Origin of the sequence: Promicromonospora kroppenstedtii (genome assembly GCF_044389675.1) — a bacterium.
Classification (GTDB): Bacteria; Actinomycetota; Actinomycetes; order Actinomycetales; family Cellulomonadaceae; genus Promicromonospora; species Promicromonospora kroppenstedtii.
Map to the genome: position 1 here is coordinate 1 of NZ_JBIRYI010000013.1, position 198717 is coordinate 198717.

Genomic DNA, 198717 nt, shown 5'->3' on the forward strand with positions numbered 1-198717 from the left:
ATAACTTCACAACCACACTCACATGAGTTAAAAGAAGATTCTTTGTTGTGCTACGCGTCCACTATGCGGTTCCCGAGTCACGGGCACCAACCCTTCCCACTGGTGATGTGGGTGTTGGGGTTGCCTGTTCTCGATAGTGTTACGGTGGTCATAGCGTGGGGGAAACGCCCGGTCCCATTCCGAACCCGGAAGCTTAGCCCCACAGCGCCGATGGTACTGCCCTGGTGACGGGGTGGGAGAGTAGGACGCCGCCGGACAACCATTCCCAGGAGGGGGTGGGACGAACAGCCTGTCAGAGGGTTGTGCGTCCCACCCCCTACCTGCATTCGCGGAACAACTCCAGCACCCCCGTCTTCCGCTGTGTGGAATGCTGGTTCCGTCGACCGACAGGTCTGGCGTATCGACGGGGAGAACGACGTGGCAGAGACTGGCGTGCAGTCGGTCGAGCGAGCACTCGACCTGCTGGAGATCCTTGCGGAGCTGGGCGGTGATGCCGGCCTGAGCGAGCTCTCAGAGCAGTCGGGGCTACCGCTGCCCACCATTCATCGCCTGATGCGCACCCTCGTCGCCCGCGGTTATGCGCGGCGCCTGCCCTCGCGCCGCTATGCGCTCGGGGCCCGGGTGATGGGGCTCGGCGACGCGGCCGGTCGCCAGCTCGGTGCCGGCGCGCGTCGCCACCTGGCCCGCCTGGCGCGCGAGCTGGGCGAGACGGCGAACCTCGCGATGCTCGACGGTGAGATGGCGGTCTACGTGGCACAGGCGGCGTCGTCGCACTCGATGCGGATGTTCACCGAGGTGGGGCGGCGCGTGCACCTGCACAGCACCGGCGTCGGCAAGGCCCTCCTGGGGGAGCTCCCCGATGCCGCGGTGCGGGAGATCGCCACGCGGGCCGGCCTCGAGCCCGCGACCGATCGGACGATCACCGACGTCGACGCGCTCCTGACCGCGGTCGGCGAGATCCGGGAGCGTGGGTACGCCGTCGATGACGGGGAGCAGGAGATCGGGGTGCGGTGCTTCGCCGTCGTCGTGCCGGGGGTGCCGGTGCCGACCGCGCTGTCCGTGTCCGGGCCGGCGGCTCGGGTGTCGTTCGAGTTCGGCGAACGCGCGGTCCCGCTGCTGCACGAGGTTGCTCGGGAGGTCGCGGCGGAGCTCTCCGGTAGCTGACAGGTCGCGGAGGCGTTGACCGGGCGTCGTCGGGCACCTAGGGTTTTCGCTAGGAAGTATTCAGTTTCCGCATCATGGAAGTATTGCGGGAGCCGAGCCGATCGACCAAAGGATCTCGACGTGGACACTCCGGACGGCCTGACGATCAACGGCGACATCGCGCCCCGCGCGGAAGAGGTGCTGACCCCGCAGGCCCTCGGGCTCGTCGTCGCCCTGCACCGGGCGCTCGACGACCGCCGGCTGGAGCTGCTCGAGGCGCGCCGCCGCCGGGTCGAAGACCTCGCGGCGGGCGGCACCCTGGACTTCCTGCCCGAGACCCGGCACATCCGGGAGGACCCGACGTGGCGCGTCGCGGAGCCCGCCCCCGGCCTCGCCGACCGGCGCTGCGAGATCACCGGTCCCACGGACCGGAAGATGACCATCAACGCCCTGAACTCGGGCGCCAAGGCCTGGCTCGCGGATCACGAGGACGCCAACACCCCGCAGTGGAGCGCCGTGGTGGGCGGGCAGCTCAACCTGCTCGACGCCATCAACCGGAACATCGACTTCACGGGCGAGAACGGCAAGCACTACGCGCTCAAGCCGGACGACGAGCTGGCGACCATCATCGTGCGGCCGCGGGGCTGGCACCTGCCGGAGAAGCACCTTCTGGTGGACGGCCGTCCGGCGTCGGGCAGCCTCGTGGACTTCGCGCTCTACCTGGCCACCGCCGGGCTACGGCAGATCGAGAAGGGCCAGGGCCCGTACTTCTACCTGCCGAAGATGGAGTCGCACCTGGAGGCGCGCCTCTGGAACGACGCGTTCGTGCTGGCCCAGGACTATCTCGGTATCCCGCGGGGGACCATCCGTGCCACGGTGCTCATCGAGACCTACCCCGCGGCCTTCGAGATGGAGGAGATCCTCTACGAGCTGCGGGAGCACAGCGCGGGTCTGAACGCCGGGCGCTGGGACTTCATGTTCTCCGTGATCAAGTCGTTCCGGACCCGGGGCACGGACTTCATGCTGCCCGACCGCAACGCCGTCACCATGACGGTGCCCTTCATGCGGGCCTACACGGAGCTGCTGGTCAAGACGTGCCACACGCGTGGAGCGCACGCGATCGGTGGCATGGCCGCGTTCATCCCGAGCCGCGACGAGGCGGTCAACGAGGCGGCGTTCGCCAAGGTGCGCGACGACAAGACGCGCGAGGCGAACGACGGGTTCGACGGCTCGTGGGTTGCCCACCCCGGCATGGTCGGGGTCTGCACGGAGGTCTTCACCTCGGTGCTGGGCGACCGGCCGAACCAGATCGACCGCACTCGCGAGGACGTGCAGGTCACCGCCGCGCAGCTGCTGGACGTCGCCGCCACGCCCGGCGACGTCACCGAGGCCGGGCTGCGGAACAACATCTCCGTGGGCATCCAGTACCTCAAGGCGTGGCTCGGCGGGCTCGGCGCCGTCGCGATCTTCAACCTCATGGAGGACGCCGCCACCGCGGAGATCTCCCGGTCCCAGGTGTGGCAGTGGCTGCACAACGACGTGACGCTCGCCGACACGGGCCATCAGGTCACGCGCGACCTGATCGACCGGATCGTGGAGGAGGAGATCGCCAAGCTGCCGGGCGACCCGGCAGACTACGCCGAGGCCAGGCAGACGTTCCTGGAGGTGGCGGTCGCGGACGACTACGCGGACTTCCTGACCCTCCCGGCGTACGCGCGCATGCCCTGACCAGCACTCGACGAGCACCACGCGCGACGAGGAGGTTGCCGGATGGGTGAGAGCGGTACGAGCGGGCTGGGGGACGTCGTCGGCGAGCTGCTGGCCGAGCTGGGCGGAGAGCGGGTGATCACCGACCGGCAGCGGCGGCGGACCTACGAGTGCGACGGGCTCGCCGCGTACCGCGTGATCCCCGGGGCGGTGGTCCTCGTTCGCGACGCGGCCGACGTCGCGACCGCGGTGCGGGCCTGTGCCCGGCACGGCGTGCCCTTCGTCGCGCGCGGGTCGGGCACCGGGCTGTCGGGCGGGGCGCTGCCCCACGCCGAGGGCGTGCTCGTGGTCATGTCGCAGCTGCGGGCGATCCGGGAGGCGGACCTGGCCAACCAGCGCGCCGTCGTGGACCCCGGGGTGATCAACCTGCAGCTCACTGCCGCGACCAGCCCCGACGGGTACTACTTCGCGCCCGACCCGTCCAGCCAGTCGGTGTGCTCGATCGGCGGCAACGTGGCCGAGAACTCGGGCGGCGCGCACTGCCTCAAGTACGGTTTCACCACGAACCACGTGACCGGCGTGGACCTGGTGACGCCCTCCGGTGAGCAGGTCGAGATCGGCGGCAAGGCGCCGGACCCGCCCGGGTACGACCTGCTCGGTGCGCTCGTCGGCAGTGAGGGCACGCTCGGCATCGTGACCGCCGCCACGGTGCGCCTGACGCGGCTGCCGCAGGAGGTGCGCACCCTGCTGGCCGCCTTCCGCACCATGGACGACGCCGGGGCCGCCACGTCCGCGATCATCGCGGCCGGCGTGATCCCTGCGGCGATCGAGATGATGGACGCCCTGGCGATCGAGGCCGCCGAGGCCGCGGTGCACTGCGACTACCCGCACGGCGCGGGCGCGGTGCTCGTGATCGAGCTCGACGGGCCGGCTCCGGACGTCGCGGGGGAGTTCGACGACGTCGTCCGGCTGTGCGAGGGGGCCGGCGCGTTCGAGGTGCGGGTCGCGGCGGACGACGAGGAGCGCGCGCTGATCTGGAAGGGCCGCAAGTCCGCGTTCGCGGCGGTCGGGCGGATCAGCCCGGACTACATCGTGCAGGACGGCGTGATCCCGCGCACCGCCCTTCCGCTCGTGCTACGGCAGATCGCGGAGCTGGGTGAGAGCGCCGGCGTGCGGGTGGCGAACGTCTTCCACGCGGGCGACGGCAACCTGCACCCGCTGGTGCTGTTCGACGGCGCCGTCGAGGGCGCCGTCGACCGGGCCGAGGCCGTGGCCGGCGGGATCCTCGACCTGTGCCTGGAGCACGGCGGGTCCATCACGGGCGAGCACGGCGTGGGCGCGGACAAGGCCAAGCACATGCCGCGCATGTTCACCGAGGACGACCTGGACACGATGCAGGCGGTGCGCTGCGCGTTCGACCCCGAGGGCATCTCGAACCCCGGCAAGGTCTTCCCGACGCCACGGCTGTGCGGGGAACGTCCCGGGCGGCACCGGGGCGCGCACCCGCTGGCGGAGTCCGGCGTGGCGGAGGTCTTCTGATGGCGGACCTGCGGCGGCTCGCCGACGCGCTGCGGCAGGACGGCGGCGCGGTGCGCGAGGCGGGCCCGGAGGACGCCGTCGACGGCGTACCCGCGACGGTGGTCGCGCGGCCGGCGTCGGCGGGCGGCGTGGCGGCCGTGCTGCGCGAGGCGACCGCGCAGGGGCTGGTCACGGTGGCGCGCGGCGCCGGGACGACGCTCGACTGGGGCGCCCCGCCCGAGCGTGTGGACCTGGTCCTGGACACGACGGGTCTGGACCGGCTCGTGGAACACGGCGCGGGCGACCTGGTGGTCGTGGCCGAGGCGGGGCTACCCGTCGCGGAGCTGCTGGAGAAGGTGGGCGGCGCGGCGCAGGAACTGGTGGTCGACCTGCCGCCCGCGCGGCTGGCGGGCGGCTCCACGGTGGGCGGTCTGCTGTCGACGGGCGCGTCCGGGCCGCGGCGCCTGCAGCGCGGCGGGGTGCGCGACCTCGTGCTGGGCGCGACCGTGGTGCTCGCCGACGGCACTGTCGCGTCGTCGGGCGGCAAGGTGGTCAAGAACGTGGCCGGCTATGACCTCGCCAAGCTCCTGACCGGTGCCCACGGCACGCTCGGCATCGTGGTCCGGGCGGCCTTCCGGCTGCATCCGGCGCGGCCGGACCGTGCCTTCGTGATCGGCTCGGGTCCAGCGGCCGACGTCGCGGCGCGCGCCCGCGACGTGGTCGCCTCGCAGCTCGCGCCCGCCGCGGTCGAGATCGACCGGCCCGCGGGCAGCGACGTCGCCGAGGTGGCGGTGCTGCTGGAGGGGACCGGGGCCGCCGTCGGACAGCGGGCCTCCGCGGCCGCCGAGTTGCTGGGCGGGCGGGTCCGGGCGGAGCCGCCGGAGTGGTGGGCGGCGCTGCCGGACGGCGCGACCCTGGCCAAGGCGACCGCGACGCTCACCGGGGTGGCCGGGCTGCTGGCCGCGGCGCGGGAAGCCGAGGAGCGGTACGGGGCCGGTGTCGCACTGCGCGGTACCGCCGCCGGGGTGCTGTATGCCCTGGTGACGGGCTCGCCGGAGGTGACCGCGCTCGCCGTCGGGCACCTGCGGGCGGCCGCACCCAGCCCGCGCGAGGGGACCGTGACCGTGCTGCGCGCAACACCCGAGGTGCGCGCTGCGCTGGACGTGTGGGGGCCCGTGGGTGGGCTCGACCTGATGCGGGCGATCAAGCGACAGCTCGATCCCGGGCGGAACCTGGCACCCGGCCGATTCGTGGGAGGCATCTGATGAGCGAGGCGAAGCCGGACCTGCTGGGCTCCTTCGACGGGCCGGGGTCCGACGGGCAAGGGGCGTTCGACGAGCACCGTCCGCCCTCCCGCGAGCTGGTGGACGACTGTGTGCACTGCGGGTTCTGCCTCCCCGCCTGCCCCACCTACTCGCTCTGGGGCGAGGAGATGGACTCCCCGCGCGGCCGGATCTACCTCATGAAGGAAGGGCTGGAGGGCGAGCCGATGTCGGCGGCTCTGGTGCAGCACGTCGACGCGTGCCTGGGGTGCATGGCGTGCGTGACCGCGTGCCCGTCGGGCGTGCGATACGACACGCTGGTCGAGGCGACCCGGCAGCAGGTCGAGCGGCGCGGTGCCGAGCACCGCACGCGCGGGCAGCGGCTGCTGCGGTCGGCGATCTTCGCGCTGTTCCCGCACCCGGCGCGGTTGCGGCGGGTGCTGCCGCTGCTCGCGATGTACCAGCGCTCGGGGCTCTCCCGCCTGGTGCGACCGGTGCTGGCGCGGACCTCGCCGACGCTGGCGACCATGGAGGCGATCGCCCCGCCCGTGGGGCCGCGCGTGCCGGTGCCGCCGCTGTCGCCCGCGGTGGGGGAGCGGCGGATGACGGTCGGGCTGCTGCTGGGCTGCGTGCAGCGCGAGTTCTACCCGGGCGTGAACGCGGCGACGGCGCGGGTGCTGGCCGCGGAGGGCTGCGACGTCGTGGTGCCGCCGGACCAGGGCTGCTGCGGCGCGCTGTCGGTGCACGCCGGGCGGGAGGCCGAGGGGCTCGACCACGCACGGGCGCTGATCGACGCGTTCGCCGATGCGGGCGTGGAGCGGATCGTGGCCAACTCGGCCGGGTGCGGGTCCACCATGAAGGACTACGCGGACCTGCTGGCGGACGACCCCGAGTACGCCGGGCGAGCCGCCGAGTTCGCGGCTCGGACCCGGGACGTCGCGGAGGTGCTGGCGGAGCTGGAACCCGTCGCGCCGCGGCACCCGCTGCCGCTGACGATCGCCTATCACGACGCCTGCCACCTGCGGCACGCGCAGGGCGTCAAGGCGCAGCCGCGCGCGGTGCTCGCGACGATCCCCGGTCTGGTGGTCAAGGAGATCGCCGAGGGCGACATGTGCTGCGGGTCTGCCGGGATCTACAACCTCACCAACCCCGGGCCGGCGCGGGAGCTGGGGGACCGCAAGGCCGCGCACGTGGCGGCGACGGGTGCCGAGCTGCTGGTGACGTCCAACCCGGGCTGCCTGCTGCAGATCACGGACGCGCTGTCCCGGCAGGGCCGCGCGATGCCGACGGCGCACATGGTGCTGGTACTGGATGCGTCCATGCGCGGGGCGGGTCCGGAGGAACTGCTGGGCTGAGGCGAGCCGTTCGGGCGAAAACTCCCGATTGCGGGGGTTTGCTGCTAGATTGTCGCTGGGTGGAGTGCGAATTCCACCATGCGAAAGTTCCAGAGAACCCTACCCGGCAACGAGGCCGGACTGGAGTCACCATGGACAACCTCGGCGTCCTCGCCCTGCTCGCGCTGCTCCCGATCCTCGTCGTAGGAACCCTGCTGCTCGGATTTCGCTGGCCGGCCCGGACCGCGATGCCGGTCGGCCTGGCACTGGTGGTACTCATCGCCCTGTTCGCGTGGCGGATGTCCCCGGTCGCGGTCGGCGCATCCGTCGTCCAGGGACTGCTGATCGCGATCGGTCTGCTCTGGATCATCTTCGGGGCGCTGCTGATGCTGGAGACGCTGACCAAGAGCGGCGCCCTGCAGACGATCCGCGCGGGCTTCACCACGATCAGCCCCGACCGGCGGGTGCAGGTGATCATCGTCGCCTGGCTCTTCGGGTCGTTCATCGAGGGTGCGGCCGGGTTCGGCACGCCTGCCGCCGTCGTCGCACCGCTCTTGCTCGCACTCGGATTCCCCGCTGCCGCTGCCGTCATGGCGGGCCTCATCATCCAGTCGACGCCGGTCAGCTTCGGCGCCGTCGGCACGCCCATGCTGACCGGGCTGGGCACGGGCCTGGCGGACACCTCGGGGGCGCTGGCCCCCGAGGTCCAGGCGCGGGCCGACGCGCTCGGGCTGGACCACCTCGGGTTCGTCGCCCACACGGCGACCCAGGTGGCGACCATCCACGCGATCGTCGGCATCCTCGTGCCGCTCATCCTCGTCACGCTGATGTGTGGCTTCTACGGCGAGACGCGATCGTTCCGGGCAGGGCTCGCCGTCGCCCCGTTCGCCGTCTACGCGGCGCTCGCCATGATCGTCCCGTACGTGACCGTGGCCTACCTGCTCGGTCCGGAGTTCCCGTCGCTGCTCGGTGGGTTCCTCGGGCTGGTGCTCGTGATGTTCACGTCGTCGAAGGGCTTTCTCATGCCCAAGGACGTCTGGGACTTCCCGCCGCGCGAGCGCTGGAGCGACCGGTGGATGGGGACGGTGGACCCGACGGCGGAGGCGGCGACGCTGACGCGCCGCATGTCGATGGTCCGGGCGTGGTCGCCCTACGTCATCGTGGCGGCGCTGCTGCTGATCACCCGGAACGTCCCGGTGATCAAGGACTTCCTCACCGGCCCCGCGGTGCTCGAGGTGCCGGACATCTTCGGCACCGGGATCAGCCAGAACATGGACCTTCTGTACTCACCGGGGGCCATCTTCCTCCTGGTCTGCCTCATGACCTACGTGCTGCACGGTATGCGGGGCCCGCAGATCAAGGAGTCGTGGAAGGTCGCCGTGGGCCAGCTCGGAGGTGCGGCCTTCGCCCTGCTGTGCGCCGTGCCGCTGGTGCGGATCTTCATCAACTCCGGGCCGGACTTCAATGCGGCCGGGCTCGACTCGATGCCGATCACGCTGGCTCAGGCCGCCGCGGACCTGGCGGGTCAGGGCTGGCCGATCGTGTCCCCGTTCATCGGGGCGCTGGGCGCGTTCGTCGCCGGCTCCAACACGGTGTCGAACATGATGTTCGCGCTGTTCCAGTTCAACACCGGGCTGGGGATCGGGGCCGCGACGCCCGAGACCGTCGCCGCCCTCCAGGCGGTCGGTGGTGCGGCGGGCAACATGGTGGCCGTGCACAACGTGGTCGCCGCGGCCGCCACGGTCGGTCTGCTCGGACGCGAGGGCGACCTGATCCGCAAGACGATCCTTCCCATGACGTACTACTGCCTCGCGGCGGGCGGGATCGGGTATCTCTGGATCTTCGGGTTCGCGTTCAACGCGGGAATGGTGGTGCTGCTGCTCGTGGTCGCGGCCCTGACCCTGGTGACCGTGCGGATGCTGCGGCGGCCGGACGCCTACAACCCGGAGGTCCTCCCGGTGAGGACCTGATCGGGTGGCGGCTGGGGCTGCCCTCGTGCCTGGTCGGCAGTCTGCATCGAGATCGGTCCAGCGCTGGACCGATCTCGATGCAGACTGCCGATCTTGCGTTGTGTCGACGCCGCCGGACGCGCACGTCACATCCTTTCGACCCCGGGAGACGACGGCTCCCGTGGGAGAATGTTCGGGCATCTGTCATCGAAGGGAACACCGTGAACGAAACGCCCCGTGACCAGGGGAACGACCGCGAGGGCGACCGCCGCGGCGAGCGCAAGGGCGCCTACCGCAACGACGGCAACGGTCCGCGTCGCGACGACCGGGGCGGTGAGCGCGGTGGAGACCGGGGCCGCCGGTATGACGGCGCCCGCGGGGGCAGCGGGCCCCGGCGCGACGACGACCGGCCGCGCCGCTCGTTCGACGACCGGGGCGGCGACCGCCCGCGTCGTGACGACCGCGGCGGTGACCGCCCGTTCCGGCGCAGCGACGACGACCGGCCGCGCCGCTCCTACGGCGACCGGGACAACCGGGGTGACCGGGACAGCCGCGGGGACCGCGACTTCCGGGGCGGCCGCGACGACCGCGGTGCACGGAACGAGCGCCCCTACCGGGGCAACGACGGCGACCGCCCGCGTCGCTCGTTCGACGACCGCGCCGGCAGCGGCCCGCGCCGGGACGACGACCGGCCCCGCCGGAGCTTCGACCGGGACGACCGGCCGCAGCGTTCGTCCGACGACCGGCCGCGCCGGTCCTTCGAGGACCGCGGGGGCGACCGTCCCCGCCGCGACGAGGGCGACCGTCCGCGGCGCAGCTTCGACGACCGCGGTGGGAACCGACCGGCACGCCGCGACGACGACCGCCCGCGTCGTTCGTTCGACGACCGGGACAACCGTGGCCCCCGTCGCGACGACGACCGGCCCCGTCGGTCCTTCGACGACCGTGGCGGCGACCGGCCGCGGCGCAACGAAGGTGACCGTCCGTTCCGGCGCAACGACGACGAGCGTCCTCGCCGCTCCTTCGACGACCGGGACAACCGTGGTCCGCGGCGTGACGACGACCGTCCGCGGCGGTCCTTCGACGACCGCGGTGACCGTCCGCGCCGTCCCTACGGCGACCGCGACGACCGGGGCGCACGCGACGGCCGCGGACGTGACGACCGTCCGCAGCGGTCGTTCGACGACCGTCCCCGGCGTTCCTTCGAGGACCGCGGGGGCGACCGTCCCCGCCGCGGCGAGGGCGACCGCCCCTTCCGCCGCGATGGCGACGACCGGCCGCGCCGCTCGTACGGTGGCCGCGACGAGCGCGGTGGCCGCGACGACCGTGGCGGGCGTGACGGGGGCGCGCGTCCCTTCCGGGGGAACGACGACCGCCCACGTCGATCGTTCGACGACCGTGGCAGCGACCGTCCGCGCCGTGACGACCGTGGTGGCGACCGTCCGCGCCGTGACGACCGTGGTGGCGACCGTCCGCGCCAGGACGCCGGTGAGGAGCGTGCTCCCCGGGTCCCCGAGCCGGAGATCGCCGAGGACGCCTCGTTCAGCCAGCTCGACCGCGACGTGCGCTCGCGCCTGCGGGGGCTGAGCAAGGAGCACGCCGAGTACGTCGGGCTGCACCTGGTGATGGCCGGCCGGCTGCTCGACGTCGACCCGGAGCGTGCCTACGAGCACACCCAGGCCGCGGTGCGCGGCGCCGGGCGCATCGACATCGTCCGTGAGGCCGCGGGCCTCGCGGCGTACCACACCAACCGGTACGCCGAGGCGCTGCGCGAGCTGCGCACGGTCCGCCGGCTGAACGGCTCCTCCGAGCACCTGCCGATCATGGCCGACGCCGAGCGCGGCCTGGGCCGTCCGGAGCGCGCGCTGGCGCTCGCCGCCTCGGAGGAGGCCGCGACGCTCGACGCGACCGGACGCATCGAGCTCGCGATCGTGGCCAGCGGCGCCCGCTCCGACCTGGGCGAGCACGATGCCGCCCTGGCCGTGCTCGACAAGGTCTCGGCCGAGGACGCCCAGGGCGACCTCGGGCTGCGTGTGGTGCAGGCCCGCGCGGTCGCGCTCGAGGCCGCCGGCCGCGCGGACGAGGCCGCCGCGCTCCTTGCCACCGTCGACAGCGAGGCGCTCGAGCGCGCGATCGGCGCGCAGACCCCGGACGAGGACATCACCGTGTTCGACGTCGAGGAGGACGCGGAGCTCGCCGAGCAGGAGTACGCCGCCGATCACCCGGAGGAGTTCGCGGACGAGGAGGACTCGGACGACGAGGAAGACTCTGACGAGGACGAGGACGACGAGGATTCGGACGAGGCCGAGGAGTCCGGGGATTCCGCCGATTCTGGTGACTCGGCTGACTCTGGTGACTCGGCTGACTCCGGTGACTCGGCCGATTCTGCTGACTCGGCAGACTCCGCCGATTCGGCTGATTCCGCGGACTCAGCCGACTCGCCGGACGAGCCTGAGCCGGAGGACGAGGACGACGACGAGGACGAGGGGGACGGCGAGTCGGATGACGACCCGTCGGCCGCCGACGCCGGATCCGACGAGAAGGAGTCCGGCTCCGCCGAGGCTCCCGACGCCGTGACCGACGCCGACGAGCCCGAGGCGAACTCCGTCGACGAGCCGAGCGCCGCCGAGTCCGACGAGGAGTCGGCCACGCAGCCGACCGACCTCGCCGAGCCCGCCGAACCGGCCGACGCCGAGTCGGCCGACGCCGAGCCGGTCGACATCACCCCGACGGCTCCCGCCCGGGGTGACCGGTCCGACGTCGGGCAGGAGAAGGAGTGACGGCGACCGCCGGCCTGCTGGCGAGCGACGCCCCGCTCGCCGCGGCCTACGACCTCGCGCTCGTCGATCTGGACGGCGTGGCGTACAAGGGGCATCTGCCGATCGAGCACGCCTCGGCGAGCCTGGCCGCGGCGCGGTCCGGTGGCATGCGGCTGCTCTTCGTGACGAACAACGCCTCGCGCGAGCCGGAGGACGTCGCGGGCCAGCTCACGGGCCTCGACATCCCGACCGACCCGGACGAGGTGATGACCGCGGCGCAGGCGTGCGCGGCGCTGCTGACCACGCGGCTCGACGCGGGCGCCAAGGTGCTCGTCGTCGGCGGCAAGGGCCTGGTCACCGCGGTGCGGTCGGCGGGCTTCACCGTGGTGGAGTCGGCGGACGACGACCCGGACGCCGTCGCCCAGGGGTACACCCCCGAGCTGGGCTGGACCCAGCTCGCCGAGGCGGCGTACGCCGTGAGCCGGGGTGCCTGGCACGTGGCGAGCAACCTGGACCTGTCGCTGCCGACGGCGCGCGGGTTCGCGCCGGGGAACGGCGCCCTCGTGGGCGCCGTGGTGGCCGCGACGGGGGTCACCCCGGACAGTGCCGGCAAGCCGTCGCCCACGATGTACCGGCTCGCCGTCGAGCGGGCCCGGGCGAGCCGGCCGCTGGTGATCGGGGACCGGCTCGACACGGATCTTGCGGGCGCACGCGGCGGCGGGTACCCGGGGCTGCATGTGCTCACCGGTGTGTCGACGGCGCGGGACGCCGTGCTGGCCGCGCCGGGGGAGCGCCCGTCGTTCCTCGGCGCCGACCTGCGGGCGCTGCTGGAGCCGCACCAGGTCCCCGTCCTCGCGGACGGCTGGTACGTGTCCGGCGGCTCGGCGGCGCGGGTCTCCGACGGCGAGCTCCGGCTCGACGGCGCGGGCATCGACCTGGTCCGGGCCGCCTGCGCCGCGGCGTGGGCCGCGGTAGACGCGGGCGACCGAGTGGACGAGAAGACGATCCCGGACCTCGCGGTGTGAGAGGTGCGCTTCTACCCAGTCATTGCGCCCGGAAACCACGTCGGTTCCGGGCGCAACGACTGGGTGGAAGCGCACTTCGGCGATCCCCACAGAATTCTCCCGGGTTCTGTCGGGGGCGGCGGGTACCGTGTCATGCAGCACGGCCGAGAGCACGGACGAGCACAGTACGGACGAGCACAGTGGAGCGTTGACGCACGATGGACGAGTTCTACGAGACCGAGGAACCCGCGATCGGCCGGACCGATCCCGAGGCGGGCGTCCGGCGCGCGCTCGACACGCTCGACGGCCTCGACGAGCTGCCCCCGGCCGAGCACGTCGCCCGGTTCGAGGCGGTGCACGACGCCTTGCGGGCGCACCTGAGCGGTGACGCCTGACGGTGGCGACGATGACAGCGAGCACGCGCGTGGACGCGGAGCTGGTCCGGCGTGGGCTGGCCCGGTCGCGTCGGCACGCCGCGGAGCTCGTGGCGGCCGGCCGGATCTCGGTGGCCGGCCGCGTGGTGGTCAAGCCGTCCACGTCGGTGGCCGACGGCGCTGACGTGACCGTCGCGCCCGGACCCGACCCCGAGCACGACTTCGCGTCGCGCGCCGCCTGGAAGCTGGCCGGCGCCCTCGACGCCCTGGCCCGTGTCCCGGGCGCGCCCGTGGTCGAGGGTGCCTACTGCGCTGACCTGGGCGCCTCGACCGGCGGTTTCACCGATGTGCTGCTGCGCCGCGGGGCCGCCCACGTGGTCGCGATCGACGTGGGCCACGACCAGATCGTGCCCGCGCTGCGCGGCGACGACCGGGTGACCGTCGTCGAGGGGTTCAACGTGCGCGACCTGACTCCGGGTGACCTCGCGCAGAGCCCGGACCTGGTGGTCGCCGACCTGTCCTTCATCTCCCTGACCGTGGTGCTGCCCGCCGTCGCGGGTGTGCTGCGCCCGGGCGCGCAGGCGCTGCTGATGGTCAAGCCGCAGTTCGAGGTCGGCCGCGAGCGGCTGGGCAGCGGCGGCGTGGTCCGCGACCCCGCGCTGCACGTCGAGGCCGTGACCACCGTGCTGCGCGCCGCCGACGGCCTGGGCCTGCGTGCCCGCGCCGTCGTGCCGAGCCCGCTGCCGGGCCCGAGCGGCAACCGGGAGTTCTTCGTCTGGCTCGCCGTCGACCCCGTGGCCTGGGTGGACGAGCACGACCTGGCCCTGGTCGCCGCCGCCGAGACGGCGGTGGCCTGGGACCCCGCGCCGGGTGAGCCCGCCGGGCGGCCCGGCCGCCCGCCCGAGCCGCCGGCCGTCGTCGTGCACGGCGGGGAGGAGACCGGGACCGCGGCCGAACCGACGCCGGCGGCCCGGAAGACACAGCAGCACACCGACGAGCAGAAGGAGCCCAGCCCGTGACCCGGCGAGTGCTCATCGTGACCCATGGCGGCCGCCCCCAGGCAGTCGCGGCGCTGGCGGAGGCCCTGCGCGAGCTGAAGGCCGCGGGCTTCGAGTACACGCTGCACGACGACGCGCTCGCCGAGGAGTTCGGCGACCACATGGCGGCCAAGCGCGTCGCCGAGGGCGTGCACAACGCCGAGGCCGTGATGGTGCTCGGGGGCGACGGCACGATCCTGCGCGCCGCCGAGCTGACGCGGGGCACCGACGTGCCGCTGCTGGGCGTGAACCTGGGGCATGTGGGCTTCCTCGCGGAGTCCGAGCGCGAGGACCTGCGCGCGGCCGTCCAGCGGCTCGTGGCCCACGACTACGACGTGGAGGAGCGTGCCACGGTCGACGTCACGGTGCACCTGCCCGGCACGGCGGAGCCCGTGGTCGGGTGGGCGCTGAACGAGGCGACCGTCGAGAAGGCGTCGCGCGACCGCATGCTCGAGGTCGCGATCGGGGTGGACGGCCGCCCGCTGCTCTCGTTCGGCTGCGACGGCGTGGTGATGTCCACCGCCACGGGCTCGACGGCGCACGCCTTCTCGGGTGGCGGCCCCGTCATCTGGCCCGACGTCGATGCCGTGCTCATGGTGCCGCTGTCCGCGCACGCACTGTTCGCGCGGCCGCTGGTCATCGGCCCGAAGTCCCGGTACACGGTCGACGTGCTGCCGCAGTCGACGGTCGAGGGGGTGCTGACCTGTGACGGGCGCCGGGAGATCCGGCTGCCCCGCGGATCTCGCGTCGTGGTGCGTCAGGGGGGTACGGTGCGCCTCGCACGGCTGTCGAACGCACCGTTCGCGGACCGCCTCGTCTCCAAGTTCAACCTGCCCGTGTCGGGCTGGCGGGACCGTGTCGGGTCAGGGCACGTCGAGGCGCAAGATGTACCTTCTGACCCAGCCGACACCACACCAGAGACCTAAGGAGTCAGGTGCTCGAGGAGATCGCTATCGAGAACCTGGGCGTCATCCGCTCGGCCCGGGTACCCCTGTCGGACGGCCTGACCGTCATCACGGGCGAGACGGGCGCGGGCAAGACGATGGTGCTCACGGGGCTGAACCTGCTCATGGGCGCCAAGGCCGACCCCCAGTCGGTGCGCCCGGGTGCGTCGTCGGCCGCGGTCGAGGGTCGGGTGCGCGTCTCGGGGCGGGACGCCGTGCTGGGCCGGGTCGACGAGGCGGGCGGCGAGGTCGAGGACGACGGCACCGTCGTGATCCTGCGCACCATCGCCGACGGCCGCTCGCGGGCCCACCTGGGCGGCCGGGCCGTGCCGCAGGGCGTGCTCGCGGAGATCGCCGAGGACCTGTTCACCGTGCACGGCCAGGCCGACCAGCTCCGGCTGCGGACGGCGGCCAAGCAGCGCGACGCGCTCGACACGTTCGTGGGTCCCGCGCACCAGCGCGTCCTCGCCGCCTACCGCACCGCGTGGAGCGAGCGGGGCGGCCTGCTCACCGAGATCGCCGACCTGGAGGCGCGCGGCGCCGAGCGCGCCCGCGAGGTGGAGCTGCTGCGCATCGGCCTGGAGGAGATCGAGCGCGTCGACCCGCAGTCGGGCGAGGACGCGGAGCTCCAGGCCCTGATCGAGCGCCTGTCCAACGCGGAGGGCCTGCGCACGGCCGCGACCGAGGCGCACGAGGCCGTCGCGGGCGAGGACGCCGACGGCGCGCGTGAGAACGCGATCGCCCTGGTGGAGCGGGCGCGCCGCGCGCTCGACGCCGCGGCACACTCCGACGCCGCGCTCGGCGTCCTGGCCACGCGGTTCGCCGAGGTGGGCTACCTCCTCTCGGACGTGGCGACCGACGTCGCCGCCTACGTCGACGACCTGCAGGCCGACCCCGCCGGGCTGGAGACGGCGCACAACCGCATGGCGGAGCTGAACGCCCTGACCCGTTCCTACGGGGAGACCATCGATGAGGTGCTGCAGTGGGCCAGCGACGCGGGCCTGCGCCTGCTCGACCTGGACGACGGCGGCGACCGCCTCACCTCGATGCGGGCGCGCGTGGCCGAGCTGGACGGCGAGCTGGCCCGGCTGGCCGAGATCCTGACCGCCGAGCGCACCCGCGGCGCGTCCGAGCTGGCCGAGGCCGTGACGAACGAGCTGCACGGGCTCGCGATGGGCGGCGCGCACCTCGTGGTCACGGTGGAGCCGCTCGACCAGCCCGGCCCGTTCGGCGGCGACCAGGTCACCTTCCTGCTCGTGCCGCACCCGGGAGCCCCGGAGCGACCGCTCGGCAAGGGCGCCTCCGGCGGTGAGCTCTCGCGCGTGATGCTCGCGCTCGAGGTCGCCCTGGCGACGTCGGGCGGGGCGGCCGCGGCTCGTACGGCCGAGACCCCGCGCAGCACCTTCGTCTTCGACGAGGTCGACGCCGGCGTCGGCGGCCGGGCCGCGGTCGAGGTGGGCCGCCGGCTGGCCCAGCTCGGGCGAAGCACCCAGGTGGTCGTGGTGACCCACCTGGCACAGGTCGCCGCGTTCGCGGACGCCCACCTCGTGGTCACCAAGAGCTCGGACGGCGACGCCGGTTCGGCGGACGGCGACGACGGGATGATCACGGTCACGGGTGTGCGCGAGGTCACCGCGGACGCGCGCGTCCGTGAGCTGGCCCGCATGCTGTCCGGCCAGGACGACTCGGAGACGGCGCGTACCCACGCGCTGGAGCTCCTGGAGTCGTCGGTCGTGGGACGATAGAGCGGATGAAGCTGATCTCCCGACCCGAGAAGCGCGCCGACAAGAGCGCCGCGAAGAGTACGCCGGACCTCGCTCCGGTGCTGCCGCGGGCCGTCGCCCACGGCCCCGCCCGGATCGGAGCTCGCACCAAGGAGCTCACGTCCCGGCTGAACCAGGGCGACGTCGCCGTGATCGACCACGTCGACATCGACCGCGTCGCCGCCGACGCGCTGGTCGCCGCGGCCCCCGTGGCCGTCCTGAACGCCGCGCCGTCCACGTCCGGCCGGTACCCGAACACGGGGCCGGAGATCCTGGTCGAGGCTGGCATCGTCCTCGTGGACGACCTCGGCCCCGCGGTCATGGCCATCGACGAGCACGCCGAGGTCGAGATCGTCGGCGGCGAGATCGTCGTCGGCGGCGAGGTCGTGGCCACGGGCACGCACCAGACGCCGCGCACGGTGGCCGCGAACATGGCCGCGGCCCGCGAGGGGCTGTCGGCGGAGATCGAGCGGTTCGCCGAGAACACGATGACCTACCTGCGCCGCGAGCGGGACCTCCTGCTCGACGGCGTGGGCGTGCCCGACATCCGGACCGACATCGACGGCCGGCACGTGCTGATCGTCGTGCGCGGGTACCACTACCGGGAGGACCTGGCGCAGCTGCGGTCCTACATCCGGGAGAACCGGCCGGTCCTGATCGGCGTGGACGGCGGCGCGGACGCGATCATCGACGCGGGCTGGCAGCCCGACATGATCGTGGGCGACATGGACTCCGTCTCCGACCGGGCCCTGGCCTGCGGTGCGGAGATCGTGGTGCACGCCTACCGTGATGGCAAGGCCCCCGGGCTGGAGCGAGTCAAGGCGCTCGGCGTGGAGCCGGTCGTCTTCCCCGCCACGGGGACCAGTGAGGACATCACGATGCTGCTGGCCGACGACAAGGGCGCCGAGCTCATCGTCGCCGTCGGCACGCACGCCACCCTCGTGGAGTTCCTGGACAAGGGGCGTTCGGGCATGGCCTCGACCTTCCTCACGCGGCTCCGCGTGGGCGGCAAGCTCGTGGACGCCAAGGGCGTGTCCCGGCTGTACCGCACGCGGATCTCGAACACCCAGCTCACGCTGCTGTCGGGCGCGGGGGTCGCGGCGGTGCTCGCGGCACTCGCCTCGACGTCGGCCGGGCAGACATTCTTTGGCCTGATCGGGGCACGGTTCGACGACGTGGTGTCCTGGATCGGTACCCTGTTCGGCGGCTGACCTGCCGGGATGCTCTCCCGTACGCCACGCCGCCCCGACCTGACGCCGGGCCGACACGCCCGGAACATGCTTAAGGACTCCTCCCTACCGTGATCGACTTCCGATACCACCTCGTCTCGCTCATCTCCGTCTTCCTCGCCCTCGCCGTCGGCATCATCCTCGGTGCCGGCCCCCTGCAGGGCGCGATCGGGGAGACCCTGACGGAACAGGTGGACGCGCTGCGCGCCGAGCGCAGCGACCTGCGCACCGAGCTGGACGCCACCCAGAACGCCCTGGACGGTGACGAGCGCTACATCGAGGCGGTCGGCACCCAGCTGGTGACCGGGTCGCTGGAGAACGAGCGCGTCGCTGTGGTGCAGCTCGGCGAGGTCTCCCAGGACGTGCACGACGGCGTGCTGAACCAGCTCGACACAGCGGGCGCCACGGTGGTGTCCAAGACCGAGCTGACCGACGCCTGGACCGACCCCGAGGAGGAGTCGACGCGCGAGACCGTCGCCGAGGGCCTGCGCGCCGGCCTCGGCGACGCCGTCCCGGAGAACGACGACCCGAGCGCGGTGCTCGGCGCCGCGCTGGCCGTCGCGCTCACGGGCGACGACGGCGGCAGTGACCGCAGCTCGCAGGCCACCGACCTGGAGAACCAGCTCGAGCGCTTCGGCTTCGTGGAGCCGGGCGAGGAGCAGACCGAGGCCGCGGAGTCGCTGGTGCTGCTCGTGGGGCCCGCGGGCCAGCCGCAGGAGACGGCCGACGGCGCCACCGAGGAGGCGGAGCCGACGCCGGACGTCTGGACCGCCGTCACGCAGGCCGCCCAGGAGGTGTCCGGCGCGGCCGTGCTCGCGGGACCGACGGACGACCCGGGCGACGCCGTGCAGGCCGTGCGGGACAACGAGGAGCTCGCCGCCGAGGTCAGCACCGTCAGCGGCATCGACCGGCTCACGGGCCGCATCAACGTGCCCCTCGCCGTCGCGGCCCGCCTGGACGGCGTCGTGGGGCAGTACGGGTTCGAGGACGACGCGACGCTGGTGCTGCCGCCGGCCACCGACGGAACCGGCGGCGGGACGACCGACGGCGCCACCGACGGGGTCACTGACGGCGCCACCGACGGGGCCACGGGCTGAGCCGGTACACGTAGGGCCCGAGCCGCCGGCCGGCTCAGGGCGCAGACTCGAAGCGCAGGGTCGACGACCGACCGAAACGGACTTGAGGGGTAGTCATGGGTGCAGGCAGGTTCATCGTCGCGGGCGTCGTGGCCGGTGTCGCGACCGCGTTCGCGCGCCGCAAGCTCGACGAGCGCGTCGCCGAGGGCGGCCTCGGCGGGGACAGGACGTGGACGCGGACCAACCACCGCGGCGAGCCGATCAGTCTGCTGGAAGGCCCCGCGGTGACCGCCGGCCTCGTGGCCGGCGCGGCCGTCTCCGGCGGCACCGCTCCCGGTGCGACGGCGTTCGCCACGGCCGCCGCGGGCGGGTTCGGCGTCTACGACGACCTCGCCGAGGACACCGACACCCGCACCAAGGGCCTGCGCGGCCACCTCGGCGCGTTGAAGGAGGGGCGGCTGACCACGGGCGGCCTCAAGGTGCTCGGCATCTCCGGCTCCGCGCTGCTGGCGTCCGCCGTCGGCACGCCCCGCACGGCGCGCAGTGCGTTCGGCCACGTGGTCGACATCGGCCTCAACGGCGCGCTCATCGGCGGCACCGCGAACCTGGTCAACCTCTTCGACCTGCGACCCGGCCGGGCGCTCAAGGCCGGCGTGGCCGCCAGCCTGCCGTTCGCGCTCGCCGGCACCGGCGCCGCGGGCGCCGTCCTGGGGGCCGCCGCCGCGGCCGCACCCGGCGACCTGGGGGAGAAGGACATGCTGGGCGACGGCGGCGCGAACGCGCTCGGCGCCCTGGTCGGCAGCCAGGTCGCGTTCAACGCGCCCCGGGCGGTGCGCTGGGCGACCCTCGCCGGCGTCGTCGGCCTCATGGTGGCCTCGGAGAAGGTGAGCTTCTCCAAGGTGATCGCCGGGAACGAGTGGCTGAACAAGATCGACATGCTCGGACGTCGTCCGGCTCCGGCGGCCGAGGATTCGGTGGCGGAGCTCGCGCAGACCAAGCCCGTGGCCACCCCGGGCGCGTGAGCCGCACCCGGTCCCTGGCGAGCGCGGCGCTGCTCGTCACCGTCGTCACCCTCGCCAGCCGCCTGGTCGGCTTCGGTCGCTGGCTCGCGCAGGGCGCGTGGCTCGGGTCGGACGGCGTCGGCACGGTCTTCAACTCCGCCAACCAGCTGCCCAACCTGCTGTTCGAGGTCGCGGCCGGAGGCGCCCTCGCGGGTGCCGTCGTGCCGCTGCTGGCCGGGCCCCTGGCCCGGGCCACGCTTTCCAAGGGCACTGCCACCGCTGACGGCACCGCGGCGTCCAAGGAGCAGGCCTCGCGGATCGCGTCGGCGCTGCTCGGCTGGACGCTGCTGATCCTGGTGCCGCTGGCCGCCCTGACGGCCCTCCTGGCGCGCCCGGTCATCAGCCTGACCGGCCTGGACGACCCGGCGCAGGTGGACGTCGCCACGGCCTTCCTGCGGGTGTTCGCGGTGCAGGTGCCGCTGTACGGGCTGGCCGTGGTGCTGGGCGGCATCCTCCAGGCGCACAAGCGGTTCTTCTGGCCGGCGTTCGCGCCGCTGGTCTCCAGCCTCGTCGTGATCGTGGTCTACGGCGTCTTCGCCCTGCTGGCCGACGGCGACCAGCAGGACGTCGCCGCGCTCTCGTCCCAGGCACTGGTCTGGCTGGCGTGGGGCACCACGGTAGGAGTCCTGTTCCTGGCGCTGCCCCTCGTGGTGCCCGTGTGGCGCACGGGGCTGCGGCTGCGGCCCACGCTGCGCTTCCCGTCCGGCGAAGGTCCCCGGGCGGCGCGCCTGGCGTTCGCGGGCGTGGGCGCGCTGGTGGCGCAGCAGCTCTCGGTGTTCCTGACCCTGCGCGCGGCCAACGCCGCGGGCGGCGACGGCACCCTCTCGGTCTACCTGTACGCGCAGCAGGTCTACCTGCTGCCGTACGCGGTGCTCGCGTTCCCGATCGCGACCAGCGCGTTCCCGCACTTCGCGGAGCACGCCTCCGCGGGCCGGCTCGGCGAGCTGCGCGGCCTGGTGGCGCGCACGACGCGCAGCCTGCTGTTCGTGACGGCGCTCGGCATGGCCGCGCTCGTCGCGGCGGCGCCGTTCGTCGAGCGGGTCTTCGACCTCATCGTGCTGGGTGACGCACCCGGCCTGGCCGCCGGGCTCATGGCGATGGCGCCGGGGCTGATCGGGTTCGCGCTGATCCTGCACCTGTCGCGCGCGCTGTACGTCGTGGACCACGGGCGGGCCGCGGTGACCGCGACCGCGAGCGGCTGGGGCGTCGCCGCCGTCGGCGCGGCCCTGGTGCCGGTCCTGTTCGCCGGCCGCGAGCCGGCCTGCGCGGGGACCGGCTGCGTGGACCTCGCGCTGCGGACCGACGTCATGGCGGCTCTCGGTGCGGTGGGCACGGCCGGGATGGTCGTGGCCGGCCTGGGGCTGCTGCTGGCCGTGCGCCGGCACCTGGGCCGGGACGCGCTGGGCGGTGTCTGGCGGGCCCTGTTCGTGCTCCTGGTGGCGGCCGCCGTCGGCGCCGCGGTCGGGCTCTGGGCGCCCTGGCAGCTCGGCCTGTCCGAGGGATCGTTCTTCTCGGCCGCCCGCTCGGCCCCGGGCGAGGTCGAGTTCGACGGCGGCGCGTTCGCCGCCGACCTGAGCCTCGGGCTGGCGTTCGGACTGCTGGCCGCGATGGTCACCGCGGCGGTCGCGGTGCTGCTGGACCGGGATCTGCGGGCCGCCGTCGGACCCCTGCTCAGGACCTTGGGGAGGAAGTTCTCCAGGAAGGCCTGACTGAGCGAGCGCAAAGGCCGCAGCAGGGGCAGACTCGACCCAAAGGGTCGAAAGTCCCCGCTCGGCGAGCGCGTGTGCCGGTCGTTACACCACCAGCACGCCGTACCTCGTTTAGGATGGAGTTCCGTGGTCGAACACCGAAGCAGTCTCCAGTCCCGTCAGCGGTCCGGCGCCTCCACGCCGACCAAGCACATCTTCGTCACCGGTGGTGTGGCGTCCTCTCTCGGCAAGGGACTGACGGCGTCATCGCTCGGTCGCCTGCTCCGCTCGCGTGGCCTCAGCGTCACCATGCAGAAGCTGGATCCCTACCTCAACGTGGATCCCGGCACCATGAACCCGTTCCAGCACGGTGAGGTCTTCGTCACCGAGGACGGCGCCGAGACCGACCTGGACATCGGGCACTACGAGCGGTTCCTCGACGTCGAGCTGCCCGCCTCGTCCAACGTGACCACCGGCCAGGTGTACTCGCGCGTCATCGCCAAGGAGCGCCGCGGCGAGTACCTGGGCGACACCGTGCAGGTCATCCCGCACATCACCGACGAGATCAAGTTCCGGATGCGCGAGCAGGCGTCCGACGCCGTCGACGTGATCATCACCGAGATCGGCGGCACCGTGGGCGACATCGAGTCGCAGCCGTTCCTCGAGTCCGCGCGGCAGGTGCGGCACGAGCTCGGCCGCGACAACGTGTTCTTCCTGCATGTCTCGCTGGTGCCGTACATCGGCCCGTCGGGCGAGCTGAAGACCAAGCCGACGCAGCACTCCGTGGCGGCGCTGCGCTCGATCGGCATCCAGCCGGACGCCATCGTGCTGCGCTCCGACCGCGTGGTGCCCGAGAGCATCAAGCGCAAGATCGCGCTCATGTGCGACGTCGACAACGAGGCAGTGATCAACTGCGCCGACGCGCCGTCGATCTACGACATCCCGCGCGTCATCCACGCCGAGGGCCTGGACGCCTACGTGGTGCGCCGCCTGGGCATGCCCTTCCACGACGTCGACTGGGACGGCTGGAGCCGGCTGCTGGAGCGCGTGCACGAGCCCGAGCACAACGTCGAGGTCGCGCTGGTCGGCAAGTACATCGACCTGCCGGACGCCTACCTGTCCGTGACGGAGGCGCTGCGCGCCGGCGGCTTCGCCAACGACGCGAAGGTGGCCATCCGCTGGGTCGCGGCCGACGACTGCCAGACGCCGGAGGGGGCCCAGGCCTCGTTGGAGGGGGTCGACGCGGTGCTGGTGCCGGGCGGCTTCGGCGTGCGCGGCATCGACGGCAAGGTCGGGGCGCTGCGCTGGTCGCGCGAGAACCTCGTGCCGACCCTGGGCATCTGCCTGGGCCTGCAGTCGATGGTGATCGAGTACGCGCGCAACGTGCTGGGCTGGGCCGACGCGTCGTCCACCGAGTTCCACCCGACCAGCAGCCACCCTGTCGTGGCGACCATGGCCGAGCAGAAGTCGATCGTGGAGGGCGAGGGCGACATGGGTGGCACCATGCGCCTGGGTGCCTACGAGGCACAGCTCACGGCCGGTTCGGTCGTGGCCAAGGCGTACGGCAGCGAGAAGGTCACCGAGCGGCACCGGCACCGGTACGAGGTGAACAACGCGTTCCGCGGCGAGCTGGAGGAGGCGGGCCTGCTGATCTCCGGCACGTCGCCCGACTCGTCGCTCGTCGAGTTCGTCGAGCTGCCCGCCGAGACACACCCGTACTTCGTGTCCACGCAGGCGCACCCCGAGTTCAAGTCGCGCCCCACGCGGGCACACCCGCTGTTCGCGGGCCTGATCGCGGCGGCGCTCGAGAAGCAGTCCTCATGAAGACGAGCAGGATCGCCGGCAGGCGCGGCGGAGGGACAGCATGAGCAGCGACGAGGTCACGGACGTCATCGACCCCCGCCCAGCGCGGCGGCTCGACGTACCGTTCCAGGGTTTTGTGGTCGACATGGTCTCCGACGAGGTCGACCTCGGCGAGGCCGGCGGCATCGTCCGGCGGGAGTACGTCGACCACCCGGGAGCGGTGGTCGTGGTGGCGCTGACGGACGACGGCAACGTGCTGCTGCTGCGCCAGTACCGACACCCCGTCGGCGCCTTCCTCTGGGAGGCGCCCGCCGGCCTGCTCGATCTGGACGGCGAGGACCCGCACGTGGCCGCGGCCCGCGAGCTGGCCGAGGAGGCGGACATGAACGCCGGCTCCTGGGACGTGCTGCTCGACCTGCTGCCCACGCCGGGCGGCAGCAACGAGGCCGTCCGGGTGTACCTGGCGCGCGACCTCACGCCGGTGCCCGACGACGAGCGGCACACCCGCGAGGCCGAGGAGGCCGACATGGTCGTGGTGCCCGTGCCGCTGGAGGAGGCGGCGGCGCTCGCGCTCGCGGGCCGGCTCCACAACGCGGCGACCATCGCGGGCGTGCTGGCGGCGGCGATCGGCCGGGCCTCCGACTGGGAGACCCTGCGCCCGGTGGACTCCCCATGGGAGTACCGCAAGAACTGAGGTAAAACTCAGGTCGCGTGGATTGCTGACTTCGGTCGGTTGCTTCGAGATCGGTCGGTTGATCGACCGGTCTCGAAGCAACCGACCGAAGTCGTTTCCGGCCTTGCTCTTGAAGGCGGCGGGCTGGTGGGCGAGTGTCGGTGGTGGGGGCTAGCGTGGGATACCTGGACGGGAGATATGTCGGGTATCTCCCCGGGAAGGGGCGCGGCGATGACGGGCACCGAGGTAGAGACCGAGCAGGTGGGTTCCAGGACCGAGCCGACGCCGTCCGGCAGCGGGCCGACGGCGGACGGGTCGCGCCGCCGTATGCCCGCCGGGCTGGCGGGCGTGCTGGGGTTCCTCCTGGGCGCCGCACTGACCGCCGGGCTCGTCGCGGGAGCGGTCTTCACCCTGCGTGACGACTTCCGCGACGCGATCTGGCGCACGCTGCTGGACGGCATGAACCCGTTCTCGACGGGCGAGGTGGACCGGTCGGAGACGCCGGTGCTGGTCAGCATGAAGGACCTGGCCCGGTTCGTGGCCGCCGAGGCGCAGTACGAGGTGCTCGTGGACCTGGAGAACGACGTGCGGTACGTGCCGAGCTGGCTCGCGGGGGAGCGCCTGGTGCTCGCCGTGAACGGCTCGGTCGAGGCGTACGTGGACTTCACGGGCCTGGACGAGGACGCGATCGAGATCTCCGAGGACGGCACGAAGGTCACCGTCACGGTGCCCGAGCCGGAGCTCGCCGAGCCGCGCGTCGACCTCGAGGCCAGCCGGGCCCTGACGGAGGACCGCGGGCTCGTGGACCGGGTGGGTGATCTCTTCGAGTCCGACACCGACGCCCGCCAGGAGGCGCTCGCGACGGCGCAGGGCCGGATCTCGGAGGCCGCGGCGGGCTCCGACCTGGACGAACGGGCCCGGGCGAACACGACCGCGACCCTTGAGGCGATGTTGTCCCCGTTGGGGTACGACCAGGTGGTGGTCGAGTTCGGGTAAGTGTCCGGGTAAGTCGCGAAGGTCGCGCACCGGGCGTGTCATAACGGCGTCACCGTGCTGCGCTATTCTCCCCGCGTGACCAGCGAACCCGACATGCTTCCCAATGTTTCGTCCCTTCCTGCCTGGCTCGTCCCGTCCGTCTACCTGAACTGGTCCGAGGACTGGCTGGGCGAGGCGGTCGCGATCGCGAGCCGTAGCCACGAGCACCGGCTGCCGGGCGGCGCGGACGGCCCACAGCGTGGTGACGTCGTCGTCACCGTCGTGGGCTCCGAGCCGGGCATCGTCGCCGCGGTCGAGCTCATGGGCGCCAGCCAGGGCGAGGACTGGGTCAGCGACGAGGTCTTCGGCCCCGACAAGCCCGTTGTGTGGGACGACCTCTTCAACGGTGCCGCCGCGTACGCGCGCTCGTCCGGCTGGCTGCCGCAGGAGCACGCGCGCCTGGTGCTCGACGGCATCGCCCATCAGTACAAGCACGGCGCCACCGGCACGCTCGACGCCGGCAACTGCGAGACCGACGAGCTGTCGCCCAACCTGCACGTGCTGCGCCTGCTGGGCCACAAGCAGGTCTCGGGCACGGACCTGCGCCGCGAGGAGCGCTGCGCGTCGTGCGAGCGGTTCGTCGACGTCATGCAGCTGCGTCCGCACGACGACGGCGCCCACACCGGCCAGAGCGGCGAGCGCCCCCTGGCCGAGCTCATCGAGCAGACGTTCCTGGTGTGCGGCCCGTGCCACGCGCTGCTGCACCCGCACGCCGTGCTGTCGCAGCGCGCGCAGATGCGTCCGGCGTGCCCGTCGTGCGGTCAGCGCGGCGCCACCAAGCGCATCGTGTGGGGCCAGGGCATCCACGACAACATGAAGCTCGAGCCCGACGTGGTCTACGGCGGCTTCGACACCCCGGTCCCGACGCCGGACTGGTACTGCCCGGAGTGCTACGCGAACTTCTCCTCGGGTGCGGTGGCGCAGCGCGCGCTGGGCGACATGCCGGACGCCGTGCCGGTCGGCGTCGGCGCGGTGGGCACGCCCGCCAACGGCGAGGACCTCTGGACGCCTGAGGTCTGATCTGGCGGAATCCTCGGCAGTTGGCATCGAGGTCGGCACAGGCCTGTGCCGACCTCGATGCCAACTGCCGAGTCTGTGGGGCAAACTGCCGCGGGCGGTGCCGACGATCTAGAGTGGCGCGCATGGTGCCCGTCAACTCCGCCCAGGGGCCCGGAGCGCGTCCGGCCCGGCCCGTGGTGGGAGTTCTCGGTCCGGTCACCGTGCTGTCCGACGCCGGGCCGGTCGCCCCGCGCGGCGCCCGTGCCGGTGCCCTCGTGGTGCAGCTCGCGCTCGCCGCGCCGCGTACGGTGACGGTCTCCGCCCTGGTCGACGTGCTGTGGGGCGAGGACCTGCCGGCCAACCCGCGCGCGGCCCTGCAGAGCCTCGTGTCCCGGTTGCGTGCCCTGGGCCCGGACGTCGTGCGGTCCACGACGGCGGGATACGCGCTCGGTGGGGCGAGCGACCTGGACCTGGCACGCGCTGCCGTCGCCGAGGCCCGGGACCTGCTCGCGGTGCCGGACGGCGGGGAAGGGCAGGACGGCCCGGCCGCCCGGGCGGCGACGCTGCTCGACGACGTCCTCGCGCTCTGGCACGGCGAGCCCGGCGAGGGACTGGATGGTGTCGCACCGGGGGTCGCCGCGGAGCTCCGGTCGGCCGCCGCCGGGCTGCGCGACGAGCTCACCACGCTGCGGCGCCGCGCCGCCGCGACCGCGGGGGACGCCGTCACGGCCGCGGCGCTCGGCGCCGACGCACTGGCCGCCGACCCGCTCGACGAGGATGCCGCGCGAGACCTCATGACGGCGCTCGTGGAGTCGGGCCGTCCGGACGAGGCCCTGCGCGTGTTCGGGCGGCTGCGGCACGCACTCGTCGCCGAGCTGGGTGCCGATCCCGCGCCCGATCTGGTGGCCCTCTACGAGCGGATCGTCGCCGGCGGCGCTGAGCCCGGCGCCGTCACGTCCGGTGGGGTGGCACCGGCGGACGCCGTCAGACCTGGTGGCGGTCGCTTCGTGCGCGGGCTCCGTGCCGCGGCGACGCCCCTCATCGGCCGCGACGACGACGTCCGCGCCGTCGTCCGCGAGCTCATGCGGCACCGCGTGGTGACCATCCTCGGCGCGGGCGGGCTCGGCAAGACCCGGCTGGCCCAGGAGGTGGCGCGCACGGTCGCGGACGACGGGCCCACGTCGCCGTCGGGCCCCCTGGGCGGGATGTCCGTCGCGGTCGCGGAACTGGCCGGCGTGCGCACCGACGAGGACGTGGCGCTCGCAATCGCGGACGGCCTGGGCCTGTCGTCGGCCGCGGCGTCCACCCGCCTGGCCGACCGCATGCTCGCCGGAGACCTGCGCGACCGCATGGTGGAGCGGGCCCGCACCGGCCGGACGCTCCTGGTGCTGGACAACTGCGAGCACGTTCCCGACGGCGCCGCCCGCTGGGCGGACGTGCTGCTCTCGGCCGCGCCCGGCCTGCGCATCCTGACCACGAGCCGGGCGCCGCTGCAGGTCGCTGCCGAGCAGGTGTACCCGCTGGCGCCGCTCGCGTCGGCCGGTGCCGTGAGCGACTCCGACGGGGCGAGCGACTCCGGCGCCGGGCGCGGCCCGGCCGTCGAGCTGTTCCGGCAACGCGCCCTCGCTGCCCGACCCGGTGCCCAGCTGCCCGACGCCGTCGTCGCGCGGCTCTGCGACCGGCTCGACGGGCTGCCGCTCGCGATCGAGCTGGCCGCCGCCCGGGTGCGCACGCTGTCGGTCGAGGAGATCGAGAGGCACCTGGGCGCCCGGTTCGCCCTGCTGCGCGGCGGCGACCGCACCGTGCCGGACCGGCACCGCACGCTCGAGGCCGTCATCGAGTGGAGCTGGAACCTGCTGGAACCCTCGCAGCGCGCGCTGTGGCGCCGGGTCTGCGTGCTGCCCGACGGCCTGTCCGCGCAGGCCGCGGCGGCGCTCGGCCGGCTCCGCCCCGTTGCGGAGGGTGAGGCACTGGCGGTCGGACCCGCCGACGAGGTGCCGCTCGACGTGCTCGACGACATCGACGGCCTCGTGCTCCAGTCCCTGCTCGTGGTCGAGGAGGACGCCGCCGCGTCCGGCACTGCTGGGAGCGCGCCGGCTCCGGTTCGTTATCGGATGCTGGAGACGGTCCGTGAGTTCGGCCTGTTGCGGCTGGCCGGGGCCGGGGAGGACGTCGCCGTCCGCGACGCGCTGCTGTGCTGGGCCAAGGACGTGGCGGCGTACTGCACGTCCCGGTTGCTCGGGCCCGACCAGGTGACCGCGATCGGCCTGCTGCGCCGCGAGCACGAGAACCTGCTGTTCGCGATCCGGGCGGCGGCGCGTGCAGGACGGCCGGACGTCGTCGTGCACGGGTTCGTGGCGCTCGGCGGCGCCTGGACCCTGCGCGGGGCCGAGGACCGCGCGGCCGACCTTGCGCCCGCCGTCCTCGATGCCGTCACGGGCTGGGCGGTCCCGACCGCGGAGGCCGACGTCACCGCGCTGGCGCTCGCGTACGCGGCGGCCACCACGGCATTCTCCGGGACGACGGCGAACCTGCGGGCGCTGGCCCGGCTGCGGCGCGTGCTGCGCGACCACGGCGACGCCGTCGGGCCGCGGACCCGGGCGGTGGCGAGCATGCTGCTGGCGGGTGCGCCGGGCGCGGTGGTCGGGCTGCGCGACTCGGCCGACCCGCTCATCGCCTTTCTGGCCCACCTCGTCGTGTCGCAGGAGGCGGAGAACGCCGGGCGGCTCGACGAGGCGCTGGCCGGCGCGGAACGCGCGTACCAACTGGCCCAGGGGATCGGCGACGTCGCGAGCCGGGCCGGCGCCGCGATGTTCCTGGCCACCACCGCGTTCGGCGCGGGGGACAGCGGGACCGCGAAGCACTGGTCCCACGTCGCGCGCGAGGGCCTGACGGTGATCGGCGCCGACGGTGCGCTGCGGCAGCTCGACTGGGTGGACCTCGGGGCCGCCATCGCCGACGGCGACCTGGTGGGTGCCGAGCGGATCTGCGCGCGCGTCCAGCGTGCCGGGGACAAGTCGGACCCGGCCGAGCGTGGGGGAGACGAGTCGCGCGCTGTGGTCCGGGCGGGCCGGGCCGAGATCGCGTGGGCGCGGGGCGACGTCGTCGGCGCGCTCGACCTGTACGAGCAGGCCGTGCGGGTGTTCGCGGACCTCACCGTTCCCGGGGGCGACGGCGTGGCCGGGGGCGACGGCGTGGCCGGCGACGGGGGAGCCGGTGGCAGCGGGCTCGGTGGTGGCGGAGCGGACCCGTCCCCGGCCGCTCCCTGGGCGGTGATCGTCGGGTCCGCGTGGGTCGTGCGCCTGGTCGACGCCGGGCAGGACGCGCGGGCGTGGCAGGTGGCCGACGTCGTGCGGCGTCGTGCGGTGGTCCTGTACCGGGAGCTCATGCGCCATGTTGCCGACCATCCCGTGCTCGGCACGGTGTGCCTCGCGCTGGGCGCGGTGCTCGCCTCGGGTGAGACGGGGGATACCGACGGCGCGCGGCCCGACCCCGCCGTCGGGCTGGAGCTGCTGGCCCTGGCCGAGGAGCTGGGCTCCCGGCAGGACTTCATGGCGCTGCGCCGGGCACCGGTCGTCGCGGCGGCTGCCGAGCGGCACGGTGCCGAGGCGGTGGATGCCGCCCGGGCCCGCATCGCCGCGATCCCGCGCGAGACCCTGGCGGAGCACGCCCTGACCACGCTCGAGACACTGACGACGGTCGAGCCGGTGACGACGGTCGAGCCGGTGAACGTAGGGAAGGTCGCTCCATGAGCCCTCATGGAGCGACCAACCCTACGTTCGGTGGCCGGACGCTGTGGCGGCAGCGCGGTCAGGCCTTGCGGAGGTAGGCCCGGACCGCGATCGGCGCGAAGATCACCACGACGACGGCAGCGCTGAGCAGCGTCCAGCCGACGTCGGCGGTGACCAAACCCTCGTTCGCCAGCGTGCGCACGGCGGAGACCAGGTGCGACACCGGGTTCACGTTCACGAACGCCTGCATCCAGCCGGGCAGGGTGTCGACCTCGACGAACGCGTTGGACAGGAACGTCAGAGGGAACAGGACCATGAACGAGACGCCCTGCACGAACGTGGCCGAGCGCGCGATGACGCCGATGTAGGCGAAGATCCAGCTCAGTGCCCAGGCGCAGACGATCACGAGCAGGCCGGCGAGCACCACGCCGCCGAAGCCGCCGCCGGGACGCCAGCCCATGACCAAGCCGGTCAGGAACGTGATCGTGGTCGCGACGACGTAGCGGACGGTGTCGGCCAGCAGGGCCCCGGCGAGCGGCGCGATGCGGGCGATCGGCAGGGAGCGGAACCGGTCGAACACGCCCTTGTCCATGTCCTCGCGGAGCTGGACGCCCGTCACGACGGACGCCGTGATGACGGTCTGCGCCAGGATGCCGGGGATGATCAGCGGCAGGTAGGCAGCGACGCTGCCGGAGACCGCGCCGCCGAACAGGTACGTGAACATCAGCGTGAAGATGATCGGCTGGAAGGTCACGTCGATGAGCTGCTCGGGGGTGTGCCGGACCTTGAGCAGGCCGCGGTAGGCCATGGTGAACGACTGGGAGACGGTGGCGGCCAGGCCGACCCGGGCGGGCTGGATCGTGGCGGTGTGCGGCGCCGGGGCCAGGGTCGCGGTGCTCATGCGGTCACCTTCTCGGTGTCGTTGCGGGTGTTCTCGGTGCTGCCGACGGCGGGGGCGTCGTCGGACGCCGCGTGGCCGGTGAGGGTGAGGAAGACCTCGTCCAGGCTCGGCTTGTCCAGGCTGACGGAGTCGATCGACACCCCGGCGTCCCGGAACCGGACCAGCAGGTCGGCGACGGCCTCGGCGTGAGGGACCGGCACGGTGATGCGCAGCCCCTCCGGTGCGACGACGCCCGCGGCGCCGAAGACCTGCTGCACCAGGCTGAGCGCGGTGCCGAGGTCGTCGGCCTCGGCGAGCCCGACCTGGAGCGACTGCGCGCCGACGGTGGACTTGAGCTCGTCGGCGGTGCCCTCGGCGACCACCGTGCCACGGTCGATGACCGCGATGCGGTCGGCGAGCTGGTCGGCCTCGTCGAGGTACTGGGTGGTGAGCAGCACCGTGGAGCCGTCCGCGACCAGGCGGCGGATGGTGTCCCACATCTGGTTGCGGGTGCGCGGGTCCAGGCCGGTCGTGGGCTCGTCGAGGAAGATGAGCGGCGGCCGGGCGATCAGGCTCGCCGCCAGGTCCAGCCGGCGGCGCATGCCACCGGAGTAGTTGCGCAGCGGTCGCCTGGCGGCGTCGGTCAGCGAGAACTCCTCCAGGAGCTCGGCCGACTTGGCCCGCGCGGCGCGCGTGGAGAGCCCGAGCAGCCGCCCGAAGACCACGAGGTTCTCGGTGGCGCTCAGCGTCTCGTCGACCGACGCGTACTGGCCCGTCACGCCGATCAGGGAGCGGACGGCGGCACCCTCGCGGGCGATGTCGTGGCCGAAGATGCGGGCCTCGCCGCCGTCGGGCTGCAGCAGGGTCGCGAGCATGCGGATGGTCGTGGTCTTGCCCGCGCCGTTGGGCCCGAGCACCCCGTAGACGGTCCCGGTACGGACGGTGAGGTCGACGCCGTCCACGGCGCGGTTGTCGCCGAAGATCTTGACGAGGCCCTGTGCCTCGATCGCGTTCGTGTTCATGCCCCCCAGCGTGCGGGGGCCCGCTCGCACGGATCTGTCAGACCGCTGTCACGGATCGTCACGGGCTGTCACGGGTCGCGTCGGACGAAGCGCACCGCGGCGCCGGCGCCGACCACGGCGATCCACGCGAGCGTGACGAGTGTCCCGGTGGTGCCCGTGAGCACGTCGTCGGCGGGGGCGTAGAGCTGCGCCGCCGCGCGGTCGGGCAGCCAGCGGGCATGCTCGGTGAGCGTGGCGAGCAGCGGCGAGACGATCAGGACGAGGGACAGTGTCCCGACGAGCGCGGGGACCAGACCCCGGACCAGCAGGGTGATCGCGTGGCTGAACAGCCCGACCAGGATCAGGTAGGCGACCGCGCCGAGGACGGGCCCCGCGTCGACGTCACCCGGCGCCACCGGAGCGCCCCCCAGGTACGCCGTGACGGTGGCGGCGCCGAGCAGCCCACCGACGGTCGCGGCCGCGGTGACCGCCGTGGCGACGAACGTGGCGACGGTCTTGCCCGCCAGGAGCAGTCCCCGGCGGGGGACTGCGGCGAGCGTGGTGCGGAGCTGGCTGCCCGCCAGCTCGTGGGCGACCGGGAGCACGCCCAGCAGGATCAGGCCGGTCTGCACGAACGGCACGGCCCGGACCATGGTGGCGGTGATCGAGACCTCGGTGGCCGGGACGGCGGTGCCGTGCGCGGCGGCGGTCAGGGCCACGGCGAGGGCGACCCCGACCACCGTGGTGCCCAGGGCGGCAACGACCGCGGCGGGTAGCGTGCGGAGCTTGTCGAGCTCGGCGGCGATGACGTCGATGACGTTCGGCAGGCGCACGGTTCACGCGTCCCGTCGGGCGAACACCACGCCCGCGACGGCGAGCAGACCGGCCGCCCATGCCGCCATGACGAGCGCGCCGGGCACGACGTCCAGGCCGCCCTCCACCGTCGACAGGCCGCCGAAGAGTCTTCGGCCGGCCATGTCGGGCAGCCAGTGGGCGAGCGGGGTGACGTGTGTCAGCAGCAGGGAGAACGACACCAGCGAGCTGTTCGTGACCAGCACGACGAGCGGGACGATCCCGCTGCGGGTCAGCACCGTGACCGCGAGTGCGAGCAGTGCGGTCAGCGACCAGTAGAGGCCGGCGCCGGCCGACCGGGCCACCGCCTCGCCCCACCCGACCGCCGTGTCCGATCCGGCCACGCCTCCGGACGCGCCGCCGATGATCAGGCCGGCCAGTGCGACGCACACGGGGATCGTGACCGCCGCGGTCGCGACCACCAGCAGCAGCACGCCCAGCGCCTTCGCGACGAGCAGTCGGACCCGGTGCGGGCTCGCCGCCAGGGTCGTCGTGATCTGGCGGCCGCCGCCCGCGTCCGGGCTGTTCGCGGCGTATTCGCTGCTGACCGCGACGACGCCGATCACGACGGCGCCGACCGTGCCGAGCGGAACCGCCGCGTAACCCGTCTCGAAGGCGGACTGGACCGCCCGCGACCCCTGCGCGCCCGAGTCGAGGGCGGCCCGGGTACCGAACGCGTTGAGCACCGTGATGCCCGCCGACCCGATCAGCGTGCCCGCGGCCGCGAGCCCGCTCGCGGGCAGGGTCACGATCTTGCGCAGCTCACCGAGGAAGGTGTTCAGGAGGCTTTGGAGCACGTTCGGAGAGCTCATCGTGCCGACCCCCTGCTGCTGTCGGTGAGCGCGAAGAACGCGTCCTCCAGGCTCCGGTGTCCGGCGGTGACCGCGTCCAGGGTCCCCGCGGCCACGACCCGGCCGCCGGAGATCACCACGAGATCGTCCGCGATCCCCGCGACCTCGCCCATCAGGTGGCTGGACAGCAGCACCGTGCCCCCGCGGTCCGCATGGCCGCGCAACAGGCCGCGCATCCAGCGGATGCCCTCGGGGTCGAGCCCGTTCACCGGCTCGTCGAGCACGAGGACCTCCGGCTCGCCCAGGAGCGCCGTGGCCAGGCCCAGCCGCTGCCCCATGCCGAGCGAGTACCGGCCGACGCGGACCCGCCCCGAGTCCGAGAGCCCGACCTGGTCGAGCACCTCCCCGATGCGGCGGCTCGGTATGCCGTTGCTCCGCGCGACCCACGCCAGGTGGTCCCGTGCGGTGCGCGACCGGTGGGCGCCGGACCCGTCGAGCATCGAGCCGACCGACCGCAGCGGATCACGCAGGCTCCGGTAGGGACGCCCGCCGACCAGGGCACGGCCGCCGTCGGCGCGGTCCAGGCCGAGCAGGATCCGCAGGGTCGAGGACTTGCCGGCCCCGTTCGGGCCGAGGAACGCGGTGACGCGACCCGGCCGGGCGGTGAGGCCGACGCGGTCGAGGACCGTCCGGGGACCATGGCGTTTGACGAGCTGTTCGATCAGGAGCATGCCCCCATCCCAGCGGCACGACCCCACGGCGTCATCGGACCCAGGTCCGGTCTCCACGCATCGACTCGGCCCGTGGTCCGTCAGACCCAGGTCCGATGTGCGCCGGCGGACGGAAACCTAGACTCGGGCGATGGACTCGACCGCCCGCCCCGAACTGCGCTCACGTGCGTGGCTGACCGCCACCATCGTGCTCGCGGTCCTCGGCCTGTCGCTGGCCGCCACCGGCGTCCAGCAGCCCGTCGCCGTGCTGGTCACGGTGCTCGGGGCGGCCGGGATCGCCCTGGGCGTGATGGTCTGGGCGCTCGTCCGCACGGGTCGCCAGCGCCGCGCCTACGAGGACGAACTGACTGCCTGGGCCGCCGAGCGCGCCGCCCAGGCCGAGCGGTTGCGCATCGCGCGCGATCTGCACGACCTCGCCTCCCACGGGCTGGGCCTCATCACCGTACGTGCCGCGGCCGCCCGGACCCTGACCGGCCCCGCCGGCGAGGTCGAGCACGCCCGGGCGCTCGCGGACATCGAACAGGCCGGCCGGGCGGCCACGACCGAGCTGCGTCGCATGCTCACCGTGCTGCGCACACCGGGCGGCGAGAACGCGCCGCTGCGGCCGGCCGAGACGCTCACCGACCTGCCCGGCGTCGTCGACTCCGCGCGGGTCGCCGGCGTCGACGTGACCCTGGAGCTCGACCACCTCGGCGACGTGTCCGCGGGCGCACAGCTGACCGTGTGCGTGGTCGTCCGCGAGGCGCTCGCCAACATCGCGCGGCACGCGGGACCGACCGCCGCCCGGGTCGCCGTGCTCCGGGAGGCCGACGCGATCGTGCTGACCGTCGAGGACGACGGCCCCGTAGCCGGCTGGTATCCCCACCCGGGCGCCGGCCAGGGCCTCGCAGGTCTGCGCGAGCGGGTGGCCGCGCTCGGCGGCACGCTGCACGCCGGTGCCGGCACCGACGGAGCCGGCCCCGGAGCCGGTCCCGGTGCCGACCGAGCCGGCTTCCGGGTGGTCGCACGCCTGCCGGACCATCCGTCCGGCGGCCCGATGGACCGGGGCCCCCGCCGATGACGGCCCCCGTCAGGGTGCTCGTCGTGGACGACCAGCCGCTGATCCGCCACAGTCTCCGGACCGTCGTCGACGGCGTGCCGGACCTCGCCGCGGTCGGGGAGGCCGGCACCGGCGACGCCGCGGTCGCGCGGGCCACCGAGCTGCGACCCGACATCGTGCTCATGGACATACGTATGCCCGAGGGCGACGGCATCGACGCGACCCGGCGCATCCTCGCCGACCCCGGGCTGCGGGGAACTCGCGTGCTCGTGCTGAGCATGTTCGAGCTGGACGACTACGTCCATGCCGCCCTTCGCGCCGGTGCCAGCGGCTTTCTCCTCAAGGATGCCGAGCCCGAGCGGCTCGTCGACGCGATCCGGCGCACCCATTCCGGCGAGTCCCTGTTCGCGCCGAGCATCCTCACCCGGCTCGTCGCGCACTACCTGGACGGACCGGTGCTGCCGGACAACCGGCGCACGGGCCACGACCCGCCCCAGGACTCGGCGGGTGGCCGTGGCGCACCAGCGGGGCGCACCGCACCAGAGCGCGTGCGTGGGCCCGGCGTCCTCACCGACCGCGAGACCGAGGTGCTCGCCCAGGTGGGCCGAGGACTCTCGAACGACGAGATCACCCGGGCGCTCACCATCTCCATGGGGACGGTCAAGTCCCACATCGGCAGCCTGCGCGCCAAGCTGCATGCCCGCGACCGGGCGCAGCTCGTCATCGCCGCGTACGACCACGGGCTGGTGGGCGGCGACCGGAAAGTGACGTAGCTCCGGTCGGACGGCCCACCCGCGCCGTCAGCGCACCCGCGTCGTCAGCCACACACGCGTTGTCCCGGCGATCAGCGCGGCGGCACCGATCATGTGCAGCCCGACGAGCAGCTCGGGCAGGTCGGTGAAGTACTGCACGTACCCGATCAGGCCCTGCGCCAGCGTGATGACGAGCAGGGTCAGGGCCGCCCGGCGCACCTCGGCCGGGCCGCGCCGGACCGCCACGAGGAAGGCGACCAGGGCGACCAGGAACATCCATACCGCGGCGGCGTGCCACTTGGTCAGGAGCGCCGGGTCGACGGCGATGCGGTAGCCCACCTCGGCGTCGCCGCTGTGCGGGCCCGCTCCGGTGGTCAGCACGCCGAGCACGACCACGACGGCCGTGAGCCCGGCCAGCACCCAGGCCACGTTGCGCACCTGTGGCGTCACCACGAGGCGGGGGGCTCCGTCGCCCTCGTCGTGCCTGTGCAGTATGTAGAGGGAGACCGCGACCAGCGCACCCGAGACGCCGAAGTGCAGGGACACCCAGCCCGGGTGCAGGTGGAGCAGCACCACGATGCCGCCGATCAGCGCCTGCATCATCACGCCAACGATCGGCACCAGGCCGAGCATGCGGTACGACGCCGTGCGCTTCAGGTCCGTGCAGACCAGCACCGCCAGCAGCACCGCGACGACACCCAGGACGCCCGTCAGCGTGCGGTTCCCGAACTCGATGTACGGGTGCAGGGTGGTGGCCTCGTGGAACACCGGTGTGAAGCTGCCCGGCTCGCACTGCGGCCAGGTGGAGCAGCCCAGGCCGGAGTCGGTCAGGCGTACGGCGCCGCCGGTCCCGATGATGCCGATCTGGCCGATCAGGTTCGCGATCAGGACGGCACGGGTCCAGTGCCGGAAGCGGTCCACGCGGCCGGGGAGCGCGTCGATCCAGGAGGTGGGGGCGGCGGGTGCGGTCACGGGTCCCACGCTAGTGCCCGACGGCGGCGCTGCCTCCCGTGCTGGTCCCGCACCAGGTGTGATTCTTTGCCGACTACCTGTCAGGAACGCCACAGACGTGTCAGACGCTCAGATCACCGGGGTGACCTGAGCGTCTGACACGTGACGAGGAGGAGTCGGGCGGTCAGAGACCGCTGACGTTGAGCAGCAGGTTCGGCGAACCGGTGCCCGGGTCGGTCACGGCGCCCTGCACGGCGGCGCCGGTGAGGGCGTCACCGACCTCGGCCGGCGTGGCGCTCGGGTTGCCGCCCAGCACGAGCGCAGCGGCGCCCGCGACGTGCGGCGTGGCCATCGAGGTACCACTGATGGTGTTCGTGTCGCTGTCACCGGTGTACCAGGCCGACGTGATGTCGGTGCCCGGCGCGAAGATGTCCACGCAGGTGCCGATGTTGGAGTACACCGCGCGGGCGTCCGTGTCCTCGGTGGCGCCCACCGTGATCGCCTCGGGGGTGGAGCTCGGCGAGCCGTCGCAGGCGTCGGCGGCGTAGTCGTTGCCGGCGGCCAGCGCGAAGGTGACGCCGTCCGCGACGGCCGCGGAGACGGCGTCGTTCACGGCCTGCGAGAAACCGCCGCCCAGGGACATGTTGGCCACCGCGGGCGCGCCGGCCTCGTGGTCGGCCGTGACCCAGTCGATGCCGGCGATCACGCCGTCGAAGCTGCCCGAGCCGGAGCAGTCCAGCACGCGCACGCCGACGAGCGAGACGTCCTTGGCGACGCCGTGGGCCGAGCCGCCGACGGTGCCCGCGACGTGCGTGCCGTGGCCCGCGCAGTCGGTCGCGTCGTCGTCGCCGTCCACGGTGTCGGTGCCGCTGACCGCGCGGCCGCCGAAGTCCTCGTGACTGTTCAGGATGCCGGTGTCGATGATGTACGCCGTCACGCCCGAGCCCGAGTTCCCGTAGGTGTAGGAGTCGTCGAGCGGCAGGGCCTCCTGGTCGATGCGGTCCAGACCCCAGGAGGGGACCGGTGACTGCGTGTCGGACGCGGTCATCACCCGGTTCTGCTCCACGTAGGCGACGGACGGGTCCGCCTCGAGCCGCTCGGCCTGCTCCGCCGACATCGACGCCGAGAAGCCGCGCACCGCGTTGGTGTACGAGTGGCGCACCTCGCCGCCGTACTCCTGCACGAGGCTGCTCGCCGCGCTCCGGACCTGCTTCCTGCTGACATCGCTGTCCTTGAGGACCACGATGTACGAGTCCTCGATCAGCGCGCCCGCGACGGGCGCGGGCGCCTCGTCCGGTGCCGCCGAGGTCATGGCCGCTGCCGCCGGAGCCGCCGCGAGGGCGATCGCTATACCGGCACCGACGATCAGCCGACGACGGTTGCTGTGAGTGGAAGTCACGCTGCCTCCCTGGGGAATGTAGGTGAAGTGAACCCTAAATGGGCAAATTTCACCCGCCAACCTCACGAAAAGGTCATACCGGTCGGGTATGCGTGTGCGGTAAGTAGTTTCCCGCCGGTGCCGGCGGACGAGCTCAGTGCCAGCGGAAGAGCCGGGCCGCGCCCGCGCCCAGCGCGGCGGTCCAGGCCAGCAGCACCACCACGGAGAACGGGGGCACGGCGCCGTACAGCAGTGCGCCGCGCATCGCCTCGCCCAGCGCTCCGGACGGCAGCAGCACCGCCACGTGCGACAGCGGTCCCGCGAGCTGTTGTGCGGGCAGCAGCACGCCGCCGCCCACGGTGAGCAGCACCAGCACCAGGTTGGCCACGGCCAGCACGCCCTCGGCGCGCAGGGTCCCGGCGAGCAGCAGCGCCAGCGCCGTGAACGCGGCGGTCCCCAGCAGCCCTGCGCCGACGACGGCGGGCAGCGCGCCCAGCTCGGGCCGCCAGCCGAGTGTCACGGCGACGCCGCAGATGACGACCACCTGCACCACCTCGACGGCGAGCACGCCGAGCACCTTGCCCGCCAGCAGCCCCGACCGGCCGAGCGGCGTCGTCGCCATCAGGCGCAGCACGCCGTTGCGCCGGTCGAACGCCGTGGCGATCGCCTGCGACGTGAACGCCGTCGACATGACGGCCAGCGCGAGCACACCGGGCGTCACGAAGTCGACCCGCGAGAACCCGTGCGTGTCCAGGTCGATGAACGACGTGCGCACCAGCGCGAACAGGACCAGCACGGGCAGCACGATCGTCACGAGCAGCTGCTCGCCGTTGCGCAGGATCGCGCGCGTCTCGAAGGACGCCTGGGCGGCGATCCGGCGGAGGGCGGGTGCGGCGGCGGGGGTGGTCTCGACGGGCTCGGCCCGCGAGCCGGGCTCGACCCTGGGCGCGCTCATCGGAGGTTCCTCCCCGTCAGGTCGAGGAACACGTCCTCGAGGGTGCGGCTGCCGGTGGTGACCGACCGGGCGAGCACGCCCTGCCCGGCGAGCCAGCCGGTCACGGCGGCGACGGCCGCCGGGTCCACGGCCCCGGTCACGGTGTACACGCCGGCCTCGCTCTCGCCCACCACCCACTCGCCTTCTCGTTGAGTGCTGGGCATCTGTGGGGATGCGGCCTGTTCGGCCGACAAATGCCCAGCACTCAACGAGTGGAGGGCGGCGCGCAGCGGTGCCAGGTCCAGCCCCGCGGCCGCCTCCACCCGGATCGAGCCCGGGCCGGTGCCGCTCCCGGCCGTCAGGTCGCGGACGCTCCCGGACGCGATCACGCGGCCGTGGTCCACGACGTGCACGTGGTCGGCCAGGTCGGCCGCCTCGTCCATCAGGTGCGTGGTCAGCACGATCGCCACGCCGTCGGCCCGCAGCTCGCGGACCAGGTCCCACACGGCGCGCCGGCTCTGCGGGTCCATGCCCGCGCTCGGCTCGTCGAGGAAGACGACGTCGGGGCGCCCGACCACCGCCGCGGCGAGCGCCACGCGCTGCCGCTGCCCGCCCGACAGGCGGCGCACGGTGGTGCGCGCGAAGCCGTGCAGGCCGAGGCGTTCGGCGAGCTCGTCCACGGGACGCGGCGCCGCGTACATGGCGGCGACGTGCCGCAGCAGCTCCAGCGCGCGCACGCCGGTGGGCAGGCCGCCGTCCTGCAGCATGACGCCGACGCGGGGGCGCAGCGCGCGGGCGTCGGACACGGGGTCGTGGCCGAGCACGCGGACGGTGCCGCCGTCAGGGGAGCGCAGGCCCTCGCAGCACTCGATGGTGGTCGTCTTGCCGGCGCCGTTGGGGCCCAGGACGGCGGTGACGGCGCCGCGGCGGGCGATCAGGTCGAGGCCGTCCACGACGGCGCGGCCGTCATAGCGTTTGACGAGCCCGCGCACCTGGACGGCGACCTCGTGGTCGGCACCGGCGGGGCTGGCTGTGGCGGCGCTCGCGGTGGCCGCCTGGGCGGGGTCGATCGCGGGCGCGTCGGACAGGGGCACCGCACAATCGTAGGCGGCGGCGCGCACCGGCCGCGTCGTCGGGCGTGACCTGGGTGTGGACCGGGCGTGTGAGATGTGTCGCGATCCACCCCAACTGAGGGTCGCCTTCCTTGCGCATCTCGAATTAGGGAACAAGGATGTTCCCAAAAGGATTGGCGTCTACGAAGGCGTGCACCCCGGGTGAGGTCTGCCCCCGGACCGACGGACGAGGAGGTGACCAGCATGAGCGCGACAGCACAGGTGTCCACCGGGCACGCGGCGAGCCACGAGACGGACGGCACCACGCGGCGGCGCGTGCTCGAGCTCGTCGCCTCGCGCGGTCCGGTCACGGCGGGTGCGCTGGCCACGGTGCTGGGGCTGACCGCCCCGGCCGTGCGCCGGCACCTCACCCTCCTGGAGGAGGACGGCAAGATCACCGTCCACGAGGCGACGCCGTCGGGCGCCCCGCGCCGCGGGCGTCCCGCCCGCCGGTACGTGGTCACCAGCGGTGGCCAGTCCGAGCTGGCAGGCGGCTATCAGGAGATCGCCCGGCAGGTGCTGCGGTTCCTCAAGGAGACGGGCGGCAGCGCGGCCGTGGCGGGTTTCGCCAAGGAGCGGTTCGACGCCGTGGCGCGCAGCTACGCGCCGCACCTGACCGCCCCCGACGCCGAGGGCCGCGCCGCCCAGCTCGTCCAGCTCCTGTCGGCGGACGGCTACGCCGCCTCCGTACGGCCCGTGCCCGCGCCGCTGACCGGCCCCACGGCCGGTGTCGTGGCGCCCGCGGTCCAGCTCTGCCAGGGGCACTGCCCGGTCCAGCACGTGGCCGAGGAGTTCCCCGAGCTGTGCGAGCAGGAGGCCCGCGCGTTCAGCGAGCTGCTGGGCTCGCACGTGCAACGGCTGGCGACGATCGCCGGCGGCGCGCACGCTTGCACGACCAACATCCCCGTGACCGCCTCGGCCCATCAGGGCACGGGCGGCCCGAGACTCTTCCCTGCGACGACCCCCACCGAAGGAAAGTGATGAGCGCAGAAACGCAAGCGCCAGAGCAGCGCTCCGACGACGAGATCATCGCCAGCATCGGCGCGTACGAGTACGGCTGGCACGACAGCGACGAAGCCGGCGCGATCGCCCAGCGTGGCCTGAACGAGGACGTGGTCCGCAACATCTCGGCCCTGAAGAAGGAGCCCGAGTGGATGCTGAACCAGCGTCTCAAGGCGCTGCGTCTCTTCGGCAAGAAGCCGATGCCGAGCTGGGGCTCCGACCTGTCGGGCATCGACTTCGACAAGATCAAGTACTTCGTGCGGTCCACGGAGAAGCAGGCCACCTCCTGGGAGGAGCTGCCCGAGGACATCAAGGCCACGTACGACCGGCTCGGCATCCCGGAGGCGGAGAAGCAGCGCCTCGTCGCGGGTGTCGCCGCGCAGTACGAGTCGGAGGTCGTCTACCACCAGATCCGCGAGGACCTGGAGGAGCAGGGCGTCATCTTCGTCGACACCGACACCGGCCTGCGCGACTACCCGGAGCTCTTCCAGGAGTACTTCGGCACGGTCATCCCGTCGGGCGACAACAAGTTCGCCGCGCTGAACTCGGCCGTCTGGTCGGGCGGCTCGTTCGTCTACGTGCCGCCGGGCGTGCACGTGGAGATCCCGCTGCAGGCCTACTTCCGGATCAACACCGAGAACATGGGCCAGTTCGAGCGCACGCTGATCATCGCCGACGAGGGCAGCTACGTGCACTACGTCGAGGGCTGCACGGCGCCGATCTACACGTCGGACTCCCTGCACTCGGCCGTGGTCGAGATCGTCGTCAAGAAGAACGCCCGCGTGCGCTACACGACGATCCAGAACTGGTCGAACAACGTGTACAACCTGGTGACCAAGCGGGCCACCGCGGCCGAGGGCGCCACCATGGAGTGGGTCGACGGCAACATCGGCTCGAAGGTCACCATGAAGTACCCGGCGATCTACCTGCTGGGCGAGCACGCCCGCGGCGAGACGCTGTCCATCGCCTTCGCGGGTGAGGGCCAGCACCAGGACGCCGGCGCCAAGATGGTCCACGCGGCACCGAACACGTCGTCGTCGATCGTCAGCAAGTCCGTGGCGCGCGGCGGCGGCCGCACGTCGTACCGCGGGCTGGTGCAGGTGCTCGAGGGCGCCTCCCACTCCGCGTCCAACGTCCTCTGCGACGCGCTGCTGGTGGACCAGATCTCCCGCAGCGACACCTACCCGTACGTGGACGTCCGTGAGGACGACGTGTCCATGGGGCACGAGGCCACGGTCTCGCGGGTGAGCGAGGACCAGCTGTTCTACCTCATGTCCCGGGGTATGGAGGAGACCGAGGCCATGGCCATGATCGTGCGCGGGTTCGTCGAGCCCATCGCGCGCGAGCTGCCCATGGAGTACGCGCTCGAGCTCAACCGCCTCATCGAGCTGCAGATGGAAGGGTCCGTCGGCTGACATGACTCTCACGACCGATCACTCGCGCGCTGTTGCCGACGGCGCCCACTCCCACGGCGCCGTCAAGCCCCAGGGCTCCCGAGCCGAGCGCCTCACGTCCTTCTCCCTGGAGGACATCCCCGTACCGAACGGACGCGAGGAGGAGTGGCGCTTCTCGCCGGCCGACCGCCTCCAGCCGCTGTTCCAGTCGGACCTCGGCTCCTCGGGCGTCACGGTCGAGGTGACCGCCGCCCCCGAGGTCAAGGTGGAGACCGTCGCCCGCGACGACGCCCGCCTCGGCACCGCCGGCAAGCCCGGTGACCGCACCGCCGTCACCGCGTGGAACGCGTTCGAGCAGGCCACCGTCGTGACCGTGCCGGCAGAGGCCGTCGCGTCCGACGTCACGTCCGTGCGCCTCACCGGCGTGTCCGCCGACGCCACCGCCGCCCACGTGCTGGTCCGCGCCGAGCGGCACTCCGAGGCCGTGGTGGTCATCGACCACAACGGCGTCGGCTCGCTCTCCGAGACCGTCGAGATCGTGGTCGAGGACGGCGCGCACCTGACCGTCGTCAGCGTCCAGGACTGGGCCGAGGGTGCCGTGCACGCCTCGTCGCACCGTGCTCGCCTGGGCCGCGACGCCAAGCTCAAGCACGTCGTGGTGACGTTCGGCGGCGACGTCGTGCGCATCACGCCCGACGCCGAGTTCACCGCCGAGGGCGGCGACGTCGAGATGGTGGGCCTCTACTTCGCGGACACCGACCAGCACCAGGAGCACCGCCTCTTCGTGGACCACGCCGTGCCGGAGTGCAAGTCGCGCGTGACCTACAAGGGCGCGCTGCAGGGCTCCGGGGCGCACACCGTGTGGGTGGGCGACGTCCTGATCCGGGCGAACGCCGAGAACACCGACACCTACGAGCTCAACCGCAACCTGGTCCTCACGGACGGCGCGCGCGCGGACTCGGTGCCGAACCTCGAGATCGAGACCGGCGAGATCGCCGGTGCCGGCCACGCCAGCGCCACCGGCCGGTTCGACGACGAGCAGCTCTTCTACCTCCAGGCCCGGGGCATCCCCGAGATCGAGGCCCGTCGTCTCGTCGTGCGCGGCTTCTTCGCCGAGCTCATCCACGAGATCGGCGTCCCGTCGGTCGAGGAGCGCCTGCTCGCCTCCATCGAGGCCGAGCTGGAGAAGTCGATGAGCGTCATCACCGGGGCTCCGACCGCATGACCGCGCAGCTGGCCTGCATGACCGACGACCTGGGACCGGAGGAGGCGATGCTCGTGGAGCTCGACGGCGCCGACGGCGCCCCGGTCCCGGTCGCGGTGGCCCGCGACGCCGACGGCAACTTCCACGCCGTCTCGGACATCTGCTCGCACGGCGCCGTCTCGCTGTCCGACGGCGAGGTCGAGGGCTGTCTCGTGGAGTGCTGGCTGCACGGTTCCCAGTTCGACCTGCGGACCGGCATGCCCGTCCAGCTCCCGGCGGTGCGCCCTGTGCCCGTCTACCCGGTGACCGTCGACGGCGAGCGCGTGCTCGTCGACATCGACGTGACCGTCCCCGTCTCCTGAACCACTGACTTCCGCAACCCTGGAGTAACAGATATGCCCACCCTCGAGATCCGCGACCTGCATGTCAGCGTCGAGACCAAGGAAGGCCCCAAGCCGATCCTGCGCGGCGTCGACCTGACGATCGCCAGCGGCGAGACCCACGCGATCATGGGCCCCAACGGCTCGGGCAAGTCCACCCTGGCCTCGGCCCTCGCGGGCCACCCCAAGTACACCGTCACCTCGGGCACCGTCACGCTCGACGGCGAGGACCTGCTGGCGATGACCGTGGACGAGCGCGCCCGCGCGGGCCTGTTCCTGGCCATGCAGTACCCGGTCGAGGTCACCGGCGTCTCCGTCGCGAACTTCCTGCGGACCGCCAAGACCGCCATCGACGGCACCGCCCCCGCCCTGCGCACCTGGGGCAAGGAGGTCAAGGGCGCGATGGAGAACCTGCGCATGGACCCGGCCTTCGCCGAGCGCTCCGTGAACGAGGGCTTCTCCGGCGGTGAGAAGAAGCGCCACGAGATCCTGCAGATGGAGCTCTTCAAGCCGCGCTTCGCCATCCTCGACGAGACCGACTCCGGCCTCGACGTCGACGCCCTGCGCATCGTCTCGGAGGGCGTCAACCGCGCCAAGGAGAACACCGAGGTCGGCGTTCTGCTCATCACGCACTACACGCGCATCCTGCGCTACATCAAGCCTGACTTCGTGCACGTCTTCGTCGACGGCAAGATCGCCGAGGAGGGCGGCTCCGAGCTGGCCGACCGCCTCGAGGAAGAGGGCTACGACAAGTACGTCGGCGCGAACGCGACGGCCACGGCCTGACCGACCGCTGAGGCACTTCGAGGGGACATGATGACCACCGCCACCGTGCGTCCGGGCGACCCGGCGCTGCAGCCCGCCGAGACCGGCTCGCTCTCCACCACCGAGCTGGCCGCCGTCCGGGCGGACTTCCCGCTGCTCGAGCGCACGGTGCGGGGTGGCCAGCCCCTCGTGTACCTGGACTCCGCCGCCACCTCCCAGAAACCCCAGGTGGTGCTGGACACCGAGGTGGACTTCTACGAGCAGCGCAACGCCGCGGTCCACCGCGGAGCGCACCAGCTCGCCGAGGAGGCCACCGAGGCGTTCGAGCAGGCGCGCGCGGCCGTCGCCGCGTTCGTGGGCGCCGACGAGGGCGAGATCGTCTGGCAGCCCGGCGCCACGGCGGCGATCAACGTCGTCGCCTACGCCTTCTCCAACGCGACCCTGGGGCGCGGGGGAGAGGCCGCGGCGCCGTTCCGGCTCGCGCCGGGCGACGAGATCGTGGTCACCGAGGCGGAGCACCACGCCAACCTCGTCCCGTGGCAGGAGCTGTGCGCCCGCACGGGCGCCGTCCTGCGCTGGATCCCGGTGGGCGACGACGGCCGGCTCGATCTCTCGACCCTCGACGAGGTCGTCACCGAGCGCACGAAGGTGCTGGCCTTCGGGCACGTGTCGAACGTGACCGGTGCCATCGCGCCCGTGGCCACACTCGTCGCCGCGGCGAAGCGGGTCGGCGCGCTGACCGTGCTCGACGCCTGCCAGTCCGTGCCGAACATGCCGGTCGACTTCCACGCGCTCGGCGTCGACTTCGCCGCGTTCAGCGGGCACAAGATGCTCGGCCCCACCGGCGTCGGCGCCCTGTACGGGCGGCGCGAGCTGCTGGAGGCCATGCCGCCCACCGTCACCGGCGGGTCCATGGTCGAGGTCGTGACCATGGAGACCACCACGTACGCGCCGCCGCCGCAGCGCTTCGAGGCCGGCACCCAGATGGTCGCCCAGGCCGTCGGCATGGGCTGCGCGGCGCAGTACCTCGGTGAGCTCGGCATGGCGGGAGTGGCGCGGCACGAGACCGAGCTCGCGGCCGAGATGCTCAAGATCGCCGACATCCCGGGCGTGCGGGTGATCGGCCCGCTCGACACCGCCGACCGGCTCGCCGTGGTCTCGTTCGTGGTCGACGGCGTGCACGCGCACGACGTCGGGCAGGTGCTGGACGACAAGGGCATCGCCGTGCGGGTGGGTCACCACTGCGCGCAGCCGCTGCACCGCCGGTTCGGCGTGGCCGCCACGGCGCGCGCCTCGGCGTCGGTCTACACGACGGTCGAAGAAGTTGTCGCCTTCCGGGAAGCGTTGGCGGGGGTCCGCGCGTTCTTCGGTGTGGAGTGATCTCTTCGATGAGATCTGATTCGGTGAGATCCAGAAAGGCAGCGTCGTGAGCACGCTCGAGCAGATGTACCAGCAGGTGATCCTGGACCACGCGAAGCACCCGGTGGGCCGCGGGCTCGTCGACGTCGCGTCGGTGGCGGGACACCTCGCGGGGGAGTCGCACCAGGTGAACCCCACGTGCGGTGACGAGGTGACCCTCCGGGTCGACGTCACGCCGGAGGGTTCGGTGGCGGGTGTTTCCTGGGAGGGGCAGGGATGCTCCATCTCGCAGGCGTCCGTGTCGGTCATGACGTCGCTGGTCGAGGGCGCCGACCTCGCCGAGGTGGCGCGGCTCGACGGCCTGTTCCACGACCTGATGTCGTCCCGCGGCAAGGGCCTGGGCGACGACGACGCCGAGGATGCCCTCGGCGACGCGACCGCCTTCACGGGTGTGTCGCAGTACCCCGCCCGGATCAAGTGCGCGCTGCTCGGCTGGGCGGCGCTCAAGGACTCGCTGGCGCGCAGCGGCGCGCTGGCCACGAGCTGAGGAGAGACCGATGACTGAGGCGAGCACCGACGTCGGGCAGGACGCCCCGGCCGCTCCGGCGGAGGGCGTTGGCCCGTCGCCCACCACCGTGGTGGACGTCGAGGAGGCCATGCGCGACGTGATCGACCCCGAGCTGGGCATCAACGTCGTGGACCTGGGCCTGATCTACGGCATCCAGGTGGACCAGAACAACCACGCGACCATCGACATGACGCTCACGTCGGCGGCCTGCCCGCTGACCGACGTCATCGAGGACCAGAGCGCGCAGGCGCTCGAAGGTCTCGTGGACGGGTTCCGCGTGAACTGGGTCTGGATGCCGCCGTGGGGTCCGGAGAAGATCACGGACGACGGCAAGGAGCAGCTGCGGATGCTCGGGTTCAACGTCTGAGGATCGATGAGGTCAGGTGGCAGTTCCCTGAACCGGGGAATGCCACCTGACCTGCTGTTTTCCTTCGGGACCGACGGGCGGAAGTGGACTCGAGTGGCCAGTGCCACAGCCGGCCGGTCCATTCACGCAGGCCGGCGCGGCCTCCAACGAAGGATGGAAGCGCCCAGGACCGACGTCCCTGAGATCCTGACCAGTGCCGGGAACTCGGCCGGGCCGGAGCCGGACCGGAGGGTGCTCGGGCCTGGACGGGTCCGCCGCTCCGTGACCGGCTACGTGGACCCAGGAGGATCCGCCTCACGCGGAGCCGCTTGTTCAGCGGGTGAGGGTCGTCGCGAGAAAGTCGCGGATCAGTGCGGTGACCTCGTCGAGGTGGGACTCGAGAAGGAAGTGCCCGCCGGGCAGCAGGTCGATCCGGGCGTCGGGCAGGTCCTTGGCGAATGCCTTGGCGCCGTCGGGCCCGAAGATCTCGTCGCGCTCTCCCCAGACGGCCAGCAGTGGCACCTGGGAGGTGCGGAAGTACTCGTGCACCGCGGGGTACAGGGGTGGGTTGGTCGCGTAGTCGGCGAACAGCTGGAGCTGGACCAGGTCGTTGCCAGGGCGGGAGACCAGAGCGAGGTCGTGCTCCCATGTGCCGGGGTCAACCAGGGTGGGCTCGGAGACGCCGTGTAGGTACTGCCACCTGATGGCCTCGCGCGTCAGCGCGAAGCGGACCGCGGGCTCGGTGTCCTCGTTCTGGTCCTTCGCGTAAGCCCAGACGCCGGTCCAGAAGCTCTCGACGAAGCCCTCCTCATATGCATTGCCGTTCTGGCTGATGATCGCCGTGATCGCGGACGGGTTCGCCAGCGCGAGGCGCCACCCGATCGGAGCGCCGTAGTCCTGGACGTAGATCGCGTACTGGTTGATGCCCAGGCCGGACAGCAGCCGGGAGGTGATCCGTGCAAGGGCGTCGAAGCTGTAGTCGAACTCGTCGATGCCGGGCGCGTCTGACAGCCCGAACCCGAGATGGTCGGGCGCCACCACGTGGTAGTCCTCGGCGAGCAGGGGGATGAGGGCACGGAACATGTGCGAGCTGGTGGGGTAGCCGTGCAGCAGCACGATGGTGGGTGCGTCGGTGGGACCGGCCTCGCGGTAGAAGACCCTGTGTCCGTCGACATCGGTGAACCTGTGCTGGATGGCGACCATGATGCTAACCCTCTCGATCGGTGTTGTCCGGTTATGAGAGCACTGCGGGTGCTAACCTGTCAACAACGATTGAAGGGGTTAGTCATGAAGGTCGTGACACGCGAGGACGAAGAGCTGCTGCTGGAGCTGCTGAACACGACGCCCGTCGTCGACGGCGAGAGCACCGACGAACTTGCCGACCCCGATTCGGCCTTGGCCTGGGCCGCAGCGCACGGCGGGGCTGGCAGCAGCGGCGAGATCGCGCGACTTCGACGCGTTCGCGCGGCGCTCCAGGACGTCATCCGCGGAGCGGGCGACGCGCAGCTGCTCGAGGAGCATGTCGAGCGGATCGCGCTGCGACCCTCGTTCCATGCAGGCGCCCTCACCTGGGAGCTGCAGGCACCTGCCGACGAGAGGCTCGCGGCACGGGTGCTGCTCGCCTGGGCCGCGATCGACGAGCGCGCCCCCGGCCGGATCCGGCCATGCGCGAATCCCGCGTGCTGCCGCTTCCTGCACGACCGGAGCAACGCGAACACTGCTCGATGGTGCTCGATGGCGCTCTGCGGCAACCGGTTCAAGGCCAGACGCCACTACCAGCGCACGCGGAAGCCTGCCGACGGTTCCACAGGGTCATCATGAGTCGATCGAGGCGCGCCTGCCGGCTCGACCGAGAACTCGTACCCAGGGCACAGACCGCGACTGTTCGGGAGATGTGAGGTTGCGTGAACCCGTCCTCGGCAGGTGCGCCTGGGTGCCTCGGCCGGTCAGGTCCGGCCGAGGCAAGGCCGGCGTCGTGCTGGCTCTGGCCTGTGTGGCCGGGCCTGCCGTCAGGCGTCGGTTCAGCCGAGGCGCTCGCCCGTGGTGGCGGAGAACACGTGCGAGTGGCCGGCCTGGATGGCGACGGAGATGACGTCGCCCTTGTCCGGCACACCGCGCGGGTCGATGCGCACGATGACCTGGTTGGTGTCGCCGGCGGAGAGGTCGACGTCGGCGGCGTCGCCCTTGAGCGAGCCGTAGACGAAGGCGTCGGAGCCGAGCTCCTCGACCAGGTTGACCTCGACCTCGAACGAGCCGGAGGTGCCGGACGGGACGACGTCGAGGGCCTCGGGGCGGAAGCCCAGGGTGACCTTGCCGTTGTCGGCCTCGCTGATGGTGGAGGCGATCGAGCGCTCCAGGGGCACGCTGGCCGAGCCGACCTTGACGTTGCCCTCCTTGACGTCGAACGTGCCGATGTTCATGGCGGGGGAGCCGATGAAGCCGGCGACGAAGACGTTGCTCGGCCGGTCGTACATCTCGCGCGGGGTGCCGACCTGCTGCAGGATGCCGCCGTTGAGGACCGCGATGCGGTCGCCCATGGTCAGGGCCTCGGTCTGGTCGTGGGTGACGTAGACCGTGGTGACGCCCAGGCGGCGCTGCAGCGACGCGATCTGGGTGCGGGTCTGGACGCGGAGCTTGGCGTCGAGGTTCGACAGCGGCTCGTCCATGAGGAACACCTGCGGCTGACGCACGATGGCGCGGCCCATGGCGACGCGCTGACGCTGACCACCGGAGAGGGCCTTCGGCTTGCGGTCGAGGTACTCGGTGAGGTCGAGGATCTTCGCGGCCTCCTCGACCCGCTGGCGGATCTCGGCCTTCGGGGTGCCGGCGATCTTCAGGGCGAAGCCCATGTTGTCCGCCACCGACATGTGCGGGTAGAGCGCGTAGTTCTGGAAGACCATCGCGATGTCGCGGTCCTTGGGCTGCACGTCGGTGACGTCGCGGTCACCGATGAAGATGTGCCCGCCGTTGACGTCCTCCAGACCTGCCAGCATCCGAAGAGCGGTGGACTTGCCACTACCCGAAGGCCCCACCAGGACGAGGAACTCCCCGTCCTCGACCTCCAAGGTGAACTCGTTGACCGCCGGAACCTCGGTGCCCGGGTAGACGCGCGTCGCGTGGTCGAAAGTGACCGTAGCCATGAGAAAACATCCCTCCACCGGCAGGTACGTGCCGGACGATCCGTAGTGGACTCACCGCTTGGTGAGAAACCGAACAGGCTTGGTGCCGCACAAATTCCGCGCCACGGGCGGGTAGGCGTCCTGTCGAGCGAGCGGTCGCGCGAAGGTCTGTTCCGCCGTAGAGACCGCGGAGTTCGGAACGTCAGCGCATGCCGACCCAGTACGTGAACCCACCCCGGGTCGGTATGGGTTCTTGTCGACAGCTACGGGCGAACGCGGATGATCGTCTTGCCCTTGACCCGCTCGGTCGGGTTGAGTGCGGCGACCGCGTCGTCCAGCTCCGCGACATGACCGATGTTCGTGCGCAGACGCCCGTCGCGAACTCGCTGGACGAGCTCGCTCAGCTGCGCTCGGTCCGGCTCGACCACGAAGTCGACGGCCAGGCCGTCGGCAGGTCGCGCCTCGGGCGGCCCCGCGATGCTGACGAGCGTTCCTCCGGCGCGGACCAGGGCTGCGGATCGCTTCTGGATGTCCCCACCGATCATGTCGAAGACCAGATCGACCTCGCCGACGTCCTCCAGCGTGTCGTTGCCGAGGTCGACGAACTCGTGCGCCCCGAAGCCGAGCGCCGCTTCGCGGTCGCCCGGGCGTCCGGTGCCGATCACGTAGGCGCCGGCCTCGCGGGCGAGCTGCGTCACGATCGAGCCGACGCCGCCCGCGGTGCCGTGGACCAGAACGCTCTGCCCCACCTCGAAGTGGCCGTGCACGAACAGGCCCTGCCACGCGGTCAGGCCCGAGATCGGCAGGCTCGCGCCCACTGTGAAGTCGACGTCGCCCGGCAGCGGCGCGAGATTGCGCGCCTCCACAGCCACGTACTCCGCGAGCGTGCCGTCACGGGTCCAGTCCGCCAAGCCGAACACCCGCTGCCCGACGGTCAGCCCCCTCGTGCCGTAGCCGAGCGCGCTGACCACACCGGCCAGCTCGTGCCCCGGGACGGACGGCGTGCGGTCACGGCCCAGGCGGTCGGTCCAGGTCCCCGGCCAGGTCAGCTCGCCCGGGGTGAATCCGGACGCGTGCACCCGAACGACGACGTCGTTCCCGGCAGGCTCCGGCTCCGGGCGGTCCGCCAGAGTCATCCCGGCCAGTCCTGCGGTCTCGTCCGTCACCACGATGGCTCTCATCGGGCGCCTCCCTGAATCGCGTGGTTGTCTCTCACCGTATTTCGGTTCACCAGGGTTAGCCGCGCGGGACGCCGACGTCTTACGGGCGGCGGTGGATTCTTGTCCACGACGTCCACCGTGGCTGGTGAACCGTGTGGGCCATCAGCCGTTGGGGGATCGGGTCTCGCACCACCGGTAAGACGGCAAGGAACGCTGACACCCACGAATCAAGGGGCGTGGCGCTCCGGTGAGGGGGCAGCCGCAGACATCAGTGCGCCGCACCCCGATCACCGGAGTGCTCACGGCCACTCGACGAGAGGGAGAGACCATGACAACCATCGAGCTCACCGACGACACCTTCGCGAGCACGATCAAGGACAACCACATCGTCCTGGTTGACTTCTGGGCGGCGTGGTGCGGCCCGTGCAAGCAGTTCGCACCGGTCTTCGAAGAGTCCGCCAGGAACAACCCCGACATCGTCCACGGCAAGCTGGACACCGAGGAAGCCCAGCGGACCGCGGCTGCCGCTGACATCACCGCGATCCCGACCCTCATGGCCTTCCGTGACGGCCTCCTGGTCTTCAACCAGGCCGGTGCTCTGCCCGCCAAGGCTCTGGCGGAAGTGGTGGCCATGGTCAAGAACCTCGACATGGACGAGGTCCGCAAAGACCTGGCATCGCAGGGCGATCGCGCCGCACAGGGCAGGTGAAGACATGTCGAACCAGTACAGCAGGTCGCCCGAGGCGCTACGCCGACTCACCGAGACCCAGGTCCGCGTCACCCAGGAGGGCGGGACCGAACCAGCGTTCCGGAACGAGTACTGGGACAACCACGAACCCGGGATCTACGTCGACGTGGTCTCCGGCCAACCGCTTTTCTCCTCGACCGACAAGTACGACAGCGGGACCGGCTGGCCCAGCTTTACCAAGCCGATCAGTGCAGGCACGGTCAGAGCAGTGACCGACCGCTCCTACGGGATGGTCCGCACCGAGGTGCGCTCCACCGGGGCCGACAGTCACCTGGGACATCTGTTCGGCGACGGTCCGGCCGATCGGGGAGGGGAGCGCTACTGCATGAATTCCGCCGCACTGCGCTTCGTCCCCGTCGCGGACCTGGAGGAGCAGGGCTACGGCGAATACGTGTCGCTGTTCGAACCGCGCGCGACCGGAGACGAGGACACGTCATCATGACCAGCGGAGCGCAGGACACCGGGGAGATCACCCGTAAACCCGGCACCGAGACGGCCGTGCTCGCCGGCGGGTGCTTCTGGGGCATGGAAGACCTGATCCGTCGCCGGCCGGGGGTACTGGCCACGCGCGTCGGGTACTCCGGTGGAACCAACGACCACGCGACCTACCGGAACCATCCCGGCCACGCCGAGGCCGTCGAGATCATCTTCGACCCCGTCGCGACGTCCTACCGGGACATCCTGGAGTTCTTCTTCCAGATCCACGATCCCTCGACCTTGGATCGGCAAGGCAACGACGTCGGCGCGAGCTACCGGTCGGCCATCTTCCCGCTCGACCCCGAGCAGGAGAAGACCGCACGCGACACGATCGCCGACGTCGACGCGTCGGGCCTGTGGCCCGGACGAGCGGTGACGACGGTGGAGACCGCCGGCCCGTTCTGGGAAGCCGAGCCTGAGCACCAGGGCTATCTGATCACCTACCCCCATGGCTACACCTGCCATTTTCCGCGCCCGGGCTGGGTACTTCCCCGGCGGGACCGGACAGCCGACTGACCGGCCCGAGCGAGACGACGAAAAGGAGCTCCTGTGAGCGATCCAGACCACGTGCACACACCGGACGAGCTTCGCGATCAAGCCGGCGCTGACCGGTTCGAGCTCGTGCGAGCCGGCGAGACGATCGCGTGGATGACGTACAAGCACCTCAGGCCCAATCGGTACGTGCTCCTGCACACCGAGGTCGACCAGGCGCAGCGAGGCCACGGAATCGGCGGCGTCCTCGTCGACGCCGTTCTGAACGAGATCCGCTCCCGACAGGGAACGGTGACGGCCATCTGCCCGTTCGTCGTCGATTACCTGGCGGGCGACGAGCGGTACGCGGACGTCATCGACCCCAAGCACCCCGGCTACCCGGACCGGACCGCGGCCGAGCACGGCGACGGCGCAATCCCGGTATAGGTCGGATACCCGCGAACGGGCGTGTCCTCACCAGCACGGGCCTGGTGAGGACGACGCTCGTTCCCGTCACGGGTTTGGCACGTCGAGGTCGCCCCTGCGGAGCCGGAAGACCTGAAGCTTCAGGTCGTAGTACTTCGTCGTCTCGCCGACCCACTCCATCCCGATCTCGCGCGCCGTCCTGATCCCGTGGTCGTTGCCAGGACGTACGACGGCGAACACCTCCTCCTCGTCGTGAGAGAACGCATAGTGGGCAAGGGCATGTCCGGCCTCAGAACCCAGACCGCGACCCCATGCAGAGGGTGCGAACTGGTACCCGAGCTCCAGGTCCTCGCCCTCTGGAGGCAGACCGAGGATCTGCCCGGAGCCGATCAGCTCGCCGTCGGCCAGGTCATCGATCGCCCACCGCCCGGTGGGCCTTCCTGTGTCGACGTCGTGTTCGGCGCCCCATCGTTCGACGATCGAGCGCATCTGCCCCGGTTCGTCGATGCGGCCCATCGCCGGTGCCAGCCAACGTGCGACGTCTGCTTCACCGTAGATGGACAATGCCGCGACCGCGTCGTCGGCCCGCCAGGGTCGCAACCGCAAGCGACCCGTCTGGATCGTGGTTCCGTCGATCGTGACCTGATGGCTCATGTCTCCTCCTGGATCTGTTCGGCCTTCCGTCCGCCTGGTGTCGAGCAGCCGTGTGACGAACTGGCGTGACCGTACGGGAACTGGACGTTATCGTCCAGTTGGTGGTTCGGCTGGCAGGACGCTTCAGGTGGGAGTGAAGCGCCCACGGAGCGCGCAGGTGCGCGATTGATCGGTATGGATGGTGGACCCGCGTGCCACTAACGATGGTGTGCGTATCGACGATCGCACCCCGTCGTGCTGGCCGCAGGCCACCCTTTGAAAGGAAGACCTCATGACCGACCCTGACCCGAACACACTGGCTCCGCAGCACACCGCCGCCGGCACGAGCTCTGGCACGCCGGTCCCTGATGACGACCAGAAAGCCTTGATGGGAGAGGTGGCCGGCGACGATGACCAGTCTCTCGAGCTGACGATCACAAAAGACGAGACCGCTGGGATCTATGACGCGACCGTCGCCGACCAAGAGGTCGGCGGGCTGACCTACAGGGACCACGACGGTCGGGTGGTGCTCGTCGCGGTGTCGATCCTTCCGCAATTCCGTCACCAGGGCGCTGCTACCCAGCTGATCCGGCACGTCTTGGACGACCTTCGTGCACAGGGAAAGAAGGCCACAGTCCTGTGCCCGATCGTGCGGACCTTCATCGACAAGCACACCGACTACCAGGATGTCGTCGACCCGCAGCACCCCGGTGTCGTGAAGGTCTCCCCGCGGTGACGGCAGAACCCATGGGTGGAGGCTTCGACGAGATCCGGGCAGCGATCGTCGCGGATCCGGCGAATGCCTGGGCCAGGGAGCGCGGATACGCGCCGCTGTACACCGCGGGCCCCGAGGCGCGGGTCGCGGTCGTAGGCCAGGCGCCTGGCCGCTTGGCGCAGGAGAGTGGTGTGCCGTGGTACGACGCGAGCGGCGCGAAGCTGCTGGAGTGGCTGGACGTGACCGAGGACGAGTTCCGCGATCCGGCCCTGTTCGCCCTGCTGCCGATGGACTTCTACTACCCGGGCAAAGGAGCCACCGGCGACCTGCCACCCAGGAAGGACTTCGCGTCGCGGTGGCATCGTCCGCTGCTGGACCTCATGCCCGGGATCGGGCTGACGATCCTCATCGGGAGCTATGCCCAGCAGCACTATCTCGCCGGCCGGGCGAAACGGAACCTCACCGAGACCGTCCATTCCTTTCGCGAGTACCTGCCCACGATGTTTCCTCTGGCGCACCCTTCGCCGCTGAACTTTCGCTGGCAGGCCCGCAACCCATGGTTCGTCACCGACGTCCTTCCCGTCCTGCGGGCACGGGTCGCGTCAGCGCTGGTGAGCCAGCCCGAGTGCAAGATCGCCTGGTAGAGCAGGACAGAAGGAGAGAATCATGAAGGCCATCGTGGTGTCAGATCGCGCCGCAGGCAGAGCCGGAATGCGGCTGGTGGATCGGCCCGACCCGGATGCCGAAAGGCTGGCAGGCCTCGAAGGAGCCAACTACGGCGACGTGGTTGTCGAGGTGCGCGCCTCGGGATTTACCGGCAACGAGCTCGAGTGGCCCTCGACCTGGGTCGACCGTCTCGGCCGTGATCGAACGCCGTCCGTCCCGGGCCACGAGGTCGCCGGGGTGGTCACGTCGCTCAGTTACGGAGCCGCGGGCCTGTCTGTGGGCCAGCGCGTCTTCGGGCTGACCGACTGGACCCGGGACGGGACTCTTGCCGAATACGTCGTGGTCGAGGCGCGGAACCTGGCGCCCTTGCCGGGCGACATCGACTTCGTGACGGCCGCGGGTGTCGCGATGACAGGTCTGACCGCCTGGCAAGGACTGTTCGAGCACGGACGCCTCACCGCAGGGCAGAGCGTCCTCGTGCACGGTGCAGCGGGGGCGGTGGGGTCGATGGCGGTCCAGCTGGCACGTGAGTGCGGTGCGCACGTGATCGGAACTGGGCGTGCCGCACATCGCCAGGAGGCGATCGACTTCGGTGCGCACGAGTTCGTCGACCTGGGGAACGAAGCGCTCGAGGACGTCGGCGAGATTGATCTTGTGTTCGACGTCTTCGGAGGCGAGATCGGTGACCGGTCCGCACGTATGGTGCGGTCCGGGGGGACTCTGGTGAGTATCGCGGGCAGCCCTCAGGCGCGACCGACGGACGGGCGGACCGTCGACTTCGTGGTGGTGTCCGAGCGTGCACAGCTGAACGAGATCGCCCGGCGAATCCAGTCCGGTCGGTTGCGGGCGAACATCGGGCGGACCGTGAGCCTTCAGGACGCTGTCGCCGCCTTCAACTCGACAGAACCTGTCCGCGGAAAGATGGTCGTCGGCGTACGCGGTTGACCGCTCGAGGTTCGCCGCAGCGACGTTCCGCGTCGGGGCCGGTCGAGTCATCCGGACGGAGGACCCGACCGGTCCGTGCTGTCACTCGGCCACGCGGATGATCGTCCTGCCGCGGGCGGGCGAGGTGGGCTGGAACGCAGCGGTGGCGTCCGACAGTGGTAGGACGCGGCCGACGGTCGGAGCGATGCGGCCCTCGCGAACTCGTTGCGCGAGATCGGCCAGCCGGGCCCGGTCGGGCTCGACGACGAAGAAGATCGCCCGCCCGTTCGTGGGCAGCACCTTCGGCGGGGCGGCGACCGAGACGAGCGTTCCCCCAGGGCTCACGAGCGCGGCGGACCGGTCGAGGACCTCACCACCGATGACGTCGAACACAAGGTCGACCGGTCCGATGTCCTCGAGCTCCTCGTTCTCGAGGTCGACGAAGGCCTCGACCCCGAGGGAGGCCGCGGCATCCCGGCTGCTCGACCGGCCGGTGCCGATCACCCGCGCTCCGGCCTCTCGGGCGAGCTGCGCCGCCATGGAGCCGACGGCCCCCGTCACACCGTGGATCAGAACCGTCTGGCCGGTCGTGAGCCGACCATGGTCGAACAACCCCTGCCACGCGGTCAGCCCCGAAATCGGCAGAGCCGCGCCGATCGTGTGGTCCAGATCCGCCGGCAGGGGCGCCAGATTCCTGGCTTCGACCGCCACATATTCGGCCAGCGAGCCGTCACGCGCCCAGTCGGCCATGCCGAACACCCGCTGACCGACGCCGAGGCCGGTCGTACCGAACCCCAGGCCGACCACGACGCCGGACAGCTCGTGACCTGGCACGCTCGGCGTGCGGTCGCGACCGGCGCGATCCGTCCACGTAGCGGGCCACTCCAGCTCGCCGCGCGTGAACCCGGCGGCGTGCACCTGAACGACGACGTCGTTCTCGGCAGCATGCGGGTAGGGCAGTTCCCCGAACGTCATCCCCGCGAGCCCAGCCTCGCGGTCGCGTACGGTGACGGCTTTCATCTGAGTGCTCCTTCGTTACCTCATGGTCGATGGTCGTGAGGGAGACGAGGTAGCTCGGTCGGACGTGACGTACGCGCCGTCAGCTGTCGTCACTCTCGGTGAGATCACCGTTGAGTCCGTCCGGGTAGAAGCCGCCGCTGCCGGCACGTTCCGGGGTGAGGTAGACGATGTTCAGGATGTGCCCGGGTGAGCGTCCGAAGGCACCACCGTTCTCGTCGGTCGGGACGAGGTTGAGGCGGTCCGCGGTCCCGATGCTCTGGTCGTCGTCGCCGACGTGGTCGACGGCGTTGCGCACGTCGGAGATCTTCTGTGCGGCGGCGAAGACGGTGTCGTCGATGACGCCCTGGTTGTACAGCGCCAGTCGGACGATGCCGGCGTGATAGGCCTCGGTGGCCAGCAGGCCGGCGGCCGCGTCGAGGTAGGTCTTGTTCTCGATCAGGGGTGCGGCGCCCTTGAACGCGGTGACGCCGACGTCCTCGAAGAGGTAGGCGGCGAACAGGAAGTTCACCTCGTTGGCGTAGGCGTCGAAGCTCTCGCCCTGGCCGATCAGGCCGGCCGCGCGGGCTGCCTGGGTGAAGCTGTGGTCGAGCGAGATGGTGGGCCTGGCCACGGCGGCGCTACCCAGCGCGCCACGGAGGAAGGTGACGTGCTGGCGCTCGTCGGAGGCGATCTCCTCGGCGAACCGTCGGATGACCGGGTTCTTGAACGGGACGGGCTTGCCTCCCGAGACCTCGCCTCGGGCGCCGACCCCGGTGGTGAGCTCGTCCGGTAGTGCGCTGCCCGTAGCACGCAGGTAGAACTCGGCCTCGAGGTACTCGAGATTCAGGGCGAAGTTGAGGATGGAGGCGTCGCTGGGGCCGGCCGTGTCCTCGCCCGGCGCGGTCGACCGAGGGGCCCGGCCGATCATGGATTCGAGCCGGTTCCGGTCGGCGGCGGTCTCAGCGCTGCGCGCCGCCGCCTGGGCGAGGAAGTCGTTGTCGGACATGGGTGTGCTCCTTTGCGATAGCTGTGCCGCAGCCGTGGCTACAGCGGATGTGGCGACACGCGTCAGACGCGTAGGTCGATCGCGTCCAGTCCCGCGAGGCTGAGAACGAGGCGTTCACCTGCGGTGACCACGACGACCAGCACGTGGTCACAGGACGCGCAGCGTGCGACGAGGCCGGGGGCGTCGGGGTAGACCATCGCCTCGGCGACGGGTGCAGTCCGGCCGCAGCTGCTGCATCGGGCTCGCGCCGCGGTGACGTCCGTGGTGAACACTTCAGCCAGCACGCCGGCGAGGGCGTTCCCGTCCAGGTGGTTCGGCATCAGAGTCCTCCGAATCGTTCGGTGAGGATGTCCGTGGTGGCATGGCCGAGCTCCAGCAACCAGGCGGCGACCGTCTCCGCGAACCCGGTGGACCCGCAGACGTAGATCCGGGGCCGTTCGGCGGGCGGGATCGTGCACGCAGCGAGCGACTCCCGGGTGAGGCGCCCCACGGTGCCGGGCCAGCCGGTCGGTGCTTCACGCGTGTAGACGTGTGTGACCTGGAGCAACGGTCCGGCGAGGCTGGTGAGCTCGTCGGCGAAGAAGACGTCGGCGGGCGTCCGGACCGAGTAGAGGAGCCGGAAGGGTGTCGAGTCCTCGGTCAGGTCGTGTGCCACAGCCATCGCGTAGAGCGGGACGAGGCCGGAGCCGCCGGCGATGAGCTGGACCGGACGGTCGCTCTGCCCGGGACGCCAGACGAAGTAGGACCCCAAGGGTCCGTGGACTTCCAGCGTGTCACCGGGCCGTGCCTCGTTGACCAGGAACGGCGACACCTCACCGTCGGGCAGCTCGTCGATCGCCAGGACGACGTGCCCCCACGGGGACGAAGACGCGACGGAGTAGGAGCGACTGGCCTGGTACCCGTCCGGGGCGGTCAGTCGCACGTCCAGGTGCGAGCCAGGCTCGCTTCCGGGCCACGTCGGGACGGCCAACGTCAGGCGGACGGCGCGGGGTGTCTCCGCTCGCGTCTCGACGACTGTGGCGGTGTGCCAGGTGCTGCGCATGCGGTGCTGGACGGACCGGGCTGTCGAAGGGGAAGTGTTCACCGGTACCGCTGCTCCTTCCACGGGTCGCCGTAGATGTGGTAGCCGTACCGTTCCCAGAACCCCGGGTCGTTGCCCGGCATCATGGTCAAGCCGCGCACCCACTTGGCGCTCTTCCAGAAGTACAGGTGCGGCACGAGCAGCCGGGCCGGGCCGCCGTGCTCCGGATGCAAGGGCTCGCCCTCGGCCTCGGTAGCGATCCATGCCTTGCCGCCCACCAGGTCCTCCAGCGGCAGGTTGGTGGTGTAGCCGCCGTAGGAGTGGGCCATCAGGTACCGGTGCTCGGAGGTGACGCCCTGAAGGATCTTGTCGAGGCTGACGCCGCGCCAGGCCATGCCTAGCTTGGACCAGTGGGTGACGCAGTGGATGTCCACCGTGATGTCCTCGACCCCGAGCGCGAGGAGCTCGTCCCAGCTCCACCGGTGATCGGTGCCGGTCTCGTCATGGACCGTGAATTCCCAGTCCTCGGTCTTGACCTGTGGTGTAGGCCCGGCGCTGAGCACGGGCCACTTCTCGACCATGGTCTGTCCGGGTGGTATGCGGGTGTCCGCCTGACCTCTGCGCCCGGAGAATCCGCGGGTTGCGAACGGCATGCCGACTCCAATCTGAGCTAGGTGCCCTGGACGGGGCGTGTCGTGGTGTGGTTGCGAGACGAATCGCGGGGGACGGCTGCGCTGCCGGCTGGTCGATGACCCTGCAGTGTCAGTCGATGCGCGAGAGTGCGGCGATCAGCCCGTCCAGGTCGTCGCGGCACTCCGCACAGGAAGCCAGGTGTGTTGCGACGCCTGGAAAGCGAGCGGCTGGAGCACCACCCCTGACGCTGAGCTCGGCATAGACATCGATATCGAGCCTGCAGATGCTGCAACCGGGGTCGTCGGGGTCGGTCCTGAGGAGAGCGTCCAGCATCTCCCAGAGCTCACGACCAGAATCGCCTGGGCTATCGAGCATTCGTCTCCCCTGCCGACCCGAGTGGTTCATTCGTCGCGTTGACGCTGACCGGCCAACACGTCAGCACGATGACGAGGCATGTCGAGGACGTGTGCCCCGCCGCGTTCGTCTCTTCACGAGATGAGTCGACACCCGCCCACCTGGTCTTACCTGCCGTTCCGAACTCATCGACCGGTGTCGAGCGCGAACGCCCCCGGGTAAGACGCACGGCCTACTCGCGACTAACGGCGAAACATGGCCGGCCGATCTCGGCACCGGGATCGCGTTGCAGCCGTCCGTGGGACAGAACCCGAAGGAGAGCCGATGCCCGCAAACCTGCTCCGCCGACTACGGGATCTTGGTGTATCGCCCTGGCTGGACGGTGTCACTCGTGAGGAACTGCGTTCGGGAACACTGCGGTCGCTGATCGACGAGCTGGGTGTGTCCGGCGTGACCACCAACCCGTCACTGTTCGCCAAGTCGCTGGCCGGTGAGGCGTCCGCGTACGACGTCAGCTTTCGCGATCTGGCTTCCCGAGGCATCGGTGCGGAGGAGGCCGCCCGACTGCTGGCTGCCGAGGACGCGCGGTACGCCTGCGACGTCCTGACCGCGGTCCACCAACGCTCGGACGGACGAGACGGATGGGTCTCTCTGGAGGTCGACCCACGCCTGGCCGACGACGCCGAGGCAACCCTGGCGGACGTTCACGCACTGGCCTGGCTCGTGGACCGGCCGAACCTGATGGTCAAGATCCCGGCAACCTCGGCCGGGGTGTCAGCCGTGGCTGACGCGACCGCCGAGGGGTACAACATCAACGCAACATTGATCTTCTCGGTCGACCGCTACCTCGAGGTCCTGGACGCCTACGCGCACGGGCTCCAGCGTGCTAGCGCGACAGGGGTCAAGATCACGGACATCCACTCAGTAGCGTCCCTGTTCGTCTCACGTGTCGACGCCGCGCTGGCCGCGGCAGGCCCGCCCCACCAGGTTCCGCCGACTGCAGGTTCGGTGCTGCCGGGGATCGCGAACGCGCGCAACGCTCATCGTGCGTTCTCCGCGGCGATGAGGACTGCCACCTGGGCCGAGCTGCTCGCTGCCGGCGCCAACCCGCAACGGTTGCTCTGGGCCTCGACCGGGGTCAAGGACCCCACTCTCGACCCGTCCACCTATGTCAGGGGGCTGGCCCTGCCCGGCACGATCGCCACGATGCCGCCAGAGACTCTGACCGCGACAGCAACCGCACCGGCGCAGGTCCCCACCGACCGCCCGCCGGGTTCCGCGCACGAGGAGATGCAGGCCCGGAAAGCGCTCGAGGAGATCTACGGCGATGTCATGCCACGCCTGCTCGCGGACGGTGTACGGCAGTTCCAGAAGTCGTGGCAGGTTGCGCTGGCCATCGTCGAGGAGCGTCTCGCGGCTGCGCGCGGCGCCCGAGCACAGCAGCGACGCTGACCCGCCGTCGACCCGCCGCAAGAAACCCATCACCAGCCGAAGGACAGTCCCATGCCACACACCCAGCACCAGGCACCCCGGGACGGGGAGCTCATCACCGCACAGGAGATGGCGGCCGCACTGACCAAAGCAACCCTTCTGTATGCCGACGGCGCGAGCCAGACGTTCAGCAGGGACGGGAACCGAACCGCATATGTCGAGCGTGGCACGCACACCGAAGGGACGTGGGAGGTCCTGGCCGACGGCAAGTTCTCGTCGTTCTGGCCGCCGGACTACCGCGCCGACTATGTCGTGCGCTGGATCGTGCAGGAGGACGTCCGCATCGGGATCAGCTTCACCGAGGTCCGCGGCGGCAACCGGTTCGACGGCCTCTACCGGTGACGACTGGTCCGGTGACGAGCGCTCTGCCGACCCTGCGGATCGAGCAGCACCCGGTACCGACGAGGCCGGCTGCACGTCCCGCGCGAACGAGAACGGGACAAGCCGGGCGCCTCATGGCAGAAATGGACTCTAGCGTCCAGAGATGTACGTGGAGTCAACAACAAGCCCTCTTGTCTGGACCCTAGGGTCCGGTTTACGGTGTGGCGACGACCTCGGTTCGAGGCGTGTACGGCCATGGCTGGCGTTGGTCTCTCACCTCCTGCGCGGCCAGAAGGGTGGGACGCGATGGATCTCCAGATCGCTCAGGACAACCAGAGGTGGGTGCTGGGTCTCGGCGCGACAGGGTCTGAGTGCGAGGCGGCCTGCGAGGAGCTCTACTCGTTGCTCCAGCGCGTCGCCCGGCGCGAGGTGGCCCGTCGCGCCTCGTCTCTACGGGTGTACGGACCTGAGCTGGACGACATCGCTCATCAGGCCGCGGCGGACGCCCTGATGGCGATCCGTCGGCGTCTGGACACCTTCCGCGGTGAGTCCAGGTTCACGACATGGGCGTGCAAGTTCGTGATCTTCGACGTCGCGACGAAGGTGAACCGGCATTTTTGGCGACACCATGATGTCCCGTACGACCATGAGGACTGGTCCCGCATGGCCTCCCGGTTCGAGGTGCCGCCCGGGCAGGAGGTCGAGGTGGCAGAGTTCGTCGATGCGATCTCAGCGGCGATCAAGCGCTGCCTCACGGAGAGGCAGCGGACCGTCTTCATGGCGACGGTCATCAACAAGGTGCCCATGGATGTCCTGGCCGAAGAGCTCGGCTCCAGCCGGAACGCCCTGTACAAGGTCCTGTTCGATGCTCGCAAGAAGCTGCGCACCGAGCTGGTCTCCGGCGGATACCTGTCCCGGTAACCCCCTCCCGGGCTTGCCGCGACAATCCGCGCGCGAGTGCTGCTGCCCTCCATTGAACAGGACCATTGCGTCCAGTTAGGCTGGCGGGACCTGCCGGTGGCTGCCGCCGATGAACGGACGAGGGGACGAGTGTGCGGTGACAAGCGGAAGTACGGGCCGTCAGTCGGGGCGGGCGACGGGTGCCGCGGGAGCCGACGACAAGGAGCCCGCAGAGCCGTTTCGGGCAGTCCTGGAGGCGGAGAAGCACTGGCTGGCCGAAGTCTGTCGCGCTGAGGACCTCACCGGATGGCGGTCTCGTGTGATCCGCGAAGTCATGGATCGTCGGTCCCCGTATGCACGGGCCCTTCGTCGCGACCATGAGGCATGCCGGCGGAAAGAGTTTCACCTGGACTGGCAGTCACTGATCACCAGCACGCTCGAACGGATCACGTCGAATCAGCCGGACCGGCCGGGCGGGTCGTCCGCCGTCCCTGTCTCGATCACGAGGATGGAGGACGTGGCCACCGCGATCCTGGCGGCCCTGCACGGGGGCGCCACGCTGAGCTGGCTGGCCGACGATCCCCGGTCGCTGGAAGCGGCGCTCGACATCGCCCTGGCCCCCGTGCTCTCACCGCACAGGCCGAGCGGCCCCGGCGACCGGCCGCCTGGGTAACGCCGTCGGTACGATGTCGCTGTGAACGAGAACTCGGATCAGAGTCCGGTCCGGCTGACGGCACGGGGGAAGAAGACGAGGACCCGAATCGTCGCCGCAGCCGCCGACTTGATGCGCGTACAGGGAGTCGGCGGAACGACTCTGGACGATGTCATGGTCGCCAGCGGCGTGAGCAAGTCCCAGCTGTACCGGCATTTCGAGGACAAGAACGCACTGGTCCGGGCCGTGGTGACCCACGTGGGGGAGTTCGTCATCACGCGGGAGACCAACATGCTGGGCAAGGTCTCGACCCTGGCCGGGCTGCGGCGCTGGCGGGACTCCCTGGTCAAGGCCAACGCGCTGCGACACGGCATGTACGGTTGCGCGCTCGGGGCACTGGCCGGCGAGGTCTCCGATCACGACGTCGTCGCCCGCGGCATGCTGGACCAGCTGTTCCGGGCCTGGCAGCGCTTGATCAGCGAGGCCCTCGAGCGCATGCAGCGGGCCGGCGCCCTGAACGAGTCGGCCGACACCGCCCGCCTGGCCGTCGGCTTCCTCGCCTCGCTCCAGGGCGGCTACCTCCTGGCACAGACGGCCCGAGACGTGGAGCCCATGGCTATCGCGATCGACGTCGCCCTGGCGCACATCGAGAGCTACGCCACCTCGGACCGCGCGGCGTCATAGACCGAAGCGCTGAAGGTTGACACGGTCGTCGCCATAGCCGCGATCGAGCAGCATCGCGGAGATCTCGTCCACGAAGCGGTCCGGCCCGCTGACGTACGCGATGGGGTCTGGCCGCCCCTGCCACGCTGCCGGTTCACGTAGATCGTCCGGGTCTATCTGCCGCACCGTGGAACCCGGCGCTGCCCGGACGAGGCCGTCATAGCGCATGCGAACCTCGACATCCGTATCCGGGGCATCGAGGTCTGTCCGATAGAGGCGTGAGGCCGCGTCGCGGGCCCAGTACACCAGGAGCGCCGCCGGGCGGTCGCGCCTCCGGTTGCGCGCGCGCAGGATGGCCATCAGCGGCACGACTCCGGTGTCGGCGCCGAGCAACAGCAGGGGCTGACGGGGCAAGCGATGTGTCTCGGGATCCCACGAGAAGCCGGCGTCGAGCGGTCCGCGGACGTCGAGCTGGTCACCGAGTCGCATCGTGTGGACCAGGTAGGAGGACACCTCCCCGCGTGGAAGGAGATCGACGGTGATCGCTACCCGGTCGGGGGAGTACGGCTCGGCGAGGGCGTACAGCCGCCGTGCGGAATAGCCGTCCGGCGCGGTGAGTCGTATCTCGACGTTCTGGCCGGGAAGGTGTGGTGCCCAACCCGGCACGCGGAACGTCAGGGTTCGCGCATGGCGTGACTGGCGTCGCGTGGAGATCAGGCTGCCGGTACGCCACGAGGCAAGCGCCGCTTCCGCCTGGGCCGGGTCAGTCATCGGCGTGCCGTTCCTCGCGCCAGGGGTCGCCGTAGTTGTGGTAGCCGTGGCGCTCCCAGAACCCAGGTTGGTCGGTGGTCAACAGTGACAGTCCCTTGACCCACTTCGCCGACTTCCAGAAGTAGAGGTGGGGCACGAGGAGACGCGCCGGGCCGCCGTGCTCAGCGGTCAGTGGACGGCCATCGAACTCGAAGGCGATCCACGCCTTACCGCCTACCAGGTCCACCATGGGCAGATTGGTCGTGTACCCGCCGTAGGAGTGCACCAGGGCATACGGGTACTGGACGTCTACGTCCTCGAACAGGACATCAAGGCTGATGCCCGTCCACGTCGTGCCCAGCATGGACCAGCGGGTCACGCAATGGATGTCCGCGGTGATCCTGTCCGTGGGGAGCTGCATCATCTGCGCCCAGCTCCAGGTGCGGGTACCACCCCTCGGGGAGCCGATGGAGAAGGCCCATGAGCTGGTCGGCTCGTTGTGGGCCGGCCCCGTGCTCAGGACCGGAAACCCGGCGGCGAGGTGTTGCCCCGGGGGGAGATCGACGGTGCGCCGGTCACGCCGTCCTTGGAAGCCCCTGGTGACGGTCATGCAGTGTCCCTTCGTCATCGGACCGCTTGACCCACCGTTGGTAGCCCGCGTGGGGTGCATCTTTCGTGACCAGTCGTGGCGTACGCGTTCACACGAAAGAACCTGCGGCCAGGTGTCCACGAACGGTGTAGCGACGGGGCGGGACCCACTGCGGTTCACAGCACCCCGGGCCTGCGACGAACCAGGACGGCGCTGGTGGAGGCCCCATAACACCAGGAGGTAAGGCGACATGAGTGGTGAGCTCGACGACTACGGCACCGAGCAGGACGTGTTCGGTCTGCTGCCACCGGACGAGAGCCTGGACGACGAGGAGCTCGGCGGGGACGAGGACGGCGCCGGGTATTCCCCGCTCGACAAGCCGCTCGCCTACGGGTGGGGATTCACGCCCCAGGAGGTCGGCGAGCACGAGCCACTGGCGATGCGGCTCGCCCGGGAAGTCCCCGAACAGGCGGACCGCTACCTGGGCGACGGCCTGGGAGACACCTCCGACACAGATGGCGAACTCATCGACGACCAGGTCGGCACCCTGAGGGCCGGCCGTCTGGTCTGGGCCGAGCAGGACGACACCGACCTGTCCTCCGACCTGCGGGCCACCGACGTCGGGATCGACGGTGCAGGTGCCTCCGCGGAGGAGGCGGCGATCCACGTCGTCCTCGACAACGACGACTGGCGCCTCTGAACACCCGCGACCGGCTGAGCTCGAGCGAGTGCCGATCTCCACGGGCACCGGCCCGCCGGAGCAGCCGGCCTCCGGAGACCGCACCACGAACCAGAGGGCCCAGGAGGCTGAGTACAGATGACCGAGAGCATCACAGTGCACCACCAAGATGTCGTGCCCGGCCTGGCCCCAGAGCGACAGGCGCTCGGCCGGACGATCATCAAGTGGATCACCTCCACCGACCACAAGACGATCGGGTACCTCTACCTGATCACCTCATTCCTCTGGTTCTGCATCGGCGGCCTGATGGCGCTGACCATGCGCGCCGAGCTGTTCGAGCCGGGCATCCAGATCGTGCAGAGCAAGGAGCAGTACAACCAGCTCTTCACGATGCACGGCACGATCATGGCGCTGTTGTTCGCCACACCGCTGTTCGCGGGGTTCGCCAACGTGATCATGCCGCTCCAGATCGGCGCGCCCGACGTCGCGTTCCCGCGGCTGAACATGTTCTCCTTCTGGATGTTCCTGTTCGGCGGGATCATCGCGGGGGCAGGGTTCCTCACGCCACAGGGCGCTGCGTCGTTCGGGTGGTTCGCCTATACCCCGCTCTCGACCACGACCTACAGTCCAGGTCTCGGCGGCGATCTCTGGGCCTTCGGCCTGGCACTCGGTGGGTTCGGCACGATCCTCGGTGCGGTCAACTTCATCACCACCATCATCACCATGCGCGCCCCCGGCATGACCATGTTCCGGATGCCGATCTTCACCTGGAACACGTTGATCACCAGTCTGCTGATCATCATGGCGTTCCCGCCGCTGGCTGCCGCCCTCTTCGCGCTGGGCGCCGACCGCCGGCTCGGAGCGCAGATCTTCAACCCGGAGAACGGTGGCGCGATTCTGTGGCAGCACCTGTTCTGGTTCTTCGGTCACCCTGAGGTGTACATCATGGCTGTCCCGTTCTTCGGGATCGTGTCCGAGGTGCTGCCGGTGTTCAGTCGTAAGCCACTGTTCGGCTACACGGGCCTGGTCTACGCAACCATTGCCATCGGCGCTCTCTCGATGACGGTATGGGCCCACCACATGTACGTCACGGGCGCCGTCGTCCTCCCGTTCTTCGCCTTCACCACCATGCTCATCGCGGTGCCGACAGGTGTGAAGTTCTTCAACTGGATCGGCACGCTGTGGCGAGGGAAACTCACGTTCGAGACGCCGATGCTCTTCGCCATCGGGTTCCTCGTCACGTTCCTCTTCGGCGGGCTCACGGGCGTGATCCTCGCCAGCCCGGCTCTGGACTTCCAGCTCTCCGACTCCTACTTCGTCGTGGCCCACTTCCACTACGTTCTGTTCGGCACCGTGGTGTTCGCGATGTTCGCCGGGTTCTACTTCTGGTGGCCCAAGATGACCGGCCGCATGCTGTCGGAGCGCTGGGGCAAGATCCACTTCTGGGTGCTGTTCGTCGGCTTCCACACCACGTTTCTCGTCCAGCACTGGCTGGGCGCGGCAGGAATGCCGCGCAGGTACGCGGACTACATGCCGGACGAGGGCTTTACCTGGCAGAACCAGGTCTCCACGACCGGCGCGTTCATCCTTGCGGTCTCGATGCTGCCGTTCTTCTGGAACGTGTACGTGACTGCCCGCAGGGCACCGAAGGTCATGGTCGACGACCCGTGGGGGTACGGCCGTTCCCTGGAGTGGGCCACGTCCTGCCCGCCGCCGCGGCACAACTTCGCGTCGCTCCCGCGCATCCGCTCGGAGTCGCCGGCGTTCGACCTGCACCACCCCGACGTCGTCGCGATGGAACGGGCGTAGCGCGCCGGCGGGACGCTCCGGGCATCAAGTTCGACACGGATGCGTTGAGGTCACCACAAGTGGGCAAGAGCTGAGCGGCTCGGACGGTGAACAGCAGAAAGGACGACATCATGCCTGACCTGGCATTCGGGATCGATATCGGCGGCTCGGCGATCAAGGCAGGTCGGGTCGACCTCGGATCGGGCGAGGTGCAGCACAAGCTGTCGCACGTCACGACCCCGGTGCCGTCCACGCCGGACGCCGTCATCGCGGCCGTCGGCCGGCTGCTCGACCTGCACGGAGTGACCAGAGCGACGCCCGTGGGCCTGTCCGTCCCCGCCCCCGTGGTGCACGGCGTCGTCCCCTTCATGGCCAACCTCGACCAGGGGTGGGCCGGCGTCGACGTACCTACCCTTGTGGAAGCCCGCCTTGGGCAGCCCGTGGTGGCCGTGAACGACGCCGACGCCGCGGCCCTCGGGGAGGTGCGCTTCGGCGCCGCCAAGGGCGTGTCCGGGACAGTGATCGTCACGACCCTGGGGACGGGGATCGGCTCAGGTGTCGTGGTGGACGGCAGACTCGTGCCCAACGTCGAGCTGGGGCACCTGGAGATCGACTCGTACGACGCCGAGACACGCGCGTCGGCACGGCAGAAGAACGTGGAGAACCTGACCTGGGCGCAATGGGCGGCCCGCCTGCAGCTCTACTACTCGCACGTCGAGAAGCTGTTCTCACCGGACCTGTTCGTCGTCGGCGGGGCAATCTCGGAGCAGGCGCCCCACTTTCTCCCGCTGCTGGACCTCCGGACACCGATCGTGCCGGCAGTCCTCAGGAATCGTGCAGGGGTGGTCGGAGCCGCGTACGCGGCATCACGTGCGTGATCGATTCCGACACCTCGCGACGGTCTGGGAACCACTCGAGCCGGGTGCCGAAAGCCTATGGAACGGCGGCGTGCGGGCGTCCTCTCATCTGTCTGCGTCGAGCCGGACGGCCACCTCGGTGGCGGCTCGCCGGCCCGAGAGGATGGCGCCGTTCATGGTGCCGGAGGTTTCGTCGGCGGTCTCGGTGCCGGCCCAGTGGATGCGTCCGACCGGCTCGCGCAGGGCGGGGCCGAATGTGGTCCAGGTCCTTGGTGCGAGGGCGGGGTTCGGGCCGCCAGGTGCGAAGGTGTCGTTGCCCCAGGAGAAGTCCGTGTAGTCGGTGACGTGGCCGGCGTGCTGTCCGAAGAGGTGGACGAGATGCTCGACCACGCGGCGGCGGCGTTCGCCCTGGTCGTAGGTGTCAAAGCCGCGGCCGTCGCAGAAGACCATGAGGATGCCGGGGCCGTCAGGGTCGGGGCTGACGTCGAACGTGAGGAAGGCGGTGTCGCCGTCCGACATCCCCTCTCCCGAGAGGCCCTCGTGGCGCCAGAAGGGGCGGTCATAGGCGACGAACGCCTTGCTGAGCGCGCCGAGCCGCCAGGCGCGGGCGAGCCCGTAGTGCTGGTCCGGCAGGGTGGGGGCGAACTCGATGGTCGAGCGATGAGTCGGGGAAGCGGTGACGATGACGTAGCGGGCGTCGACGGCGTGGGTGGCGGTCTCGACGATGACGTGGCTCCCGGCGGTGGTGATGCGCTCGACGGGTGAGCCGAGGAGCACCCGGGACCCGAGGGTGTCAGCGAGCCCGCTGACCAGGGTGTGGGTCGTGCCCAGCATCCGGTCCTGCTGGTCGCCGCCCTCGACGGAGAGCATGTGCTCGATGCCGCCCAGGCTCTTGATGTAGCGCATCACGTTGAACAGTGAGACGTCTCCGACAGGTGCGCCCCAGTGCACCAGGCTGAACATCGTCATGAACTTCCTGGTGTTCCTCAGCGCGCGCTTCGAGGTGAGCCACTCGCCGAACGACATCGAGTCCAGGCGTGCGGCATCCGGGTGGTGCCAGGGTTCCGAGACGGGCAGGTCGTCGACCATCTTCTGCAGCGTGTTCATGATGCGCGCGAGGTCGAGCATCACCCAGGGCGCGAGGGCGGTGACGCTCTCGACCCTGCGGCGCCCGCCGAAGGAGATGACGCCCTTGCCCTGGTGGAACTGGGGCACGAGCTCGCAGCCGAGCCGGGTGGCAAGGTCGCGGACGGCGGTGTGACCCGGTGCCACCCAGGTGGCTCCGGCGTCGACCGACACGCCGGCCACCTCGGCCTGACGGATCCGGCCCCCGACGCGGTCGCGGCCCTCCAGCACGACGACGTCGCGGCAGGCCCGGCTGAGCTCGTCGGCCGCGGTGAGTCCTGCGAGGCCGGCTCCGACGACGACGACGTCCGCCGTCCGGGCGGTGCGTGCGGCGGTCTGGTCCCTGTTCATGGTGGCTCTCCGTTCCTTGGCGGCCTGTCGGCCAGGCCCCTGCCAGATTGCAACTGTACTGACAGGTCAGTACAGTATCAGATGCTCGGGGGGAATCCCCGAAGCCGGACGATGTGGAGAACCCATGACGAAGACGGGCCAGGAAACCAGTCTGTCCCCCGCGGCAGGTATGTCGTCCCGGCGGCGGTGGACGGCCGTCGTGGTGCTGAGCGCGAGCCTGCTGATGCTCACGATGGACATGACGATCCTGAACATCGCGCTGCCCGAGATGGCAGCGGAGCTGCACCCGACGTCGGACCAGCAGCTGTGGATCGTGGACGTGTACTCGCTGGTGCTGGCCGGCCTGCTGGTGTCGTTCGCGACGATCGGTGACCGCTGGGGTCGCAAGCGGATGTTGTTGCTGGGCTATGGGATCTTCGGGGTCGCGTCGCTGATGGTGGTGTTCACGACCACCGCGGAGGCGGTCATCGCGATCCGAGCGCTGCTCGGTCTGGGCGGCGCGATGATCATGCCCACCACGCTGTCGCTGATCCGTGTCATCTTCACCGACCCGGCCGAACGTGCCAGGGCGCTGAGCGTCTGGGCCGCGGTGTCCGGGCTCGGGGCCGCCGTCGGGCCGCTGGTGGGTGGCGTGCTGCTCGAGCACTTCTCCTGGCACGCGGCGTTCCTGATCAACCTGCCCCTGATCGCGATCGCCCTCGCCGCGGGCCTGGCCATCCTGCCCGAGTCACGGGTGCGTGCCACCGGGCGCTGGGACGCCCTGGCTGCCGTGCTGTCCCTGGTCGGGATGACCGCGCTGGTCTGGGGCATCAAACAGTTCGGGAAGGAGGCCACGCCGGCCCTTCCCGAGGCTTGGGCCGCCCTCGCGGTGGCCGCCGTGGCGCTCACCTGGTTCGCGGTCCGCAGCGTGCGCAGCAAGCACCCGCTGCTGGAGCTGCGGTTGTTCCGCGACCGTACGTTCTCTGCCGGGATGGTCGCCGCCCTCGGTACGACCTTCTCGATGGTGGCTGCACTGCTCCTGCTCGCGCAGTGGCTCCAGCTGGTGCGCGGCGTCTCCCCGGTCCAGGCGGGCCTGCTGCTGACGCCCGAGGCCCTCGCCGCCGCCGTCGCCGCCATCGCGGCGCCCCCGCTGTCCAGGGTCTTCGGTGCCAGGGCCGTGCTCGCCACCGGTCTCGCCCTCGCCGGTGCCGGCATGCTCCTCCTGGGGGTCGGCCCGGGTGGCGACCTCGACCTGCCCCGCGTGCTCACCGTGCTTGTTCTCGTCGGTGCCGGCACCGGCTCGCTGGCCATCGGATCGGCCATGATCATGCTCGGCTCTCCCGAGGAGAAAGCCGGCAACGCCGGCGCGCTCGAGGAGACGTCGTACGAGCTCGGCGCCGTGCTCGGAGTTGCCATCCTCGGCAGCATCTCCGCGCTGATCTACCGCTCCCAGTTCGCTGTCGATCCCGCGCTACGGGCCGTCGATCCCGCCCTGGCCGCTCAGGCCGAGGAATCCCTCGGTGCCGCCGTCGCCATCTCCGACCAGCTGGCCCTGCCCGAGCTCGCGACCGCTGCCAGCGCGGCGTTCACCCACTCCATGCAGGTCGCCAGCCTCGCCGGCGGCGCGATCATGCTCGCCGTCGCCGCACTCGTGTTCCTCATGACCCCCAGGGGTACCAGCATCACCGGCGCTTCGCACTAGGCCCCGGGGTGACCGAAAGCCCCGGCGAGCACGCAGGAATCTCGCAAGCGCCTTTGGACAGGAGTACGGACGTGCCGATCTTCCCCTTCTCGTTCCTCGCGGCCGAACGCCTGCGCCGACAGGTCCGGCGTGCGCTGAGGGACTTGGCGACGACCTCAGGCGACGGCGGGCAGGATGGCGCACCGGAATCAGAGGCGGTCGGCCCTCGGCTGTGGGTTGCTTCGCTCGCAGGTGAGGCGCTGTGGCTCGGCAGCTACCAGGGTGCCTACGATCTGAGCGACGCGCAGTGGTCCGCCATCGCCACCCATCTCAGTGGCTACGGCAACCTGCCCCTCCTGCGTCCGCTCGACGTCCGGCCCGCCCAGCGCACCAACGACGCACGCCTACGCGACGAACGTCCTCTCGTCAACGCCGTCCTCCAGCTGTCCCAGCGCCGCCGGCTCGACACGCTCACCGTCGCCGACGTCGCTGCGGCCAGCGGGTGCAGTGCCACCTACCTGCGCACCACCTTCGGCGACATCGACCAGGTCCTGGTCGCCGTCGTGCGCGAGGTCCACGACGACGGCTTCGCCGGGGTCTCACCCCTGCGGCTCCACCTCGACCGACGCACCCTTGCCATGTCGCTGCAGGGTCTGGAGGACGAACGCGTGATCACTGCGATTCATCGCCTCTACGCCTTCGCCGACGTCCCGCCCACGCCGCGCCCCGGCGTCCGCGCCCGGGCGGGCGCCCTGCGGGGACTGAACCCCCGCTACTTCGACCATCTCGAGCTCGCGACCGCGGCCCTTGCCATCGACGGCTGGCAGGGCCCTCGGGTGGTGCCGGCCTTCTATCCGCAGGTCCTTCCCCATGCCGTCGTGCTCGAGCTGCGGCGCCTGGCACGTCTCCGCGCCTCCTGACCGGCGCCGCCTGCACGACCAGCGCCGCGTGCTCCGGGGCTACCGGCCGGTGGCCGTGAGGCTTTCCAGCTCCGTGCGCAGCGCGAGAAGCTCGTCGCGCTCAGGCTTGAGTCCCCAGCCGGTCATCAGGCCTGCCCCGTCCACGGCGTTGGCGATCACCGTGCGGGCTCCCACGGTGAGCCCGTCCTCGGCCATCGCGATCTTCCAGCGTGCCCCGTCCTCGGCGACGAGCTCGGCTACGCCGGGCGCGGAGGCGAGGGCCGACAGGAGGAACAGCCGCTCTCCGACGGTGTCGATGTTGTCACCCTCCAGCGACGCGCGGACGAACGCGCGCGCGAGCCGTCCTGGCTCGTCGCCGTCCTCCAGCAGATCCTCCACGTCGCGGTGGAACCGTTCGGTCACGTCCTGGGCCAGCGCGAGCCACAGCGCGTTCTTCGAGCTGTAGTGGTAGATCACCGCGCCGCGCGTCAGCCCGGCCGCGACCGCCACGTCGTCCAGCGTCGCGCGAGCGCCCTGAGCCACGACGACCCCCTTCGCGGCGTCCAGGATCAAGCGCTTGGTGTCATCGGGCCCTCGTCCTGCTGTGCGTCCCATCGATCTCTCTCTCGCATGCGGTATCGGCATCGCTCCGTGACCAGTGTGCCCGGCCACCGCGTGACATGATGACAAGCCATGACGGACTGCCCGCGATCGGGCGGTGTTCACGCCGGGTTCCCGGCCCTGACTCGTCGACGAGCGGCAAGCCTCGTCATCGTCGACGGGATCGTGGCGAGCAGATCGCCCACCATGCCGGCCACGGAGGCCGCGGGACCGCGTCCCTGGGCGCCCGTGCTGAACTCCACGGCCCGCGCGGTGATGCTCTGCGCGGTCCGCGCGAAGGGGCGCATCTCGGCCTCGAACCGGGCGAACGCGACCGTGACGTCGTCGGCGTCCCGCAGCGCCTCGGCCAGCACCTTCGCGCCCGGCAGCGACGCGTGCGCGCCCATCCCGGACACCGGGTCGATGCAGTGCGCCGCATCGCCCAGCAGCACCACCCGGCGGGTGTACCAGCGCGGCAGGCGCGTCTGGGAGAACCGGGTCAGCTTCGTGTCCTCGGAGGCGCGCCCTGCCGCCGCCACCGCGCGCATCTCCGGCCCCAGACGCTCGACGGCGCCGCACACCCGATCCACCAGCGCCTCCATGTCCGGCCTGGTCGAGGTCGCCTGGGGGACCACCGCCATGATCGACGTCTGGTCCGTGTCGAGGAACGGATAGACCAGCATCAGCATCCCCTCGCGGGACGCGACCACCGCCCGGCCCTCCGGCAACGGCACATCAGCGTTGATCCACACATGGGACAGGCCGTTGCGGTACACGCTCTGCTCCTCGGACGCCAACGTCAGCCGCCGCACCGTCGAGTGCAGCCCGTCCGCACCAACCACGATGTCGAAGGACTCGCTCGACCCGTCGGCGAACCTGGCCAGCACGTCGTCGCCGCGATGCTCCAGTGCCGCAAGCTCCACACCCATCCGGGTCTCCACCGTGGCGGGAAGATGGGCGAACAGCCGGGACAGCAGCATGGCGCGCTGGGCGAGGCGCCAGCCGTCCCCGGCATCGATCCGGACCTCGCGGACCTTGCGAGCGCCCCACCGCACCGACATCTCCGGCGCCGCGAAGGTCGCCTCGTCGAGGATGTCCTGTCCACCCATCAAACGCAGCACCCGCGTCGCCTCGGCATCGAGCTGCAGGAGATAGCTGCTCGGGAACGGGTCGACCTCCCTCTCGACGAGCACGACGTCCCACCCCTCGCGGTCCAGCCACCACGCCCCGGCGCAGCCCGCCATCCCCGAACCGACCACCAGGGCACGTCGACGTACCGGTTCCACCCGTGTTCCCGCCATCTCGGACCACCCTCCTTAAAACTAGTCTGACTCGTCAGTACAGTAAACGGGGTGCCGGTATGGCCTGTCAACGCGGCGGCCTGCCACGTCTCGATCTGTCGCCCATGCGGTTAGCCTGGGCGGTACAAGTTGGATCCAAGGCGAGCGGGACCGCGGCGAGCTGGGTGAAAGGGCGTGCGGATGGTCGACGAAGGTGACGCGGCGAGCGCGTCCGAACGCGCCTACCAGGTGATCCGAGAGGCCATCCTCGACGGCACCCACCAGCCGGGCGAGATGCTGGGCGAAGCATCCCTCGCGGCGAGCCTGGGGATGAGTCGGACCCCGGTGCGGGTCGCGCTGGCCCGGCTCCAGGACGAGGGCTGGATCGTCGTGTACCCGAAGCGGGGCGCGCTGGTGCAAGGGCTGTCCGAGCGCACGATCGTGGAGCTCGCCGATGCCCGGTTCGTCCTGGAGGCCACAGCGGTCGACCGGGCTCCCGACGTGCTGCGGCAACGACTGGCGGACGTCCTCGAGCGATCCATCGGCGCGCAGCGAGAAGCGTTCGCGTCCGAAGACGTCAGGCGCTTCATCGACCTCACGCTCCAGTTTCATCGGGGCTTCGTCGAGGCCGGTGGCAACGGTGTGCTGCTCGAGCTCTACGACCGGCTCGCAGACCGCCACCGGTTCGTGCTCTTCGCTGCCGGCGACACCCTTCTGGCGCGCTGCGCGGAGATCATCTCCGAGCACGAACGGCTCACCGAGCACCTCCGGGTCGGTGATGTCACAGCGTTCGCGAGCACGCTGCGCGGGCACATCGCGGAGGTGTCCTCGAGCGTGGCGGACACGTTCCCTGCCGCGGTGCTCGCGCCCGCGCTGCTCCTTCGCGAGTAGCGGGCGCTGCCCCGGCGTGGTCGCTGACGGCCGCCGTCTCCTCGTCATGGAACCCTATGGCTTCTCGGCGCATCTAGAATACAAGTTGTGTCCTTGCGGCACTTCAGAGAGGACCACTGTGTCAGAACGTCGACAGCCGGCCGACATCCCCCGAGCGTCAGGGGGTGTACCGCCGACGGTGGCGGAACCTGCGCAGCGGCGCACCATGATCGTGCTCGTCATCACGCAGATCATCGGGACCGTGGGTGTGGGGATCGCGCCCTCGATCGGGGTGCTGCTGGCCGGCGAGGTCACCGACAACGAGGCCTGGGCAGGCCTGGCGCGCACCGCCAGCACGCTCGGCGCGGCGCTGCTGGGGCTGCCGCTGGGTAACCTCGCGGCCCGATTCGGCCGGCGCCCCGCACTGAGTGCGGGGTGGTGGACAGCCGCCGCGGGCAGCGCGCTCCTCGTCGTTGCCGCCCAAGGCGGTCTGGTCGTTCCGCTCTTCATCGGCCTGACGCTGATCGGTGCCGGTTCCGCGGTGAGCCTCCAGTCCCGTTTCGCCGCCACCGACCTCGCCCAGCCACACCACAAGGGTCGCTCGCTCGCCCTGATCGTCTGGGTCGGGACGATCGGGTCGGTCCTCGGCCCGAACCTGGGCGTCCCCGGACAGCTCATCGGTGACTGGACGGAACTGACCGTGTACGCCGGTGCCTTCCTCATCGCCGCCGTCTGTCTCGCACTGGCCGGTCTGGTCGTCTTCCTGTGGCTACGCCCGGACCCGCTCCTCCTGCTGCAGGGCTCTGCGCGGCCTCGCTCGTCCCGGGCCGGCGGGGGGTCTGGCCGGATGCGGCTCGTCCTCGCCGAGCTGCGGGCCAACAGGACCGCCCGGTACGCGCTCGTCGCGATCCTCACCGCTCAGGTCGTGATGGTCTCCATCATGACGATGACTCCCGTCCACATCGCCCATCACAGTGGCTCGATCACGCTCGTCGGGATCACGATCAGCCTTCACATCGCGGGCATGTACGCCCTGTCGCCGATCGTCGGCCACCTTGCCGACCGTCGCGGCCACCGGCTGACCATCGGTGTGGGGATCCTGGTCCTGGCCCTCTCGCTCGTGATCGCCGCGCTCCGGCCGGACAGTACCGGGTGGGTCATGGTCTCGCTGACCCTCCTCGGCGTGGGCTGGTCCTTCGTGAACGTCGCCGGATCGGCGCTGTTCAGCACGGTCGTGTCCGACCAGACGCGCGCGTCTGCCCAGGGAGGTGTCGACGCGCTGTCGAACCTGTCCGGGGCCATGGCTGCCTTCGCCGCCGGCCCGCTCCTGGCCGTCAGCAACTTCGCCACGCTGTCGATCCTCGCCCTCGTCGTACTCGGCCCGCTTACCCTGCTCACACTCACCAGGCGGGGGCTGCTGACAGCTCGGGAAGCCGGGCCGCAGTTCCCTGGGGCCTGACCTGCGTGAACTCATTCGGGTCCATGGGCGGAAGCGGACCTGGACGGACTCTGACCATGCCGGACCCCTCAGGGCTCCGGGCAGGTCCGCGGAACGGACGGGTCCTTGCTCATGCGCAGGATCAGGGCGACCGGGTCCTTTGTACGGGCTGCCGGAGCGAGGACCTCCCGCAGGAGCAGGCCACGGATCGCGGCAGTGGTGACGGTAGCGACCGCCACTGCCTCCTGAGGGTCCAGCCCTTCGCGTTCGGCGAGCGAGGCCATCATCTCGGTCAGGTCCTCGAGCGAGTCGATGAACTCACGAAAGTCGTCCGGGCGGTACGCCGCCAGCCCCGCGACGTGGAAGAACCCGCGGACACGCGAGAGCTGCTCCGGACGGGTGTAGGCCCGCCAGATCGCGTGGACGAGCTCGTCGAAGGTGCCCTGCCGGGCGCCCTCGAGAAGAGCCTCGTTGTCCCGGGACCGCTGCGCCCCGAGCATGGCGGCCAGGACGCCCGGGAGCGACCCGAAGTGGTACCGCAGAAGGGCGTGGCTGGTCTCGGCCCGGGCGGCGATCTCGCGGAGCGACACCTCCGGTGAGGGAAGGTCCTCGCCGAAGGCGTCGAGAAGCCGGACCAGGAGACGTGCGCGCGCGTTGCCTTCGGGGTCTGCGCCTGACAAGATCACTCCCACAGTTTATCCATTGGAAAAGAGGACGCCGTCCTGTGTCCCACATGGTCGCAGCCTGCCGACGCCGTCCTCGTTCTCCAGGCCGCCGAGATGCGAAGGACCTTCGATGACGACCATGTGGCAGGGCTGCCTAGCCGACACCGACTACTTCGAGGTGCGGTCCGGCGGTGGGCACGACTACGGAATCTGGGTCACCGCGCCACCGGGCTACGATCCCGCGACGACGCAGGCACCTGTCGTCTATGTGCTCGACGGCAACTGGGCCGTGGGCATGACGGCTCCGCTCATCGTCACCCAGCTGGACCCCATGCAGCAGATCCGTCCCTACATCCAGGTCAGCGTCGGTTACGCGGGCGAGGAGGCGCAGCACTGGGACCGGCTGCGCAACAGGGACCTCGTGCCGCCCGGCGAGCCGATCGCCGAGGAGCTCCTCGACGCCGTGGAGCTGGGGATCCGAACGGGAGCACGGACGCGCGAGGAGTCCGACGCCTACCTCGCCGAGCTGCGCGACACCCACGCCGATGCCTTCCTGAGCTTCCTGACCGCAGAGCTGCACCCGCGGATCGAACGCGACTACGGCACGGCCGAGAGCGGCCACGGGCTCTTCGGCTACTCCTACGGCGGACTCTTCAGTCTGTACACCTGGCTCAGCGGCAGCACGCTCTTCGAGACCATCGGCGCGGGCAGTCCCGGCATCGCCGGGGAGGACAGCCAGATCTTCGCCCAGCTCCATGAGTTGGGTGACAGCCGGCCCGACGCCAGGCTGCACGTGACCCTCAACGACCGAGAGCTTCTCGGTGACCTGGCCGTCTACCAGAGCCTCACGAAGAACACGGCCACCCTGCTGCACCGTCTCACCTCACGCGACGGAGCGGTCACCAGCGCGGTCCTGCGCGAGACGCACGTTACCGGGCTGCAGGCGTCGTTCCTCAGCTACCTCCGGACCTGCCGCGCCAGGTAAGTGCCGCCGCCGGGACCGGTACGTCCCACGATCGGTTCGCGGCCCCCGAAGGACCGGTTGGCACCGGCGGTGGCATGACACATGTCACCCGCCGGCGCGCCGATCCTCCCGGCCGGCGGTGACGGCTCGTCACTGGGGCCGCGCCGGCCCGGCGCCGAGACTGGTCGGACCGACCTCGGGGGGCTGGTCGACCCGCACGACGGCTGCGCCCCGAGGTGAAGCTCTCAGCCGGAGGAAGGTCACCGATGCGAGACCGCGCGAAGCCGTCCCAGTACGACGACGGGCCTGCCACATCCGTACCCGGGAAATCCCGGCAGCGAGGCCCGGGGCGGCCACGGCCACCTCGAAGCGGAACACGGCGCGGGGTCGCCGTGACGCTGGCATTGGGCCTGGTGGCCTCGGCGGGTGCCGCCGCCGGCCTGCCGGCCATGGCCCAGGACCGGGCCGCCACGACGACCGCGTCCACGACGACGCCGGTCACGGTGGCGGAGGCGCCCGTCCCGGCGCCGGCCGAGTGGGGCGCCTGTCCCGCGGACGTCGCCGAGGAGGCGGCGCCGTACGTGCTGGACTGCGCCACCGTGCAGGTGCCCCTGGACTACGCCGAGCCCGAGGGCAGGCAGATCGACCTCACGATCTCCCGGATGGCCAGCACCAACCCGGAGAAGCGCCGCGGCATCCTGCTGCTGAACCCGGGCGGGCCGTCGGGTTCCGGGCTCACGCTGTCGACGCTGCTGGCGTCCAGGGGCCTGCCGAAGAGCGTGCGCGACGCCTACGACATCATCGCCATGGACACCCGCGGCATCGGGCACTCGACGGCCGCGCGCTGCGGGTTCACCGCGGAGACCCCGCACTTCGGCAACCTGCCGCCCTACGCGGTGGACGAGGCCGCCGTCGACGCGCAGGCGAAGGTCGTCAAGGGCATCGCCGAGCAGTGCGCCTCGTCGCCCGACGCCGAGCTGCTGCAGCACCTGAACACGCCCGACACGGCGCGTGACCTGGACCAGATCCGGGCGGCGCTGGGCGAGGAGAAGGCCAGCTACCTGGGCTACTCCTACGGCAGCGGCCTGGGCGCCACGTACGACGCGATGTTCCCCGACCGGGCCGACCGCGTCGTGCTGGACAGCAACATCGGTGACACGCACCTGAACCAGGACGTCATCCGCCTGTGGGGCCCCGGCATGGAGGACACGTTCCCCGACTTCGCGATGTGGGCGGCCAAGCGGCACGGCAGCTACGGGCTGGGGCGTACGCCGGCACAGGTCCGTGCCACGTTCTTCGAGCTGGCCGAGCGGCTCGACGAGCAGCCGCTCGCCGGCGTGGACGGCGTGATCTTCCGGATGGCTACCTTCGGGTACCTCTACAGCCCGGGGCAGTACCCCAAGATCGCCGAGGTCTGGGAGTCGGTCCTGACCGACGACGCGGCCGCGGTCGAGCAGCAGCTGGCCGACGTGCCGGCGGGTACCCCGGGCGGAGCGCCGGCCGGTACGGCGGCTGCCGCGTCCGGCGCCGCGTCCGATGCCGAGGAGCCCTGGCCGCTGGACAACGCCCTGACGGTGTTCCTCGCGGTGAGCTGCAACGACTCCGACTGGCCGGAGGACGTGCAGCACTACAAGGACACCGTGGCCGCCGACCGGAAGGCGTACCCGATGTTCGGTGCGGCAGGGGCCAACATCACGCCGTGCGCCTACTGGCCGTACGAGCCCGTCGAGCAGGCGGAGATCTCACCCGAGGGCAAGCGGAACGTCCTGATCCTGCAGAACGAGCGCGACCCGGCGACGCCGCTGGCCGCCGCGCAGCGCACGCGGGAGGCGTTCGGCGACCGGTCGCGCCTGGTGACCGTCGACAACAGCGGGCACGGCGCCTACCTGCTGCACGACAACCCGTGCGCGCTGGAGGCCACCACGAAGTTCCTGGTGGACGGCACCCTGCCCAAGCGGGACGTGTCGTGCCGGGCGGGCTGACCCGCTGACCGTTCGGTGCGGACCGCGATGATGCCCCGGCCTCCGGAGCGTCGTCGCGGTCCGTTCACGACGCGTCGTCAGGGATGAGCTCGTCGGCCTGCAGCTCGGTGCGCAGCTCCTCCTCGAGCTCGTCGTGCAGGACGGCGGGGACGGGGCGCTCGTCCGTCCTGATGCGCTCCCGGTAGGTGCGTCCCGCCGCCCGCACGCTCGCGGCGACCGCGCCGTCGGCCAGGTCGAGGAGCGGCCGGCCGAGCTGCGGCAGCACCGCGCGGCGGACCGCCGCCGCGAGCAGGTCGGCCACCTCGGAGGTAGGTCCGGAGTCGCCCGAGCCGGTCTGCGCCATGCGCACCGGCAGCACCTCCACGTCGATGCGGCGCTCGCGGGCGACCTCCTGCACCGCGACCGTCAGAGCCTCCTGGTACGCCTTCTCGTCCTGCCTGGACAGGGCGTCGACGGCGTCCCGGTCGCCCATGGCGGCCCGGGTCAGCTCGTGGTCGGGCCCTAGCTCGTCGTGCAGTGCCCGGACCTGCCTGTCGAGCTCGTCGAACTCGGCCCAGCCGTCCACGCCGAACCCGGCGAGGACGTCGCCCGCGTCGACCCACACCTGCAGCGGCTGGTGCCAGGGCAGGACGTCGTCCGTGTCGGCGCCGTCCCTCGGGTCCGCTCCCGGCTCCGTGGGCTCACCGACGCCGTTCAGGTCCAGGGTCAGCACCAGCTCGTCGGCGAGCTCGACGGCGAGCTCCAGCTCGGTGGTCACCCCCGCGTCGGCGCCGTCGTCCAGACCCAGGGGGGTCGTGGTCGGGGCGGTCGCGGGCAGTACCGGGCTCGTCAGCGACTCACCGCCCGACGACGCGGCGGCGGGCTCGGCCGCGGGGTGCCCCACGACGGCCTCGCCGGAGCGCTGTCCCGTGTCGTTCGTCGTCATGTGTTCGTCCCTCCGGAATGGCGTGCCGGCCGGCCGGTACCGAAGGGGACCGGCAGACGGCGACTGGCGCACGAGCGTTGCGCCCTCGTCCTCGCCTCGCCGACGCAGTGCACGCGCGGGCGAGAGGAATACGGAACGGAGGCCGGCCGTCTGCTTGACCGGGCCCCACACTACCCACAGTGTCGAAGTTCGATCTCGTGGCGGGGGCGCCGTATCCTGAACACGTGCGTGGCTCCCGCCCCGTGCGTAGGCGAGCACGCTCCCGTCCGGAGCGTGGCCGCCCTTGCTGACTCCGGACCCCGGCCCCATGGGGTCGCGGCGGTCCGGGCGGCCTGACGGCCGCCCGATACCCGTGGGCTCCACGGGAGCTGTGGCGTTCTCGCAGGTGGCGACATGGTTCACACGCAGACCTGTCGTCCGGGTTCGTTCGGCGACAAGATGGCGGCCGAGGGGCGGGGCTCGACGGCGAGCGGATGCCCATCGGTCGGGCGAGCGGGGGCGGACGCCGTCAGGATTCAGCTAGGAGGAGATTTGGCACGATCAGGCCAACGCCGACCGGGCCGCGCGCGGTCCGGTTCAGGTTCCGGCACCCAGCGCCGCCGTACCGGTGCGCGGCCTGCCGAGCAGGGGATGATCCCGGTGCTCGCGCAGGCCGCCCACGAGGTCGACGGCGCCGTGCGCCGCCCTCCGACGCGCCCGGCGGTGCGCACCAAGTTCCAGGTGGTCGCGCTGCTCATGCGCGAGGAGCGGGCCCGGGTACGGGCCGACGGCGACCTCACCGAGAACCAGCGCACCAAGCGGCTCGACCGGCTCGACGCGGTGGGGACGCTGCTGGCGCGCATCGCGGCCCGGGACACCTCGCTGCTCGAGCTGCTCGGCGAGGACGCCCGCGTCTCCGACGCGGCACGCGAGTTCAAGGCGGACATGATGCGCGCCGGCGGGCTGGAGCCGCCGGAGGAGCCACCGCCCGCGCCGGCGGTCGCCCCCGCGCCGGGCGCCGAGAAGCAGGTGGTGCCCCGCTCGGTGATCTCGCGCCAGCTCGCGAACCCGTTCCTCGCCCCCGACTTCGCGGCCGCGGCCGAGCGGCAGGCCCCGAAGGTCCGTCGGCTCGCCGGCTGGGAGCTGCTCGAACCGCTCTTCCGGTCCTTCGAGCACGCCGGCCCCGGTGCCCCGGCCTGCATGCCGCTGCCCGAGCCCCGCTCGCTGTCCGCGGCGCACGGCCGCACGCTGATGCACCACCAGGCCCAGGTGGTCGAGGCCACGGCCCGCGGCCACCGCACCTACCTGCTCGCCGACGAGCCCGGCCTCGGCAAGACCGCGCAGGCCCTCCTCGCCGCCCAGGCGGCTGACGCCTACCCGCTGCTGGTCGTGGCGCCCAACGTGGTGAAGACCAACTGGGCGCACGAGGTCGAGATGTGGACGCCGAAGCGCCGGCCGACCGTGGTCCACGGCGACGGCGACCAGGTCGACGGGTTCGCGGACGTCGTGATCGTGAACTACGAGATCCTGGACCGGCACGTCGGCTGGCTCGGTGACCTCGGCTTCCGCGGCATGGTCGTGGACGAGGCGCACTTCATCAAGAACAAGGGATCGCAGCGCTCCCAGCACGTGCTCGCCGTCTCCGAGCGGATCCGCGCGCGGACCGCCCGGCCGCTCATGATGGCGCTCACCGGCACCCCGCTGATCAACGACATCGAGGACTTCCGGGCGATCTGGCAGTTCCTCGGCTGGATCGACGACACCAAGCCGCAGGCCACGCTCCTGACCTCGCTCGAGGACACGGGCCTGACCCCGGCGGACCCGGGTTTCTACCCTGCCGCCAGGTCCAGCGTGATCGACCTGGGCATCGTGCGCCGCCGCAAGGCCGACGTCGTCGCCGACATCCCGGCCCGCCGGGTCGCGGACATGCCGGTCGAGCTCGACGGCGCCGCGGGCCGCTCGATCCGGGCCGCCGAGGTCGCGCTCGCCGAGCGCCTGGTGAGCCGCTACCGGTCCGCCGTCCAGGCGCGCGCCGAGAGCTCGGTCGTGGACGACGTCGTCGTGGACGGCGTCGACCTGGAGCTCGCGCGCCGGGTGGCGGCGGCCGAGCTGAAGGACTCGAGCTCGCGCGCCGACGGCGAGAACGTGTTCACCATGGTCCGCCGGATCGGCCAGGCCAAGGCGGGACTGGCCGCCGACTACGCCGCGCAGCTGGCCCGCAACGTCGGCAAGGTCGTGTTCTTCGCCAAGCACGTCGACGTCATGGACCAGGCCGAGAAGACGTTCGCGGACCGCGGCATCGGCTACGCCTCGATCCGCGGCGACCAGACGCCCCGGATGCGGGAGAAGAACATCACTGCGTTCCAGGACGACCCGGACGTGTCGATCGTGGTGTGCTCCCTGACGGCCGCCGGCGTGGGGCTCAACCTCCAGGTGGCCTCCAACCTGGTGCTGGCCGAGCTGTCCTGGACCTACGCCGAGCAGACCCAGGCCATCGACCGCATCCACCGGATCGGCCAGGCCGACCCCGTCACGGCCTGGCGGATCATCGCCGCTCAGACCATCGACGCCAAGATCGCCGAGCTGATCGACAGCAAGGCAGGGCTGGCCGCCCGGGCGCTCGACGGGGCGGGCGAGGACGACGACGCGTCGTCCACGGACGTACAGCTCGAGGCCCTCGTCGCGCTGCTCACGGAGGCGCTCGCCGCCGACGGGGCCTGAGCCGACGGGGCCCGAGCCACAGGCCGGTGGTCGCGCGGCCCGGGCACAGGGGCACCGAAGTCCCTGCGCTCCGGGCCGTTCGGCCCTGGCCGGCCGTCGTCCGGGCGAGGGATGGTTGTCCTGTGCGCTTGCTGCCGGTGGGATCGCTGCCGGCGGGACGGAGGCATCATGACCACGCATGCGGACAGCCGGACCGGGCCCCGCTCGGCCGGTGCGCCGGAGCCGGCTTCGGCCGGGCGGTACGTGTACGACCTGGCCGAGGGCAGCGCCGGGATGCGGGAGCTGCTGGGCGGGAAGGGTGCCGGCGTCGCCGAGATGACGCGCCTCGGCCTGCCCGTCCCGGACGGCTTCACGGTGACCACCGCGGCGTGCGTCGCCGCCATGACGAACGACCATCGCTGGCCAGGCGGGCTGTGGGACGAGATCGTGACCCACCTGGAGGCGCTGGAGCGCCGCACGGGCCGCAGGCTGGGCGCCGCCGACCGGCCGCTGCTGGTCTCGGTGCGGTCGGGCGCCGTACGGTCCATGCCCGGGATGATGGACACGATCCTCGACCTCGGTATCACGGACGAGTCGGTGGAGGCCCTGGCGGCCGAGTCGGGCGACCCCCGGTTCGCCTGGGACGCGTACCGCCGGTTCGTGCAGATGTACGGCGAGGTGGTCGAGGGAGTCCCCGCACGCGCCTTCGAGGACGCGCTCACGGCACTGAAGGACCGTCGCGGGCTGCGGTGGGACAACGAGCTGACGGCGGACGACCTGCGGGAGCTCGTGACGACGTTCCGCGAGGAGGCCCGCCGGGCCACCGGCCACGACCTGCCGACTGACCCGCACGAACAGCTCCGCCGGGCGGTGGACGCCGTCTTCGGCTCGTGGGACAGCCCCCGGGCGCGCGTGTACCGCGAGCTGAATGACATCCCGGACGACCTGGGCACCGCCGTGAACGTGATGCAGATGGTGTTCGGCAACAGGGGCGACACGTCCGCCACGGGCGTGTGCTTCACCCGCAACCCCGCCACAGGCGCGAGGGAGCGGTACGGCGAGTTCCTCCTCGACGCGCAGGGCGAGGACGTCGTCGCGGGTATCCGCACCCCCCGGCCGCTGCCGGAGATGGAGAAGCTGCTGCCCGCGGCGTACGCCCAGCTCATGGACACGATGGACCTGCTGGAGCACCACTACAAGGACATGCAGGACATCGAGTTCACGGTCGAGGACGGCACGCTCTACCTGCTCCAGGTGCGCACCGGCAAGCGCACCGCGGCCGCGGCGCTGAAGGTCGCTCGCGACCTCGTCGCGGAGGGCGAGATCGACAAGGAGACGGCACTGCGCCGGATCGACCCGGCCCAGCTCGACCAGCTCCTCCACCCGACGATCGACCCGGCCTGGTCCGGGACCCCGCTCACGCACGGCCTGAACGCCTCGCCGGGAGCGGCCGTCGGCACGCTCGTGTTCGACGCCGACACCGCGGCGCAGCGCGGCCAGGCGGGCGAGGCCGTGGTGCTCGTGCGCTGGGAGACGACACCGGACGACATCCACGGTATCGCCGGGGCCCAGGGCGTGCTCACCGCGCACGGCGGCATGACGTCGCACGCGGCGGTGGTCGCCCGGGGCATGGGCAAGCCGTGCGTGGCCGGCGCGGGGGAGCTGGGCATCGACGCCGACGCCCGCACCCTGTCGGTCGGCGGCACCGTGCTCACCGAGGCGGACACGGTCACCCTGGACGGCACCACCGGATCCGTCTACGCCGGCGCCCTGCCGCTGGTCCCGCCGCAGGTCACGGACGACTTCGCCACCGTGCTCGGCTGGGCCGACGACGTGCGCCGCCTGGGCGTGCGCGCCAACGCCGACACCGGGCCGGACGCCGCGAGGGCACGCGAGCTGGGCGCCGAGGGCGTGGGCCTGTGCCGCACCGAGCACATGTTCATGGCCACCGACCGCCTGCCTGTGGTGCGGCGCATGATCCTGGCGGACACCGCCGCCGAACGACAGGCCGCGCTGGACGAGCTCCTGCCCATGCAGCAGGCGGACTTCGAGGAGATCTTCACGGCCATGACCGGCCTGCCCGTCGCCGTCCGGCTGATCGACCCCCCGCTGCACGAGTTCCTCCCCGACCTGGTCGAGCAGTCCCTGCTGGTACAGCGGCTCGAGACGGACGGCGCACCCGGCGAGCTCGACCGGGCGCGAGCGCTCCTGGCCCGCGTCCTGCGCCTGTCCGAGAAGAACCCCATGCTCGGCACACGGGGCGTGCGCCTGTCCCTGCTGTACCCCGAGATCGGCGTCATGCAGACCCGCGCGATCGTCCGTGCGGCGCTCGCGGTGCGTGGCCGCGGGCTGGACCCGCGGGTGGAGATCATGGTGCCGCTGGTGGCGTTCGCCGAGGAGCTGCGGCGGATGCGCGAGATCGTCGTGGCCACCGCCGACGAGGAGCTCGCCGCGGTCGGGGTGCCGGGCCTGCCCTACGCGGTCGGCACGATGATCGAGGTGCCGCGCGCCGCCCTCACGGCCGGTGAGATCGCCGAGCACGCCGACTTCTTCTCGTTCGGCACCAACGACCTGACCCAGACGGCGATCGGGGTCTCCCGTGACGACGCCGAGGGCTCCTTCCTGGGCCGCTACCTCGAGACGGGCATCGTGCCCGCCGACCCCTTCGCCTCCCTCGACGCCGACGGCGTGGGGGAGCTCGTCCGGATCGGTGCCGAGCGGGGGCTGCGGGCGCGGCCCGAGCTGGAGACCGGCGTGTGCGGCGAGCACGGCGGCGACCCCGCGTCGATCACCGTGTTCGACGGCATCGGCCTCGACTACGTGTCCTGCTCGCCCTACCGGGTCCCGATCGCCCGGCTGGCCGCGGCGCAGGCGCGGCTCGACGACGCGGTCGGATAGCGCGGGCCGGTCACTCCTCGGGCCGGCCCCGCCACGGCACCCACGGGTTCATGGCGTCGTGGCGCGGCCGCGTGCGGCGGGGTGTGCGCTCCCCGCGTGGGCTGGTGCCGAGCCGCATCAGCATCTGGGGGAAGGTGCTGAGGGAGAGCGCCCCCCGCAGGTCGTGCCGTGTCGTGGGGTTCTCCAGGACGGTGGTCGCGAAGGACGCCTGGACGAAGTAGGTGGTGGCGACCAGCAGCGCGCGCTCCAGTGCCTGGCCCGCCGCGACCCAGTCCCGCCGGGAGTCGCCGGTCGTGGCCAGGACGGCCATGGTGGAGTGCTCCTCGAACGGCTCCTGGCCCCGGCTCGCGTGGAACCGGCGCACCGGCGCGTCCGGGTTCTTCGGTGCCCGCCCCAGCAGGTGCTGGGGGATGCCGTCGTCGCGCCCCGGCCAGGTGGCCGTCCATGCGGCCTCCTCGTCGCGTCCGGCCATGTCCTCGGCCGCGAGCGCCTCCGCCCGCCGGACCAGCGCGAGCACCTGGGCACGTGCGGGGTCCGTGGGCTGGATCGTGCGCAGGGCGGCCCCCTCGGCGTCGGCGGCCCGCTGGATCGCGACCAGCACGTCCGCGGGGAGGGGCTGGTCGTCGAACGGGACCCGCGACGTCACGCGGTGCTCGATCGCGACGGACAGCTCGAGCTCGTCCGGGCTCGGGTCGTCGCCCGGTTCGAGGACGACCTCGGCGACGAGCAGCTCGTCGTCCGGATCGGGCAGGACCGTGACGACCGCGGTCAACGACTCGCGGCGAGCCGCGACCCGGATGTTGAAGAGGTAGGCGCCGCAGCTGATCAGCATCTCCCTGCCGTGCGGGTCGGCGTGCCGCAGCTGCCGTGACGGATCGGCGCGGAGCGTCAGCGTGCTCTCCTCGACCGCCACCCGCCAGGGCTGGGTGTTCAGCACGCTCGGGGCGTCCCCGGCCGCGCTCAGGATGCGCTCGACCCGTGCGTCGACGATGTTCATGGCTGGTCTCCCTTCGTGCGCGCGCTCGCGCTCTTGTCGAGCACACCACGGGCCACGCGGATCCAGCAGGGCAACTGGTCCCGACTTGCCCGGGCCTTCGTCCCCCACGAGTACGACCAATGCCTCTACGAGGCGGATTCTCCCCGTACCGAGACTAGGAGCATGACCAGTCGAATCGTGATCCTGGGTGGTGGCACCGGCGGCACGCTGTCGGCGAACCGGCTGCGCCGCATGCTCGACGAGGACGTCGAGATCACCGTCGTGGACCAGGACGACCGCCACGTCTACCAGCCCGGCCTGTTGTTCGTGCCGTTCGGTCTGGCCGCCCCCGGGAGCCTCGTCCGGGCCCGTGGCAGGCAGCTCCACGCGGGCATCGGTTACCGCCGCGGTGTCGTCCGTCGGGTCGACATCGATCAGGACCGGGTGCACCTGGCCGACGGTTCGGTGCTGCCCTACGACCTGCTGGTGATCGCGACCGGGGCACGCCTGCTGCCGGAGGAGACCGAGGGGCTCACGGCTCCGGGGGTGCACTCCTTCTACGACCACGCCGGTGCGCAGGAGCTCGCTTCCGCGCTGGCTGCGTTCGATGGTGGCCGGCTTGTCGTCGACGTCGTGGACATGCCGATCAAGTGCCCGGTGGCGCCGCTGGAGTTCTGCTTCCTCGCCGACTGGTACTTCCGGCGGCGGGGGATCCGTGACGCGGTCTCACTGACCTATGTGACCCCGTTGGACGCGGCCTTCACCAAGCCCGTGGCCGCCGCCGCACTGGCCGGGCTGCTGGCCCGGAAGGAGATCGAGCTGGTCACCGAGTTCAACACCGGCAGCGTCGAGCACGACGCCGCGGGCGGGCGCCTGGTGTCGTTCGACGAGCGTGTGGTGCCGTTCGACCTCGCGGTCGTGGTGCCTCTGCACGGCGGTGCCGGCTACGTCGAGGCCTCGGCCGGTCTGGGCGACGAGCTGGGCTTCGTGCCGGCGGACCCGCGCACCCTGCAGTCCGTTGCGCGCCCCAACATCTTCGTGATCGGCGACGCCGCGGCCGTGCCGGCCTCCAAGGCGGGGTCGGTCACGCACTTCGAGGGCGAGATCCTCACCCGGAACGTGGCCCGGTTCCTTGCCGGCCAGGAGCTGGAGGCCGGCTTCGACGGGCATGCCAACTGCTTCGTCGAGACCGGTTTCGGCAAGGCCCTGCTGATCGACTTCAACTACGACACCGAGCCGCTGCCCGGGCGGTACCCCGGCGCGCTCGGCCTGCCGCTGCTCGAGGAGTCGCGGCTCAACCACCTGGGCAAGCGGATGTTCGCCTGGCTCTACTGGCACGGCCTCCTGCCGGGCCGGGACATCCCCGGGATCGGTTCCACCATGCCGCGCTCGGGCAAGCGCCTGCCCGCGGTACGCCGTCCGGTACCGACGCCGCACGGACAGCCGCACGACGAGCAAGGAGACTGACATGCCCACCGTGACCTATGCCGGCACCCCGGTGCCGGTGAACGACGAGGGTTTCTTCACCGACCCGGACCGGTGGAACGAGCGCATGGCGCCCGAGATCGCCCGCGAGGCAGGCATCGAGACGCTCACCGAGGAGCACTGGCAGGTCATCAAGCACGTCCGCCACGAGTACGCGGAGAAGGGCAGCGGTCCCACCGTGCGAGCGCTCGGCAAGACCTCCGGCGTCGGCGTGAAGGAGCTGTACGAGCTGTTCCCGAAGGGACCGGCGAAGCTGGCCGCGAAGATCGCCGGCATCCCCAAGCCCCGCGGCTGCATCTGAGGACCAGGAACGACGAAGGACGGTGCGTCATGGCAGACGACGGCACGATCGAGAAGGTCTCGATCATCATCTCCAAGGGCTCTCTCGAGGGCGTCTATCCCGGTCTGATCATGGCCAACGGCGCTCGCGCCGAGGGGATCGAGGCCAACCTGTTCTTCACGTTCTTCGGGCTGGACGCGATCCATCGGCGCCGGTGGGGGCACATCAAGCTCGCCACCGTGGGCAACCCGGGCCTCCACCTGGGCACCTGGGTGGGTGGCGTGCCCGGTGTCTCGGCCGCCATGACGCGCTACATGGCCCGCAGGATGGACCGGCTCGACATCCCGCCGATCCCGGAGTTCATCGAGATGATCGCCGACACCGGGGCGGGACTGTACGCCTGCCAGGCGTCGGTCGACCTCTTCGGCTACGAGCGGGACGACTTCGTCGGCCAGGTGAAGGACATCATCACGGTGGGCGAGTTCTACGACCTGGCGGCCGGCGGCCAGATCGTCTTCACCTGACCGTCCACGATCGAGAGGGAGCACTGCCATGACCCACACCTGGAACGTCACGATCCGCCTCTTCGACGCGGACGACATCGAGCGCGACGGCACCCTGACCGCGGCCCACGCCGTGCTGACCACGTCGAGCGGCACGTCGCTCGAGGGTCACGGACGGGCCCGCCGCAACCCGGACGACCCGCAGGTCGCCGAGATCGGCGAGGAGCTCGCGGCGGCACGTGCGCTGCGCGAGCTGGCGGACCGGCTCCTTCGTGCCACGTCCGACGACATCGCCCAGTTCGAGCACGGCCCCGTGCGGCTGCACCCATGAACGGCGGACCCGCCACACGGACAGGAGCAGATCATGACCACAACCCGTGAAGCACCGGCCGGGTCGGCGTCGCAGGCCGGCCCGGGCTGCGCCGCATGGTCCGGGTTCACCCCCGGCCCGTGGCAGGACCACGTGGACGTGCGCGACTTCATCCAGCGCAACTACACGCCCTACGAGGGCGGCCCGGGCTTCCTCGCGGGGCCCACCGCCCGCACCAGGCACGTCTGGGGCGTCGTCAGCGCGCTGTTCCCGGAGGAGCGCGCCCGGGGCGTGTACGACGTCGACCCGCACACCCCCGCGGGCATCACCTCCCACGTGCCCGGCTACATCGACCGGGACGCGGAGCTGATCGTCGGGCTCCAGACCGACGCGCCGCTGAAGCGCGCCATCATGCCGAACGGTGGCTGGCGCCTCGTCGAGACGTCGCTCAGGACCTACGGCTACGACGTGGACGAGTCCGTCAGGGAGATCTTCACGAGGTACCGCAAGACGCACAACGAGGGGGTCTTCGACGCCTACTCGCCCGACGTCCGGGCCGCCCGGCGCAGTCACATCATCACCGGCCTGCCCGACGCCTACGGCCGCGGGCGGATCATCGGCGACTACCGCCGCGTCGCCCTGTACGGCGTCGACCGGCTGGTCGACGCCAAGCGGGCGGACAAGCTGTACCTGGACGCACGTCCCTTCAGCGAGCAGGTGGTGCGGGAGCGCGAGGAGCACGCCGAGCAGATCCGCGCGCTGGGCGAGCTGAAGGAGATGGCGGCGTCCTACGGGTACGACATCTCGGGGCCGGCGAGGACGGCCAGGGAAGCCGTGCAGTGGCTGTACTTCGCCTACCTCGGGGCGGTCAAGGAGCAGAACGGTGCGGCGATGTCGCTGGGTCGCACCTCGACCTTCCTCGACGTCTACCTCCAGCGGGACCTCGTCGCCGGACTGATCACCGAGGAGCAGGCGCAGGAGCTCGTCGACGACCTCGTCATCAAGCTGCGGATCGTCCGGTTCCTGCGGACCCCCGAGTACGACGCCCTGTTCTCGGGCGACCCCACCTGGGTCACCGAGACCGTGGGGGGTACGGGAGACGACGGGCGCACCCTGGTCACGAAGACCTCGTTCCGCTACCTGCAGACCCTGTACGACCTCGGTCCCGCACCCGAGCCGAACCTCACGGTGCTCTGGAACCAGGGGCTGCCCCGCGGGTTCAAGGAGTTCTGCGCCCGGGTGTCGATCGACACGAGCGCGCTGCAGTACGAGTCGGACCGGCAGATCCGTGGCTCCTGGGGCGACGACGCCGCGATCGCGTGCTGCGTCTCCCCGATGGCGGTCGGCAAGCAGATGCAGTTCTTCGGTGCTCGCGTGAACCTGGCCAAGGCGCTGCTGTACGCCGTCAACGGCGGGCGGGACGAGATCAGCGGCGAGCAGGTCATGCCTGCCTTCGCACCCGTGCCGGTCGGGCGACCGCTCGACTACGACGACGTGCTCAGGCGGCTCGACACGACGATGAGCTGGCTGGCGGCCACCTACGTCGAGGCACTGAACGTGATCCACTACATGCACGACAAGTACGCCTACGAGCGGCTGGAGATGGCGCTGCACGACCGCACCGTGCTGCGGACGCTCGCCTGCGGGATCGCGGGGCTCGCGGTCACGGCCGACTCGCTCAGCGCCATCCGCTACGCCGAGGTCGTGCCCCTGTTCGACGAGCGCGGGGTCGTGGTCGACTACGACGTGCGCGGTTCGTACCCGGCGTACGGCAACGACGACGACCGCGCCGACACGATCGCGGTCGAGCTCGTCGAGTCGTTCATGGACAAGGTCCGGCGTCGCCCCGCCTACCGTGACGCGGTGCCCACGCAGTCGGTCCTGACGATCACCTCGAACGTCGTCTACGGCAAGGCGACCGGCAACACGCCGGACGGGCGGCGGGCCGGCGAGCCCTTCTCGCCGGGCGCCAACCCGATGAACGGGCGCGACACGCACGGCATGCTCGCCTCGGCCCTCTCGGTGGCCAAGCTGCCGTACGACCAGGCACAGGACGGCATCTCCCTGACGAGCACCGTGGTGCCGTCGGGTCTCGGCCGGACCCGCGAGGAGCAGGTCGGCAACCTGGCCGGCCTGCTGGACGCGACGGTGGGGCTCGACGGCTATCACATGAACGTCAACGTGTTGAACCGGGAGACCCTCGAGGACGCCATGGAGCACCCCGAGAACTACCCGCAGCTGACGATCCGGGTCTCGGGGTACGCGGTGAACTTCGTCCGGCTCACGCGCGAGCAACAGCTCGACGTGCTGAGCAGGACCTTCCACGGAGGACTGTGATGGGGCGCGACGCGCCGGCCCGAGCCGTGACCACCCGGTCACGGCGGCTCGCCTCGATCCGGTCGGGAGAGCTCGGTTCGGTCCATTCGTGGGAGCTGGTGACGGCCGTGGACGGACCCGGGACGAGGCTCACGATCTTCCTCGCGGGCTGCCCGCTGCGCTGCCTGTACTGCCACAACCCGGACATGCTTCAGCTGAGGAACGGTGAGCCGGTCACCGCTGAGGACGTCCTGCGCCGCGTGCGGCACTACCTACCCGTGTTCCGGGCCACCGGCGGCGGCCTCACCCTGTCCGGTGGCGAGGCGCTGATGCAGCCGGCGTTCACCGCACGTCTGCTGCACGGCGCCAAGCAGCTGGGCGTGCACACCGCGCTGGACACGTCCGGGTACCTGGGAGCGAACCTCACCGACACGATGCTCGCCGACACGGACCTGGTCCTGCTCGACGTGAAGTCCGGTGACCCGGCCACCTACCGCCGGGTGACGGGCGGTGAGCTGGCGCCGACCCTCGCGTTCGGGCGCCGCCTGGCCCGGGCCGGGCTCTCCGACGGCGGCGGCCGGGCGCCGGACGTCTGGGTCCGCTTCGTGCTGGTCCCGGACCTCACCGACGACGAGCGGAACGTCGACCTCGTCGCGGCCTACGTGGCCGAGCTGAACGAGATCCGGCCCGGAACGGTGAGCCGTGTGGAGGTGCTCCCGTTCCACCAGATGGGGCGGTACAAGTGGGCCGCGCTCGGTCGGCCCTACGCGCTCGAGGCGACCCGGCCGCCGTCGCCGGGACTGACCGAGCGCGTACGTGACCAGTTCCGCGCGTACGGGCTGACGACGTACTGACCGACCGGCCGTCAGCCCGGCCGTCAGCGGGCGATGAACCCGCCGTCGACGTAGAGCTCCGCGCCGGTGACGAACGACGCGTCGTCGCTCGCCAGGTACGCCACCGCGGCGGCGATCTCCTCGGGCCTGCCCAGGCGGCCCATCGGGGTCATGCCGATCATCGCGGTCTCGAACTCGGTGCCCCGGGCCGCGTCCAGGATCGGTGTGTCGATGAACCCCGGGTGGATCGAGTTGACTCGCACGCCGGCCCGCGCCCAGGCCAGTGCCACGTTCTTGGTGAGCGTGCGGACGGCGCCCTTCGCGGCGTGGTAGGCCGGGGACGTGCCCATGCCACCACTCGTGCCGAAGATCGAGCTGATGTTGACCACCGCACCGTGGCCGGACCGCTTGAGCGCCTCCGCCGCGGCCTTCGTGCCCAGGAAGACTCCGGTCTGGTCGACCGCCACGGTGCGCTCGTACTGCGCCAGGGTCGTGTCCTCGATGGTGCCCAGGTCGCCGATGCCGGCGTTGTTCACGAGCACGTCCAGTCCGCCGAACTGCGTGACGGCTCTCTCCACCGCCGCGCTCCAGGCATCCTGGTCGGCCACGTCGTGGTGCAGGAACGCGGCGCGGCCACCCTTCTCGACGATCTCGTCGGCGACCTTCTGCCCCTCGGCGTCCTGGACGTCGGTGACCAGCACCGCAGCCCCTTCCTCGGCGAGGCGCAGTGCGGTCGCCCGGCCGATGCCGCTCGCGGCTCCGGTCACCAGCGCCGTCCTGCCCTGAAGTCGGTTCATGATCATGCCCTCTCTGCTCGGCTCAGCCCTGGTGGTGCGCGATGATGACGGGGTGGTGCGACCGGCGGAGCACGGCGTCCGCGACGGAGTACCGCAGGCGCCCGGCCGTCTGCGAGTGCGGGCGGCCGCCGAGCACGACGATGTCGTCGGGCCCGAGCTCGTCCAGGAGCGCGTCCACCGGGTTCCCTCCGCCGAAGACGACGTGCTCGCGCACCGACGGGTACTTCTCGGACCAACGGCTGACCTGGCGCTGGACGCCGTCCCGCTCCGCCTCCTGGTGGTCCACGTCCGGTCCCCCGAAGTCGAGCCCTGCCGCCGGGTCGGGCTCCATCACGTGCACCGCCACCAGCGGGCAGGCTCGCTGGTGGGCCTCCGCGAACCCCAGGTCGAGCTGGGGGCCGGCGTCGTCGTTGCTCACGGCGACCACCACGCGGTTCGGCTCGCCGGTGGCCGCACCGGACGGGACCACGGCCACGGGGCCGGGTGCTGTCGCGGCGAGCGCGCTCGACACCGAGCCGAGCACGGCCCGGTCCAGGGCGCCGAGCCCGCGTCGTCCGACGACCACGAGGTCGGCGGAGGTGGACCGTTGCGCGAGCACGTGGGCCGGGTCGCCGTGCACGACCTGCTCGTCGACCGGGTGACCGCCGGGATGCGCGCCGTCCAGCCGCGAGGCGGCGCGCTCGACGGCGTCGTGCGCGCGGTCGCGGAGGTCGTCGACGCTGACGCCCATCGTCCCGGCCATGTTGGCCGGTGGGCTGACGTAGGCGGTCAGCACGGTCAGGGGTGCGCCGTGCCGGTCCGCCGTCAGTGCCGCCCAGTCGACGGCGGCCATGCTCTGCGGGGACCCGTCGACGCCGACGACGATGCCGCGCTGCCACGTGCTGCCCATGATGATCTCCTCGGTCCGGCCCCCGCCTCGGGGTACTCCTTCCCAGCCGACCATCTCGCGCGCACCGCGGGCAGGGCCGACGGTCACGTGTCCACGGGACCTTCGGCCGGGTGGGGACGACCCGGGCACCATCCGGAAGAGGGACGGGGGCCGTGCGTCAGGCCGAGGGCGCGACCAGCACCGCGGCCCCGTGCACCCGGTCGGCCGCGAGGTCGCGCAGCGCGACGTCCGCCTGGTCCAGCCGGTACGGCGTGACCGTCGCCCGGATCCCCAGCCGGACGGCGAGCCGGAGCAGCTCGGCCCCGTCGGCGCGGGTGTTGGCGGTGACGCTCGTGAGCGTGCGCTCGCGGAACAGGTGCTGCTGATAGCTCAGGGCCGGGACGTCGGTCAGGTGGATGCCCGCCAGCGCGAGGGTGCCGCCCCGGTCGAGCGCGGCCAGCGCCACCGGGACCAGCTCGCCGGCGGGCGCGAACACGATCGCCGAGTCCAGCGGCACCGGGGGCGCGTCCGCCGCGGCCCCGGCCGAGGCCGCCCCCAGCTCCAGGGCCAGGGCACGGGCGTCGGCGTCGCGGGTGAGCACGTGCAGCTCGGCGCCCTGCGCCAGGGCGATCTGCGCGGTGATGTGCGCGCTGGCCCCGAACCCGTAGATGCCCAGCCGCCCGCCCGGCGGCACCACGGCCCGCCGCAGCGCCCGGTAGCCGATGATGCCCGCGCACAGCAGCGGGGCGACCTGGACGTCGGCCAGGTCCGGCAGGGGATAGACGTACGCGGCCGGAGCCGTCACGTGCTCGGCGTAGCCGCCGTCGGCGTCCCAGCCCGTGTAGGTCGACGACGGGCACAGGTTCTCCGCGCCCCGGCGGCACCAGGTGCACTCGCCGCACGTCGAGCGGAGCCACGCGACCCCGACCCGTTCGCCGACGACGCGGCCGCGGACCCGGGCGCCGACCTGCTCCACCTCGCCGACGACCTCGTGCCCGGGGACCACCGGCGAGCGGTGGGGCGGCAGGTCGCCGTCGACCACGTGCAGGTCGGTGCGGCACACGCCGCACGCGAGCACGCGGACCAGCACCTCGTCGTCGGCCGGCACCGGCACGGGTATCTCTGCGCGCGTCAGCATCCTGTCGCCCCGTGCCTGCCATGCCAGCATCGCTCGGCCCTCCCGGTCGCCCGCAGGTGTCGCGCACTTCCTTCATCGTGCCCCCGTGGTGCGGACGGCGCCGGAGGAGGAAGGTGGTCGCATGGAACGCCCACCTCGTGCGGTGGTGGACCTGGCTGTCGTGGACGCCGTCGTCCTCGACACGGACGGCGTCATCACGGACACGGCCCGGATCCATGCCGCCGCCTGGAAGCGGGCCTTCGACGAGCTGCTCCGGGACCGTGGGCGGCAGGGCGGTGCCGAGCTCCCGCCGTTCGACGTCGCGAGCGACTACCCCCGCTTCGTCGACGGCAGGTCGCGTGCCGACGGCGCCCGCGGCTTTCTGCGCTCCCGGGGGATCACCCTGCCGGAGGAGGGCGGTCCGGGCGGCGCGGGCCCCGGGGTGGAGACGCTCGGGTCGCTCCTCGACCGCAAGACCCGCTATTTCCTCGACGAGATCGGGACGCACGGGGTCCGCGCGTTCCCGGGCACCGTGCGCCTGCTGCGTGAGCTGCGTCGCCGCGGTACCGGCGTCGCCGCGGCCTCGGCGAGCCGCAACTGCGGTCCCGTGCTCCACGCGGCAGGTGTGGACGACCTGGTGGACGTGCGCGTCGACGGCCTGGACGCGGACCGTCTCGGGCTGCCGGGCAAGCCCGACCCCGCGCTGTACCTCGAGGCGGCCGTGCGGCTCGGTGCGTCCCCTGGCCGGTGCGCGCTGTTCGAGGACGCCGTCGTCGGCGTGGAGGCCGGCCGGCGTGGCGGCTTCGGCACGGTCGTCGGCGTCGACCGGCACGGTTCGCTCCGCGGTCCGATGCTCGACGCCGGCGCGCACCTGGTGGTCGGCGACCTGGTCGAGATCACCGTGGTCGGTGGCGCCAGGCGGACCCGGGGCAGGGGCGAAGGTCCCCGGGGCGCGTGACCCTCGGCCCTCCCGGCCGCGCCGTCCGCGGCGCAGCCTGGAGGTGGAGAGCGGTCCTGGCCACACCAAGGGGAGGTTCGTCATGGGCACGACCCGGAACGTCGATCCAGTAGTCGTCGCCGTGGACGGGAGCGAACGCAGCGCGGGGGCCATCCGGTACGCGATCCACGAGGCCCGGCTCAGAGGCAGCCCCGTGCGGATGGTGCACGTGGCGCCCACCCCGCTCCCGGAGGGCGGTCTGTGGCCCGCCGCGGGACGCGACGTCGAGGACCTGCGGAGTGCGGGAGAGCTGATCCTCGACCGTGCCGTGTCGCAGGCGCGCGCCTCGGCGCCCGACGTGGCGTTCGACTCGCTGCTCGGCCGGGGTCCTCGTGCGACCGAGCTGGTCGCGGCGGCGGGGACCGGCGGTCTGCTGGTCCTCGGCCGGGAGACGCGCCGAGGGCTGGAGCGGGTCGTCGCGGGAGCACTGACGGCGGGGGTGGTCGCCCGCGTGGCGGTCCCGGTGGTGGTCGTGCCGGCGGACTGGCAGGGAACCCGCCGGGACGGGGTCGTGGCGGGGATCAAGTCGTACCCGGCCGACGGCGAGCTGCTGGCGCGGGCCTACGCCGCAGCCGCCCTCCGGCACACCACGCTGCGCCTGGTCCAGGTGGCCGACCTCGCCGATCTCGCCCCGGACGCCGTCGCGGCCGCCGACGTCGACGCCCTGGTCGGCGCGGGCAGCCGGATGCTGGGCGAGGCCGTGCGCGACTGGTCCACCGCCTTCCCGGAGACCCGGGTGGAGAGCGTGGTGCTGCCGGGTCGACCGGCCGAGGCACTGGTCGAGGCCGCGGCCGGCGCGCACCTCCTGCTCGTCGCCCGCCCGCACCGCGACCTGCGCCACCCGGTCCGCCTGGGGCGGACCCCGCGGGACGTCCTCGCGGGCTCCGACACCCCGGTCGAGGTCGTCCCGCTGCGGGGAGACCCGACCATGGCACCCCTCGTGCTCGAGCGGTCGGGCGAGATCCTCAAGGAATGACGACCTGAGCGAGAATTGCTGGATGCGGCCGGTGCGCGCGTTGGTGCGGTACCCCGCGATCACGGCGACCGTCGTCGTGCTCGCGCTCGTGCTCGTGCTCCAGGCGGGGGAGCAGCCCGCCGCGGCGCGGTGGGTCGCGACGGCCTACGTCGGCGCGTTCGTGGTGTGGACGCTCGTCGGGATGGTGCGCGACGTGCTGCGGGGTCACGTGGGGCTCGACGTCCTCGCGGTGGTGGCGATGGTCGCGACGCTGGCGGTCCAGGAGTACGTCGCCTCCCTGGTGATCGTGCTGATGCTCTCGGGCGGCGAGGCGCTCGAGGACTTCGCCGCCCGCCGGGCGCGGCGCGACCTGACGGCGCTGCTCGACCGTTCCCCGCGGACCGCCCACGTGGTCGCGGACCCGGGCTCCGCCGGCTTCGACGGGGTGCGGGACACCCCGGTCGACGACGTCGTGGTGGGTGACGTCCTCCTGGTGCGCCCAGGTGAGATCGTGCCGGTCGACGGCGTGCTGCTCGACGACGGCGGCACGTTCGACGAGTCGTCGCTGACGGGGGAGAGCCTCCCGGTCGGTCGCGAGGTGGGGGCCGAGGTGCTGTCCGGTGCCGTGAACGGCACGCGCGCGGTCCGGATGCGAGCCGTGCGCGGCAGCGCGGACAGCCAGTACCAGCAGATCGTCGCCCTGGTCGAGGAGGCCGGGCGGTCACGGGCACCGGTCGTGCGCCTGGCCGACCGGTTCGCCGTGCCGTTCACCGCCGTCTCGCTGGTGCTGGCCGGTGCCGCGTGGACGCTCTCGGGAGACCCCGTGCGCTTCGCCGAGGTGCTGGTGCTGGCCACCCCGTGCCCCCTGCTCATCGCGGCGCCCGTGGCCTTCCTCAGCGGGCTCTCCCGTGCCGCCAAGCTCGGGGTGATCATGAAGGGCGGCACGGTCGTCGAGCAGCTCGCGCGCCTGCGGTCGGTCGCGTTCGACAAGACGGGGACGCTCACCCGGGGCCGACCCGGCCTCGTCGCGGTCCGCCCCGTCCACGGGCTGGCCGCGGACGAGCTGCTGCTCCTCGCCGCGTCGGCCGAGCAGTACTCGTCGCACGTCTTCGCCGACAGCGTGCGCCGGGCCGCCGCCGACCGCGGCCTCGTGCTGCTCGCGGCGGACGAGGCCGAGGAGGTGGCCACGAACGGTGTCGCGGCGAGCATCGACGGCCGCCGGGTCGTGGTCGGCAAACCGGCCTACGTCCGCTCGGTCGCCCCGGACACGGTCGCCACGCCGCTCGGCCCCGGCCAGGCGGCTGCCTACGTCGCGGTGGACGGGCGGTTCGCGGGCGCCGTCGTCCTGGCCGACGACGCCCGGCCCGAGTCCTCCGCGGTCGTGGCCTGGCTCCGCGCCAACGGCGTCGAGCACGTGACGATGCTGACCGGGGACGCCCGGGCCACGGGGGAGTCGGTCGCCCGGCAGGTCGGTATCGACGAGGTCCACGCCGAGCTCCTGCCCGGCGAGAAGGTGCGGCTCGCCGCGGAGCTGCGCCCGCGCCCCGTGATGATGGTCGGCGACGGCGTGAACGACGCGCCGGTGCTGGCCGCCTCCGACATCGGCGTGGCGATGGGTGCCAAGGGTGCGACGGCCGCAGGGGACGCCGCCGACGTCGTGCTGCTCGTCGACTCGCTCGGTGGGCTCGTGGACGCGGTGTCGGTCGGCCGGCACACCCTGCGCACCGCCCTGACGGCCATCTGGCTCGGCATCGGGCTGAGCATCGGGCTCATGCTCGTGGCGGCGACCGGCGCGATCCCGGCCGTCACCGGGGCCCTCGTGCAGGAGCTCGTCGACCTGGCCACCATCCTGTACGCGCTGCGGGCGCTGACCGGCCCGCCGGCCGGGCTCACGGCGGCGGCGGAACAGGAGCAACCGGCTCCGAGAATGCGCTGAGAATCGCCGCCGAGACTGTCGGCATGAGCACGATCACACCACCGCGTCCCTCGCCCGGGGCCGGGCAGACGGACCGGGCCGCCGCGCCGGCCCGGCCCGGCAGCCTCGCACTGCGGGCCCTTCTGGCCCTCGCCCTCGTGGCAGTCGCCGTCTTCTGGTGGACGGGCACGCCCTCCGGGGCGGGCACCACGCCCGGCGGGGCGCTCACGGCGCTCGGCGAGCTCACGGGTCTCGTCGCGTCGGTCCTGGTCTGCGCGCAGGTGCTCCTGACCGGCAGGGTGCCATGGTTCGAGCGGGCCGTCGGCCTCGACCGGCTCGTGGCGTGGCACCGGACGCTCGGGACGAGCGTCGTCCTCCTGGTTCTGACCCACGTGCTGCTGATGGTCCTGGGCGGCGCGCTCCTGTCCCGGCACACCCCGTGGGACGAGGCGGTGACCATCGTGACGACCCAGCCGGAGATGCTCTCGGCGGTCGCCGGTACGGCGCTGTTCGTGCTGGTCGGTGCGACCAGCGCCCGGCTCCTGCGCGGTTACCTCTCCTACGAGGCATGGTTCGTCGTCCACCTGAGCGTCTACCTCGGCATCTACCTGACGTTCGGGCACCAGATCGCCGCAGGGGCGCACTTCGTCGGTGACCCGGCGGCACGCCTCGCGTGGGTCCTGCTGTACGCGGGTACCGCGGCCGCGCTGCTGACCTGGCGGGTCGTCCTGCCCCTGGCCGACGTGGTCCGCCACGCGCCGCGGGTGACCGCGGTCGTTCCCGAGGCGGGCGGCATGACGAGCGTCTGGGTCTCGGGCAGCGGAATCGGCGACCTGGGCGCGACGGCGGGTCAGTTCTTCCTCGTCCGCTTCCTGGTACGCGGGCACCTGGTGTCCGCCCACCCGTACTCGGTGTCCGCGGCCCGGACGGGGGACCACCTGAGGTTCACCATCGGCGCGCTGGGCGACCACTCGCGCGCGGTGGCCGGACTGCGGCCCGGTACCAGGGTTCTCCTCGAAGGACCGTTCGGCCGGTTCACCGCGGCCCGGGCGCGTCGGCGGGGCGTCCTGCTGGTCGCCGGCGGAGCCGGCGTGGGGCCGGTGCGAGCGCTCGCCGAGGAGCTGAGGCTGCGGGGCCACGACGTCGTGGTGGTGCACCGCGCCCGGTCGGCGGCGGACCTGGGGCTGGGGGGTGAGCTCGCGGCCGAGGGCATCGACTACCGGCCGGTCGTCGGCCGGCGCGCTGAGCTGGGCCACGACCCGCTCGACGCCGGCCGTCTCCGTGCGCTCGTGCCGGATCTGCCGCAGCGGGACGTGTTCGTGTGCGGTCCACCCGGCATGGTCGCCACGGTCGTGCGTTCGGCGCGTGCGGCCGGTGTCCCGAGGTCCGCCGTCCATCACGAGGAGCTGAGCCTGTCATGACCACACACCGCTGGAGGGGAACGGTCGTCTACCTGGGCGCCCTGGCCGGGCTGGCGGCGATCGCCGTGGCCCGGTTCGGCGGCCTCCCGTTCGAGCAGGCCGCGCCGGCCGTCGCCGGAAGCACCGTCCCCGCCGGCGACACCGGCGGGTCCACGAGCGGCTCCGGGTCGGCCGTTCCGGACGGCACCTCGCCGTCGAACCCCGGAACCGGTACGCCCGACGCGTCGACGGTGACCGTCGGCGGAGACGTCGCCCAGACGCCCTACGGACCCGTGCAGGTGGCCGTCACGTTCACCGGGACGCGGATCGTCGACGTCCAGACCGTGCAGTCGCCGGTCGGTCCCGAGAGCTCCCAGATCGCCGCCCGGTCCACGCCGATCCTGGCGCAGGAGGTCGTCTCCGCGCAGTCGTCCCACATCGACACGGTCTCCGGCGCGACGTACACCTCCGAGGGGTACCGGGAGTCGGTCCAGTCGGCGATCGACGCACGGGGCTGACCGTGCGGTACCTGGAGACGGTCATGGGAGTCCCGATGTCGCTCGACCTGCGGGCCCCGGACGACGAACGCTCCCGCGCGGCGGCGCGCGCGACGTTCGACCTGCTCCGGGCGGAGGACGCGCGGTTCAGCCCGTTCCGGGAGAGCAGCGAGCTGCGCCGGTACGAGCGAGGGCTCGTGGGACCGCCCTCGCCCCAGCTGGCCGAGGTGCTGCGGCTCGCCGAGGACGCCAGGGCCGCCAGCGGCGGGGCTTTCGACGTGCGTCGGCCGGACGGCGGCCTCGACGCCAACGGCGTCGTCAAGGGCTGGGCCGTGCAGCGGGCGGTCGGGCTGCTGCTCGCCGAGGGCTTCGGTGACCTGTGCTTCAACGCCGGGGGCGACGTCGCGGTCCGGGGCGCCCCGGAACCGGGGCGCGACTGGGTCGTGGCCGTGCGTTCGCCGCTCGCCCGGCACGAGCTGATCGCCCGGATCGAGGTCCGCGACGGTGCGGTGGCGACGTCCGGCACCTATGAGCGCGGGCAGCACGTCTGGGACGGGCGCACCGGCCGCCGCGCGGACCAGCTCCTCGCGGCCACGGTCGTGGCCGGCGACCTGACGACGGCCGACATCCTCGCCACCAGTGTCCTGGCCCTCGGTCCCGACGGCGTCGGGTGGGCGCTCGGGCAGGGGGCCGCGTGGGCGCTCGGTGTGCGCCCGGACGGGTCCCTGGTCAGCGGCGGCGCGGCGCCGCGCCGGGCAGCGTGAGCGTGAGCCGGGCGCCGTGCCCGCCGTCCTCGCGCCCCGCCGCCGTCACGTCACCGCCGTGCTGGGCGGCGATCTCGGCGACGAGCGCCAGCCCGAGGCCGTAGTGCCTGCGACCCGCTGGGGCCTCTTCCGGCCCGCGGCGTGAGGCGAAGCGTTCGAAGAGGTCGGCGCCGTCCCCGGCGAAGCCCGGACCGTCGTCCTCCACCACGACCCGCGCGTCGACCCGGCCCGGGTGGACCGTGACCCGCACCTCGCCGTCGGCATGGTCCACCGCGTTGTCCACCAGGGCCGTCACCGCACGTCGGACCGCGGCGGGGGTCGCCATGGCCGACACCGTGGTCTCGCCCTCCGACCGGAGCCGCACGCCCCGTTCCTCGGCCGCCGGCCGTGCCGACTCGACCACCTCCCGGACGACGGCGGCGAGGTCCATCGCGACCGGGTCCACCGAGCGGGGGTCCGCGGCGACGAGCAGGTCGTCCAGGATCTCGGTGAGCGCGGCGGTGTCGGCCAGCAGACCGTCGACGTCGCGGCCGATGGCACCGGCCTGGTCGCCGGGCGCCTGCGTGACCCGCCGGCGCAGCAGCTGGGCCCGCGTGGACAGGAGTGTCAGGGGAGTGCGCAGCTCGTGGCCGGCGTCGGCGACGAAGCGGCGCTGCATGGCGAGAGCCTCGGCCGTGGGCCGGACGGCCCGTCGGGCGAACCACCAGCCGCCCACGGTGGCCAGGAGCACTCCCATGGCTCCGGCGACCGTCAGCGCCACGACCAGCAGGGCCAGCCCCTCGCGCCGTTCCGACGGGTCAAGAACGGCCTGCACGACCCGGCCGGGCCGCACTCCCGTCAGCGTCTCGTAGGTGCCGGCGGGGACGCTCACCTGCCGGCGCAGCTCCTGGCCCGTCCGGGCCGCCTCCGCCATCAGGTCCAGGTTGGGCAGGCCGTCCGGCAGTCCCGGCGTGGTCTCCAGCCCGCGGGCCGACTCGATCGCCACCCATACGCCGGGATCGACGTTCTCGGCGTGCTCGGCGGTCGCCACCGCGGACTCGAGCCGGCGTTCGTCCTCCTCGGCATACCCGCGCGCCACCACGAGCACCGCGGTCACGGCGACGACCAGGAGACACACCAGCACCAGCGCGCCCGTCTGCAGGCCGAGCCTGCGGCTCGTGCGCCGCAGGAGGGCACGTTCGGCGGCGGTGGCCCGCGCCCGGCTCACAGCGCACCGCACCGGTAGCCGAGACCACGTACGGTCACCACGGCACCGCGGCCGAGCTTGCGCCGCAGGTAGTAGACGTAGGTGTCGACGACGCCCTCGTCCGTGACGTCGGGGAAGACCTCCTCGAGCACCTCCCGGCGGCTGAAGACCTGGTTCCGCCGCCGTGCGAGCAGCTCCAGGAACGAGGCCTCGCGCTCGGACAGGTCCACGGTCCCGCCCTCGGCCAGGTCGACGCGCCGGCCCGGCACGTCGAGGCGTCCGCCCGGCACCCTGATCTCCTGCGCGCTCGCGGGTGTCACGGCCGCGCGCCGGCGCAACGCGCGCAACCGGGCCAGGAGCTCGTCGACGTCGAACGGCTTGCCCAGGTAGTCCTCCGCGCCCGCGTCGAGCCCCTCCACCCGGTCGGCCGGGTTGCTCAGGGCCGACAGCATGAGCGCGGGCGTCGGGACCCCCTTGGACCGGAGGCGGCCGAGCAGGTCGAGCCCTTCCACGGCGGGTAGCCCGCGATCGAGGACCAGGACGTCGTACTCCCTGGTCAGGCCCAGGTGCAGGCCCCGCTGGCCGTCACCCGCGACGTCGACGGCGTACCCCTCGGAGGCGAGGATCTCGGTGAGCATGTCCGAGAGCTGCCGGTCGTCCTCGACCAGCAGGATCCGGGACTGCGGCATCGGAACACCTCTCTCTCGCACGCGCGAGGGTGAACGGTACGCGCGACGGGTTCAGGCTCCCACGAACACGCGCCGGAAGCCTCGCGCCCGGCCGCGCCGCCGACGCCCCGGTGCTCACGGCACGGCGCGGCGGGGCGTGCGGGCGGTCGCCCCGCCGTACCCGAGCCGCATCAGCATCTGCGGGTGGCCCTCGACGCCCAGGACCTGCCGCAGGTCGCGACGGGTCGACCGGTTCTCCAGGACGGTGGTCGCGAACGAGGCACGCACGAAGAAGGACGTCGCGGTCAGCAGCAGGTGCTCGAGCGCCTCGCCCGCGACGACCCAGTCGGGCGCGGCGTCGCCGGCCGTCAGGAGGACGGCCATCGTGGACCGCGTCTCGAACTGCGCGCTGTCCGCGCTGGCCAGGAACCGGCGGACCGGCGCTTCGTCGTCGATGCTGCGGGGCCCGAGGGCATCGGCGGGCACGCCGTCGAGACGCTCGCCGCCGACACCGGTCCAGGCCGCTTCCTCGTCGCGTGCGGCCGGGTCCGCGGCCGCCAGGGCCTCCGCCCGGCGTACGAGCGCGAGCACCCGGTCGCGCAGAGGGTCGGACGCCTCGATGACACGCAGCTCGGCACCCTCGTCGTGGGCGGCGCCCTGCACGGCGTGCAGAGCGTCCCGGAACAGCGGCCGGTCCTCGAGCGGCAGCCGCGTCGTCGTGCGACGCGTGATCGCGGCCGCGAGCTCCCGCTCCTCCGGGTCCGGGTCCCTGCCGGGGCGGAGCTCGAGGCGAGCGACCAGCAGCGGGTCGTCCGGGTCGGGCAGCACCGCGGCCGCCACGGTCAGCGACTCGCGCCGAGCGGCGGCCCGGACGTTGAACAGGAACGCGCCGCAGCTGATCAGCATCTCGCGCCCGTGCGGGTCGGCGTGGCGGAGCTGCCGCGAGGTGTCGGCACGCAGAATCACCACGTCGCCCGCGAGCGTCACCCGCCACGGCTGCGTGTTGAACACGCTCGGCGCGCTCGCACCCGCGCGCAGCACCCTCTCCACCCGTGCGTCGGTGACCTCCATCGTCGGCCTCCTGGTGTCCTGGCCGGTCGGTGGGACCGGGCTGCCGCCACCCTTTCTGTCAGCACACCATCCGCACGGCCGGCGGGACAGGGCCTTTCGGCCCTGTATCGTCCCGGCGCCGCTGCCTACCGTCGGAAGCATGGCAGGGACCGACGAGGTCACGCTGAGCGATCCGCGCGAGCCGCTCGTGCCGCTGATGCGCGAGCTACGCACGAAGCCGGAGGGTCTGTCGGGACGAGAAGCCGACCGGCGGCGGCTGGTGTACGGGCCGAACGAGCTCGAGCGACGCCGGCGCACCGCGTGGCCCGGGCAGCTCCTGCGCCAGCTCACCCACCCGCTCGCCCTGCTGCTGTGGCTCGCCGCAGCGCTCGCCTTCGTCTCCGGGACGGCCCCGCTCGGGTACGCGATCGTCGCCGTGATCGTGCTGAACGCCGCGCTCGCCTTCGCGCAGGAACAACAGGCCGAGCGCGCGGTCGAGGCGCTCGCGGCCTACCTCCCGGCCACCGCGACCGTGCTGCGCGACGGCTCGCGCGCCGTGGTGGAGGCGCGCGACCTGGTCCCCGGGGACGTGCTCCTGATTGAGGAGGGCGACCGGGTCTCGGCCGACGCCCGGCTGATCGACGGCGGCGTCGAGGTGGACCTGTCCACACTCACCGGTGAGTCGATGCCCGCCTACCGGTCGGCCGAGCTGCTCGACCTGAGCGGCCCGCTGCTGGAGGCGCGCGACCTGGTGTTCAGCGGCACGAGCTGCACCGAGGGCGAGGCGCGGGCGGTGGTCTTCGCGACCGGCATGCACACCGAGCTCGGGCGCATCGCCGCCCTGTCCCAGCGGGTCGAACGCGAGGAGAGCCCGCTGGAACGACAGGTGAAGCGGGTTGCCTGGCTGATCGCGGCGGTCGCAGTGGGCGCGGGTGCGGTCTTCCTGCCCCTGGGCGCGCTCGTGGCCGGGCTGCCGCTGCCCGAGGCCGTCAACTTCGCCATCGGGCTGCTGGTCGCCAACGTGCCCGAGGGGCTGCTCCCCACGATCACGCTGGCCCTCGCTGTCGGCGTGCGGGTTCTCGCCCGGGGCGGCGCGGTGGTCAAACGCCTGTCGGCGGTCGAGACGCTCGGCTCGACGACGGTGATCTGCACCGACAAGACCGGAACCCTGACCCGCAACCGGATGACCGTCACCAGCATCTGGACGCCCGCCGGCCTGCTCGCGCTGGACGGCGTCCCCGGCGTTCCCGGGAGCGCGCCGGTCCCGACCGCGCTGGCCCAGGCCCTGGCGGCCTGCTCCAACGCCGAGCTCGACCCCGACCGCCCGGACGAGGGTGCGGGCGATCCCACGGAGGTGGCGCTGCTGCGCGCTGCGTCCGCGCTCGGGGCCGACGTGGCCGTCGACGTGCGGACCGGCAGGCGGCTGCGGCAGTTCCACTTCGACCCCGGGCTCCGGCTGATGTCCACGGTGGACCGGGTCGCCGGCCGCGCCGTCGTCCACACCAAGGGCGCGCCCGAAGCGGTGCTGGACCGGGCCGCCGGCATGCTCGCGCCCGACGGCGAGACGCGCGCCATGACCGCGCAGGACCGCCGGATGCTGGCGGACGTCGTGGCCGGCTACGCCCGCGACGGGCTGCGTCTGCTCGCCGTCGCCCACCGGGTGCTGCCGGACGGCGCCTCGTTGCCCACCCGGCGGGAGGACGCCGAGCGGGACCTCGTCCTGCTCGGCGTGGTGGCCATGGTGGACCCGCCACGCCCCGAGGTGGCCGAGTCCGTCGCCCGGTGCCACACCGCGGGCATCCGGCTCATCGTGGTCACCGGCGACCATGCCCTGACCGCCGCGGCGATCGCCCGCCAGGTCGGCATCGCCCGCCACGACACCGTCGTGCTCACCGGGGCCGACCTGGAGGCGATGAACGAGGACGAGCTCGACGGCGTCCTGGCCGCAGGCCGCGAGCTGATCTTCGCGCGCAGCTCGCCCGAGGTGAAGTTGCGCATCGCCGACGCGCTGCGCGCGCAGGGCAACGTGGTGGCCATGACCGGGGACGGGGTCAACGACGCGCCCGCGCTGCGGCGCGCCGACATCGGGATCGCCATGGGGGTGACGGGGACGGACGTGGCCCGCGAGGCCTCGACCATGGTCCTGACCGACGACAACTTCGCGACGATCGTGACCGCTGTCGAGGCGGGCCGCAGGGTCTACGACAACGTCCGCAAGTTCATCGTCTACATCTTCGCCCACGCCACGCCCGAGGTCGTCCCGTTCCTGCTGTTCGCGCTGTCCGGGGGTGCGATCCCGCTGCCGCTGACCGTGCTGCAGATCCTCGCCATCGACCTCGGCACCGAGACGGTGCCGGCGCTCGCCCTGGGTCGCGAGCCGGCCGAGCCCGGGCTGATGGGCCGGCCGCCACGCTCCCGCGGGGAGAACATCATCAGCGGCTCGATGCTCGGCCGGGCCTGGGGGCTGCTGGGTGGCGTCTCGACGGTGCTGGTCCTCGCGGGCTTCTTCCTGGCGCTCGTCCACGGCGGGTGGAGCCTCGGCGCGCCGGTCGGCCCGGGTACGCCGCTGCACCACGTGTGGCAGGAGGCGACGACCATGACGTTCCTCGGGATCGTCGCTTGTCAGATCGGCACCGGCCTGGCGTCCCGCACCCAGTACGCCTCCTTGCGCTCGATCGGCCTGTTCAGCAACCGCCTGCTGCTGTGGGGCATCGCGGCCGAGCTTGTGTTCGCCGCGGCGCTCGTGACCGTCCCGTTCCTGCAGCGCGTGTTCGGGACGGCGGCGCCGCCCGCCGAGCTTCTCGCGCTCCTGGTGTTGTTCCCGGTGGTCGTCTGGGGAGCCGACGAGCTGTGGCGCCTCGTCCGGCGTCAGCGGTCGGGCCGGGCGCCGTAGCGGGCCAGGAACGTGGCGACCGCCTCGTGGGCGACGGCCTCCAGCTCCTCGGCCGGATAGCGCGCCGCGCCGCCGGTCAGGGTGAGGCGGTTCAGGGGCGCCGCCAGGGTGAGCCAGGTGAGCTGCTCGGCGGCTACCTCGGGCTCGTCGACCCGCAGCAGGCCGCGGGCGGCCAGGTGCCGCAGGGCGTCGGCCAGGAGCGCCTGGTTGTGGTCCCAGCTCCGGCTGACGTAGTCGGCGGCCACGTCGGGGAACCGTTCGGCCTCGGCGGTGATCAGGGTCCGCATCTGGAGCACCGGGGCGCTCAGCACGCCGTGGTGCAGGGTGCGGCAGAGCCGCAGCAGCCCCTGGCGGACGTCGTCGGTCGCCATCAGCTCCGCCAGGTGCGGGGCCATCGCGTCGCGGCCGCGGTCGACCCAGTCGCGCACGACGGCCGCGTACAGGATCTCCTTGGACGCGTACTGCCTGTAAAGGGTCTGCTTCGAGATCCGCGCCTGCGCGGCGACGGCGTCCATCGTCGCGCCGGCGTACCGGCGCGCGAGCAGCACCTCGCGCGCGACGTCGAGGAGGTCGGTGCCGCGGCTGCCACCGGGCCGGCCGCGGCGCTGGGATGGGCTGGTCACGAGAAAATAGTACTGGACAGTACTCCGGGCATCCGCTTACAGTACTGTGTAGTACTAAAAGGAGGATCGTCATGATCGCGTGGGGTGTCGCAGTCGCCGCCGTGGCGGCGTTCGTGCTCAGTTCCGTCTACTACGTCGTCGTCTCGCCGCTCGAGCGGCGAGCGCTCGGCGACCGGGTGCTCGACCGCGGCCGCCCCGGCCCGTTGCGGGTGGTCACCGAGCTCGTGCGGACGGCGGTGGTCGCGGCCGGGTTCGCGTGGGTCGCCGCGCAGGCCGGCCTGCTGGCGCTGCCGTCCTCGCTCCTGCTGGCGCTCGTGCTGTGGGTGGCGTTCCCCGTGGTGCTGCTCACCGGGTCGATCATCTGGGAGCGGGTGCCGTGGCAGACGGCGGCCATCCACGCGGGGGACTGGCTCCTCAAGCTCCTGCTCGTGGCGTTCGTCCTCGGGCTCGTCCACTGATCCGAAGGGAATCCGATCATGTCCGCAGTCGGCACCGGTCCGCTGGACCGAAGCTTCACCGCAGTACTGCTCCGGAGCGAGGCGAAGGGTGGCTGGACCTACCTGAAGCTGGACGGCTCCGCCGAGTACTTCGGCACCCGGGGTCTGGTCAAGGTCCGGGGAACCATCGACGGTGTCGAGTTCACCAGCTCCTTCATGGCGCTCGGCGACGGCACCCACAAGCTGCCCGTGGCCGCCGGCCTCCGCCGCGAGATCGGCAAGGAGGCCGGCGACACGGTCAGCGTGCGCCTGCTGGAGCGCCTGGGCTGACGGGCTCCCGCGCCGGCCCCGACGACTCCCGCAGCACCAGCTCGGTCGGCAGCCTGATCTGCTCGGCGTCCTGGGTGGTGCGCCCGGCGAACTGGTCGATCAGCAGCTCGACGGCCAGCCGGCCCGCGTGCGCGCCGGGGCCGCCGAGCGTCGTCAGCGACGGGTGGACGAACTCGGAGGCGAAGATGTCGTCGAAGCCGACCACGCTGACGTCGTCGGGCACCCTGATGCCGCGCTGGGTGAGGCGGCGGATGACACCGAAGGCCAACAGGTCGTTGTGCGCGACGACCGCCGTCGCCCCGGTGCGCAGGGCGCCGTCGGCCGCGGCGCCGCCGTTGGCGACGTTGGGGGTGTAGGGGCCGACGCGGTGCGCCGTCAGGCCGTGCTCCTCCGCCCCGGCGCTCAGTGCCGCCCAGCGCACCGCGCCCATCCAGGACCCCGGTGGGCCCGCGCAGTAGGCGAAGCTGCGGTGCCCGAGCGAGGCGAGGTGCGCCAGGATCTGCTGGCAGCCCGCGCCGACGGCGAGCGTGACGCTGGTCAGCCCGGCCAGCTCGCGGTTGAGCAGCACCACGCGGTGCTTCTCCGCCAGGGCGACCAGGGCGTCGTCGGACAGGCGGCTGGCCGCCAGGACGAAGCCGTCGACGTTCGGGGACAGGTCGCGGACCTGGTTCTCCTCGATGCGCTGCGACTCCTCGGCGTTGACGATGACGAGCGTGACGTCGGACGCCTTGGCGCGCTGCTCCGCGCCGCGGATGAGCTCGAAGAAGTGCGGGTTGGTGATGTCGGACAGCACCATCGCGATGGTGCGGTGCCGCCCGCCGGGCAGCGCGCGGTTCTGCGGGACGTGCTCGTAGCCGAGCTCCGCTGCCGCGGCGAGCACCCGCTGCCGCGTGGCCTCGTTGACCCGGCCGGGCTTGTTGAAGGTGCGCGAGACCGTCGAGGCGGCCACGCTGGCCGCCTTCGCGACGTCGTAGATCGTGGGCTGCACCCGGGCATCTAGCCATATGTCCTGCAATTTTGGCAACTACTTGCACAACTTGCCAGGTGGTTTCTACTGTCGCCGCACTACGACGCCGCACACCGACGTGCGGCGGCGACCGCACCGCACACGGACGTGCGGTGCCGGACGGAAGGGGATCGTCCCGATGTACGTGAAGCACCCATGAAGCAGGGCCTGCGGCGCGTCGTGCAGGTGCTCACCGGCATCGAGCTCGCCATCGCGTGCCTGGCCACGGCCCTGATCTTCGTGCTCATCCTGTTCCAGGCCGCGCAGCGCTACCTGCCCGTGCCGCAGATCGTCTGGGCGGGCGAGATGTCGCAGTTCGGGCTGATCTGGCTCACGTTCGTCGCGGCCGGCGTGCTGGTCACCCGCAACGGCCACATCGCCATCCAGCTCATCGACAACGTCCCCGGCGCACTCTTCGCGCGCGTGGTGCAGACCGTCGCCATGGCCCTGGTCGCGGTCATCTCCGCGGCCTTCACCTGGGCATGCTGGGAGCTCGTGCACTCCGCCGGCTTCCTCACCTCGCCCGCCCTCAGGCTGCCGATGTCGTGGGTCTACGCGATCGCGCTGATCGGCCTGGTGAGCGCGACGGTCCGCGCGGTCGTCGCCGCGGTGCAGATCGCCCGGTTCGGCCCGCCGCCGCCCGACCACGACGGGCTGATCGTCGAGGGCGAGGCCGCGCGATGACGTCGCTCCTGCTGCTGGTCACGATCATGCTGCTGCTGACGCTCCGCGTGCCGGTCGCGTTCGCGTTCCTCGGCCCCGGCCTGGGCTACCTGCTCATCGAGGGGCAGTCGCTCGGCCTGCCGATGCGGCTGGTCGCCGACGCCACCGGCAACTTCGTGCTGCTCGCCATCCCGCTGTTCATCCTGCTCGGTGTGGTCGCCAACCACGCGGGCATCGCGGACCGGCTCTTCGACTTCGCGCTCGCCCTGTTCGGCCGGGTGCGCGGCGGGCTCGGCTACGTGAGCGTCGGCGTCAGCCTCGGCTTCTCCTGGATGAGCGGCTCCGCGGTGGCCGACGCCGCGGCGCTGAGCAAGGTGGAGATCCCGCCCATGCTGCGTGCCGGGTACTCCCGGCGGTTCGGCCTCGGCGTGGTCGGCGCGTCCGCGCTGATCGCCCCCGTCATGCCGCCGAGCATCCCCGCCGTCATCTTCGCGGGCCTCGCCTCCGTCTCGACCGGCGCGCTGTTCGCGGCCTCCGTGGTGCCGGCGCTGCTCATGGTCGCCGGGCTGTGCCTGGTGGTGTTCCTGCTGGTGCGCCGCCAGCCCGGCATCCGGCACATCGGGTTCTCCTGGCGGCGGGTCGCGCAGACCGGCAAGCGCGTGCTGCTTCCCCTGGGGGCGCCCGTGGTCATCCTCGGGGGCATCCTGGGCGGCTTCTTCACGCCCACCGAGGCGGCCGCCGTCGGCGCGGCGTACATGATGGTCCTCGGCTTCGCCTACCGCCGCCTGAAGATCAGCGACCTGCCGAAGATCTTCGTCGAGACCGTGCTGACCACTGCCGCGATCATGCTGATCGTCTCGTCCGCGGTGCTGCTCGGCTACGTGCTCGCCCTGGAGCGGGTGCCCCAGGCGCTGTCCGGGCTCGTGCTCGGGTTCACCGACGACGGCACGGTCTTCCTGCTGATCGTGCTGCTCCTGATGCTGGTGCTCGGCACCGTGGGCGACGCGACGCCCATCCTCGTGCTCGTCGTACCCATCCTGATGCCGATCGCGGCCACCCTCGGGGTGGACCCGCTCGTGCTCGGCGTCGTGATGATCATCTCGCTGATGATCGGGCTGATCACGCCCCCGGTCGGCACCGTGCTCTTCGTCCTCGGCTCCACCCAGAAGGTGCCGGTCGGCGAGGTCTTCCGGGGCACCCTCCCGTTCATGGTGCCGCTGACGCTGGTCTGCGTCCTGATCATCTTCTTCCCCGGCCTCGCCACCTGGCTGCCGGCCCTGCTCGGCCTCTGAACCTCCGCTGCTCGGTCCGAACCGAAAGGGAACCCTCATGTTCGCTCGTCGTACCACCGTGGCCGGCGCGGCCGCGGTCCTGCCCCTCGTCCTCCTGACCGCCTGCGGCGGCACCGGGACCGACGACGCCGCCGGAGGCGGCCAGGTCGAGCTGACGCTCGCGCACAGCTACACCGAGGACCAGCCGCAGCACCTCTGCGGCGCCCAGGTCATCAAGGAGGAGGCCGAGGCCGCCGACGTCGGCATCACCGTCGAGGTCTACCCCAACAGCCAGCTCGGCGGGGACGCCGACCGGATCGCGTCCGTGCAGGCCAGCGACGTCGACATCGACATCCAGGGCGCCTCGGCGCTCGCGGCCGTCTACGAGCCGGCCGGCGTGGTCGACGCAGCCTACGTGTTCGACGACGCGGCGCACCTCGACCGGTTCTTCGCCGACGCCTCGGCCGACCAGCTCGAGCAGGACTTCAAGGCCGCCTCCGGGGGCGTGTCGATCCTCGGCGCGTGGTCGGCCGGGGCCCGGCAGTTCACCGCCGACCGGGCCATCCGCGAGCCCGCCGACCTCGACGGCCTGCGGATGCGGTTCCCGGGCTCCGCGCAGCACCTGCTCAACGCCGAGGCCCTCGGCGCTCAGGCGACCGAGGTCGCCTACGAGGAGCTCTACCTCGCCCTCCAGCAGGGCGTCGTGGACGGGCAGGAGAACCCGCTGACCAACATCGACGCCAGCAACCTCGTCGAGGTGCAGGACTACCTGAGCCTGTCCGACCACGGCCAGAACTCCAACCTCATCGTCGCCGCGCCGTCCTACGACGCCGAGCTCGACGACGACCAGCGGGCCGCGCTGGACGCGGCCGTCGCGGCCGCCGTCGAGCAGATGCCCGGCTGCGTCGAGGACGCCGAGCGGGAGATCCTCGAGGCCTGGGAGCAGGACGGTGCGATCGAGGTCGTCGACGACGTCGACCGGGAGGCCTTCGCCGAGCAGACCGACGCCTGGTTCCGGGACAACCTCGAGGGCGACTCGCTCGCGGTCTACGAGGCCATCCGGGGCTCCGCGCAGTGACCGGCGAGTACCGGGTGGCCCTGCTGGGGAACGGCATCCGGGCCTCGCTGTCGCCCGCCCTGCACATGACGGAGGCGCGCCACCTCGGCCTCGGCTACGAGTACCGGACGGTCGACCTGATCGACCGCCCGCACGTCGACCTCGGCGCCGAGCTCCGCCGGCTGGAGGATGCCGGCTACGCCGCGACCAACGTGACCCACCCCTACAAGCAGGCCGTCCTCGACCACGTGACCGACCTCAGCCCGACCGTGCGCCACCTCGGGTCGGCCAACCTCGTGCTGTTCGACGACGGCCGCCGCACCGCGCACAACACCGACCGGCCCGGGTTCCGCGCCGCGCTCGCCGGGTTCCTCGGCGACGACGGTGCCACCGGCGCCGTGCTCCAGGTCGGGGCCGGGGGAGCAGGCCTCGCCACGGTCGCGGCCCTGCTCGACCTCGGGTTCGACACCGTCGTCGTGCACGACGCCGACCCGGCAGCGGAGGCGACCCTGCTCGACCGGTTCTCCGCCGGCCGGCCCCGGCTGCTGCCCGGCGACGGCGGGCTCGACCGCTGGCTGCCCCGCGTCGACGGCGTCGTGCACGCCACCCCGGTCGGCATGGCCGAGCATCCCGGGGTCGCGTTCGACGTCGACCGGCTCGCGCCGTCCGCCTGGGTCGCCGAGGTGGTCTACCGGCCCCTGGAGACCGAGCTCCTGCGCCGTGCCCGGGCCCGCGGCCTGGCCACGCTCGACGGCGGCGGGATGGCCGTGGGGCAGGCCGCCGAGAGCCTGCGCCTGATCACCGGCCTCGACCCCGACACCATCCGGATGCACGCCCACTTCCACCGGCTCGTCACCCGACGGCCCGGTACCTGAACCACCGGCGGAGGACCGACATGCGCAAGTCGATAGCGACCGTCTGCCTCAGCGGCAGCCTGGAGGACAAGCTCTACGCCTGCGCCGACGCCGGCTTCGACGGCATCGAGATCTTCGAGCCCGACCTCGTCGTCAACGACCGCAGCCCCGAGGAGATCCGGGCGCTCGTGGACCGGCTGGGCCTGAGCCTGGACCTGTACCAGCCGTTCCGGGACTTCGAGGGCGTGGGGCCGGACCTGTTCGAGGACAACCTGCGCCGGGCCCGGGCGCGCTTCGAGACCATGCGGCGGCTCGGCATCGGCACCGTGCTGGTCTGCAGCAACGTCGCGACCGCGACGATCGGCTCCGACCGGGTGGCGGCCGAGCAGCTGCGCCGGCTGGGTGACCTCGCGGCGTCCTACGGGGTCCGGGTGGCCTACGAGGCGCTCGCATGGGGCAAGTACGTGGACGACTACCGCCGCTCGTGGGAGATCGCCCGGCTGGCCGACCACGAGGCGGTCGGGGTGTGCCTGGACAGCTTCCACATCCTCTCCCGCGGGCACGACCCGGCAGCGATCGAGGAGATCCCGGGGGAGAAGATCTTCTTCGCCCAGCTCGCCGACGCCCCCGACCTGACCATGGACGTGCTGTCCTGGAGCCGGCACCACCGGCTGTTCCCCGGCGAGGGTGCCTGGGACCTCGGCCGGTTCGTGACCCACCTCGTGCGCGCGGGGTACACGGGGCCGCTGTCGCTGGAGGTGTTCAACGACGTGTTCCGGCAGACCGATCCCGGCCGGACCGCCGAGCACGCCCTGCGCTCCCTCGTCTGGCTCGAGGACCGGGCGGCCAGGCTCCTGGCCGACGACGGCGTGGGCCCGGCTGTCGTGCTCGACCGGATCGCGGACGTCGACGTGCCGACCGGCTACGACTACGTGGAGATCAAGGCCGAGGACACCCACGAGGTCGAGGTGATGCTCGACCAGCTCGGGCTGACCTTTCGCGGGCAGCACCGCACCAAGCCGGTGCGGCTGTGGTCGTCCGGCGCCGCGAACGTGGTGCTCAACGAGCAGCGGGCCCGGGACCTGGCGCCGCACGTGGCCGGAATCGGCCTCGGCGTGGCCGACGCGGCGGCGGCGAGCGACCGGGCCCGCGCCCTGGCCGTGCGCGCGGTGCCGCGCCGCACCCAGGCCGGGGAGCTCGACCTCGCGGGGTTCGTGGCGCCCAGCGGCCTGGAGGTGTTCCTCAACGACCGGCGCACGCGGACGCCGGCGGGCACCGAGCCGGCCTGGGCCGCCGAGTTCGACCGGGGCCGTCCCGGCCCCGGCGCGGGGCAGATCAGCGGCGTCGACCACGTCAACATCTCCCACGGCTGGGACACGCACGACGAGGCGGTGCTCTTCTACACGACGGTGCTGGGGCTCGAGAGCCCGACGGCGACCGAGGCCGCGGGCCCGCAGGGGCTGGTCCGCAGCCAGGTCATGCGCACGGCCGACGGCGCGGTCCGGATCTCGCTGAACGTCGCGCCCGCGGGCGTCTCCCACCCCCAGCACATAGCGCTGGCCTGCACCGACGTCGTCGCCGTCGCGCGCAGGGCGGGCGAGCGCGGGCTGCCCCGCGTGCCCGTGCCCGCCAACTACTACGACGACCTGCGGGCCCGGTTCGGGCTCGACGACACGACGCTCGCCCTGCTGCGCGACCACCAGCTCATGTACGACCGCTCCGAGGCCGGCGAGTTCTGGCACTTCTACACGCCCCGCGTGGGCCACCTCTGCTTCGAGGTGGTCCAGCGGGTCGGCGGGTACGACGTCTACGCGGGCGACAACACCCCGGTGCTGCTGGCCGCCCAGGACCGCCTGGACCGGGCTCAGCGCAGCAGGCTCAGCAGGTCCTCCGGCGTCAGCGTCTCCGCGGGCGAGAAGTCGTCGCCGGCCAGGTAGTCCAGCAGGCTGCGCCGGAGCTGGCGCGCGGCCCTACGGTCGCCGGACGGGTCGAGGTCGAGCGAGCTCACCATGATCCGGCCGGCGCCGACCCTGGCCTCGACCAGGACACCGAGCCGGCGCGCCTCGAACCAGGTGTCGATCGGCTGGGCGACCGGGCGCAGCCCGGTGGGGAGCCCGTCGAGCAGCATCGCCTTGGCGCCGTGCAGGAGCTCCCACCACTGCCAGTCGGTGGTGCCCGTGGTGGGGAAGTGGCGGAACACCGGGTGCTGCGGGTCGTGCAGCACCCCGAGGGTGTGCGGGGCCTGGCCCTTGGTCCAGGCGGTGTTCCAGAACGCCGGGGTGAACCCGAGCGCGACGTCGTTCCCGATCTGCTCCGCGCCGAGCTCGAGCAGCACGGTCGCGCCCGCCCCGGCCCGCTCGACGGCCTCGCCGACGTCGCTGGTCACCAGCACGGACGCCGGGGTCGTGACCTCCGCCGCGGCCGGGTAGACCCACAGGTCCCAGTCGTTCTCGTACCGGGCGCCGGCGGTGTCGGCCACGGTGACCACCAGGGTGACCTGTGCGGGCCCGGCGGTGAGGCCCGCGGGAACGCGCACCGGACCGAACCGGGTGCCGTTGCCGACGGGGACGGTCGCCCCCCGGGCGACCGAGCCGCTCCCGAGCTCGGCGCCGTCCTGGTCGAGCAGGCTCCAGGTCACGTCCGCATCGATCGGCCCCGCGCCGAAGTGCGCCACCTGCACGTCGAAGTCGATCTCCTGGTCCGCCGTCCAGACGCGCCGCGGCAGCCGGGCCAGCGGGACGGTGGGACCGCAGAACCGGGCGAACTCGTCCGCCGTCGAGTACCCCTTGGACTCCCAGAAGGGGTTGAGCACGCCGACCAGTGCCGTGCCCTGGCCGGGGAAGTCGCTCAGGCCGAGCAGGTGGAAGCCGCCGAAGCCCTCCGTACGTAGTGCCGCCTCGATGTCCTCCTTGTAGCAGAGCAGCTGGAGCCGGCCGGAGGCGTGCAGGAACGCGGCGGCCTGGTCGGACATGCCGCCCTGCTCCAGGAAGTCCGCGAAGATGCCGAAGTTCTTGGGCTGCAGCAGCCCGGTGTACCTCGACACCTCGCCGAGGTCGGGGTAGGCGCACCACTGCCCGATCTCGTGGCTGACGATCGGGCGCGGCCGGGACCCGACCCATTCGCGGTAGTCGGACCGGGTCTCCGGCGGGCGGCCGTTCAGCCGGGAGTCGAGCCCCTCGCCCCAGCGGTGCGCCCGCGGGTCCGGGATGTTGTCGAAGTCGTTCTCGACGAGGGCGGGCCAGCCGGCTCCGCTGGTGTACAGCCGCCGCGGGTCGTAGGTCCGCCAGGTCGTGACCCACGACGCGAGGAACTCGGCGTCCCTGCCGCCGGGCTCGTTGCCGTGCGCCATCATGACGAACGACGGGTGGTTGCCGTAGGCGTCGAGGATCCGGCGGGTCTCCTCGTACAGGTAGGCGTCCACCGGTCGCGACTCGCCGAGCGCGGCCCCCTGGTTGGCCCAGACCGGGCCCTCGGCCTGGATGTAGAAACCGGCTTCGTCGGCGGCGACGAAGGCGGCCTCGGGCGGGCACCACGAGTGGAAGCGCAGCAGGTTCAGCCCGTGCGCCTGGCAGACGGCGATGACGTGACGCCAGGCGTCGACGTCGGTCGGCGGGTAGCCGGTCAGCGGGAAGACGCACGACTCGAGCGTGCCGCGGACGAACGTCCGGCGTCCGTTGATCGTCACCTGGGTGCCCTCGACCCCCACCTCGCGCAGGCCGAACACGGTGCGGGCGACGTCACGGTGCTCGTGCCCGCCCACGTCGGTGACCAGCTCGACCGTGAGCTCGTACAGGGCCGGCCGGAACTCGTCCCAGGTCAGCGCGTCGTCGCCCAGCGGGAGCTCGACGTCCACGTGCGCCCCGCTCGACGTCAGACCGCGTTCGCCCAGGTCGCGGCTGTACTCGGCCGCGAAGGCGGCGCTCACCGGCCCAGCCTCGTGCTCGCCCGGCACGTTGAACCGCCGGGCCCGGACCCGGACGGTCCCGGCGCCCGCGCCGTCGCTCCCGGCGGCGATGTCCACCTTGACCAGGGCGGAGCGGGCGGCGACGTCGGGCACGACGCGCACCCGGCTGACGGTCACGGCCGGTGTCGCGGTCAGGGACAGCGCGCCGACCACGCCGTTCCAGTTGCCCTGGGTATGGTCCGAGACGCTGTGCGCGTTCGGTCCGACGTCGACCACGGCCCGGTTGTCCACGCGGATCGTGAGCACGTGCCTGCCGGGGGCCAGGCGGCCGAGGTCGAGGCGGTGCGCGGTGGTCAGGCTCCGCTCGGACCCGACGAGGCGCTCGCCCACCCACACCGTGGACTCCCAGTGCACCCGCTCCAGGGACAGGATGACGTCCCGCCCCGCCCAGCCCGCCGGGATCTCGACCTCGCGCTGGAACCACGCCGCGCCGCGGTAGTACACGCGGGGCTGGAGCCAGAACGGGACCGCGACGGCGCCCGGCTCGCGGTACGGCGCGTACCGGTCGTCGGTGAAGTACGACCGGTCCACGATGCTGCCGGTCCAGGGCGTGTCGAGGCCGACCGGGTCGCCGAGCCCCTGGTGCTGGACGGATCCGGGAAGCCGGACCGTCGGCGCGTCCCCGGGCAGGCCGCGCCGGAACCACTGGTCGAGCTCGCCCACGCCCTCCGGGTCGAGGGCGCACCGCCACTCGCCCGACAGGTCGAGCGACCAGTCGGCCTCGGGCGTGGTCCCGGTCTCGGGTGCGTGCGGGTCGAGGAGCATGAGCGGGGGATCCCTTCGGGCGGCGTCCGGCTCGACGGCGAGCCTGGTCCGACCCTAGGTCGGCGCCCGGGGCGGCTGAAGGGACGATGCTCTGCACTTCCATGGACGGATCCACGATCCGGCTGCCGGCCCCGGCGCTCCCTCAGCGGCCCTTGCGGGCGCGGTACTCGCTGGGGCTCATGGAGTGGATCCGCCGGAACCGACGGGAGAAGTACAGCGGGTCGGGGTAGCCGACCTGGCGTGCGATCGAGGCGACCGTCCGGTCCGTGGTGTCGAGGAGCTCGCGCGCCGACGCCATGCGCAGCCGGGTCTGGTACTCGAGCACGCCGAACCCGGTGGCCCTGCGGAACAGCGCCGCGTAGTGGGACTGGCTCAGGCCCGCCATCCTCGCCAGCTCGGGGACGGTGACGCGGTCCGCGAGGTTGGCGCGCAGGAACTCGAGCGTGTTCTCGATCGGCGCCGCCCGGTCGGGGGCCGTCGTGCCCCGGTCGGCCGCGATCAGGGCCAGGGCGTGCCACGCGGCGCCTGCGGCTGCCGCCAGGCTGGAGGCCGTCTCGTCACGTTCCATCCGGCGCAGCACGGTGTCGGTCAGCGCGATGACCCGGGACGGGTCGCTGAGCTGCACGACCGGCCGCCGCACGGTCACGTCCGTCCCCTCGAGCAGCGCGGCCAGGGCCGGGCCGGTCACGTGCATCCACCAGATCGTCCAGGGGTCGGCGGCGTCGGCCTCGTAGCTGTGCGGGGTTCCCGCCGGGATGATCACGGCGCCGCCCGCGACGACCTGATGGACGCCGGACGCCACCACGCACGTGCCCTGACCGGCGCCGCAGACCATGACGATGTCCTGCGCCGCACCCTGCGGGCGGGACCTGCTGTGCTGGGCCGCCCGCGGGTAGAACCCGACGTCGGTCACGAGCAGCTGGGACGTCACCGGCCGGGTGCGTGCCCGGGCCACCAGGGGCTGGGGCAGCACCCGCATGCGCTGCCCCGGGAAGCCGGTCAGCGACCCGCCCGCGCCGTGTGGCGGCGCACCGCCGCGTCGAGGCCGTCGGCGATCATGGTCAGCGCCTCCGCGAAGTCGGCACCTGCCTCCGGGGGCGCGCTGACGGCGTCCGGGCTCAGCGACGTCTCCGTGTCCAGCAGCCCGAGGGCGTCGGCGCTCAGGCGCTGCTGCTCGTGGAAGGTGAACCCGACGACGTAGTGCATGACGGTCTCCGCGGCGACCAGCGCCAGGGGGTCCGGCACCCCGTCCCGGCGCGTGGCCCGCATCAGCTGCGACTGGACCGGGGAGTCGACGAGCCCGAGCGCCAGCGAGCTCGACACCAGCTCGGCGCCGTCGCGGTAGGCGAGCAGGCACTCGCGCAGCCGCCCGCCCAGCAGGCGGACGACGTCCGAGGTGGGCAGATCCTCGACGTCGACCTGGTCCATCGGCCCGAGGATCCGCGCGCTGACCGCCGCGAGCAGCGACTGCTTGTTCGGGAAGTGCCAGTACAGGGCACTGACCTGCACGTCGAGGGAGGTGGCGATGGCCCGCATGGTCAGGTCGGGCAGGCCGTACTCGTCCAGGAGCCGCAACGCCGTCCTGGACACGTCGTCGCGGCTGTGCCGACGGCCGCTTGCCGGTGCGCTCATCGCGCCACTATATTCCTGAACGCCGTTCAAGTGAACGCTGTTCAAGTGGGAGAGGTACCGATGCGAGACGACTACCGATCGAGCCGGCGCGCGCTGGACGCGACCGACCTGGCCCGGGTGGCCGTGATGGCCGCGACCATCGCCGTGCTCGGCCTGCCCGGCAGCTTCAGCGTCCTCGGCGCGGTGCCGATCACGGCGCAGTCGCTCGGCGTCATGCTGGCCGGCGCGATCCTCGGGCCCCGGCTCGGGGCGCTCTCCGTCGTCGTGCTGCTCGCGCTCACCGCCACCGGCCTCCCGCTGCTGGCCGGCGGTCGCGGCGGGCTCGGCGTGTTCGTGGGCCCGTCCGCCGGGTACGCGATCGGCTGGATCGCCGCCGCGTTCGTGATCGGGCTGATCGTGCACGCCACGCCGTACAAGCCCACCGTCTGGCGCACGGCCCTGGGGGTCGTCGTCGGGGGCATCCTCGTGGACTACGCGTTCGGCATCCCCGTCCAGAGCCTCGTGACCCGCCTGCCGCTCGGGGAGACCGCGCTGACCAGCCTCGTCTTCGTCCCCGGAGACCTGGTCAAGGCGGTGCTCGCGACGCTCGTCGTCCTCGGGCTCGTGCGCGCCTACCCCCGCGCGTTCCGGCGCACCTGGCAGCCGAGGAAGCGGCGCGGCACCGACGACCAGGTGCAGGCCGGACGGTGACACGGCGCATCGTCACGCTCGACGACACCGCTGACTCCCTGCTCGACCGGATCCGCGCCGTGCGGGCGGCGGGCGACGTCCCCCTCGTCGCGGACTCCCGCTGGCCGGCCGCCCAGCGGACGGCGGTCGACGACCTCGTCCGCGCGGCCGAACCGCCGGCAGGCGCGGCCTGGGCGACGCTCACCTCCGGCAGCAGCGGCACCTCCCGCGTCGTGGTGCGGACCGAGGAGTCCTGGGCGCGGTCGTTCGCCGCGGTGTCCGCGTTGCTGGACGATCCGTCGGCGTCGGACGCGGCGCCGGTCGTCGCCCTGCCCGCCCCGGCGTCGTCGTCGCTCACGCTGTTCTCGCTGGCGCACGCCCTGGCCGGCGGCCCGCACCCGGCCCTCCCGGGGGACGACGCCGGCCTCGCGGCGGCCACCGCGTTCCACGGCACGCCGCACGCCCTGCGCACCCTGCTCGAACGCGGGGCGCTACCGCGCGTGCGCACCGCCCTGGTCGGCGGCTCCCACCTCGACCAGCGGGTCCGCGCGCTCGCCGAGTCCCGGGGCGTCCGCGTCGTCGCCTACTACGGCGCGGCCGAGCTCTCGTTCGTGGCCGCCGACGACGGCACCGGTCTGCGCCCCTTCCTCGGGGTGGAGGTCGACGTGCGCGACGGCCAGGTCTGGGTGCGCTCCCCGTACGCGGCCCTCGGCTACCTCGGCGACGCCGGGCCCCTGCGCACGGACGGGCCCTGGGCCACCGTGGGCGATCTCGCCGACCTGCGCGACGGCACGCTCACGCTGCGCGGCCGCGCGGACGGCGCCATCCTCAGCGCCTCCGCCACCGTGGTCCCGGAGGAGGTCGAGGCCCACCTCCGGCGCCTGCCCGGCGTCCGGGACGCCGTGGTCTTCGGCTACCCGGCCGGCGGCGTCGGCGCGCTGGTCGCCGCCGTGGTGGAACCGGCCGCCGGCCGCGCGCCGGTCAGCGCGGGCCTCCTGCGCGAGACGGCGGCGTCCGGGATGAGCCCGTCGCACCGGCCCCGCATCTGGTTCACCGGCGACCTGCCACGCACCGCCGCCGGAAAACCGGCCCGCGCCGAGGTGGTCCGCCGTGCGCTCGCGGGGGAGGTGCGCCGAGTTGTCGGCTGACGCCGTGGTCGTCGCCGCGCGCCGGACGCCGGTCGGCACCCGCGGGCGGGCCCTGGCGGGCCTCGGCGTGGAACGGCTCGCCGCGCCCGTCGTCCGCGCCGCCCACTCCGACGCCGCGACAGCGGCCGGCCACCCGCTGGTCGTCGCCGACGTCGTGCTCGGCAACTGCATGGGCCCAGGCGGCAACCCGGCCCGCGTCGCGGCGCTCGCCGCCGGGCTCGGCGTCGAGGTGCCCGGCGGCACCGTGGACCGGCAGTGCGGCAGCGGGCTCGCCGCCGTGCTCGACGCCGCCACGGCGATCCGCGCGGGCGACCTCCGCGCCCGGATCGCGGGTGGCGTCGAGAGCGCCTCGACGGCGCCCGTCCGCTCCGTCGACGGCACGCCCTACTCGCGCGCGCCGTTCGCGCCGCACGGATGGCCCGACCCCGACATGGTCGAGGCCGCGGAACACCTGGCCGCCGCCGACGGCATCGGCCGCGACCGGCAGGACGCCCACGCCGCGCGCAGCCACCGCCGGGCGCGCGCCGCCCGGGATGCCGGGCGGTTCACGGCCGAGCTCGTCCCGCTGGCAGGCCTGACCGCGGACGACAGCATCGGCGTGGCCGAACGGCTCCTGCCCCGGCTGCCCGTCCTGTTCGACGGCGGCACCCTCACCGCGGGCACCGCCACGCGGATCAGCGACGGGGCGGCCGCCGTCGCGCTCGTCCCGGACGCCCTCCGGGGCGACGCGCCGGGCCTCGTGCTCCGGGGCCACGCCGTGGTCGGCTGCGACCCGGCGCTCCCCGGGATCGGCGCCGCGCCGGCCGTGGCGGCAGCCCTCGACCTGGCGGGCGCGCGGGTCGGCGACGTCGCGGCGTTCGAGATCGTCGAGGCGTTCGCCGCCCAGTCGCTCGCCGTGCTCGGCCGGCTCGGCATCGCCGACGACGACCCGCGGGTGTGCGCGGACGGCGGGGCCCTGGCCCTGGGCCACCCCTGGGGGGCGAGCGGCGCGATCAGCGTGGTGCGGCTGTTCGGCCGGCTCGTGCGCGGGGGAGCTCCCGCCGGGTCGCTCGGCGTCGCCGCGGCGTCCGTGGGCGGCGGCCTGGGCGTCGCCGCGGCCTTCGAGGTGGTCCGATGAGCGGGGTCGAGCTCGAGGGCGTCAGCGTGCGCCTCGGCGACACGGACGTGCTGCGCGACGTCACGCTGTCCCTGCGGGCGCGGACCGTCGCCGTCATCGGCGAGAACGGCTCGGGCAAGTCGACGCTCGCGCGCCTGCTCAGCGGCCTGGCCGTCGCCCGCGAGGGCACCGTGCGGGTGCTCGGCCTGGACCCGGCCCGGCAGGTCGCGGAGCTGCGCCGGCGCGTCGCCGTCGTCTTCAGCAACCCGGACGCGCAGATCGTCATGCCGACCGTGGCGGAGGACGTCGCGTTCTCCCTGCGTACCGAGAAGCTGTCCCGCCAGGAGCGGTCCGAGCGGGTGACCGCCGCGCTCGTCCGGTTCGGGCTCGCGGAGCTCGCCGACCGGTCGTCGCACGAACTGTCCGGCGGGCAGAAGCAGCTGCTGGCCCTGTGCGGCGCCTTCGTGCGGGACCCGGAGCTGGTCGTGGCGGACGAGCCGACCGCCTACCTCGACGCGCCCAACGCCCGCCGGGTCGCCGACCACCTGCTCGAGGACGCCGCGCACCGGCTGGTCCTGGTGACGCACGACCTGGCGCTCGCGCGCCGCTGCGACGTCGCCGTGCTCGTCCAGGACGGATCCGTGACCGAGGTGGGAGCGCCCGACGACGTGCTGGCCTCGTACGAGGCGAGCATCCGGTGGTGACCCTCTACCGGCCGGGGGAGGGGCCCTGGTACCGGCTGCCGACCGGGTGGAAGACGGCGCTGCTCCTCGTGGTCGTGCTCGCCGTCTGCCTGCTGCCGCCCACCTGGTGGGCGGCCGGCGCGATGGCTGCCGTCTGCGTGGCCTGCTACGCGGTACCGGGCATCGGGCTGCGGGAGCTCGTCCGCCAGGCCTGGGCCGCCCGCTGGATCGTCGCCGTGACGCTCGCGGGCCAGCTGATCTTCCTGGACCCGGAGCACGCCGTCGCCAACGCCGCGCGGGTGACCACGGCGATCACGCTCGCCGGGCTGCTCACGCTGACCACCCCGGCGACCGAGCTGCTGGACACGGTCGAGCGGGCCATGCGGCCGCTCGCGCGCCTGGGCCTCGACCCGCAGCGCGCGGCCTTGACCCTCTCCGTGACGCTGAGCACGCTGCCCGTCCTCGCTCGCCTCGCCCGCGACGTGCGCGAGGCGCAGCTCGCCCGCGGCGGTGGCCGGAGCCTGCGGCACTTCGCGATGCCGTTCCTCGTCATGGTGCTCAAGCACGCCGACGAGCTGGGCGACGCGCTCGCGGTGCGCGGGGTGCGATAGGCGCGCCCCGGATCAGAGGTGCAGCACCCCCTCCGCGGTCACCACGCCGCTGCCGGTGATCGTGACCAGCGGCCCGTCGACGCGCAGCTCGATCCGGCTGGGCCGGCCCAGCGCGCGGCCCTGCTCGACGACGATGCGCGCCGGGTCGGCCACGAGCCCGTCGCGGGTCAGCACGGCGGCGAGCGGGCCGGCCGCCGTGCCCGTGGCCGGGTCCTCGGCGATGCCCACGGTCGGGTTGAAGAACCGGGCGTAGGCGCTCAGGCCCGCGGCGGGGTCCAGGCCGGTCGTGTAGACGTAGCAGCCCTCGGCCCCGGCGTCCGCCAGCAGGGCGCGCAGTCCCGCCGTGTCGGGCAGCACGGCGTCCACCGCCGCGATGTCGCGCACCGGCACCAGCAGGTGCTCCGCGCCGGTGGAGGCGACCTCCGCGACGCGGTCGGCGCTGAGGTCCTCGGGGCGCAGGCCCAGCACGGCGGCCAGCGCCGCGCGGTCCTCGACCCGGCCCAGGAACCGCGGGGCGGACTGCGCCATCGAGACCTCGACGCCGGAGCCGGGCCGCGTCACCCGCACGTCCAGCAGGTCGTCGCCGATCTGCTGGACGAACCGGTCCCTGGCCGGGTCCAGCCGCCCGGCCAGCGCCAGCCAGATCCAGGCGCCCATCGCGTTGTGGCCCGCGCCGAAGACCTCCACGCCGGCGGGCGTGAAGGACCGCAGCCTGTGGTCGGCCCCGGATCGGTCGGGGCGGACCAGGAACGTCGTCTCGGACTGGTTGAACTCCCGGGCGACCGCCTGCATCGTCGCCTCCGGCAGCGGGTCGGCGTCGGGCACGAGGGCGAGCGGGTTGCCGGTCAGCGGCGTGGCCGCGAACACGTCCACCCAGTAGAACGGAACGTCCACGGAGGCTCCTTGGTCGGCGTCGGCGATCGGTGGCCCCATGCTAGGGGTGCCGGTGCAGGACCCGGTGGGCGGGGCCGAGGCCCCGCCCGGAACGGGCCGAAAGACCCCCGAGGGCGTTACCGTGGAAGGCGCAGGGGGACGTGAACTGCGGGAGGGTGCCGTGGCCCAGCATGCTCATGAACGGACCGAGCTGTTGCTCGACGCGCTGGCGAACCTCGGGCGCGGTCTGGACCTCGAGACGGCCCTGAACCAGATCAGCGCGATCGCCGCCCGCCTCGTCGGCGCCCGGTACGTGGCGCTGGGCGTACTGGGGGACGACGGACGCATAGCCCGGTTCCTGACGGTCGGGCTGTCCCCGGCGCAGGTGCGGGCCATCGGCCCCTACCCGACCGGGCACGGGATCCTGGGCGAGCTGATCCGGCACCCGGTCCCGCTGCGGCTGCACGACCTCGGCGAGCACCCGGCGTCCGTGGGGTTCCCGGCGAACCACCCGCCCATGCGGTCCTTCCTGGGGGTGCCGCTGCGCGTGCACGGCGGCGCGTTCGGCAACCTCTACCTGACGGAGAAGCTCGGTGGGGGCGACTTCACCGAGGAGGACCAGCGGCTGGTGGAGGCGCTGGCCGCGGGCGCGAGCGTCGCGATCGAGAACGCGAACCTCTACGAGGAGTCGCGGTTGCGCGAGCAGTCCGCGCGGGCGAACGACGAGATCTCCCGCCGCGTGCTCACCGGCTGCTCCCCGGAGGAGGTGCTCGCCCTCGTGGCCGACAACGCGTTGCGGGTCGTGGGCGCGGACACCGCGATCATGGCCCTGCCCGAGAACGGGTACCAGCACCTCGTCGTGCGGGCCGCCGCTGGTACCGAGGCGAAGCGACTGGTCGGCGTCATGCTCCCGCCGGGCGGTACGTTCTCCAACGTCGTCCTGAGGTCGGGCGAGCCGATCGTCTCGCCCGACGCCGTGGCCGACGAGCGCGCCCAGCTCTCCTTCGACCTGCGGCACGAGATCGGGCCCCTCGCGGTGCTGCCGCTGGGCGGGCCGGGCGGCACGCGCGGCGTCCTGGCCGTCGGGCGGTTCGAGGGCCGGATGCCGTTCGCGTCGGTGGCCGTGGAGGCGCTGCAGGGCTTCGCCGCCCAGGCGGCCGTGGCGCTGGAGCTCGCGGAGCACCGCGTCGACGCCGCGCGGTTCGCCGTGCTGCGGGACCGGGAGCGCATCGCCCGCGACCTGCACGATCTCGCCGTCCAGCGGCTCTACGCCACGGGCCTGGGGCTGCTCTCCCTGCGGCGCGACCTCGACGGCGACCACGCGCACCGGGTCGGCCGGGCGGTCGACGAGATCGACGAGACGATCGCGCTGATCCGGACCACCGTGCACCGGCTGCAGCCGGGCGCGGCCCGCACGCCGGAGGGGGGCCTGCGGTCCCGGGTCATCACCGAGATCGACGTGGCCACCGGCCCGCTCGGCTACGCCCCGCGGCTCCGGTTCGACGGGCCGGTCGACTCGGCCGTCCCGTCCGACGTCGCCGACCACGTGGTCGCCGTCCTGCGCGAAGGACTGTCGAACGTCGCGCGGCACGCCCACGCGCGCTCGGTCGCGGTCCGGCTGGCGGTGTCGGACGACGTGGTCCTCACCGTGATGGACGACGGCGTCGGCATCCCCGGTGACGTGCCGCAGAGCGGCCTGCGCAACCTGGCCCGGCGGGCGGCCGAGCTGGGCGGCGTGCTCGGTGTCGGCCCGGGCGAAGCGGGCGGGACCCGCCTGGAGTGGCGCGTGCCCCTGGACGGCGCGTGACGCGCCGGCCGGACGACGGCGGGGGAGGTGCGGTGGACCCCGGGATCCTGTCGTACGAGGGTTTCGACCCCGCCGCCGAGGGGCTCCGGGAGGCGCTGTGCACCCTCGGCAACGGCTACGTCGCCACGCGGGGCGCGGCCCCGGAGTCGTCCGCGGACGGCGTGCACTACCCGGGCACCTACCTGGCGGGCTGCTACGACCGCCTGAAGTCCGTGGTCTCGGGGCGCGTGGTGGAGAACGAGGACCTGGTCAACGCCCCGAACTGGCTGCCGGTCACCTTCCGTACGCCCGGCCAGCCCTGGCTCACGCTCGACGGCGGCGAGATCCTGGAGCACCAGCAGGAGCTGGACACGCGCCGCGGCCTCCTGACCCGGCGCACCCGGTTCCGGGACCCGGCCGGCCGGGTGCTGGCCGTGACGCAGCGGCGGCTCGTGTCGATGCGCGACCCGCACGTGGCCGCGCTGGAGACCACCTTCCTGGCGGAGAACTGGTCGGGGTCCATCGAGGTCTGGTCGAGCCTCGACGGCCGGGTGGTCAACGCAGGGGTGGCGCGCTACGGGGCGTTCGACGGGCGGCACCTGGTCCCGGTGGTGGAGGGCTACGACGAGGCGGAGGACGTGTCCTGGCTGCAGGTCCGCACCGCGACGTCGCAGATCCGGATCGCCCAGGCGGCGACGCTCGTGCTCACCGACCCGGCCGGGCCGGCGACCAGCCGCGCCGAGCGCGCGACCGGCCGGGCGTCGGTGCGCATGTGGCCGGACCTGGTGCAGGGCGTGCCCGTCACGATCGAGAAGCGCGTCGCGATCTACACCTCACGGGACCTCGCGATCTCCGAGTCGCTGACCGCCGCTCGCGAGCACGCGGCCCACCTGCCGCCCTTCGGGGACCTGCTCGCCGATCACGTCCTGGCCTGGGAGCGGCTGTGGCGCGTCAGCGAGGTCGGCGTGACCGGCCGGCCGCGGCGGGCGCTGGAGCTGAACACGTTCCACCTGCTGCAGACCCTGTCCGAGCACAGCGCGCACCTCGACGTCGGCATGCCGGCCCGCGGTCTGCACGGGGAGGCGTACCGGGGGCACGTGTTCTGGGACGAGCTGTTCGTGTTCCCGTTCCTGCTCCTGCGCTTCCCGCGCGTCGCGCGGTCGCTGCTCATGTACCGGTGGCGTCGCCTGCCGCGGGCGCGGCAGGCGGCCGCGGACGCCGGCTACCGGGGCGCGATGTACCCGTGGCAGAGCAGCAGCGACGGCCGGGACGAGACCCAGCGGACGCACCTCAACCCGGTGTCGGGCCGGTGGCTGGAGGACCATTCGCACCTGCAGCGACACGTGGGCATCGCCGTGGCGCACGACGTCTGGCAGTACTACCAGGCCACCGGGGACGTGGCGTTCCTGCACGGGTACGGCGCCGAGATGCTCGTCGAGATCGCCCGGTTCTGGTGCAGCCTGGCGACCTACGACGCCGCCACCGACCGGTACGACATCCGCGGCGTCATGGGTCCCGACGAGTACCACGACGCCTACCCGGGCGCCGACCGGCCGGGGATCGACAACAACGCCTACACCAACGTCATGGTCACCCGCGTGCTGCGGCACGCCCTGGACGCGCTGGCGCTGCTGGCCGGGCCGGAGCGGGACGCCCTGGCCCGCCGGCTCCGCCTGGGGGACGCCGAGACCGACCTGTTCGAGCGGGTCTCGCGGCGCATGCGCGTCGTGTTCCACGGTGACGGCGTGATCAGCCAGTTCGAGGGGTACGACCAGCTCGCCGAGCTCGACTGGGCGGGATACCGCGCCCGGTACGGAGCGATCCGCCGGCTCGACCGGATCCTCGAGGCCGAGGGCGACTCGGTCAACCGCTACCAGGCCTCCAAGCAGGCCGACGTGCTCATGCTGGTGTTCCTCCTGGGCGAGCACGGCGTCATCGACGCGCTGGACGCGCTCGGCTACCGGTTCGACCGGGCCGCGCTGAACCGGACCGTGGACCACTACCTGGCGCGGACCAGCCACGGGTCGACCCTCAGCGCCGTCGTCCACGCCTGGGTGCTGGCCCGGCGCGACCCGAGCGCGTCCTGGCGGTTCTTCCGCGAGGCGCTCGACAGCGACATCGCCGACGTCCAGGGCGGGACCACCGCCGAGGGCGTGCACCTGGGCGCGATGGCCGGGGCCGTCGACCTGGTTCAGCGCTGCTACCCGGGCCTGGAGCTCACCGGCGACATGCTGCGACTGAACCCGCGCCTGCCCGACACGATCGCCGAGCTGCGGTTCCGCCTGCGGTACCGCAACCACTGGGGCATCGAGGTGCGGTGCAGCGACGACCAGCTCCGCATCAGCCTGCCCCGGTCCCGGCAGCCGCCGATCACCGTTGCCGTCGACGGCGAGCGGCGAGTTCTGGGACCGGGAGAACGGTGGGAGACGCGGCCGGCAGGACGACGGTGAGGAAGTCCTCGTCCTCGTCGGAACCGCACAGCGGCAGGACCGGATCGGCCGGATCCGGTGCGTCGTGGCACGCGACCGCAGCCTGCTGCTTGGCGCGGTCGCACGCGACCGCGAGCATGCCGTCCGGCGGGTCGGGCGTGTCCCAGGTGCGGCGCACCCAGCCGTACAGCGGGCAGCCCAGCCTTGCCGCGACGCGGCGGGCGGCCCGCATCGCCCGCACATGGTCGGGATGGCTGCCCGGGGCGCTGGCGTCGATGGTCAGCACCGCGTCGACCGGCCCGGCGACCGACCGCAGCTCCGTGGCGAGCACTTCCGGCGGGTTCCACTGCAGCTGCGCCGCGCGGTGCTCGAGCAACGTCGCCTCCCGGGCGCCCAGGAGGCTCGCGGCCCGCAGGAGCTCGGCCGCGAGCACCGTGCGGCGACAGGTGTCGGGGTCGGGACCAGGGTCGTGCGTCAGGCAGACGATCTGCACGGCCGTGCCGGTGTCGGCGAACGCGCCGATGACGCCGCCCAGCGCGAGCGTGGCGTCGAACGGGTGCGCGCACACCACCAGCAGGCGGCGGGTCAGTGGCAGGGGCGGGGGTCGCCGGACCTGGCCGGGCCCCGGCTCAGTGCGGGTCTCCGGCGCGTCGGCGACGTCGAGCACGTCCTTGGCTCCCATTGCAGCTCCTCCCGCGAGGGCGTGGTCCCCTCCGACCTCAGCGTCTCGCGAGCCGCCGCCGTCCGACCAGGGACCAACGACCCTCCCTGGCCGGGACCGAAGCCCGGATCAGCCCACCGGGTACACGATGCGCGTCTGCCACCCGTTCGGGTCGGCCAGGCTGTCCGGCCCCACGACGTACTCCTCCCACACCGTCACCGGCGGCGTCATCCCGTTCTCCTGGAACCAGGCCGTCAGCTCCGCGTGGGACTCGCGCAGCCGGTCGTAGGGCCCGACGTGGACAGCCTCCACCGTCGCCCCGCCCGGGAGCATCGCGGCGACCACCTGGTCGGACGGCGCCGCCCCCGCCGGCACCGGGTACCCGGCGGTCACCTCGAACTGCTCCGCCCGCAGTCCCTCGTACAGGGCCACGGCCGGCCCCGTCGGCTCCATGCCCCGCTCGTGCAGCGCCGCGGCGGCCGCCGCCATCGCGCGGGGGAAGAACTCCCGCAGGTCTTCCATCCCCACCGTCTCGTGCAGGCCCACGATCTCCTGCGCCTCTCGTTCGCCTCGAACGATCTCCATCTGGTCCGCCTCCTCGGTCGCTGCGGCAGCCCGTCTGTCGGGCACCTCCAGCATCGACCCGGCGGCGTGGCGGGCGCACCTCGGGGCGGGCGTCCGGCCAGCGCTCGCGGGCGCTCGCGGCGGGGGTCACGATGATCCGGGAGGTGGACCACATGGCCGCTGACGCCGGGGCGCCGCGCCGCCCGTGGGTGCGCGCCACCGCGGTGCTCGCACCCCTGCTGGCCTGCGTGATCCTGTCGGCCTTCCGGGACGACATCACCACGGTGACCTCCGCGCTGATCCTCGTCGTGCTCGTGGTGGCCGCGGCGGCCACCGGCGACCGGCCGGCCGGGCTGCTCGCCGCGCTGTCGGCGGGCGTCGGGTTCGACCTGTTCCTGACCGCGCCGTACCTGCGCCTCGTCATCACCGACGCCGAGGACATCGAGGCGACGGTGCTGCTCGTGGTGATCAGCCTCGTGGTCACCGAGGTGGCCCTGTGGGGCTACCGCCAGCAGCGACGCGCGGCCCGGCGGGCGGGGTACCTCGACGGGATGCTGGACGCCGCGCGCGCCGCGATCGAGGGCGACCTGCCGGTGGGAGCCGTGCACGACGTCGTCGCCCGGCACATCACCGACGTGCTCGGCGCCGAGGACTGCCGCTGGTTCCCCGGGCCGGTGACCGACGTGCGCATCGCGATCCTCGGCCACGACGGCGTCCTGATCAGGAACGGCCGCGAGGTCGACGTCGAGCGGTCGGGCCTGCCGGTCGACGAGTACGTCGCGATCCCGGTGCACCGCGGCGCCGACGTCGTGGGCCACTTCCTGGTGACCGCGGTCTCGCACCCGCACTTCCCGACGCACGAACAGCTCCGGGTCGCGGTGCTCCTGGCCCGGCAGGTCGCGCCGCTGGACGCAGGTGGGCGGGCGTGACCCGCCGCCTCAGTCCGGCTCGACGTCCTCGGGCCGCGGCCGGAACACCTGGTAACCACCGTTCATGTGCGCACGGTAGCGAGCGCATCGGCCACGGCCTCGCGCAGGCTGGTCGGCGGCCGGCCGAGCACGTGCCGCAGGTCGTCGGTCTGGCGCTCCAGGGCCCCGGCGCGCGCCAGCCCCATCAGGAAGCCCATCGGCCCGGGTACGTCTGCCTCGACGGCGGCCACGGGCTCGCCCGTGACCTGGGTGAGGGCCTCGGCGAGCTGCGCGTAGGTCCACAGCGGCCCGGTCAGGTCGTACGCCCGGCCGGTGTGGGCGTCGTCGGTCAGGACGGCGGCCGCTGCGGCGGCCAGGTCTGCCCGGGTGGCGGTGTTGAGGCCGCGGCCGCCGGTCGCGGCGGCGAGCATCCCGGAGCGGACGGCGACCTCCAGCCCGGGGTTGATGAAGGCCTCGGAGTAGAACGGGTGCCGTAGGACGGTGTGCCCGGTCCCGCTGTCGTGGAGCGCACGCTCGGTGGCGTGGTGCGCGGCGTTCATCGGGTCGCCGGGGCGGTCGGCGCCCAGAAAGCTGGTGTAGGCGATCGCGCCGACCCCCGCGGCGACCGCGGCGTCGATCGCGGCCAGGTGCTGCCGGGTGCGCCGTCCGGTGTCCAGCTCGGGGGAGGAGATCAGGAGGAGCCGGTCCGCGCCGGCGAGGGCGTCGCGCAGGCTCCCGGGGTCGTCGTAGTCCCCGCGGCGGACCTCGACGCCGCTCGCGGCGAGGTCGGCCGCGCGCTGGGGATCGCGGACGGCGGCCACGACCTGGCCGGCGGGAACACGGGTGCGGAGCTCGGCGACGACGAGCCGTCCGAGCGCGCCGGAAGCGGCGGAGACAACGATCAACGGGTGCTCCAGGGATCGGGCCGGGGCCTGCGGTGACGACGTCAGGCAACACCCTGCCGGGCCGGGCGGGCCAGGGATTTTTGCCGCCCGATCTCTTCGGGTGGGTCGTCTTCGAGGCCTAAGTTTCTTCGCTCTGGGCCGACCCAGAGCGAAGAAACTTAGGCCTCGAAGGGAAGCGCCCCGGGCCAAAGTGTCAGAGCCCGGCCGCCAGGGTTCGCAGGACGTCGGCGGCCGGGCCGCGCGCCGCGTTCCGGTAGCCCGTGCCCGCCCAGAGGTGCAGCCGCTCGGCATCGCCCGTGGCCGCGGCACGACGACGCAGGTCGCGCGTCAGGTGGTGGATCGCGGGGTAGCCGACGGGTGCGGCGGCGTCGTGCCGGTCGACGAAGCCGTTGCGCACGGCGCGGGCGGGCCGCCCGGTGAACGACCGGGTGACCACCGTGTCGCGGTCCGACGCGGCCAGCGCGGCCTGGTAGGTGGCGGACGCGCCGGACTCGTCGGTCCGCAGCAGCAGCGTGCCGACCGCGACGGCCTGCGCCCCGGCCGCGAGCAGCTCCCGCACCGCCTCGGGCCCGTCGACGCCGCCCGCGGCCACGAGCGGCAGGTCGACGGCGGCCGCGACCGCGCGGACCACCGCCGACGTCGGCGCGTCGGCGATGCTGCGGTCCGGGTCCCACGTGGCGCTGTGCCCGCCGGCCGCGGGGCCCTGCACCACGAGGCCGTCCACGCCGCCGTCGCGGGCCGCCGTGGCCTCGTCGACGGTCGTCACCGAGGCGAGCACCGCGCTGCCCACGCGCCGCAGCGTCCGGACGTCGGCGGCCGACGGCAGGCCGAACGTGAACGACACGACCGGCACCGGGTCCTCGACCAGGAGCCGGAGCTTGTCGGCCCACCGGTCGTCGTCCTCGACCGGTTCGGCCACGAGGTCGACGCCCAGCGCGGCCGCCTCCGGGGCCAGACGCCGGGCGTAGGCGGCGAACGCGCCCTGGTCCAGGGACTCCGGGCCCGGGACGAAGAGGTTGACCCCGAACGGGCCGCCCCGCTCGCGGGCGGCGGTGATGTCCGACGCCAGGCGGTCGGGGGCGAGGTACCCGCCGGGAAGGAAGGCGAAGGCGCCGGCCTCCGTCGCGGCGGCCGCGAGCCCGGCCGTCGTCGGGCCGCCGGCCATCGGTGCCGCCACGATCGGCAGCTCGCTGCCCAGGAGGTCAGCGGTCGTCATGTCGGTGCTCCGTTCGGTCGGTCACGCGGTCACGCGAAGGACAGGAAGAGCTTCTCCAGCTTCTCCACGTCGGCGCTACCGTCCTCCTCGTCGACGAGGCACTGCTTGAGCCCCGTGGAGATGACGGCGAAGCCGGCCCGGTCGAGGGCCTTGGAGACAGCCGAGAGCTGGGTCACCATGTCGACGCAGTCCGCGCCCTCGTCGACCATGCGCACCACCGCGGCGAGCTGCCCCTGGGCGCGCTTGAGCCGGTTGGCGACCTTCTTCATCTCAGTGGGGTCGAGGTCCATGGTGCGCCCCCTCAGCGGCCGAACAGGCGGGACAGGAACGAGCCCTTGCCCGGCTCTGCCGCGTGACCCTCGCACCGGTCACGACGGGGCACGCCGGCCATCACGTCGTCCACGTGCTGGCCGCAGCCCGCCCAGGTCGTCTTGCCGCAGGTCGTGCAGGTCACCGCTCGGCACATGTCGTTCTCCTTCGTCGAGGTTTTGACCGAGGATACCCCCGGGGGTATTGTCGCCGTCAAATCAGGGAGGAACTTCATGAAGATCGTCATCGTCGGAGGAGTCGCGGCGGGCATGTCGGCCGCGACCCGTCTGCGCCGACTGGCCGAGTCCGCTGAGATCGTGGTGCTCGAGGCAGGTGGCCACGTCTCGTACGCGAACTGCGGGCTCCCGTACTACGCGGGCGGCGTCATCGAGGACCGCGAAGCGCTCCTGCTGCAGACGCCCGCCTCGCTCGCTGCCCGGTTCCGGATCGACGTGCGCGTGCGGCACCTGGTGACCGACGTCGACGCGGAGGCGCACACCCTCGTGGTGCGCGACCTCGAGACGGGGCAGGAGCAGGTCGAGACGTACGACCGGCTCGTCCTGAGCCCGGGCGCCCGGCCGGTCGTACCGCCGGTGCCCGGCATCGAGCGCGCGCTCGTGCTGCGCGACGTCGCCGACGTCGACCGGCTGGTCTCCACGCTGGGCACGGCCCGCACCGCCGTCGTGATCGGCGGTGGTTTCGTCGGGCTGGAGATCGCCGAGAACCTCGTCCGGCGCGGCCTCGCGGTCACGCTCGTGGAGCTGGCCGACCAGGTGCTCACGCCCCTGGACCCCGAGCTGGCCGTCCGGGTCCGCGACGAGCTGGAGGCGAACGGCGTGGTCGTGCGCACCTCCACCCAGGTCTCGGCGCTGACCCCGGGCACGGCCGTGCTGGCCGACGCCGCGGGTGCGGTGGTGGACGAGGTTCCCGCCGACGTGGTGCTGGCTGCCGTCGGCGTCCGCCCGGACACGGAGCTGGCCGTCCTGGCGGGCGCCGAGCTGGGGCCGCGCGGCGGCGTCCTGGTCGACGAGGACCTGCGCACCTCGGTCCCGGACGTGTTCGCGGTGGGCGACGCCGCGGTCAAGCGCGACGCCCTGGCCGCCGACGACGACCCGGAGCGGCACACGCTCGTCCCGCTGGCCAACCTCGCCAACCGGCACGGGCGGCACGTCGCCGACGTCATCCTCGGCCGGACCGGCATGCGGCCCTCGCTCGGCACCGCCGTCGTGGGGGTGTTCGGGCTGACCGCCGCGACCGTGGGGCGCAACGAGCGGCGGCTGCGGGCCGAGGGGCGCCCCTACCGGGCGATCCACACGCACCCGAGCCACCACGCGGGCTACTACCCGGGCGCGAGCCCGCTGGCGCTCAAGCTCCTGGTGGATCCGGGGACCGACCGGATCCTCGGCGCCCAGGCGGTCGGCCGTGCCGGCGCCGACAAGCGCATCGACGTGCTCGCCACCGCGATGGCCGGCGGGCTGACCGCCTCTGACCTGGCCGACCTGGAGCTCGCCTACGCCCCCGCGTACGGCTCGGCCAAGGACCCGGTCAACATGCTCGGCTACGTGGCCGACAACCTGCGCACGGGTCACACCCGCGGCGTCCAGTGGCACGAGCTCGACGACCTGGTGCGGGACGGCGCGACGCTCGTGGACGTCCGGACCGCCGCCGAGCACGCACGCGGGACGGTCGAGACCTCGGCAGGCGGCCCGCCGGAACCGGCTCGCAACGTGCCGCTCGACGAGCTCCGGGCCCGGGCGCACGACGAGATCCCGGTGGACCGGCCCGTCGTCGTGCACTGCCAGGTGGGCCAGCGCGGCCACACCGCGGCCCGGCTGCTCACCCAGCTCGGCTACGACGTGCGCAACCTCGACGGCGGCTACCTCACGTGGCGGGACGCGACGCGGGCCCGGCCCCGTGCCGCTCGTGACCAGCAGCCCGACCGCGCTCCCGGGGGCCAGGGCGATCTCCCCGGGTGAACCCGTCCGGTGCCACCCCCGCCGGGGGCCCCGCGCCGCTACGTTGGTGGCGCTGGACCACTCGAGCAGGAGGCACGATGCGGGCCGTCATCCAGGACCGGTACGGGAGCGCGGACGTCGTGGTGGTCGGCGAGCTGCCCGACCCCGTCCCGGCGGACGACGAGGTGCTGCTCGCGGTCCGCGCCACCTCCCTGAACGGGTCCGACCGGGAGAACCTCGTCGGCAAGCCGTTCTACGCGCGGGTGGGCGGCCTGCGGCGGCCCCGGCACCCGGTGCCGGGGTCGGACGTCGCCGGGACCGTCGTGGCGGTGGGTCGGTCCGTGACCGAGTACGCGCCGGGCGACGAGGTGTTCGGGGAGCTGTCCGGCTACCGCGGCGGGCTCGCCCGGTACGTCGCGACGTCGCCCCGGCTGCTGGCCCGCAAGCCGGAGCACCTGTCGTTCGTGCGGGCGGCCGCGGTGCCGCAGGCCGGGTGCATCGCGCTGCGCGCCACCCGCGGGCTGCGGCCGGGCGACAAGCTCCTGGTCAACGGTGCGGGCGGGGCGGGCGGGGCGCTCGTGATCGGTCTCGCCCGGCACCTGGGCGCCCACGTGACGGCCGTGGACCGGGCCGACAAGGCCGGTCACCTGCTCCGGGTCGGCGCCGACGACACCGTCGCGTTCGAGCACTGCGACTGGGCCGACCAGCGCGACCGGTACGACCGCGTCGTGGACCTGGTGGCCCACCGGTCCCCGTTCCGGGTGCACCGGGCGCTGCGGGCCGGCGGGTCCTACCTGATGGTCGGCGGCCGCACCCGTGTGCTGCTCGCGACGCTCGCCGCCGGGCCGCTGCTGCGCCTGCTGACCGGCAAGCGAGTCGGCGTGCTGTTCGTGCCCCAGTCCCGCGCGGACCTGGAGGAGGTCACGGGCCTGGTGACAGAGGGCGTCGTCGTCCCCGCGATCGACGAGGTGCTGCCGCTGGAGGAAGCGCCGGCGGCGTTCGCGCGGCTCGAGGCGGGGGACAACCTCGGGAAGATCGTGGTCGAGGTCTCCTGACCGCTCCGCGCCGGTGCTAGGCGAGGTCGGCGTGCGAGAGGTCCTCGATCCCCGACGGGGCCGTGCCCTCGAAGAGCACGCCGATCCCGTAGGGGTCGGCCATCCGGAGGCGGGACTCCGCGAACCGCAGCATCCAGGTGCCGTCGGCCCAGACCACGGCGTCGGGTTCGGCGGCCGGCGGCTCGGCGGCGTCCAGCATCGCGAGCTCGGGGGCCGACAGGCCGAGCTCCGGTTCGCGCAGCCGCTCACGCAGGTACGCGACGGCGAGGTCGGCGAGCTCGTCGAACCGGCCGAGCACGACGGCGGCCAGGTCGAGCGTCGCCCTGTCCGGTGCGACCGCGGGTTCCGTCAGCACGCTCACGGGCCGGTGGTCGCCCGGGTTCGCGGGGTCGGCGTCGGCCGACCAGCAGGCGATGCTCCCGGGGGACTCGACGCGGGTGAACGTCGTCCCTGCGATCTCCAGACGGGCGGGAATCTCCAGGCGGTTGGGAAGGTCGGCCACCGCGGAAGTCAAGCACAGGCCGGGCCGGGACTCACGCGGGCTGGTCGTGCTGGTTCTCGCGCCGGTAGGCGGCCGGCGGCATGCCGCACGCGTCGCCGAACGCGGTGTAGAACCGGCTCACGGAGCTGAAGCCCGACTCGGCCGCGACGTCGGCGACCGGCAGGCCCGTGGTCACCAGCAGGCGCCGCGCCTCCGCCAGCCGGCACCTGGTCAGGTAGTCGACCATGGTCGTGTGCACCACCTTGCGGAACTGGGCCATGGCGTAGTTGGGGTGCAGCCGCACGGTCCGCGCGACGTCCGCGACGGTCAGCGGCTCGCGGAAGTTCTCCGCGATGTGCCGCACCATCGCCAGCACCTGGCGCAGGGCCGGGTCGCCGGCCGTGAACCGCCGCACCGGTTGCCCGGGCGTGGCCAGCCCGAGCCGGCGCACCCGGGCCTCGATCTCCAGCATCGCGACGCGGCGCAGCTCCGGCTGCTCGGACGACAGGTCGGCGGCCCACTGCGTGAAGTTCGCGTCGTCGGTCGTCAGCGCCGCCTCCGGCGGCGAGATCAGCGGCATGCCGGACAGCAGGCGGCCGACCAGGGCGGCGGGCAGCCCCCAGCCGAGGAAGGTCGAGAACGGCACGTGGACCCAGTGCGCCCGGGTCGCCGTGCTGGCGATCAGCTGGTGCGGCACGGCCGCCCAGAACGCGGCGACCGACCCGGGGCCGATCTCGACCGGCGCGCCGCCGAACAGGTAGAGCATCGTGCCGCCCTCGGTGACGAGGTTGATCTCCAGGTCGTCGTGCTGGTGGGCGGTGCCCATCAGGGTGGGACGGCCGGACCAGCTCACGAGGGCCGGCGGCTCGATCTCGATCTGCGACGTCATCTGCCACCCCGGCATCTGATGATCCGGGAAGAACCGGCTCTGATCCATGAAGAGTTCGCCGATCGTAGGTACGTAGGGTCGGGGCCGTCAACGCCGCAGCGGTGCGGCCCAACGGCAAGGAGCATTGCGTGTTCACACTTGGCATCGTCGGAGCCGGCCAGTTCGCCGGGCAGTTCGTCAAGCTCTGGAACCTGCACCCCGGCGTCGGGGACATCTACGTCACCGACCTGCTGCCCGAGCGCGCCGAGAAGCTCGTCGGCGAGTACGACCTCGCCGGGACCGTCCCGTCCTTCGAGGCCCTGCTCGCCTCCGACGTCGACGCCATCGCGATCTTCACGCAGCGCTGGACGCACGGGCCGCTGGTGGTCCAGGCGCTGCGCGCCGGCAAGCACGTCTACTCCTCGGTGCCGATGGCGATCTCCGAGGAGGAGATCGAGGCGATCGTCGAGGCGGTGCGCGAGACCGGCCTGACCTACATGATGGGCGAGACGAGCTACTACAACCCGGCGACCGTCCACGCCCGCGACCAGGCGGCGAAGGGCGCGTTCGGGCGGCTCTTCTACGCCGAGGGCGACTACCTGCACGACATGGACCTCGGTTTCTACGACGCGTACAGGTACAGCGGTGGGGAGAACTGGAAGTCCACCGCGAGCTACCCGCCCCTGATGTACCCGACGCACTCCCTGGGCGGGATCCTCGGCGCCTGGCAGACGCACGCGACCAGCGTCTCGGCGATCGGCGTGCTCGACGACCGCGGCGACGGTGTGTTCGACAGGGAGGTCAGCCAGTTCGGCAACGACTTCTCGAACGCCACCGCGCTGTTCGAGGCCGCGGGCGGCGGCGCGTTCCGCATCAACGAGTTCCGCAGGGTCGGCTTCCCGTCGCACGTCCGGGAGTCGCGGTTCCGGTTCTTCGGCACCGAGGCCAGCATGGAGCAGCTCGTCAACGTCAGCCTCTGGCAGGACAAGGAGCAGGTCGTGGACCTCACGGAGCACCTGGCACCCAAGCCCACGCTGTCGCCGGACGACCCGTCGCTGGAGCACGTCTCGCCCGCGCTGCGCGACGCCTTCACCTCGGGCTCCGCGCCCGTGCACGACCGCTCGCGGCTGCCGAAGGAGTTCGCGAACGTCTCCAACGGGCACGAGGGCAGCCACCACTTCCTGGCCGACGACTTCGTCACCGCCGTCAACACCGGGACCCTCCCGCCGGTCAACGCCTGGGTCGCCGCTCGGTACACGATGCCCGGCATCGTCGCGCACGAGTCCGCGCTCAAGGGCGGCGTCCGCCTGGACATCCGCGACTTCGGGGACGCGCCGCAGGACTGACGTCGCGACCGCCGCGTCCCGGGCTCCCAGGCCGGGGTGGGAGACTCTGGGACGTGACGCAGGCAGCACCCTCGCAGCCGGCCCCCGGCGCCGGCACCCACCCCGAGCCGCGGGCCACCGCCCGGACCGAGTCCGCGGGCCGCGCCCGCACGCGACTCCTCGACCCGCCCCTCCTGCCCCTGTGGGCGGCCGTCCCGGTGGCCGCCCTGGCGGGGCTGGCGCTCGACGGCGCGTTCCCGTCGCTCGGGTGGTGGCCGCTCGCGTTCGTCGCGGTCACCCTCTCGCTGCTCACGTTCATCGGCCGGCGGGCCTGGGGTGCGGTCCTCGTGGGCGCCGCGTTCGGCGCCACGTTCTGGTTCCCGCACGTGTCGTGGTCGTCCCGGTTCCTCGGCGACGACCCGCTCGGCTGGGTGCCCTGGGTGGCGCTGGCCACCGTACAGACCCTCTTCACGGCGGCCCTGAGCCCGCTGATCACCCTGGCCTACCGGTGGGTGCCGCGCCGCGGCTCTTCCGGCGCGCCGCGGCTCGTGGCGCTGCCCCTGCTCGTGGCCGGCGCCTGGATGACGCGCGAGCTCGCCATGGGCTCCTGGCCCTACGGCGGCTTCCCCTGGGGCCGCCTCGGCATGAGCCAGTCCGCGAGCCCCGTCGCACCCGTCGCGTCCTGGCTGGGCGTGTCCGGTCTCGGCTTCTGCATGGTGCTGCTGTGCGCCGCCGTCATCGAGGTGGTCCGGGCCGCACGCACCGGCTCCGCCGCACCGCACCGACCGCGGTGGACCGCCGCCGTGCCCGCCGCGGCGCTCGCGGTCCTGCTGCTGGTCGTGCCCCAGTTCCCGACGTCGGACGCCGGCACGCTGCGCGTCGGCGCCGCGCAGGGCGACGGCCCCGCCGCCTACTCCGACGCGCGGGAGCCGGGCGACATGCTGGACTCCCAGCTCGCGGCGTCCGCCCCGCTGGAGAACGACCAGGTGGACCTCGTGGTCTGGCCGGAGGGCGGCGTGGACAGCGACCCGCCCGCCACGCCGTCCACCACGGTGGCCCTCGACTCGGCCGTCCGCCGGTACGGCGCCCCGCTGCTGCTGAACGCCGCGTCGGCGGACGGGGACCTGATCTACAACCGGTCGTTCCTGTGGACCGAGGACGGCGCCGTGGCCTCGCACGCGAAGCGGCACCCCGTCCCGTTCGGCGAGTACGTCCCGGACCGGTGGCTGTACGGGGCCATCGTGCCCAGCCTCGTCAACCTCCTGGGCCGGGAGTACACGCCCGGCACCGACGCGCCCGCCGTCGACACGGGCGACGCCGTCGTCGGACTCGCGATCTGCTTCGACGTCGTGTTCGACGACGTGATCCGCGAGGGCATCGGCAACGGCGCGCAGGCCTTCATGTTCCAGACCAACAACGCCGACTTCCGAGGCACCGACGAGAACCTGCAGCAGACCGCGTTCGCGCGGATGCGGGCCATCGAGACCGGCCGCGCCGTCGTCAACCTCTCGACCACGGGCACCAGCCAGGTCTTCGCGCCCGACGGTGCGCCGGGCCAGTCCCTGCCCGCCGCCGAGCCCGGGCTGATCGTCACGGACGTCGAGCTGCGCGACGGCGTCACCGCGGGCGTGGCCCTCGGGCCGTGGCTCCAGGTGCTGATGGCGGCGGGCACCGTGGTGACCCTCGTCGCGCTGGGCGTGGCCGCCCGCCGCCGCACGGCCTGACGGCTCAGCTCGTCCGGGCCACCGCGATGTTGGTGTTCCCGCGCTGCCCGGCCTCGTAGAACATGTACAGCCGGCCGCCCTCCTCGGCGAAGCTCGGGGCGGCGGCCCGCGTGGCCTGCGGCTCCGTGTACAGCACCCCGAGGTGGTTCTCGCGGTCGAAGCTCGTGCCGACGTCGGCGACGTGGATGCTGCCGGACCCGCTGTGGTAGACCACGTGGCCGCCGCCGTTGCGCGACCAGTAGTGGGCGCCGGAGAGCTGCCCGCCCTCGCCCGCCGCCGGGGAGATCAGCGGCTGCGGCTTGAACTGCCAGCCCGACGTGAGCCGGTTGGACCAGCCGATGAAGATCTTGCGGGTCCCGGCCTGCGCGCCCATGAACAGCATGATCTGCGTGTCCGACTTCGTGGGGTGCGGGAAGACCCGCGCGTAGGACGTCTCGGTGACGTCCGAGGGCAGCATCGCGGTGGTCAGCACGGTGCCCTCGTAGGTGAAGCTGCGCCCGTCGGCCGACGACGCCACCCGGGTGGTCGTGTTCTCGCCGTGGAAGTACAGGTAGATGCGGCCGTCCGCGGCGTTCCAGACCGCGTGCGGGCTCGACACGTGGCTCACCGAGTAGTGGGGTGACCAGGTGCGGGAGATGACCGGGTTGCCCGAGTACTCTCGCCACGGGCCGTCGAGCGAGTCGGCGTAGGCGAGGCAGATCCCGCCCGGTGCGTCGTGCGGGGCGTAGTACATGTACCAGCTGCCCAGCGGGTTCTGGACCCGGCCCGCGACGTTGCGGACCGACGGGAAGATGAGCTCGCCCGTCGGGTTGTAGGCCAGGGCCGACTTGTCCAGGGCGGCGCCGACCCGCTGGAACGTGGGGAAGCCGGGCACCGCGGCGGCCGCCCGGGGCGGCGCGGCGACGCCGAGGGCGGCGGCCGAGCCGAGCACCGCCGAGCCCAGGAGCAGGCTGCGCCGGTCGAGCAGGAGCTTTCGGTCCGTTTCCATGGTGACTCCCGTCCGGCCCGGTGGGTCGCCGCGCTCCGGTGCGCGGCGGTGCGGTTGCCGCCCGGGCCGTTCGGGGTCGAATCTCCGGCCTGCGCGGTGCGGGGGTCAACGGTGATGATGCGACCTATCAGCCCCGGGCGCGTTCACCTCGCGGCCATTGCCCGGCCACGGACACGTCGTAGCGTCGCGGCCGCACCGCATTCCGAGCCGGGGAGAACACTGATGTCATCCGCACCTGTACGCCCTCGACGCCCGCTCGCGGCCGTCGCCGTGTCGGCGGCACTCGCCGCGCTGGCCGTTGCGGCCACCGTGCCGTCGGCCGCCGCCATGACCGCACAGTCCGCCGAGCCCAAGCCCGAGGTGGACGGCGTCAGCGAGCTGAACGTGCTCACCTTCAACGTGTGGCACGGCGGCACGCAGATCGACGACGGCGCGCGCGAGATCGCCGACGTCCTGCTGGAGACCGACGCCGACGTGACGTTCCTGCCCGAGCAGGGCGACGCCCCGCGCCAGGTCGCCGCGCTGCTCGGGTACGACCACGTGATCGCCACCGACACCGGCATCGTCTCGCGGTACCCGATCCTGGAGACCAGCACCGTGGACCGCTGGTGGACCAAGGCCGTGCTCGACGTGAACGGCACCGAGGTCGTGGCGTACGGCGGACACCTGGAGTACCGCTGGTACGCGACGTACCTGCCGCGCGGCTACGGCGGCGCCGTCCAGGGCGACTGGCCCGCCGGCTGGGACACCTGGGACAAGCTGCCCGGCGGCCCCGTCACCGACGTGGACGCGATCCTCGAGGCCAACCGGCAGTCGGGCCGCCCGGCCACGGCCGCGGCACTCGTCGCGGACGTCGCGGCCGAGCGCGCGGCGGGCCGCATCGCCGTCGTCGGCGGGGACTTCAACGAGCCGTCCGTGCAGGACTGGACCGCGGAGACCGCCGGCCTGCAGGACCACAACGGGCTGGTGATCCCGTGGCAGTCCACGCAGACGCTGCTCGACGGCGGCCTGGTCGACGCCTTCCGCGAGGTACACCCCGACCCGGTCGCGAACCCGGGCGTCACGTGGCCGTCCGACAACCCGCTGTTCCCGACGTCGGACCTCACCTGGGCGCCCGAGGCCGACGAGCGCGACCGCATCGACTACGTCTTCGTGACGCCCGACGAGCGGGTGTCGATCGACGGGGCGGCGGTGGTCGGGCCGCAGTCGACGATCGTCCGGAACGAGCGGGTCGACGACGACAGCGCCGACCAGATCATCACGCCGGACGCCGTCTGGCCCTCCGACCACAAGGCTGTGCTCGCCTCGTTCAGCGTGTGCGACGACGGGTGCGCCCCGACAGCCCCGACCTGGGACGCGTCTGCGATCTACACCGCGGGCGACGAGATCTCGTACGAGGGGTCGACCTGGCGGGCGGCCTGGTGGACGCGCGGCCAGGAGCCGGGCGCGCCGTACGGCCCGTGGCAGGAGATCGTGGAGCGGGACGGCGTCGCGGGGTGGACGCCGTCGCGCATCTTCGAGGCCGGGTCCGTGGCCGTGCTCGACGGCCGGACGTACGAGGCGAAGTGGTGGACGCGCAACGAGAAGCCGGGCGCGCCGTGGGGTCCTTGGAAGGCCCAGGGCTAGCCGCACTGTCAGACGCTCAGGTCACCCCGGTGACCTGAGCGTCCCACACCTACAGCCAGCGCCGGAGGGCGCCGTCGGCCCAGGCCGGCCTCGGGTTCCTGGACCGTGCGGAGCGCACGACCAGGGCCGTGACCGAGAACCGCGTCGCGACCACGGGCCAGACGATCAGCAGGACGCCAAGGGCCACCATGACCGGGTAGGACGCCGTGAGCTGGTCCGCCGACCAGTAGGTCATGAGGGTCAGCACGCCCGCCAGCGCCGCGGGGAGGGTCAGCACCCCGGCGATCGCCGAAGCCGGCCCGGTACTTGATCAGCCCCTCGTTCAGCCACAGGACGCCGAGGGCGACCCTCGCCGCCGTCAGGGCGACGACAGGCAGGCTCATGCCACGGGTGCCGCGCCGAAGACGGCCTTGGCCTTGTCACAGTGGATGACCACGGTGTCGTAGCCCGCCACGTCTACGCCGTCCAGGGCGAAGGTCTGGGACGCCTCGTCGAAGGCGACGACGTCGATCTCGGTGCCGGCGGCCACGGCGGCCTCGTCGGTCCCGTCGGTGAGGTAGACGTGCAGGTCGGGGCCCTCGTCGGAGGAGTAGCCCGAGAGAACCAGCTCGGTGTCGCTCACCTCGACCATGCCGGCGACGGACTTGTCGTTGAGGCCCTCGAACGTCCCGGTGCGGGCCGCCATGTCCATGTCGTCGGTCATGTCGTCGGACATGTCCTCGGACTGCTCCTGGGACGACGCGGTCTGGTCGGACATCGCGTCGCCCGACCCGCCGTCGTCGGCGCCGCAGCCCGTGAGCAGCAGGGTGGCGGTCAGGACGGCCGCGCCGCTCGACCGGGCCTCGCGCGGTTACGCTGCCGAGCATGGGAGCACAGGTCGAGGTCATGGTCGTCGAGGACGACGAGACGGTCCTGGCCGTGGTGACCGACTACCTGGGCGGCCGCGGCTACGCCGTCACCGCCCACCGCGACGGGCTCGTCGCGCGGGACGCCCTACGGACCGCGCGCCCCGACGTGCTGGTCCTGGACCGGATGCTGCCCGGGGTCAGCGGGGACGAGCTGTGCCGGCAGGTCCGGTCGGCGGCCCCCCGGACGCCGATCATCATGCTCACCGCCCTGGATGCCGTCGAGCAGCGGATCGACGGGCTGGAGCACGGCGCCGACGACTACATCGCCAAGCCGTTCGCGCTGCGGGAGCTGCAGCTGCGCATCGACGCCCTGGTGCGGCGCAGCCGCGCGGTGCACGTCTCGCCGACGCCGTTCACGCTGGGGCCCTTCCGCGTGGACCCCGCGCACCGCCGGATCTGGGCGACGGGCGCCGAGATGATCCTCACCGCCCGGGAGTACGAGCTGTTCCTCTTCCTGCTGCAGAACCCGGACCGCACGCTGACCCGCGACGACATCCTGCGCGAGGTGTGGGGCTGGAGCTTCGGGGAGGAGTCCACGGTGACCGTCCACGTGCGCCGGCTCCGCGAGAAGATCGAGCCGGAGCCCCGTTACCCGCGGTACCTGCTCACCGAGTGGGGCCGCGGCTACCGCTTCACCGTGGGGGCCGCCGCATGATGCTCACCGCCGGTGACCTGCTGCTCATCCTCGGCACCGCCGCCGTGTGCACCGCGGTGACCACGGTGCTCGCGCTCCTGGTCCTGCGCCACCGCCGGGAGCGCTCGGTCACCGCGCCGTTCGTCGTCCTGGTGGTCGCCGCGGTCGCCTCCATCGTCTGCTCGACCGTGGCGGTCTCCGCACTGATGTACCTGTCCCCGCACGACCTGCAGGTGATGCTGTGGGTGGTCGGGCTGTCGGCACTGCTGAGCCTCGCCGCGACGCTCGTCACCGCCCGGGCCGTGAGCCGGTCGTTCGCCCAGCTCGGGCAGGCGGTGGAGCGCGTCGGAAACGGCGTCGTCGTCGGTCCGGAGGTCTACGCGGGCAGGGAGCTCGCCGACCTCTCCGCCCAGCTCGCCCTCGCCTCCGAGCGGCTCGCCGCGGCCCGCGCGGAGATCGAGCAGCTCGACGCCGCGCGCCGGCAGTTCTTCGCCTGGATCTCGCACGACCTGCGGACGCCGCTCACCGGGGTCAGCGCCCTCGCGGAGGCGCTGGACGACGGCGCCGTCGCCGACCCGGCCGACTACGTGCGGCGCATCCGGGCCCAGGTCGGGACGATGAACCGGCTGGTCGACGACCTGTCCGCGCTGTCGCAGATCCAGAGCGGGGCGCTGCGGCTGCGCCCGGAGGACATCGAGCTGCTGGACGTCGTGTCCGACGCCGTCGCCGACGTGCACCAGCTCGCCGTCGCGAAGGAGATCCGCATCGAGCACGCGGGCGTCGAGGGCCGGATGCTGCGCGCCGATCCGCACGAGCTGACGCGCGTCGTGGTGAACCTCCTGACCAACAGCATCCGCCATGCCCCGCACGGCTCCGAGATCCTGGTCTCCGCCGACCGGGCGGGCGACCGGCTGGTGCTCTCCGTGCTCGATCAGGGCAGCGGGGTCGACAGCGAGGACCTCACGCGGATGTTCGAGGTCGGCTGGCGGGCCAGCGCCGCCCGCACACCGGACGCGCGACCCGTCGCAGGGTCGCCCGGCGCGGGGCTCGGGCTGGCCATCGTCCGCGGCATCGTCCAGGCGCACGGCGGCGACGTGCGGGCCGAGCACGTGCCGCAGGGGTTCCGGCTCGACGTGGCCCTGCCCGCGACGGCGACCTGAACGACTCTCGTATCGATACGATCGTTCTGGTAGAACTGCGCCATGACCTCTCCGCAGATCGGTGTCGTCCTCCCGCGTGACCTGCCCGCCGCCCAGGTGTTGCCGTACGCGCGCACCGCGGAGCGGCTCGGCTTCGACGAGCTCTGGGTGGTCGAGGACCTGGGCTACCGCGGCGGCCTGGTGCAGGCCGCCGCCGTGCTCGGTGCGACCGAGCGGATCCGCGTCGGCATCGGCATCCTGCCCGCCGCCGTGCGCAACGCCGCGTTCGCGGCGATGGAGATCGCCACGCTGGAACAGCTCCATCCCGGACGTACCGACGTCGGCGTCGGGCACGGCATGCCCGGCTGGATGCGGCAGGCGGGCGCCTGGCCCGAGCGGCCGCTCACGTTCCTCGCCGAGTACACCGCCACGCTCCGCACGCTGCTCGGCGGCGGGCAGACGGGCGAGGTCCGTCTCGACCCGACGGCGGTGCCCGGCGCCGTGCCGCCGCTGCTGCTCGGCGTGCGCGGGCCGCGGTCGCTGGCGGCGTCCGGCCGGGTCGCGGACGGCACCGTGCTCGCGGAGCCCGTCGCGCCCGAGTACGCGGCGTCGGCCCTGGCGGCGATCGCCCCTGCCGGCGAGCACCGCTTGGTCGCGTACAACATCGGGGCCGTCGACGACGACGCGACCGTTGCGCTGCGCACCGCGCGGCCCGGGCTGGAGTGGATCGGCGAACCCGACTGGGCGCCGCACGTGGCGCCCCTGCCGTTCGCGCAGGAGTTCGCGGAGCTGCGGGCGGCGTCCGCGTCCCGCGCCGAGTTCGTCGAGCGGCTGCCCGACGAGTGGGTCGCGCGCCTCGCGCTGGCCGGCACGCCCGCCCAGGTCCGGGGACGGATCGACGAGCTCGGGCGCGCCGGGGTGACCTCCAGCGTCTTCATCCCCGCCGGGCCCGACCCGCTGGTGGCCCTCGACGCGCTGGCCCGCGTGCTGTGACCGCGCACCTGATCCCGTCGGCACAGCGTCGGCGGGCCGCCTTGTTCGTGTCCTTCTTCATGACCGGCGTGTCCATGGCCACGTGGGTCTCGCGCACGCCCGCGATCCGCGACGCGACCGGCTCGACCACGGCCGAGATGGGGCTGATCATCGCGGGGCTGTCCGCGGGCTCCATGGCGGGCATCGCCCTGGCCGGCACCCTGGTGGCGCGGCGCGGCGCCCGGTTCGTCGTGCTGTGGGGCATGGTCGCGATCGTGACCGGAGTCGCTGTGGTTGCGGTCGGCACCGCGACCGCGCAGGGCTGGCTGGTCGCCGTCGGGCTCGCGTCGTTCGGGTACGGCATGGGATCGGGCGAGATCGGGCAGAACGTCGAGGGGGTCGACGTCGAGCGGGCGCTGCGGCGCACCGTGGTGCCGAGCCTGCACGGCAGCTACAGCCTCGGTGTCTGCGTGGGCGGGCTCGTCGGCCTGGGCGCCAGCGCGACGAGCGTGCCGGTGCTCGGGCACCTGGTGGCTGTCGCCGCGCTGACCGCGATCGCCACGGCGGGCCTGGTGGCCAACCTGGCCCACGACGTCGGGCGGGAGCACGCCGACGCGGGGCAGCGCCGCCGTCCGCTCGGCGAGACCGTCGGGGCCTTCCTCGCCGTCTGGCGGGAGCGGCGCACGCTCGCCATCGGAGTGATCGTGCTGGGCATGGCCCTGGCCGAGGGGTCGGCGAACGACTGGCTGCCCTTGATCATGGTCGACGGGTTCGACCTGTCGGCCGCGACGGCGTCGTTGGTCTACGCGTTCTTCGGCCTGTCGATGGCGATCGGGCGGTTCAGCGGCGGGTTCTTCCTGGACCGGTTCGGGCGGGCGCCCGTCATGGTGGTCAGTGCGCTGCTCGCGATCGCCGGCATCGCCCTGGTGGCGTTCGCCCCGTCGGCGGTGCTGGGCGCGGTGGGCGTGCTGCTGTGGGGGATCGGCGCGTCGCTCGGATTTCCGGTGGCGTTGTCTGCCGCGGGCGACGATCCGCTCAACTCGGCGCGCCGGGTCAGCGCCGTCGCCACGGCCGGGTACACCGCGTTTCTCGTAGGGCCGCCGGTGCTGGGCTTCGTGGGGGAGCACTTCACGCTGCGGCTCGCGATCCTGCTGGTTATGGTGCTGGTCGCGGTCTCGGCGTGCTTCGCGCGCGCGGTCACGCCGCCGGCGGGGGCGGTGCGGCCTGTGTAGGGCGTGTTGCCACAGCCCGGGGTGACTTGTCTGAGCGCTGCGCAACCCCGCGCTATTGCTTGAGCTTGTTGAAGCAGCAGTCGACAACATTGCGACCCTTGTAGCGCTCGCGCTGAGCGTCGCTTAGGTCGATGGGCCGGCCGGGCCTTGAGTGTTCGATCTGACCCACAGAGTCACATCGCTGCTGGTGGCTACCACCAACGTCCTGCCCGACGGAGAGAACCCCGCCGCGCGGAGCTCTCCATGCTGCTGATCGTCGAAGATGTGCCACCACGACGTCCCCGGCTCGCCGGCGTTGAGGTCGCCGTCACGTGCCATCCTTTCCGCGTTCCACCGGACCATCGCCGACCGCATGTTGCCGATCGCTCCTCGGCGACAGGCTGACAACCTACAGTTGCGAAAGCGTCGGGCAGGGAAGAGTCGACGATGACGCGACACGGCACGAGGCGCGACCCACCGAGATCCAGATCCGTTGAGCAACACGGCCTAGTGGTGTCTGCGGTGCGTCAGGTGGGGTGGGCCCAGGAGAGGTCGGGGCGGCGTGACCTGCTTGGCGCGCTGCTGGGCGCTCGGCGGGGTGGTTGGTGTGCCTGGCGTGGTTGGCGGGGTGGTGGGCTCGGTCGGTAGGGGATCGCGCCGTGGGCGGGGGTGGTCTGGCAGCCGATCGAGTAGCGGCTGCGTGGTGTGCGGCCGGGTGCGGGGCCGGTCATGCCGACGGCCGGGGTCCAGGCCGGTGTCGCGGTCCGGTCGCGGGTCGGCGTCGTGCCCTGGCCAGGACCGGGCTCAGCGGTTGCCGACGCGCGCCCATCACCAGACCCGGTCGCGTTTCGGCCGGGGGTCGAGGTGATGTCGCGGCCCGTCTGACCGGTTCCCAGCGGGTCGGTGGGTGCCGTTCCGTCGGAGTCCGTACCGAGGCCACGGACAGCCTCCATGACACAACCGGTGTCACCACTCCTGGCTGGTGTCGGCGGCGTAGGCGCGACCGAGACATACGTGTGCCCGGTCGGGGTGATCGTCTCCACGGCATGCAGGCCGTTGAGCTGGGTGGTCTTCTGCGACCAGCCCGGGGCCTGTTTCGCGTGGTTGCACCTGGCGCACAGGCCCTGGCCGTTGTCGAGGCTCGTGGGGCCGCCCTCGGCGTGCGGGGTGATGTGGTCGGTGTGCCGGACTGGGGCGTCACACCACGTGGTGGCGCAGATGCCTTGCTCCCGGGCCCGTAGCAGGTTCGACAACCCCGGTGGGTGGAACCGGGACGTGGACGTCGTGGCCAGCAGGCGCCCGTGGGGGTTGACGTAGATCGAGCGCAGCCAGGCCGTGTCGGTCTCGATCGCATGGGCGGCAAGGTTGCGGGCGACCGGTGCCGGGACCACGCCCACACCCGCCGGGGCACCCTCGACCACCACGGCGGGCTGATTGCCGGCGGCGAGGAGGGTGTCGTCGGAGACCAGCAGGTTGATCGTGACCGGCACGTCGTTCGCGTGGCCGGGTTCACGGGTGGTGGTGCGTTCGATGAGGGTGTCGGCCATGATCTGACCCACCCCACGCTCGTCACTCGTGGCCTTCGCTGTCTCGGCGGTTGTTTTGAGCTGGGCGTAGGCCTGCACTCCCTGGGCCATCGGCACCAGGGCCGTGAGGTAGACCATCAGGTCCGGTGCCGGGCGGATCGAGACCCGCCGCTCCGAGACGGCCTTGGCGTTGCGGTTCACGCACGCGTGCACGTCCAGTCGGGCGGCGAGTTCCTTGATCCGGGCGATCAGTCGTCGGGTGCTCATGCGGGACAGCTCGGTCAGGTGGGTGGGGCCGCAGATCTCCTCGTCGATCAGGGCCCGGTGCTCCAGCGACAGGTGGGACGTCTCCCGCACCAGAAGGGTGGCCCGCCACTGCGAGAGGACCCCGGTCTGCAACGCGGCGAACGTGTGGGGCATCTGGGTGACCCACACCCGAGACGTGCTCACGAACCCGGCCCCGGCGTGCGGGCTGACCCGCAGCGCGGCACCGACCTGGTTCGGCACACCGCGCCCTTGCCGCTCGGCCCGGATGCTCTGCCGGGCTTCGTCGGCACGGGTGGCCTCGTCCAACGCGACCGTGAGCCGGGCCTGGGTCGCGGTGATCGCGTTCTTCACCGACTCCAACTCGCCGAGCAGATCGACCCATTCGGCCTGTACTGCCGCGGGCACACCGGCAGGAGTGTCAGTGGCACCAGGCAAGATCATCTCCGCCAGGGCCCGCCGCACCGCCCGCACACCGGCCACGCCGACGGCCCCGCCAGGCGCGGACGCACCGGCCGCACCGAACGCACCTGCGACACCTGAATCCTCGGCGCCGCCGGGCAGCACCGGCCCGCCGGGCAGTCTCGGTCCGTTCTCGGGCAGCACCGATCGAGCAGGCTGCTCGCCTGCTCGTCCTGGTACCTCACCCGTTCGCGTCATGCCATCAACATATGGCACACACGTGCGCATCGCTCGCTGAATCGACCCGGTCTGCCGATAGCAGAATCCGGCTGCTCGCCTTGTGGATAAGCCAGGAATTCGACGGTCAGCGACCAGAATCTCGCCCGTCTCGTCGATCGCGCCAGACGCTCGTCGCGCTTGCAGGAACCGCACGAACGCCCACACCTCTCCGCCGTTTGCACCAGCCGGGCGGCGCCGCCCGCCCCACCACCGCCCGCTCCCAGCGGACAGACTCTCCGACTCCTCAGCACTTCCCGCCCGAACATCCTCGACAAAGCCGCCCACGCCCCTACGGTGGCCCCATGGCGAGACTTCACGACGTGGTGTTCGACTGCCGCCACCCCGCGTCCCTGGCCCGGTTCTGGGCGATCGTGCTGGACGGCTACGCCGTGGCCCCGTACGACGACGAGGAGCTGGCCCGGCTGCACACCATCGGCGTCCACGACCCGGAGGACGACCCGTCCGTGCTGGTCGAGGGCCCGGCCGGGGCTCCGCGCCTCTTTTTCAACGCCGTGCCCGAGCCCAAAGCGGTCAAGAACCGGGTGCACCTCGACGTCCGCGCCCCCGACCGGGACGCCGAGGTGGCGCGCCTGGTCGCTGCCGGCGCGGCCGAGATCGGCCGGAACGAGAACTGGGTGGTCATGACCGACCCCGAGGGCAACGAGTTCTGCGTCTTCCCTGACTAGCCCCGAGTAGCTCCCGACCGGCCCGGACCACCCACCTCAGCCGACGGGCCGCAGCGCCTCCCGGAACGCCGCCACCGCCGCGCCGCAGGCCCAGTCGATGAATGTGTGCCGCCGCACCACCAGGCGGCAGTTCGCCGCCGCGCCGAACGCGTGCGCGGCGAACTCCTCGCGGATGCGGCGTTCGTACAGGTCGTACTCCATGACACCCTCGCCCGCGATGACCACCACCTCGGGGTCCACCAGGTTCGCGGTCACGGCCAGTGCCGCCCCGATGGCGGTACCCGCCCGGTCGAACGCGTCGACGGCGGTGCGGTCGCCGGCGTGCGCCAGGGCCACCGCGTCCGCGAGGGTGAGCGCGGGGTCGCCGTGCCCCACGCGGACGGCGTCACGGATGGCGCCCGAGGACGCCACCGCCTCGACGCAGCCACGGCGTCCGCACACGCATCTCGCGTCGGGGGAGGCCAGCGGCAGGTGGCCGATCTCGCCGACGACGCCGTGCGCCCCGACCACGACGTCGCGGTTGACGTAGATGCCGCAGCCGATGCCCGCGCCGATGGTGACGATGGCGAAGCTCTCCGCCTCGACGCCGAGCCCGAACCACTGCTCGGACCTCGCGAGCGCCCGCACGTCGTTCTCGACCACGACCGGCAGGTCGACCTCCCGGGCGACCGTGGCCCCCAGGGGCACGTTGGCCCAGCCCAGCAGTGGGGAGTGCCGCACGACGCCGGAGCCCGAGTCGATGTCGCCGGACACCGAGACGCCGATGCCCACGAGCCGCTCCGCGCTGTCCCCGAGCTTGTCCACGAGCCGGCGCGCGCAGCGCACGATCTCGGCCGCGACCGTCTCCGGGTCGTGCCGTGCCAAGGGCCGGCGGGTGGAGGTGAGCACCTCGTTGCCGATGCTCACCGCGACGGCCACGATCTCGTCGGCGTTGACCTTGACGCCGATCGCGAGCATCGAACGCGGCACCACGCTCAGGGGGTAGACGGGCCGCCCGGGCGAGGAGCTCTCGGCGTGCTCGCCCACGGTCACGAAGCCGTCGCGGATCAGCGGGCTCACGGTCTTGGTCACCTTGGCCTGCGAGAGCCCGGTGAGGCGGCCGATCTCGATCCGGCTGACCGGACCGTGCGTGATGATGCGCGTGAAGATCTCCGCCGACGTCGCCGTGCGCAGCGCGGGGGTCCGGGCGACCAGGGGGCTCATGGAAAGACCTCGCCTTCGGGTCCGGGCGCGACGCGTGCGGCGTCGCGCCCGGACCGGGGGTGGCTGGCTACTGCTTGGACAGGATCTCCTGGGCCTTGTCGGCGGCCTCCTGCCAGACGTCGTCATCACGCTGGTGGCTGTAGTACGCCTCGAACAGGGGCTGCAGCTCCGACTTGAGCTCGGCGCCGTTGCGGTAGGCCAGCGACGGCTCGAGCTGCTCGTTCTTCGAGTAGTCCACGAAGACGCTCAGGTCGACGCCCTTCTCGAGCTGGTCCGCGGCCAGGGCCTCCATGGCCGAGGGGATCGACGGGAAGAACGAGCCCGAGGTGAGCGCGGCGCTCTCCTGGCACTCGGCCGTGCCCATGAACGAGATCCAGTCCCAGGCCGCCTGCTTCACCTTGCTGCCCGACCACAGCATGTTGCCGTTGGAGTTGCTCATGACCACGCGCGTCTCGCCGTCCGGGCCGAGCACGTTGGGCGCGATGCCGACCGACATGCCGGGCAGCTTCGCGAACGTCGTGGCCGACCACGAGCCGCCGGAGATCATCGCGACCGAGCCGGAGCCGAGCTGCTCGGTGTCACCGACGGTGAACTGGCCGAACTTCGGGGCCAGGCCGCGGTCGGACAGGCCGCGCAGGTAGTCCATGGTCTCGACGAACGTCGGGTCGGCGAACGCGAAGGACGTGGGCCACGCCGCGGGCTCGCGCATGGTCCAGCCGGTCGCGGCCGCGAACTGGTACCAGGTGGTCTGACCCAGGTAGTCGCTCGTACCGAGGGCCCCGATGCCGTAGACCTTGACCTTGTCCTTGTCGAAGCCCTTCTCGTCGCCGCGCTTGCCGTTCTCGTCGACGGTGAGGTGCGAGACGACCTTGTCGAAGGTGCCGCCGTCCTCCGGGTTCCAGGTCATGTTCGTGACGTCGTCCTCGGTGAGGCCGGCGTCCTTCAGCATGTCCTTGTTGTAGTAGAACGCGGAGCCGGCCCAGTCGAGCGGCAGCGCGTACTGCTTGTCGTCCGTGTAGGTGAACGCCGGGACGCCCACGTTGAACACGCCCAGGTCGTAGTCCGACTCGGCGATGTAGTCGTCGAGCGGCTCGAGCTGGCCCTGCTTGGCGTACGAGTCGAGGAACTCCACGCTGTTCTGGAACGCGTCCGGCGCGTTGCCGGCCACGAAGCCGGCCGTGAGCTTGGTGAAGTAGTCGTCCACCGCGTACTGCGTGATGTTGACCGTGATGTCGGGGTACTTCTCCTGGAAGGCGGGCAGGCACGTCTTGTACGACTCGGCCTGCTTCTCGTCCCAGGTCCACCAGTTGACGGTGCCCGCGTGGGCGCCCTCCTCGGCTGCTCCGCCGGCCGGGCCGCCCGCGCAGGCGGCCAGCGAGACGGTGACAGCGGCTGCAGCGACGATGCTCAGCATGTGCTTCGGTTTCATGATTCCTCTTCGATCAAGGGACCGGGTGGGTTCGGTTCGGGTTGACGGGGCCGACGGCGGCCTCGAGCACACGGCCGAGCACGTCGAGCGCGCCCTGCCGGTCGAGGCTGCCGCCGGCGTCATGGCCGTTGACCGGCCAGACGGCGATGTCGTGCGGCGCCGCGTACTCGTTGTGCGCGGCGAACACGGTTTCGGGGGGAGTGACGTCGTCGTCGAGCCCGGCGGAGAACCACGCGGGCGCGTGGGCCAGGCGGGCGAAGTTGACGACGTCGAAGTGGCGCAGCGTGGCCAGCGCGCGCTCGAGGCGCGGCCGGTCCCGGGCCAGCAGGTCGGCCAGCTCGCGGTAGGGGCCGCTGCGGCTGAGCGTCAGCGCACCCGGCAGGTCCGCGAGGAACGGGGCCTGCGCCAGCACCGCGGCCACGCCGGGGGCCAGGTAGCCCGCGGCCAGCGCGATCCCGGCGCCCTGGCTGTTGCCGAGCACCGCCACGCGGTCGGGGTCCACGCCCGGCAGCAGCCGGACGGCGTCGACCGCGCGGGCGGCGTCGGTGAACACGCGCCGGTAGTAGTAGCCCGCCGGGTCGGCCAGGCCGCGCGTGACGTAGCCGGTGCTGTCGCCCCAGGGTCCGTCCGGCGTCGATCCGTCGCCCTGCCCGCGGGTGTCCATGACGAGGTGGGCGTAGCCCGCCGCGGCCCAGGTGAGGTCGTCGATCGCGTACCCGCGTCCGGCGCCGTAACCCGTGAAGTGGACGACGGCGGGCAGCCGGCCCACCCGGTGCCGCGGCAGGCGCAGCCACGCGCGGACCGGGTGGCCGGCGAATCCGGGGAAGGTCACGTCGAACACCTCGATGGCGTCCAGTGCCGTGGCCACCGGGGTCACGGCCGGCGGTGTATCGAACCGGCGGGCCTCCGTGAGGGTGTCGCGCCAGAACGCTGCGAAGCCGTCCGGCAGGTCCTGGGTCGAGCGGTAGGAACGGAGCGCGGCCTCGCGGGGGTCCGGGGTGGTCATGAGATGTCCCCGAACAGGTCCGCGGCCTCTGCGCCGTCGGCGGGCAGCGTGCACGTGCGCCCGCCGAAGGCGACGACGACGTCGCGCACCCCTGCGCCGACGGCGTCGTGCAGGCGCAGCGTGGCCGGGCGGCCGGCGCGCCAGGCGAGGTCCACCGCGACGCCGCCGCGCGTGCGGATGCCCGTGATCCGGCCGTCGGGCCAGGCCGCGGGCAGGGCCGGCAGCAGGCGCAGCGGGTCCTCGGGTGTGCCCGCGCCGGCGCCGACCAGCAGCTCCGCGATCGCGGCGGCCAGCCCGTAGTTGCCGTCGATCTGGAACGGCGGGTGCGTCGAGAACAGGTTGGGCAGCAGGCCGCCCCACTCGGAGCCGTCCACGGGCGAGTCGACGTCGGGGTCGTCCAGGTAGGGGCGGGAAGCCTCGCGCAGCAGGTCGCGGGCGACGTCGCCGTCACCCAACCGGGCCCGCAGGGCGATCTTCCACGACCAGGACCAGCCCATGGCGCCCGGACCGCGCACGTCGAGCGTGCGCCGCGCGGCCGCGGCCAGCTCCGGGGTGCGCTCCACGTCGATCGCGGTGAGCGGGTACAGCCCGACCAGGTGCGACAGGTGCCGGTGGTGCGGGTCCGTCGAGGTGCCGTCCTCGCCCCATTCGGCCACGGTGCCGTCGGCGGCCACGCGCGGCGCCGCCAGGCGCGTGAGGGCGGCGCGGATCTCGGCCGGCAGCGGCTCGGTGCCGGCGCCCACGGCCTCCGCCGCCGCGAGCGTGCGCTCGAACGTGGTCCGGATCAGGGTCAGGTCCATCGCGGACGACGTCGACACGGAACCCGTCGACCCGTCCGCGCGCCGGAACGAGTTCTCGGGCGATGTCGACGGCGAGGTGCCGAGCACGCCGTCGGCGTCGGCAACCAGCCAGTCGAGCGCGAAGGCGCTCGCGCCGAGCAGCAGCGGCAGCACCCGCCCGGCCAGCTCGGCGCGGTCGCGCCCGTACTCCCAGCGCTGCCAGGCATGGTCGGCGAGCCAGAGGCCGCCCATCGGCCAGAACGCCCAGGACGTCGCCCCGTGGCCGGCGCCGACGGGCAGCGCCCAGCCCCACGGGTCGGTGTTGTGGTGCGCCACCCAGCCGCGCGCGCCGTACAGGGCGTCCGCCACGGCGCTGCCCGTCTCGGCCACGCGCTCCAGCAGGTCGAGCAGCGGTGCGTGCAGCTCGCCCAGGCCGGTGCGCTCGGCCAGCCAGTAGTTCATCTGGGTGTTGATGTTGATCGTGTAGTTGGACGACCACGGCGGCCGCATCGACTCGTTCCAGATGCCCTGCAGGTTGGCGGGCGGCGAGCCGGGCCGCGACGACGAGACGAGCAGGTACCGGCCGTACGCGTAGAGCACGGGGGCCAGGGCGCGGTCGTCGCCGTCCGCGAGAAGGGCGGCGACGTCGACGGGAGTGGCGTCAGCGCTGTCACCGAGCTCCAGGGCGGACCGGCCCAGCAGTGCCCCTGCGTCGGCCTCGTGCCGGGCGCGGAGGTCGTCGGCATTGGCCGCCACGACCTCGGCGGCGTGCGCGGCGGCGCGCTCGGCCAGGTCGGCGCGCGTCGCGGTCGGCTCGTGGCGCCACCAGCGGCGGGCGTTCGTCTCGGTCGTCACGGCCAGGAGTACGCGGCTCGCACCGGTGAGCGAGATGTCGTGCGCGCCCTCGGCCGCGGGCACCGCCGTCGCCGTGCCGTCCGTGCGCAGGGCCACGGACACGGCCGCGGCGGGGTCGAAGCCGGAGTCGGCCTGCCCCCAGACGTGTGCCTCGGCCTCCGGCTCGTGCCCCGGCGCGCCGTCGACCGGCGCCTCGACGACCAGGCTCAGCCCCGCGGTGCCGCCGTCCGGCAGCCGCACGTCGGTGCTCGCGACCCGCAGGGGCGAGCGCAGGCGCAGCACGGCCGAGACCGGGGCGTCGGCCACGAGCTCGACGACGAGGGCACCGTCGACCGCGCCGACCCAGCTGCTGCGGCGCACGCGCACGCCGTCGAGCAGGAAGGACTCGTCGACCACGGCGCGGGAGAGGTCGAGCACGCGCTCGTAGTCGGTCAGCGGCGCCGGGCCGAGGTCCAGGTCGAGGTGGCCGAGCGGCAGGAACTCCTGGCTCCACGGGCCCTCGAAGGTACGCAGCAGGCGTTCGACCTCGTCGTCGTCCCGCCGGGCGACGGCGGCGCGCACCTCGGCGAGGCGCTCGGGTCCGGCGCCGCCGGCCAGGACGGCGTCGAGCGCGCGCCGCGGGCCGTCCGGGGTGCCCGACCAGAGCGTCGAGTCGTTGAGCCCGATGCGGCCGCGGGCGTCGCCGAAGACCATGCCGCCGATCGCGCCGTCGCCGATGGGCGTGGCCTCGGTCCAGCGGGCGGCGGGCGCGGTCCAGCGCAGGCGCACGGGGCGGGGTGCGGTGGTCACTTGAGCCCCGAGAAGCCGATGGAGTCGACGATCCGGCGACCGAACGCGAGGAACAGCACCAGCATCGGCAGGGCCGCGACGAGCGTGGCCGCCATCAGGCCGGCCCAGTCGGGGGCGGCCTGGGGCGAGGACTGCTTGAACACCGCGAGGGCGAGCGTGAGGGGCCGCACGCTGTCGTCGCTGGTCACCAGGAGTGGCCAGAAGTAGTCGTTCCACGCGCCGATGAAGCCCAGGATCGACAGGGTGGTCACGGGGCCGGACGTCATGGGCAGCGTGATCTGGAACAGCACGCGCAGGCGGCTCGCGCCGTCGATCAGCGCGGCCTCCTCGATCTCGCCGCTCAGGCCGAGCATGAACTGCCGCAGGAAGAAGATGTTGAACGCCGAGAACAGCGCGCCCGGCAGGATCAGCCCGCCGAACGTGTTGAGCAGGCCCAGGTCCTTGATGAGCACGAAGTTCGGCAGCAGCGTCAGGATGCCCGGCACCATGAGCGCTGTCAGCAGCACGGAGAAGACCAGGTCCCGGCCGGGCCACTGCAGGCGGGCGAACGCGTAGGCGGCGATCAGCGAGAAGAACACGACCAGGACGGTCGAGAGCGTCGCGAAGATCAGCGAGTTCATCGCGAAGTGCAGGATGTTGATGCTGGCGCCCGAGCCGCCCTCGGCCAGGGACTCGGCCGACGTGGCGATGCCGAGCACCCGGCGGAACGCGCCGAGCGTGAAGTCCACCGGCAGCAGCGACGACGGGTGCGTGATCAGCGAGTAGTTGTTCGAGAACGACGTCCGCAGGATCCAGTAGAACGGGAAGAGCGTGACCAGCACGACCCCGCCGAGATAGGTCCAGGCGGCGGCGCGCCCCACGCTGATGCGGCGGCGGGGTCCGGAGACGGTAGCGGATGCGGACATGCGTGTTCCTCAGTTCGTGTCGGACTCGTCGGCGCGCAGCAGGCGCATCTGCAGGAAGGTGATGGTGATGAGCATCGCGAACAGCGCGAGCGACATGGTCGCGGCGTAGCCGAACTCGAACTGGCCGAACGCCTTGTCGTAGATGTAGAGCTGCAGCACGTTCGACGCACGGGCCGGGCCGCCCTGCGTGGTCACGGCCACGAGGTCGAACACCTGGAACGATCCGATCACCGTCAGCACCAGCACCATCGCCAGCACGGGACGCAGCAGGGGGAGCGTGAGGCGGCGGAACATCTGCATCTCGTTGGCACCGTCGATCCGGCCGGCCTCGTAGACGGTCGGCGGGATGGTCTGCAGGCCCGCGAACACGATGATCGCGTTGTATCCCATGCCCTTCCAGACACTGATCAGCGCGATGGTGGGAATCGCCCACTTGCTGGAGCCCAGGAAGAAGACCGGGTCGAACCCGAGCTGGCGGATCGCGATGTTCACGATGCCGAGCTGGGCGTCGAGCATCCAGGACCACGTGGTGGCCGCGACGACCCCGGAGATGAGGAACGGGAGGATGATGACCCCCCGCAGTGCGGTCGACGCCGTCAGCCGGTGCAGCACCACGGCCGTGGTGACCGAGAGGGCCATGCCGATCACGACCGACAGGACCACGAAGTAGGCCGTGACGCCGAGCGAGTGCCAGAAGACCTCGTCGGCCACCAGCCGCTTCAGGTTGTCCAGGCCGGTCCACCGCGGCGGGGTGAGCACCCGGAAGTCGGTGAAGCTCAGGTAGATGCCGCGCAGGGTGGGGTAGGCGGCGAACGCGAGGAACCCGATGACGGCGGGTGCGATCAGGACCCACGCCAGCCGCGCGTCGCCGCGGTGGGCGGGCGAGCCGGCGCGGCGCACCGGCCCGGTCTTGTCGTCACGCCCGGTCGCGGTCCGTCCGCGCGCCGGGGTGGTGGTGGAGATCGCCATCGGCCTCATCCCTCGTCGTCGAGCTGCAGGAGGTGGGCACCTCGCTTGCCGCCGAAAGCGTAGGGCGACTAAGTTTCCGCTGTCAAGAAAGTCGATTCGGGGTGGTGAAGATGTCTGCTGGTGATGGATACGCGGTGCTGCGCGCGGCCGGAGTGTCGCTCGTGCTCGATCTCGTGGGCGTGATGCCCCAGGTGCTGCACTGGGGCGCGGACCTCGGTGACCTCGGCCCCGAGGGTGTGGACGCGCTGCGCGAGTCCGGGGCCACCGCGCGGGTCGCCAACTCGCCGGAGACGCCCCGTGCGGTCACGCTCCTGCCGGTCGAGCGGGACGCCTGGGCGGGTCTGCCGGGCATCGAGGGCCACCGCGCCGGGACGGCGACGACGCCGCGCCCCGAGCTCGTGGCGGCGGACGTCGAGGTCCCGGCCGACGGCGCCGGGGGCAGGGTGCGCCTGGACGTGCGTGAGCCGATCGCGGACCTCGCGCTCACGGCCGAGGTGGAGCTGGAGGCGACGGGCGTCCTGCGGGTGCGGTGGACCGTGACGCCGGGGGTCGAGGGCGGAGCGAGCGGCGCGGGGCGCGAGGTCTACGACCTGTCGCACGTCGCGGCGCTCCTGCCGCTCCCGGCCCGCGCGGGCGAGGTTCTCGACTTCAGCGGGCGCTGGAGCCGGGAGCGCGAACCGCAGCGCGTGCCGCTGGTGGACGGCGACCACGTGCGCGAGGTGCGCCGGGGCAAGCCGGGGGCCGACTCGCCGTACCTGGTCGCGGCGGGCACGCCGGGGTTCGGCCACCGGTCGGGCGAGGTGTGGGCGGCTCACGTGGCGTGGAGCGGCGACCAGCGCTGGATCGTGCAGCGCCTGTCCGAGGGCGCGGGCGCGCACGCGGCCGTGCTCGGCGGCGGCGAGCTGCTGCGCGCCGGCGAGGTGCGGCTGGCCGCGGGGGAGAGCTACACGACCCCCGACGTGCTGTTCGCGTGGTCGGACGCGGGGCTGGACGGCATCGCCGACCGGTTCCACCGCCGCACCCGCGCGCGCCGCCCGCGGCGGCGCCCGCAGCCGCTCGTGCTCAACACGTGGGAGGCCGTCTACTTCGACCACGACCTGGGCCTCCTGACCGAGCTCGTGGACCGCGCCGCCCGGGTGGGCGTGGAGCGCATCGTGCTCGACGACGGCTGGTTCCGCGGGCGCCGCGACGACACGGCGGGCCTCGGCGACTGGCAGGTCGAGACCGCCGTCTGGCCCGACGGGCTCGACCCGTTCGTGTCGCGGGTGCGCGCGGCGGGCATGGAGTTCGGGCTGTGGTTCGAGCCCGAGATGGTCAGCCTCGACTCCGACCTGGCCCGCGAGCACCCCGAGTGGCTGCTGGCGCCGTCGGCCGGGGTCGGCACCAGCTTCCGCAACCAGTACGTGCTCGACGTCGCCCACCCCGACGCGTACGCCTACCTGCGGGACGCGATCTCAGAGCTCGTGGAGCGCTACGGCATCGACTACATCAAGTGGGACCACAACCGGGACCTGCTCGAGGCCGTGATCCGCGGCGGCGCCGCCGGGGACCGGCCGGGGGTGCGGCGGCAGACGCTGGCGCTGTACGCCCTGCTCGACGAGCTGCACGAGCGGCACCCGGCGCTGGAGATCGAGAGCTGCTCGGCGGGCGGCGGTCGCATGGACCTCGGCATCCTGGACCGCACCGAGCGGGTGTGGACCTCGGACTGCAACGACCCCGTGGAGCGCCAGCAGATCCAGCGCTGGAGCGAGGTGCTCCTGCCGCCGGAGCTGCTGGGCTCGCACGTCGGCGCGGCACGGGCACACACCACGAACCGGGTCACCGACCTGTCGTTCCGGCTGGTGACGGCGGCGTTCGCGGCGCCAGGGATCGAGTGGGACATCACGGGCTGCACCGAGGACGAGATGGTGCGGCTCACCCAGTGGGCCGCGTTCGTGAAGTCCCGGCGGGACCTGCTGCACGGGGGCGTGCGCGTGCACGCCGACCTCGCCGACGAGCAGACGCTGCTGCACGGCACGGTGTCCGAGGACCGTACCCGCGCGCTGTTCGCGTGGGTGCGGCTGGCCAGCTCGGCAGGGCCGCAGGTGGCCCGGGTGCCTTTCCCGGGCCTGGACCGGGACCGGGACTACGTGGTGCGGGTGCCGGACGCGTTCGGTCCCACCGCCGTGCACGGGCGCGAGCCCGCGTGGCTCGAGCAGGCCCGGCGCGCCGGTGGCTTCCGCGTGCCGGGTGCGGTCCTGGCGTCGGCCGGGGTGACGCTGCCGGTGCTGCAGCCGGCGTCCGGGCTGGTGCTGGAGCTGACCGCCGAGTGACCGTGTCAGACGCTCAGCCCCCACCAGGGGGCTGAGCGTCTGACACGTCGTGGGTCAGCGCGTGAAGCGGAAGCCGTCGCTCCGGACCGGGGCGTCGGACCCGTTCACCACCACGATGCGGTGGGCGCCGCGCTTGAGGCCGGAGACCGAGAACAGCTCCTGCTGCGTGCGGCGCGCGGACGTGCTCGTGTCAACGGTCTGCTTCAGCACGCCGTCGACGTAGACGTGCACGGGACCCTGGTCGGGCGCCGTCGGCGCGATCCACGTGACACCGGTGCCGGTGAACGTGAGATCGGTCCACGCCTCGCCGCGCGCGGCGTGCACGTCGTCGCCGCCGTCGCCCCGGAACGCGAAGGTCAGCGCCGTGTCGCCCGCGGGCAGGGCCGTGAGGTACTCCGCCGACAGCACGACCGACTGCCCGTCCGTGGTCCAGTCGGTGCCCTGGCGCAGCACCGCGCCGCCGTGGCGGATCGCCGTGAGCTCGCCCGGGTCGCGGCCGAGCTCGACGCTCGTCGCCTCGGCCCGCTCGTCGGGCACCACGATCGCGTTCGGCGTGATCAGGTTCTCCTGCTCGACGTCGACCCGGTCCAGCAGCATGAACCGGCCGTTCTTCTTCTCCATGCGCAGCGTGTGCTCGCCGTTCTCGAGGTCCGTCGTGGACCACACGACGGCCTGGCTCTCGCGCGGCGTCCCGGCCGGCAACGACGCGTCGACCGTGTCGACGAGCTCGCCGTCCAGGTAGACCGCGACCTCGCCCTGCGACTCGTCGCGCTCGGTCACGTAGGACACGCCCGTGCCCCGGAAGGTCAGCTCGAAGGCGTCGCCGTCCTTCTCGGTCCAGTGCACGTCGTCCTCGTGGTCGCCCAGGCCGCGGCCGGTGCTGTGGCTCCAGCTCCCGGAGTACGAGATCTCGGACGCGTCGTCGTTCAGCTCCGCGACCCGCTTGCCGGTGTCGCCCGGGGCGGGCGGCTCCTCGCCGTCGGGCACCACGGTCACGGCGAGGTCCTGCGACGTCGCCGCGACCTCCTCGTTGCCGTTGCGCGCCCAGTCGCCGCCGTAGCCGACCTGGATCGCGTCGTCGTTCACCGTCGAGGCGGCCGCGCCGGCGGGCGTCACGCGCAGCAGGCGCACGCCGTGCGGCGGCACGTCGGCGGCCGTGAACCCGTCCGTGAAGGAGCCGAGGTTCTTCTTCGCCCACACGTCGCGCACCCTGTGCCGGCCGTCGCCGAGCCCCAGGTCAGCCCAGCTCGCCGTGACGTCGGCGTCGGTGGAGCCGAGGTTGAACAGCCCGACGACGTAGCTGCCGTCGTCCTGCAGCGAGTACCAGACCTGCCGCTTGCCGGCGGTCGAGACTGGCCGCGCCGGGATCGCGGCCTGGTTGATCGCGATGACCTCCTCGTTGGTCAGCAGGCCGAGCCCGAACGCGTCGAGCTGCGTGAGGTCGTTGCCCGTGTACATCGGGGCCGCGGAGATGGCCCAGAGGCTGGTCGCCGTACGGCGCTCGTCCTGCGTCAGGCCGTCCATGCGGCCGTTGCCCACGTTGAGCGAGTCGAGGTCACCGAACCCGCCCGGGCCGGTGTACCGCCACCACTGCTCGGCCTTGGGGAACAGGCGCGCGATGTTGGGCCAGGTCGTCAGGGCCTCGTTCTCGCAGTAGCACTCGACGTCCCAGTCGAGGCGCCAGCCGTCGGCCTTCTCGCGCCAGTAGTCGGCGTAGCGCGGGTCGAGCGCCCAGGACAGCTCGAACCAGATGTCGCGGCTGTGCAGCGCGTCGGACCAGGCCGCCACGTCGCGGCGGGCGTCGAGCGACAGGTCGCCGATGCCCGAGCCCGGGGTCACGCTGTCGAACTTGACGAAGTCCACGCCCCAGTCGCCCAGCAGGGCGCCGATGGAGTCGATGTACTTGGTGGTGCAGGGGTCGTCGAAGTCGAGCGCCCAGCCGATGCCCCAGTAGTCGGCCTTGGTGAGCGGCTGCTTGACGATGTCGCCCGTGGTGCAGCCGGGGGCGTTCCAGACCGGCAGGTCGGCCTCGTACACCTCCGGGCCGATACCCGGGATGAAGTACAGCCCGAACTTCTGCCCGTTGTCGTGCACGTGGTCGATCACGGCCTGGAGACCGTCCGGGTACAGCGAGGTGCTGGGCTTGGGCCGGCCGAACTCGTCGAAGCCGTCGTTCCAGCCCGCGTCGACGTTGATGCGGTCGTAGCCGAAACGCTGCAGCTTGGTGTGCATGGCGTCGGACTGGGCGATGAGCTGGTCGGCGTCGATCCAGCGGCCGTCGCCGCTGTAGACCTGCATGCTGAAGCTGCTCCAGCCCATGTACGGCGCCGTGGCGAGGTCGCCGGGCTCGACGCGGGGCAGGGGCGGCGGGGGAGTGGGCGCCGGGTCCGCGGCGCTCGCGGGTCCGGCGGTGCCGGCGACCAGGAGGCCGACGGCGGCGAGTCCGCACAGCGCCTGCCGGAGCAGGCGTCGGGGGCTTGTCATGGAAGGTGCTCTCCATCCTTTACGAGGATGCGCAGTGGCGACGTGCGGAACGGCACTGTTCCAGCGCGCGACGGGGCCCGGCGGGCCCCGTCATTTCTTGACGCGATCAAATAACCACAGCCCAGCCCCGGGCGCAAGGGTCGGGGCGCAGTTGCTTGACAACGGAAAGAAACTCTTGGACGCTCGTCTCGCTCCGCCCGCTCCGACACCTTTGGTGGCTCTCATGCTCACGCGCACCGCCGCGCCCGGACCCTGGACCCTGCACGTCGAGACGGCCGCGGCCGACGCCGACGGCGCGGTCCTCGCCCAGCTCCCCGTGCCCGCCACGGTGCCCGGCACGGTCCACACCGACCTGCTCGCCGCCGGCCTCATCGAGGATCCGTACCTCGACCGCAACGAGCTGCTGACCCCGTGGATCGGGCGCTCGGGCTGGCGGTACCAGGCGACGCTGCCCGCCACGACGCCGGCCGAGCGCACCGATCTCGTGCTCGACGGGCTGGACACGCTCGCCACGGTGCTCGTGGACGGCGTCGAGCGCCTGCGTACCCGCAACATGTTCCGCTCCTACCGGGTGCCCCTGGACTCGGCCGACGCCGCCGACGTCGCCGTCGTGCTCGACTCGCCCTGGGGGCCGTTCGACGCCCTGGACGACGAGGCGCGGCGCGCGTTCGACTCGCCGTCGGCGCACATCCGCAAGATGGCCTGCAACTTCGGCTGGGACTGGGGCCCCACGCTGGTCACCGCCGGCATCTGGCGCCCGGTGCGCATCGAGTCGTGGTCGGTCGCGCGGCTCGCCGAGACCCGCGTGGAGGTGCACGCCGAGCAGGGCGCCGCCGGCTGGCGCGGCCTCGTCGAGGTGGGCGTCGAGCTCGAACGGACGGCGACGGCGCACGACGCCGAGCTGGTCGTGCGCGTGGGCGGCGCGACCCGGAGCGTCGTCGTGCCCGCCGCGGAGACATCGGCGCGGCTCGCGGTCGAGGTGCCGATCGGGCACGACGACCTGTGGTGGCCGCGCGGGTCCGGGGCGCAGCCCCTGCACGACGTCGAGGTGCGGCTGCTCGACCGCGTCACGGGCGAGGCGCTCGACGCCGACGACCGGCGGGTCGGCTTCCGCTCCGTCGAGGTGAGCCGCGAGGCGGACGCGGACGGCGAGTCGTTCGCGTTCGTGGTCAACGGCCGCCCGGTCGCGGCGCTGGGCTTCAACTGGATCCCGGACGACTGCTTCCCGCACCGGGTCACGCACGACGACGTCGCCGCCCGCCTGCGCGACGCCGCCGAGGCGAACGCCAACATCCTGCGGGTGTGGGGCGGCGGCCTGTACGAGTCCGACGACTTCTACGCGCAGTGCGACGAGCTCGGGTTCCTCGTCTGGCAGGACTTCGCCTTCGCGTGCGCACCGTACCCGGAGCACGAGTGGATGCTCGAGGAGGTCGCGGCCGAGGCGCGCGAGAACGTGGTGCGCCTGATGTCGCACCCCTCGCTGGCGATCTGGAACGGCAACAACGAGAACTGGCTCGGCTGGGACGACTGGGGCTGGAAGGAGCGCCTCGGCGACCGGCCCTGGGGCGAGCGGTACTACCTGGAGGTACTGCCGCAGGTGGTGGCCGAGGTCAGCCCGCACGCCTTCTACTGGCCGGGCAGCCCGTACTCGGGCACGCCCGAGGTGTACTCGAACGACCGCTCGCGTGGCGTGGTGCACCTGTGGGACGGCTGGAACGAGCAGGGCTACCAGGTGTTCCTGGAGGACCGGGCGCGGTTCGTCTCGGAGTTCGGCTGGCAGGGCCCGCCCGCCTGGCGCACCCTGACGGACGCCGTGCACGACGACCCGCTGCGGCCCGACTCGGAGGGCGTGCTGCACCACCAGAAGGCGGTCGACGGCTCGCTCAAGCTGTCGCGCGGCCTCGCGCCGTACTTCGACGAGCCCCCGGACATGGCCGACTGGCACTGGGCCATGCAGCTCAACCAGGCGCGCGCCCTGACCTTCGCGATCGAGCACTTCCGCTCGCTGCGACCGCTGAACATGGGCTCGATCGTGTGGCAGCTCAACGACTGCTGGCCGGTCGCGTCCTGGGCCGTCGTCGACTCCGCCGGACGCCGCCGGCCCGCCTGGTTCGCCGTCCGCGCGGCCTTCGCCCCGCGGCTCGCCACGATCCAGCCGCGCGCAGGCGGGCTGGCGATCGTGCTGGTCAACGACGCGGGCGAGGCGTGGTCGGGGTCCGCGACGGTGCGTCGCCTGGGCCTGGACGGCCGGGTGCTCGCCGAGCAGGCAGTTACGTTCGACGTCGGCTCCGTGGCGAGCGAGACCGTGGCCCTCGGCCCGGACCTGGCGCAGCCCGGCGACCCCGCCGCCGAGCTGCTCGTGGCCGAGGTCGACGGCGCGGCCCGGGCCTGGCGCTACTTCACCGTGGACCGTGACCTCGCCTACCCGCGCCCGCGGCTCGACGTCGTGACCAAGCCGCTGCCCGGCGGCGACGTCGAGGTGGCGGTCACCAGCGACACGTTCGTGCGCGACCTGACCCTGCACGCCGATCGGCTCGACGCCGGGGCCGCCGCGAGCGACGCGCTCGTCACGCTGCTGCCGGGGGAGTCGGTCACCCTGCGGGTCTCGGGTGCCGACCCGGCGCGCGCGGAGGCGGTCGCCGCGGCCGTCCGGGGCGAGGCGCCGGTGGTCCGGCACGCGGGCGACCTGGTGGGCTGAAGCCTGGCGGGTTGCTCCGGATATGTCCGACGCGAAGGGGCGCAACCGTCAAGTTCCGGCAATCTGAAGGTATGAGTATGACGTCCAACCGCCGGAGCGCGATGGTCGAGGCGTGCGCCGCGGCGCTCGGCAGGCAGACCCTGACCGAGATGCGGTCCGTCCTCGACGACTACGAGCTCTCCGTGACGAGCCTCGGCGTCGTCGAGGACGCGCACTCGTACCTGGTCGGCGTCCTGGACGCCACGCCGCTCAGCAGCCTGCAGGGGCTCTACCAGCGCCTGGTGATCGCCGAGCGGTCACCGTTCGACGGCGACGGGCTCAAGATCTTCATGAGCCACCTGTCGGACCAGAAGGGCCTGGTCGACGACGTGAGCCAGGCACTGCGGCCGTACCGCGTGCAGGGCTTCGTGGCGCACACCTCGATCAGCCCAACGGCCCAGTGGCAGGACGTCGTCGAGGCGGCGCTCACCGACTGCGACGCGCTGGCGGCCTTCGTGGTCGGTGAGTTCTGCGCCAGCGAGTGGTGCGACCAGGAGGTCGGCTGGGTGCTCGGTCGCGGGGTACCGGCCGTGCCCCTGGCCTTCGGCGCCCAGCCGTATGGGTTGCTCGGCAAGTACCAGTCGGTCCCGTGCCGCGCCGCCGAGCCGGAGGCCGTGGCGGCCTCCCTGATGGCGGCTCTCGTCGCGATCCCGGCCCTGCAGGGCGCGCTCGCCGAGCAGCTCAGCCGCGCCTTCCACGACTCGGCGACGTGGAACTTCACACGTGCCGTGATGCCGCTCCTGGACCGGATCCCGGTCTTCACGCCCGAGCAGCTGGAGCGCCTCAGCGAGGCCGCCGAGCACAACAAGCACGTGTACGACTGCGACGTGCGCGGCACGTCCGGCTCCGACTGGACGCGCCGCTTCGTGGTGGAACGCGCGGCCGCCGCCTGACCTCCCGTGAGAGCGATCAGGCGGCGGCTGGTGCATGCCGGTCAGGCGTCCGACGTCGGCGCCTCGCCCGCGAGGGTCAGGTAGACCTCGCGGCGGGCCTTCTCGAGCAGCTTCGAGACCGCGGCCACCTGCTCGGGCGTGCCGGTGCGGGCGACCTGCTCGACGGCGTCGGCCAGGGCGCGGACCTCGTGCCGCAGCTCGCGGCCGTGGCCGTGCCCGACCTGCTCCCACGGGGTGCCGAGCTCGTCCTTGTGCTGCTCGACGTAGGTGGTGCCCTCGTCGGTCAGCGTGGCGAGCTTGCGGCCGCCGTCCTCGGAGAGGACCACGAGGCCCTCGTCGGCGAGCAGCGACAGCGCCGGGTAGACGGCGCCTGCGCTGGGGCGCCAGCGTCCGTCCGTCCGGTCGGCCAGCTCGCCGATGATCTGGTACCCGTGCATCGGCTGCTCGGCGAGGAGCAGCAGGATCGCGGCGCGGATCTCACCGCGGCCGGCGCGGCGCGGGCCGCGGGAGCCGCGGCGTCCGCCGCCGTGGGGGCCGCGGGGGCCGAAGCCGCGAGGGCCTCCGCCCGGACCGAAGCCCGGGCCGAAGTCGCGGGGGCCGAATTCCGGGCCCGGCCCGCCGGCCATCGCGTAGACCGGGCCGAACGTCGGGCCCTCGAACGTGGGCAGGAAGCCGCGGCGGCGTCCGCCGCGACGGCCGGAGGAACCGGGGTCCTGTGAGTGGTTGTCGTGTGTACGCATGATCTGTCTCCTACGTGTAGCGGCGGGGCGAGGCGGTGCGCGATCTCGCGCACTACGGCGTCTCGTACGTCCTGCCGGTCGGGAACGTGTGGCTCAACCGACGCTCCAAAGATAGATCAAAGATATATCGTTAGGCAAGGCCTGGTCCCGAACTGGCCCATGACCTCGTGGAATGCCGCTAGCCCCCGCCGCGTTGCCCCGGGCATGGACTTCAACCAGCAGATCGTCGACACCTTCCGCGCCAACGGCGGCGAGGTCAACGAACCCATGCGGTTCGGCAAGGGGCTCGTGCTCGTGCACGTGCCGCGCAAGGACGGCAGCGTCCGCATCGCCCCGCTCGCGGCGATCCAGGAGGACGGCGCCCGGTACATCGTGGCGAGCGCCGGCGGCTCGCCCCGGAACCCCGCGTGGGTCTACGGCCTGCGCCGGGCCGAGCAGGTGGACATCGAGGTTCCGGGCGAACCCGTCGAGACCGTCCGGACCAAGGTCGAGGAGCTGTCCGGCGAAGCGCGCGACGCCATGTGGGCCCGGTTCAAGGAGTTCTCGGCCGGCTTCGCGGAGTACGAGAAGACCGCGGAGGGGCGGGTCTTCCCGATCTTCCGGCTGGTCGGCTGACGCTCGATCGGCTCTGCTCAGCCGCCGTTCGGCAGGCCGACCGGTGCGGCGAGGAACGCCGTCACCTGCTCGGGGGTGGGGAACTGCGTCATCTTCGCGTCCGCGAACCACTCGACGAGGCCGGTGGCGAGCTCGCGCACGGGGACGTTGCGCTGGTTGGACGCCTCCCGCAGCCGCGCGAACGCCTCCTCGTCGCTGATGCCGAAGCTGACCATGACGACGCCCTTGGCCTGCTCGATGGACGCCCGGCTCTCCGAGGAGGCGCGGATCGCGGCCGACGCCTCGCGCTGCGCCTGCTCGCGGCTGGCGGCGGTGACGTCGATGAAGTACCCGGCGAGCTCGGTGATCGCCCCGGAGGCCGGGTCGCGCTTGGCCTGGCCGGTGACGGCGAGCGTCCTGGTGCGGCCCTTGGCGTCGACGATGCGGTGCACGGTGCTGAACGGTTCACCCGTCGCCGCCGCGTTCCGGAAGACGTGGTCGACGCGCTCGCGGTCCTCGGGGTGCTTGTGGGACAGCACCAGCTCCGTCGTCGGCACCACGTCGCCCGGGCCGAACCCGTGCATGGCATAGACCTCGTCCGACCAGGCCCATCGTCCTGTGGTGAGATCGAGGCGGTAACGGCCGACCGGGGCCCGGTGGCCGGGGGCCAGCGCGGCCTCGACCGCGGCCGGCGAGGGCTTGATGTCGTTCACGCCTGTCCTGTTCTACGAATCCGACGCTGCACCCACTCTGCACCCTGACGGGCTGAAGAGCCAAGGTGGGCGACCTCACGGGCGGTTATCAAGGTTAGACCAGCCAAATCATGACTAATCCGCTTGGATGGGTGATATCCCCGATTCGACGTCAAGGAGAACTCCGCGATGACCCAGGCAGCACAGGTCGGCACCGTGTACCAGAACAGCCAGGAGCTTCTCGACGCCGACCTGCCGCACCTGAGCGTCGCCCTCGACGCGAGCGGGTACGCGATCCAGCGGGACAGGGACGGTAACTGGTACAGCGTGTCGTCGGTCGGTCCGTCTGACCTCGCGGGGGTCTACACGGTGATCCACCTGCCGGCCGAGCCGCTGCCCGCCACCTACGGCTCGGTCGTGATCACCGACAACGGCACGCCGTTCATGCGCCGCTGGGACGCCGCGACCGACGAGCGGTTCGGCGTGGAGCACTGGATAGGGCCCGACGGCGTCACGGTGACCGACGCCCACCTGCGTCATCTGGGCGTCGCGCGGGCGTGGGACGCGAGCGTCCCGGGCGCCGGCTCGCGGCTCGGCGGCCGCCGTCGCCGGTCCCGCGCGACGCCCGAGACCGACGGGCACCCGGACTCCCGGTCGCGGACGCCGTCGGCGTCCTGACTAGGCGGGCGGGCCGGCGTCCGCGGCTCGCGCCGCGTGGGCCGCGGCCTGGGCGATGTTGCGCTGCATGCCGCCGAACACGATGCCGTGGAACGGGCTGATCGCCCACCAGTAGAGCTGGCCGGGCAGCCCGCGCGGCAGGAAGACGGCCCGCTGGCGGAACGTGGGCCGGGCCGCGTCCGCGTCCTCGACGGACAGCTCCAGCCACGCCAGGCCCGGCAGGCGCATCTCGGCGCGCAGCCGCAGCAGCCGCCCGGGCTCGATCTTCTCCACGCGCCACCAGTCGAGCGCGTCGCCCTCGGCGAGCCGGTGCGGGTGCCGCCGGCCGCGCCGCAGCCCGGGGCCGCCGAAGAGCCGGTCCATGAGGCCGCGCGCCACCCAGCCCAGCCGCCAGGAGTACCAGCCGTGGGCGCCGCCGATGCCCTCGATCACGGTCCACAGCGCGTCGCTCGTGGTGTCGACCCTGCTGGAGCGGTCGTCGACCAGCAGGCTCCCGCCGGACCAGTCGGGGTCGTCCGGCAGGGGGTCGGACGGCGCTCCCGGCGTCGAGGCGGACACCCAGCTCGTGCGCACGTCCAGGTCGCGGATGCGGGCCAGTGCGAGCGCGACCGCCTCGTCGAAGCCGATGAGGCCCTCGGGCGGGTCGGGCACGTACTGCTTGATGTCGTCCTCCTGGGCCACCACCTCGTGCACCAGCGAGCCGACGAGCGGCCGCGCGATGCCCGGCGGAACAGGTGTCACCAGGCCCACCCACAGGCTGGCCAGCCCGGGGGTGAGCACCGGGACGGCGCGGATCACGCGCGGGCGCAGCCCGGCGACGGCGGCGTAGCGCTGCATCATCTCGCGGTAGGTGAGGATGTCCGGCCCACCGATGTCGAAGCCGCGGCTGACCTCGACGGGGATCGACGCCGCGCCCACGAGGTAGCGCAGCACGTCGCGCACGGCGATGGGCTGGATGCGGTTGTTGATCCAGCGTGGCGCGACCATGGCCGGCAGCCGCTCGGTGAGGTAGCGCATCATCTCGAACGAGGCGCTGCCGGAGCCGAGGATCACCGCGGCCCGCAGCACGACGGTGGGGGCGCCGCCGTCGAGCAGGATCTGCTCGACCTCCCGGCGGGACTCCAGGTGGGGCGAGAGCTTCTCGCCCTCCGGGTACAGGCCGCCGAGGTAGACCACCCGGCCCACGCCGACCTCGCGCGCCACGACCGCGAAGCCGCGGGCCGTGCTGCGGTCGCGCTCGGCGAACCCGGACCCGGCCCCCAGCGCGTGGATCAGGTAGTAGGCGACGTCGACGCCGTCGAGCGCCCGCCGCAGGTCGTCGCGCGAGGTGGCGTCGCCCTTGACCACGTCGACGTTGCCGGACCAGTCCCGCGAGGCGATCCGTTCGGGGTGCCGGGCCAGCACGCGCACGTCGTACCCGGCGGCCAGCAGCTCGGGCACGAGCCGTCCGCCGATGTATCCGGTGGCTCCGGTGACGAGTACTCGGGGCATGGGGGCACCAACCTTTCTCCAAAACATGAAGCCGAGCGATTTACTAGATAGGCTAGTCATATTCGCCGGGTGGTTGCCTGCTGGGGCAGGCAGAGGGGGCCGTCCGGCCCGTCCGAGGAGGGCTCATGGCACACAGCACGTCGCACGACCTGGTCCAGCGGATCGTCGTCACCGTCAGTTTCGTGGTCTGCGTCATCGGCTCCATGATCGGCGTCGGCGTGTTCGGTGGCACGTCCGTCAACGCGGCGGCCGGGGGAGCCCTCGACACCGACGCCACGCTGCTCGCCCCGGCCTCCGCGGCCTTCTCGGTGTGGACCGTCGTCTACGTCGGGCTCGCCGGGTACACGGTGCTGCAGTGGTTCCACGCGCCGACGCCCGCGGCGCAGGAGCGGCAGCGGCGCCTGCGGCTCCCGGTCGCCGGCACGATGCTGCTCAACGCGGCGTGGATCCTGGTGGTCCAGGCCGGCTGGCTCTGGGTGAGCGTGCTGGTCATCGCGGCGCTGCTGACGCTGCTCATCCGGGTCTTCCTGATCCTGCTGCGCAGCCGCGCCGCCGGCGCGCTCGACCGTGTGCTGGTCGACGGTGTGCTGGGCGTCTATCTCGGCTGGGTCTGCGTGGCCACGGCGGCCAACATCGCGGCGGCGCTGACCAGCGCCGGGTTCGACGGCGCCGGCCTCGCCCCCGACTGGTGGGCCGTCGGCGTCCTCGCGGTGGTCGGTGTCATCGGCGTCGCCCTCGCGGTGCGAGGCGGCGGGCCCGTGGCGGTGGCCCTGGCCATCGCCTGGGGTCTGGCCTGGATCGCCGTCGAGCGCTGGGACGGTGCGCCGTACTCGGCCCCGACGGCCGCCGCGGCGCTCGCGGCCGCCGTGGCCGTGGTCGGCGCCACGGCCGTGGTCCGCGTGCGCGCGGCGGCCCGCCTCAGCTCACGCGGCTGAGCCGGAAGGTCTGGGCCACGGACCCGGTGCACGCCTGCTGCGTGAACCGGGTGCCGTCGGACCCGACCGGCGTGCCGAGCGTGAGGCAGCGGCCGCTGTGCCGGGCGGTGAACGTGACTCCGGCGGCCGTCGTCGTCGGGCGCCACTGCTGGTTGGTGCCGCCCACGTAGGACCAGAGCTGGACGGCGACGCCGTCGCCGGTGGCGCCCGCGCCGCCCGCGACGTCCCAGGCCTTGTCCGCGTGCTGGTTGGTCACCTGGTAGAACCCGCCCGAGGTGGGCGTGAAGCGCCAGCGCTGGTTTTGCCGCTCGCGGACGAGGCCACCTGGTACCACGACGCCGGATCCGGGTCGGCGGGCGTGGTGGTGGACTGCGGGTCCCACGTGTAGGTGGCCACGGACCGGCCGGGCAGCGTGTGGGTCAGGGAGCGGCCCTCGTCGGTGATGGAGAAGGTGCGGCTGCCGGAGGAGGCGTTCACGACGTACGCCACGCGCGTGCCGTCCGGGTTCTGGTGGACGACGTTCTGCAGGCCGCCGGACTGCTCGCTGGTGGAGCCGATCCGGCGTGCGCCGGCGTCGATGAACTTGGTCAGGTGGCCCAGCACGTAGAACTCGGCGTTGCGCGTCACGGTGCCGCCGGCGATCTGGACCACACCGTTGCACCGCGTGCCGCAGTGGCCCTGGTGCGGGCCACCGTTCTGGTCCAGCGCGAGGTTCCAGCTGATCGTCGTCTCGCCGCCGTTGCGCATGTTGCGCACCACGAGGTTCTCGGCGTGCCAGACCAGGGTGTCCCCGAACGTGTTCGCGGCGTCGTCGCTGTCCGTGCCGGAGCACTCGGTGAAGTAGACCCGCTTGCCGGCGGCCACGACCTGCGCCTGTGCCTCGGGGGAGCCGCCGTAGCAGTGGAACGCGGCACCGACGACGCGGGAGATGCCCTGCGTGCCCGAGAAGACCTCCAGCGGGTAGTCGGGGCGGTCCCAGTTGTGGTCGTAGGCGAAGATCTGCGTGCCCAGCCCGGCGCTGGTCAGCCGGGCGTCGAGCACCCGCAGGAACTGGGCCTGCTCCGCCGCGGACATGCTCAGGGACGGGTAGCTCGTGGCGAACAGTGGCTCGTTCGCCACGGTGAGGTCGCTCAGCGTGACGCCCTGCTGCGCGTACGCCTGGATCGTGCGGACCAGGTAGTCGGCGTACTCGTCGTAGTTCTCGGCGCGCAGGCTGCCGCCGTTCAGGGAGCCGCCGGACTTCATCCAGGCCGGCGGGGACCACGGGCTGCCCATGAACCGGATGTTCGGGTTGATCGCCAGCGCCTGGCGCAGCACGGGCAGGATCTGCTGCTGGTCGCGCGCGATGCTGAACTGCCCGGGGGTGTCCTCGTAGGTGTAGAAGCCGCCCGAGTTGAAGTCGGTGCTGCCGAGCGGCTGGCGCAGGTAGTTCAGCCCGATGCCGTCGTCGGAGCGGGAGAACAGCGACCGCAGCAGCGTGTCGCGGGTACCCGCGGGCAGACCGCTGATCAGTGCGGCCGAAGCCTCCGTGACGGACGCGCCCGCGCCGGTGAACCGCTGGGACACCTGGTCCGGGCTGACCCGGATGTCGGTGGCCTGCGGGCCGGTGTCGAAGGCGAGCGTGCCGCCGTCGGTCAGCCTGCGGCCGCCGTCGGCGGTGGTGACCCAGACCCGGGCGCTGGTCGGGGCGGCGGCCTGGGCAGTGGCCGGAGTGCCGGCGGGGCCGGACGCAGCCGCCGGGGCGATCCCGGCGGCGGCGAGGGTCAGGACGCCGAGCGTGGCGAGTGTCGTCCGGATGGACCCGGTGCGGGTGGTGCGCGTCATTGCGACTCCCTCGATGGGTGGAATGTGGGGCGAGCCTACCCCTACCTACCAAGTACTCGGTAGGTAGCAGTTTCCCGTATCCGGCCGGGGCCCGGGGGGAGAGGTCCGTAGACTCGCTCGGATGACACGAGAACCCGGGGCCGTCCGGACGCGGCGTCCGCCCGCGGAGCGCCGGGCCGAGATCCTGCGCATCGCCATGGAGACGTTCGCGGAGCGCGGCTACCAGAGCGCGTCGCTCGCGGAGATCTCGGCCCGGGTCGGGCTGACCCAGGCCGGGGTGCTGCACTACTTCTCGTCCAAGGCCGGCCTGCTCACCGGCGTGCTCGACCTGCGCGACTCGACCGACATCGAGGAGCTCGGCAGCGAGCGCCCGCACGGTCTGGCTTTCCTGCGGCACCTGGTGGAGACGTCGCGGCGCAACATGGAGCGCGAGGGCATCGTGCGGCTGTACACGGTGCTCGCGGCGGAGAGCGTGACCGCGGAGCACCCCGCGCAGGACTACTTCCGCGACCGGTACCAGGGCCTGCTGGCCCTGGTGGTCGAGGCGCTGGAGGAGGCCCGGTCGCTCGGGGAGGTGGCGGACGACGTGGAGGTCGCCACCACCGCCCGCGTCATCGTGGCGACCATGGACGGCCTGCAGCTCCAGTGGCTGCTGGAGCCCGGCTCGGTCGACATGGCGCACGCGACCGAGGTGGCGATCGTCCGGCTCATCGGCCGGGACCTGCCGGGTCGCTGAGCTACGCCCCCGGCTCCCCGGCGTCCGGCTCCTGGCCGTAGGACGTCGCCAGGTCCGCGACGTCGTGGGCGTAGGAGACGGACCGGTTGTAGGCCGCCAGCGCCGCCTGCCAGCCGTCGTCGCTGGTGAGGTCGCCGCCGCTCGCGCACAGGTAGTGGGCGGCGGTGAGCACGGCGTCGTCGATCTGGTGCGGGTCGGCGCGGCCGTCCAGGTTCCCGTCCTGCGCGAAGTCGGCCCACGTGGTCGGGATGAACTGCATGGGGCCGACGGCACGGTCCCAGCGCACGTCGCCGTCGAGCTCGCCCCCGTCGGTGTCGAGGATCTCCATGACGCCCTCGCTGCCGTCCAGGGCGATGCCGATGATCGGCGGGCTCACCAGGCCGTCTGCGTCGGCGCTCGCCCCGAGGTAGCTGCCGTGGATCGACTCGACGGCGCCGATCCCGGCGAGCGTGTTCCAGCCGAGGCCGCACTGCGGCATGGTCTCGGCGAGCCGCAGGGACGCGCCCGCGTACGCGGCCAGCGCCCGCCGCGGGATGCCGGTGCGCTCCGCGGTGTCGCGCAGCCAGCGCGGCCGGGCCAGGTCGGCGACGGGGTCGACGTCGGCCGCGCGGTCCGCGCCCGCCTCGGGCAGGGCCTGCCGCGGCGCCGGCGGGTAGTCGCGCTCCAGCGCGTCCCGCAGCCCGCCGGTCGGGTTCGGTCCGCAGGCGGTCAACAGCAACACGGCCGCGCAGGCGACGGCCCCAGCTCGTGCTCTCACGGTGCTGACGCTACGTTGCCGCCGCGCCGAACCGTTAGCCGGTGACAAGACCTCCCGCAAACGTGCGCGAATCCGCGCAGACCAGTCACTCCTCCGGGTGCCCGACGTGTACCACCAGGACGGGGCACGGCGCCGCGCGCAGCACGGCGTCGGGCACGCTGCGCAACATGCGGCCCACCACGGACGGGTGCCGGCGCCCGCCGACCACCACGAGGTGGTCCGGCGTCAGGTCCGCCAGCAGCGCGCCCGCCGGGGAGCCGCGCCGGATCACCAGCGTGCACGCGACCTGCGGGTACTTCTCCGACCACCGCGCCACCTGGTCGGCCAGGTCGGCCCGGGCGGCCTCGTGCCACGACGCGGCCACCGGGTCCATGCTCAGCAGCGCCGACGTGACCGGGTCGCTGCCGGTCACGTGCACCACCTCCAGCGCGCAGTCCCGCGCGGCCGCCTCCGCGAACGCGGCACCCAGCACGTCGGGCTCGTCGTCCCGGGCAACGCCCACCCGGATCCGGTACGGGTCGCCGGTCGACGCACCGGCCGGGACCACCGCCACCGCACCCGTGGACGCCGCCGCCAGGGCCGACGACGTCGAGCCGAGCAGCAGGCGGTCGAGCGCGTCCAGGCCCCGTCGGCCCACCACGACCAGGTCGCACGTGCGGGCGTGCTGGCTCAGCACGTGCGCGGCGGTGCCCGGCAGGACGATGATCTCCAGGTCCCGCCCGCCCGGCCGGTGCCCCCCGAGGCGGGCGCGGGCGGCGGCCGCGGCGTGCCGGGCCTCGTCCTGCGCCTCCCGCATCGCGTCGCCGAACCCCGGCGCGGGCGTCGCGGGCGTGGCGTGCGACGCGACGACGGTCAGGCGGGCCTCGTGCACGTCGGCGGCCCGGGCCGCCCAATCCAGCGCCGCCAGGCTCTCCTCCGAGCCGTCGACCCCGACGACGATGCCGCGGTACCAGGTGATGCTCATGATCGTCTCCTCACGATGCCGTCGAGCCTGACACCAGCACACCAGCCGGCCCCGTCCGCCCGGCAGAGCCAGGAGGCCCCGTGACCCGGGACCAAGGTCCCCGTGCCCGGCGTGGTGCCCACGCGCTACCGTGGCCCCGGGAACGGCCGGACTGACGACGGGAGGTGCCGATGGACCCGGTGGACGCGCCGCGCGACCGCACCGACGTGCTGCTGGAGGCCGTCGTCGGGGTGGGCCGCGGGCTCGACGTCGAGACCGTGCTGCACCGCATCGTCGAGGCCGCCGTCTCGCTGGTCGACGCGCGCTACGGCGCCCTCGGGCTGCTCGACGCCGACAGCCGCATCAGCCGGTTCCTCACCGTCGGCATGACCGACGACGAGGTCGCCGCGATCGGCCCCTATCCCACCGGGCACGGCGTGCTGGGCGAGCTCATCCGCCACCCCGTGCCGCTGCGCCTGCCCGACCTGTCCAGGCACGCCGCCTCCGTGGGCTTCCCCGCCCACCACCCGCCGATGCGGACCTTCGTCGGGGTGCCGCTGCGGGTCCACGGCTCGCCCTTCGGCAACCTCTACCTCACGGACAAGCGCGGCGGCGGAGAGTTCACCGCCGACGACGAACGGGTGCTGGAGGCGCTCGCGGCGGCCGCGAGCGTGGCGGTGGAGAACGCCCGCCTCTACGACGTCGCCCGGCTGCGGGAACGCTGGGCCCGCGCGAACGACCGGATCTCGCGCCACGTCCTGGCGGGCTCCTCACCGCACGATGTGCTCACCCTGGTGGGTACCGAGGCACGGGAGGTCGCGGACGCCGACGTCACCGCGATCGCGGTGCCCGACCCCGCCACCGGCCGCCTGGTGCTGCAGTCGGCCGCCGGGCTCGACGCCGAGGCGCACGTGGGCGCTGCGCTCGCGGCCGAGGGCACGTTCGCCGCCCTCACGTTCCGCACGGGCGTGCCGATGGTGACCGACGACGCCACCGCGGACGACCGGGCCAGCGTGGCGCTGGAGCTGCCGGGCGGGCTGGGCCCGCTGGCCGTGTGGCCGATCGGGCAGCCGGGCACCGCCCGGGGTGTGCTGATCGCGGCGCGCCTGTCGGGCAGGCCCTCGTTCTCGCCCGTGATGGTGGAGGCGCTCAGCGCTTTCGCCGGGCAGGCCGCCGTCGCCATGGAGCTCGCCGAGGGCCGGGCCGACGCCGAGCGGGTCACCCTGCTGCGGGACCGGGAACGGATCGCGCGCGACCTGCACGACCTGGCCATCCAACGGCTCTACGCGACGGGCCTGTCGCTCCAGCGCGTGGCCCGCGCGGCGACCCCGGACGTGGCCGAGCAGATCGCGCGGTCGGTCGACGAGGTGGACGAGACCATCGCGCTGGTGCGCACCACCATCTACCGCCTGCAGTCGGGGGACTCGCCGGGCGGCGCGAGCGCACGCCGGGTGGGCCTGCGGGCCAGGGTGATCACCGAGGCCGACGCCACCGCCGCCGCCCTCGGCTTCGCGGCACGGCTGCGCTTCGAGGGCGCCGTGGACACCCTGGTGCCCCCCGACATCGCCGAGCACGTCGTCGCCGTCCTGCGCGAGGCCCTGTCGAACGTCGCCCGCCACGCCCACGCCTCCCGGGCCGAGGTCCGGCTCGCGGTGGGCAGCGACGTCGTGCTCACGGTCAGCGACGACGGCGTCGGCATCCCGCCGGACGCGCCCCGCAGCGGGCTGCGCAACCTCGCCCGGCGTGCCGACGAGTCGGGCGGAGTGCTGGTGGTCGGGCCCGTCGACCCGGCCGCCGCGCAGACCGGCACCCGCCTGGAGTGGCGGGTGCCGTTGCCCGGCGACGACGCGCCGGACCCGTGACCCTCACGGGCCGCGCCGCTTGTCCTGCTGCTCCAGCCGGTCGGCCAGCACGGCGGCCTGGGCCCGCCGTTCCAGGCCGAGCTTGGCGAAGATGCTGGACACGTAGTTCTTCACCGTCTTCTCGGCGAGGAACAGCTCGCTCCCGATCTGCCGGTTCGTCAGGCCGTGGCCGATCAGCCCGAGGATGCGGCGCTCCTGGTCGGTGAGCTGCGCCAGCGGGTCCGGCTCGTGGTGCGCCTCCGACCGCAGCCGCTCCATCACCCGGGCCGCGGCGCGCGGGTCGAGCATCGAGCCGCCCGCGGCGACGGTCAGCACCGCCTCCACGAGGTCGGTGCCTCGCACCTGCTTGAGCACATAGCCGGCGGCCCCGGCCAGGATCGCGTCGTACAGCGCCTCGTCGTCGGCGAACGAGGTGAGCATGAGGCAGGCGAGGTCCGGCATGCGCGAGCGCAGCTCACGGCAGACGGTGACGCCGTCGCCGTCGGGCAGGCGCACGTCCAGGACCACGACGTCGGGCTCGGCGGCGGGCACCCGGGCCAGCGCCTCCCGGGCGGTCCCGGCCTCGCCCACGACGCGCACGCCGGGCTCGGACTCCAACAGGTCGGCCACGCCGCGCCGCACCACCTCGTGGTCGTCGACGAGGAACACACGTACCTCCATGTGCCCTACCGTAGCCGTGGTGCCCGTCCGGTTCACGACCGGGACGGGCACCACGGGGCGAGTCGTCATCGCAGGACGGGGTACCGCTTGACCATCGGCAGCTGGGACCACCAGCGCCCGAGGCCCATCGTGTCGCCGGCCAGGAAGGCGGCGAGGCCGATCAGCAGGACCGCGTCGACCAGGTGGTAGTCCACGAACGGGTTGTTCTCGAGCGGCAGCGATGCCATCCACATCAGGAGCAGCAGCACCACGCCGGCCCCTGCCGCGATCCGCATGCCGATGCCGAGCGCCAGCGCCAGGCCGATGCCGAGCAGGCCGATCATGAAGAGCCAGTCGAAGACCGGGTTGCCGGACATGGAGTTGAAGAAGCCGGCGAAGGAGCCCTGGACGCCGCCCAGGTACCCCTCGGTCGGGGAGCCGCCCCGGATCCAGGCGGCGTCGGACGGGGTCGCGATGCCCCAGCCGAAGAGCTTGTCGCCGAACGCCCACAGGAACTCGACGGCGAGCAGCAGCCGGACGCCCGCGAAGGCGTATCGGGAGACGGCCTCGCTGGTGACGTGCGTGGTCGCCGCGGCCTGACTCTGCGCGGCGCTCCCGTGCGCCCACTCGGCGGGGTTGTGGCTGACGGAGCTCATGATGTCCTCCAGGTGGTGCGCCGGACGTCTTCCAGCGCCTGAGTCCACCATCCCGCCGGCCGCGCGCGGGCAGCAGGGTCCGCGGCCCCGCGCGGAGCGGGACCTTGGTCCCGTTCCCGGAGGTCAGACGGCTATCGGGTGCGGTTGGCCCGCAGGATCTCCTCCTGGTACGGAGCCACCACGGCGCCTGACACGCGGCAGTCCAGGAGCAGGAACGGGCGGTCCGCGACGGGCTCGGCCGCCCAGGCCGCCACCCGGTCCAGGTCGGCCAGCGAGCGCACGACCACGCCCTCGGCGCCCACGGCCCCGGCGAGCGCCGCGAAGTCCGCCTCGGGGATGAGCATCGGCTCCTCGGTGATGCCCTGCCGCCCGTACACGTGCACCTCGGCGCCGTAGGCGGCGTCGTTCCAGACGACGGCGATGCCGCGGCCCGCCGCGGTGCGCACCGCGGTCTCCAGGTCGGCCAGCGCCATGAGCCCGCCGCCGTCGCCCGTCGTGAGCACCACGGCGGCGTCGGGCACGGCCGCGGCGGCACCCGCGACGCTCGGGAAGCCGAGCCCGATGGACTGGTAGGCGGTGCCCACCATGACCATGCGGTCGGGGGAGGCGACGGGCCAGTACATGTTGGCCCAGCCGATGAAGTGCCCGCCGTCGGAGACGACCACCCGGTCGGCGGGCAGCAGGCCGGCCAGGCGGTGCGCGACGCTGCGGGGGTCGAGTCGCCCGTCGGGCGCGATCCCGTCGGCGGGGCCGGTGTCGTAGCGGCGGGCGCCGGCGACGTCGACGGTCTCGCGCCAGCCGGAGGGCTTGGCGCCCAGGGCGTGCAGCTCGTCGACCAGGGCGCGGGCCACGAGCGCGGCGTCGCCCCGGACGAACCCGCCCACGTGCCGGTGCGTGGCGGCGGGCGCGATGTCGACCTGGACCACGCGCGTGCCGGGCGCGAACAGCTCGCCGAACCGCATCGTGAACTGGTTGAGCGACGCGCCGAGCACCACGGCGACGTCGGCCTGGCGCACCAGCTCCATGGCGTCGTGCGCGCCGAACCCGCCCGCGACGCCGAGGTCGTACCGGCCGTCGGGGAAGACGCCGCGGCCCAGGGCCGTCGTGGTGGTCAGGGCGCCGGTGGTCTCGGCGAGCTCGCCCAGCGCGGGTCCGGCCCCGGCGAGCCAGGCGCCGCGGCCCGCGAGCAGCAGCGGGCGCTCGGCCTCCGCGAGGTGCCGCGCGAGGTCGGTGATGGCGGCGGCGTCGAACGGGCCGGCCGGGGCCAGCGGCGCCGGCAGCACGGGCTCCGGCGCGTCGGGGATCGGGCCGGCGTCCAGCGCGGCGACGTCGTAGGGGATCGCGAGCACCACGGGAACCCGGTAGGTCAGGGAGTGCTCGATGGCGATGACGCTGGTGGCGGCGGCGTCCGCGCGGCCCACCGTGTAGGTGCGCGCGCCGACCGCGGCGGCCAGGGCGATCTGGTCGACGTCCCAGGGGCGTGGCCCGGACGTCGGCTCGTCGCCCGTCAGCAGCACGAGCGGCACCCGGGCCTGGGCGGCCTCGGCCAGCGCGGTCAGCGCGTTGGTGAAGCCCGCGCCGTAGGTGGCGGTCGCGGCGGCGATGCGGCCGGACGCGCGGAAGTGGGCGTCGGCGGCGACGACGCCGCCGGCCTCGTGGCGGACGGCGGTGAACCGGGCCGTGGTCGACCGCTCCAGGGCGTCGAGGAACCAGGCGTTGCCGTTGCCCATCACGCCGAAGACGTGGTCGACGTGGCGGGCGACGGTGCGGGCGACATGGGCGGACACGGTGGGCACGGGGCCTCCAGGGAAACAGTGACGGATGAGTGGTGCGGTCCGTATGTGTCCCGGGCGGGCCCGGCCAGGAGCCCGTCGCGCGCCCCTTTTTCGAGCGCAGGCGGTGGCATCCGCCTCGACACGGCACACACTACCCCTGTGGGAGCAGAGCTCCGGCGAAGAACGTCGCGAGGTCGTCGGTCGAGGTCAGGGGCAGGACGGCGGCCACGTACTGGTCCGGGCGGACGACGACGACGGCGCCCCCGCGGTCGATGCCGCGCAGGTCGAAGATGTCGTGGTCCGGGTCGGTCGCGTAGACCTTCTCGTAGTCGATCAGCCCGAACGGGCCGACCCGGGGCCGGAACACCTCGGGCACGTCGGCGAACTCCACGCCGAGGTGGTCCTGCTGGTAGACCACCTTGACGTCGAGGACGGCGTCCGGGTCGCCGCCGGACGGGGTGTGCCGCAGCAGGGGCGAGTCGTCCGCGGTGCCCAGCCAGTGCGCCCAGTCGCGCAGCGCCGAGGGCTCGCCCGGGGCGGCGGCGTCGGCGAACGCGTAGAGGCGCCACCGGCCGTCGGCGCGGGCGTGGTGGCCCAGGTGCGCCGGGTTGCCCTCGGCCACGCGCTCGACCGGGGCCGACTTGAACCGCTTGCCGACCGGGAAACCCGTCGCCAGGTGCTGGTGCGCGGCGCCGGCGACGATCATGGAGGGCTGGTACCGGGTCATGAAGCCGCAGGGGAACTCGGCGGTCTTGACGTAGAAGTCCTCGAGATACGTCGGGTCGGGCAGGTCCTCCGGCCGGGTGGCCATGAGCCGCGACCACTCGCGGTCGAAGTCGATGAGCTCCTGGGCCACCACCTGCCGCTCCGCGGAGTAGGTGGCCAGCAGCGCCTCGGGGGCGCGGCCCGCGAGCACGTGCGCCAGCTTCCAGGCGATGTTCCAGCCGTCCTGCATGGAGACGTTCATGCCCTGCCCGGCCTTGGCGCTGTGCGTGTGGCAGGCGTCGCCGGTCAGGAACACGCGCGGGGTGCGGGTGCCGGTGTGCTCGGCGGGCACGTCGTCGAACCCGTCGGTGACCCGGTGGCCCACCTCGTAGACGCTGTGCCAGGGCACGTCCTTCACGTCGAGGGTGTAGGGGTGGATGATCCGGTTCGCCCGCGCGATCACCTCGTCCAGCGTCGTGGCGCGGACGCGCGCGCTCCCGCCGGGCGGCACCTCGCCGAGGTCGACGTACCAGCGGGCCAGGAACCCGCCCTCGCGGGGGATGAGCAGGATCGACCCGCCGTCGTGCGACTGGATGGCGCACTTGGTGCGCACGTCCGGGAAGTCGGTCACCGCCAGGATGTCCATCACGCCCCAGGCGTGGTTGGCCCGGTCGCCCACGGGCCTGCGGCCGATGGCCTGCCGCACGGCGCTGTGCGCGCCGTCGGCCCCGATCACGTAGCCCGCGCGCACCGTGCGCTCGGTGCCCTCCCGCGGTCCGGCGGTGTGCCGCAGGGTCACGGTGACGGGCTCGCCCGGGGCCTCGGGGACGCTGAGCCCGGTGACCTCCAGGCCGTAGTCGGGGGTCACGCGGGCCGGCCCGCGGGCCGCGACCTCGGCGAAGTAGTCGAGCACGCGGGCCTGGTTGACGATCAGGTGCGGGAACTCGCTGATGCCGTCGGAGTCGTCGGGGGGCACGGCGGCGCGCGCGATCTTCCGCGGGTCGGCGGGGTCCGGCTTCCAGAACGCCATCTCGGTGATCCGGTACGCCTCCGCGGTGATCCGCTCCGCGAACCCGAACGCCTGGAACGTCTCGACGCTGCGCGCCTGGATGCCGTCGGCCTGACCCATCTCCAGGCGCCCGGCGCGGCGCTCCACGACATGCGTGCGGATGCCGGGGAACTGCGCGAGCTGCGCGGCCGCGATCATGCCCGCCGGGCCGCTGCCGACGATCAGCACGTCGACCTCGTCCGGCAGCTCGGCGGGGCGGCCGACGCCGTAGCCCGCGGCGGGCTGCACGCGCGGGTCGCCGGACACGTAGCCGTGGTGGTGGAACTGCATCGTTCGTCCGTTTCTGCCCGTGGTCGGCGACGTTGCCGGGCCCATCTCGACCATATACGATCTGTGATACGAAGCACCAGGGAGCAAGGGAGCTCATGGGTACCGAAGCGCTGTCCCGGCGGCCCGGCAAGATCGTCGCCGTCCACCTGGCCTACGCCTCCCGCGCCGACCAGCGCGGGCGCCGTCCGGCCGCGCCGTCCTACTTCCTCAAGCCCGCCAGCTCGCTCGGCGTGAACGGGGGCGTCGTCGAGCGCCCCGCCGGCACCGAGCTGCTGGCCTTCGAGGGCGAGATCGCACTGGTCATCGGCGAGCCCGCCCGGCACGTGACCGTCGCCGACGCCTGGGACCACGTCGCCGCCGTCACCGCGGCGAACGACCTGGGCGTCTACGACCTGCGGTGGGCCGACAAGGGCTCCAACGTGCGGTCCAAGGGCCGCGACGGGTACACGCCGCTGGGCCCCGCGCTCCTGGACGCCCGCGCCGTGGACCCGGCCGCGCTGCGCCTGCGCACCTGGGTCAACCGCGAGCTCGTGCAGGAGGACACGACCGGGCCCGACGCGCTGCTGTTCCCGTTCGCCCAGCTCGTGGCCGACCTCTCCCAGCACCTCACGCTGGAGCGCGGCGACGTGATCCTCACGGGCACGCCCGCCGGGTCCAGCGTGGTGGTGCCCGGCGACGTGGTCGAGGTGGAGGTGGACGCCCCGACGGCGCCGGGCGCGCCGTCGTCGGGCCGGCTGGTGACCACGGTGGTGCAGGGCGAGGTGCCGTTCACCGACGTGGGGGCCGGGCCCCGGGTCGACGACGCGCAGCGGGCCGACGCCTGGGGCAGCGCGGAGGCGGCGGGGCTGCCGCCCGGGCCCGAGCCGTTCGTGCTCACCGACGAGCTCGCCGCCCTGCTGCGCCGCACGCCGGTCGCCGGGCTCTCGGCCCAGCTCCGCAAGCGCGGCCTCGACGACGCGATCATCGAGGGCGTGCGGCCCAACGTAGACGGCGCCACGCTCGTCGGCCGCGCCCGCACGCTGCGCTTCGTGCCGTACCGCGCCGACCTGTTCGCGACCCACGGCGGCGGCTACAACGCGCAGAAGCGCACGTTCGACACCGTCGGTCCCGGCGAGGTGATCGTCATCGAGGCCCGCGGTGAGACCGGCTCCGCCACCCTGGGCGACGTGCTCGCGCTGCGGGCGCAGGTGCGTGGCGCCGCGGGCGTGGTCACCGACGGCGGGGTGCGCGACTTCGGCGCCGTGGCCGACACCGGCCTGCCCGTCTTCAGCAGGGGCCCGCACCCCGCCGTGCTCGGCCGCCGGCACGTGCCGTGGGACACCGACGTCGCCGTGGCCTGCGGCGGCGCGACGGTGCTGCCCGGTGACGTCGTCGTGGGCGACGCCGACGGCGTCGTCGTCATCCCGCCGCACCTGGTGGCCGAGGTCGCCGCGGCGGCCCTCGCCCAGGAGGAGCAGGACGCCTGGGTGGCGCGGCAGGTCGCGGCCGGCCACCCGATCGACGGGCTGTTCCCGCCCAACCCGGAATGGCTCGCCCGCTACCAGGAATGGCGGGAGTCCCGGTGACGGCCAGCAAGTCGGAGGTGGCCTACACCTACCTGCGCGACCGGATCGCGCGCCGCGACCTCGGGCCGGGCTACCGGCTGGTGCTGCGCGGCGTCGCCGACGAGCTCGACATGAGCGTGGTCCCCGTGCGCGAGGCCATCCGGCGGCTCGAGGCCGAGGGACTGGTCACGTTCGAGCGCAACGTCGGGGCGAGCGTCGCGATGATCGACGAGCGGGGCTACGTCGAGGCCATGCAGGCCCTCGGGGTGGTCGAGGGGGCCGCGACCGGCCTCTCGGCGCCCGCCATCTCGGGCGCCGACCTCGACCGGGCCGCCGAGGTGAACGACCGGCTGCGCGCCCTGCTCGACCACTTCGACCCGCACGCCTTCACCGCCCTGAACCGGCAGTTCCACTCGGTGCTGTTCGAGTCGTGCCCCAACGCCCTGCTGCTCGACATGGTGCACCGCGGCTGGGCGCAGCTCTCCGGCCTGCGCGACTCCACGTTCGCGTTCGTGCCGGGACGGGCGCACGACTCCGTGGCCGAGCACGCCCACATCCTCGACCTGATCGCCCGCCGCGCCGACCCGCTCGAGATCGAGATCGCCGCGCGGGACCACCGCTGGGCCACCATGCAGGCCTTCCTCGACTCGCGAACCCCGGAGACACCGTGACCGACCACCCCACCCGAGTGCCCGCCGACCTGCCGGGCAGCATCCAGCACTACATCGGCGGCGAGCTCGTCGACTCGGCCGACGGCGGCACGTTCGACGTGCTCGACCCGGTGACCGACGAGGTCTACGCGAAGGCCGCGGCGGGCCGGGCGGCCGACGTCGACCGCGCCGTCGCCGCCGCGCGCGCCGCGTTCACCGACGGGCCGTGGCCCCGGATGCTGCCGCGAGAGCGCTCGCGGATCCTGCACCGGGTGGCCGACATCGTCGAGTCCCGTGACGCGCGGCTGGCGGAGCTGGAGAGCTTCGACTCCGGCCTGCCGATCACGCAGGCGCTGGGCCAGGCGCGCCGGGCCGCCGAGAACTTCCGGTTCTTCGCCGACCTGGTCGTGGCCCAGACCGACGACGCGTTCAAGGTGCCCGGCCGCCAGCTCAACTACGTCAACCGCAAGCCGATCGGCGTGGCCGGCCTCATCACGCCGTGGAACACGCCGTTCATGCTGGAGTCCTGGAAGCTCGGGCCCGCGCTGGCCACCGGTAACACCGTGGTGCTCAAGCCGGCCGAGTTCACGCCGCTGTCGGCGTCGCTGTGGGCCGGCATCTTCGCGGAGGCCGGGCTGCCGCAGGGCGTGTTCAACCTGGTCAACGGCCTGGGCGAGGAGGCGGGCGACGCCCTGGTGAAGCACCCCGACGTGCCCCTGATCTCCTTCACGGGGGAGAGCCGCACCGGCGAGACCATCTTCGCCAACGCCGCGCCGCACCTCAAGGGCCTGTCGATGGAGCTGGGCGGCAAGTCGCCCGCCGTCGTCTTCGCCGACGCCGACCTGGACGCCGCGATCGACGCGACGATCTTCGGCGTCTTCTCGCTGAACGGCGAGCGCTGCACCGCCGGCAGCCGCATCCTCGTGGAGCGCGCCGTCTACGACGAGTTCGTCGAGCGCTACGCCGCCCAGGCGCGGCGCGTCGTCGTCGGCCTGCCGCACGATCCCGCGACCGAGGTGGGCGCGCTGGTGCACCCCGAGCACCACGCCAAGGTGATGTCGTACATCGAGATCGGCAAGAGCGAGGGGCGCCTCGTGGCGGGCGGCGGGCGGCCCGAGGGCTTCCCGGCCGGCAACTACGTGGCGCCGACCGTCTTCGCGGACGTGCCGCCGTCGGCCCGGATCTTCCAGGAGGAGATCTTCGGGCCGGTGGTGGCGATCACGCCGTTCGACACCGACGAGGAGGCGCTCGCGCTGGCCAACGGCGTGCGGTACGGGCTGGCCGCCTACGTGTGGACCAACGACCTGCGGCGCGCGCACACGTTCAGCCAGGCGATCGAGGCGGGCATGGTCTGGCTGAACTCCAACAACGTGCGCGACCTGCGCACGCCGTTCGGCGGGGTCAAGGCCTCCGGGCTGGGCCACGAGGGCGGCTACCGCTCGATCGACTTCTACACCCACCAGCAGGCCGTGCACGTCACCCTCGGCGCGGCCCACCACCCGACGTTCGGCAAGGGAGCCTGACGCCATGCCTGGACCGACCCCGCCCGCATCGATTCCGACCCCCATCGCGCCGCCGCCGGACATCCTGCGCTGCGCGTACATGGAGCTGGTGGTCACCGACCTGGCCGCCTCGCGGAACTTCTACGTCGACGTGCTCGGGCTCGTGGTGACGGAGGAGGACGACGAGGCCGTCTACCTGCGCAGCATCGAGGAGTTCATCCACCACAACCTGGTGCTGCGCCAGGGGCCCGTGGCCGCCGTCGCCGCGTTCTCCTACCGGGTGCGCGGACCGCAGGAGCTGGACCGTGCCGTCGCGTTCTACACGGAGCTCGGCTGCGAGGTGCGGCGCGCCCCCGGGGGCTTCACCCGGGGGATCGGCGACTCGGTGCGCGTCGTGGACCCGCTCGGGTTCCCGTACGAGTTCTTCTACGACGTCGAGCACGTGGAGCGGCTCGCCTGGCGCTACGACCTGCACACCCCCGGCGCGCTGGTGCGCCTGGACCACTTCAACCAGGTCACGCCCGACGTGCCGCGCGCCGTGCGGTTCATGGAGGACCTCGGCTTCCGCGTCACCGAGGACATCCAGGACGCCGAGGGCACCACCTACGCCGCCTGGCTGCGCCGCAAGCCCACCGTGCACGACACGGCGATGACGGGAGGTGACGGCCCGCGCATGCACCACGTCGCCTTCGCCACGCACGAGAAGCACAACATCATCGCGATCTGCGACAAGCTCGGCGCGCTGCGCCTCTCGGACCGCATCGAGCGCGGCCCAGGCCGGCACGGCGTGTCCAACGCCTTCTACCTGTACCTGCGCGACCCGGACGGGCACCGCGTGGAGATCTACACGCAGGACTACTGGACGGGCGACCCCGACAACCCCGTGGTCACCTGGGACGTGCACGACAACCAGCGCCGCGACTGGTGGGGCAACCCCGTGGTGCCGTCCTGGTACACCGAGGCCTCGCCCGTGCTCGACCTGGACGGCGTGCCGCAGCCCGTCGTCGCCCGCACCGAGACCTCGGAGATGGCCGTGACCATCGGCGCGGACGGGTTCTCCTACACCCGCCCGGAGGACGCCTCCCGCGCGCAGGCGGACGACGACGTGCTGCCCTCCTGGAAGCAGGGCGAGTACAAGCTGGGGCACCAGCTGTGACGGGGGCGCACGAGGCCGACGGCCGCACGCTGGACGACGCGACGGTCACCGCGATCGCCGACGAGCTGGCCCGCGCCGAGGCGGAGCGCACCACGGTGCCGCTGCTCACCGCGCGGTACCCGGGCATGACCGTCGAGGACTCCTACGCGGTGCAGAACACCTGGCGCCGGCGGGGCATCGAGGCCGGCCGCCGCCCGGTGGGCCGCAAGATCGGGCTCACCTCGAAGGTCATGCAGGCCGCCACGGGCATCACCGAGCCCGACTACGGCGCGATCTTCGCCGACATGGTGCACGAGAACGGGTCCGTGATCGAGCACGCCCGGTTCTCGAACGTGCGGGTCGAGGTGGAGCTGGCGTTCGTGCTGGGGGAACGGGTCGCGGGGCCGCACGCCACGGTGTTCGACGTGCTGCGCGCCACCGAGTACGTGGTGCCCGCGCTCGAGATCCTGTCCTCGCGCGTCGAGATGACGGGCCGCACCATCGTCGACACCATCAGCGACAACGCCGCCATGGGCGGCATGGTCCACGGCGGCAACCCGGTGCGCGTGGGGGAGACCGACCTGCGCTGGGCCGCGGCGCTGCTCTACCGCAACGAGACCATCGAGGAGACGGGCGTCGCCGCCGCCGTGCTGAATCACCCCGCGGCCGGCGTGGCCTGGCTCGCGAACAAGCTGGCCCGGCACGGCGACGTGCTGGAGGCCGGGGAGATCGTCCTGGCCGGCTCCTTCACGCGGCCCATGTGGGTGGAGCCGGGGGACACCGTGCTGGCCGACTACCGAGAGCTGGGGACCGTCACGTGCCGATTCGTCTGAGCCTCCCGCCCACGTTCCGCGACCGCCTCGAGGCCGCCGACCGGCCCCAGGCCGGCATGTGGGTCTGCACCGGCAGCCCGCTGGTGGCGGAGATCTGCGCCGGGTCCGGCCTGGACTGGCTCCTGATCGACGGCGAGCACTCGCCGGTCGGCCTGGAGACGATCACGGCGCTGCTGCAGGCGGTCGCGCCGTACCCGGTCACGCCGGTGGTGCGGGCGCCGTCGGGCGACGCCGTGGTGCTCAAGCAGCTCCTCGACCTGGGCGTGCAGAACGTGCTGGTGCCCATGGTCGACACGGCCGAGCAGGCGCACGACGTGGTGCGGGCCGTGCGCTACCCGCCGCGCGGGGTGCGCGGCGTCGGCAGCGCGCTGTCCCGCGGCGCGCGCTGGAACCGCGTCGAGAACTACCTGGCCGACGCCGACCGGTACGTCTCGCTGTTCGTGCAGGTGGAGTCCGTCGCGGGCGTCGAGAACGCGGCGCTGATCGCCGGCGTCGACGGGGTGGACGGCGTCTTCGTCGGCCCCTCCGACCTCGCCGCGTCGATGGGCGTGCTCGGGCAGCAGACCCACCCGGCCGTCACCGCCGCCGTGCACCGGACGTTCGAGGCGGTGCGTGCCGCGGGCAAGCCCGTGGGCGTCAACGCCTTCGACCCCGCCGTGGCCCAGGCCTACCTGGAGGCGGGGGCGTCGTTCGTGCTGACCGGGGCGGACGTCGCGCTCCTGGCCCGCGGCGCCGAGACGCTCGCCGACCGGTGGTGCGCGCAGGGGTAGCGTTCGGTCCATGCGTCTGGGCGTCCTCGACATCGGTTCCAACACGGGGCACCTCCTGGTGGTCGACGCCCACGGCGGCGCGGCGCCGTTGCCCGCCTCCTCGTACAAGGAGCCGCTGCGCCTCGCCGAGCACCTGGACGACGACGGCGCCGTCGGGCAGGCGGGCGTCGACGCCCTGGTGGAGTTCACCGCCCAGGCCGTGCGCGTCGCGGAGGAGCGGGGCTGTGCCGAGACGCTGGCGTTCGCGACGTCGGCCGTCCGCGAGTCGGTGAACGCCGAGGCCGTGCTGCGCGCCGTGCACGAGCGCACCGGGGTGCGGCTGGAGGTGCTCAGCGGCGCCGACGAGGCCCGGCTCACGTTCCTCGCCGTGCGCCGGTGGTTCGGCTGGTCGGCCGGGCGGCTGGCCGTGTTCGACATCGGCGGCGGCTCGCTGGAGATCGCCGGCGGCCCGGACGAGGCGCCCGACGCCGCCTGGTCGCTGCCGCTCGGGGCCGCGCGCCTGGCCCGCACGCACTTCGGTGCCGCGGCCGACGGCACCGGGCCGGACTCCGATGCGCTGCACGCCCTGCGCCGCGACCTGCGCGCCGACATCGCCCGCAACGCCGGGAGCCTGCTCCGCGCCGGCCGACCCGACCGGGCGGCCGCGACGTCCAAGACCTTCCGCTCGCTCGCCCGGATCTGCGGAGCCGCCCCGGCGGGCGACGGCCCGCTGGTGCCGCGCGCCCTGCGCCGCGACGACCTGCGCGAACGGATCGGCGATCTGATCGCCATGGCCCCGGCCGACCTGGCGGAGCTGCCCGGCGTCTCGCCGAGCCGCACCCACCAGATCGTGCCCGGCGCGCTGGTGGCCGAGGCCTGCATGGACGTCTTCGACCTGACAGAGCTGGAGATCTGCCCCTGGGCGCTGCGCGAGGGCGTGATCCTCGAACGGCTGGACCAGATGCCGCACCTCGGCGCCGCCTGAGCCCCGCCAGGCGGATACTGGCAGGGTGCCGACCGTCACCAGTCCCGTCGAACGCCTGCGCGCCCGCGTGGGCGACGCTCTCTTCACCCGCGTGGCCGGGCCGGGCGGGTTCGAGGCGCGCGACCGCATCCACCTCACGCCCGGCCCGCGCTGGTTCGCCCCCGGCAGCCCGATCCGCCGCGTGCACGCCGACTCGGCGACGTTCGCGGGCGGGCTGCGCGCGCTGCTGCTCCAGTCGCTGCACCCGCTGGCCATGGCGGGCGTCGCAGGCCACTCCGGCTACCGCGGCGACCCGTGGGGGCGGCTGGCCCGCACCTCCACGTTCCTCGCGACCACGACGTTCGCCACCGAGGAGCACGCCCAGGAGATGGTCGACCGGGTGCGGGCGGTGCACGACCGCGTGCGGGGCCGGGCGCCCGACGGCCGCCCGTACCGCGCGAGCGACCCCCACCTGCTCACGTGGGTGCACGTCGCCGAGGCGGACTCGTTCCTGGCGGCCCACCAGCGCTACGGCGAGCGGCCGCTGACCGCGGACGAGGCCGACGAGTACGTGGCGCAGTCCGGCCGGGTGGCCCGCGCGCTCGGCGCCGAGGCGGTCCCGGAGTCGGTCGCCGAGCTGTCCGCGTGCCTGCGGTCCTACCGCGACGAGCTCGTGGCCACGCCCGAGGCCCTCGACACGGCGCACTTCCTGCTGCGCGAGCCGCCGCTGCCCCGGGTCGCCCGCGGCCCCTACCGCCTGCTCGCCGCCGGGTCGGTGGCGCTGCTGCCCGTCTGGGCACGCACGGAGCTCGGCGTCGAGACCTGGTTCAGCCGCGCCCTGGGCGGACCCGCCGGCTCCCTGGCGGTGCGGGGCGTGCGGTGGGGACTGGGCTCCGCCGGAGGCCGGGAACGCTGGGCCTCAGTAGCCTGAGGACATGGCGAGCGACCCCGACGTCCCCGACGCCTTCGACGTGTACACGGTCGTGGTCCTGCGGCGCCCGCCCGGCGCGCCCGCCATCAGCGACGACGACCTCACCGCGCTCCAGGCGCGGCATCTCGCGTACCGCGCCGAGCTGCGCCGGCGCGGGGTGCTCGTCGTGAACGGGCCCTTCGACCTGCGCAGCGACCCGTCCTACCGCGGCATGTCGATCTTCGCGTGCGACCCGGCCGAGGCCGCGCGGCTGTCCGACGCCGACCCGTCCGTCGTCGCGGGGCGGCTCGCCTACGACGTGCTGGAGTGGTGGGTCGGCGCGGGCTCGCTCGCGTTCCCGCACGCCGTCGGGCCGGTGGGGGACCGGCGCACCATGTCGGGGGACTGAGGCTGGTCGGGCCCGGACAGCCCGACCAGCGCTCCTGTCACTCCACCCCGAGCGCCGCCACCGGCGACGTCCGGGCCGCGGCCCGCGCGGGGATCACGGAGGCCAGGAGGCCCGCGACGAGGGCGATCACCAGGACCAGCGTGATGTCGAGCCACGGCACCGCGTACCGCACGTCGCCCATCAGCGACAGGGCGGTGGCCGCACCGGCCCAGCCGAACACGAGACCCAGCACGATGCCGAGGACCGCGCCGACCCCGGCGATCAGCATGCCCTCGACCGCCAGCATGCCGCGCAGCTGGTCCTTGCCCAGCCCGATCGCCCGCAGGGTCGCGGACTCGCGGGTCCGCTCGATGACGGAGAGGGACAGGGTGTTCGTGACGCCGATCAGGGCGATCACGACGGCCACGGCGAGCAGGCCCACCACGATGCCGAGGATCACGTCCACGACCTGCCGGAACTGCGCGGCCTGCGCCGCGGGGCCCATCACGAACGCCCCGCCGTCGACCTCCGCCACGGCGTTCTGCACGTCCGTGAGCGCGGCCGCGGGGTCCGAGCCGTCGATGTGCGCCCAGACGTCGCTCCACTGGTCCTCGGTGGTGATCCGGTCCAGGTCGGCGGCCGTGATCATGCTGCTGAGCGGTTCGGCCGTGGTGATCACGACCGTCAGGTCGACCGCGCCCTCGGTGCCCTCCACCGTGGCGGTGTCGCCGTCGCCGAGGTCCAGCGAGTCCGCCGCGTCCTGCGTCAGCAGGATGGAGCCGTCCGCCAGGCGCTCCGCCTCCTCGGCGACGTTCACCACGGCCGCGAGGTCGTGCGGGTCGGCGGCCGCGACCGACATGTTCTCCACCCCGGCGAGCGTGACGGTCGCGTTGGTCACCAGCACGGTGTCGGTGACTCCGTCGGTGCCCGCCACGGCCTCTCGCACGTCGTCGACGTACCTCTCGTCGGACGGCGACGCGCTCACGTCGTACGGGAACGTCTCGTCCAGCAGGCTGTCCGCGGACATCCGGGCGCTCGCGGCCCCCGTGGACATCATGGTGACCAGCGTGACGCCGATCAGCAGCGCCGTGGAGGTCGCCGCCGTCCGCCGCGGGTTGCGCAGCGTGTTGGCGACCGCGAGGCGGGCCGCCGGACCGCTCCGCGCCACCAGGGCGCCGAGGCCCGCCGCCACCCGCGGCAGCCAGAGCACGGCGCTCAGCACCACGCCGAAGAACGCGAGCGAACCGCCGCCCACGGCCGCGACCAGGCCGAACTGGGGCGAGCCGCCCATGCCGAGGGCTACGCCGACCGCGAGTCCCGCGAAGCCGCCGATCACGCACAGGAGCGAGATCACCAGGCGGGCCCGGCCCGTGCGGGCACGCAGGGTCGGCGCGTCGGCGGGCCGCAGGGCGGCCAGCGGGGCGACCCGGGTGGCCGAGCGGGCCGGGGCGAGCGCCGCCAGGACCGTCACGCCCGCGCCCACGGCCAGCGGCAGCACGACCGCCTGCCAGGTCAGGGCGATGGTCGTGGGCAGCGGCACGCCGAGGTCGAACGAAGGAGCCACCAGCAGCGCGACCTGGGCGAGTGCGGCGCCCACCAGGATGCCGGCCGCCGAGGCGACGACACCGAGGATCGCGGCTTCCAGCAGCACGCTGCGGTAGAGCTGCCCCGCGCCCGCGCCGATGCAGCGCAGCAGCGCCAGGGTGCGGGTGCGCTGGGCCACCAGCACCTGGAACGTGTTGGTGATGACCATGGCCGCGATCAGCAGGGCGATGGCGGCGAAGGTCAGGACGAACACGAGGAACACGAGGTCCTGCCCGCCGGTCTGCGCCGCGGTCTGCTCCGCCGCCACCTGTTCGGTGGTCTGGACGGCCACCTCGCCGGCGCCGGCCGGGAACGCACCTTGGACCGCCTCGCTCAGCGAGGCCGGGATCTCGTCACCCTGCAGCGGGGTGTCGAGCGCGACGAGCAGCTCGGTGACCGGGTCGCTGTAGGGCTCGCCCGCGTTCCAGGCGTCGAGCGTCGCGGCCGGGACCGCGGCGGCGCCGCCGTAGGGCGTGTAGGCGCCGTAGGGGTCACTGGCGATACCCGTCACGGTCAGCGTCTCGGTGACCTCCTCGGGCTCGCCGAGCTCGGCCGCCGGGTCGTCGGCCTGGCTCTCGGCCCAGCCCTCGGGGTACACGGTGCGGTTCAGCGTCACCGTGTCGCCGACGCCGACCTCCATCCGCTCGGCGACCTTGGTGGACAGCGCCACCTCGCCCGCGCCGGACGGCCAGGCGCCGTCGGCGAGCTCCAGCGGCGACAGGTTCGGGTCCGCGGGGACCGGGGCGAACACCTGGAAGCCACCCTTGCCGCCGTTGCGCAGGTCGCCGAACCAGGTCGTGACCGGCTGGACGGCGGCGACGCCGTCCAGCGCCGCCACGGCCTCGATGTCGGCCTCGGCGATGCCGTCCGTCTCCGTGCCCGGTGTGGACACGACGACGTCGGCCTGCGCGTAGCCGGCCGCGACCATGTCGCGGGTGGTGCCGTTGATGACACCGCCGGCGAGCAGCGTGACGGTGACGAAGGCGGTGCTGATCAGGATCGCGACGCCCGCGGCCGTGAGCCGGCCGGTGCTGCGCCGCATCTGCGCCCACGTGAGGCGCGCGGTGGGGAAGGAGTTCGACATCACGCACCCGTCCGGGGTGCCGTGGTGACGGCGGGCTCCAGGGTGCGCAGCGCGTCCAGCCCCGCCATCGCGGACTCCGGCGTCGGATCACTGATGTCCCCCGCGATCCGACCATCCGCGATCAGCACCACCCGGTCCGCATACGCCGCAGCCGACGGATCATGCGTGACCATGATGATCGTACGACCCAGCTCCCGCACCGAACGCCGCAGAAAACTGAGCACCTCCGCACCCGACCGCGAGTCCAGGTTCCCCGTCGGCTCATCCGCGAACACCACGTCCGGCTGCGCGATCAACGCCCGCGCGATCGCGACCCGCTGCTGCTGACCACCGGAGAGCTCACCCGGCCGATGCGTCAACCGCCCCGACAGACCCAGCGTCTCCACCAACGTGTCCAACCACGCCCGGTCCGTGCTCGCACCAGCCAG

At 72.8% G+C, this 198717-nt stretch carries 181 protein-coding genes and 1 rRNA gene; 111 read left to right on the forward strand and 71 right to left on the reverse strand.

Features of this window, described 5'->3' with window-relative positions; genetic code table 11:
* The first annotated feature begins 140 nt into the window (after positions 1 to 140).
* The 7 genes from rrf to ACH47X_RS19735 all read left to right on the forward strand — a co-directional run bounded on the left by rrf (position 141) and on the right by ACH47X_RS19735 (position 8934).
* A 5S ribosomal RNA gene (gene rrf / locus ACH47X_RS19705) occupies positions 141 to 257 on the forward strand.
* A 160-nt stretch (positions 258 to 417) separates the two neighbouring features.
* Positions 418 to 1164 (forward strand): IclR family transcriptional regulator, encoded by a 747-nt coding sequence (locus ACH47X_RS19710; protein ID WP_397406225.1) that lies wholly within the window; start codon positions 418 to 420, stop codon positions 1162 to 1164.
* A gap of 120 nt (positions 1165 to 1284) precedes the next feature.
* Complete coding sequence (aceB, locus tag ACH47X_RS19715; RefSeq protein WP_397406226.1) at positions 1285 to 2871, forward strand: malate synthase A; 1587 nt, start codon at positions 1285 to 1287, stop codon at positions 2869 to 2871.
* A 42-nt stretch (positions 2872 to 2913) separates the two neighbouring features.
* On the forward strand, positions 2914 to 4389 hold the full coding sequence (locus ACH47X_RS19720; RefSeq protein WP_397406228.1) for an FAD-linked oxidase C-terminal domain-containing protein: 1476 nt from the start codon (positions 2914 to 2916) through the stop codon (positions 4387 to 4389).
* Positions 4389 to 5633, forward strand: coding sequence for an FAD-binding oxidoreductase (locus tag ACH47X_RS19725; RefSeq protein WP_397406229.1), 1245 nt, complete (start codon positions 4389 to 4391; stop codon positions 5631 to 5633). Before ACH47X_RS19720 ends, ACH47X_RS19725 begins: the two co-directional genes overlap by 1 nt.
* Positions 5633 to 6985, forward strand: a complete 1353-nt coding sequence (locus ACH47X_RS19730; protein WP_397406230.1) for a heterodisulfide reductase-related iron-sulfur binding cluster — start codon at positions 5633 to 5635, stop codon at positions 6983 to 6985. Before ACH47X_RS19725 ends, ACH47X_RS19730 begins: the two co-directional genes overlap by 1 nt.
* A 131-nt stretch (positions 6986 to 7116) precedes the next feature.
* Positions 7117 to 8934, forward strand: coding sequence for an L-lactate permease (locus ACH47X_RS19735; protein WP_397406231.1), 1818 nt, complete (start codon positions 7117 to 7119; stop codon positions 8932 to 8934).
* 125 nt (positions 8935 to 9059) lie between these two features.
* Here the strand turns inward: ACH47X_RS19735 and ACH47X_RS19740 are convergent, their stop codons facing one another.
* Positions 9060 to 10511 carry a hypothetical protein gene (locus ACH47X_RS19740; protein WP_397406232.1) on the reverse strand — a complete coding sequence of 484 codons (1452 nt, stop codon included), beginning with the start codon at positions 10509 to 10511 and terminating at the stop codon, positions 9060 to 9062.
* Between ACH47X_RS19740 and ACH47X_RS19745 the strand changes: the two genes are divergently transcribed.
* The 15 genes from ACH47X_RS19745 (at position 10476) to ACH47X_RS19815 (ending at position 30110) form a co-directional block, all read left to right on the forward strand.
* On the forward strand, positions 10476 to 11693 hold the full coding sequence (locus ACH47X_RS19745) for a hypothetical protein (protein WP_397406233.1): 1218 nt from the start codon (positions 10476 to 10478) through the stop codon (positions 11691 to 11693). The genes ACH47X_RS19740 and ACH47X_RS19745 overlap by 36 nt on opposite strands.
* On the forward strand, positions 11690 to 12697 hold the full coding sequence (locus tag ACH47X_RS19750) for an HAD-IIA family hydrolase (protein ID WP_397406234.1): 1008 nt from the start codon (positions 11690 to 11692) through the stop codon (positions 12695 to 12697). The genes ACH47X_RS19745 and ACH47X_RS19750 overlap by 4 nt, the downstream gene beginning before the upstream one ends.
* A 197-nt stretch (positions 12698 to 12894) precedes the next feature.
* Positions 12895 to 13071, forward strand: a complete 177-nt coding sequence (locus tag ACH47X_RS19755; RefSeq protein ID WP_397406235.1) for a hypothetical protein — start codon at positions 12895 to 12897, stop codon at positions 13069 to 13071.
* Between the two features lie 11 nt (positions 13072 to 13082).
* Entirely contained in the window at positions 13083 to 14069 is a 987-nt protein-coding gene (locus tag ACH47X_RS19760; protein WP_397406236.1) for a TlyA family RNA methyltransferase, read from the forward strand.
* Positions 14066 to 15013 (forward strand): NAD kinase, encoded by a 948-nt coding sequence (locus ACH47X_RS19765; RefSeq protein ID WP_121387838.1) that lies wholly within the window; start codon positions 14066 to 14068, stop codon positions 15011 to 15013. Before ACH47X_RS19760 ends, ACH47X_RS19765 begins: the two co-directional genes overlap by 4 nt.
* A gap of 8 nt (positions 15014 to 15021) precedes the next feature.
* Positions 15022 to 16776 (forward strand): DNA repair protein RecN, encoded by a 1755-nt coding sequence (gene recN, locus ACH47X_RS19770; protein WP_142034020.1) that lies wholly within the window; start codon positions 15022 to 15024, stop codon positions 16774 to 16776.
* 5 nt (positions 16777 to 16781) lie between these two features.
* Positions 16782 to 18005, forward strand: coding sequence for a putative cytokinetic ring protein SteA (gene steA / locus ACH47X_RS19775; protein WP_397406237.1), 1224 nt, complete (start codon positions 16782 to 16784; stop codon positions 18003 to 18005).
* An 89-nt stretch (positions 18006 to 18094) separates the two neighbouring features.
* Entirely contained in the window at positions 18095 to 19120 is a 1026-nt protein-coding gene (locus tag ACH47X_RS19780; RefSeq protein WP_397406238.1) for a copper transporter, read from the forward strand.
* Positions 19121 to 19215: 95 nt separating this feature from the next.
* Positions 19216 to 20121 (forward strand): hypothetical protein, encoded by a 906-nt coding sequence (locus tag ACH47X_RS19785; protein WP_397406239.1) that lies wholly within the window; start codon positions 19216 to 19218, stop codon positions 20119 to 20121.
* Positions 20118 to 21869: a murein biosynthesis integral membrane protein MurJ gene (gene murJ / locus ACH47X_RS19790; protein ID WP_397406240.1), complete on the forward strand. Its 1752-nt coding sequence runs from the start codon at positions 20118 to 20120 to the stop codon at positions 21867 to 21869. The genes ACH47X_RS19785 and murJ overlap by 4 nt, the downstream gene beginning before the upstream one ends.
* A 126-nt stretch (positions 21870 to 21995) precedes the next feature.
* Positions 21996 to 23672, forward strand: a complete 1677-nt coding sequence (locus tag ACH47X_RS19795; protein WP_397406241.1) for a CTP synthase — start codon at positions 21996 to 21998, stop codon at positions 23670 to 23672.
* Positions 23673 to 23712: 40 nt separating this feature from the next.
* Positions 23713 to 24345 (forward strand): NUDIX domain-containing protein, encoded by a 633-nt coding sequence (locus tag ACH47X_RS19800; RefSeq protein ID WP_020012930.1) that lies wholly within the window; start codon positions 23713 to 23715, stop codon positions 24343 to 24345.
* Positions 24346 to 24555: 210 nt separating this feature from the next.
* On the forward strand, positions 24556 to 25320 hold the full coding sequence (locus ACH47X_RS19805; RefSeq protein WP_397406242.1) for a DUF4230 domain-containing protein: 765 nt from the start codon (positions 24556 to 24558) through the stop codon (positions 25318 to 25320).
* Positions 25321 to 25395: 75 nt separating this feature from the next.
* Positions 25396 to 26379 (forward strand): hypothetical protein, encoded by a 984-nt coding sequence (locus ACH47X_RS19810; protein ID WP_245605699.1) that lies wholly within the window; start codon positions 25396 to 25398, stop codon positions 26377 to 26379.
* A 122-nt stretch (positions 26380 to 26501) separates the two neighbouring features.
* Positions 26502 to 30110 carry an ATP-binding protein gene (locus tag ACH47X_RS19815; RefSeq protein ID WP_397406243.1) on the forward strand — a complete coding sequence of 1203 codons (3609 nt, stop codon included), beginning with the start codon at positions 26502 to 26504 and terminating at the stop codon, positions 30108 to 30110.
* A 58-nt stretch (positions 30111 to 30168) separates the two neighbouring features.
* On the opposite strand, the gene ACH47X_RS19820 is transcribed toward ACH47X_RS19815, so the two are convergent.
* The 5 genes from ACH47X_RS19820 to ACH47X_RS19840 all read right to left on the reverse strand — a co-directional run bounded on the left by ACH47X_RS19820 (position 30169) and on the right by ACH47X_RS19840 (position 34344).
* Positions 30169 to 30990, reverse strand: a complete 822-nt coding sequence (locus ACH47X_RS19820) for an ABC transporter permease (RefSeq protein WP_397406244.1) — start codon at positions 30988 to 30990, stop codon at positions 30169 to 30171.
* On the reverse strand, positions 30987 to 31991 hold the full coding sequence (locus ACH47X_RS19825; RefSeq protein ID WP_397406245.1) for an ATP-binding cassette domain-containing protein: 1005 nt from the start codon (positions 31989 to 31991) through the stop codon (positions 30987 to 30989). The genes ACH47X_RS19820 and ACH47X_RS19825 overlap by 4 nt, the downstream gene beginning before the upstream one ends.
* Before the next feature lie 68 nt (positions 31992 to 32059).
* Positions 32060 to 32803: a hypothetical protein gene (locus ACH47X_RS19830; protein WP_397406246.1), complete on the reverse strand. Its 744-nt coding sequence runs from the start codon at positions 32801 to 32803 to the stop codon at positions 32060 to 32062.
* A 3-nt stretch (positions 32804 to 32806) separates the two neighbouring features.
* A complete protein-coding gene (locus tag ACH47X_RS19835; protein WP_397406247.1) occupies positions 32807 to 33634 on the reverse strand; it encodes an ABC transporter permease in 828 nt (275 codons plus the stop codon).
* Complete coding sequence (locus tag ACH47X_RS19840; protein WP_397406248.1) at positions 33631 to 34344, reverse strand: ABC transporter ATP-binding protein; 714 nt, start codon at positions 34342 to 34344, stop codon at positions 33631 to 33633. The genes ACH47X_RS19835 and ACH47X_RS19840 overlap by 4 nt, the downstream gene beginning before the upstream one ends.
* 130 nt (positions 34345 to 34474) lie before the next feature.
* Between ACH47X_RS19840 and ACH47X_RS19845 the strand changes: the two genes are divergently transcribed.
* Positions 34475 to 35404 (forward strand): sensor histidine kinase, encoded by a 930-nt coding sequence (locus tag ACH47X_RS19845; protein ID WP_397406249.1) that lies wholly within the window; start codon positions 34475 to 34477, stop codon positions 35402 to 35404.
* Positions 35401 to 36156 (forward strand): response regulator, encoded by a 756-nt coding sequence (locus ACH47X_RS19850; protein ID WP_397406250.1) that lies wholly within the window; start codon positions 35401 to 35403, stop codon positions 36154 to 36156. Before ACH47X_RS19845 ends, ACH47X_RS19850 begins: the two co-directional genes overlap by 4 nt.
* Before the next feature lie 27 nt (positions 36157 to 36183).
* On the opposite strand, the gene ACH47X_RS19855 is transcribed toward ACH47X_RS19850, so the two are convergent.
* The 4 genes from ACH47X_RS19855 to ACH47X_RS19870 all read right to left on the reverse strand — a co-directional run bounded on the left by ACH47X_RS19855 (position 36184) and on the right by ACH47X_RS19870 (position 40492).
* Positions 36184 to 37107, reverse strand: a complete 924-nt coding sequence (locus ACH47X_RS19855) for a heme A synthase (protein ID WP_397406251.1) — start codon at positions 37105 to 37107, stop codon at positions 36184 to 36186.
* Between the two features lie 163 nt (positions 37108 to 37270).
* Positions 37271 to 38485: a S8 family peptidase gene (locus ACH47X_RS19860; RefSeq protein WP_397406252.1), complete on the reverse strand. Its 1215-nt coding sequence runs from the start codon at positions 38483 to 38485 to the stop codon at positions 37271 to 37273.
* Between the two features lie 133 nt (positions 38486 to 38618).
* On the reverse strand, positions 38619 to 39419 hold the full coding sequence (locus tag ACH47X_RS19865) for an ABC transporter permease (RefSeq protein WP_397406254.1): 801 nt from the start codon (positions 39417 to 39419) through the stop codon (positions 38619 to 38621).
* Positions 39416 to 40492 carry an ABC transporter ATP-binding protein gene (locus ACH47X_RS19870; RefSeq protein WP_397406255.1) on the reverse strand — a complete coding sequence of 359 codons (1077 nt, stop codon included), beginning with the start codon at positions 40490 to 40492 and terminating at the stop codon, positions 39416 to 39418. Before ACH47X_RS19870 ends, ACH47X_RS19865 begins: the two co-directional genes overlap by 4 nt.
* Before the next feature lie 222 nt (positions 40493 to 40714).
* Here ACH47X_RS19870 and ACH47X_RS19875 point away from each other — a divergent pair, with 222 nt between their 5' ends.
* From ACH47X_RS19875 to ACH47X_RS19910, 8 genes are read left to right on the forward strand one after another with little or no spacing between them, the layout of a single operon-like run.
* Positions 40715 to 41491 carry a helix-turn-helix transcriptional regulator gene (locus ACH47X_RS19875; RefSeq protein WP_397406256.1) on the forward strand — a complete coding sequence of 259 codons (777 nt, stop codon included), beginning with the start codon at positions 40715 to 40717 and terminating at the stop codon, positions 41489 to 41491.
* Entirely contained in the window at positions 41491 to 42927 is a 1437-nt protein-coding gene (sufB, locus tag ACH47X_RS19880; RefSeq protein ID WP_020012941.1) for a Fe-S cluster assembly protein SufB, read from the forward strand. The genes ACH47X_RS19875 and sufB overlap by 1 nt, the downstream gene beginning before the upstream one ends.
* A gap of 1 nt (position 42928) precedes the next feature.
* Positions 42929 to 44131 carry a Fe-S cluster assembly protein SufD gene (gene sufD / locus ACH47X_RS19885; RefSeq protein WP_036960044.1) on the forward strand — a complete coding sequence of 401 codons (1203 nt, stop codon included), beginning with the start codon at positions 42929 to 42931 and terminating at the stop codon, positions 44129 to 44131.
* Positions 44128 to 44472 (forward strand): non-heme iron oxygenase ferredoxin subunit, encoded by a 345-nt coding sequence (locus ACH47X_RS19890; protein ID WP_036960045.1) that lies wholly within the window; start codon positions 44128 to 44130, stop codon positions 44470 to 44472. Before sufD ends, ACH47X_RS19890 begins: the two co-directional genes overlap by 4 nt.
* A gap of 33 nt (positions 44473 to 44505) precedes the next feature.
* Entirely contained in the window at positions 44506 to 45276 is a 771-nt protein-coding gene (sufC, locus tag ACH47X_RS19895) for a Fe-S cluster assembly ATPase SufC (RefSeq protein WP_020012944.1), read from the forward strand.
* A gap of 30 nt (positions 45277 to 45306) precedes the next feature.
* A complete protein-coding gene (locus ACH47X_RS19900; RefSeq protein ID WP_397406257.1) occupies positions 45307 to 46635 on the forward strand; it encodes a cysteine desulfurase in 1329 nt (442 codons plus the stop codon).
* Positions 46636 to 46681: 46 nt separating this feature from the next.
* Positions 46682 to 47161: a Fe-S cluster assembly sulfur transfer protein SufU gene (gene sufU / locus ACH47X_RS19905; RefSeq protein WP_036960046.1), complete on the forward strand. Its 480-nt coding sequence runs from the start codon at positions 46682 to 46684 to the stop codon at positions 47159 to 47161.
* A 10-nt stretch (positions 47162 to 47171) separates the two neighbouring features.
* A complete protein-coding gene (locus ACH47X_RS19910) occupies positions 47172 to 47549 on the forward strand; it encodes a metal-sulfur cluster assembly factor (protein ID WP_020012947.1) in 378 nt (125 codons plus the stop codon).
* Positions 47550 to 47861: 312 nt separating this feature from the next.
* Here ACH47X_RS19910 and ACH47X_RS19915 read toward each other — a convergent pair whose 3' ends face one another.
* Positions 47862 to 48731, reverse strand: a complete 870-nt coding sequence (locus ACH47X_RS19915; protein ID WP_397406258.1) for an alpha/beta fold hydrolase — start codon at positions 48729 to 48731, stop codon at positions 47862 to 47864.
* 84 nt (positions 48732 to 48815) lie between these two features.
* Here ACH47X_RS19915 and ACH47X_RS19920 point away from each other — a divergent pair, with 84 nt between their 5' ends.
* Complete coding sequence (locus ACH47X_RS19920) at positions 48816 to 49349, forward strand: CGNR zinc finger domain-containing protein (protein WP_397406259.1); 534 nt, start codon at positions 48816 to 48818, stop codon at positions 49347 to 49349.
* A 200-nt stretch (positions 49350 to 49549) separates the two neighbouring features.
* On the opposite strand, the gene ACH47X_RS19925 is transcribed toward ACH47X_RS19920, so the two are convergent.
* Positions 49550 to 50668 carry an ABC transporter ATP-binding protein gene (locus tag ACH47X_RS19925; protein WP_397406260.1) on the reverse strand — a complete coding sequence of 373 codons (1119 nt, stop codon included), beginning with the start codon at positions 50666 to 50668 and terminating at the stop codon, positions 49550 to 49552.
* Positions 50669 to 50910: 242 nt separating this feature from the next.
* Entirely contained in the window at positions 50911 to 51828 is a 918-nt protein-coding gene (locus tag ACH47X_RS19930; RefSeq protein ID WP_397406261.1) for an NADP-dependent oxidoreductase, read from the reverse strand.
* A 307-nt stretch (positions 51829 to 52135) separates the two neighbouring features.
* Between ACH47X_RS19930 and trxA the strand changes: the two genes are divergently transcribed.
* The 4 genes from trxA to ACH47X_RS19950 are packed head-to-tail and all read left to right on the forward strand — an operon-like array spanning position 52136 to position 53950.
* On the forward strand, positions 52136 to 52516 hold the full coding sequence (gene trxA, locus ACH47X_RS19935) for a thioredoxin (RefSeq protein WP_397406262.1): 381 nt from the start codon (positions 52136 to 52138) through the stop codon (positions 52514 to 52516).
* Positions 52517 to 52520: 4 nt separating this feature from the next.
* Positions 52521 to 52997, forward strand: coding sequence for a peptide-methionine (R)-S-oxide reductase MsrB (gene msrB, locus ACH47X_RS19940; protein ID WP_397406263.1), 477 nt, complete (start codon positions 52521 to 52523; stop codon positions 52995 to 52997).
* On the forward strand, positions 52994 to 53548 hold the full coding sequence (gene msrA / locus ACH47X_RS19945; RefSeq protein WP_397406264.1) for a peptide-methionine (S)-S-oxide reductase MsrA: 555 nt from the start codon (positions 52994 to 52996) through the stop codon (positions 53546 to 53548). Before msrB ends, msrA begins: the two co-directional genes overlap by 4 nt.
* A 33-nt stretch (positions 53549 to 53581) precedes the next feature.
* On the forward strand, positions 53582 to 53950 hold the full coding sequence (locus ACH47X_RS19950; protein ID WP_397406265.1) for a GNAT family N-acetyltransferase: 369 nt from the start codon (positions 53582 to 53584) through the stop codon (positions 53948 to 53950).
* A gap of 66 nt (positions 53951 to 54016) precedes the next feature.
* Here ACH47X_RS19950 and ACH47X_RS19955 read toward each other — a convergent pair whose 3' ends face one another.
* Positions 54017 to 54583, reverse strand: coding sequence for a GNAT family N-acetyltransferase (locus ACH47X_RS19955; protein ID WP_397406266.1), 567 nt, complete (start codon positions 54581 to 54583; stop codon positions 54017 to 54019).
* A 271-nt stretch (positions 54584 to 54854) separates the two neighbouring features.
* On the opposite strand from ACH47X_RS19955, the gene ACH47X_RS19960 reads away from it, so the two are divergent.
* The 3 genes from ACH47X_RS19960 to ACH47X_RS19970 are packed head-to-tail and all read left to right on the forward strand — an operon-like array spanning position 54855 to position 56888.
* Positions 54855 to 55298, forward strand: a complete 444-nt coding sequence (locus ACH47X_RS19960) for a GNAT family N-acetyltransferase (protein WP_397406267.1) — start codon at positions 54855 to 54857, stop codon at positions 55296 to 55298.
* The gene (locus tag ACH47X_RS19965) at positions 55295 to 55921 is read left to right on the forward strand and encodes a uracil-DNA glycosylase family protein (RefSeq protein ID WP_397406268.1); all 627 of its coding nucleotides are present in this window, start codon (positions 55295 to 55297) and stop codon (positions 55919 to 55921) included. Before ACH47X_RS19960 ends, ACH47X_RS19965 begins: the two co-directional genes overlap by 4 nt.
* Before the next feature lie 22 nt (positions 55922 to 55943).
* Complete coding sequence (locus ACH47X_RS19970) at positions 55944 to 56888, forward strand: NADP-dependent oxidoreductase (RefSeq protein ID WP_397406269.1); 945 nt, start codon at positions 55944 to 55946, stop codon at positions 56886 to 56888.
* An 81-nt stretch (positions 56889 to 56969) separates the two neighbouring features.
* Here the strand turns inward: ACH47X_RS19970 and ACH47X_RS19975 are convergent, their stop codons facing one another.
* The 5 genes from ACH47X_RS19975 to ACH47X_RS19995 form a co-directional block, all read right to left on the reverse strand.
* Positions 56970 to 57887, reverse strand: coding sequence for an NADP-dependent oxidoreductase (locus tag ACH47X_RS19975; protein ID WP_397406270.1), 918 nt, complete (start codon positions 57885 to 57887; stop codon positions 56970 to 56972).
* A 79-nt stretch (positions 57888 to 57966) separates the two neighbouring features.
* Entirely contained in the window at positions 57967 to 58872 is a 906-nt protein-coding gene (locus ACH47X_RS19980) for a ferritin-like domain-containing protein (protein ID WP_397406271.1), read from the reverse strand.
* A 62-nt stretch (positions 58873 to 58934) separates the two neighbouring features.
* Positions 58935 to 59192: a DUF6510 family protein gene (locus ACH47X_RS19985; RefSeq protein WP_397406272.1), complete on the reverse strand. Its 258-nt coding sequence runs from the start codon at positions 59190 to 59192 to the stop codon at positions 58935 to 58937.
* The gene (locus ACH47X_RS19990) at positions 59192 to 59956 is read right to left on the reverse strand and encodes an FAD-binding oxidoreductase (protein WP_397406273.1); all 765 of its coding nucleotides are present in this window, start codon (positions 59954 to 59956) and stop codon (positions 59192 to 59194) included. The genes ACH47X_RS19985 and ACH47X_RS19990 overlap by 1 nt, the downstream gene beginning before the upstream one ends.
* Positions 59953 to 60546, reverse strand: a complete 594-nt coding sequence (locus ACH47X_RS19995; RefSeq protein ID WP_397406274.1) for a molybdopterin-dependent oxidoreductase — start codon at positions 60544 to 60546, stop codon at positions 59953 to 59955. The genes ACH47X_RS19990 and ACH47X_RS19995 overlap by 4 nt, the downstream gene beginning before the upstream one ends.
* 658 nt (positions 60547 to 61204) lie before the next feature.
* On the opposite strand from ACH47X_RS19995, the gene tal reads away from it, so the two are divergent.
* From tal to ACH47X_RS20020, 5 genes are all read left to right on the forward strand, one after another.
* Positions 61205 to 62332: a transaldolase gene (tal, locus tag ACH47X_RS20000; RefSeq protein WP_397406275.1), complete on the forward strand. Its 1128-nt coding sequence runs from the start codon at positions 61205 to 61207 to the stop codon at positions 62330 to 62332.
* Positions 62333 to 62383: 51 nt separating this feature from the next.
* Positions 62384 to 62713, forward strand: coding sequence for a hypothetical protein (locus ACH47X_RS20005; protein ID WP_397406276.1), 330 nt, complete (start codon positions 62384 to 62386; stop codon positions 62711 to 62713).
* A gap of 285 nt (positions 62714 to 62998) precedes the next feature.
* Positions 62999 to 63613, forward strand: a complete 615-nt coding sequence (locus ACH47X_RS20010) for a sigma-70 family RNA polymerase sigma factor (RefSeq protein ID WP_397406277.1) — start codon at positions 62999 to 63001, stop codon at positions 63611 to 63613.
* 496 nt (positions 63614 to 64109) lie between these two features.
* A complete protein-coding gene (locus ACH47X_RS20015; protein ID WP_397406278.1) occupies positions 64110 to 64265 on the forward strand; it encodes a hypothetical protein in 156 nt (51 codons plus the stop codon).
* Positions 64266 to 64286: 21 nt separating this feature from the next.
* Positions 64287 to 64928: a TetR/AcrR family transcriptional regulator gene (locus tag ACH47X_RS20020; protein WP_397406279.1), complete on the forward strand. Its 642-nt coding sequence runs from the start codon at positions 64287 to 64289 to the stop codon at positions 64926 to 64928.
* Here ACH47X_RS20020 and ACH47X_RS20025 read toward each other — a convergent pair.
* Together ACH47X_RS20025 and ACH47X_RS20030 are read right to left on the reverse strand one after the other, a co-directional pair.
* Positions 64923 to 65678 carry an FAD-binding oxidoreductase gene (locus ACH47X_RS20025; protein WP_397406280.1) on the reverse strand — a complete coding sequence of 252 codons (756 nt, stop codon included), beginning with the start codon at positions 65676 to 65678 and terminating at the stop codon, positions 64923 to 64925. The two genes, ACH47X_RS20020 and ACH47X_RS20025, sit on opposite strands and share 6 nt — an antisense overlap.
* Entirely contained in the window at positions 65671 to 66267 is a 597-nt protein-coding gene (locus tag ACH47X_RS20030; protein WP_397406281.1) for a molybdopterin-dependent oxidoreductase, read from the reverse strand. The genes ACH47X_RS20025 and ACH47X_RS20030 overlap by 8 nt, the downstream gene beginning before the upstream one ends.
* Before the next feature lie 229 nt (positions 66268 to 66496).
* On the opposite strand from ACH47X_RS20030, the gene ACH47X_RS20035 reads away from it, so the two are divergent.
* From ACH47X_RS20035 to ppgK, 3 genes are all read left to right on the forward strand, one after another.
* The gene (locus ACH47X_RS20035; RefSeq protein WP_397406282.1) at positions 66497 to 66946 is read left to right on the forward strand and encodes a DUF5709 domain-containing protein; all 450 of its coding nucleotides are present in this window, start codon (positions 66497 to 66499) and stop codon (positions 66944 to 66946) included.
* 117 nt (positions 66947 to 67063) lie between these two features.
* Complete coding sequence (gene ctaD / locus ACH47X_RS20040) at positions 67064 to 68734, forward strand: aa3-type cytochrome oxidase subunit I (protein WP_397406283.1); 1671 nt, start codon at positions 67064 to 67066, stop codon at positions 68732 to 68734.
* Positions 68735 to 68844: 110 nt separating this feature from the next.
* The gene (gene ppgK / locus ACH47X_RS20045) at positions 68845 to 69591 is read left to right on the forward strand and encodes a polyphosphate--glucose phosphotransferase (protein WP_397406284.1); all 747 of its coding nucleotides are present in this window, start codon (positions 68845 to 68847) and stop codon (positions 69589 to 69591) included.
* A gap of 84 nt (positions 69592 to 69675) precedes the next feature.
* Here ppgK and ACH47X_RS20050 read toward each other — a convergent pair whose 3' ends face one another.
* On the reverse strand, positions 69676 to 71046 hold the full coding sequence (locus ACH47X_RS20050; RefSeq protein ID WP_397406285.1) for a flavin monoamine oxidase family protein: 1371 nt from the start codon (positions 71044 to 71046) through the stop codon (positions 69676 to 69678).
* 124 nt (positions 71047 to 71170) lie between these two features.
* Here ACH47X_RS20050 and ACH47X_RS20055 point away from each other — a divergent pair, with 124 nt between their 5' ends.
* Both ACH47X_RS20055 and ACH47X_RS20060 read left to right on the forward strand, forming a co-directional pair.
* Positions 71171 to 72727 (forward strand): MFS transporter, encoded by a 1557-nt coding sequence (locus ACH47X_RS20055; protein WP_397406286.1) that lies wholly within the window; start codon positions 71171 to 71173, stop codon positions 72725 to 72727.
* Positions 72728 to 72798: 71 nt separating this feature from the next.
* Positions 72799 to 73626 (forward strand): hypothetical protein, encoded by an 828-nt coding sequence (locus tag ACH47X_RS20060; RefSeq protein ID WP_397406287.1) that lies wholly within the window; start codon positions 72799 to 72801, stop codon positions 73624 to 73626.
* Positions 73627 to 73665: 39 nt separating this feature from the next.
* Here ACH47X_RS20060 and ACH47X_RS20065 read toward each other — a convergent pair whose 3' ends face one another.
* Positions 73666 to 74250: a TetR/AcrR family transcriptional regulator gene (locus ACH47X_RS20065; protein WP_397406288.1), complete on the reverse strand. Its 585-nt coding sequence runs from the start codon at positions 74248 to 74250 to the stop codon at positions 73666 to 73668.
* Between the two features lie 77 nt (positions 74251 to 74327).
* Positions 74328 to 75506, reverse strand: a complete 1179-nt coding sequence (locus ACH47X_RS20070) for an FAD-dependent oxidoreductase (protein ID WP_397406289.1) — start codon at positions 75504 to 75506, stop codon at positions 74328 to 74330.
* A gap of 180 nt (positions 75507 to 75686) precedes the next feature.
* Between ACH47X_RS20070 and ACH47X_RS20075 the strand changes: the two genes are divergently transcribed.
* Entirely contained in the window at positions 75687 to 76376 is a 690-nt protein-coding gene (locus ACH47X_RS20075; protein WP_397406290.1) for a GntR family transcriptional regulator, read from the forward strand.
* 46 nt (positions 76377 to 76422) lie between these two features.
* Positions 76423 to 77814, forward strand: coding sequence for an MFS transporter (locus tag ACH47X_RS20080; RefSeq protein ID WP_397406291.1), 1392 nt, complete (start codon positions 76423 to 76425; stop codon positions 77812 to 77814).
* 68 nt (positions 77815 to 77882) lie between these two features.
* On the opposite strand, the gene ACH47X_RS20085 is transcribed toward ACH47X_RS20080, so the two are convergent.
* Positions 77883 to 78479 carry a TetR/AcrR family transcriptional regulator gene (locus ACH47X_RS20085; protein WP_397406292.1) on the reverse strand — a complete coding sequence of 199 codons (597 nt, stop codon included), beginning with the start codon at positions 78477 to 78479 and terminating at the stop codon, positions 77883 to 77885.
* A 109-nt stretch (positions 78480 to 78588) separates the two neighbouring features.
* Here ACH47X_RS20085 and ACH47X_RS20090 point away from each other — a divergent pair, with 109 nt between their 5' ends.
* Both ACH47X_RS20090 and ACH47X_RS20095 read left to right on the forward strand, forming a co-directional pair.
* On the forward strand, positions 78589 to 79443 hold the full coding sequence (locus ACH47X_RS20090; RefSeq protein WP_397406293.1) for an alpha/beta hydrolase: 855 nt from the start codon (positions 78589 to 78591) through the stop codon (positions 79441 to 79443).
* Between the two features lie 371 nt (positions 79444 to 79814).
* Positions 79815 to 81404 (forward strand): alpha/beta hydrolase, encoded by a 1590-nt coding sequence (locus tag ACH47X_RS20095; RefSeq protein ID WP_397406294.1) that lies wholly within the window; start codon positions 79815 to 79817, stop codon positions 81402 to 81404.
* A gap of 64 nt (positions 81405 to 81468) precedes the next feature.
* On the opposite strand, the gene ACH47X_RS20100 is transcribed toward ACH47X_RS20095, so the two are convergent.
* The gene (locus ACH47X_RS20100; protein WP_397406295.1) at positions 81469 to 82329 is read right to left on the reverse strand and encodes a hypothetical protein; all 861 of its coding nucleotides are present in this window, start codon (positions 82327 to 82329) and stop codon (positions 81469 to 81471) included.
* A 630-nt stretch (positions 82330 to 82959) separates the two neighbouring features.
* On the opposite strand from ACH47X_RS20100, the gene ACH47X_RS20105 reads away from it, so the two are divergent.
* Together ACH47X_RS20105 and ppdK are read left to right on the forward strand one after the other, a co-directional pair.
* The gene (locus ACH47X_RS20105) at positions 82960 to 85029 is read left to right on the forward strand and encodes a DEAD/DEAH box helicase (protein ID WP_397406296.1); all 2070 of its coding nucleotides are present in this window, start codon (positions 82960 to 82962) and stop codon (positions 85027 to 85029) included.
* Positions 85030 to 85197: 168 nt separating this feature from the next.
* On the forward strand, positions 85198 to 87906 hold the full coding sequence (ppdK, locus tag ACH47X_RS20110; protein ID WP_397406297.1) for a pyruvate, phosphate dikinase: 2709 nt from the start codon (positions 85198 to 85200) through the stop codon (positions 87904 to 87906).
* 10 nt (positions 87907 to 87916) lie between these two features.
* Here ppdK and ACH47X_RS20115 read toward each other — a convergent pair whose 3' ends face one another.
* Positions 87917 to 88903 (reverse strand): Acg family FMN-binding oxidoreductase, encoded by a 987-nt coding sequence (locus tag ACH47X_RS20115; RefSeq protein ID WP_397406298.1) that lies wholly within the window; start codon positions 88901 to 88903, stop codon positions 87917 to 87919.
* 162 nt (positions 88904 to 89065) lie between these two features.
* Between ACH47X_RS20115 and ACH47X_RS20120 the strand changes: the two genes are divergently transcribed.
* From ACH47X_RS20120 to pflA, 6 genes are read left to right on the forward strand one after another with little or no spacing between them, the layout of a single operon-like run.
* On the forward strand, positions 89066 to 90349 hold the full coding sequence (locus tag ACH47X_RS20120; protein ID WP_397406299.1) for an NAD(P)/FAD-dependent oxidoreductase: 1284 nt from the start codon (positions 89066 to 89068) through the stop codon (positions 90347 to 90349).
* Between the two features lies 1 nt (position 90350).
* Entirely contained in the window at positions 90351 to 90668 is a 318-nt protein-coding gene (locus ACH47X_RS20125) for a TusE/DsrC/DsvC family sulfur relay protein (protein WP_397406300.1), read from the forward strand.
* Between the two features lie 29 nt (positions 90669 to 90697).
* On the forward strand, positions 90698 to 91171 hold the full coding sequence (locus ACH47X_RS20130) for a DsrE/DsrF/DrsH-like family protein (protein ID WP_397406301.1): 474 nt from the start codon (positions 90698 to 90700) through the stop codon (positions 91169 to 91171).
* Between the two features lie 28 nt (positions 91172 to 91199).
* Positions 91200 to 91481, forward strand: coding sequence for a dsRBD fold-containing protein (locus ACH47X_RS20135; RefSeq protein ID WP_397406302.1), 282 nt, complete (start codon positions 91200 to 91202; stop codon positions 91479 to 91481).
* Positions 91482 to 91514: 33 nt separating this feature from the next.
* Positions 91515 to 93797, forward strand: coding sequence for a formate C-acetyltransferase (gene pflB / locus ACH47X_RS20140; RefSeq protein WP_397406303.1), 2283 nt, complete (start codon positions 91515 to 91517; stop codon positions 93795 to 93797).
* Complete coding sequence (gene pflA, locus ACH47X_RS20145) at positions 93797 to 94630, forward strand: pyruvate formate-lyase-activating protein (protein WP_397406304.1); 834 nt, start codon at positions 93797 to 93799, stop codon at positions 94628 to 94630. The genes pflB and pflA overlap by 1 nt, the downstream gene beginning before the upstream one ends.
* A gap of 23 nt (positions 94631 to 94653) precedes the next feature.
* Here the strand turns inward: pflA and ACH47X_RS20150 are convergent, their stop codons facing one another.
* From ACH47X_RS20150 to ACH47X_RS20160, 3 genes are all read right to left on the reverse strand, one after another.
* Entirely contained in the window at positions 94654 to 95406 is a 753-nt protein-coding gene (locus ACH47X_RS20150; RefSeq protein WP_397406305.1) for an SDR family NAD(P)-dependent oxidoreductase, read from the reverse strand.
* 22 nt (positions 95407 to 95428) lie between these two features.
* The gene (locus tag ACH47X_RS20155; RefSeq protein ID WP_397406306.1) at positions 95429 to 96382 is read right to left on the reverse strand and encodes a universal stress protein; all 954 of its coding nucleotides are present in this window, start codon (positions 96380 to 96382) and stop codon (positions 95429 to 95431) included.
* A gap of 70 nt (positions 96383 to 96452) precedes the next feature.
* Complete coding sequence (locus ACH47X_RS20160; protein WP_397406307.1) at positions 96453 to 97412, reverse strand: zinc-dependent alcohol dehydrogenase family protein; 960 nt, start codon at positions 97410 to 97412, stop codon at positions 96453 to 96455.
* Positions 97413 to 97533: 121 nt separating this feature from the next.
* Here ACH47X_RS20160 and ACH47X_RS20165 point away from each other — a divergent pair, with 121 nt between their 5' ends.
* From ACH47X_RS20165 to ACH47X_RS20190, 6 genes are all read left to right on the forward strand, one after another.
* Complete coding sequence (locus ACH47X_RS20165) at positions 97534 to 98349, forward strand: HAD family hydrolase (RefSeq protein WP_397406308.1); 816 nt, start codon at positions 97534 to 97536, stop codon at positions 98347 to 98349.
* Positions 98350 to 98431: 82 nt separating this feature from the next.
* Positions 98432 to 99364 (forward strand): universal stress protein, encoded by a 933-nt coding sequence (locus tag ACH47X_RS20170; RefSeq protein WP_397406310.1) that lies wholly within the window; start codon positions 98432 to 98434, stop codon positions 99362 to 99364.
* A 22-nt stretch (positions 99365 to 99386) separates the two neighbouring features.
* Positions 99387 to 101279, forward strand: coding sequence for a heavy metal translocating P-type ATPase (locus ACH47X_RS20175; protein WP_397406312.1), 1893 nt, complete (start codon positions 99387 to 99389; stop codon positions 101277 to 101279).
* 23 nt (positions 101280 to 101302) lie between these two features.
* Complete coding sequence (locus tag ACH47X_RS20180; RefSeq protein WP_397406314.1) at positions 101303 to 102679, forward strand: ferredoxin reductase family protein; 1377 nt, start codon at positions 101303 to 101305, stop codon at positions 102677 to 102679.
* Entirely contained in the window at positions 102676 to 103176 is a 501-nt protein-coding gene (locus tag ACH47X_RS20185; protein WP_397406316.1) for an FMN-binding protein, read from the forward strand. The genes ACH47X_RS20180 and ACH47X_RS20185 overlap by 4 nt, the downstream gene beginning before the upstream one ends.
* 23 nt (positions 103177 to 103199) lie before the next feature.
* Positions 103200 to 103919: an FAD:protein FMN transferase gene (locus ACH47X_RS20190; RefSeq protein WP_397406319.1), complete on the forward strand. Its 720-nt coding sequence runs from the start codon at positions 103200 to 103202 to the stop codon at positions 103917 to 103919.
* Here ACH47X_RS20190 and ACH47X_RS20195 read toward each other — a convergent pair.
* The 3 genes from ACH47X_RS20195 to ACH47X_RS20205 form a co-directional block, all read right to left on the reverse strand.
* The gene (locus tag ACH47X_RS20195; protein WP_397406321.1) at positions 103885 to 105126 is read right to left on the reverse strand and encodes a sensor histidine kinase; all 1242 of its coding nucleotides are present in this window, start codon (positions 105124 to 105126) and stop codon (positions 103885 to 103887) included. The genes ACH47X_RS20190 and ACH47X_RS20195 overlap by 35 nt on opposite strands.
* Entirely contained in the window at positions 105123 to 105794 is a 672-nt protein-coding gene (locus ACH47X_RS20200; protein WP_397406323.1) for a response regulator transcription factor, read from the reverse strand. The genes ACH47X_RS20195 and ACH47X_RS20200 overlap by 4 nt, the downstream gene beginning before the upstream one ends.
* 114 nt (positions 105795 to 105908) lie before the next feature.
* Positions 105909 to 106844 carry an Acg family FMN-binding oxidoreductase gene (locus tag ACH47X_RS20205; protein ID WP_397406326.1) on the reverse strand — a complete coding sequence of 312 codons (936 nt, stop codon included), beginning with the start codon at positions 106842 to 106844 and terminating at the stop codon, positions 105909 to 105911.
* 139 nt (positions 106845 to 106983) lie between these two features.
* Between ACH47X_RS20205 and ACH47X_RS20210 the strand changes: the two genes are divergently transcribed.
* Positions 106984 to 109716 carry a cation-translocating P-type ATPase gene (locus tag ACH47X_RS20210; protein WP_397406328.1) on the forward strand — a complete coding sequence of 911 codons (2733 nt, stop codon included), beginning with the start codon at positions 106984 to 106986 and terminating at the stop codon, positions 109714 to 109716.
* Here ACH47X_RS20210 and ACH47X_RS20215 read toward each other — a convergent pair.
* Complete coding sequence (locus ACH47X_RS20215; RefSeq protein ID WP_397406330.1) at positions 109692 to 110339, reverse strand: TetR/AcrR family transcriptional regulator; 648 nt, start codon at positions 110337 to 110339, stop codon at positions 109692 to 109694. The genes ACH47X_RS20210 and ACH47X_RS20215 overlap by 25 nt on opposite strands.
* Positions 110340 to 110410: 71 nt before the next feature.
* On the opposite strand from ACH47X_RS20215, the gene ACH47X_RS20220 reads away from it, so the two are divergent.
* Both ACH47X_RS20220 and ACH47X_RS20225 read left to right on the forward strand, forming a co-directional pair.
* Entirely contained in the window at positions 110411 to 110797 is a 387-nt protein-coding gene (locus tag ACH47X_RS20220) for a DUF1761 domain-containing protein (protein ID WP_397406332.1), read from the forward strand.
* An 18-nt stretch (positions 110798 to 110815) separates the two neighbouring features.
* On the forward strand, positions 110816 to 111106 hold the full coding sequence (locus tag ACH47X_RS20225; protein WP_142034106.1) for a DUF1905 domain-containing protein: 291 nt from the start codon (positions 110816 to 110818) through the stop codon (positions 111104 to 111106).
* Here ACH47X_RS20225 and ACH47X_RS20230 read toward each other — a convergent pair.
* Positions 111075 to 112094: a LacI family DNA-binding transcriptional regulator gene (locus ACH47X_RS20230; protein ID WP_397406335.1), complete on the reverse strand. Its 1020-nt coding sequence runs from the start codon at positions 112092 to 112094 to the stop codon at positions 111075 to 111077. The two genes, ACH47X_RS20225 and ACH47X_RS20230, sit on opposite strands and share 32 nt — an antisense overlap.
* 174 nt (positions 112095 to 112268) lie before the next feature.
* Here ACH47X_RS20230 and ACH47X_RS20235 point away from each other — a divergent pair, with 174 nt between their 5' ends.
* Genes ACH47X_RS20235 through ACH47X_RS20255 form a run of 5 tightly spaced genes read left to right on the forward strand, consistent with a single transcriptional unit; the run spans position 112269 to position 117894 of the window.
* The gene (locus ACH47X_RS20235; protein ID WP_397406337.1) at positions 112269 to 112796 is read left to right on the forward strand and encodes a TRAP transporter small permease; all 528 of its coding nucleotides are present in this window, start codon (positions 112269 to 112271) and stop codon (positions 112794 to 112796) included.
* Complete coding sequence (locus tag ACH47X_RS20240; RefSeq protein WP_397406339.1) at positions 112793 to 114067, forward strand: TRAP transporter large permease; 1275 nt, start codon at positions 112793 to 112795, stop codon at positions 114065 to 114067. The genes ACH47X_RS20235 and ACH47X_RS20240 overlap by 4 nt, the downstream gene beginning before the upstream one ends.
* A 37-nt stretch (positions 114068 to 114104) precedes the next feature.
* On the forward strand, positions 114105 to 115124 hold the full coding sequence (locus ACH47X_RS20245) for a DctP family TRAP transporter solute-binding subunit (RefSeq protein WP_397406341.1): 1020 nt from the start codon (positions 114105 to 114107) through the stop codon (positions 115122 to 115124).
* On the forward strand, positions 115121 to 115978 hold the full coding sequence (locus ACH47X_RS20250; RefSeq protein ID WP_397406343.1) for a shikimate dehydrogenase: 858 nt from the start codon (positions 115121 to 115123) through the stop codon (positions 115976 to 115978). The genes ACH47X_RS20245 and ACH47X_RS20250 overlap by 4 nt, the downstream gene beginning before the upstream one ends.
* 20 nt (positions 115979 to 115998) lie before the next feature.
* A complete protein-coding gene (locus ACH47X_RS20255) occupies positions 115999 to 117894 on the forward strand; it encodes a sugar phosphate isomerase/epimerase and 4-hydroxyphenylpyruvate domain-containing protein (RefSeq protein WP_397406345.1) in 1896 nt (631 codons plus the stop codon).
* Here ACH47X_RS20255 and ACH47X_RS20260 read toward each other — a convergent pair.
* The 3 genes from ACH47X_RS20260 to ACH47X_RS20270 all read right to left on the reverse strand — a co-directional run bounded on the left by ACH47X_RS20260 (position 117822) and on the right by ACH47X_RS20270 (position 122318).
* Entirely contained in the window at positions 117822 to 120686 is a 2865-nt protein-coding gene (locus tag ACH47X_RS20260; protein ID WP_397406347.1) for a sugar-binding domain-containing protein, read from the reverse strand. The genes ACH47X_RS20255 and ACH47X_RS20260 overlap by 73 nt on opposite strands.
* Positions 120687 to 120828: 142 nt before the next feature.
* Positions 120829 to 121665, reverse strand: coding sequence for an AraC family transcriptional regulator (locus ACH47X_RS20265; protein WP_397406349.1), 837 nt, complete (start codon positions 121663 to 121665; stop codon positions 120829 to 120831).
* 20 nt (positions 121666 to 121685) lie between these two features.
* A complete protein-coding gene (locus ACH47X_RS20270; RefSeq protein ID WP_397406351.1) occupies positions 121686 to 122318 on the reverse strand; it encodes a TetR family transcriptional regulator in 633 nt (210 codons plus the stop codon).
* A 60-nt stretch (positions 122319 to 122378) separates the two neighbouring features.
* On the opposite strand from ACH47X_RS20270, the gene ACH47X_RS20275 reads away from it, so the two are divergent.
* Genes ACH47X_RS20275 through ACH47X_RS20295 form a run of 5 tightly spaced genes read left to right on the forward strand, consistent with a single transcriptional unit; the run spans position 122379 to position 126525 of the window.
* Positions 122379 to 123008, forward strand: coding sequence for a biotin transporter BioY (locus ACH47X_RS20275; protein WP_036960107.1), 630 nt, complete (start codon positions 122379 to 122381; stop codon positions 123006 to 123008).
* Positions 123005 to 124135 (forward strand): AMP-binding protein, encoded by a 1131-nt coding sequence (locus ACH47X_RS20280; protein WP_397406353.1) that lies wholly within the window; start codon positions 123005 to 123007, stop codon positions 124133 to 124135. The genes ACH47X_RS20275 and ACH47X_RS20280 overlap by 4 nt, the downstream gene beginning before the upstream one ends.
* Positions 124125 to 125252, forward strand: a complete 1128-nt coding sequence (locus ACH47X_RS20285; protein ID WP_397406355.1) for a thiolase family protein — start codon at positions 124125 to 124127, stop codon at positions 125250 to 125252. The genes ACH47X_RS20280 and ACH47X_RS20285 overlap by 11 nt, the downstream gene beginning before the upstream one ends.
* On the forward strand, positions 125249 to 125935 hold the full coding sequence (locus tag ACH47X_RS20290; RefSeq protein ID WP_397406357.1) for an energy-coupling factor ABC transporter ATP-binding protein: 687 nt from the start codon (positions 125249 to 125251) through the stop codon (positions 125933 to 125935). The genes ACH47X_RS20285 and ACH47X_RS20290 overlap by 4 nt, the downstream gene beginning before the upstream one ends.
* Complete coding sequence (locus ACH47X_RS20295; protein ID WP_397406359.1) at positions 125929 to 126525, forward strand: CbiQ family ECF transporter T component; 597 nt, start codon at positions 125929 to 125931, stop codon at positions 126523 to 126525. Before ACH47X_RS20290 ends, ACH47X_RS20295 begins: the two co-directional genes overlap by 7 nt.
* Before the next feature lie 12 nt (positions 126526 to 126537).
* Here ACH47X_RS20295 and ACH47X_RS20300 read toward each other — a convergent pair whose 3' ends face one another.
* Entirely contained in the window at positions 126538 to 127419 is an 882-nt protein-coding gene (locus ACH47X_RS20300; protein WP_397406361.1) for a PhzF family phenazine biosynthesis protein, read from the reverse strand.
* Between the two features lie 160 nt (positions 127420 to 127579).
* Here ACH47X_RS20300 and ACH47X_RS20305 point away from each other — a divergent pair, with 160 nt between their 5' ends.
* Complete coding sequence (locus ACH47X_RS20305; protein ID WP_397406363.1) at positions 127580 to 129205, forward strand: sensor histidine kinase; 1626 nt, start codon at positions 127580 to 127582, stop codon at positions 129203 to 129205.
* Positions 129202 to 131634, forward strand: a complete 2433-nt coding sequence (locus tag ACH47X_RS20310; RefSeq protein WP_397406365.1) for a glycoside hydrolase family 65 protein — start codon at positions 129202 to 129204, stop codon at positions 131632 to 131634. The genes ACH47X_RS20305 and ACH47X_RS20310 overlap by 4 nt, the downstream gene beginning before the upstream one ends.
* On the opposite strand, the gene ACH47X_RS20315 is transcribed toward ACH47X_RS20310, so the two are convergent.
* Together ACH47X_RS20315 and ACH47X_RS20320 are read right to left on the reverse strand one after the other, a co-directional pair.
* Complete coding sequence (locus ACH47X_RS20315) at positions 131555 to 132295, reverse strand: PIG-L deacetylase family protein (RefSeq protein ID WP_397406367.1); 741 nt, start codon at positions 132293 to 132295, stop codon at positions 131555 to 131557. The genes ACH47X_RS20310 and ACH47X_RS20315 overlap by 80 nt on opposite strands.
* 108 nt (positions 132296 to 132403) lie before the next feature.
* Complete coding sequence (locus ACH47X_RS20320; RefSeq protein WP_397406369.1) at positions 132404 to 132859, reverse strand: GyrI-like domain-containing protein; 456 nt, start codon at positions 132857 to 132859, stop codon at positions 132404 to 132406.
* Between the two features lie 152 nt (positions 132860 to 133011).
* On the opposite strand from ACH47X_RS20320, the gene ACH47X_RS20325 reads away from it, so the two are divergent.
* A complete protein-coding gene (locus ACH47X_RS20325) occupies positions 133012 to 133767 on the forward strand; it encodes a DUF4118 domain-containing protein (protein ID WP_397406370.1) in 756 nt (251 codons plus the stop codon).
* A gap of 62 nt (positions 133768 to 133829) precedes the next feature.
* Here the strand turns inward: ACH47X_RS20325 and ACH47X_RS20330 are convergent, their stop codons facing one another.
* The 4 genes from ACH47X_RS20330 to ACH47X_RS20345 form a co-directional block, all read right to left on the reverse strand.
* The gene (locus ACH47X_RS20330; protein ID WP_397406372.1) at positions 133830 to 134651 is read right to left on the reverse strand and encodes an NAD(P)H-binding protein; all 822 of its coding nucleotides are present in this window, start codon (positions 134649 to 134651) and stop codon (positions 133830 to 133832) included.
* 193 nt (positions 134652 to 134844) lie between these two features.
* A complete protein-coding gene (locus tag ACH47X_RS20335; RefSeq protein WP_397406374.1) occupies positions 134845 to 135867 on the reverse strand; it encodes a nitronate monooxygenase in 1023 nt (340 codons plus the stop codon).
* 29 nt (positions 135868 to 135896) lie between these two features.
* A complete protein-coding gene (locus tag ACH47X_RS20340) occupies positions 135897 to 136157 on the reverse strand; it encodes a metal-sensitive transcriptional regulator (RefSeq protein WP_397406376.1) in 261 nt (86 codons plus the stop codon).
* A gap of 11 nt (positions 136158 to 136168) precedes the next feature.
* Positions 136169 to 136333 carry a hypothetical protein gene (locus tag ACH47X_RS20345; protein WP_142034138.1) on the reverse strand — a complete coding sequence of 55 codons (165 nt, stop codon included), beginning with the start codon at positions 136331 to 136333 and terminating at the stop codon, positions 136169 to 136171.
* Positions 136334 to 136409: 76 nt separating this feature from the next.
* Between ACH47X_RS20345 and ACH47X_RS20350 the strand changes: the two genes are divergently transcribed.
* Complete coding sequence (locus tag ACH47X_RS20350; protein WP_397406378.1) at positions 136410 to 138152, forward strand: FAD-dependent oxidoreductase; 1743 nt, start codon at positions 136410 to 136412, stop codon at positions 138150 to 138152.
* A 77-nt stretch (positions 138153 to 138229) separates the two neighbouring features.
* Complete coding sequence (locus ACH47X_RS20355) at positions 138230 to 139186, forward strand: NAD(P)-dependent alcohol dehydrogenase (RefSeq protein WP_397406380.1); 957 nt, start codon at positions 138230 to 138232, stop codon at positions 139184 to 139186.
* A gap of 16 nt (positions 139187 to 139202) precedes the next feature.
* Here ACH47X_RS20355 and ACH47X_RS20360 read toward each other — a convergent pair whose 3' ends face one another.
* On the reverse strand, positions 139203 to 139688 hold the full coding sequence (locus ACH47X_RS20360) for a hypothetical protein (RefSeq protein ID WP_397406382.1): 486 nt from the start codon (positions 139686 to 139688) through the stop codon (positions 139203 to 139205).
* A 31-nt stretch (positions 139689 to 139719) separates the two neighbouring features.
* Positions 139720 to 140604, reverse strand: a complete 885-nt coding sequence (locus ACH47X_RS20365) for a helix-turn-helix domain-containing protein (RefSeq protein ID WP_397406384.1) — start codon at positions 140602 to 140604, stop codon at positions 139720 to 139722.
* Between the two features lie 80 nt (positions 140605 to 140684).
* On the opposite strand from ACH47X_RS20365, the gene ACH47X_RS20370 reads away from it, so the two are divergent.
* Together ACH47X_RS20370 and lnt are read left to right on the forward strand one after the other, a co-directional pair.
* Complete coding sequence (locus ACH47X_RS20370) at positions 140685 to 141881, forward strand: Gfo/Idh/MocA family protein (protein WP_397406386.1); 1197 nt, start codon at positions 140685 to 140687, stop codon at positions 141879 to 141881.
* Between the two features lie 53 nt (positions 141882 to 141934).
* A complete protein-coding gene (gene lnt / locus ACH47X_RS20375) occupies positions 141935 to 143584 on the forward strand; it encodes an apolipoprotein N-acyltransferase (protein ID WP_397406389.1) in 1650 nt (549 codons plus the stop codon).
* Positions 143585 to 143588: 4 nt separating this feature from the next.
* On the opposite strand, the gene ACH47X_RS20380 is transcribed toward lnt, so the two are convergent.
* Positions 143589 to 144572, reverse strand: a complete 984-nt coding sequence (locus tag ACH47X_RS20380; RefSeq protein ID WP_397406391.1) for a hypothetical protein — start codon at positions 144570 to 144572, stop codon at positions 143589 to 143591.
* A 222-nt stretch (positions 144573 to 144794) separates the two neighbouring features.
* On the opposite strand from ACH47X_RS20380, the gene ACH47X_RS20385 reads away from it, so the two are divergent.
* Positions 144795 to 146198, forward strand: coding sequence for an endonuclease/exonuclease/phosphatase family protein (locus ACH47X_RS20385; RefSeq protein WP_397406393.1), 1404 nt, complete (start codon positions 144795 to 144797; stop codon positions 146196 to 146198).
* Between the two features lie 49 nt (positions 146199 to 146247).
* On the opposite strand, the gene ACH47X_RS20390 is transcribed toward ACH47X_RS20385, so the two are convergent.
* A complete protein-coding gene (locus ACH47X_RS20390; RefSeq protein ID WP_397406395.1) occupies positions 146248 to 146475 on the reverse strand; it encodes a hypothetical protein in 228 nt (75 codons plus the stop codon).
* A gap of 102 nt (positions 146476 to 146577) precedes the next feature.
* Positions 146578 to 146955, reverse strand: a complete 378-nt coding sequence (locus ACH47X_RS20395) for a DM13 domain-containing protein (protein ID WP_397406397.1) — start codon at positions 146953 to 146955, stop codon at positions 146578 to 146580.
* Positions 146956 to 147062: 107 nt separating this feature from the next.
* Here ACH47X_RS20395 and ACH47X_RS20400 point away from each other — a divergent pair, with 107 nt between their 5' ends.
* Genes ACH47X_RS20400 through ACH47X_RS20415 form a run of 4 tightly spaced genes read left to right on the forward strand, consistent with a single transcriptional unit; the run spans position 147063 to position 151083 of the window.
* Positions 147063 to 147761: a response regulator transcription factor gene (locus ACH47X_RS20400; RefSeq protein ID WP_397406399.1), complete on the forward strand. Its 699-nt coding sequence runs from the start codon at positions 147063 to 147065 to the stop codon at positions 147759 to 147761.
* A complete protein-coding gene (locus tag ACH47X_RS20405) occupies positions 147758 to 148900 on the forward strand; it encodes a sensor histidine kinase (RefSeq protein ID WP_397406401.1) in 1143 nt (380 codons plus the stop codon). Before ACH47X_RS20400 ends, ACH47X_RS20405 begins: the two co-directional genes overlap by 4 nt.
* 42 nt (positions 148901 to 148942) lie before the next feature.
* Complete coding sequence (locus ACH47X_RS20410; RefSeq protein ID WP_397406403.1) at positions 148943 to 149872, forward strand: LLM class flavin-dependent oxidoreductase; 930 nt, start codon at positions 148943 to 148945, stop codon at positions 149870 to 149872.
* Complete coding sequence (locus ACH47X_RS20415) at positions 149869 to 151083, forward strand: MFS transporter (protein WP_397406405.1); 1215 nt, start codon at positions 149869 to 149871, stop codon at positions 151081 to 151083. Before ACH47X_RS20410 ends, ACH47X_RS20415 begins: the two co-directional genes overlap by 4 nt.
* A gap of 506 nt (positions 151084 to 151589) precedes the next feature.
* Here the strand turns inward: ACH47X_RS20415 and ACH47X_RS20420 are convergent.
* Positions 151590 to 153296: an HNH endonuclease gene (locus ACH47X_RS20420; protein ID WP_397406482.1), complete on the reverse strand. Its 1707-nt coding sequence runs from the start codon at positions 153294 to 153296 to the stop codon at positions 151590 to 151592.
* A 539-nt stretch (positions 153297 to 153835) separates the two neighbouring features.
* Here ACH47X_RS20420 and ACH47X_RS20425 point away from each other — a divergent pair.
* Entirely contained in the window at positions 153836 to 154219 is a 384-nt protein-coding gene (locus ACH47X_RS20425; protein ID WP_397406407.1) for a VOC family protein, read from the forward strand.
* Between the two features lie 36 nt (positions 154220 to 154255).
* Here the strand turns inward: ACH47X_RS20425 and ACH47X_RS20430 are convergent, their stop codons facing one another.
* The 6 genes from ACH47X_RS20430 to ACH47X_RS20455 form a co-directional block, all read right to left on the reverse strand.
* Positions 154256 to 155422, reverse strand: a complete 1167-nt coding sequence (locus ACH47X_RS20430) for an ROK family protein (RefSeq protein ID WP_142034161.1) — start codon at positions 155420 to 155422, stop codon at positions 154256 to 154258.
* Positions 155423 to 155489: 67 nt separating this feature from the next.
* Positions 155490 to 156851, reverse strand: a complete 1362-nt coding sequence (locus ACH47X_RS20435) for an ABC transporter substrate-binding protein (RefSeq protein ID WP_397406409.1) — start codon at positions 156849 to 156851, stop codon at positions 155490 to 155492.
* Positions 156852 to 156864: 13 nt separating this feature from the next.
* A complete protein-coding gene (locus tag ACH47X_RS20440) occupies positions 156865 to 157857 on the reverse strand; it encodes an acetylxylan esterase (protein ID WP_397406411.1) in 993 nt (330 codons plus the stop codon).
* The gene (locus ACH47X_RS20445; protein WP_397406413.1) at positions 157854 to 160280 is read right to left on the reverse strand and encodes a glycosyl hydrolase family 95 catalytic domain-containing protein; all 2427 of its coding nucleotides are present in this window, start codon (positions 160278 to 160280) and stop codon (positions 157854 to 157856) included. The genes ACH47X_RS20440 and ACH47X_RS20445 overlap by 4 nt, the downstream gene beginning before the upstream one ends.
* Complete coding sequence (locus tag ACH47X_RS20450) at positions 160277 to 161185, reverse strand: carbohydrate ABC transporter permease (RefSeq protein WP_397406415.1); 909 nt, start codon at positions 161183 to 161185, stop codon at positions 160277 to 160279. Before ACH47X_RS20450 ends, ACH47X_RS20445 begins: the two co-directional genes overlap by 4 nt.
* Before the next feature lie 9 nt (positions 161186 to 161194).
* The gene (locus tag ACH47X_RS20455; RefSeq protein ID WP_397406417.1) at positions 161195 to 162154 is read right to left on the reverse strand and encodes a carbohydrate ABC transporter permease; all 960 of its coding nucleotides are present in this window, start codon (positions 162152 to 162154) and stop codon (positions 161195 to 161197) included.
* A 110-nt stretch (positions 162155 to 162264) separates the two neighbouring features.
* Here ACH47X_RS20455 and ACH47X_RS20460 point away from each other — a divergent pair, with 110 nt between their 5' ends.
* A complete protein-coding gene (locus ACH47X_RS20460) occupies positions 162265 to 164466 on the forward strand; it encodes an alpha-galactosidase (protein WP_397406419.1) in 2202 nt (733 codons plus the stop codon).
* Between the two features lie 54 nt (positions 164467 to 164520).
* Here the strand turns inward: ACH47X_RS20460 and ACH47X_RS20465 are convergent, their stop codons facing one another.
* Positions 164521 to 166950: a X2-like carbohydrate binding domain-containing protein gene (locus tag ACH47X_RS20465; protein WP_397406421.1), complete on the reverse strand. Its 2430-nt coding sequence runs from the start codon at positions 166948 to 166950 to the stop codon at positions 164521 to 164523.
* Between the two features lie 223 nt (positions 166951 to 167173).
* Here ACH47X_RS20465 and ACH47X_RS20470 point away from each other — a divergent pair, with 223 nt between their 5' ends.
* Both ACH47X_RS20470 and ACH47X_RS20475 read left to right on the forward strand, forming a co-directional pair.
* Positions 167174 to 169648, forward strand: a complete 2475-nt coding sequence (locus ACH47X_RS20470; protein ID WP_397406423.1) for a glycoside hydrolase family 2 protein — start codon at positions 167174 to 167176, stop codon at positions 169646 to 169648.
* A 77-nt stretch (positions 169649 to 169725) separates the two neighbouring features.
* A complete protein-coding gene (locus tag ACH47X_RS20475; RefSeq protein WP_397406425.1) occupies positions 169726 to 170580 on the forward strand; it encodes a TIR domain-containing protein in 855 nt (284 codons plus the stop codon).
* Between the two features lie 41 nt (positions 170581 to 170621).
* Here the strand turns inward: ACH47X_RS20475 and ACH47X_RS20480 are convergent, their stop codons facing one another.
* Positions 170622 to 171320, reverse strand: a complete 699-nt coding sequence (locus ACH47X_RS20480; RefSeq protein WP_397406427.1) for a PadR family transcriptional regulator — start codon at positions 171318 to 171320, stop codon at positions 170622 to 170624.
* Between the two features lie 204 nt (positions 171321 to 171524).
* On the opposite strand from ACH47X_RS20480, the gene ACH47X_RS20485 reads away from it, so the two are divergent.
* Positions 171525 to 171935, forward strand: a complete 411-nt coding sequence (locus tag ACH47X_RS20485; protein WP_397406429.1) for a nitroreductase/quinone reductase family protein — start codon at positions 171525 to 171527, stop codon at positions 171933 to 171935.
* Positions 171936 to 171952: 17 nt separating this feature from the next.
* On the opposite strand, the gene ACH47X_RS20490 is transcribed toward ACH47X_RS20485, so the two are convergent.
* Positions 171953 to 172627 (reverse strand): PAS and ANTAR domain-containing protein, encoded by a 675-nt coding sequence (locus ACH47X_RS20490; RefSeq protein WP_397406431.1) that lies wholly within the window; start codon positions 172625 to 172627, stop codon positions 171953 to 171955.
* Between the two features lie 168 nt (positions 172628 to 172795).
* Between ACH47X_RS20490 and ACH47X_RS20495 the strand changes: the two genes are divergently transcribed.
* Positions 172796 to 173284 carry a hypothetical protein gene (locus ACH47X_RS20495; RefSeq protein WP_397406433.1) on the forward strand — a complete coding sequence of 163 codons (489 nt, stop codon included), beginning with the start codon at positions 172796 to 172798 and terminating at the stop codon, positions 173282 to 173284.
* Here ACH47X_RS20495 and ACH47X_RS20500 read toward each other — a convergent pair whose 3' ends face one another.
* Entirely contained in the window at positions 173285 to 174775 is a 1491-nt protein-coding gene (locus ACH47X_RS20500) for an SDR family oxidoreductase (protein WP_397406435.1), read from the reverse strand.
* 125 nt (positions 174776 to 174900) lie between these two features.
* Here ACH47X_RS20500 and ACH47X_RS20505 point away from each other — a divergent pair, with 125 nt between their 5' ends.
* Positions 174901 to 175710, forward strand: a complete 810-nt coding sequence (locus ACH47X_RS20505; protein ID WP_397406437.1) for a tryptophan-rich sensory protein — start codon at positions 174901 to 174903, stop codon at positions 175708 to 175710.
* Here the strand turns inward: ACH47X_RS20505 and ACH47X_RS20510 are convergent.
* Both ACH47X_RS20510 and ACH47X_RS20515 read right to left on the reverse strand, forming a co-directional pair.
* Entirely contained in the window at positions 175694 to 175966 is a 273-nt protein-coding gene (locus tag ACH47X_RS20510; RefSeq protein ID WP_397406439.1) for an RICIN domain-containing protein, read from the reverse strand. The genes ACH47X_RS20505 and ACH47X_RS20510 overlap by 17 nt on opposite strands.
* Positions 175963 to 177534, reverse strand: coding sequence for a glycoside hydrolase family 30 protein (locus ACH47X_RS20515; protein WP_397406441.1), 1572 nt, complete (start codon positions 177532 to 177534; stop codon positions 175963 to 175965). The genes ACH47X_RS20510 and ACH47X_RS20515 overlap by 4 nt, the downstream gene beginning before the upstream one ends.
* 121 nt (positions 177535 to 177655) lie before the next feature.
* On the opposite strand from ACH47X_RS20515, the gene ACH47X_RS20520 reads away from it, so the two are divergent.
* Positions 177656 to 178270, forward strand: a complete 615-nt coding sequence (locus tag ACH47X_RS20520; RefSeq protein ID WP_397406444.1) for a TetR family transcriptional regulator — start codon at positions 177656 to 177658, stop codon at positions 178268 to 178270.
* Position 178271: 1 nt separating this feature from the next.
* On the opposite strand, the gene ACH47X_RS20525 is transcribed toward ACH47X_RS20520, so the two are convergent.
* Together ACH47X_RS20525 and ACH47X_RS20530 are read right to left on the reverse strand one after the other, a co-directional pair.
* Entirely contained in the window at positions 178272 to 179027 is a 756-nt protein-coding gene (locus tag ACH47X_RS20525; protein WP_397406446.1) for a lytic transglycosylase domain-containing protein, read from the reverse strand.
* Positions 179028 to 179112: 85 nt separating this feature from the next.
* Entirely contained in the window at positions 179113 to 179991 is an 879-nt protein-coding gene (locus ACH47X_RS20530) for a universal stress protein (RefSeq protein WP_397406448.1), read from the reverse strand.
* 170 nt (positions 179992 to 180161) lie between these two features.
* Between ACH47X_RS20530 and ACH47X_RS20535 the strand changes: the two genes are divergently transcribed.
* Entirely contained in the window at positions 180162 to 181832 is a 1671-nt protein-coding gene (locus ACH47X_RS20535; RefSeq protein ID WP_397406450.1) for a sensor histidine kinase, read from the forward strand.
* Between the two features lie 3 nt (positions 181833 to 181835).
* Here ACH47X_RS20535 and ACH47X_RS20540 read toward each other — a convergent pair whose 3' ends face one another.
* From ACH47X_RS20540 to ACH47X_RS20555, 4 genes are all read right to left on the reverse strand, one after another.
* Positions 181836 to 182492, reverse strand: coding sequence for a response regulator transcription factor (locus tag ACH47X_RS20540; RefSeq protein ID WP_397406452.1), 657 nt, complete (start codon positions 182490 to 182492; stop codon positions 181836 to 181838).
* 65 nt (positions 182493 to 182557) lie between these two features.
* Positions 182558 to 183127, reverse strand: a complete 570-nt coding sequence (locus ACH47X_RS20545) for a hypothetical protein (RefSeq protein WP_397406454.1) — start codon at positions 183125 to 183127, stop codon at positions 182558 to 182560.
* Positions 183128 to 183258: 131 nt separating this feature from the next.
* Positions 183259 to 184923 carry a thiamine pyrophosphate-binding protein gene (locus ACH47X_RS20550; protein ID WP_397406456.1) on the reverse strand — a complete coding sequence of 555 codons (1665 nt, stop codon included), beginning with the start codon at positions 184921 to 184923 and terminating at the stop codon, positions 183259 to 183261.
* 130 nt (positions 184924 to 185053) lie between these two features.
* The gene (locus tag ACH47X_RS20555; RefSeq protein WP_397406458.1) at positions 185054 to 186946 is read right to left on the reverse strand and encodes an FAD-binding monooxygenase; all 1893 of its coding nucleotides are present in this window, start codon (positions 186944 to 186946) and stop codon (positions 185054 to 185056) included.
* Between the two features lie 95 nt (positions 186947 to 187041).
* Between ACH47X_RS20555 and ACH47X_RS20560 the strand changes: the two genes are divergently transcribed.
* Genes ACH47X_RS20560 through ACH47X_RS20600 form a run of 9 tightly spaced genes read left to right on the forward strand, consistent with a single transcriptional unit; the run spans position 187042 to position 195642 of the window.
* On the forward strand, positions 187042 to 188511 hold the full coding sequence (locus ACH47X_RS20560; RefSeq protein WP_397406460.1) for a fumarylacetoacetate hydrolase family protein: 1470 nt from the start codon (positions 187042 to 187044) through the stop codon (positions 188509 to 188511).
* Positions 188493 to 189161 carry a GntR family transcriptional regulator gene (locus ACH47X_RS20565; RefSeq protein ID WP_397406462.1) on the forward strand — a complete coding sequence of 223 codons (669 nt, stop codon included), beginning with the start codon at positions 188493 to 188495 and terminating at the stop codon, positions 189159 to 189161. The genes ACH47X_RS20560 and ACH47X_RS20565 overlap by 19 nt, the downstream gene beginning before the upstream one ends.
* Complete coding sequence (hpaE, locus tag ACH47X_RS20570) at positions 189158 to 190663, forward strand: 5-carboxymethyl-2-hydroxymuconate semialdehyde dehydrogenase (RefSeq protein WP_397406464.1); 1506 nt, start codon at positions 189158 to 189160, stop codon at positions 190661 to 190663. The genes ACH47X_RS20565 and hpaE overlap by 4 nt, the downstream gene beginning before the upstream one ends.
* Positions 190664 to 190667: 4 nt before the next feature.
* On the forward strand, positions 190668 to 191798 hold the full coding sequence (gene hpaD, locus ACH47X_RS20575; protein ID WP_397406466.1) for a 3,4-dihydroxyphenylacetate 2,3-dioxygenase: 1131 nt from the start codon (positions 190668 to 190670) through the stop codon (positions 191796 to 191798).
* On the forward strand, positions 191795 to 192610 hold the full coding sequence (locus ACH47X_RS20580) for a fumarylacetoacetate hydrolase family protein (protein WP_397406468.1): 816 nt from the start codon (positions 191795 to 191797) through the stop codon (positions 192608 to 192610). The genes hpaD and ACH47X_RS20580 overlap by 4 nt, the downstream gene beginning before the upstream one ends.
* Positions 192595 to 193380, forward strand: a complete 786-nt coding sequence (locus tag ACH47X_RS20585) for an HpcH/HpaI aldolase/citrate lyase family protein (RefSeq protein WP_397406470.1) — start codon at positions 192595 to 192597, stop codon at positions 193378 to 193380. The genes ACH47X_RS20580 and ACH47X_RS20585 overlap by 16 nt, the downstream gene beginning before the upstream one ends.
* Before the next feature lie 10 nt (positions 193381 to 193390).
* Positions 193391 to 194344: a Ppx/GppA phosphatase family protein gene (locus ACH47X_RS20590; RefSeq protein ID WP_397406472.1), complete on the forward strand. Its 954-nt coding sequence runs from the start codon at positions 193391 to 193393 to the stop codon at positions 194342 to 194344.
* A gap of 25 nt (positions 194345 to 194369) precedes the next feature.
* Positions 194370 to 195254 carry an oxygenase MpaB family protein gene (locus ACH47X_RS20595; RefSeq protein ID WP_397406474.1) on the forward strand — a complete coding sequence of 295 codons (885 nt, stop codon included), beginning with the start codon at positions 194370 to 194372 and terminating at the stop codon, positions 195252 to 195254.
* A 4-nt stretch (positions 195255 to 195258) separates the two neighbouring features.
* The gene (locus ACH47X_RS20600) at positions 195259 to 195642 is read left to right on the forward strand and encodes a YciI family protein (RefSeq protein ID WP_397406476.1); all 384 of its coding nucleotides are present in this window, start codon (positions 195259 to 195261) and stop codon (positions 195640 to 195642) included.
* A 37-nt stretch (positions 195643 to 195679) separates the two neighbouring features.
* Here ACH47X_RS20600 and ACH47X_RS20605 read toward each other — a convergent pair whose 3' ends face one another.
* Together ACH47X_RS20605 and ACH47X_RS20610 are read right to left on the reverse strand one after the other, a co-directional pair.
* Entirely contained in the window at positions 195680 to 198289 is a 2610-nt protein-coding gene (locus ACH47X_RS20605; protein WP_397406478.1) for an ABC transporter permease, read from the reverse strand.
* Positions 198289 to 198717 (reverse strand): ABC transporter ATP-binding protein (locus ACH47X_RS20610; RefSeq protein ID WP_397406480.1); only part of this gene is annotated, 429 nt, incomplete at its 5' end. The genes ACH47X_RS20610 and ACH47X_RS20605, both read right to left, overlap by 1 nt.

Excerpts from the sequence above, each read along its gene's own strand:
- ACH47X_RS19720 (WP_397406228.1), top strand. The coding sequence starts at position 2,914 with ATGGGTGAGAGCGGTACGAGCGGGCTGGGGGACGTCGTCGGCGAGCTG.
- ACH47X_RS19725 (WP_397406229.1), top strand. The coding sequence starts at position 4,389 with ATGGCGGACCTGCGGCGGCTCGCCGACGCGCTGCGGCAGGACGGCGGC.
- ACH47X_RS19730 (WP_397406230.1), top strand. The coding sequence starts at position 5,633 with ATGAGCGAGGCGAAGCCGGACCTGCTGGGCTCCTTCGACGGGCCGGGG.
- ACH47X_RS19735 (WP_397406231.1), top strand. The coding sequence starts at position 7,117 with ATGGACAACCTCGGCGTCCTCGCCCTGCTCGCGCTGCTCCCGATCCTC.
- ACH47X_RS19755 (WP_397406235.1), top strand. The coding sequence starts at position 12,895 with ATGGACGAGTTCTACGAGACCGAGGAACCCGCGATCGGCCGGACCGAT.
- ACH47X_RS19760 (WP_397406236.1), top strand. The coding sequence starts at position 13,083 with ATGACAGCGAGCACGCGCGTGGACGCGGAGCTGGTCCGGCGTGGGCTG.
- steA (WP_397406237.1), top strand. The coding sequence starts at position 16,782 with ATGAAGCTGATCTCCCGACCCGAGAAGCGCGCCGACAAGAGCGCCGCG.
- ACH47X_RS19785 (WP_397406239.1), top strand. The coding sequence starts at position 19,216 with ATGGGTGCAGGCAGGTTCATCGTCGCGGGCGTCGTGGCCGGTGTCGCG.
- ACH47X_RS19800 (WP_020012930.1), top strand. The coding sequence starts at position 23,713 with ATGAGCAGCGACGAGGTCACGGACGTCATCGACCCCCGCCCAGCGCGG.
- ACH47X_RS19805 (WP_397406242.1), top strand. The coding sequence starts at position 24,556 with ATGACGGGCACCGAGGTAGAGACCGAGCAGGTGGGTTCCAGGACCGAG.
- ACH47X_RS19815 (WP_397406243.1), top strand. The coding sequence starts at position 26,502 with ATGGTGCCCGTCAACTCCGCCCAGGGGCCCGGAGCGCGTCCGGCCCGG.
- ACH47X_RS19820 (WP_397406244.1), bottom strand. The coding sequence starts at position 30,990 with ATGAGCACCGCGACCCTGGCCCCGGCGCCGCACACCGCCACGATCCAG.
- ACH47X_RS19825 (WP_397406245.1), bottom strand. The coding sequence starts at position 31,991 with ATGAACACGAACGCGATCGAGGCACAGGGCCTCGTCAAGATCTTCGGC.
- ACH47X_RS19835 (WP_397406247.1), bottom strand. The coding sequence starts at position 33,634 with ATGAGCTCTCCGAACGTGCTCCAAAGCCTCCTGAACACCTTCCTCGGT.
- ACH47X_RS19840 (WP_397406248.1), bottom strand. The coding sequence starts at position 34,344 with ATGCTCCTGATCGAACAGCTCGTCAAACGCCATGGTCCCCGGACGGTC.
- ACH47X_RS19845 (WP_397406249.1), top strand. The coding sequence starts at position 34,475 with ATGGACTCGACCGCCCGCCCCGAACTGCGCTCACGTGCGTGGCTGACC.
- ACH47X_RS19850 (WP_397406250.1), top strand. The coding sequence starts at position 35,401 with ATGACGGCCCCCGTCAGGGTGCTCGTCGTGGACGACCAGCCGCTGATC.
- ACH47X_RS19865 (WP_397406254.1), bottom strand. The coding sequence starts at position 39,419 with ATGAGCGCGCCCAGGGTCGAGCCCGGCTCGCGGGCCGAGCCCGTCGAG.
- ACH47X_RS19875 (WP_397406256.1), top strand. The coding sequence starts at position 40,715 with ATGAGCGCGACAGCACAGGTGTCCACCGGGCACGCGGCGAGCCACGAG.
- sufB (WP_020012941.1), top strand. The coding sequence starts at position 41,491 with ATGAGCGCAGAAACGCAAGCGCCAGAGCAGCGCTCCGACGACGAGATC.
- sufD (WP_036960044.1), top strand. The coding sequence starts at position 42,929 with ATGACTCTCACGACCGATCACTCGCGCGCTGTTGCCGACGGCGCCCAC.
- ACH47X_RS19890 (WP_036960045.1), top strand. The coding sequence starts at position 44,128 with ATGACCGCGCAGCTGGCCTGCATGACCGACGACCTGGGACCGGAGGAG.
- sufC (WP_020012944.1), top strand. The coding sequence starts at position 44,506 with ATGCCCACCCTCGAGATCCGCGACCTGCATGTCAGCGTCGAGACCAAG.
- ACH47X_RS19900 (WP_397406257.1), top strand. The coding sequence starts at position 45,307 with ATGACCACCGCCACCGTGCGTCCGGGCGACCCGGCGCTGCAGCCCGCC.
- ACH47X_RS19910 (WP_020012947.1), top strand. The coding sequence starts at position 47,172 with ATGACTGAGGCGAGCACCGACGTCGGGCAGGACGCCCCGGCCGCTCCG.
- ACH47X_RS19915 (WP_397406258.1), bottom strand. The coding sequence starts at position 48,731 with ATGGTCGCCATCCAGCACAGGTTCACCGATGTCGACGGACACAGGGTC.
- ACH47X_RS19920 (WP_397406259.1), top strand. The coding sequence starts at position 48,816 with ATGAAGGTCGTGACACGCGAGGACGAAGAGCTGCTGCTGGAGCTGCTG.
- ACH47X_RS19925 (WP_397406260.1), bottom strand. The coding sequence starts at position 50,668 with ATGGCTACGGTCACTTTCGACCACGCGACGCGCGTCTACCCGGGCACC.
- ACH47X_RS19930 (WP_397406261.1), bottom strand. The coding sequence starts at position 51,828 with ATGAGAGCCATCGTGGTGACGGACGAGACCGCAGGACTGGCCGGGATG.
- trxA (WP_397406262.1), top strand. The coding sequence starts at position 52,136 with ATGACAACCATCGAGCTCACCGACGACACCTTCGCGAGCACGATCAAG.
- msrB (WP_397406263.1), top strand. The coding sequence starts at position 52,521 with ATGTCGAACCAGTACAGCAGGTCGCCCGAGGCGCTACGCCGACTCACC.
- msrA (WP_397406264.1), top strand. The coding sequence starts at position 52,994 with ATGACCAGCGGAGCGCAGGACACCGGGGAGATCACCCGTAAACCCGGC.
- ACH47X_RS19955 (WP_397406266.1), bottom strand. The coding sequence starts at position 54,583 with ATGAGCCATCAGGTCACGATCGACGGAACCACGATCCAGACGGGTCGC.
- ACH47X_RS19960 (WP_397406267.1), top strand. The coding sequence starts at position 54,855 with ATGACCGACCCTGACCCGAACACACTGGCTCCGCAGCACACCGCCGCC.
- ACH47X_RS19970 (WP_397406269.1), top strand. The coding sequence starts at position 55,944 with ATGAAGGCCATCGTGGTGTCAGATCGCGCCGCAGGCAGAGCCGGAATG.
- ACH47X_RS19975 (WP_397406270.1), bottom strand. The coding sequence starts at position 57,887 with ATGAAAGCCGTCACCGTACGCGACCGCGAGGCTGGGCTCGCGGGGATG.
- ACH47X_RS19980 (WP_397406271.1), bottom strand. The coding sequence starts at position 58,872 with ATGTCCGACAACGACTTCCTCGCCCAGGCGGCGGCGCGCAGCGCTGAG.
- ACH47X_RS19985 (WP_397406272.1), bottom strand. The coding sequence starts at position 59,192 with ATGCCGAACCACCTGGACGGGAACGCCCTCGCCGGCGTGCTGGCTGAA.
- ACH47X_RS19995 (WP_397406274.1), bottom strand. The coding sequence starts at position 60,546 with ATGCCGTTCGCAACCCGCGGATTCTCCGGGCGCAGAGGTCAGGCGGAC.
- tal (WP_397406275.1), top strand. The coding sequence starts at position 61,205 with ATGCCCGCAAACCTGCTCCGCCGACTACGGGATCTTGGTGTATCGCCC.
- ACH47X_RS20005 (WP_397406276.1), top strand. The coding sequence starts at position 62,384 with ATGCCACACACCCAGCACCAGGCACCCCGGGACGGGGAGCTCATCACC.
- ACH47X_RS20010 (WP_397406277.1), top strand. The coding sequence starts at position 62,999 with ATGGATCTCCAGATCGCTCAGGACAACCAGAGGTGGGTGCTGGGTCTC.
- ACH47X_RS20025 (WP_397406280.1), bottom strand. The coding sequence starts at position 65,678 with ATGACTGACCCGGCCCAGGCGGAAGCGGCGCTTGCCTCGTGGCGTACC.
- ACH47X_RS20030 (WP_397406281.1), bottom strand. The coding sequence starts at position 66,267 with ATGACCGTCACCAGGGGCTTCCAAGGACGGCGTGACCGGCGCACCGTC.
- ACH47X_RS20035 (WP_397406282.1), top strand. The coding sequence starts at position 66,497 with ATGAGTGGTGAGCTCGACGACTACGGCACCGAGCAGGACGTGTTCGGT.
- ctaD (WP_397406283.1), top strand. The coding sequence starts at position 67,064 with ATGACCGAGAGCATCACAGTGCACCACCAAGATGTCGTGCCCGGCCTG.
- ppgK (WP_397406284.1), top strand. The coding sequence starts at position 68,845 with ATGCCTGACCTGGCATTCGGGATCGATATCGGCGGCTCGGCGATCAAG.
- ACH47X_RS20050 (WP_397406285.1), bottom strand. The coding sequence starts at position 71,046 with ATGAACAGGGACCAGACCGCCGCACGCACCGCCCGGACGGCGGACGTC.
- ACH47X_RS20055 (WP_397406286.1), top strand. The coding sequence starts at position 71,171 with ATGACGAAGACGGGCCAGGAAACCAGTCTGTCCCCCGCGGCAGGTATG.
- ACH47X_RS20065 (WP_397406288.1), bottom strand. The coding sequence starts at position 74,250 with ATGCCGATACCGCATGCGAGAGAGAGATCGATGGGACGCACAGCAGGA.
- ACH47X_RS20070 (WP_397406289.1), bottom strand. The coding sequence starts at position 75,506 with ATGGCGGGAACACGGGTGGAACCGGTACGTCGACGTGCCCTGGTGGTC.
- ACH47X_RS20075 (WP_397406290.1), top strand. The coding sequence starts at position 75,687 with ATGGTCGACGAAGGTGACGCGGCGAGCGCGTCCGAACGCGCCTACCAG.
- ACH47X_RS20080 (WP_397406291.1), top strand. The coding sequence starts at position 76,423 with ATGGAACCCTATGGCTTCTCGGCGCATCTAGAATACAAGTTGTGTCCT.
- ACH47X_RS20090 (WP_397406293.1), top strand. The coding sequence starts at position 78,589 with ATGACGACCATGTGGCAGGGCTGCCTAGCCGACACCGACTACTTCGAG.
- ACH47X_RS20100 (WP_397406295.1), bottom strand. The coding sequence starts at position 82,329 with ATGACGACGAACGACACGGGACAGCGCTCCGGCGAGGCCGTCGTGGGG.
- ACH47X_RS20105 (WP_397406296.1), top strand. The coding sequence starts at position 82,960 with ATGATCCCGGTGCTCGCGCAGGCCGCCCACGAGGTCGACGGCGCCGTG.
- ppdK (WP_397406297.1), top strand. The coding sequence starts at position 85,198 with ATGACCACGCATGCGGACAGCCGGACCGGGCCCCGCTCGGCCGGTGCG.
- ACH47X_RS20115 (WP_397406298.1), bottom strand. The coding sequence starts at position 88,903 with ATGAACATCGTCGACGCACGGGTCGAGCGCATCCTGAGCGCGGCCGGG.
- ACH47X_RS20120 (WP_397406299.1), top strand. The coding sequence starts at position 89,066 with ATGACCAGTCGAATCGTGATCCTGGGTGGTGGCACCGGCGGCACGCTG.
- ACH47X_RS20125 (WP_397406300.1), top strand. The coding sequence starts at position 90,351 with ATGCCCACCGTGACCTATGCCGGCACCCCGGTGCCGGTGAACGACGAG.
- ACH47X_RS20130 (WP_397406301.1), top strand. The coding sequence starts at position 90,698 with ATGGCAGACGACGGCACGATCGAGAAGGTCTCGATCATCATCTCCAAG.
- ACH47X_RS20135 (WP_397406302.1), top strand. The coding sequence starts at position 91,200 with ATGACCCACACCTGGAACGTCACGATCCGCCTCTTCGACGCGGACGAC.
- pflB (WP_397406303.1), top strand. The coding sequence starts at position 91,515 with ATGACCACAACCCGTGAAGCACCGGCCGGGTCGGCGTCGCAGGCCGGC.
- pflA (WP_397406304.1), top strand. The coding sequence starts at position 93,797 with ATGGGGCGCGACGCGCCGGCCCGAGCCGTGACCACCCGGTCACGGCGG.
- ACH47X_RS20150 (WP_397406305.1), bottom strand. The coding sequence starts at position 95,406 with ATGAACCGACTTCAGGGCAGGACGGCGCTGGTGACCGGAGCCGCGAGC.
- ACH47X_RS20160 (WP_397406307.1), bottom strand. The coding sequence starts at position 97,412 with ATGCTGACGCGCGCAGAGATACCCGTGCCGGTGCCGGCCGACGACGAG.
- ACH47X_RS20165 (WP_397406308.1), top strand. The coding sequence starts at position 97,534 with ATGGAACGCCCACCTCGTGCGGTGGTGGACCTGGCTGTCGTGGACGCC.
- ACH47X_RS20170 (WP_397406310.1), top strand. The coding sequence starts at position 98,432 with ATGGGCACGACCCGGAACGTCGATCCAGTAGTCGTCGCCGTGGACGGG.
- ACH47X_RS20175 (WP_397406312.1), top strand. The coding sequence starts at position 99,387 with ATGCGGCCGGTGCGCGCGTTGGTGCGGTACCCCGCGATCACGGCGACC.
- ACH47X_RS20180 (WP_397406314.1), top strand. The coding sequence starts at position 101,303 with ATGAGCACGATCACACCACCGCGTCCCTCGCCCGGGGCCGGGCAGACG.
- ACH47X_RS20185 (WP_397406316.1), top strand. The coding sequence starts at position 102,676 with ATGACCACACACCGCTGGAGGGGAACGGTCGTCTACCTGGGCGCCCTG.
- ACH47X_RS20190 (WP_397406319.1), top strand. The coding sequence starts at position 103,200 with ATGGGAGTCCCGATGTCGCTCGACCTGCGGGCCCCGGACGACGAACGC.
- ACH47X_RS20200 (WP_397406323.1), bottom strand. The coding sequence starts at position 105,794 with ATGCCGCAGTCCCGGATCCTGCTGGTCGAGGACGACCGGCAGCTCTCG.
- ACH47X_RS20205 (WP_397406326.1), bottom strand. The coding sequence starts at position 106,844 with ATGGAGGTCACCGACGCACGGGTGGAGAGGGTGCTGCGCGCGGGTGCG.
- ACH47X_RS20210 (WP_397406328.1), top strand. The coding sequence starts at position 106,984 with ATGGCAGGGACCGACGAGGTCACGCTGAGCGATCCGCGCGAGCCGCTC.
- ACH47X_RS20220 (WP_397406332.1), top strand. The coding sequence starts at position 110,411 with ATGATCGCGTGGGGTGTCGCAGTCGCCGCCGTGGCGGCGTTCGTGCTC.
- ACH47X_RS20225 (WP_142034106.1), top strand. The coding sequence starts at position 110,816 with ATGTCCGCAGTCGGCACCGGTCCGCTGGACCGAAGCTTCACCGCAGTA.
- ACH47X_RS20235 (WP_397406337.1), top strand. The coding sequence starts at position 112,269 with ATGAAGCAGGGCCTGCGGCGCGTCGTGCAGGTGCTCACCGGCATCGAG.
- ACH47X_RS20240 (WP_397406339.1), top strand. The coding sequence starts at position 112,793 with ATGACGTCGCTCCTGCTGCTGGTCACGATCATGCTGCTGCTGACGCTC.
- ACH47X_RS20245 (WP_397406341.1), top strand. The coding sequence starts at position 114,105 with ATGTTCGCTCGTCGTACCACCGTGGCCGGCGCGGCCGCGGTCCTGCCC.
- ACH47X_RS20255 (WP_397406345.1), top strand. The coding sequence starts at position 115,999 with ATGCGCAAGTCGATAGCGACCGTCTGCCTCAGCGGCAGCCTGGAGGAC.
- ACH47X_RS20260 (WP_397406347.1), bottom strand. The coding sequence starts at position 120,686 with ATGCTCCTCGACCCGCACGCACCCGAGACCGGGACCACGCCCGAGGCC.
- ACH47X_RS20265 (WP_397406349.1), bottom strand. The coding sequence starts at position 121,665 with ATGCGGGTGCTGCCCCAGCCCCTGGTGGCCCGGGCACGCACCCGGCCG.
- ACH47X_RS20270 (WP_397406351.1), bottom strand. The coding sequence starts at position 122,318 with ATGAGCGCACCGGCAAGCGGCCGTCGGCACAGCCGCGACGACGTGTCC.
- ACH47X_RS20275 (WP_036960107.1), top strand. The coding sequence starts at position 122,379 with ATGCGAGACGACTACCGATCGAGCCGGCGCGCGCTGGACGCGACCGAC.
- ACH47X_RS20290 (WP_397406357.1), top strand. The coding sequence starts at position 125,249 with ATGAGCGGGGTCGAGCTCGAGGGCGTCAGCGTGCGCCTCGGCGACACG.
- ACH47X_RS20315 (WP_397406367.1), bottom strand. The coding sequence starts at position 132,295 with ATGGGAGCCAAGGACGTGCTCGACGTCGCCGACGCGCCGGAGACCCGC.
- ACH47X_RS20320 (WP_397406369.1), bottom strand. The coding sequence starts at position 132,859 with ATGGAGATCGTTCGAGGCGAACGAGAGGCGCAGGAGATCGTGGGCCTG.
- ACH47X_RS20325 (WP_397406370.1), top strand. The coding sequence starts at position 133,012 with ATGGCCGCTGACGCCGGGGCGCCGCGCCGCCCGTGGGTGCGCGCCACC.
- ACH47X_RS20335 (WP_397406374.1), bottom strand. The coding sequence starts at position 135,867 with ATGACGACCGCTGACCTCCTGGGCAGCGAGCTGCCGATCGTGGCGGCA.
- ACH47X_RS20340 (WP_397406376.1), bottom strand. The coding sequence starts at position 136,157 with ATGGACCTCGACCCCACTGAGATGAAGAAGGTCGCCAACCGGCTCAAG.
- ACH47X_RS20345 (WP_142034138.1), bottom strand. The coding sequence starts at position 136,333 with ATGTGCCGAGCGGTGACCTGCACGACCTGCGGCAAGACGACCTGGGCG.
- ACH47X_RS20350 (WP_397406378.1), top strand. The coding sequence starts at position 136,410 with ATGAAGATCGTCATCGTCGGAGGAGTCGCGGCGGGCATGTCGGCCGCG.
- ACH47X_RS20355 (WP_397406380.1), top strand. The coding sequence starts at position 138,230 with ATGCGGGCCGTCATCCAGGACCGGTACGGGAGCGCGGACGTCGTGGTG.
- ACH47X_RS20365 (WP_397406384.1), bottom strand. The coding sequence starts at position 140,604 with ATGGATCAGAGCCGGTTCTTCCCGGATCATCAGATGCCGGGGTGGCAG.
- ACH47X_RS20380 (WP_397406391.1), bottom strand. The coding sequence starts at position 144,572 with ATGGAAACGGACCGAAAGCTCCTGCTCGACCGGCGCAGCCTGCTCCTG.
- ACH47X_RS20385 (WP_397406393.1), top strand. The coding sequence starts at position 144,795 with ATGTCATCCGCACCTGTACGCCCTCGACGCCCGCTCGCGGCCGTCGCC.
- ACH47X_RS20395 (WP_397406397.1), bottom strand. The coding sequence starts at position 146,955 with ATGTCCGACCAGACCGCGTCGTCCCAGGAGCAGTCCGAGGACATGTCC.
- ACH47X_RS20400 (WP_397406399.1), top strand. The coding sequence starts at position 147,063 with ATGGGAGCACAGGTCGAGGTCATGGTCGTCGAGGACGACGAGACGGTC.
- ACH47X_RS20405 (WP_397406401.1), top strand. The coding sequence starts at position 147,758 with ATGATGCTCACCGCCGGTGACCTGCTGCTCATCCTCGGCACCGCCGCC.
- ACH47X_RS20410 (WP_397406403.1), top strand. The coding sequence starts at position 148,943 with ATGACCTCTCCGCAGATCGGTGTCGTCCTCCCGCGTGACCTGCCCGCC.
- ACH47X_RS20420 (WP_397406482.1), bottom strand. The coding sequence starts at position 153,296 with ATGATCTTGCCTGGTGCCACTGACACTCCTGCCGGTGTGCCCGCGGCA.
- ACH47X_RS20425 (WP_397406407.1), top strand. The coding sequence starts at position 153,836 with ATGGCGAGACTTCACGACGTGGTGTTCGACTGCCGCCACCCCGCGTCC.
- ACH47X_RS20430 (WP_142034161.1), bottom strand. The coding sequence starts at position 155,422 with ATGAGCCCCCTGGTCGCCCGGACCCCCGCGCTGCGCACGGCGACGTCG.
- ACH47X_RS20435 (WP_397406409.1), bottom strand. The coding sequence starts at position 156,851 with ATGAAACCGAAGCACATGCTGAGCATCGTCGCTGCAGCCGCTGTCACC.
- ACH47X_RS20440 (WP_397406411.1), bottom strand. The coding sequence starts at position 157,857 with ATGACCACCCCGGACCCCCGCGAGGCCGCGCTCCGTTCCTACCGCTCG.
- ACH47X_RS20450 (WP_397406415.1), bottom strand. The coding sequence starts at position 161,185 with ATGTCCGCATCCGCTACCGTCTCCGGACCCCGCCGCCGCATCAGCGTG.
- ACH47X_RS20455 (WP_397406417.1), bottom strand. The coding sequence starts at position 162,154 with ATGGCGATCTCCACCACCACCCCGGCGCGCGGACGGACCGCGACCGGG.
- ACH47X_RS20460 (WP_397406419.1), top strand. The coding sequence starts at position 162,265 with ATGTCTGCTGGTGATGGATACGCGGTGCTGCGCGCGGCCGGAGTGTCG.
- ACH47X_RS20465 (WP_397406421.1), bottom strand. The coding sequence starts at position 166,950 with ATGACAAGCCCCCGACGCCTGCTCCGGCAGGCGCTGTGCGGACTCGCC.
- ACH47X_RS20470 (WP_397406423.1), top strand. The coding sequence starts at position 167,174 with ATGCTCACGCGCACCGCCGCGCCCGGACCCTGGACCCTGCACGTCGAG.
- ACH47X_RS20475 (WP_397406425.1), top strand. The coding sequence starts at position 169,726 with ATGACGTCCAACCGCCGGAGCGCGATGGTCGAGGCGTGCGCCGCGGCG.
- ACH47X_RS20480 (WP_397406427.1), bottom strand. The coding sequence starts at position 171,320 with ATGCGTACACACGACAACCACTCACAGGACCCCGGTTCCTCCGGCCGT.
- ACH47X_RS20485 (WP_397406429.1), top strand. The coding sequence starts at position 171,525 with ATGGACTTCAACCAGCAGATCGTCGACACCTTCCGCGCCAACGGCGGC.
- ACH47X_RS20495 (WP_397406433.1), top strand. The coding sequence starts at position 172,796 with ATGACCCAGGCAGCACAGGTCGGCACCGTGTACCAGAACAGCCAGGAG.
- ACH47X_RS20500 (WP_397406435.1), bottom strand. The coding sequence starts at position 174,775 with ATGCCCCGAGTACTCGTCACCGGAGCCACCGGATACATCGGCGGACGG.
- ACH47X_RS20505 (WP_397406437.1), top strand. The coding sequence starts at position 174,901 with ATGGCACACAGCACGTCGCACGACCTGGTCCAGCGGATCGTCGTCACC.
- ACH47X_RS20515 (WP_397406441.1), bottom strand. The coding sequence starts at position 177,534 with ATGACGCGCACCACCCGCACCGGGTCCATCCGGACGACACTCGCCACG.
- ACH47X_RS20520 (WP_397406444.1), top strand. The coding sequence starts at position 177,656 with ATGACACGAGAACCCGGGGCCGTCCGGACGCGGCGTCCGCCCGCGGAG.
- ACH47X_RS20530 (WP_397406448.1), bottom strand. The coding sequence starts at position 179,991 with ATGAGCATCACCTGGTACCGCGGCATCGTCGTCGGGGTCGACGGCTCG.
- ACH47X_RS20535 (WP_397406450.1), top strand. The coding sequence starts at position 180,162 with ATGGACCCGGTGGACGCGCCGCGCGACCGCACCGACGTGCTGCTGGAG.
- ACH47X_RS20540 (WP_397406452.1), bottom strand. The coding sequence starts at position 182,492 with ATGGAGGTACGTGTGTTCCTCGTCGACGACCACGAGGTGGTGCGGCGC.
- ACH47X_RS20545 (WP_397406454.1), bottom strand. The coding sequence starts at position 183,127 with ATGAGCTCCGTCAGCCACAACCCCGCCGAGTGGGCGCACGGGAGCGCC.
- ACH47X_RS20555 (WP_397406458.1), bottom strand. The coding sequence starts at position 186,946 with ATGCAGTTCCACCACCACGGCTACGTGTCCGGCGACCCGCGCGTGCAG.
- ACH47X_RS20560 (WP_397406460.1), top strand. The coding sequence starts at position 187,042 with ATGGGTACCGAAGCGCTGTCCCGGCGGCCCGGCAAGATCGTCGCCGTC.
- ACH47X_RS20565 (WP_397406462.1), top strand. The coding sequence starts at position 188,493 with ATGGCGGGAGTCCCGGTGACGGCCAGCAAGTCGGAGGTGGCCTACACC.
- hpaD (WP_397406466.1), top strand. The coding sequence starts at position 190,668 with ATGCCTGGACCGACCCCGCCCGCATCGATTCCGACCCCCATCGCGCCG.
- ACH47X_RS20590 (WP_397406472.1), top strand. The coding sequence starts at position 193,391 with ATGCGTCTGGGCGTCCTCGACATCGGTTCCAACACGGGGCACCTCCTG.
- ACH47X_RS20600 (WP_397406476.1), top strand. The coding sequence starts at position 195,259 with ATGGCGAGCGACCCCGACGTCCCCGACGCCTTCGACGTGTACACGGTC.
- ACH47X_RS20605 (WP_397406478.1), bottom strand. The coding sequence starts at position 198,289 with ATGTCGAACTCCTTCCCCACCGCGCGCCTCACGTGGGCGCAGATGCGG.